The organism is Dysgonomonas termitidis (assembly GCF_054657735.1).
Genome location: NZ_BAAHYD010000001.1, coordinates 461,372 through 692,057 on the forward strand (window position 1 = coordinate 461,372; position 230,686 = coordinate 692,057).

Annotated in this window: 178 protein-coding genes, 1 tRNA gene and 2 pseudogenes (1 of these 181 only partly in view); 119 read left to right on the forward strand and 62 right to left on the reverse strand. The window is 44.5% G+C overall.

The genetic code is table 11. The annotated features are described in order from the left end of the window. The 4 genes from ACYQ3L_RS01845 to ACYQ3L_RS01860 form a co-directional block, all read left to right on the forward strand. Positions 1 to 6,856, forward strand: the 3' portion of a protein-coding gene (locus ACYQ3L_RS01845; RefSeq protein WP_459952270.1) for an LPD38 domain-containing protein. The gene continues 6,713 nt to the left of window position 1, outside the view; 6,856 of the gene's 13,569 nt are visible here — the last part of the coding sequence; the start codon falls outside the window, past its left edge; its stop codon occupies positions 6,854 to 6,856. A gap of 113 nt (positions 6,857 to 6,969) precedes the next feature. Continuing rightward, complete coding sequence (locus ACYQ3L_RS01850) at positions 6,970 to 8,976, forward strand: portal protein (protein WP_380002072.1); 2,007 nt, start codon at positions 6,970 to 6,972, stop codon at positions 8,974 to 8,976. Beyond that, positions 8,976 to 9,473, forward strand: coding sequence for a hypothetical protein (locus ACYQ3L_RS01855; protein ID WP_380002070.1), 498 nt, complete (start codon positions 8,976 to 8,978; stop codon positions 9,471 to 9,473). Before ACYQ3L_RS01850 ends, ACYQ3L_RS01855 begins: the two co-directional genes overlap by 1 nt. Before the next feature lie 236 nt (positions 9,474 to 9,709). Next, positions 9,710 to 10,459 (forward strand): phage antirepressor KilAC domain-containing protein, encoded by a 750-nt coding sequence (locus tag ACYQ3L_RS01860; RefSeq protein ID WP_459952271.1) that lies wholly within the window; start codon positions 9,710 to 9,712, stop codon positions 10,457 to 10,459. 50 nt (positions 10,460 to 10,509) lie between these two features. Here ACYQ3L_RS01860 and ACYQ3L_RS01865 read toward each other — a convergent pair whose 3' ends face one another. From ACYQ3L_RS01865 to ACYQ3L_RS01875, 3 genes are all read right to left on the reverse strand, one after another. Next, positions 10,510 to 10,968 (reverse strand): META domain-containing protein, encoded by a 459-nt coding sequence (locus ACYQ3L_RS01865; protein ID WP_379998508.1) that lies wholly within the window; start codon positions 10,966 to 10,968, stop codon positions 10,510 to 10,512. A 120-nt stretch (positions 10,969 to 11,088) separates the two neighbouring features. Continuing rightward, positions 11,089 to 11,604: a rhomboid family intramembrane serine protease gene (locus tag ACYQ3L_RS01870; protein ID WP_459952272.1), complete on the reverse strand. Its 516-nt coding sequence runs from the start codon at positions 11,602 to 11,604 to the stop codon at positions 11,089 to 11,091. Between the two features lie 46 nt (positions 11,605 to 11,650). Beyond that, entirely contained in the window at positions 11,651 to 12,025 is a 375-nt protein-coding gene (locus ACYQ3L_RS01875; protein ID WP_380000950.1) for a hypothetical protein, read from the reverse strand. Positions 12,026 to 12,339: 314 nt separating this feature from the next. Here ACYQ3L_RS01875 and ACYQ3L_RS01880 point away from each other — a divergent pair, with 314 nt between their 5' ends. From ACYQ3L_RS01880 to ACYQ3L_RS01925, 10 genes are all read left to right on the forward strand, one after another. Beyond that, entirely contained in the window at positions 12,340 to 13,113 is a 774-nt protein-coding gene (locus ACYQ3L_RS01880) for a hypothetical protein (protein ID WP_459952273.1), read from the forward strand. A 70-nt stretch (positions 13,114 to 13,183) separates the two neighbouring features. Continuing rightward, on the forward strand, positions 13,184 to 14,626 hold the full coding sequence (locus ACYQ3L_RS01885) for an SU10 major capsid protein (RefSeq protein ID WP_380002038.1): 1,443 nt from the start codon (positions 13,184 to 13,186) through the stop codon (positions 14,624 to 14,626). 4 nt (positions 14,627 to 14,630) lie between these two features. Continuing rightward, positions 14,631 to 15,011, forward strand: a complete 381-nt coding sequence (locus tag ACYQ3L_RS01890) for a hypothetical protein (protein ID WP_380002036.1) — start codon at positions 14,631 to 14,633, stop codon at positions 15,009 to 15,011. Positions 15,012 to 15,048: 37 nt separating this feature from the next. Then, positions 15,049 to 15,693, forward strand: coding sequence for a hypothetical protein (locus ACYQ3L_RS01895; protein WP_380002034.1), 645 nt, complete (start codon positions 15,049 to 15,051; stop codon positions 15,691 to 15,693). A gap of 111 nt (positions 15,694 to 15,804) precedes the next feature. Continuing rightward, complete coding sequence (locus ACYQ3L_RS01900; RefSeq protein WP_380002032.1) at positions 15,805 to 16,413, forward strand: hypothetical protein; 609 nt, start codon at positions 15,805 to 15,807, stop codon at positions 16,411 to 16,413. A 137-nt stretch (positions 16,414 to 16,550) separates the two neighbouring features. Then, the gene (locus ACYQ3L_RS01905; protein WP_380002030.1) at positions 16,551 to 16,847 is read left to right on the forward strand and encodes a BACON domain-containing protein; all 297 of its coding nucleotides are present in this window, start codon (positions 16,551 to 16,553) and stop codon (positions 16,845 to 16,847) included. Between the two features lie 259 nt (positions 16,848 to 17,106). Continuing rightward, positions 17,107 to 18,129: a BACON domain-containing protein gene (locus ACYQ3L_RS01910; RefSeq protein WP_459952274.1), complete on the forward strand. Its 1,023-nt coding sequence runs from the start codon at positions 17,107 to 17,109 to the stop codon at positions 18,127 to 18,129. A gap of 265 nt (positions 18,130 to 18,394) precedes the next feature. Then, positions 18,395 to 20,782 (forward strand): hypothetical protein, encoded by a 2,388-nt coding sequence (locus tag ACYQ3L_RS01915; protein ID WP_459952275.1) that lies wholly within the window; start codon positions 18,395 to 18,397, stop codon positions 20,780 to 20,782. 41 nt (positions 20,783 to 20,823) lie between these two features. After that, a complete protein-coding gene (locus ACYQ3L_RS01920) occupies positions 20,824 to 21,180 on the forward strand; it encodes a hypothetical protein (RefSeq protein WP_380002022.1) in 357 nt (118 codons plus the stop codon). Further along, entirely contained in the window at positions 21,155 to 21,697 is a 543-nt protein-coding gene (locus ACYQ3L_RS01925) for a glucosaminidase domain-containing protein (RefSeq protein WP_380002020.1), read from the forward strand. The genes ACYQ3L_RS01920 and ACYQ3L_RS01925 overlap by 26 nt, the downstream gene beginning before the upstream one ends. Positions 21,698 to 21,778: 81 nt before the next feature. Here the strand turns inward: ACYQ3L_RS01925 and ACYQ3L_RS01930 are convergent, their stop codons facing one another. Then, complete coding sequence (locus tag ACYQ3L_RS01930) at positions 21,779 to 21,928, reverse strand: hypothetical protein (protein ID WP_459952276.1); 150 nt, start codon at positions 21,926 to 21,928, stop codon at positions 21,779 to 21,781. Between the two features lie 101 nt (positions 21,929 to 22,029). Here ACYQ3L_RS01930 and ACYQ3L_RS01935 point away from each other — a divergent pair, with 101 nt between their 5' ends. The 10 genes from ACYQ3L_RS01935 (at position 22,030) to ACYQ3L_RS01980 (ending at position 38,515) form a co-directional block, all read left to right on the forward strand. Continuing rightward, positions 22,030 to 22,653 carry a DUF6549 family protein gene (locus tag ACYQ3L_RS01935; RefSeq protein WP_459952277.1) on the forward strand — a complete coding sequence of 208 codons (624 nt, stop codon included), beginning with the start codon at positions 22,030 to 22,032 and terminating at the stop codon, positions 22,651 to 22,653. A 49-nt stretch (positions 22,654 to 22,702) separates the two neighbouring features. Then, positions 22,703 to 24,814: a terminase large subunit gene (locus tag ACYQ3L_RS01940; protein WP_459952278.1), complete on the forward strand. Its 2,112-nt coding sequence runs from the start codon at positions 22,703 to 22,705 to the stop codon at positions 24,812 to 24,814. A 95-nt stretch (positions 24,815 to 24,909) separates the two neighbouring features. Further along, on the forward strand, positions 24,910 to 25,146 hold the full coding sequence (locus tag ACYQ3L_RS01945) for a hypothetical protein (RefSeq protein WP_379996270.1): 237 nt from the start codon (positions 24,910 to 24,912) through the stop codon (positions 25,144 to 25,146). Continuing rightward, positions 25,137 to 25,457 carry a type II toxin-antitoxin system RelE/ParE family toxin gene (locus ACYQ3L_RS01950; protein ID WP_379996268.1) on the forward strand — a complete coding sequence of 107 codons (321 nt, stop codon included), beginning with the start codon at positions 25,137 to 25,139 and terminating at the stop codon, positions 25,455 to 25,457. The genes ACYQ3L_RS01945 and ACYQ3L_RS01950 overlap by 10 nt, the downstream gene beginning before the upstream one ends. A 591-nt stretch (positions 25,458 to 26,048) precedes the next feature. Further along, positions 26,049 to 26,207, forward strand: a complete 159-nt coding sequence (locus ACYQ3L_RS01955) for a hypothetical protein (RefSeq protein WP_379996266.1) — start codon at positions 26,049 to 26,051, stop codon at positions 26,205 to 26,207. A 343-nt stretch (positions 26,208 to 26,550) separates the two neighbouring features. Beyond that, positions 26,551 to 30,450, forward strand: a complete 3,900-nt coding sequence (locus ACYQ3L_RS01960) for a leucine-rich repeat protein (RefSeq protein ID WP_459952279.1) — start codon at positions 26,551 to 26,553, stop codon at positions 30,448 to 30,450. Positions 30,451 to 30,467: 17 nt separating this feature from the next. Then, positions 30,468 to 31,775 carry a leucine-rich repeat domain-containing protein gene (locus ACYQ3L_RS01965; protein ID WP_379996262.1) on the forward strand — a complete coding sequence of 436 codons (1,308 nt, stop codon included), beginning with the start codon at positions 30,468 to 30,470 and terminating at the stop codon, positions 31,773 to 31,775. Positions 31,776 to 31,963: 188 nt separating this feature from the next. Beyond that, positions 31,964 to 37,609, forward strand: coding sequence for an ATP-binding protein (locus ACYQ3L_RS01970; RefSeq protein WP_379996260.1), 5,646 nt, complete (start codon positions 31,964 to 31,966; stop codon positions 37,607 to 37,609). A 128-nt stretch (positions 37,610 to 37,737) separates the two neighbouring features. Further along, positions 37,738 to 37,810 (forward strand) — tRNA-Thr (locus ACYQ3L_RS01975). 330 nt (positions 37,811 to 38,140) lie between these two features. Next, the gene (locus ACYQ3L_RS01980) at positions 38,141 to 38,515 is read left to right on the forward strand and encodes a hypothetical protein (RefSeq protein ID WP_459952280.1); all 375 of its coding nucleotides are present in this window, start codon (positions 38,141 to 38,143) and stop codon (positions 38,513 to 38,515) included. Positions 38,516 to 38,568: 53 nt separating this feature from the next. Here ACYQ3L_RS01980 and ACYQ3L_RS01985 read toward each other — a convergent pair whose 3' ends face one another. The 8 genes from ACYQ3L_RS01985 to ACYQ3L_RS02020 form a co-directional block, all read right to left on the reverse strand. Then, the gene (locus ACYQ3L_RS01985) at positions 38,569 to 39,057 is read right to left on the reverse strand and encodes a DUF6169 family protein (RefSeq protein WP_459952281.1); all 489 of its coding nucleotides are present in this window, start codon (positions 39,055 to 39,057) and stop codon (positions 38,569 to 38,571) included. Positions 39,058 to 39,278: 221 nt separating this feature from the next. Further along, a complete protein-coding gene (locus ACYQ3L_RS01990) occupies positions 39,279 to 41,924 on the reverse strand; it encodes a hypothetical protein (protein WP_459952282.1) in 2,646 nt (881 codons plus the stop codon). 6 nt (positions 41,925 to 41,930) lie between these two features. Continuing rightward, entirely contained in the window at positions 41,931 to 42,230 is a 300-nt protein-coding gene (locus ACYQ3L_RS01995; RefSeq protein WP_379997556.1) for a helix-turn-helix domain-containing protein, read from the reverse strand. A gap of 249 nt (positions 42,231 to 42,479) precedes the next feature. Beyond that, positions 42,480 to 42,824 carry a helix-turn-helix transcriptional regulator gene (locus ACYQ3L_RS02000; RefSeq protein WP_379997554.1) on the reverse strand — a complete coding sequence of 115 codons (345 nt, stop codon included), beginning with the start codon at positions 42,822 to 42,824 and terminating at the stop codon, positions 42,480 to 42,482. A gap of 137 nt (positions 42,825 to 42,961) precedes the next feature. Then, entirely contained in the window at positions 42,962 to 43,870 is a 909-nt protein-coding gene (locus ACYQ3L_RS02005) for a hypothetical protein (RefSeq protein ID WP_379997552.1), read from the reverse strand. A 22-nt stretch (positions 43,871 to 43,892) separates the two neighbouring features. Further along, positions 43,893 to 45,071, reverse strand: coding sequence for a tyrosine-type recombinase/integrase (locus tag ACYQ3L_RS02010; protein ID WP_459952283.1), 1,179 nt, complete (start codon positions 45,069 to 45,071; stop codon positions 43,893 to 43,895). A 615-nt stretch (positions 45,072 to 45,686) separates the two neighbouring features. After that, the gene (locus ACYQ3L_RS02015; RefSeq protein ID WP_380000723.1) at positions 45,687 to 46,511 is read right to left on the reverse strand and encodes an MBL fold metallo-hydrolase; all 825 of its coding nucleotides are present in this window, start codon (positions 46,509 to 46,511) and stop codon (positions 45,687 to 45,689) included. A gap of 88 nt (positions 46,512 to 46,599) precedes the next feature. Beyond that, a complete protein-coding gene (locus tag ACYQ3L_RS02020) occupies positions 46,600 to 46,932 on the reverse strand; it encodes a zinc ribbon domain-containing protein YjdM (RefSeq protein WP_380000725.1) in 333 nt (110 codons plus the stop codon). Between the two features lie 308 nt (positions 46,933 to 47,240). Here ACYQ3L_RS02020 and ACYQ3L_RS02025 point away from each other — a divergent pair, with 308 nt between their 5' ends. The 10 genes from ACYQ3L_RS02025 (at position 47,241) to ACYQ3L_RS02070 (ending at position 58,096) form a co-directional block, all read left to right on the forward strand. Next, the gene (locus tag ACYQ3L_RS02025; RefSeq protein ID WP_380000727.1) at positions 47,241 to 47,807 is read left to right on the forward strand and encodes a hypothetical protein; all 567 of its coding nucleotides are present in this window, start codon (positions 47,241 to 47,243) and stop codon (positions 47,805 to 47,807) included. A gap of 506 nt (positions 47,808 to 48,313) precedes the next feature. Further along, positions 48,314 to 49,045: a lysophospholipid acyltransferase family protein gene (locus ACYQ3L_RS02030; protein ID WP_380000729.1), complete on the forward strand. Its 732-nt coding sequence runs from the start codon at positions 48,314 to 48,316 to the stop codon at positions 49,043 to 49,045. 80 nt (positions 49,046 to 49,125) lie between these two features. Further along, positions 49,126 to 50,907, forward strand: coding sequence for a LysM peptidoglycan-binding domain-containing protein (locus ACYQ3L_RS02035; protein WP_380000731.1), 1,782 nt, complete (start codon positions 49,126 to 49,128; stop codon positions 50,905 to 50,907). A 3-nt stretch (positions 50,908 to 50,910) separates the two neighbouring features. Further along, positions 50,911 to 51,633 carry a porin family protein gene (locus ACYQ3L_RS02040; RefSeq protein ID WP_380000733.1) on the forward strand — a complete coding sequence of 241 codons (723 nt, stop codon included), beginning with the start codon at positions 50,911 to 50,913 and terminating at the stop codon, positions 51,631 to 51,633. 1 nt (position 51,634) lies between these two features. Then, entirely contained in the window at positions 51,635 to 52,321 is a 687-nt protein-coding gene (locus ACYQ3L_RS02045) for a methyltransferase domain-containing protein (protein ID WP_380000735.1), read from the forward strand. 47 nt (positions 52,322 to 52,368) lie between these two features. Beyond that, positions 52,369 to 52,929 carry a cob(I)yrinic acid a,c-diamide adenosyltransferase gene (locus ACYQ3L_RS02050; RefSeq protein ID WP_380000738.1) on the forward strand — a complete coding sequence of 187 codons (561 nt, stop codon included), beginning with the start codon at positions 52,369 to 52,371 and terminating at the stop codon, positions 52,927 to 52,929. Positions 52,930 to 52,993: 64 nt separating this feature from the next. Next, entirely contained in the window at positions 52,994 to 53,215 is a 222-nt protein-coding gene (locus tag ACYQ3L_RS02055; RefSeq protein WP_006800744.1) for a DUF2795 domain-containing protein, read from the forward strand. 518 nt (positions 53,216 to 53,733) lie between these two features. Next, positions 53,734 to 56,316 carry a DNA mismatch repair protein MutS gene (gene mutS / locus ACYQ3L_RS02060; RefSeq protein WP_380000793.1) on the forward strand — a complete coding sequence of 861 codons (2,583 nt, stop codon included), beginning with the start codon at positions 53,734 to 53,736 and terminating at the stop codon, positions 56,314 to 56,316. Positions 56,317 to 56,403: 87 nt separating this feature from the next. Further along, complete coding sequence (locus tag ACYQ3L_RS02065; RefSeq protein ID WP_380000741.1) at positions 56,404 to 57,345, forward strand: UDP-glucuronic acid decarboxylase family protein; 942 nt, start codon at positions 56,404 to 56,406, stop codon at positions 57,343 to 57,345. A gap of 34 nt (positions 57,346 to 57,379) precedes the next feature. Further along, positions 57,380 to 58,096 (forward strand): glycosyltransferase family 2 protein, encoded by a 717-nt coding sequence (locus ACYQ3L_RS02070; RefSeq protein ID WP_380000743.1) that lies wholly within the window; start codon positions 57,380 to 57,382, stop codon positions 58,094 to 58,096. Positions 58,097 to 58,108: 12 nt separating this feature from the next. Here the strand turns inward: ACYQ3L_RS02070 and ACYQ3L_RS02075 are convergent, their stop codons facing one another. The 4 genes from ACYQ3L_RS02075 to ACYQ3L_RS02090 are packed head-to-tail and all read right to left on the reverse strand — an operon-like array spanning position 58,109 to position 62,465. Next, the gene (locus tag ACYQ3L_RS02075; RefSeq protein WP_380000745.1) at positions 58,109 to 59,224 is read right to left on the reverse strand and encodes a glycosyltransferase; all 1,116 of its coding nucleotides are present in this window, start codon (positions 59,222 to 59,224) and stop codon (positions 58,109 to 58,111) included. Beyond that, the gene (locus tag ACYQ3L_RS02080; RefSeq protein ID WP_380000747.1) at positions 59,221 to 60,264 is read right to left on the reverse strand and encodes a glycosyltransferase family 9 protein; all 1,044 of its coding nucleotides are present in this window, start codon (positions 60,262 to 60,264) and stop codon (positions 59,221 to 59,223) included. Before ACYQ3L_RS02080 ends, ACYQ3L_RS02075 begins: the two co-directional genes overlap by 4 nt. Before the next feature lie 29 nt (positions 60,265 to 60,293). Further along, complete coding sequence (locus tag ACYQ3L_RS02085) at positions 60,294 to 60,902, reverse strand: DUF4254 domain-containing protein (RefSeq protein WP_380000749.1); 609 nt, start codon at positions 60,900 to 60,902, stop codon at positions 60,294 to 60,296. Positions 60,903 to 60,923: 21 nt separating this feature from the next. Then, the gene (locus tag ACYQ3L_RS02090) at positions 60,924 to 62,465 is read right to left on the reverse strand and encodes a YifB family Mg chelatase-like AAA ATPase (RefSeq protein ID WP_380000751.1); all 1,542 of its coding nucleotides are present in this window, start codon (positions 62,463 to 62,465) and stop codon (positions 60,924 to 60,926) included. A gap of 732 nt (positions 62,466 to 63,197) precedes the next feature. Between ACYQ3L_RS02090 and ACYQ3L_RS02095 the strand changes: the two genes are divergently transcribed. The 3 genes from ACYQ3L_RS02095 (at position 63,198) to ACYQ3L_RS02105 (ending at position 66,916) form a co-directional block, all read left to right on the forward strand. Further along, complete coding sequence (locus ACYQ3L_RS02095; RefSeq protein ID WP_380000753.1) at positions 63,198 to 65,093, forward strand: amidophosphoribosyltransferase; 1,896 nt, start codon at positions 63,198 to 63,200, stop codon at positions 65,091 to 65,093. Between the two features lie 316 nt (positions 65,094 to 65,409). Next, positions 65,410 to 66,036, forward strand: coding sequence for a hypothetical protein (locus tag ACYQ3L_RS02100; protein ID WP_380000755.1), 627 nt, complete (start codon positions 65,410 to 65,412; stop codon positions 66,034 to 66,036). Between the two features lie 160 nt (positions 66,037 to 66,196). Next, complete coding sequence (locus ACYQ3L_RS02105; RefSeq protein WP_380000757.1) at positions 66,197 to 66,916, forward strand: porin family protein; 720 nt, start codon at positions 66,197 to 66,199, stop codon at positions 66,914 to 66,916. Positions 66,917 to 66,969: 53 nt separating this feature from the next. On the opposite strand, the gene thrC is transcribed toward ACYQ3L_RS02105, so the two are convergent. After that, positions 66,970 to 68,268: a threonine synthase gene (gene thrC, locus ACYQ3L_RS02110; RefSeq protein WP_380000759.1), complete on the reverse strand. Its 1,299-nt coding sequence runs from the start codon at positions 68,266 to 68,268 to the stop codon at positions 66,970 to 66,972. 220 nt (positions 68,269 to 68,488) lie between these two features. Here thrC and ACYQ3L_RS02115 point away from each other — a divergent pair, with 220 nt between their 5' ends. Next, positions 68,489 to 69,331 (forward strand): phosphatidate cytidylyltransferase, encoded by an 843-nt coding sequence (locus ACYQ3L_RS02115; protein WP_380000761.1) that lies wholly within the window; start codon positions 68,489 to 68,491, stop codon positions 69,329 to 69,331. A 1,043-nt stretch (positions 69,332 to 70,374) separates the two neighbouring features. On the opposite strand, the gene ACYQ3L_RS02120 is transcribed toward ACYQ3L_RS02115, so the two are convergent. The 8 genes from ACYQ3L_RS02120 to miaA form a co-directional block, all read right to left on the reverse strand. Next, entirely contained in the window at positions 70,375 to 71,346 is a 972-nt protein-coding gene (locus ACYQ3L_RS02120) for a polyprenyl synthetase family protein (protein WP_380000763.1), read from the reverse strand. Between the two features lie 157 nt (positions 71,347 to 71,503). Further along, positions 71,504 to 73,048, reverse strand: coding sequence for a T9SS response regulator signal transducer PorX (porX, locus tag ACYQ3L_RS02125; RefSeq protein ID WP_380000765.1), 1,545 nt, complete (start codon positions 73,046 to 73,048; stop codon positions 71,504 to 71,506). Between the two features lie 280 nt (positions 73,049 to 73,328). Continuing rightward, positions 73,329 to 74,453 carry a glycoside hydrolase family 18 protein gene (locus ACYQ3L_RS02130; RefSeq protein ID WP_380000767.1) on the reverse strand — a complete coding sequence of 375 codons (1,125 nt, stop codon included), beginning with the start codon at positions 74,451 to 74,453 and terminating at the stop codon, positions 73,329 to 73,331. 61 nt (positions 74,454 to 74,514) lie between these two features. Next, positions 74,515 to 77,031 carry a zinc-dependent metalloprotease gene (locus ACYQ3L_RS02135; RefSeq protein ID WP_380000769.1) on the reverse strand — a complete coding sequence of 839 codons (2,517 nt, stop codon included), beginning with the start codon at positions 77,029 to 77,031 and terminating at the stop codon, positions 74,515 to 74,517. A gap of 679 nt (positions 77,032 to 77,710) precedes the next feature. Beyond that, entirely contained in the window at positions 77,711 to 79,210 is a 1,500-nt protein-coding gene (locus ACYQ3L_RS02140) for a glycoside hydrolase family 125 protein (RefSeq protein ID WP_380000771.1), read from the reverse strand. A 5-nt stretch (positions 79,211 to 79,215) separates the two neighbouring features. Beyond that, on the reverse strand, positions 79,216 to 81,525 hold the full coding sequence (locus tag ACYQ3L_RS02145; RefSeq protein WP_380000773.1) for a GH92 family glycosyl hydrolase: 2,310 nt from the start codon (positions 81,523 to 81,525) through the stop codon (positions 79,216 to 79,218). 16 nt (positions 81,526 to 81,541) lie between these two features. Then, positions 81,542 to 84,022, reverse strand: a complete 2,481-nt coding sequence (locus ACYQ3L_RS02150) for a glutaminase domain-containing protein (protein WP_380000775.1) — start codon at positions 84,020 to 84,022, stop codon at positions 81,542 to 81,544. 475 nt (positions 84,023 to 84,497) lie between these two features. Then, positions 84,498 to 85,412: a tRNA (adenosine(37)-N6)-dimethylallyltransferase MiaA gene (gene miaA, locus ACYQ3L_RS02155; protein ID WP_380000795.1), complete on the reverse strand. Its 915-nt coding sequence runs from the start codon at positions 85,410 to 85,412 to the stop codon at positions 84,498 to 84,500. Positions 85,413 to 85,554: 142 nt separating this feature from the next. Here miaA and rsfS point away from each other — a divergent pair, with 142 nt between their 5' ends. The 8 genes from rsfS (at position 85,555) to thrA (ending at position 96,311) form a co-directional block, all read left to right on the forward strand. Beyond that, a complete protein-coding gene (gene rsfS, locus ACYQ3L_RS02160; protein ID WP_380000777.1) occupies positions 85,555 to 85,914 on the forward strand; it encodes a ribosome silencing factor in 360 nt (119 codons plus the stop codon). Between the two features lie 80 nt (positions 85,915 to 85,994). Further along, on the forward strand, positions 85,995 to 88,028 hold the full coding sequence (ftsH, locus tag ACYQ3L_RS02165) for an ATP-dependent zinc metalloprotease FtsH (RefSeq protein ID WP_380000779.1): 2,034 nt from the start codon (positions 85,995 to 85,997) through the stop codon (positions 88,026 to 88,028). A gap of 149 nt (positions 88,029 to 88,177) precedes the next feature. Continuing rightward, entirely contained in the window at positions 88,178 to 89,065 is an 888-nt protein-coding gene (locus ACYQ3L_RS02170) for a DMT family transporter (protein WP_380000781.1), read from the forward strand. Positions 89,066 to 89,198: 133 nt separating this feature from the next. Beyond that, positions 89,199 to 90,017, forward strand: a complete 819-nt coding sequence (locus tag ACYQ3L_RS02175; protein WP_380000783.1) for an enoyl-ACP reductase FabI — start codon at positions 89,199 to 89,201, stop codon at positions 90,015 to 90,017. Between the two features lie 195 nt (positions 90,018 to 90,212). After that, on the forward strand, positions 90,213 to 91,376 hold the full coding sequence (locus tag ACYQ3L_RS02180) for an FISUMP domain-containing protein (RefSeq protein WP_380000785.1): 1,164 nt from the start codon (positions 90,213 to 90,215) through the stop codon (positions 91,374 to 91,376). A 202-nt stretch (positions 91,377 to 91,578) separates the two neighbouring features. Next, on the forward strand, positions 91,579 to 92,187 hold the full coding sequence (locus ACYQ3L_RS02185) for an L-threonylcarbamoyladenylate synthase (RefSeq protein ID WP_380000787.1): 609 nt from the start codon (positions 91,579 to 91,581) through the stop codon (positions 92,185 to 92,187). Between the two features lie 91 nt (positions 92,188 to 92,278). After that, entirely contained in the window at positions 92,279 to 93,838 is a 1,560-nt protein-coding gene (locus tag ACYQ3L_RS02190) for a S41 family peptidase (protein ID WP_380000789.1), read from the forward strand. A gap of 31 nt (positions 93,839 to 93,869) precedes the next feature. Beyond that, a complete protein-coding gene (gene thrA, locus ACYQ3L_RS02195; RefSeq protein WP_380000791.1) occupies positions 93,870 to 96,311 on the forward strand; it encodes a bifunctional aspartate kinase/homoserine dehydrogenase I in 2,442 nt (813 codons plus the stop codon). Between the two features lie 113 nt (positions 96,312 to 96,424). Here the strand turns inward: thrA and ACYQ3L_RS02200 are convergent, their stop codons facing one another. After that, positions 96,425 to 98,161 carry a hypothetical protein gene (locus tag ACYQ3L_RS02200; RefSeq protein WP_459952284.1) on the reverse strand — a complete coding sequence of 579 codons (1,737 nt, stop codon included), beginning with the start codon at positions 98,159 to 98,161 and terminating at the stop codon, positions 96,425 to 96,427. A gap of 527 nt (positions 98,162 to 98,688) precedes the next feature. Between ACYQ3L_RS02200 and ACYQ3L_RS02205 the strand changes: the two genes are divergently transcribed. The 8 genes from ACYQ3L_RS02205 to ACYQ3L_RS02240 all read left to right on the forward strand — a co-directional run bounded on the left by ACYQ3L_RS02205 (position 98,689) and on the right by ACYQ3L_RS02240 (position 107,231). Next, the gene (locus ACYQ3L_RS02205) at positions 98,689 to 99,900 is read left to right on the forward strand and encodes a cofactor-independent phosphoglycerate mutase (protein ID WP_379997813.1); all 1,212 of its coding nucleotides are present in this window, start codon (positions 98,689 to 98,691) and stop codon (positions 99,898 to 99,900) included. Between the two features lie 120 nt (positions 99,901 to 100,020). After that, positions 100,021 to 100,626, forward strand: coding sequence for an SIS domain-containing protein (locus tag ACYQ3L_RS02210; RefSeq protein ID WP_379997815.1), 606 nt, complete (start codon positions 100,021 to 100,023; stop codon positions 100,624 to 100,626). A 190-nt stretch (positions 100,627 to 100,816) separates the two neighbouring features. Next, positions 100,817 to 101,803 carry a PhoH family protein gene (locus ACYQ3L_RS02215; RefSeq protein WP_379997817.1) on the forward strand — a complete coding sequence of 329 codons (987 nt, stop codon included), beginning with the start codon at positions 100,817 to 100,819 and terminating at the stop codon, positions 101,801 to 101,803. Between the two features lie 606 nt (positions 101,804 to 102,409). Further along, positions 102,410 to 103,360 carry a phosphoribosylaminoimidazolesuccinocarboxamide synthase gene (locus ACYQ3L_RS02220; RefSeq protein ID WP_379997819.1) on the forward strand — a complete coding sequence of 317 codons (951 nt, stop codon included), beginning with the start codon at positions 102,410 to 102,412 and terminating at the stop codon, positions 103,358 to 103,360. Positions 103,361 to 103,455: 95 nt separating this feature from the next. Next, positions 103,456 to 104,022: an ATPase gene (locus ACYQ3L_RS02225; RefSeq protein ID WP_379997821.1), complete on the forward strand. Its 567-nt coding sequence runs from the start codon at positions 103,456 to 103,458 to the stop codon at positions 104,020 to 104,022. A 21-nt stretch (positions 104,023 to 104,043) separates the two neighbouring features. Further along, positions 104,044 to 104,781: a bifunctional demethylmenaquinone methyltransferase/2-methoxy-6-polyprenyl-1,4-benzoquinol methylase UbiE gene (ubiE, locus tag ACYQ3L_RS02230; RefSeq protein ID WP_379997823.1), complete on the forward strand. Its 738-nt coding sequence runs from the start codon at positions 104,044 to 104,046 to the stop codon at positions 104,779 to 104,781. Between the two features lie 245 nt (positions 104,782 to 105,026). After that, positions 105,027 to 105,830, forward strand: coding sequence for a M48 family metalloprotease (locus tag ACYQ3L_RS02235; protein WP_379997825.1), 804 nt, complete (start codon positions 105,027 to 105,029; stop codon positions 105,828 to 105,830). 192 nt (positions 105,831 to 106,022) lie between these two features. After that, on the forward strand, positions 106,023 to 107,231 hold the full coding sequence (locus ACYQ3L_RS02240; RefSeq protein ID WP_379997827.1) for a vWA domain-containing protein: 1,209 nt from the start codon (positions 106,023 to 106,025) through the stop codon (positions 107,229 to 107,231). A 67-nt stretch (positions 107,232 to 107,298) separates the two neighbouring features. On the opposite strand, the gene ffh is transcribed toward ACYQ3L_RS02240, so the two are convergent. Both ffh and ACYQ3L_RS02250 read right to left on the reverse strand, forming a co-directional pair. Continuing rightward, on the reverse strand, positions 107,299 to 108,618 hold the full coding sequence (gene ffh, locus ACYQ3L_RS02245; protein WP_379997829.1) for a signal recognition particle protein: 1,320 nt from the start codon (positions 108,616 to 108,618) through the stop codon (positions 107,299 to 107,301). 122 nt (positions 108,619 to 108,740) lie between these two features. Then, positions 108,741 to 108,866 carry a hypothetical protein gene (locus ACYQ3L_RS02250; RefSeq protein ID WP_379997831.1) on the reverse strand — a complete coding sequence of 42 codons (126 nt, stop codon included), beginning with the start codon at positions 108,864 to 108,866 and terminating at the stop codon, positions 108,741 to 108,743. A gap of 73 nt (positions 108,867 to 108,939) precedes the next feature. Here ACYQ3L_RS02250 and ACYQ3L_RS02255 point away from each other — a divergent pair, with 73 nt between their 5' ends. The 6 genes from ACYQ3L_RS02255 to bla all read left to right on the forward strand — a co-directional run bounded on the left by ACYQ3L_RS02255 (position 108,940) and on the right by bla (position 113,758). Then, complete coding sequence (locus ACYQ3L_RS02255; RefSeq protein WP_379997833.1) at positions 108,940 to 109,677, forward strand: DUF5131 family protein; 738 nt, start codon at positions 108,940 to 108,942, stop codon at positions 109,675 to 109,677. 116 nt (positions 109,678 to 109,793) lie between these two features. Then, positions 109,794 to 110,369 (forward strand): DUF5063 domain-containing protein, encoded by a 576-nt coding sequence (locus ACYQ3L_RS02260; protein ID WP_379997835.1) that lies wholly within the window; start codon positions 109,794 to 109,796, stop codon positions 110,367 to 110,369. Continuing rightward, complete coding sequence (locus ACYQ3L_RS02265; protein ID WP_379997837.1) at positions 110,363 to 110,950, forward strand: 3'-5' exonuclease; 588 nt, start codon at positions 110,363 to 110,365, stop codon at positions 110,948 to 110,950. The genes ACYQ3L_RS02260 and ACYQ3L_RS02265 overlap by 7 nt, the downstream gene beginning before the upstream one ends. A gap of 109 nt (positions 110,951 to 111,059) precedes the next feature. Then, positions 111,060 to 111,983 (forward strand): DnaJ C-terminal domain-containing protein, encoded by a 924-nt coding sequence (locus ACYQ3L_RS02270; RefSeq protein ID WP_379997839.1) that lies wholly within the window; start codon positions 111,060 to 111,062, stop codon positions 111,981 to 111,983. An 18-nt stretch (positions 111,984 to 112,001) separates the two neighbouring features. Next, complete coding sequence (locus ACYQ3L_RS02275; RefSeq protein ID WP_379997841.1) at positions 112,002 to 112,289, forward strand: chaperone modulator CbpM; 288 nt, start codon at positions 112,002 to 112,004, stop codon at positions 112,287 to 112,289. 134 nt (positions 112,290 to 112,423) lie between these two features. Then, positions 112,424 to 113,758 carry a class A beta-lactamase, subclass A2 gene (bla, locus tag ACYQ3L_RS02280; protein ID WP_379997843.1) on the forward strand — a complete coding sequence of 445 codons (1,335 nt, stop codon included), beginning with the start codon at positions 112,424 to 112,426 and terminating at the stop codon, positions 113,756 to 113,758. 18 nt (positions 113,759 to 113,776) lie between these two features. Here bla and ACYQ3L_RS02285 read toward each other — a convergent pair whose 3' ends face one another. The 4 genes from ACYQ3L_RS02285 to ACYQ3L_RS02300 all read right to left on the reverse strand — a co-directional run bounded on the left by ACYQ3L_RS02285 (position 113,777) and on the right by ACYQ3L_RS02300 (position 117,471). After that, positions 113,777 to 114,652, reverse strand: coding sequence for a 4Fe-4S binding protein (locus tag ACYQ3L_RS02285; protein WP_379997845.1), 876 nt, complete (start codon positions 114,650 to 114,652; stop codon positions 113,777 to 113,779). Positions 114,653 to 114,794: 142 nt separating this feature from the next. Then, the gene (locus tag ACYQ3L_RS02290; RefSeq protein WP_379997847.1) at positions 114,795 to 115,667 is read right to left on the reverse strand and encodes a LytR/AlgR family response regulator transcription factor; all 873 of its coding nucleotides are present in this window, start codon (positions 115,665 to 115,667) and stop codon (positions 114,795 to 114,797) included. A 43-nt stretch (positions 115,668 to 115,710) separates the two neighbouring features. Continuing rightward, positions 115,711 to 116,412: a LytR/AlgR family response regulator transcription factor gene (locus ACYQ3L_RS02295; RefSeq protein WP_379997849.1), complete on the reverse strand. Its 702-nt coding sequence runs from the start codon at positions 116,410 to 116,412 to the stop codon at positions 115,711 to 115,713. A gap of 36 nt (positions 116,413 to 116,448) precedes the next feature. Next, on the reverse strand, positions 116,449 to 117,471 hold the full coding sequence (locus tag ACYQ3L_RS02300) for a sensor histidine kinase (RefSeq protein WP_379997851.1): 1,023 nt from the start codon (positions 117,469 to 117,471) through the stop codon (positions 116,449 to 116,451). Between the two features lie 149 nt (positions 117,472 to 117,620). Here ACYQ3L_RS02300 and ACYQ3L_RS02305 point away from each other — a divergent pair, with 149 nt between their 5' ends. Next, a complete protein-coding gene (locus tag ACYQ3L_RS02305) occupies positions 117,621 to 118,523 on the forward strand; it encodes a DUF6268 family outer membrane beta-barrel protein (protein ID WP_379997853.1) in 903 nt (300 codons plus the stop codon). Between the two features lie 32 nt (positions 118,524 to 118,555). On the opposite strand, the gene ACYQ3L_RS02310 is transcribed toward ACYQ3L_RS02305, so the two are convergent. Then, the gene (locus tag ACYQ3L_RS02310; RefSeq protein ID WP_379997855.1) at positions 118,556 to 118,921 is read right to left on the reverse strand and encodes a DUF3795 domain-containing protein; all 366 of its coding nucleotides are present in this window, start codon (positions 118,919 to 118,921) and stop codon (positions 118,556 to 118,558) included. Between the two features lie 77 nt (positions 118,922 to 118,998). Between ACYQ3L_RS02310 and ACYQ3L_RS02315 the strand changes: the two genes are divergently transcribed. Next, on the forward strand, positions 118,999 to 119,478 hold the full coding sequence (locus tag ACYQ3L_RS02315; protein ID WP_379997857.1) for a low molecular weight protein-tyrosine-phosphatase: 480 nt from the start codon (positions 118,999 to 119,001) through the stop codon (positions 119,476 to 119,478). Here the strand turns inward: ACYQ3L_RS02315 and ACYQ3L_RS02320 are convergent, their stop codons facing one another. From ACYQ3L_RS02320 to uvrB, 15 genes are all read right to left on the reverse strand, one after another. Beyond that, positions 119,479 to 120,429 (reverse strand): NAD(P)-dependent oxidoreductase, encoded by a 951-nt coding sequence (locus tag ACYQ3L_RS02320; protein WP_379997859.1) that lies wholly within the window; start codon positions 120,427 to 120,429, stop codon positions 119,479 to 119,481. A gap of 12 nt (positions 120,430 to 120,441) precedes the next feature. Further along, positions 120,442 to 120,864 carry a hypothetical protein gene (locus ACYQ3L_RS02325; protein ID WP_379997861.1) on the reverse strand — a complete coding sequence of 141 codons (423 nt, stop codon included), beginning with the start codon at positions 120,862 to 120,864 and terminating at the stop codon, positions 120,442 to 120,444. A gap of 391 nt (positions 120,865 to 121,255) precedes the next feature. Then, complete coding sequence (locus ACYQ3L_RS02330; RefSeq protein ID WP_380002099.1) at positions 121,256 to 122,332, reverse strand: IS110 family RNA-guided transposase; 1,077 nt, start codon at positions 122,330 to 122,332, stop codon at positions 121,256 to 121,258. A 746-nt stretch (positions 122,333 to 123,078) separates the two neighbouring features. Beyond that, entirely contained in the window at positions 123,079 to 123,420 is a 342-nt protein-coding gene (locus tag ACYQ3L_RS02335) for a GNAT family N-acetyltransferase (RefSeq protein ID WP_379994558.1), read from the reverse strand. A gap of 249 nt (positions 123,421 to 123,669) precedes the next feature. Further along, positions 123,670 to 123,870 carry a twin-arginine translocase TatA/TatE family subunit gene (tatA, locus tag ACYQ3L_RS02340; protein ID WP_006800774.1) on the reverse strand — a complete coding sequence of 67 codons (201 nt, stop codon included), beginning with the start codon at positions 123,868 to 123,870 and terminating at the stop codon, positions 123,670 to 123,672. Positions 123,871 to 124,264: 394 nt separating this feature from the next. Continuing rightward, positions 124,265 to 126,616 (reverse strand): GH92 family glycosyl hydrolase, encoded by a 2,352-nt coding sequence (locus ACYQ3L_RS02345; protein WP_379994557.1) that lies wholly within the window; start codon positions 126,614 to 126,616, stop codon positions 124,265 to 124,267. 112 nt (positions 126,617 to 126,728) lie between these two features. Beyond that, a complete protein-coding gene (locus ACYQ3L_RS02350; protein WP_379994556.1) occupies positions 126,729 to 128,114 on the reverse strand; it encodes an alpha-L-fucosidase in 1,386 nt (461 codons plus the stop codon). Between the two features lie 11 nt (positions 128,115 to 128,125). Beyond that, complete coding sequence (locus tag ACYQ3L_RS02355) at positions 128,126 to 130,417, reverse strand: GH92 family glycosyl hydrolase (RefSeq protein ID WP_379994560.1); 2,292 nt, start codon at positions 130,415 to 130,417, stop codon at positions 128,126 to 128,128. 50 nt (positions 130,418 to 130,467) lie between these two features. Further along, positions 130,468 to 131,583, reverse strand: a complete 1,116-nt coding sequence (locus ACYQ3L_RS02360; RefSeq protein ID WP_379994555.1) for a basic secretory protein-like protein — start codon at positions 131,581 to 131,583, stop codon at positions 130,468 to 130,470. Positions 131,584 to 132,001: 418 nt separating this feature from the next. Continuing rightward, positions 132,002 to 133,642, reverse strand: a complete 1,641-nt coding sequence (locus tag ACYQ3L_RS02365; RefSeq protein ID WP_379994554.1) for a RagB/SusD family nutrient uptake outer membrane protein — start codon at positions 133,640 to 133,642, stop codon at positions 132,002 to 132,004. 37 nt (positions 133,643 to 133,679) lie between these two features. Continuing rightward, positions 133,680 to 136,895 carry a SusC/RagA family TonB-linked outer membrane protein gene (locus ACYQ3L_RS02370; RefSeq protein WP_379994553.1) on the reverse strand — a complete coding sequence of 1,072 codons (3,216 nt, stop codon included), beginning with the start codon at positions 136,893 to 136,895 and terminating at the stop codon, positions 133,680 to 133,682. Between the two features lie 330 nt (positions 136,896 to 137,225). Then, a complete protein-coding gene (locus tag ACYQ3L_RS02375; RefSeq protein ID WP_459952285.1) occupies positions 137,226 to 137,390 on the reverse strand; it encodes a hypothetical protein in 165 nt (54 codons plus the stop codon). Positions 137,391 to 137,643: 253 nt separating this feature from the next. Next, positions 137,644 to 141,687: a two-component regulator propeller domain-containing protein gene (locus tag ACYQ3L_RS02380; protein ID WP_379994551.1), complete on the reverse strand. Its 4,044-nt coding sequence runs from the start codon at positions 141,685 to 141,687 to the stop codon at positions 137,644 to 137,646. A gap of 930 nt (positions 141,688 to 142,617) precedes the next feature. Further along, positions 142,618 to 142,875: a hypothetical protein gene (locus tag ACYQ3L_RS02385; protein ID WP_379994550.1), complete on the reverse strand. Its 258-nt coding sequence runs from the start codon at positions 142,873 to 142,875 to the stop codon at positions 142,618 to 142,620. Positions 142,876 to 143,159: 284 nt separating this feature from the next. Continuing rightward, entirely contained in the window at positions 143,160 to 145,175 is a 2,016-nt protein-coding gene (gene uvrB / locus ACYQ3L_RS02390) for an excinuclease ABC subunit UvrB (RefSeq protein WP_379994549.1), read from the reverse strand. A 510-nt stretch (positions 145,176 to 145,685) separates the two neighbouring features. Here uvrB and ACYQ3L_RS02395 point away from each other — a divergent pair. After that, positions 145,686 to 146,393, forward strand: a complete 708-nt coding sequence (locus ACYQ3L_RS02395; protein ID WP_459952286.1) for a helix-turn-helix domain-containing protein — start codon at positions 145,686 to 145,688, stop codon at positions 146,391 to 146,393. A gap of 145 nt (positions 146,394 to 146,538) precedes the next feature. On the opposite strand, the gene ACYQ3L_RS02400 is transcribed toward ACYQ3L_RS02395, so the two are convergent. Further along, positions 146,539 to 147,597 (reverse strand): tyrosine-protein phosphatase, encoded by a 1,059-nt coding sequence (locus ACYQ3L_RS02400; protein ID WP_379996651.1) that lies wholly within the window; start codon positions 147,595 to 147,597, stop codon positions 146,539 to 146,541. Positions 147,598 to 147,811: 214 nt separating this feature from the next. Between ACYQ3L_RS02400 and ACYQ3L_RS02405 the strand changes: the two genes are divergently transcribed. From ACYQ3L_RS02405 to ACYQ3L_RS02430, 6 genes are all read left to right on the forward strand, one after another. Then, positions 147,812 to 148,870: a tyrosine-protein phosphatase gene (locus tag ACYQ3L_RS02405; protein ID WP_379996649.1), complete on the forward strand. Its 1,059-nt coding sequence runs from the start codon at positions 147,812 to 147,814 to the stop codon at positions 148,868 to 148,870. A 228-nt stretch (positions 148,871 to 149,098) separates the two neighbouring features. Further along, a complete protein-coding gene (locus ACYQ3L_RS02410) occupies positions 149,099 to 149,503 on the forward strand; it encodes a DUF5856 family protein (RefSeq protein ID WP_291111167.1) in 405 nt (134 codons plus the stop codon). Between the two features lie 731 nt (positions 149,504 to 150,234). Further along, positions 150,235 to 151,902, forward strand: a complete 1,668-nt coding sequence (locus ACYQ3L_RS02415; RefSeq protein ID WP_379996647.1) for a formate--tetrahydrofolate ligase — start codon at positions 150,235 to 150,237, stop codon at positions 151,900 to 151,902. A 2-nt stretch (positions 151,903 to 151,904) separates the two neighbouring features. After that, complete coding sequence (locus tag ACYQ3L_RS02420; RefSeq protein WP_379996645.1) at positions 151,905 to 152,765, forward strand: N-acetylmuramoyl-L-alanine amidase-like domain-containing protein; 861 nt, start codon at positions 151,905 to 151,907, stop codon at positions 152,763 to 152,765. Between the two features lie 12 nt (positions 152,766 to 152,777). Further along, the gene (locus tag ACYQ3L_RS02425) at positions 152,778 to 153,653 is read left to right on the forward strand and encodes a CPBP family intramembrane glutamic endopeptidase (protein WP_379996642.1); all 876 of its coding nucleotides are present in this window, start codon (positions 152,778 to 152,780) and stop codon (positions 153,651 to 153,653) included. 32 nt (positions 153,654 to 153,685) lie between these two features. Continuing rightward, positions 153,686 to 155,098 (forward strand): undecaprenyl-phosphate glucose phosphotransferase, encoded by a 1,413-nt coding sequence (locus tag ACYQ3L_RS02430; RefSeq protein WP_379996640.1) that lies wholly within the window; start codon positions 153,686 to 153,688, stop codon positions 155,096 to 155,098. Between the two features lie 7 nt (positions 155,099 to 155,105). Here ACYQ3L_RS02430 and mltG read toward each other — a convergent pair whose 3' ends face one another. After that, positions 155,106 to 156,125: an endolytic transglycosylase MltG gene (gene mltG, locus ACYQ3L_RS02435; RefSeq protein ID WP_379996638.1), complete on the reverse strand. Its 1,020-nt coding sequence runs from the start codon at positions 156,123 to 156,125 to the stop codon at positions 155,106 to 155,108. Between the two features lie 787 nt (positions 156,126 to 156,912). Here mltG and uvrA point away from each other — a divergent pair. Further along, positions 156,913 to 159,699, forward strand: coding sequence for an excinuclease ABC subunit UvrA (gene uvrA, locus ACYQ3L_RS02440; protein ID WP_379996635.1), 2,787 nt, complete (start codon positions 156,913 to 156,915; stop codon positions 159,697 to 159,699). Here the strand turns inward: uvrA and ACYQ3L_RS02445 are convergent. Together ACYQ3L_RS02445 and ACYQ3L_RS02450 are read right to left on the reverse strand one after the other, a co-directional pair. After that, entirely contained in the window at positions 159,696 to 160,226 is a 531-nt protein-coding gene (locus ACYQ3L_RS02445; RefSeq protein ID WP_379996633.1) for a GNAT family N-acetyltransferase, read from the reverse strand. The two genes, uvrA and ACYQ3L_RS02445, sit on opposite strands and share 4 nt — an antisense overlap. 14 nt (positions 160,227 to 160,240) lie before the next feature. Further along, entirely contained in the window at positions 160,241 to 161,032 is a 792-nt protein-coding gene (locus ACYQ3L_RS02450; protein WP_379996631.1) for a TrmH family RNA methyltransferase, read from the reverse strand. A gap of 118 nt (positions 161,033 to 161,150) precedes the next feature. Here ACYQ3L_RS02450 and ACYQ3L_RS02455 point away from each other — a divergent pair, with 118 nt between their 5' ends. From ACYQ3L_RS02455 to ACYQ3L_RS02475, 5 genes are all read left to right on the forward strand, one after another. Continuing rightward, positions 161,151 to 161,810, forward strand: a complete 660-nt coding sequence (locus tag ACYQ3L_RS02455; RefSeq protein ID WP_379996629.1) for a DUF5715 family protein — start codon at positions 161,151 to 161,153, stop codon at positions 161,808 to 161,810. 72 nt (positions 161,811 to 161,882) lie between these two features. Beyond that, entirely contained in the window at positions 161,883 to 162,647 is a 765-nt protein-coding gene (gene truA, locus ACYQ3L_RS02460) for a tRNA pseudouridine(38-40) synthase TruA (RefSeq protein ID WP_379996627.1), read from the forward strand. Then, positions 162,634 to 163,794, forward strand: coding sequence for a Na+/H+ antiporter NhaA (gene nhaA / locus ACYQ3L_RS02465; protein ID WP_379996625.1), 1,161 nt, complete (start codon positions 162,634 to 162,636; stop codon positions 163,792 to 163,794). The genes truA and nhaA overlap by 14 nt, the downstream gene beginning before the upstream one ends. Positions 163,795 to 163,887: 93 nt before the next feature. After that, positions 163,888 to 164,787, forward strand: coding sequence for an EamA family transporter (locus tag ACYQ3L_RS02470; protein ID WP_379996623.1), 900 nt, complete (start codon positions 163,888 to 163,890; stop codon positions 164,785 to 164,787). Between the two features lie 62 nt (positions 164,788 to 164,849). Beyond that, entirely contained in the window at positions 164,850 to 165,491 is a 642-nt protein-coding gene (locus ACYQ3L_RS02475) for a DUF3256 family protein (protein WP_379996621.1), read from the forward strand. 84 nt (positions 165,492 to 165,575) lie between these two features. On the opposite strand, the gene ACYQ3L_RS02480 is transcribed toward ACYQ3L_RS02475, so the two are convergent. The 3 genes from ACYQ3L_RS02480 to ACYQ3L_RS02490 are packed head-to-tail and all read right to left on the reverse strand — an operon-like array spanning position 165,576 to position 167,579. After that, on the reverse strand, positions 165,576 to 165,860 hold the full coding sequence (locus ACYQ3L_RS02480; protein WP_379996619.1) for a GNAT family N-acetyltransferase: 285 nt from the start codon (positions 165,858 to 165,860) through the stop codon (positions 165,576 to 165,578). A gap of 52 nt (positions 165,861 to 165,912) precedes the next feature. Then, a complete protein-coding gene (locus tag ACYQ3L_RS02485) occupies positions 165,913 to 166,497 on the reverse strand; it encodes an LEA type 2 family protein (RefSeq protein ID WP_379996617.1) in 585 nt (194 codons plus the stop codon). A gap of 35 nt (positions 166,498 to 166,532) precedes the next feature. Beyond that, complete coding sequence (locus ACYQ3L_RS02490; protein ID WP_379996615.1) at positions 166,533 to 167,579, reverse strand: DUF2027 domain-containing protein; 1,047 nt, start codon at positions 167,577 to 167,579, stop codon at positions 166,533 to 166,535. Positions 167,580 to 167,767: 188 nt separating this feature from the next. On the opposite strand from ACYQ3L_RS02490, the gene ACYQ3L_RS02495 reads away from it, so the two are divergent. The 3 genes and pseudogenes from ACYQ3L_RS02495 to ACYQ3L_RS02505 form a co-directional block, all read left to right on the forward strand. Further along, positions 167,768 to 169,003 carry an S-adenosylmethionine:tRNA ribosyltransferase-isomerase gene (locus ACYQ3L_RS02495; RefSeq protein ID WP_379996613.1) on the forward strand — a complete coding sequence of 412 codons (1,236 nt, stop codon included), beginning with the start codon at positions 167,768 to 167,770 and terminating at the stop codon, positions 169,001 to 169,003. Between the two features lie 87 nt (positions 169,004 to 169,090). Next, a pseudogene (locus ACYQ3L_RS02500) lies at positions 169,091 to 169,233 on the forward strand (ORF6N domain-containing protein); the annotation flags it as partial. A 15-nt stretch (positions 169,234 to 169,248) separates the two neighbouring features. Next, positions 169,249 to 169,360 (forward strand): annotated as a pseudogene (locus tag ACYQ3L_RS02505) (ORF6N domain-containing protein); the annotation flags it as partial. Between the two features lie 324 nt (positions 169,361 to 169,684). Here ACYQ3L_RS02505 and tamL read toward each other — a convergent pair. The 3 genes from tamL to ACYQ3L_RS02520 all read right to left on the reverse strand — a co-directional run bounded on the left by tamL (position 169,685) and on the right by ACYQ3L_RS02520 (position 173,313). Further along, positions 169,685 to 171,985, reverse strand: a complete 2,301-nt coding sequence (gene tamL, locus ACYQ3L_RS02510) for a translocation and assembly module lipoprotein TamL (protein ID WP_379996611.1) — start codon at positions 171,983 to 171,985, stop codon at positions 169,685 to 169,687. A gap of 119 nt (positions 171,986 to 172,104) precedes the next feature. After that, positions 172,105 to 172,500, reverse strand: a complete 396-nt coding sequence (locus ACYQ3L_RS02515) for a VOC family protein (protein WP_379996609.1) — start codon at positions 172,498 to 172,500, stop codon at positions 172,105 to 172,107. An 87-nt stretch (positions 172,501 to 172,587) separates the two neighbouring features. Beyond that, positions 172,588 to 173,313 carry an AraC family transcriptional regulator gene (locus ACYQ3L_RS02520; RefSeq protein WP_379996607.1) on the reverse strand — a complete coding sequence of 242 codons (726 nt, stop codon included), beginning with the start codon at positions 173,311 to 173,313 and terminating at the stop codon, positions 172,588 to 172,590. A gap of 130 nt (positions 173,314 to 173,443) precedes the next feature. On the opposite strand from ACYQ3L_RS02520, the gene ACYQ3L_RS02525 reads away from it, so the two are divergent. The 9 genes from ACYQ3L_RS02525 to ACYQ3L_RS02565 all read left to right on the forward strand — a co-directional run bounded on the left by ACYQ3L_RS02525 (position 173,444) and on the right by ACYQ3L_RS02565 (position 187,025). Continuing rightward, positions 173,444 to 175,270, forward strand: a complete 1,827-nt coding sequence (locus ACYQ3L_RS02525) for a YgiQ family radical SAM protein (protein WP_379996605.1) — start codon at positions 173,444 to 173,446, stop codon at positions 175,268 to 175,270. Positions 175,271 to 175,326: 56 nt separating this feature from the next. Then, a complete protein-coding gene (locus ACYQ3L_RS02530) occupies positions 175,327 to 176,064 on the forward strand; it encodes a copper homeostasis protein CutC (protein ID WP_379996603.1) in 738 nt (245 codons plus the stop codon). Between the two features lie 110 nt (positions 176,065 to 176,174). Further along, complete coding sequence (mnmG, locus tag ACYQ3L_RS02535; RefSeq protein WP_379996601.1) at positions 176,175 to 178,049, forward strand: tRNA uridine-5-carboxymethylaminomethyl(34) synthesis enzyme MnmG; 1,875 nt, start codon at positions 176,175 to 176,177, stop codon at positions 178,047 to 178,049. Positions 178,050 to 178,136: 87 nt separating this feature from the next. Beyond that, a complete protein-coding gene (locus ACYQ3L_RS02540) occupies positions 178,137 to 178,688 on the forward strand; it encodes an adenine phosphoribosyltransferase (RefSeq protein WP_379996599.1) in 552 nt (183 codons plus the stop codon). 3 nt (positions 178,689 to 178,691) lie between these two features. Continuing rightward, complete coding sequence (uvrC, locus tag ACYQ3L_RS02545; protein WP_379996597.1) at positions 178,692 to 180,491, forward strand: excinuclease ABC subunit UvrC; 1,800 nt, start codon at positions 178,692 to 178,694, stop codon at positions 180,489 to 180,491. Positions 180,492 to 180,530: 39 nt separating this feature from the next. Beyond that, entirely contained in the window at positions 180,531 to 181,598 is a 1,068-nt protein-coding gene (locus ACYQ3L_RS02550; protein WP_379996595.1) for an acyltransferase, read from the forward strand. A 252-nt stretch (positions 181,599 to 181,850) separates the two neighbouring features. Then, entirely contained in the window at positions 181,851 to 182,447 is a 597-nt protein-coding gene (locus tag ACYQ3L_RS02555; protein WP_324354458.1) for an HdeD family acid-resistance protein, read from the forward strand. 975 nt (positions 182,448 to 183,422) lie between these two features. Then, entirely contained in the window at positions 183,423 to 185,702 is a 2,280-nt protein-coding gene (locus ACYQ3L_RS02560) for a hypothetical protein (protein WP_459952287.1), read from the forward strand. A gap of 12 nt (positions 185,703 to 185,714) precedes the next feature. Then, positions 185,715 to 187,025, forward strand: a complete 1,311-nt coding sequence (locus tag ACYQ3L_RS02565) for a hypothetical protein (protein WP_459952288.1) — start codon at positions 185,715 to 185,717, stop codon at positions 187,023 to 187,025. Between the two features lie 123 nt (positions 187,026 to 187,148). On the opposite strand, the gene ACYQ3L_RS02570 is transcribed toward ACYQ3L_RS02565, so the two are convergent. Further along, on the reverse strand, positions 187,149 to 187,544 hold the full coding sequence (locus ACYQ3L_RS02570; RefSeq protein ID WP_380002040.1) for a DUF5856 family protein: 396 nt from the start codon (positions 187,542 to 187,544) through the stop codon (positions 187,149 to 187,151). A 384-nt stretch (positions 187,545 to 187,928) separates the two neighbouring features. On the opposite strand from ACYQ3L_RS02570, the gene ACYQ3L_RS02575 reads away from it, so the two are divergent. After that, positions 187,929 to 189,263: a phage integrase SAM-like domain-containing protein gene (locus ACYQ3L_RS02575; RefSeq protein WP_459952289.1), complete on the forward strand. Its 1,335-nt coding sequence runs from the start codon at positions 187,929 to 187,931 to the stop codon at positions 189,261 to 189,263. Positions 189,264 to 189,583: 320 nt separating this feature from the next. On the opposite strand, the gene ACYQ3L_RS02580 is transcribed toward ACYQ3L_RS02575, so the two are convergent. After that, positions 189,584 to 190,486 carry a helix-turn-helix domain-containing protein gene (locus ACYQ3L_RS02580; RefSeq protein WP_459952290.1) on the reverse strand — a complete coding sequence of 301 codons (903 nt, stop codon included), beginning with the start codon at positions 190,484 to 190,486 and terminating at the stop codon, positions 189,584 to 189,586. Between the two features lie 418 nt (positions 190,487 to 190,904). Between ACYQ3L_RS02580 and ACYQ3L_RS02585 the strand changes: the two genes are divergently transcribed. The 27 genes from ACYQ3L_RS02585 (at position 190,905) to ACYQ3L_RS02715 (ending at position 221,531) form a co-directional block, all read left to right on the forward strand. Further along, a complete protein-coding gene (locus tag ACYQ3L_RS02585) occupies positions 190,905 to 191,264 on the forward strand; it encodes a hypothetical protein (protein WP_459952291.1) in 360 nt (119 codons plus the stop codon). Between the two features lie 52 nt (positions 191,265 to 191,316). Continuing rightward, positions 191,317 to 191,919 carry a DUF3575 domain-containing protein gene (locus ACYQ3L_RS02590; RefSeq protein ID WP_380000562.1) on the forward strand — a complete coding sequence of 201 codons (603 nt, stop codon included), beginning with the start codon at positions 191,317 to 191,319 and terminating at the stop codon, positions 191,917 to 191,919. Positions 191,920 to 191,923: 4 nt separating this feature from the next. Next, positions 191,924 to 193,465, forward strand: coding sequence for a DUF3868 domain-containing protein (locus ACYQ3L_RS02595; RefSeq protein ID WP_380000560.1), 1,542 nt, complete (start codon positions 191,924 to 191,926; stop codon positions 193,463 to 193,465). A gap of 503 nt (positions 193,466 to 193,968) precedes the next feature. Further along, the gene (locus tag ACYQ3L_RS02600) at positions 193,969 to 195,129 is read left to right on the forward strand and encodes a hypothetical protein (protein ID WP_380002078.1); all 1,161 of its coding nucleotides are present in this window, start codon (positions 193,969 to 193,971) and stop codon (positions 195,127 to 195,129) included. A gap of 295 nt (positions 195,130 to 195,424) precedes the next feature. Further along, on the forward strand, positions 195,425 to 196,318 hold the full coding sequence (locus tag ACYQ3L_RS02605; RefSeq protein WP_459952292.1) for a FimB/Mfa2 family fimbrial subunit: 894 nt from the start codon (positions 195,425 to 195,427) through the stop codon (positions 196,316 to 196,318). Positions 196,319 to 196,490: 172 nt separating this feature from the next. Continuing rightward, entirely contained in the window at positions 196,491 to 197,912 is a 1,422-nt protein-coding gene (locus ACYQ3L_RS02610; protein WP_459952293.1) for a BACON domain-containing protein, read from the forward strand. A gap of 993 nt (positions 197,913 to 198,905) precedes the next feature. After that, the gene (locus ACYQ3L_RS02615; protein ID WP_459952294.1) at positions 198,906 to 200,333 is read left to right on the forward strand and encodes a hypothetical protein; all 1,428 of its coding nucleotides are present in this window, start codon (positions 198,906 to 198,908) and stop codon (positions 200,331 to 200,333) included. A 188-nt stretch (positions 200,334 to 200,521) separates the two neighbouring features. Next, positions 200,522 to 202,021 (forward strand): IS1182 family transposase, encoded by a 1,500-nt coding sequence (locus tag ACYQ3L_RS02620; RefSeq protein ID WP_459952295.1) that lies wholly within the window; start codon positions 200,522 to 200,524, stop codon positions 202,019 to 202,021. 318 nt (positions 202,022 to 202,339) lie between these two features. After that, entirely contained in the window at positions 202,340 to 203,482 is a 1,143-nt protein-coding gene (locus tag ACYQ3L_RS02625) for a reverse transcriptase domain-containing protein (RefSeq protein WP_459952296.1), read from the forward strand. Between the two features lie 312 nt (positions 203,483 to 203,794). Next, the gene (locus ACYQ3L_RS02630) at positions 203,795 to 204,292 is read left to right on the forward strand and encodes a hypothetical protein (protein WP_379998681.1); all 498 of its coding nucleotides are present in this window, start codon (positions 203,795 to 203,797) and stop codon (positions 204,290 to 204,292) included. Positions 204,293 to 204,629: 337 nt separating this feature from the next. After that, complete coding sequence (locus tag ACYQ3L_RS02635) at positions 204,630 to 205,109, forward strand: hypothetical protein (RefSeq protein WP_459952297.1); 480 nt, start codon at positions 204,630 to 204,632, stop codon at positions 205,107 to 205,109. 186 nt (positions 205,110 to 205,295) lie between these two features. Next, on the forward strand, positions 205,296 to 206,546 hold the full coding sequence (locus ACYQ3L_RS02640) for a clostripain-related cysteine peptidase (RefSeq protein WP_459952298.1): 1,251 nt from the start codon (positions 205,296 to 205,298) through the stop codon (positions 206,544 to 206,546). A 27-nt stretch (positions 206,547 to 206,573) separates the two neighbouring features. Next, positions 206,574 to 208,919 (forward strand): OmpA family protein, encoded by a 2,346-nt coding sequence (locus tag ACYQ3L_RS02645; RefSeq protein ID WP_459952299.1) that lies wholly within the window; start codon positions 206,574 to 206,576, stop codon positions 208,917 to 208,919. A 147-nt stretch (positions 208,920 to 209,066) separates the two neighbouring features. After that, entirely contained in the window at positions 209,067 to 210,068 is a 1,002-nt protein-coding gene (locus tag ACYQ3L_RS02650) for a DUF5106 domain-containing protein (protein ID WP_459952300.1), read from the forward strand. A gap of 84 nt (positions 210,069 to 210,152) precedes the next feature. Next, on the forward strand, positions 210,153 to 210,980 hold the full coding sequence (locus ACYQ3L_RS02655; RefSeq protein WP_379999595.1) for a bactofilin family protein: 828 nt from the start codon (positions 210,153 to 210,155) through the stop codon (positions 210,978 to 210,980). A 94-nt stretch (positions 210,981 to 211,074) separates the two neighbouring features. Further along, entirely contained in the window at positions 211,075 to 212,352 is a 1,278-nt protein-coding gene (locus tag ACYQ3L_RS02660; protein WP_459952301.1) for a DUF3575 domain-containing protein, read from the forward strand. A gap of 44 nt (positions 212,353 to 212,396) precedes the next feature. Then, entirely contained in the window at positions 212,397 to 213,893 is a 1,497-nt protein-coding gene (locus ACYQ3L_RS02665) for an Mfa1 family fimbria major subunit (RefSeq protein WP_459952302.1), read from the forward strand. Between the two features lie 35 nt (positions 213,894 to 213,928). Then, the gene (locus tag ACYQ3L_RS02670) at positions 213,929 to 214,864 is read left to right on the forward strand and encodes a FimB/Mfa2 family fimbrial subunit (protein ID WP_459952303.1); all 936 of its coding nucleotides are present in this window, start codon (positions 213,929 to 213,931) and stop codon (positions 214,862 to 214,864) included. Then, the gene (locus tag ACYQ3L_RS02675) at positions 214,861 to 216,621 is read left to right on the forward strand and encodes a hypothetical protein (RefSeq protein ID WP_459952304.1); all 1,761 of its coding nucleotides are present in this window, start codon (positions 214,861 to 214,863) and stop codon (positions 216,619 to 216,621) included. Before ACYQ3L_RS02670 ends, ACYQ3L_RS02675 begins: the two co-directional genes overlap by 4 nt. A 338-nt stretch (positions 216,622 to 216,959) precedes the next feature. Next, entirely contained in the window at positions 216,960 to 217,577 is a 618-nt protein-coding gene (locus ACYQ3L_RS02680) for a hypothetical protein (RefSeq protein WP_459952305.1), read from the forward strand. Positions 217,578 to 217,609: 32 nt separating this feature from the next. Beyond that, the gene (locus ACYQ3L_RS02685) at positions 217,610 to 217,858 is read left to right on the forward strand and encodes a hypothetical protein (RefSeq protein ID WP_459952306.1); all 249 of its coding nucleotides are present in this window, start codon (positions 217,610 to 217,612) and stop codon (positions 217,856 to 217,858) included. 18 nt (positions 217,859 to 217,876) lie between these two features. Continuing rightward, complete coding sequence (locus tag ACYQ3L_RS02690; protein WP_379999257.1) at positions 217,877 to 218,305, forward strand: hypothetical protein; 429 nt, start codon at positions 217,877 to 217,879, stop codon at positions 218,303 to 218,305. A 64-nt stretch (positions 218,306 to 218,369) separates the two neighbouring features. Beyond that, on the forward strand, positions 218,370 to 218,798 hold the full coding sequence (locus ACYQ3L_RS02695) for a bactofilin family protein (RefSeq protein WP_379999255.1): 429 nt from the start codon (positions 218,370 to 218,372) through the stop codon (positions 218,796 to 218,798). Between the two features lie 220 nt (positions 218,799 to 219,018). Further along, positions 219,019 to 219,141, forward strand: coding sequence for a hypothetical protein (locus ACYQ3L_RS02700; protein ID WP_459952307.1), 123 nt, complete (start codon positions 219,019 to 219,021; stop codon positions 219,139 to 219,141). A 22-nt stretch (positions 219,142 to 219,163) separates the two neighbouring features. Beyond that, a complete protein-coding gene (locus ACYQ3L_RS02705; protein WP_459952308.1) occupies positions 219,164 to 219,577 on the forward strand; it encodes a phospholipase D-like domain-containing protein in 414 nt (137 codons plus the stop codon). Beyond that, the gene (locus tag ACYQ3L_RS02710; RefSeq protein ID WP_459952309.1) at positions 219,574 to 220,878 is read left to right on the forward strand and encodes a DUF3440 domain-containing protein; all 1,305 of its coding nucleotides are present in this window, start codon (positions 219,574 to 219,576) and stop codon (positions 220,876 to 220,878) included. Before ACYQ3L_RS02705 ends, ACYQ3L_RS02710 begins: the two co-directional genes overlap by 4 nt. A gap of 137 nt (positions 220,879 to 221,015) precedes the next feature. After that, positions 221,016 to 221,531 (forward strand): ParB N-terminal domain-containing protein, encoded by a 516-nt coding sequence (locus ACYQ3L_RS02715; protein ID WP_379993251.1) that lies wholly within the window; start codon positions 221,016 to 221,018, stop codon positions 221,529 to 221,531. Positions 221,532 to 221,711: 180 nt separating this feature from the next. Here ACYQ3L_RS02715 and ACYQ3L_RS02720 read toward each other — a convergent pair whose 3' ends face one another. After that, the gene (locus tag ACYQ3L_RS02720) at positions 221,712 to 221,873 is read right to left on the reverse strand and encodes a hypothetical protein (protein ID WP_459952310.1); all 162 of its coding nucleotides are present in this window, start codon (positions 221,871 to 221,873) and stop codon (positions 221,712 to 221,714) included. 174 nt (positions 221,874 to 222,047) lie between these two features. On the opposite strand from ACYQ3L_RS02720, the gene ACYQ3L_RS02725 reads away from it, so the two are divergent. The 4 genes from ACYQ3L_RS02725 (at position 222,048) to ACYQ3L_RS02740 (ending at position 228,863) form a co-directional block, all read left to right on the forward strand. Then, positions 222,048 to 222,947 (forward strand): DUF3575 domain-containing protein, encoded by a 900-nt coding sequence (locus ACYQ3L_RS02725; protein ID WP_459952311.1) that lies wholly within the window; start codon positions 222,048 to 222,050, stop codon positions 222,945 to 222,947. A 368-nt stretch (positions 222,948 to 223,315) separates the two neighbouring features. Then, entirely contained in the window at positions 223,316 to 224,665 is a 1,350-nt protein-coding gene (locus ACYQ3L_RS02730) for a DUF5119 domain-containing protein (RefSeq protein WP_459952312.1), read from the forward strand. Between the two features lie 226 nt (positions 224,666 to 224,891). Beyond that, a complete protein-coding gene (locus ACYQ3L_RS02735) occupies positions 224,892 to 226,715 on the forward strand; it encodes a fimbrillin family protein (RefSeq protein WP_459952313.1) in 1,824 nt (607 codons plus the stop codon). 495 nt (positions 226,716 to 227,210) lie between these two features. Further along, complete coding sequence (locus ACYQ3L_RS02740; protein WP_459952314.1) at positions 227,211 to 228,863, forward strand: hypothetical protein; 1,653 nt, start codon at positions 227,211 to 227,213, stop codon at positions 228,861 to 228,863. 280 nt (positions 228,864 to 229,143) lie between these two features. Here the strand turns inward: ACYQ3L_RS02740 and tnpC are convergent, their stop codons facing one another. Next, positions 229,144 to 230,670 carry an IS66 family transposase gene (gene tnpC / locus ACYQ3L_RS02745; protein WP_459952232.1) on the reverse strand — a complete coding sequence of 509 codons (1,527 nt, stop codon included), beginning with the start codon at positions 230,668 to 230,670 and terminating at the stop codon, positions 229,144 to 229,146. Positions 230,671 to 230,686: the final 16 nt, after the last annotated feature.

Genomic DNA, 230,686 nt, shown 5'->3' on the forward strand with positions numbered 1-230,686 from the left:
CTACGGGACATCGTATTTCTCCGGTATCCAGTTGATTGAAAAAGGGCTGAACCTGAAACAGCCTGTCGCTTTCGATATATTCTACGAAGGCGGGCAGCCCAAAAGGATAAAGAACCAGGAAAAGACCGCCGAAGCCCAGGCGATGCTTTCATCCATAGCCGACCTGTTTGTCAATTACATCTACGACAATGAGCAGGCCATGTCCGAAATCGAGCGGGTATATAACGACAAGTACAACGACTATGTCGAAAAATCCTACTCTGTACCCGGTATCGTGCATTATCCGGGCGCGAATAAGGACATTACATTAAGGCAGCACCAGAAAAGGGCGGTATCCAGGGGACTGAGGGACTCCGTACTGCTGGCACACCAGGTAGGCACGGGCAAGACCTTTACCAAGATCACCATTGCAATGGAGATGCGCAGGCTGGGAATAGCAAAAAAACCAATGATAGCCGTACAGAATGCGACCCTTGAACAGTATGTCGCTTCTTTCAGGGCCCTGTATCCGGGCGCAAATATCCTTGCCCCGACAAAAAAGATGATGGACGCGAAGAACCGCACGCGCCTGTTCTCCCTGATCGCTTACGGTGATTACGACGCGGTTATCATCCCCCATTCCTTCCTGTATATGATACCCGATGACCCGCAACGGCAACGGGATTACCTGAACGAGCAGATTGCGGAGCTGCAAAACGTACTGTCCGACGTAAACGAAGACCAGGACAGGGTATTGCATGAAGAGCTTACCCGGAAAATAGAGCAGTTGCAGGAATCGCTCGATGAGATAGACAATCCGGGTAAGGAGAAAAAAAGTAAAAAGGGAAAGAAAGTAAAGGACAAGGCCAAAAAGCAACTGGGAGTAGTCCGCCGGATAACACGGCAGGCAGACCGCAGGACAGACAATGTCCTGACCTTTGAGAAAATGGGCGTGGACGCCCTGATAGTCGATGAAGCCCACAACTTCAAGCGTCTGGGGCTGATTACGAAAATGGGCAGCGTCAAGGGAATAGATACAAGCGGAAGTAAAAGGGCCTACGGCGTCTATATGAAAGTCCGCTATATCCATGAACGCACGGGAGGGAAGAATATCGTATTCGCCACAGGCACGCCGATCACCAATACAATGGCCGAAGCCTGGACGATGATGCGGTATATAGAGCCCGATGTGCTGGAGAAATACGATATCGGGTCGTTCGACCGCTTCGCCACCACCTTCGGGAGCGTCGAGCCCTCCCTTGAATTTACGGCTACCGGGAACTTTAAGGTGGTAGACCGCTTCAAGTCCTTTATCAATGCGCCGGAACTGTTTACGGCCTTCCGGGTAAAAGCCGATGTTGTCCTGACGGAGGATATACCGGAGTTTAAGGAAGGCAATACCATCCCTAAGCTGAAAGGCGGCAGCTTTACACAGGTAATCGTTCCACAGAGTAGCTTGCTGGTAGAGGTCATGAACCAACTGAAGGACAAGATGAAGTGGTGGGAGAACCTTAGTCCGAGGGAAAAGAAGAAAAACAGGAGTGTGCCGATAGTCGTATTCGGGAGGGCTAAGCAGGCGGCTATCGACCTGCGGCTTATCAATCCGGCCCTGCCCGACGATCCGGAAAGCAAAACGAACCGGGTCATCGCCGAAGTAAAACGCATATATGATGCCAGCAGTCACTACAGGGGTACGCAACTGATATTTTCCGACCTGTTCCAGTCCTCCGCGAAAATACCCGGCAAACGCTTCAACCTCTATGAAGACATAAAGGAAAAGCTGGTTGCCTTGGGCATACCGGAGCATGAGGTCGCCATCATCCACGACTATGACGAAAAGAACAGGGAAAAGCTGTTCGAGCGGGTGAACGAGGGCCTGGTACGCATCGTTATCGGCAATACCGAGAAAATGGGTGTCGGTGTGAATATGCAGAAACGGGCCGTAGCCCTCCACCACATCGACGCGCCTGCCAGGCCGATGGACTTCGAGCAGCGAAACGGCAGGATACTCAGGCAGGGCAACCTCCATGCACAGATGGGCATCCCTGTCGAGGTGCTGACCTACGGCGTGGAGAAGACGCTGGATGCGACGGCCTATCAACGCCTGGCTATCAAGCAGTCCTTTATCAACCAGGTGATGAAAGGCGACAGCCTGGACAGGGAGATATCGGACGAGGCGGAAGAAGACAGCCCGTCGGACATGGATTTTATGCAGATGATGGCGGTGTTATCCGGCAGCAAGTATGCGCAGCTCCATTTCCTGAAATCGGCGGAGCTGAAAAAGCTGGAGACGGCGGAAAGGAACCATTTGAGGCGGCAGGTGGAAATCAACAAGCAAATAAAGGATTATACGGTTTATAAGGAATACAGGGAGGTGGAACTGGAAACCCTGAACCGGGTAAAATCACTGCTGGATACTTATTTCCCCGAAGGAAAGATCACATCGGTCACCATAAACGGTAAAAAACAGGACGAAAAATTAGCGGTAGCCATCGACGAAGCAATAAACGACTATAAAAAAACCTTTGTATCCGCCCTGAAAACACATATGGAGATGCCTGCCCTGGAAGTCAGGTTCAACAGCTATCCCCAGGCGATGGAACTGGATTATATCGACCTGATAAACGACAACTTCCGGTATTTCTATAAAACGGGCGATTATGCCATGAAAGGTATGATACAGACCGGGGCAGGCCTGTTGAACTCCCTGCGCAGCAGGATCGCTAATATCCCCGGTGAAATACAGGAGGCAAAAGATAAGATAGGGTTTTACGGAACGAATATCCCCGTACTGAAATCGGAACTGCTGAAACCCTTCGACAAGGGGGAAAAACTTGAACACTTACGGAAAGAAATAGCGGAGATAGCGGAGAAGATGAAAGCCGAAGTGGTTACAGACAAAAAAGAAGCATCCGCAACAGGAAGAACCATCGACAGCAGCATGATCGACCTGGAGGCGACGGAAGAAGGGGAAGACGGCGAAGTGGTAAGTTACGGTAATGAAGGAGAGAAGGCGAACGGTACGGATTACAGGTCAAATGAAGAGGACGGGGAGGAAGATGAGGAAACGGAAGACACAGTATATCCCGGAGAAGAAAAGGATGTCAATAATACGGATATTGAAGAAACACAGGAGGGTATTATAGATACTGTAAGCCCGTACAAACATACCCAAACGGGACAGCTATTCTATTTAGCCAGGATAAAGGCACAGGTTCCGGCCCCGGTATTTTCAGGCCTGAAGGACAAGGCAAAAAGCCTTAACGGTTCATGGAGCCGCTTTGCAAAAGGATTTCTTTTTGAGGATGAAAGCAAAGCGAATGAGTTCAGGAACAGGGCTAATAGCAGTGGGGATATAAGAAGGCAGGCTTTATCTTCCGGTAGCTTCCGGAGTATCACTGCTGAAAGGTTCGGCAGATTGATTGATAAGTTAAACCGGACAGGTTTAGCCGTCGATGTGGTATCAGATGAGGATATAAGAAACAATCCAGAGATAAAGGACACACAGGGCAATGTCTACGGCTATGTAACCCCGGATGGCGTCATTCACCTGGATGTTACCCGGATGAACGCCAATACGCCTGTACATGAATTCGGACATTTGTGGAACTCTTTTATAAAAGAAAACAATCCTGAATTGTGGAAAAAGGGGGTGGAACTGATAAAAGAATCGGATTACTGGCAACGTGTAAATGATATTCCTGCTTATAAAAATCTATCAGAGGAAGCCAAAGTTGATGAGGCTCTTGCAATGGCTATCGGCGATAAGGGAGAATCGGTATTTCATAAGCAAAATGACCTGTCGTTATACATGCGTGTAAAAGGCTGGCTGTATGATGTGTGGAGCACTATATCGAAGAAGCTGGGCATATCTCCTGGTAAGCGTCAGGTAACTATTGAGGATATGTCCTTATCTGATTTTACAGACAGGGCTGTCAGGGATTTGTTCGGAGGGGAAAGATTGGTTGATAATCCTGTACAATCAGAAGAAACAAGAATGCAGTCGGTTAACGACATAGCCACTGCTACCAATTCTGCCATGACAGCAGCGGCACGCCGCCAACTGGACGGCAGGCTAAAGAATTTCCGCTTCCGTATCCGCGAAGCATGGGAAGACAGGCATCTGGCGGTAAAAGAGTTCCTGGACGTTCTCCGCAGGCATGGAACCGATATTGCCGGATATAACGACTATTACAAGCAGGCCACCCATATAAACGGCAAGATAGATGCAGGGTTGGAGAATTACAATGAAAAATTCCAGAAGCCATTGAATAAAGCTGTCGGCGAACTGGAAAAAGCAGGCTTCGATTACCGCGCCATCGAGAACTATGCCATACTCAAACACGGGCTGGAACGGAATAAATGGATGAAAGAGGATGCTGTCAGGCGGTATGCGGAACGGTATCCGGATGCCACGCCGCAGCAACTCGGACGCTTTGAGATAAACCTGCCGGATGATTTCTCCGGGATTACGGCTGTAGAGGCAGAAGTGGGAACACATGCCGAAGGGTTTATCGCTGAATTTGAGCACAAGGCAGGGGAAGAACTTATATATCATTTCTGGAAGAGCGTTAAGAATGCCACCCTGTTCTCCATAGGCAAACAGCTTGAGGGCGGGCTGATAGACAAAAAGACCTATGACGAACTGGCTGGCAGGTATGACTATTATATCCCCCTGCGCGGGCATGATGACGAAACGGCGGAGGACAGGTGGGACTACAGCCCCAATATGGGGACATACTTTGTCGCCCCGCTTATCAGGGCTAAAGGACGGAGGACACGCTCGGAAAGCCCCCTGGCCTTTATCTTCTCAATGGCTCAAAGCGCGGTCAGCTCCGCCAACAGGAATATCCTGAACCAGACAATACTGCGGCTGGCGTTAAAAGACAAGACAGGACTGCTCGGAGTAAATAAGGCCTGGTATATGCAAACCGGGCTGAATGAAGACGGCGTCCCTGTCTATGAGATACAGGCTCCCGCCTACTCTGAAAATACGGATCAGTACAGGATAAATATAGAGGAATTTGAGGAACGGATGCAAAAATTACAGGAGCAGGGGCTGGCTGTACAAAACCGGGGGAAACTGGATATAGGGGGACTGTTTATCAAAAAGACACAGGCCAGCCAGCACGTAGTATATGTTTCACAGAACGGGGCCGAATATGCCGTGTATATCAATGGCAATCCTGCGGTAGCCCGTGCCATTAATGGGATAAATGCAAAAGATTTACATAAGGATTTGCGGTTTATAGCAAAAGTATCAAGACAGATGGCAGCCAACTTTACAACCCGCAACCCTATATTCGTAGCGACAAATTTTTCACGCGACTATATTTTTGCATCTTCCATACTTGGCGTTAAGGAAGATGCTAAGTATGCCCTGCAATTCCAGAGCAATATACCCCGTTCGGCAGGCGCATTGCAACGCTATATCAGGAATAAAGCGGACTTATCGGAAAAAGCAGACCGCTATGTTATCGAATATATTATGAACGGGGGTAAGACGGGATTCTCACATCTGGTGGAACTCGATGCAGTCCGCAGGAAAATAGAGCGGGAAATAAAAAAAGGGGATAGTAAAAGCGTATTGCGTACTTTCCTCGATGCGCTGGAAGGATGCAATGAGTTTGCAGAGAACCTCTCCCGGCTGTCCGTCTATATTACCAGCAGGGAACAGGGACGCCCTGTCGTGCAATCCATATCGGACGCCAAGGAAGTAACGGTAAACTTTAACCGGAACGGCGCGGGCGGATATGGCGCGGCATGGTTCAGGAGTTTATACCTGTTTGTGAATGCAGGTATCCAGGCCTTATCGAACTTTGCAAAGGTAGCACAGAAGAATAAGGGTAAAACAGCTATCCTTGTATCTTCCTATGCCATGTCGGGATTTTTAATGCCGCTGCTTACTGCACTGACCGGAGGGGATGACGGACTGGACGATTATATGAAGCTAAGCGACTGGGAAAGGCAGAATAACCTGTGTATCTATACAGGCAGCGGATTTGTAAAAATTCCCCTCCCCCATGAACTGCGTGTCTTCCATGCAATGGGGGATAATATCTACCAGGCAGTTTTCGGAAGAAAAGATATAGCAGAAACATTGCCTGATGTCATCCTGTCGTTTTCCGACCTGATCCCGGCCAATCCGGCAGGTTCGATCCGGGGAAGCTGGGCGGATATGATGCCGGATGCGGTAAAGCCGTTCTTCCAGTTGAAAGCGAACAGGAACTATACGGGCGGCAGGATAACCAATGAATGGGCGGATGAAAACAAGCCCGGATATTTGCGTATCAGAACCAATAAGAAAGGAGAACCCTATGCGCCTGCATTCTTAGTAAAGTTAGGAGAATCATTAGACAAGGCCACAGGCGGGGATGGTGTGGAGAAAGGTATCGTCAGCTTTAATCCCGATGAGGTGAATCACCTTATACACGGGTATTTCGGGGGACTGTATGCAACGGGTATGCAGGTGCTGGATATGTCATACAAGGCTTATGACTGGACGGACACCGGGGAACTTAAACTGAAAGTACGCGAAACACCGTTAAAAACATTCTACACCTCCGGAAGCGATTTAATGACGGCAGGCAGCGGTTTGAACCCGAAGTATTTTAAAATAGCGGACGATATGCAGGAGACACGGCGCAAAGTGAAAGGATATAAGGAGCAGGCTCAGAAAGGAGACCTGACAACAGAGGAATTTGCCGCCAAAATAAACAGTTTTAGCCCGGATATCGAGAGGTACAAGCGTATCTACCCGTATATAAAACAAATCAGGAAGTATGAAAGCGCATTGAAGGAACTGGACGGGGAAGAACAGAAAGAAGCGGAAAAGATAATTGCCAACCTTAAGAAAGAAGTGGTTCAAATGTATTAGCCTGACCAAAATTCCCAAACAATCAACAGGTAAATAACTTTTTGCACCGGGAACATACCCGTTCCTGCATAATTGGTTTATTCGCTTCAAAAATTATTAACGACCTCTTGTTTATGTCAGAAGCGAAAAAAGTAAACCTGAAAATAGCGGCTAAGTATTTCCCACAAAAGGGAAGGGAAAAGATAGATACCGTAAGCGGCGGCACATTCAAAAAAAACGACCATGTACTGACGGATGCCTATACGGCATGGGCTGCACTGGATAAGTTCAGGAACAATGCCAGGCGCAACAAGAAATATACATTCGAAGACCAGTGGGGCGACCATATACGGGTCGGCTGCAAGACAGTCACGGAACGCCAGCATATACTGAACCAGGGAGGCGTGCCTTTACAGAACAACCGTATGCGCTCCATCATGCGCTCGGTAGTCGGGGTGTTCCAGTCCACACAGACCGAACCGGTATGCGTCTCCCGTGACAGGGACGAACAGGGGAAGGGCGAGATGATGTCGGCAACCCTGCAATATGTATACCAGTTAAATAAGCTCTGGGGGCTGGACAGCGTAAACCTGCAATACTTCCTGTTCTCCGGCATCGGTATTTTCAAAAGCGTGTATGGCTGGCGCAACGGCAAGATGGATGTATGGAACGACCTTGTCAACTACAACGATTTCTTTGTAGACCCGGACATGAAAGACCCCCGGCACAGCGATTGCCATCTGGTAGGACAGTTGCACGATAAGTCCATCCACCAGGTAATGGCGCAGTTTGCCGGCGGCTCTCCCCAAAAGGCCGGATGGATAAGGGATATCTACGGGAGGTGCAGGGATGAGGAAGCCACCGTTACTTATGTAGCCGATACCCTGCACCAGGATATAAACGAAAGCAAGAATTTCTTTATGCCTGCCAATCCCGCACAATGCAGGGTTATCGAGATATGGAAAAAGGAATACAAGGAAAGGCTCCTTGTACATGATACGCTGACGGGAGAGTTTTACAAGGAGGAACTAAGCGCAAAGGCAGGCTTCGATACGGAAAACAATATCAGGATACAGCAGCAGACGGCACAGGGCATTGCTCCGGGCGATATGCGGCTGATAGACTATAAATGGTTTATCGATGAATACTGGTATTTTTATTACATGACCCCGCAGGGGGATGTACTCAAAGAGGGCGAAACGCCTTACTGGCATGAATCGCACCCCTTCTCATTCAAGATATACCCCTTTATAGACGGGCAGGCCTTCCCGTTCATCGGGGACTTTATCGACCAGCAACGCTATATCAACAGGCTGATAACCTTACAGGACTTTGTTATGCTGGCTTCCGCCAAGGGAGTGCTGCTGTTTCCTGAAGATTCGCTCCCCACAGGTTATACAATGGACGATATCGCGGACAGTTGGGCCGTATATAACGGGGTGATCGCATACAAGCCCGCCGCACACGGGAAAATACCGCAGCAGGTCATCGCCAATTCGTCACAGACGGGAGCATACGATATGCTTTCCATACAGTTGAAACTGCTGGAAGATATATCGGGCGTGCAGGGCGCGCTACAGGGCAAAGCTCCCGCTGCCGGAACGCCTGCCTCCCTGTATTTGCAACAGACACAAAATTCCACGACATCCCTGACCGAGATATACGAGGCATTCAGGGAACTGAGGGAAGAAAGGGATATGAAAAATATGAAGCTGATACAGCAGTTCTATCCCGACAGGAAATACATCAACCTGAACAGGAATAATGCGAGCCCGGAATCTATCGTATATGATGCGAAGCTGGTGCGCGACGCGGAGATAGACCTGAATATAACCGAAAGCACATCCACGCCTGCATACCGGATGGTAATGAACGACTTCCTGATGCAGATGTTCCAGTTGGGGCAGATAGATATAGAGCAGTTGCTTGAAAACGGGGCTTTCCCCTTTGCCGACAAGCTGCTCCAGTCCATCAAGGCCAAAAGGATGGAAGCGGAGCAGGCGCAAGAGAACATGATGCTGGGCCGGGCAGTACAACCTGCCGGACAGGGAGTCGTACCGCAGGATATACAGCAGCAGATCGCACGGAATACGAATCCGCTGATACAAAACATGTTGAACAATAACAAGAAGGTTGCCTGATGAAACTGCTTACATTTATATTTTCACATGAACAGGTGTTCCGGGCGGTAAAGCAGGAATCGTCCCAGCTTGCCGTCAGGAGGCAGGATAAGAACGGTAATCCCCTGTTTGAGCAGCTTGTTTTCGATGAGGCTTACCTGCCCAGGTTCAGGGAATTATTTTTTCATGCGCAGGGACAGGTTGCCCCTGTACTGGCAGCATATCAAAAGGACATACCCGTCAATGTGTCTTATTTTGAAAGGGCGGATTTTACAACGGACAGGGATTATATTGTATATCTGGGCATGGACGATGATTTTAATATGCATATGGCAAGACCTGTAGAGGATTACATCTTCCATTTTATAAAAGACTGGATCATGTACGAATGGCTAAAGGATAAAAGCCCGGACGATGCATCCGTTTATTTGGCTGGCACAGGGAAATACAGGACGGATATAATGATCGGACTGGCGCAAAAGATAAATGTAAGGAGGCGAAGGGGGTATTGGTTTTAAGTGAAAAGTGAAAAATGAAAAATGAAAAATTAAGAATGAAGAATGAAAAGTGAATTAGTGGGCCTTCATACAAAAAGTAACAGGGGTGTAAATAAGTATCCGTGCGGTAGTTCCGGTGTCCTGTTTATCCTGCATAAATTTGTCTTACCGGATATATAACAAAAACAAAGAGGCTACCAAAAGTTTAGCGACAACGGGCACCTCTTTGTAATATACATCCTAAAACGGAATATATTATGACAATGACAAATGTAGAAAATTTTAACCGGAAAACAATGTCGAGCCGTGAAATTGCGGAGCTGACAGGGAAAAACCATCAACACGTGTTGCGGGATTGCGATAAGCTGAATGAACATTATGAGAATTTACATTTACCCAAAATTGGACAGATGTTCAGCATCAGGCAATTACCAAACGGAGGGGAAACGAAGGACAGGTATTTTGAACTATCCAAAATGCAGACTTTCGACTTAATGACGGGTTACAGTATTGAACTGAGGATAAAGGTTAACCGCCGTTGGGAAGAACTCGAAGCTAAGGCCCTCCCCCAATCCGAGGATGAAATGCTGCTTCTTGCCATGAATACCCTGGCAAAGCGTGTGGAGGCTCAAAGGCAGCAGCTCCAAATACTCGGAGGACAGAATGAACAACTGGTTAACGAAGTGAAAGCCTTAGCCCCTAAAGCTGCCTATACGAATGAGGTATTACAATCCACATCCACTTACACGATGACACAGGTAGCCAAAGAACTGGGAATGTCGGCTATTGCCCTGGAACGTGAATTAAAAGACCGGGGCGTCATGTTCAGGCAGTCGGAGCAATGGCTGTTATATGCAAAGTACCAGGACAAAGGTTATACCCGGCCACGGACACATAGCTACGAACGGAAGGATGGTACGAAAGGAACCAACACCATCACCGTATGGACTGAAAAAGGAAGGGCGTTTATCCACCGTTTATTTCAACGGGCCGGAACTGTGTGGTGATAGACACACACCCTCTCTTTAACACATGAAGTAAGGCTTCAACTAACAGGTTATTCCACTTTCCAGACTTTGTTCGCGTTGTCGGAAAATGTTGCCAGCGTTTTTGAACCCTGCCTCAATTGCAGTTTCCCGTCTTTGATCCTGAAGTTGTCGGCGGAATTGAGCGCTCTCAACAAGGCGGCTTCAATATCCATGCCTGAAGTGCAGAATTTACGGGTAGAGGCTATCCCGCTGAAGCTGATCTTATTGTTATCGCGTTTCGCATTCCCGCTGAAACTGTTGCATCCGGTGTTGCCACTGGCCCGGCCATCTATCACCAGGAGTGTCGCCTGTTGTCCGGACGCAGGAACCAGATTCGCGCCGCCATTTTCCGGTTGCACGGATACCAACTGCCATTCCACAGCCGATAGATCCGGTTGCGGGCTGTTGCTCTTAAATAAAGAACATGAACCAAGACTTAATAACAGGAACAGGCCGGCAACCGGTAAAGTACGAAATATAGTTCTCATAGGTTTGAATTAATATATTTTTAAAAAACATTACAGGCAGTAAAAATAATGGTTTTTTTATTTGAAATAAACATACATATTCTAAAAATGTAATGTTTTGTATGGTATTGCCAAATCCGGTTATTTGCAAATATCCGGTGAACCGGATTTTAGCCGCGCCAGAGGTGCAGATACGGCAATCCCAATTATCAGCGAGTACAGGTGAAGTAAAAAATTACTATCCTCTTTTACAAAGCTGACGGACAAAGAAATCACAATACAGCATATATATAGCAGGTACTTCCGTGTATCTGCTATTTTTATATGCTTATGTAATAATGTGATACCCAGGTATAATCCTGTCATTGCATAAACAATGCCGGATATACCGACAGTGGGTTTATCGTACATCGCACCAAAGGAAGCCAGGGCAGAACAACCTAAAGATATACCAAGGAATACCCATTTATTCAGATGCTTCTCCATAGAGGTGTATATTCCGATGAAAGCGAGTGAATTTATCAGTAAATGAAGTACAGACGCATGCTGGAATATGTATGTGAAATGAGTATATAACGGAGATACATTTGTATAGCCTAATTCATTCCCAAAGAATATATACGTTAGTATCAGGATGAGGATAATCAGGTATTTCATGCTTTTAATTTGCACATCGGCACATTAGATAATCAGCACATTAACTTTACTTTCCCAGTAGTTTATAGTACAGGCTTATTGCCCGTGCTTCCGATATGTAAAAACGCGGGGCTTGCTGCTCCGATAATATTTTTGCTGCCTGTGCAGGGGTATAATTGTTTTGCTGCATTATTTCTTTTGCCCGTTTCAATACTTCCGTATGCAGTTGCCTGGATATTTCATTCTTAGGCAGGTTGTTCCCGTTGTTCCTGATGATCTTCATATAGACGCTTAGATGTATATAGAATGACCCTGCCTTTTTATAAATGGCCCTGGACGCTATTCCGGATACTGTCAGGCGAGTGCCTTCTTCTTTCCTTACAGCTTCGCAAGCCTGTAGGAAATCTTTGTTCCTGTCTTCTTCGTAAAATAAGTTAGCCATGAGAAATAATTAATTAAGAATGAAAAATGAAGAATTAAGAATGCAATGTGCCAATATTTTTAAATGAAAAGTGAAGAACGAAAAACGAAGAATAAAGAATGAAAAATATTTTTCACTTATCACTTTTAGTTTTTCACTTTATCTGCTAATTGCTTACCCGGTTTAAAATTCGGGATTTAGGAGGGAACACGGGACTGTATGTAAGGATACTTATTTACATGGTCATTACTTTTTGCATGAAGTACGGCAAAAGCCTTGTTTATTCCATTTTTTTGTTATGCAGAACCGATGGAACTGTATAACTATTAAAAAATATGGCAGAAACAGATGTAACAAATACAGAAAAGCCCGCAGGACGTAAAGGCGTCCTTGCAAAGTTTATGAAAGCAAATCCCGGATTTGAAGGTGAACCGACAGAGGAACAACTATGGGACTTTGCAGGCAATGACTATGCAGGACTGAAAGGGACGCATAAGAAAGTCATGTCGGGACAGCAAGGGCTACATGACTATATCTCCGGAGACCCCCGTTTCGGCGCGGCTATCGGCATGAGCTTCGGTGAAGGGGAAGATAAAATCCCGTTCAACCATGCGCTGGGAAGATTATACGGCCCGGATGCATTCAGCGATGATGAGGATTTTATCAGGGGTACGCAGGAGTATAACCAGGCACAGGCCCAAAGCCGTAAGGAACAGGAAGAAGCGCAGGCGAACTTCCGGGAATCCCTGGAACGGTTCGAACAGTATGTTGCTGACAACCAGTTGCCGGAAGAAAGGAAAAACGCCATTTATGACGGGCTTATGCAACTGGCCGAGAGCTTCCTGATGGGTAATATCCCGACGGAGATATTTGAACTGATAGACAAGGGCCAGACCAGGGACAACGATGTTGAGGAAGCTATCGCAACCGCCGAGATCGAAGGCAGGAACCAAACCATAAAGGCAAAGATGAAAGAGAAAACGGAGCGTCCGGATGGTATTGTGGATATGGGAAGCGGGACAGGGCCGGAAGTAAAAGAACAGGACAGGCAGTTATTCCAGCCACGGCCCGAAAGCGTTTACGACCAGTTGAAGGAGATTAAGAGTTGATGTGCCAATATGCCAATTTGAAAATGTGCCAATGGTACGAAGAGAAAATTATTAAAACGATAAAATAAAAATGATGAAGAGATTTTATGAGAAAATGAAGGACAGCGGATTATTCGTGTTAATAATCATGCTGTTGTGTTCCGTATTCGGGGTGATGGATGCGGGAGCGATGACAGCCGATGTAGCCCCGGCTGTGGAAATAGAGTTCTCGAACGGGAAGCCGCAGGGCGTAGCCGCACATGGGGACGGGGCCAACCGTCATGAGGGGATGTCGGTAGAGTTCACGGAGGATAACGTAGAAAGGCTGCTGCTGGAGCAAATCGACTCGGAGATCGTAAAGATCAACCGTTACAGGTATCCCCTCGATACCATCGCCCGGAGTATAGGCAAAGCCCGTACAAAGAACAGCAAGTCTCAGGTGGTTACTTATTACAGTGTCGCCACCTTACCGTCCGACAGTATAATAACAACCGCATTTGCAGGAGGCAGTGCGCAAACACCCCTTACTTTCGGTGAAGACGGGCAGGACAATGCACTTATAGCTATCAACCAGACCCTGATCGTAAAGGGGGTATTGGGATATAAGGTTAACGGCAAAGCAGGGACAAATGTACAGGATACACGGCCCTTATTGCTGTATGTCGTAGACAGGCACGCGGACGGAAGGCCTATTGTTATTGCCGTGAACGGGCAGGGCGCAGGCTTTACAATCCCGGCCATCCCGGCAGATTCGGAAGTTACCATAGCCGGACGCGCCGCTTCCGAGTTCCAGATACGCACCGATGTCTATAACATCCTGCCGACGCCTTCCAGCCAGTACCTCCAGAAGTTCATCGCGGAAGTGGAAGAATCCACCTTCTTCGAGATGCGCAATAAAGAGGTCAGGTGGACTATTTCGGATATTGTCCAGCAGGCCCTGGATCAGATGCGCAAGGAAACCAACAACTCATACTGGCGTTCATCGGCTGCAATCCGCAATGTCAAGAACAAATACAACAGGAAGCCGGAAGATACCTATTTTACGGAGGGGATATGGACACAGGCGGGAAAAGACCTGGACGCCGCCGGAACAGGCATTACCGCATCCCTGCTTATCGACTGGATGAATGCGGGGTTTAGCGATAACGCCGCCTCCGATACCAAACTGATGATGTGCTCTCCCGACTTTATGGCCGAACTGTGCAAAGCGCCGTTGACACAGAATATGTGGTATGGCTCAAAGAAAGACTTCTTCGGGCTGAAAGTAACCCCCATCGAATCGCCTTTCGGGACGCTCGTGCCTATACTGGATAAGTCGATGGTCGAGGCCGGGTTGCAGGGATGCGCCTATATGCTGGATGCCGACTATATGACAAAATGGACGATGGGATGGCGTTCTGAAAAACTGGATAATGTAAAGAACGGGGAAGCCGATAGCCAGGGCAGGCTGCTGATCGAAGCCAGCGGCCTGACATTATCATTCCCTGACGCCCATGCCAGGTTATATTTAAACCGTTCACAATTCGAAGGATAACAATATGAGGAAAGTATATTTTTCAAAGGATAAGGCCAAAATCGTTTTCGCCGTAAAGTTAAGCGGGGGAGTTAAGAATGTTACGTTCTCGAATTTCGGGGGCTCATACGCTACTTCCTGTAAGGAGGAGCAAAAGGCGATAGAGGACAGTTTTTATTTCAAAAGGGGACTGGTCTATACGGCATCAGGCACTGACGGGGAACAAAGCGAGGAAGAGGAAGAAAGCGGTTCGACGGAAATAGGGCATGTAACCAATATACAGCAGGCAAAGGAACTGCTCCGGTCGAGCCCTTACAATATCCCGTACCAGCAGTTAGGCACTCCGGAGAAAATACTCAGGGCAGCCGGGGAACTGAATATTTCATTTCCGAAGCTCAAATTATAAGGCAGTTTATACACTCAGGTAAAAAGGTAAAGCAGGTATGAAGGCAGAATTTACAGCGCGTGTGATGCAGGTAATGAATGAGACCGGATGGGACGATTCAGGCCCGGAGGCTTTTATAGGTTCGGATACGACAAAGGTGGAAAAGCATATAGGGGCCGTTTTTGCAGATGCATGGCGGAAAGCCGTCAACCTGCTGCCCAGGACATATTTCACCGTCAAAGACTTTTCCGGGCAGGCAATTTCCCCTGATATATCCAAAGGTACGGGATATGTGGTTTTGCCTCCAGACTTTTACAGGCTGGCCTCGTTCAGGATGAAAGGATGGCAAAAGGCGGCCGAGACGCTCTATGACAGTTCCGATCCCATTGCATCTATACAGGCGAACGAATATACGCGCGGGAATATCTGCCGTCCGGTATGCGTGAGGAATATACTTCAAACGGATGAAGGGATAAGCACCGTACTGGAATATTACTCCCTCCCCAAAGGATATAAGCATGAAATATCGGAAGCCCTGTACATACCCGTTACCGCTCCGCTTAGTGACGGTACTGTCATAAGTGACAAGCTGTTTATCCCCCTGGCGTACCTGTGCGCAGGCATGGTGTTCGATCTGTTTGAAAAGCCCGCAATGGCGAAAGTAATGGAAACCAGGGCAATGGAATGTGCTAATACCAATTAGCTAATATGCTAATTATCTAATGTGCCAAACAACGTTCGCCGAAGCGTAGGCGAGGCAATATGCCAATATGAAACAACGTTCGACGGAGTGTAACGTAATCAAAATGTGCCGATGAACAGATGTCAGCAAAATGGATGCGGGGATAGTATCCCTCCTTACGACTTCAATAAAATACCATTGCTCAGGTATCAGAAAAAGCCTGTGGTCTATATCGACGACCTGTATATAAAATATCCGCAGGGGGGAGAGGCAGGGTGGTACGCCCTTGTATTATCGGAAGGCAATTTTGCCTACTGGAATATGGAAGAAGATAAGTGGCGGTTTACAGGTGCAGGCGGGGCATATGTGAACTTCTACACCGATACGCAGATACTGACTTCCGTATCCGGTATAATCCCTATGGGTACGACAACGGTAAGCATATCCGCCTCGGAAACGCTCTCGCTTGTCCGGCTGGAGAAATTAAAGCCCGGTTATGTTATGAGTATCCGTGTACGCAATACTTCGCAGACGCTGGTATTCGTAACCCTGCCTACCTCGGAGGAGTATGAAGTGGACAAGTGGTATCAGGCAGCTATTTATCCGGGTATGGTAACGGAGTTTATTATCCGGTGTTTTGCTCCGGGAAAGTATGCAATAACCTATATCATTCATAAGAAGTCGGAGATAGTCCCTTCACCGGGCAGCGCAGTATATGATGCAGGAGGGAATGTGATATAACAATGGGTCAATTTATTAATGTGCCGATGTGCCAATTTAATTAGCAAATGTCAGATCAGCTAATTAGCAAATGAATAAACTGTCGCTTCGCGCCAATTGGCACATCGGCATATTAAACAATTATAACATTAAAAAATATGGCAACAACAAAACAGATAACGGTAACGGGCGTAACAACCGGCGTAAGCTGGACAGCCTCTTCCAATCAGGCATGGTGTACCCTTACAGGAGGAACCGGTACGGGCAACGGCAGTTTTACAATCGCATGTGCTGCTTACACATCCACATCGGCAGACAGGTCTGCAACGGTAACAGTGACGCCTTCGGACGGGGGAGCCCCGGCAACGGTAGCGGTAACACAGAAAGCGCGGTCGGCTGTAGTGGTAAACCCTACAACAGTCACATTCGATGCTGCGGGGAATGTACTTTCATAATCAATGTGCAGATTAGCAAATATGCCAATATGCCAATGACGCAAGGCGGTGAAATAAAAAAGGTAAGACTGCATAAAAGAGAGATACAGCCTTACCGATTTGAAGTGAAATCCCAGAGAAATTTCGATGTAAATATATGAATAATCAGCGAATGGGCAAATTCAATATGCCGATATGCCAATAAACTAATATGCCAATGATACGGAGTCAGTAATTACCATTGGCACATCGGCACATTTTCAAATTATCACATTAATATATGGCAACAAAGCAAAAGATAATAATAACAGGTATAGAGGACGGTGTAGCCTGGCAGGCTGTCTCCAACCAGGAATGGCTGAAAGTAACGGATATTGTGGCAACTGCCGTTGAAGACTCGTTTAACGTATCGGTAGACCCGAACAGCGCAAGTGAAGTCCGCACGGGAATAGTTACCGTCATCCCTTCCGACAACGGGACAAACGGACTTGTCAATGTATCGCAGCAGGGGGCGGTTATCTATACCCTCTCCATAAGCCCTACGACAAAATCGTCGCCTGCCGCCGGGGAAACCTTCGCTATTACCGTTACAAGCAATACATCATGGACGGTGTCGCTTCCGGGATGGTGCACAGCGAATGTTACAAGCGGTACGGGCAACGGGACAATCAACGTAACGGTAACAGGCAATACAGGCGGTCAGAGAATTGGCAACATCGTTGTCACAGCCGGAACATTAAATGCTGCATGTGCTGTTACACAAGCCGCTTATGTGGCTCCAAATATATCCATAAGCCCTACAACAAGATCGTCACCTGCTGCCGGGGAAACGTTCACTATTACCGTTACAAGCAATACATCATGGACGGTGTCGCTTCCGGGATGGTGTACAGCAAATGTTATGAGTGGTACGGGCAACAGGACAGTCAATGTGACGGTAGCGGGCAATACAGGCTCCCTGCGTACAGGCACTATCACAGCAGTGGCGGGAACGGCGACTGCGACATGTACGCTTGCACAGGACGGGGTTGCCACTAATCCTGTTATAAGCCTTATAAACGGTAATTCACTGGCAACTGTTACTGCTATCGTTGTTCTTTATCCGGGCTCTTATAACTGGAATGATTCGTTTCAGTATAATATTCCTCCGGGGGCTACATATAATAATGTATCCAGGGATCATTCGCACGGTGATTTTATGGCAGGCTCCGACTATATGATCTACTGGAAAGGCGGTGACGGTACCAGCGGTTCGACTTATGCGCCTGACCTGCAAAACGGTTCCGCTTATTCGGTCGGCTGACAATAAAAAAGGTAAGGAATAATGATGAATCATAAAAAAACAGGGGTGTATCGCTACAGCCCTGTTTAACCTTACCATTCTTATTGAATGAATAAAAGAATTTCTCTCGACGCAAAAATATAAAAATGACAGGTGATTAACAAATATACCAATGTGCCAATATGCCAATGGCGCGAAGCGACAATGTCAATTAAAAAAAACTATTGGCCATTAGCTGAAATCATTGGCACACCGGCATATTGAGCAATTATAAAATTTAAATATTATGCTTACGGTTACAACAACAGAAAAACAGGTATTCCTGCAAGTAGACAACTACAGGAAAATACCTTTTTATAAAGGACAGCTCCGTTTCAGGTTATCGGATGGTGGGGACAGGTTCTACGTGTACCTCTGGCCATCGGAAGCACCCCTTATAAATATGTCCATGAGTAAAGGCGTGACTATTGACGGACAGGAATTGACCCCTGAAAATATGGATGGCTTACTTGAAGGAATAGGGGCGGAACAGGGCGGTGGAGGGGTAACGGATCACGGGGAACTGACAGGGCGCGATGAAGCGGATCAGCATCCGATAGGGGCAATAACAGGGTTACAGAATAGTCTGGATGCACTGACTACCATGCAGGGCAACTGGCTCGGCGTTGACTTCGCTACTTATGCCGCCCTGACAGCTTACGATGCGGAGTTAAGCGAAAAGCCTGTCAATAAAACGTGGACATTCGTCAATGCCGATGAAAATCCTGCGGGAGGCAATGGCGCTCAGGCCTGTTACGCATGGCTTATACCTGAAGGTGGCACGGAACCTGAATTGTCTTTCCGTTATAAGATCCTGGTACCGACAACGGAGACAGACCCGGTGTTTACACTCTGGCGTATTGGTGGTGGATTACGTGCAGGAGCTAATTTGGTAGGAACTGGTATATACGGAGTAGGCTTAGGTGCTCAAACAAACTCTAACGGCAATAGTTCAGTTGCTATAGGATATTCTGCAAGTGCTCCGAGTATATATTCGGTAGGTATAGGCAGGTCTGCGGTAGCGAGCGGAGACTATAGCGTAGCCATCGGGGGTGAATCCTCTGCTACGGCTACTAATGAATTTTCTGTCGGCAATGCCAATCGCAAAAGAAAGATTACCAATGTAGCAAATGGGGTAGCCAATGCAGATGCAGCTACAGTAGGCCAGATGAATACCAAATTCCTGGATTATGTAAAACTGGCATCCGCTACAACACAGAAAATAAATTCCGATCTGGCAATAGGTAAGAATAAAGTACTCTACGGAGAGCTGAATGCAGGTCAAGTAATCCCGCTTATAAAATATACTGAGAATCCAGATAAAATAATACATATAGGAAGTACAGGTGCAGCTTTAGTACTTAATAATGGTGTTACTGAAGGACTTGACAAACATATTAATGTTAATGGGCACGATGGCAGTACACTATACTCAGACAAATTAGCTTACCTCAGTGATTTAGATTCTATTAATGAAAATATTGCAGGTCTTGCTACCATGCAGGGGAACTGGCTGGGGCAGAATTTTGACACATATGCGGACTTGGAAGCCTACGAAGTCGCACGCCTGGCAGCCGACCCGCCGCAACCGGTTGCCGATAAAACATGGACGCGCGTAATGAATGATGAAAATTACAGTAATAACCTGACTGTATATGCATGGTTCAACAATGCCGTGACATACCAGTATACGATGGTAATTGACCCACGGAACTTTCAGACGAACAAAATACAGACTTTTGAAATAGCAGATAGTGCTGTAACTACTGTAAAAATAGCGAATAGTGCAGTTACCAGCGAGAAGATTAATAACGGTTCTGTAAATGATTTAAAAATCGGTTTAAGGGATCTTTGGCCGGACCAACCTCTTAATGATATCGTTCCATCGGGTCCTAAACTTTTAACTGCAATACTGCAAGAATTAAAAAGCTATTCAATAGGTCTATTTTCGTTATTTACAAACGGGAAGGCTAATAATGCTGTGCAGGCGGATAAGCTGGCTAAGGCAATAACAATTTCAATGACTGGCGATGCTACGGGATCGGCTTCCTTCGACGGTTCGGCCAATATATCTATACCCGTTAACCTGAATGCGTTGGGGCTTGTTAAAAACGGTGTTGTCAGGATTTCAGGTAACGGTGGCGATTATGCATCGGCTGTAGGGATAGTAAATGCACGCAGGTATTTCAAACTTGTCGATGTGTCCTATACTTCAGCAGGCTGGGACGGCAGGATAATATTCGATGTATTTTACACGCAGGCAGGTGGCGGTGGCGGATGGGGTAACGGGGAAGCGCAGGGAAAAGTAGTTCTCAGGCCGACATGGAATGCCAATGTCTTTGACATCATAAGTACAATATCCGGTGTAGACGATCACGGGATCGTTATTTTGTATAATGAATCTGCAAAAGTATACTCCCTGTATGCGTGTGCTTCCCCCGGTAACTATGACAGTAACCGGCTGTATATAGATATCCGTAATTTATTTGCATGGGCTGCTAACAATGATAACAACAACTTTATGGACAGTATATTCTATGCGTCTTCGGGCTCTTATTCAAGCAATACCGGATTAACACAGGCACAGTTTGACGCGCTGCCGAAAACGGCTGTTAAATGGCTATGGGGTGGATAAAGAAAAAAATAGAAATAAAAATAAAAATTTGATTTGCAAAAATGGAACAGATTAATTTGAATTACAGTGAGATAGCGGTCGGGTTGGTTGCCTTAGCCACCTTTATCAGCTCTACGTTCGTTACCGGCAGGTGGTATCCTAAATTCCGCAGCCGCCGGTGGATAATTACGGTATTCTGGGGCGTCCTCACTGCCTGGTGCGTGATATGCGACGGCGAGCGGATGAAGGAAACGGCCTCCCTGATAGTGGTAGCCTGCGGGGCGGCGCAGAGCATCATCTTTATCCTGGCTTCCACATTCGAGCACCTGAAAATAAACATCGGGAGTAACCTAAGTATAGAAGCCGATAATAAAACAGAAAAGGAGGGTAAAGATGGCGACAGGGAAACAGCAAACTGAATTTGTAAGGACGATATATCCGGCGGCATACCGCTTACACATGGAAAAGCCGGAGGCTTCCATTCATCCGGTATTCGAAACGGCACAGGCAGGACTGGAGAAAGGCTGGCTGCTGGGTGGAAAACTCCCGTACAACCTGTTCGGGATAACTAAGGGTACTAGCTGGGACGGCCCCGTTGAACGGGCTTTGACTACCGAATATTTCGATACCCCGGATAAGAAGTTCGTATATCCGGAACGGGTAGTGTCTGTTACTCCTCACGGAAGCAAATATAAATATTCCGTGTACAGGTACTTTAGAGCTTACAAGTCTTATGAAGAGTGCTTATACGACCATCAGGCGATATTCCGGAAAACGGGTTATGCGGATGCATGGCCTTACCGGGATGAACCCAGGGAGTTCGCAAGGCGGCTGATGGACAGCGAGGGCTGGAAGTATGCAACGGCAGATAATTATGTGCCTGTTATTACCTCGTGTATCGCTATGGTCGAAAAAATAATGAAGAATGAAGAATGAGGAATGAAAACTAAACTAAAAAGCGGGCTTTTTAGTTGCCCGCCCAATCGCTTATTAACACATAATATATTGATGAAAGCCTCACGGCTGCTTATTACCGGGATTCTGGTCTTCCTTATCAACTGATTTATTAGCATAATAAGAAGTTATCCGGACTACAATATATCCCGTAACAGCGCCTATAATAATATGGAGCCCATATTCAGAGATATAATCCGGTATTACTTCCATGATATAGAATTAAACATATGGCAAATTAATCAAAATAAATCCGGACTGGCAAATTATTAAAGCTGTAACAGATTATCAATAATGAAACTAAATAATAAAATATGGATAAAATAAGGATTTATATTATAGCCGGAGCGGTAATAGCATTGCTCTTGCTGATGGGAACGGTTAAAGTTCTCTATGATAAAATGAACAGGGAAAAGGCGGAAAAAGAACTGTATGTAAAAAATACCCGTATTCTCCTGGATACACTACAAACCTACCGGACAAAAGACAGTTTGCATGTAGCCAGCGTGGGTAAACTGGAGTTGAAACTGTCGGAATATGAAAAGTACAGGGCCGGGGACATGAAGCTGATAAGCAGCCTGAAAGCAGATAAGAAGAACCTGGAAAGCGTTGCAACCATGCAGACGCAAACCATATATGAACTGAAAGGCTCTGTCCGTGACAGTATTGTACACCGGGATAAATCTGTTGCCGATACCCTCCGGTGTATAACTATCCGCGATAAGTGGTTCGACATGAACGGCTGCATAAACAAGCTGGATGAGTTTTCCGGAAGATTCGAAAACAGGGACAGCCTTGCTGTTGTAAACCATGTGAAGCAAAAACGCTTTTTAGGCTTCCTCTGGTATTACGGGAAGAAAGAAAGCCGGATCGACGCCGTTTCTAAAAATCCGAATACTAAAATAAAAGGTATAGAATACATAGAAATAAGGGATTGACGGATGAGGTCGCAGACCTTTTTATGAACTGTATTGTATAAAATAATACATGCCAGTGGTGCACAGGAATGTAGAAGATATAGTCAGGAAGAACGCACGGAAACATAAGGAAATAAACAAGCCTTATAACCCGGTAACGGGTCAGGGATGCGACGGCGAAAGGGTGTGCCTCAAAGTAGAGGATGCGCCCTTTCCCGTTATGTATTTGCCTGAAGAGATGATGGAAACCGGACATTGCAGGCAATTGCAGGAGTACGGCTCCATCGAAAAACTATACCGGGCTAACCATATCTGTCCCGACCGGGAGGAATACGAAGCCTTCTGGATAAATTTCTGCGAGCTGCGGATAAAATATGACTTCGAGTTCTTCGCCGTATTCTACGTTACTATCCGCGACAAGATTTCGGGCAGGGACATCCCGTTCAGGCTTAACAGGGGGCAAAGGCGGCTGTTGTCAAAGCTGGAAGCCATGCGTAAAGCCGGAACGCCGATACGTGTCATCCTGCTGAAAGCCCGGCAATGGGGCGGTTCCACGCTGATACAGTTGTATATGTTCTGGATACAACTGGTACATAAAAAGAACTGGAACAGCGTTATCTGCGCCCACCTGAAAGACGCATCCATCACCATACGCGCCATGTTCGAAAGGTCGGTCAAGAATATGATGCCCGTAGGCGGGGTAATACACACGATAAGGAGCTATGAGAAGACACAGAATATAAAGGAAGTACCCGAAAGGGGTTGCCTGATTACCGTAGGTACGGCGGAAGAGCCGGATTCGGTACGCTCGCAGGATGCGAAAATGGCCCACTTCTCGGAAATTGCCTTTTACCCGAATACGGAGAAGAATAAGACGGAAGACCTCGTAACTTCCATTGTCGGGTCGATACCAAGGGAGCCCCTGACACTGGTCGCCTTTGAAAGTACGGCCAACGGCGTGGGGGATTTCTTTTATAACGAATGCGAAAAAGCGAAGAAAGAATCGGCAGCCTATACCTTTGTCTTTGTCGAATGGTTCCTGATAGATATTTATAAGGAAGGATTCAACGGTACATATTATAACCACAGGGGGAAAAAGCAGAAAGGGACGGTAGAGGATTTTATCGGGACGCTGACGGATTACGAGCTGAACCTGTTCAATAACAACGAAGGCTGCACGCTGGAAAATATAAACTGGTACAGGGGCAAGCTATCCGAAATGCCGAGCCATGCCAAGATGAAGCAGGAGTATCCGAGCGACGATATAGAAGCGTTCCAGGATTCCGGACTGCCTGCTTTCCGCGCCGAGGAAGTGGAAGCCCTGCGGAAAGATTGCAGGATGCCTGTCGCCGTAGGGGAGCTTACCGGAGATTGTTCCCCTGCCTTATCGAAGCTGGAGCCAACGCGGGTGCAGGAAATTTTACAGAACATACGCTTTATAGAGGATAAGGAAGCCCTCGCAGATATGCATACCTCCGACCCCGTGCTGAAAGCGATAAAGGAGAGGAATAAACTTAAAGTATGGGAGTTCCCGGATACGGAAATACGGGTATCAGACCGTTACCTGGTGATATTCGACCCGCAGAAAGGAGTATCGGAGAGTGCGGACTGGGGTGTGATCACAGTTATCGACCGTTACTGGATGATGCACGGCTGCGCCCCTGAAATAGTAGCGGAATGGCGGGGACGCATCGATAAGGATATTTCCATCTGGATAGCCGCACAGGTAGCCCGGTATTATAATGACGCCCTGCTTATCATCGAAAGCAACACGTATGATACGGATATAAAAACGGATGAGTCGGAGTTGATCTTCGATACGCTTGTAAAGCATTACCCGAACCTGTACAGCCGTACTCCTGCCGATAAGATACGGGAGGGCCTGCCTGCAAAATACGGCTTCCATACGAATAGGAGCACGAAAACTATGATAATCGCCAACTATGTGGCTATTATCCGCGAGAAAGGGTATATAGAGCGCAACGGGGAAGCGCTCAACGAGGCGCGTGTGTATGAACAGAAGAAGAACGGCTCGTATGGGGCCAAGGAAGGAAAGCATGACGATATACTAATGACACGGATGATAGGCCTGTATATCTGTTTCCAACTGGCATTGCCCGTATTACTGGATGAGGTGAAGAAAGTAAAGGTGAAAAGGCCTGTGGGGGAGGCGAGTTTTTAGATAAGACTATATTGATTTTACAACTTTAACCTATTCGTTTTTAATTAGTAAATAAAAAGAATAACTTTGTATTATGAACTAAAAATATTACCGGTATGGATAAAGATATTTTATATATAGAGAAAGCAAAATTGATAGAGTCTATTGTCGATATTAAAGATGTGGATGTAATCAAAAAAGTCCGGGCATTCATAAAAAAGGCTGTACCCCGTCCTGCCGTTATGACGGTAGAAGAACTGAAAGCAGAAGTACAGGAAGCGACCGGACAACTGGAGAGCGGAAAAGGAACCAGCCATGAGGACTTTGTTAAAGAAATGAAATCATGGTTGTAATCTGGTCTAATAAAGCAAAGCTCAGAGTCCGGCAGATTTTCGAATTTTATGTACAGAAAAGTTACAACGCAGCGTCAAAACTCGTTCTTGATATTGAATCCGCAGGAAATTCATTAAGTAAATTTCCTCAAATGGCTGCAATAGAACCAATTCTTTCAGAGTTGCCGAAAACCTACAGGGCATTGGTTATCAGAGATAATTATAAAGTCATATACTATATAGATAATGACAAAAATAAAATCAATATTGTCACCGTCTGGGATTGCCGGCAAGACGATAAGAAATTGAAAAATGAAGTCATAAAAAAATAAGAAGGATTTTTTATCCTTCTTATTTTTTTATATCGGTTTATTTTAGTTTATTCTGGTCAGTGTATAATATCTTATTACCAGAGAACTTATAACGGATAACAAATCCGGACAATAATAACTTCGGGGTTACAAACCCCGAAGGACGAAGATCCAAAGAAATAGAATTAAAAATTCTTATATCAAAAGCTATCGGATTGCAAATCCGGTAGGGCGAGGGAACCACAACTAACCGCCGAAAATAGCTGAAATCGTAACATAATACTTATATATGAGCACAAATAACTTATAAATACCTCCGGAACGAATATTTTACCCAAATCATATATGTATGGTTTCATAAATATACCAATATCACAACTATATGCAATCAGGTTGCGAAATAGGTAATAAACGGATAAAAATAGGTAATGATATACTATTTGCCTGCATCTACATTTATTGTTACTTTATACCGGATATAATATCCGGTACATGGAAATGCCGGAATCCTTTAGCACAGGATGGCGTTTTCTTTGTTTTGTTTACACTTATTCCGTCCGGGAGGTATTCTCTTTGTACGGGTAGGTGTTTGGATTTTTTTAATGAAATTCTATGATAAGAGCAGGCAGTTTAAGCGGATTATCCACCGTTTTTCCTACAACGCTGGCATCCATTTTTCCTCCCGGAAATTTGGAAGTTAGCCGTATTTTGTTAGAGAGAGAGAGAGAGAGAGAGAGAGAGAGAGAGAGAGAGCAGTACGCCCGCGCATAATAATAGTAAATATATACTTTTTTTTAAAGTACAATCCTTGTACAGTTTTTTCAGACTGTGCAGGGATTTTTCGTTTTTCGTCCGGGCCGTTTCGGTTCCGGACTTACCTGTTTTAAACCTTTTGAGCCGGTAATTACCTGTCTCTCTATCTATAAAAAAGTAACTCAAAAAGCAGACCTCACAGGGATGTTGGTATTAATAAAATTATGTATGAAGTATGAAGAAAAGATGTGGTGTTAATTTTATCCTGCTTATTGTTAAGCGTCGGATTTATAGTAGCGCAAACAACGAGCCTTTTACTTTACTTATATAGCACAAAAATATAAAGCTAACATGATAAAATATGAAAAACCAAACAAATAGAAGAAACAATTTTATGGCGGCAATGCTGTTGCTTATTGCTTTGTGCATTGCAACGGCGGCAACGGCGCAAACGTGGAATATCAGCGATAATTCCACATCAGGGAATAATGTTACCGCGACGTTAAGCGACGGTACTTTAACTATCGGCGGCACAGGTAATATGGCCGACTTCGATGTTTCGGCGGAAGGTAATGCCCCGTGGTATAATAGCCGTTCTGCCATACAAACGGTTGTGATAGAAAACGGCGTAACCAATATTGGCAATACCGCGTTCCGGGATTGCGCCAACCTGCAATGGATAACCATTTCCGAAGGCGTTAAAATAATAGGAGTGCGGGCATTTGAAAATTGTACTTCGCTACCGGCAGTAACTATTCCTCTTAGTGTATTAACTATTGAAAATAATGCCTTTAAAAATTGTATAGGGTTAAAGTCAATAGCCAATTTGTCTACAATCCCGCAAAGTATAAACAGTAATGTTTTCCAAGGTGTAACAATTAGCTCGATTTATCTTGCAACGCAAAAGGAAACGACCGAAACCTACAAAACTGCAAATATCTGGAAAAACTTCAAATATGTTGAGCCTTATGTTGATGTTGACGACTATTTGACCGTTGGATTGGATGGAACAGCATATTATTATGAATACTGGGACAATAATCATAGCATAATCAGACGGTTAACAGCATATGACGGGGTAAAAGATGTTATAAAAATGGTTGCCGAGTATAATCAGGAAGGTATTCCCGAAAGAATTTTATCTGAAAATATAATTCTTCTAATTGATAGGAATGATGAAAACAAATTTAATATAGCATCAATATATGGTGGTGAATACCGTTCCGTTGACAATATTGAAATAAATTTCACCACAAAATCATCAGTTAATGTCATTAATGTTAAAGCGGCAGCAAGTAAAGCGGTCAGTTCAATTCTTAATGGAATTATTAAGCACAACTCAGCTGATTATCTTCTCGCGGAAAATACAACTCCTTCCTTGATAGGACTCGTTACTACTCTTATTAATATTTCGGGAATAGATAAAGGTATGCCCGATGAGGTTAAGGCGGTTTATTACTCATTTACATGGGCTTTTTCTATGGTAAATATGGTTACGAGTTGTACTTCAGCTTTTGTTACTGTAGTCGGTGGACCCGTAACATGGACAGTGGGAGTGCCGTTGATTGCGAAGTGCTTGTGGGACATTCGTAGTGCTTATTCGGCAACTATGCAAATGGGCAACGCATTGTCAAATGTTGATTGGAGTTGGACTAAAGTCAACACAAATTGTTCTGTAACAACTATGCTAACAGGCAGCACACTTATTATTGGCGGTTGTGGCGCTTTGCATGCTTCTGATATAAACAAATATGCAGATAGAAAGAATGAGATAACGAAAGTTATAATAGAAAATGGAGTAACCTCAATCGGGAGTTCTGCCTTTTCCGGCTGCACGGGCTTAACTACATTGACTTTGGGCAGTGGTCTGACCTCGATTGGAAGCAGGGCATTTTACGGCTGTGAGAATTTATCAAGTGCCCTGAATATTCCTGCCGGAGTGACAAGCATTGGAGATTATGCTTTTGTAAACTGCAAAAAGATACCTTCGTTAGTAGTTCCGGGTTCCGTTGCTTCCGTCGGGTATGATGCTTTTCAAAATTGTGTTAACATGCAAACTGCCAAAATAGAAGCAAAGATCATTGAAGGGAGTGCCTTTTCCGGCTGCACGGGCTTAACTACATTGACTTTGGGCAGTGGTCTGACCTCGATTGGGAGTTCTGCCTTTTCCGGCTGCACGGGCTTAACTACATTGACTTTGGGCAGTGGTCTGACCTCGATTGGAAGCAGGGCATTTTACGGCTGTGAGAATTTATCAAGTGCCCTGAATATTCCTGCCGGAGTGACAAGCATTGGAGATTATGCTTTTGTAAACTGCAAAAAGATACCTTCGTTAGTAGTTCCGGGTTCCGTTGCTTCCGTCGGGTATGATGCTTTTCAAAATTGTGTTAACATGCAAACTGCCAAAATAGAAGCAAAGATCATTGAAGGGAGTGCCTTTTCCGGCTGCACGGGCTTAACTACATTGACTTTGGGCAGTGGTCTGACCTCGATTGGGAGTTCTGCCTTTTCCGGCTGCACGGGCTTAACTACATTGACTTTGGGCAGTGGTCTGACCTCGATTGGAAGCAGGGCATTTTCTGGTTGCACAAAATTAGGTTTGATGACGGTTAATGCTACGATACCACCTACTATTAGCAGCAATACATTCTCCGGTGTTAATACCAACATTCCTGTAATAGTACCATCTCCCAATACATATAAGGCTGCGCAATATTGGAATTTGTTTACGAATTTCCATGAATTGGGTTGGACTCCGAGTGATAATGCCGATTTATCAAGCCTGACTGTAAGTCAGGGAACCCTTTCACCGGGTTTCAACGTCAATACGACAAATTATACCGTTTCGGTGGCAAATGCAGTCAGTTCAATTGAAATTTCCACCACCGCAGCCGGTTCGTCAGCCACTGTCACCGGAACAGGGATAAAACAGTTGAATGTAGGTAATAATACCTTCAATATCGTTGTTACAGCGGAAAACGGAACAACAACGAAAACCTATACAGTGGTTGTTACACGCGCCAATCCGGCGGTATATTCCATCGGTACATCATCAAGCCCTTCTTCCGGCGGTACAACAAGCGGCAGTGGAAGCTATACGCAAGGAACATCCTGCACCGTCAGGGCAACAGCAAATACCGGTTATGACTTTGTCAACTGGACAGAGAACAGCTCCGTCGTTTCTACAAACGCGGGTTATACATTTACCGTATCGGCCGTGCGGAACCTTGTCGCCAACTTTAAACTGAAATCGTATACTGTCTCTGTTTCTGCCAATCCGTCCGCATACGGTATGGTAAGCGGCGGCGGAAATTATAATCATGGCGCGTCACGTACAGTCATGGCGACCGCGAAAACCGGTTACAGCTTTGCCAACTGGACTGAAAACGGCTCTGTCGTTTCTACAAATGCAAGCTATACATTCACCGTATCGGCTGCGCGGAACCTTGTCGCCAATTTCACAGATACGCCTGTAGTCCTTTCAGGCTTCTCGCTCAACAATGGCGACGGCATAGCCATATTCCGCACGGTGGACTTAACTTACGCATTAAGCGGCGGCATACCTACGCATTTTATGGCCAGTGAAAGACAGGATTTCAGCGGCGCATCATGGAGGGCATACGACCTGTCTGCGCTGAACTATACCTTTGCCTCGGATGAAGCGGGAACTAAAACCGTATATACGAAGCTAAAAAACAGCAGGGGGGAAACGGCAGTCCGCAATGACAATATTTACTACAAGCCTTACCATCCGGTAAACCTTGCATCCTTTACCCCGAACAACGGGCTAAAGAGCGCGGCGGTACGGACGATAAGCCTGAACCACGTCATAGGGGACGGTATGCCGACATTGTACAGTATTTCCGAAAACAGTCAGGAGGTGGGGCAAACATGGCTTCCTTACAATCATGAGCTTTCCTATATATTATCGCCGGGTAACGGCATGAAGGAACTCTTCTTCGCCGTATCGGACGGAACAAGCGTTTCGAATACCCTCTCTGCTAAAATCCTGCTGGATGAGGCAACAATCAGGTTATACCCGAATCCGGTGAAGGATATACTGAATATCGAGTTTATAAGCGGTAACCCAACGCCAACGATACGGGTACAGGTATATTCCCTTGCAGGCGCAATGCTATTGGAAAAAGATTCAGGTACGCCTGTATTCAGCATAGACCTGTCGCCCTGCCCTGCGGGAGTCCTGCTGGTAAAGGTATCGGACGGCACAAAGACAGAAATTCACCGGATTATTAAACAGTAACACACCAGAGTATGATTATGAATAGCTATAAAATAAAGGACAGGACGCCATTCCGTTTTTCCGGCAGGAAGATATATGTATATATGATGCTGTGCGTATTGCTTGCGGGCTGCGGGGGAGGAGGCGATGAGGTAGAACCTGTTCCAACCCCTACGCCAACCCCAACACCGGGGCCTGAAATCACGATAACGGCAAGTACCAAAAGCCTCAGCCTGTCTCCTGTCGGTGGTGAACAGACCTTTACTGTTACCACCAATGCAAGCGACTGGAGCGTAACGTCTTCCGAAAGCTGGCTGTCAGTAGCCAGGCAGGGGAGTAACACCGTAAAAATACAAAGTAACGCCAATCTGAATGTTTCGCGTTCGGCTGTTGTACGCTGTACAATCAGCGGGAAGAATGTTTCAGTTTCGGTGAGTGTCGCCCAGTCCAAAGTAACGGAGTTGCAAAGCGACAGCCTCGCCCTGTCCGACCTGTTCCATATAACGGGCGGTTCATCCAATTCGCTTGCCCGGCTGGGAGTAACGGTGACTGACGGTCATGTCACCATGTTGAAGCTCAAGGATAGTAACCTGAGCGGCTCTATCCCTGCAAGCCTGGGCAGGCTTACGCAATTGCGGTATTGCGACCTGAGCGGCAATGACCTGACCGGAAGCCTCCCTGCGGAAATAAGCAGCCTGACGGAGCTTGAATACCTGGACTTGTCGGACAATGCCCTGTCGGGTAACATACCTTCACTAAGCCAGTTAAAAAAACTGGTTGTGCTCGACCTGAGCGCAAATGATTTCGCAACTCTTCCGGCACTTCAAAGTCCGGATATGGAATATCTGTCCGTCCATAAAAACAAATTATCAGGGAATTTACCCGCAGGCTGGGCAGATTACAGGAAGCTGGTCTATATCGACGCCAGCGCGAACGCTTTCACGGGCGGCATTCCGGGTGGATGGTCTGCGTTAACCAACCTGAAAGCCCTGCACCTGTATGGCAATGCGTTGTCCGGATCTGTTCCCGGCTGGCTCGAATCGCTTACATACCTGAAATCACTGGGTCTGAGCCATAACAACCTGACGGGAAGTATTCCCGCAAGTCTGGGTGTATTACTTCAGTTGGAAACGCTCTGGCTATCGCAAAATAAGCTGAACGGGCAAATCCCGTCGTCCCTGCTGAATAACTCCCGTTGGAATAGCTGGGAAAGCCAGGTATGCCCGCAGCAAAGCGGCTATGGGTTTACAAACAGCACCTTGAAAACGGGTATGGTGAAGAGTGGAAGCCTCGAAGCTACAGGCTTGGGAAAGAAATTGAAAGAGGAGTATAGGAACAGGTATTAGATAGATGTAAAAAAAACAATAAGTAAGTATAGCCGGGGTTTGTACAGCTCCGGTTATATTGCCCAAAGGCAAGAGAATCGCCAAATTCCTATCCTACCGTGTAAACGGAAGAACTGCACCTTGCGACAAATAACGGGTAAACAATATCATGTACTTTATATTTAAACTCACATAATTTATCATTTTTAATGAAACAAAATAATATCCCCGATATTTTAAATTCGAGAAATGAACGTGTCATTCTTGAACTACCCAATTACTCTTATTGTCATTCATCACAAACGCAGGGAGAAAACCAATCATTCTTTTTAGGACGGCAATCGCTGTTGGATAAACTAAAGAACCTGCTTTCTACAGCAGTGAGCAAAACAGGCGTTTATCTTGTTACAGGTAATCGAGGAGTGGGAAAATCACGGCTTGTGGAAGAAGTTATAAAAAAAACTTCTATACAAAAACGCAGCATTACTAATTATATCAGTTTTCTTTTCATTGCGCTTTTTTTTACGCTTGGCTTGCAATATGCGACAAATCAGAATTGGCATATTCCTACTTGTTTTTGGTGGGTTCAAGTAGTCACCGCCATAAGTTTATTCTTTGTTACTGGCCACAAAAGTTATTTAAGAAAAAAAACAAGGCAATACGAAATACCTAACAAACTAGGTGGAATAGGGCATACTTCCGCTGCCATGTTAAAAGATTTCTTAATGTTGCCAGCCAAAACCAACCCATTTTTGAAAACACGAAATATCTCAAAGCTTGTGCTGCTTTTGCTTTTGATACAAATTTTTGCAGCACAAACCGATTTTACTCATTTTCAACTTTTTATTATTTATCTGGGAGCTGTTTCAGGTTATTATTATGTCAGATACGCTAAACAGATTTTAATTCAGGAATATCGAAAAAGTTATAATGGTAAATCTAAAGATTGGAAATACAAAAATAAAGAGACGACTTTGGCTAATGCTTTTAAACATTTGGAATGGGTTACTGTTATTGTCGTACTTATATCTATGGCGATAGTGATATCTACAATATTAAAGCATGATTGGATACGATCTTCCTTGCCATGTATATTATTCTCCTGTAAGATATGTACTAATTGGATATGGATACTATCATTAATTGGCGTTATTTTTATATGCATATTTGTATTTATTATACATACCATGGTAATATACAGAACCTTACAAGAAAACTCTATTTTTTTACAAAAATCTCCTAAAAATCCAAATGAATTATCTTACAAAGAAAAAGTGCATTCAATATTCAATAAAATATGTTTTTCTATCAAAATTACTATTCAATATTCTGTACCTCAATTAACTTCTCTTTTAGACAAAATCAACCATTACATCAAAAATTCAAACCGTGTATATCTGAAAATAAACTTTGGACACGATGTGTTAAATGAGCGTGATATGCTTCGCTTGATAGCCCGTAGCTTGACAATCGAATATAAAAATTTCCGTAAATCATGGATACATACGCTTTATTGGCGGACTTTGGCTTTGGTTGTTCTTTTGTCTGCGACACATTTGTTTTACAAAAATATATTACCAGAGATAGAAAAATCTGATTGTTATGTAACCGTTTCTAAAATATACAATACAGATGATGCAATGATGCAATACTATTCAAATGACGGTGCGCAAGTGGTAAATAACATCTTTTTACAAAAACAAAATTCAAATAATGATAATATAAATAAGCTCAATATTTATTTCAAATACACATTGTATAAAGTAGATAACACTATTGACCTAATATGTAGTTATATTGCTAATGGCCCAAATTATTTTTGGGAAAAAGATACAATAGAAATAAAGCAGTATTATAGTATCAAATACGATTGGTGGTTTATTTTCCTTATATTTTATATATTGGGCTGTTTATTATTGCGACTAAAATTTTTCACAACACCTTACACAATCAAAAGGCAGCTAAAACAACTGAATGAAAATATAACATACAGCACAGAACGGGAAATAAGCGCCAGAATTGGCGATGTCCCTCAACATAAGCCGCACTTCAGTATACGGAAAAAGCAAACGAGAATCATTGCCGACGCCCGCGAGATAGAAAAAGAATTGCAGGACATCTTAGAAAACATACAGAAGATCCCTGCATTTATGGCGCGCCCTGAATTTGTTATTGTTTTTGACGAACTCGACAAAGTGAGTCCCGAAACTCAAATCTCAGTCCAAGAAAGTGAATCCAAGCATAAGGAAGTGCTGTTTGCCTCAGATTCTACAAGGGAAAGGCAGGCGATTATTCTCAAACTGCTATCGAATATGAAGTATTTCCTTTCTACAGCCAAAGCCAAATTTATTTTTATTGCAGGACGCGAGATGTACGACATGTACCTTGCCGATATTGCAGACAGGAACAATTATTTTGGCAGTATTTTTAACGATGTGATTTTTGTACCGAGTTTCCTTACCGATGTGAAAAACAATAAAAAGCAGTTTGACATCACTACGCTGGTAGAGGAATATGTTTGCAGACACTTAATTCCCCAAGATTACCCGAATCTTGAGTACAATTTGAAAGAATACAACAAATATCTTGATGATAAGATTTATAAAGACGTTGAGGAAGAAAAGCAGCAACAAGTCAATATGAAAAAACAAAAAATCATAGCCACCTTGCAGCAGTTTATTATCTATCTTGCCCATACAAGCAAAGGAGCTCCAAAGAAAATGGTACAGATTTTTGAAAGTTTTATCAAAAGTTATGAGAATGAACAATTAAACAACAGATATTTGGATGTAAAACAGTTTAGAAGAACAAAGCTCTATCTGAATTTCGACTATTATGATCAATATACGATTGGAATGACCTCTTATTTGATGACGCCTGTTTTCAATCGCTTGTCTGATGCCAATATTCAGGAACACAGCGATAAGCTGCTTGTTTCTACGCTACATTTTGTCGACTATATGATGAAGTTTCACAATCAGAACTTTTCGTGGCGCAGTATCGATATTTCCCCCGAATTAATCGAAGTCAATCGTTCGCCAGAGCTTAAAGCAATTGTTAACGATATTGTAACGCTTTTTGAACAGATACATTTTCACAAGCCCATAATCAGTTTATACGAATTTAAGTTTGATGCGCTATTGACGCAGGAAATATTTTTCCTTTCCAAAATGGACGAGCGTTTTTCAGCGCAATTCAACTTTTCGCTCGACGAATCGTTGGTTTTGAAAGAGTATTACAAAAAGTTATTGAAAGAAAAACAGACAGAATACGAAAAGTATAAAACATATGGCGAAGATTATGTGAGTTCTATTGCCTCTTTGCAGATTGTTCTCGGCGATTTGCACTTTTTAGACGACGAACTTGATGTAGCTGCGCTTTATTATAAAGACGGCTTATATCTGCTTCAAAAACAGTTAGAAAAAGACCAAGAAAAAGAAAACCTCGAAATCTTCTATCTTTTCATACGCAATCAGCTGAAACTGGCATACCTTTATGAAAAACGCAACCAATCCGATTTTGCTTATTTGCTTTATGGCGAGTTAACAAAGCTGGTGATTAAATACCGCAATTTTGATCTTGAAAAATATGGAATCAGCATACGAAAAGACGGTAAGGATTTTATAATGGTGAAACATAGTGAAAGCGGGAAAACAGAACCATACGATAAAAACATAGAAACACCTAAATATGTAAGAAGCGATATTCCAATATACGATGAACGTAATAAAGCCAAAATTTGCCCAATGAAATTTAAGGAACTTACTCCAATAACGCAGCAGATAATGTTTAAAAATATGACATTCGAGGGCTTGCAACTGCTTTATTTGCCTTTACTTGCTAAATTACAGATTTTAGAAAAATGTTCTTTGGTGGGTATTCTTGCAAAAGATATTCAGTTAATAGAAGACGAATTTGAGTTTCTTACCCGCACAATCAACCACAGTGAAGTGAAAATTCTTACTGCCGATTTTTATTCAAAAATGGGCGATATTTTGTTTTATAAAAATAAAGTTTTCAGTTCGCCCAAAGAAAAACCAAAAAAAATAGGCAGTAAAAAGATAGATATTTCCCATTATGCCTGTCTTTACTATAAAAAGGCATTTATTGCATTGACCGTGAAAACAGGGGAAGAAGAAATAGAGAAAGTAAAATTTAAAGAAAAAACGATATTGCAAATTCTACAAGACTCCTCATTTAATAAAGCCGAATATATTGATAGTAAATTAAGTACAAGATACCGTTCTATGATGGCTCGAGTATTGTCTAATTTGGGTGATGTGTATTTTCAAGCAAAGAAAGGACAATGTGAATCTTGCGAGTTATATAAAAAGAACTGTCCTTTTTGGATAGCAAGTGACCCAGAGGATAGTAAAAAAAATAAAGAAAATGAAGGCTTTTGGTATCATTGGTGGGAGTTTATAGATTCTAAAAAGGAAGACAAAACAAAGGAATTTATAGCGCATATTTATAACAATAAGAATAACAATATTTTTAACAATATTTTCAACAATGGTAAGAAGTTAAAATTAAGCAATATCGAGCTTTCGCTATTCTTTTATTCATTATCTGCGAAATATTATAAAAAAGCCAATCAGCACAAGCATTATGCCTTTCAAGTTGCAAAAATATTAAACTGCTTAAAATATTGTTTGCGATATAGTATACACAAGACCAAAATAACAAAATTTTTAAACTGTAAAGACTGTCAAGACTGTAAAAAGGAAATTATATTAAAAGCGCTCACAAGAAAAGCAATACGCTCGCTCTATCTAGCATACGATAGCCTGAATATGTTTGATATAAATAAACGCAAAGAAGATTTTGACAGGTTTAGCGAATCATACAACAATAGAAATACATCTTTGCACTATATTCAAGTGGACAGCGAAGTAAGCCGCATTCGTACCATTGTCAAGGAATTAGAATTGGAATTAGTTAAAGATAATCCTGATGAAAAAGTTAAGACTGTAGAAAAAATATATACTCAATATATAACTTCGCCATATCATACAAATTACAGCGTTTCGGCTCGCATCCATAGATTAAGGATGAAAGACCGATTGAATCGTGAGGCGTATGAGATAATGATAAATGAAACTTCTAATAAAAAGGATAATATGTATTGTCAAATTTTGGGGATATTGACAAAAGAACAATCGAAAGAAACGATTTTTAGCAATATCGTATTTTCACAAGATTGTAAAAACAAGTTTTTTACAGTGCTTGAAATGTTGATAGCAGATTCAATTTTCTGTCTTGACGAGATATTGCGCTTAATCAAAACGGCAGGAGATTCTTATTTGTTTAACCACAGTTTTTTTGCTTCAATATACGATAGACTGGCAATTTGGACTTCAAGATATGAAGCATTGCTAATTATAAACGATTATTATTGCAGTGATAAAAGTGATAAAGATATAGAGAATCTGCCGAAAAAATTTGAGGAAGCTGAAAAGAACTTTCCAAAATTCGAAAACAACGGATATTTATCGGAACATACAAATGCAATCAGGAATGTTTTTAAGAATATGCAAATAAATAATCACTTGCAAAAGTTTTTAGGAAGCGATTTTAAGGAACAGTTGTCAGGCCACTATTATAGGGAACAGGCACTCGCGCACTATCATCAAACAATAGACACTCACAATGGCGGGCGTTCCTATCTGAATATCCTTGAGCAAATGTACTTTATCAAAGGCGATTATGATGATGTAACAAGCCATTTCAATGTGGCATTGGAACGTTTTCTTGTAAACAATTCAAATGAATTCCAGAAAAGGATGAAAGATCTGAAAGATAAAGGCAAAAACTCAACAGCGTATGATGTAGATAATTACTTTGAGAAACCATAAATATTACTGACGGAACAAATTCAGCTTTTTTATTTTCATAGTACAAAACTGAAACGCACTTTTTATTAATAAAAATAGTCTTGCATATTCTTTCTTTACGGAATGATACTATATTTGGTAGCCCAAACGCCGGTTTAGCTCAGTTGGCAGAGCAGCGCATTCGTAATGCGCAGGTCTGGGGTTCAAGTCCCCAAACCGGCTCGATATTGTTTTGATTCTTTCCTGTCTTCAATTATTCCTGTAACTACGAAAAGTTTTTAAGATGTAAATAAGTCCGGGTTAGTTTATTGATACACTGGTAAGTGATTGAGTAAATTTGGATAATTAGCAAATTTGAATATTAGCAGATTAGCAAATTTAATGAGTCAATGAGATGATGTGCCGATGTGCCAATGTTTTTAAATGAAAAGTGAAGAATATTTTTGGCTTCGGCGATTCATAATTCAATTCACTTATCACTTAGCAGATGTCAATATTAGCAGATTAGCAAATGTTTTAAAAAAACAAGAATTACCAATTAACAAATAGCGTATGTCAGTATTCAGTATTATATATTCGGACTTTAATGAGGCGCGGCTTTCTTTGAAAGAATGGTTTTTCTGCCGCAGGCAGGCTATCAGGATGGATATTGCCATCAGCCTTGCCGATATGAAGCAAAAGGGATGGAACAGGCAGTTTATAGTTATGCTGATGAGCCTGCCGGCAGGTGACAGGCTGGTATCCATACACAGGGATAAGTTCCTGGAATACCAACGGGCAGGCTTGCTGCCAAAGCGTTTGAAATGGAGCGACTGTAAAAGGATGTCGTTTTACCAGACGCCCGAATGCCGGAATAATAAGGCAACGCTACTGGAAAGGAAAGAGGCTAAGGAGAAGTATATAAGGTATGCTAAAAGGTATATGTAGGTTCGTTTTTTATTTGGATAAAGCCTGTTTTCTGACAGGCTTCTTTATTCTGTTTATATTAACATTTCTTTTAGCCTGACAAACGATTGTATTACCTGCTCCATATCAGGATTTTCAACGTGTACCAGCAGGGATGAGCAAAGTGTGTAATATTCCCCTTCTTCGTGCAGTTCTTCTTTATGTATATGCCTGAACCTGTCCCTGCATTCATTGCCCCATATGTCGAAAAGCCTTTTCCTGCACAGTTCCCTGCCGTCCAGGCTATCGCATATGTATATCATTGAGTTCCGGTTGTTTTGAAAGAATAATTCAATGATGCACAGGATTGTCTCCCGTATGCGCGGGTCTGATGTCTTAGCGGCGCGTTCGCCTTTGTGCTCAAAGTTGAACATAAAGGTATTCTCAAGGCTTTTGTCGTAATTACTACAACAAATAAAATAAGCGGTATATTCGATACCGCTCACTGTTATAAAGGAATACGCCAAACCAGCCCCCGAAATACTATAAGGGTAAGGGCTTAGCGAGTTTAATGTTCCGTTCATCCAAAACTTTTTCTAAATCACCGTTTTCACGTATACACTTCGATAAGGCCTTCTTATCCTCAAGCATCTTTTCAAGGATGGTCTTCCGTTTTACCTGATGCTTTTTCATAGACTTTATTGATTAAATTAATATTACCACAATCAGCAATACACTACAAATATAGATAAATGAACGGATAAAAAACACATTTCCAGCCTAAAAATACAATTAACCAAACACCTTATTTCATCAGACTTTCATTGTATCCCACATCTACCCATGCTTCCAGATAATAAATAATGCTCTGCGGAGCCAGCGACGCCCCGAAAGAAAACAGGAAGTCGCGGAACTTATTACCTGCTATCCTCCGGGTCTCAAGCGTGGAATAATTCCCCCGCCCGGTCGGAGCCATGCCCGACATCGCCCGAAAATTTACACCGTCCATAGAGGAATGGGATATGTACACAAGTGGGCCTGCATCGTTAAGCGTACAAAATAACTGTAGCTTTTCCAGCCATTTGATATACGGCCTGCCGTACTGTAGCGGACGCATGATAAAGCTGACATCCGCCCGTTGCGGCGTGCCGTCTTCATTCAGGTTCCCAAACTCATAATCCTTTAGCCTGTTATCCCCGGTAACATATAACTCAGGGAAAGTATTATCCACTACCCTGTCTATTTTCTCCGTAGACCGGTAGAACGACCTGGAATAGAAGTTCAGCACATAGTTAAACCCTGATTCCTTATTACAGATAAGCAGTTCGTTTTCGTATGGATCGTAGATAAGGTTGTCCAGTCCCCGGAGGTATTCCGTTAATGTTTCGCCGGGTGTATGCATAAGCCCTTCCATCTGCGGGAGAGATTCTATAATAAACTTTTTTTGTTCTTCCTGTAGCTGTGATGTCAATAGTTCCACGTCCTGCCCGCTGATGATGCATACGCCGCGTCCGGATGTAAACACCACGCCAAAGGGTGTGGAAGCGACAATAGGGGTTGTCGGTATTTCATACGAAGCAGGAGCGGATTTGTTCGAATAGACAACTTCCCCCTGTCCCACATCGAGCGAATAAATACCCTGTGTGGTGAAGATATACAGGGGATATTGCCCGAACTGTCCTTCCGAGATGCGCATGGCATTGGATGCCATTGCCAGTATTGTCCCGTTCCCGGTCTGATAGGTATTGATATTGGGGAACAGCAGCGGATTATTTAAGGCCGATACCTTTATTTTATTCGGTTCGGATAATGTTACTACGGTGTTGGTATCGGGTAATACGGCAGTGGACGGGCTGCTGTCTTCCGTGACAGGCTTTAACCCGTCGTTGACAAAGAATGCAAGGTTGAGGAAATTATGCGGTTCCAAAGGCTCTGTAAATACCTTATACCACTGGCCGCCCGTCTGCCTGTAAATGGTTATCCTTTTGGCGCGGGTATCCGGATAGGAAATAAAGGAACTCATAAACAGCTTATATACGGGAAAGTAAGGAGCATTGGCCACATACCTGTATAGCTTTTCATTCGTTATCCCGGTGTTTATCTCTATTTCGAACAAAAGGTTGTTCCATAACTGCCCGTGTGCATCCGAATATTTATACCCGTTGTAATTACCGTCCGGTATATCTGACGTATTGTACCACAGGAAGTAATCCGGGTTGAAGCCTTTGAAGAAAGTAGTCTTTACATTGGCGATATGCAACCTGTTATTATAGGTATAGCTTACTTCTGCACCGTACTTATGGTTGGAGAAGTTATCGTCCGTCATCGCTTCCTGGTAGATGAGGTTCTCCATCCTGGTAACATCCGAATCCGTCGAGGGGAATACTTCCGGTTCAAGGATACTTTTACTGCTTCCCAAGGGGATGCTCTTCATATAGTAGAATGTGGCGGTATTGGATACCTCCTTTAATGTTTCCGGCTTTATTTCTTTAACAAGGTTGCAGCTTGTCAGTATATCCAGATCAAAGGGCATGTCCCCCCGGATATTTTCGATATTGGATAAACCCAGTGGCGGGGACATAAAGATATCGACCGACCGGATAATATCCTGCCAGTCCTGCCAGCCCTCAAAGGCGAAATCGTAATGCATATGCATCTTATAGCCGTAGACATGTACCCGCGACCAGGAAGCGACATACCACCTGTTGCCGTCGTTGTTTATCTCATACTGAACCCATTTAACGGAGTCTTTATCCTCCCCGGTGCGGCTTATCGAAGTATCCCCCGTGACAGGCTTTACAGGCATAATAAATACCGGAGGGGAATGTTTGGTCAGGGTTCCGTCATACAGGCGGAAGGCATAGCGGATAAGGCAGGCGTCGAAAAGGTGCAGTCCGTATTCTTCATTCAGCTTGTTGACCGCTACGTTGACAAGCCCTTTGGTTGCGTCTGTAAAATCTTCCGGCCTTACGCTGCCCGGCTCATATTCGTTGTCATAGAATAATTCGGCATGAGCCATCCGGTCGGATGTCCTTAACCCGATGGGCGGCACTTGCGGCAGTTCCCCGATGAAAGTATAGTTGCCATTTCGGTAGAACAGGTAGTAGATATTATCACTTGTAATAAGCGAAACCGTATTGCCTGTCTGCTGTACACTATGAATCCTGCCTTGTATGTATGATTGGATAGTTTTGGGCTGATCGCTTAATATATCCCAATAGACGGATGAATGGTTATTATCATTAATAACCCCGATCCAGTTCTTATAGCTGTTATTCTGGTGCAGAAAAATGATGTCATACTTTTGGGATAGTTCCTGCATTACCTTACGGGGCGGTACAGGATGTAATGCCCCGTTCTTGGGGCGGAGGTTGACCAGGGAATACATATCCCCCTCCCCGTATGTGCTTGTTGTGGTGATACCGCCGGCTGGCGTTTTGATTTTCGGCATGGCCTTTTACTGCTCCCGGTTCAAAAAAGGTTCAATAAAATCCTTCCTGTAAGGTTCGATGATGGAGTCGTTCGTATCAATGAAGTTCTTCACCTGCTTTATCCCGTGGAGGATGGCGGGATGTTCCCTGCCGAATATTTCCGCTATCTTCACGCTCGACCAGCGGACAGGATCGGACTTGTTGAGGTAAAACCAATAGATAAAGCGGGCTACGGCAAGGACTTGCTTCCTGGATTTCCCGGTCAGTTCCTCTTCCGGGATATCAGTCCTTTCGGCATATTCTTTCAGGCTTAGTATAGTATCCATTACGTTCTGTTTTTTTAATTTGGAATAGCAATTTACCGGACAAAAACAAGATATGCAAAACTGTTAAAACCAGTTAGTTATATGTGTTTATGTGGCTGAATATGGGACTGTATGCCCATAGGCGGAAGCCAGGGGATTATTATAAAAGTTTAACTGTTAAAATGGTTTTGACAGAGGGTTTTTAACCTGTTTTGTCCGGTAGTAAGTTGTATGTTGTATGTTATTTCTGCCGGATGTTTCCGGCGTGGTTCACCTGCCTGCCACCAGGAAGTCGGCAGCTTCCTGCTCCAGTTCGGCATTGGTTTTAATACGGCTGGACAGCATCCAGGCCTCCAGCTCCTGCCTGTCGAAATAGGTCAGTTTGCCCCCCTGGGATTTGTAATAGGGGATTTTCTTCGCGCATACCAGTTTATACAGGTGGCTTTTGCTCAATCCGGTCAGCAGGCTGGCGTCTGTCATCGTCAACGCCTTTTTGATTCCCAGTAAGGTCAGTTCCCTGATTTTCTGCAACTCGTTCAATAGCTGTTCTTCCATGTCCTTTTTATCTTTTTCGGTATTGGCTGCACGGGGACAGGTGTAAGGCTTCCCCTGCATGCCTTTGCCAACCCGAGGGGCTTACACTCTCCCGTCCGGTTAACAAAGGCAAAGATAGGACGCATGGAAAAACAAAACGGGCGGTATCAGGTTGCTTCCCCCTGACTACCGCCCTGCCGCCTTTATGTATCAACTGTTTAACTTAGCAACCTGTCTATGACTGCACTGCTTTCCGGTGGATTGTCGTATTTATCCATTGCCGTGCTCAGGCTTTTTTTATTGATGGGCTTATTGTCCTTTGTAAAGCACTGTGCCGCTTTTAACCATTGGTTTATTTCCTTTGGGAAATGCCGGGATATAAAGTAATGCAGTTCCTTGACCGTTCCCATCCATTGCAACGGACTGAACGGTGTTTCGTCTCCGGGTATAGGTGTACCCCCGAAAACAGAACAAAAATGGCTGTAAGACGTTCCTGCGGATATAAATTCGCCTTTCACCAGACCTGTGTATAACTGCTCCAGTTCCGTAGCGGTAAAAGTGCGGCTGAAACAGGGCGGGTGGCTTATATTATTCCTATCCTGCTTTTGTGTTTCTTTTACCCTAATGGGTGTTTTAGTTTCTATATACCTGAAATAATTATCCGTATATGACCTGATTATCTCCGCTTCGTTATCGCTCAGGTATTCAAACAACCCCTGCGACTGCCTGAACAGTTCTTCTTCATCTATCCTGTGCCGGAAGTAAAATTCTTCCTCAAGGTTCCTGAACGGTAAGTCAGCATCGTTCCTGTGCCGTTCCCTGTATTCACCCAGCCGCATATCCATGTATCCGTTGTAAATGGCTAGGGTATCTTTTCCCCACTTCTTTATGAGGTAAGCACAAAAGCCGCATATGACTACAGGCAGCATATGTGGTTGTCCGGCTTCTTCCTTATATGCCATATAGTGTTCGTCTGTTTCCAGGAACCTGTAACAGCAGTTGTCCTCCACATCTTTGAACTGTCCCGCCTTGCCGTTCTTCCAGGCTGAGGACAGGGTACTGCCTGAAATACGTTCGATCAGTCCCCCTGTCTCAAATCCCGCTCCCGGTTTTTTATCCTTATCCATATATTAGAATTTAAACAGTATCCTAGTCCGTCAGCCCATCCAGCTTACTGACTGCTTCACGCTTATTCTTATCTATCACTTTGGCATATATCTGTGTCGTCTTCATATCGGCATGCCCTAATAGCTTGCTCACTGTCTCGATAGGTACACCCAGGGACAGCAAAAGGGTAGCGTTTGTGTGCCTGGCAACATGGAATGTCACGCGCTTCTTTATCCCTGCCGCCAATACCCAGCTTTTAAGGGCCTGGTTCGTAAAACCGCTGGATGATAACGGGTAGATGATATCTTCTCCCATAGCGGCTCCCCTTTCCGGCAGGAACTTCAAAGCCTCGTCCGATACCTGCAGGTATTCTTTTTTCTTTGTCTTCTGCTGGGTAAAGCAGATCTGCTTCCGGCCTTCATGGTCGGTCTGGATATCGTCCCATCTCAGGGCCTTGACATCCGAGAAGCGCAACCCGCTGAAACAACTGAACAGGAAGGCTGACTTTACCAGTGGTTTGACACATTCGGTCTTTACCAGCGCCCTGATTTCTTCCAGGCCTAAGTATTCCCTGTCGCTTTCCGGACGTTTGGGACGCTCGAAGCGGGTCAGCTTCTTCATCGGGTTATCGGGAATGATACCATCCTGTACCGCACAGTTCAATACAATGGATAAGGCGCGGCTGTAACCGTAACGGCTGCCTTTGGATAACAGGCTGCCTTTAGCGCTAGCCGCAATGCCCCTGCGGCTGGAAAGGTTCTCCGCTGTCAGCAGGTATTCACTGAAACCGCAGCAATACTCCCTGGTAACTGACCTGAAGGTTAGCCCGTCACCCTTATAAAGGATCAGGTGCTTTATCAGGCTCCGGTAGGTATCGCATACCGCTGTCTTGCCCTCCGCTTCTTTGCGTTCCGTCAATGCCTGTAAATATTTGATGAAATTCGCCTTTTGTTTCAGTCCCATATTGACAAAGCCGTTTTCCTTACTGGACAACTCATCTATTCGCTGTGCTTTGATACGGACGGCCTTGTCGAGCATCCGGCGGTTCAGCTCTTTGTCTTCGGGTGTCCTTTCTGGTACAAGGTAGAGTTTGGGGAACTCGTACAAGCGCTTGCCGTTCCTGTAGATATCGAAGTAAATGGACTGGCTGCCGCCGGAGAGTTGTTTAAAGCGTATCTTTACCGGCTCCTTTGCTTTGGGTTGTTTCCTGCTGGTTGTCATAAGGATCAATATTAAATTAAATACTAAAAAATCAAGAAAGAAAAACTAAAAAGAATAAAATTAAAAATTAAACCGGGGGCAAGATACAAACAAGGAACGACATGGCAAAGGAAAATAAGGATTAATTACCTTTTGATATATATGTTTTTAAATAGCTAATAATCAGATATTATATAAATACAAGAAACATAATAGTTTACGAAAAACAAACAAAGTAACAATTATAAAAATCCATAAGTAACAAACAGGTAACAAATAATGGATAAAAAACGATTATGGAAATGAAAAATAAAAATCTATTTTTATTCTTGTTAACTAATATAAATAGCTATATATAAGTGTATTTAGTTTCATACATATCACTTTTATTTTCGTTTGTTTTCTTGGCGAATTTTGGTGATAACTTTTAAAGGTAACAAAGGTAACACTTGTTTCAGTTAACAGTAAACAGTCATCAGTTAACAACTTGTATCTCGTGTCTTGTCTACTCGTATCTTGTTTACTTGTAACTCGTAACTGCTTTAATCAATACTTCAAAGAACTATCAGCTGATAGCTAACGGCTAAAAGCAATATATAGATAAAGTTCTTTTGAAATATTTACGAATCCGGCTTGTCAGAATTCTCTCAATCCCGAAACCTTATATCTGCTGAGGGTCTCCAGTTTTACATCCCTGTTTACGACAACGCCGTTGGTGGCCAATGCCTGTTCTACGGTCTTGAATGCGATTTCCGGATGGTTATTGTCCTGGCTGAGATGGCATAGCCAGATATTCCGGAGGTTTTCATTGTAGATACTCGCAATAAATTCGGCCGAAAGACGGTTGCTCAGGTGCCCCATACCGTTTTTTATCCGTTCCTTGAGATAATACGGGTATCTGCCTGTCTGAAGCATATATTCGTCATAGTTGGCTTCTATCACAAGGTGGTTGGCCCTGCACGCATAATTCCTTATTTTGTCGGTAATCCGGCCTATATCCGTTACGATGACAAGAGCCTGCCCGTCAAACTCGATGTGGTAGCCCACGTTTTCGATGCTGTCATGCGGCACATCAAAGGCTGTTATATTAAAGTCATCGATTGCAAACGCTATCTCTTTCTCTATGACCCTTTTTGATTGGTACAGCTTGGCCTGGACGACCCTGTTGCGCTGAATGCCTTCGTGTACGGTCTCGGTCGCATAAATAGGGATGTTATACTTGTCGCCGAAGCATCCGACGGTTTTGATGTGGTCGGCATGGTCGTGCGTGATAAGGATTGCTTTAATCTTCTCGAAAGCGACCCCGTATTCGCGTAATGCTTTCGTTACATTACGGATACCTATTCCGGCATCTATAAGGATACCGTTTTCTTTGGTTCCCAGATAGTAACAGTTTCCGCTGCTGCCGCTGCCCAGGCTGAAGAACTTATATTTGTATTGTGAAAATAAATCATATTGCATAGCGTGCAAAGTTAAGGAGTATCCGGATAAAAAAGATGTCCGTAACGTTAAAGTTATGAACACCTCCGGATATAATATGAGCAGGTCCTTATCCCTTTTTCAGGAAACAGGTTTTTAAAACGATGCCCGACCCGTCTATTTTGCAGTCTACTTCTGTCGGTTCTTCTGTCAGGCGGATGCTTTTTACTTTTGTTCCGCGCTTGATAACCATCGACGAACCTTTTACTTTCAGGTCTTTAATAACTGTAACAGCATCACCATCAAGCAATTCTGTACCATTGCTATCCCTGGGGGTTGTGTCTTCTGCTTCTGTGTTTGCTTCGCCTGTCCATTCGTGAAAGCAATCGGGGCAAACATATGCCGTACCGTCGAAATAAGTGTTTTCCATGCTGCACACCGGACAATTCGGAGTTCCTTCCATTTTTACTAATTTTTAGTGTTAAAAACACAAAGATAGCGCTTTTGATGTCTGTAACCAAAATCGGTACGTTCGGGTAAACGTTTCGGGATCGGGTCTGATGTCTGTCCGGGCGTATAATAAATCTCAGGTTACGACTTGACCTTTAGGAATTACTCAAATAAATTCGTCTTAAAAGTGAAAATTCAAAAATTCTACAAAATTGGCAGATATTTTTATGTCTGATTTAGTCTGACTGGTTTTTTCCATTAGGCTAAAATTAATTTATTAACCAAATGTCTGAACAGGAACAGACGTAAAATCAATTTGAAATGAAAAAATATTTATTATTATCTGCTATTGCAATGATCGTGTCGATTTTTTCTACTAATGCTCAGGAAGCCGGAAAGTTCAGAGGCGGATTAGACCTCGGTTATGCGATACCCAAAGGAGGAGGAGGTATTGGGGCTGCATTAGAGTTTAAATACAACCTGAAAGATAATATGAACGTGGGTATCCGTATCGAAGATGCGTTCATGGCTAAAGAAGTAGGAGAAGCTGAGGGAAGTGTATCAGGAAATGAAGCCTATCTGGCTACTTTCGATTACTATTTCAACAAGGGAACTTCCAGTTTTGCCCCATTTGTAGGCGCCGGTGCCGGCTATTACAGCTTGGCGACAATCAAAGTCAATGATACTGATCTGGGTGCTGATACATCCGGTAAGTTCGGCGGATTGTTAAGAGCAGGTTTCGAATATAAAAAATTCAGAATGGCAGCAAGCTATAATCTTGTTCCTTCTTCAAAGTTTGAAATTGGTAACCAGAGCATATCTTCTTCAAACGGCTATTTCTTAATAACTGTAGGATTCTATCTCGGCGGTGGTAGCTGGAAAAAATAATATTAAAGAAAAAATAGGTTATATCGTAATTGTATAATAAGGTTTCGTCAAGGAATTGGCGAAACCTTATTTATTTTTATAAAAAGGAGATAATAATGGCAGTAGTGGGGTTTTAATGTTCGATTTTTCTAATTCGCCTACCGGCTTATTTTTGGCTAACGCCGATTTACGGATTGGGTATCCCGCCTGCTGGACGAGGCCGGAACCGCGATGTGAAGGCAAGACAGAGGCTCTTCAGTCTTTAGCCCTATGTGCATAAGCCTACTCGTAACTTGTAACTGCCCACAGGGTGTAGTAACTTGTAACTAAAAATCGAACATTAAAACCCACCTACCAATTCGCATTAATAATCACAGGAACCGAGTATGTATATAATTTCCGGGATATTCAGGTCAGATAAATATTTTGAGAATCTTTCCATATCCGGAACAACTTCGTAGGAAAAACTTAAATACACTCTTAATTAAAAAATGTATTTTTGCATATTGAACCAGAATATCATAATTATGAAGAAAGTTATTCTCTTTCTGTACCAGCTGTTCATATTCGCCCCTATTTTTGTATTGGCGACTATTATTACGGCTGTCACAGTTATGATTGGCTGCCTTATAGGTGACCGTACATTTTGGGGTTATTATCCGCCTCGTCTTTGGAGCAAACTGTCCTGCCGGCTGGCCTTATGCCGGATTAAGGTTGTCCGCCACGGGAAACTCGACCCTGACCAATCATATGTATTTGTACCCAATCATCAGGGCGCCTTCGATATTTTCCTTATATACGGGTATCTGAACCAGAATATAAAATGGGTGCAGAAACAGGAACTGCGTAAAATCCCGTTTGTTGGTAAAGCCTCCGAAATTGCAGGACATGTATTTGTAGACCACTCCAACCTGAAATCGAGGAAAGAAACTATTATCAAAGCCGAAGAACAGCTTGGAGAAGGCTCTTCGATGGTAATATTCCCCGAAGGAGCAAGAACTAATACAGGTAAAATGGGGCGGTTCAAACGCGGAGCATTCGTTATTGCAAAAGAAATGGGATTGCCTGTTGTACCGGTTACAGTAAACGGCCCTTTCGACCTGATGAGAATAAACACATACCTCATCAATCCCTGCAAACTTGAACTAATTGTCCATGAACCCATTTCTACAGATAACCTTACCGATGAGAATATGCCGCAGTTTATTGACAACTGCCGGGAAACCGTATATTCCGGATTATGGGAAAAATATAAATAACAAAGAGTAATAAAAAACGTTATATCTGAATACGAAACCATTTTTTTGTATTTTTGTGCCTTTACTTAACAACAATCAGCATGAAATCTAAATTTAAGAATATACTATTCCTATCATTGATTCTGTTAGCTGCATCTGCATTGGACCTGTCTGCTGAAGGACATAATGATTTGAATATAGCGAGTGCCACAGCAGTTGAGCAGGCGCCGGATGCTGTTATCACACATACTGTAGTGAAAGGGGAAACCGCGTACTCCATAGCCGCTGCATATAACACCACCGTGCAATCCATTTACAGACTTAACCCGGAGGCCGAAAAGGGAATCAAAGCCGGAAATAAGCTGAAAATAGAAAAAGGGCGGAAAGTGGCAAATTACAGCAGTCATCTGATTGAGCCGAAAGAAACGCTCTATTCCGTATCGCGGATGTATCATATATCCGTGGACAACCTCAAAGACGCAAATCCGGGACTGGACGAAAAGACATTCAGCAAGGGGAAAACCATCCGTATTCCTGTGTTTACAGGCGGATATGCGACTATAGCCCCAACCGTGACAAACGGAGGATATGCAAGCCCGAATATGGAATACAAAGTACAAAAAGGCGAAACGCTATACAGTATAGGGAAAAACCAGGGCATATCCGTAGAAGCTCTCCTGAATTCAAACCCCTCGTTGAAAGACGGCGGATTGAAAGAGGGAATGACTCTGGTTATCCCAAGAAGGCAGATACAGGAGCCAAGGCTTACCACCAATGAACAAAAGGCTGTACGGACAGAAACCCCCTATGCTACAAAAGGAGAGACAGTCCGTATAGGAGTCCTGCTTCCGTTCCTTGACAATCACGGCAGCATCCAGAAAGAAAAACTGGCCGAATATTACGAAGGCTTCCTGTTGGCCGTTAAGGAAATGAAAAGCAGAGGCCTTAACGCCGAGATATATGCCTTCGACATCGGAACCGAAAAGAGTACGAAAAAACTTGAAAGCCTGCTGGGTACAAACGAAATAAAAAATCTCCATCTGATAATCGGAGGCGTATCCAAGCAGCAGATAGATGTATTGACCAAATTCTCTAAGAAAACAGGGATTAAATACGTTATACCTTTCGGTTCGACAAATGACATAGAAAATACACCGACATTATTTCAGATGACCACATCCCATTCAAGCCTGTACACTGAAATATCATCTGCATTCAAGGACAAGTTCAGGGACTACAATATAATCTTCGTCTCCGAAGCTGGCTCTGACAATGATAAATCAGACTTCACGAACACCCTGAAAAAAGAACTGTCAAAGTCGAATATACCCTTCAAATCCACTGCAAGTTCCGACAATCTGATTACAGATATAAGGAATGTGATGGAAGGTACAGAAAAGAACATACTGATTCCTGCCTCCTCGTCAGAAATCACGCTGCGCAAAGTGCTGGCCGCAATGAATTCGCTGACTACAGAAGCCGTAACCCTGTTCGGTTACCCCGAGTGGCAGACATATTCACAGCATACGGGCGGGTTGCATAAATACGACTCTTACATCTACAGTATATTCTTCCTCGATGAACAACAGAATGATGTCAAAGACTTTGTAAGCGAATACAAAAAATGGTACAATAAGAACCTTATAAATTCATATCCCAAATACGGCTATCTGGGATACGACGCAGGACTTTATTTCCTGACAGCACTCAACAGATACGGCAGCAGTTTTGAGAACAATATATCTAACCTCAAAGTTCCTACCCTGCAATCAGCCGCGCACTTCCAACGCATAAACGACAGGGGAGGATTCATCAACAACGGGTTATACCTTATCCAGTATAAAACAGGATCAGGCATTGAAAAAACAGATATCAGCAGATAAAAAATGACAAACAGATTCTTTATCCTATTATTGTTGTCGTCACTCTTTACCGTTGTCGCAAACGGACAGGACAAAAAGTTCGAACCTGAGTGGAACATAGGTGTCGGATTCGGCCCTACGCTTTCATCCGTCAGCTTCGACCCCAACAGGGCACTGAATGACGGGGGAACTATAAGTACCAAAAACCTCCAGCAATATTCCGGGGGGCTTGCTATACGCTATATTTCCGAAAAGAATCTGGGGCTGATAGCCGAACTGAACTATTCTCAACAAGGATGGGAGCAATACTTTGAGCCGAGCGAATCGGGAGAACTGTCCCCATACCAGCATTCCCATCAATTAAATTACCTGGAATTGCCTATACTTACCCATATCTACTTTGGAAATAAGGTACGTGTCTTCTTCAATCTGGGGCCCAAGCTCAGCTTCCTCCTCAACGACAGTGAAAAGATGAACCAGGCACTATCCGACGCACTGGCAAGCGGCAGTCTGAGCCCTTCTTTTATGACATATCAGTATTACCGTAAGCCCGAGAGAAAGATAGATTACGCCCTTATGGGAGGCATGGGGCTCGAATTCAGGTCGGGCATCGGTCATTTTGCATTGGAAGGACGATATACATTCGGCCTTGGAGATATTTACAAAAACAGTAAATCCGATTTTTTCAACCGCTCTGCCAACAGGGTTATTTCGGTTAAGTTGACCTACTACGTTAAGCTATTCTGATATGCCGCGCATATACAAACTTTCAAGGACAGGATTGAAATTATTATATAAAGTACGCCATCACCGGGGACATGGCATACATTCCCCCTTTGTCTTCAATCTGGTGACAAAAGTCATAGAAGAAAAAGCACCCTACCACGCCTATGACGATATAAAATTCGCGCTTGACAGCCTGAAAGAAAAACATTTCAAGCTCAACAAACAGAATAAGCTGATGTTTAAGCTGGCCAATCACTTCGAGGTGAAAAGGGTTCTGGAAATAGGTTCCGGCTTTGGGGTTAACTCCCTATGCCTGACAGCACCGTATTCCAATACAGAATGTACATGCATAGAAATATCGGAACAGAAAGCAGCCCTGGCCCGCAAATTGTACCATAACTGGGCAAGGAAGATAAATCTGCATACAGAAGCGGCGCTACCCGTTCTAACAAATAAGCAGGACTGCATATTGATCGACCTCAACAACTACAATCATCTGCCGGCAGATATAAACAAGTACCTGTCGGAACTTTCTCACGAAAAAACATTCATTATTGTGAAAGGTATCCGAACAAATAAACGCTACCAGATGTTATGGAGAAGTATTTTAAATATAGAGTCGCGGACAGCTGTACTCGATCTGTTCAATACCGGAATTTTATTTTTCGACAGACAGTTGTACAGATGGAATTATCAGATAAGTTTTTAGGGCTGCAGGCCTCTTTAATATTCACGGTTTAAACAGATCATTGATAGATGAAGAAAAGCTTGGTATATACAAAAACGGGAGATAAGGGAACAACTTCCCTTGTCGGAGGAAAACGGGTAGCTAAATCCCATGTCAGGCTCGAAGCTTATGGCACTGCCGACGAGCTGAATTCTTTCGTCGGATTTCTGATAGAAGAAATAGACGACAAACATGACCTGGAAACATTATCCTATATTCAGCATAAATTGTTCACGGTAGGTTCATATCTTGCCACTGAAACCGAAGCGATGCCCCCCAAAGCAGCAAGTATCATTACAGAAAAAGATATAGCGCTGCTGGAAAACGAGATGGACAGGATGGACAGCGAACTGCCGTCTCTTCGCCAATTCGTATTACCGGGAGGAAGCGAGTCCGCATCACGGGCACATATATGCCGGACAGTCTGCCGGAGAACCGAACGTTGCATATACCGGGTGAAGGAAGAATTTCCGGTGGATGAACACGTTTTAATGTTCGTAAACCGGCTCTCAGATTACTTTTTCTTACTAGCCAGGAAAGAAAGTAACAAGAAAGGAAAAGAAATATTTTGGAATCAGACTTTGATATAAGAAATAAAGTTCTATTTTTGCGAAAATATAACCAAACCGGCAAAATAAATAAAACTAAGATATTATGTACTGGACTTTAGAACTTGCATCGAAATTAGAAGATGCACCATGGCCTGCAACAAAGGAAGAGTTAATAGACTATGCTCAACGTTCAGGCGCCCCCCTGGAAGTAATAGAAAACTTACAGGAGATCGAGGATGAGGATGAAATCTTTGATACAATCGAAGATATCTGGCCCGATTATCCGAGCAAAGAAGACTTCTTCTTCAACGAAGACGAATATTAGCCTAAAGATGCTGTAAAAGACTCTTTTAAAAGAAAGTAACTGAAAAGAGATTGGGGTGAAAATTCACTCTGATCTCTTTTTGTGTTTTTCCGGATCTGGCTTTGGACAAAAAATGGTTAAGCTATGTTATTTATGCGAATTATTAATAAATCTCTAAAACTTTATCTATACAATATCCGGGGAGAGTTACACGAAGAGCGCAAAGAGAAAAAGAAATTTTTGTCATGTACTATGGCAAATCTGTCACTTTTGTAACCTTTTTCCGGCTTGGCGCCTTTGCGGGATCTCCTTTATCCATAGATAAAATATTCTTTGAAGGAAACTGATAAATGAAAAATATGTGCAAAAAGTGTCAAGTTTGTCAAGTTTTACACAGAAGCTGCAAGCAAACGAATTATTAATTCTTCATTCTTAATTATTAATTATTTTCTATCTTTGCTTACTTGTAATTTAACTATAAAGAATACATCTAAATAAACATAATAACTGTGTCGAAGAAAGTAGCCGAAACCCCGTTGATGAAACAATATCTGGAAATCAAGAGTAAACATCCTGATGCTATATTGCTGTTTCGTGTGGGTGACTTTTACGAGACTTTTTCACAAGATGCCATCGATGCCGCCGAGATACTGGGGATAACACTTACCCGGCGGGCCAATGGATCAGCACAATTTGTCGAACTGGCCGGATTTCCTCACCATGCACTGGATACTTATCTGCCGAAACTGGTACGGGCAGGTAAACGAGTCGCTATCTGCGACCAGCTGGAAGACCCAAAGCTGACCAAAACAATTGTAAAACGGGGAATTACGGAACTTGTCACTCCCGGGGTATCCATTAATGACAATATCCTCAATCATAAAGAGAACAATTTTCTCTGTGCGGTACATTTTGCGAAAAGCAGCTGTGGCATTTCACTGCTCGATATTTCCACAGGGGAATATCTTGTAGCGGAAGGAACTAAGGAATATGTAGACAAACTGCTCACCAACTTCTCCCCGAAAGAAGTCCTGGTGGAAAGAAGCAAGAAAAAGCTGTTTGAAGAATATTTCGGAACACGTTTCTTCATATTCGAGCTCGACGACTGGGTATTTACGGAAGATACTGCCAGAGACAGGCTGTTGAAACACTTTGAAACAAAGAACCTGAAAGGATTCGGCGTAGAACATCTGACAAACGGGGTAATCGCGGCAGGAACGATCCTCCATTATCTCGATGTCACCCAACATACACAGATAGGGCATATCACTTCGCTTTCCCGCATAGAGGAAGATAAGTACGTCCGTCTGGATAAATTCACAGTCCGCAGCCTCGAACTCATTTCCACCATGAACGAAGGAGGAAAAAGCCTCCTCGACATTCTGGACAGGACAACATCGCCGATGGGCGCGCGTATGCTTCGCCGCTGGATGGTATTCCCGCTGAAAGAAGCAAAGCCTATAAACAGCCGGCTATCCGTAGTTGAATACTTCTTCAGGGATCTGGAATTAAAAGGCCTGCTGGAAGAACAACTTTCATTAATCGGAGACCTGGAACGCATTATATCCAAAGTAGCCGTAAACAGAATTACCCCGCGTGAAGTAGTCCAGTTGAAAGTGGCATTAAAAGCCATAGAGCCGATACGTGAGGCATTCCTGGCATCAAGTGAACCGAGCCTGAGGGAAATAGGGGAAAAACTCAACCCCTGTCCTGTTATCCGCGACCGCATAGAGAAAGAGATATATCCCGATCCACCCGCAATGCTGAATCGTGGGAACGTTATAAGCAAAGGGGTAAACGCCGACCTCGACGAGTTACGTGATATTGCTTTCTCCGGAAAAGATTACCTGCTGAAAATACAACAACGGGAGACTGAAGCCACCGGCATCTCCTCTCTCAAGATAAGTTTCAACAGTGTATTCGGTTATTATATCGAAGTCCGGAACGCGCACAAGGATAAAGTTCCGGCCGAATGGATACGTAAGCAGACACTGGTAAATGCAGAACGTTATATCACACAGGAACTGAAAGACTATGAAGAGAAGATCCTGGGTGCGGAAGAGAAGATTCTGTCCCTCGAAACATCTCTTTTTAACGATCTTGTACTCAGCCTTGTAGAATACATACCAACTATACAGGTGAACGCGAACCTGATCGCGCAGACCGACTGCCTGCTCTCGTTTGCCAAAGTAGCCAAGGAGAACAAATATATCCGTCCCGAGATCAATGACACGGATGCATTGAAGATAAAGAACGGCCGCCATCCGGTCATTGAAAAGCAGTTGCCATTAGGCGAATCCTATATAACAAACGACGTCTTTCTGGATAGCAATTCGCAGCAAATCATTATCATAACCGGACCGAATATGGCCGGTAAATCGGCCCTGCTCCGTCAAACGGCTTTGATTACACTGATGGCGCAAGCCGGTAGTTTTGTCCCTGCCGAATCTGCCCAGATAGGGCTGGTAGACAAGATATTCACCCGCGTAGGGGCATCGGATAATATTTCACTGGGCGAATCAACCTTTATGGTGGAAATGAATGAAGCGTCTGATATATTGAATAATCTCTCTCCGCGAAGTCTCGTCCTGTTCGACGAATTAGGCCGGGGAACGAGCACTTATGACGGTATATCCATTGCATGGGCTATTGTGGAATACATTCACGAACATCCGAAGGCAAAAGCAAAGACCCTGTTTGCCACGCACTACCATGAACTGAATGAGATGGAGAAGTCTTTCAAACGGATCAAAAACTTCAATGTTTCGGTCAAGGAAGTGGATAACAAAGTGATATTCCTGCGCAAACTTATACCGGGTGGCAGCGAACACAGCTTCGGTATTCATGTGGCCAAGATGGCCGGCATGCCTCAGAGCATCGTGAAACGGGCGAATAATATACTGAAACAATTGGAAACTGATAACCGTAAACAGGGAATATCAAAGCCTATCACCGATATCAAAGAAAACAGGGAGGGTTACCAGCTTAGTTTCTTCCAGTTGGACGACCCTGTGCTTAGCCAGGTGAGGGATGAAATAAAGTCGCTGGATGTCAATAACCTTACACCAATGGAAGCCTTAAACAAGCTGAATGATATAAAGAAAATAGTTTCAGGTAAATAAAGTGTTAAAGAATTTCAGACAGATTGTATTTTTTTATTCCTTTGTATTCCGAAACGAACTTACAAACAATAAGATAGACCAAGAAAAATGACTCGAAGAAAAATACTTGTAACAGGGGGAGCCGGATTTATCGGGTCACATCTGTGCGAAAGGCTTCTGAGCGAAGGCAATGAAGTATTATGCCTAGACAATTATTTCACCGGCTCTAAAGAGAATGTCGTCCATTTACTGGACAACCCCTACTTTGAATTAATAAGGCATGATATCGTTCATCCATTTCATGTGGATGTAGATCAAATATACAACCTTGCATGTCCTGCTTCGCCGGTTCATTACCAGTACAATGCCATCAAGACCATTAAGACTTCCGTCATGGGGGCCATCAATATGCTTGGACTGGCAAAACGCCTGAAAGCGAAAGTACTTCAGGCTTCGACAAGCGAGGTCTATGGCGATCCTCATATACACCCTCAGCCCGAGTCATATTGGGGAAATGTAAACCCTATCGGGATACGCTCTTGTTATGATGAAGGAAAACGCTGTGCCGAGACATTGTTTATGGATTATCACCGTCAGAACGGGGTAAGGATCAAAATAGTCCGCATATTCAACACATATGGTCCCCGCATGAATCCGGAAGATGGACGTGTGGTTTCGAACTTTATAGTGCAGGCACTGAAAGGGGAAGATATTACGATATACGGGGATGGGACACAGACCCGTAGCTTCCAGTATGTGGATGATATGGTGGAAGCCATGATAAGAATGATGGCCACCGATGATTCGTTTACTGGGCCTGTAAATACAGGTAATCCGGGTGAATTTACCATGATTGAGCTGGCCAGACTGATATTGGAGCTGACAGGTTCCAAATCAAAATTAGTATTCGAGCCTCTGCCAAGTGATGATCCTAAACAAAGGAAACCCGACATTACCCTGGCTAAAGAAAAACTGGACTGGGAGCCCAAAATACAGTTGAGAGAAGGGTTGATAAAAACGATAGCATATTTCGATAACATATTGGAATAAAGGATTTTTACGAAGACATAAATATAACATAAACATGAAACTTTCAATCGTTATTCCTGCATACAACGAAGCCAGGACAATACATTTAATACTTAATAAAGTTTTGGCTGTAAACCTTATCGGTAATTTCGACAAAGAGATTATCATTGTTAACGACTGCTCAAAAGATGATACCGTCGAGGTTGTAAAAGCCTATATGGCCGAGCATCCGCAGGCAGATATGAGGCTTTTCGAACAACCCGTGAATATGGGCAAAGGAGCTGCTCTGCACAGGGGCATCAAAGAAGCTGCAGGAGACTATATAATCATACAAGATGCCGATCTTGAATATGATCCGGAGGAGTACAATATCTTATTGAAGCCTGTAATAGACGGATTTGCTGATGTTGTATTCGGCTCAAGGTTTATGGGAGGAAAGCCTCATCGCATACTCTTTTTCTGGCATTCTATCGGGAACCAGATATTGACATTTGTCTCCAATATGTTTACCAACCTTAATCTTTCGGATATGGAAACATGCTATAAACTCTTCCGTTCAGATATTATCAAGTCTATCCCATTACAGGAGAGGCGTTTCGGTTTTGAGCCGGAAGTGACAGCCAAGGTGGCGAGATATCCCAACGTGAGAATCTATGAAGTAGGTATTTCTTATTATGGCCGTACTTACGAAGAAGGTAAGAAGATAGGCTGGAAAGATGGTGTAAGAGCCTTTATATGCATGCTTAAATATGGATTATTCGGCATGAAGTAATCAGATGATATATTACAATGTAGAGAAGAAAGATTCGATTGACCGGGTGAAATTACCCCACGACAAACGTTTCTTCTCTCTTTTGAGATTATCCCTGTAGGATTGTATATCCGAATCGAAAAATTCTCTTATGCCTTTAGCTACATCTCCGGAAGCAGGCTCCGGTACCACCAAACCCGTATTTGAGTCCTTAACAGTAGTGCCTAATGCTCCTACATCCGTAGCTACCATAGGCAGTTCCATCTGATAGGCCAAGGCTACCACCCCGCTTTGAGTAGCGGACTTATATGGCAGAACCAGTACATCTGCGGCAGAGAATAAGGTTGAAACCATATCATCGGGGATATATTGCTCAAAGACGACGATATTGTCTTTTAAAGGAGATTGATTAATCAGTTCTGCATATTTGTCAAAACTGCCATAACTCTCTCCGGCTATAATCAATTGATAGGAGCCATCCAGCACTCCCATCGCCTCGATAAGTATATCCAGGCCTTTATAATCCCGTATAAGTCCGAAGAAAAGGAGGTTCTTCTTATCATCTCTAATTCCCAGCCTTTTACATGCGGCGGCTTTATCCGTACGCTCAGCATACTGGTCATATATAGGATGTGGCTGTAATAGTATCCGCGCATCTTTTTTCAGGGAGAGTAAATCCTGCCGGACAGGCTCACTCATAACAATAAATGCATTACATCTATTGAAGAAAAAGCGGGCAAAAGACTTATCCACAAACCTTTTCTCATGAGGAATGGCATTGTGAACGAGAGCCACTATTTTAGTCCTTTTATTAAGGAAAAGACACACCGAGCCATAGGCCGGCGCAAGAAAAGACATCCAGTAAGGTATAATAAGCAGATCGGGAGCATACTTATTGATACATCTGGCTGTACGGATATAGCTAAAAGGATTTATACTGTTCAATACACGGATACTATCGACCACTGTGGCTGTATCTCCTTCGGCTACATATTGCGTTTTACCCGGAAAAAGAAGATCGGGATAAAGAGTTGTAAATGTAAATGCTTTCACCTCATTGTGCCCGGAAAGCTCAGTGTACAACCGGGCATTAAGCTGTGCCAGCCCTCCCCTGTACGGATAGAACGGTGAAAGGATCGCAATTTTCATGGCTCTGTCTTGTCTAAAACCTTGTGGATTCGGGAAACAACGGACTCTGCTGTAATTCTTTCCATACAGGCATATTCCTCGTCCCCTCTCTGGCAAGGCAGTTCCCCAAAAACCGAACATGGCCTGCAATCTAAATCGACCTGTATGGCATTTGCTATATCCTGTCTGAATCCATAGAAGCCAATTGCAGGATGGGTTGCTCCCCACACGGATACTACCGGCACCTGTACCAATGAGGCAAGATGCATGTTAGCCGAATCCATCGACAGCATGACATCCAGATATGAGATAAGAAGTATTTCTTTCTGCAAATTAAGCTTTCCGGTAAGGTCAATTGTATTCGGATACTTCGATGCCCAATGGGACAACACTCTTCGCTCTTCTTTTTCCGAACCGAATAAGAATATAGTAATACCTTCTTCCTTTGACAATATATCAATTACCTTCGACATCTTCTCCAAAGGATATATCTTACCCCTATGCTTAGAGAAAGGGGCTATACCTACCCACTTACCATCCTTTTCTTTAACGACGGATTTAAGATCCGTAAAATTCCGCGGGACGAAATCAAAGAAATTATTAAATACCATTGGCGCAGGAAAGCCCAGTTTATCAAAAACCTCCTGATAACGCTGCATGGTATGTTTAAGCGGTGGTTCCAGCTGTTTATGAGCTATCGCAGATCTTTTCTCATTCTTACCTTTATCGATATGCGCGACCTTACGCCCCATTAGAAGCATAGAATGACGAATAGCTTTGGAACGCAAGACATCGTGCACATCAGCTACATGGGAAAACCTCATGGCAGACAGCCGTCTCATCACTCTGAAATAACCTGTTATTCCCCGGTACCTACGCTTAATGTCGAGAGGAATGACATTGATGTTAAACCCCAGATTTTCGAATAATGGAGCGAATGCTTTCCGGGTCATTACAGAAAAACGATCCTGTGGATATTTTGCTGCAACAGAATATACTACCGGAACGAGCATAGCTACATCTCCGAAAGAAGATATCCGTATTACCAGGACTTTAGACATAATTGTATCGTTTGTAAATTGACTGCAAGTTATTGTGTTTTAGTATATAATACCGGATTAAGGCTAGGATCGTTATACATTTTCATCTGCTTATATACTTTCATATATTTCTTTCCTGCCTCTATATCCTCTAATAATTCTTCTATAGCCGTAGAAAGGTCCTTACGCTGCGTAAGTAAAACCTGAAGCTTCTTCGATGCTTGCCCGTGATGATCTGCTGTCGTGTTTTTCCTGTCCACTTCCTGTTGCATGTGGTATATCTTAAGAGCAAGGATAGACAAACGGTCTATTGCCCACGCCGGGCTTTCCGTATTGATCCGGGCCTCAGGCAATACTTTTATATCTTTATATTTATCAAGGAAATAACTGTCTATCAGTTCCACCAGATCTGTCCTGTCCTGATTCGATTTATCGATACGGCGCTTTATAAGCAAAGCTTCCGACGGATCGATGTCCGGGTCGCGGATAATATCTTCCAGATGCCACTGAACCGTATCTATCCAGTTTTTAAGATACAGAAAATATTCTATTGATTTCTCAGTATAAGGGTTATTGATGGGACTATCTACACTGTTCGTTTTGTGATAATCATTAATTGATTTTTCAAAGATAGAATTACTCAAACCGGTAAATTTCATGATTTGTTCTTTATATTAATATTATTTCTCAGCCCAGGTTTCCCGGTCTAAATTACGATAGTTTATGGCTTCCGCCAAATGTTTCGGCTGTATTTTTTCGGAACTATCCAAATCCGCAATTGTACGCGACACTTTCAATATCCTGTCATAAGCTCTCGCCGACAGATTGAACCGGTCCATTGCCGTTTTTAACAGCTGCAATCCTGTATCGTCAGGAGACGCGTACCTGGCAAGAAGCCGGGGTGTCATTTGCGCATTACAATATATCCCGTCCTCATCCTTAAAGCGCTGTTCTTGTATTTCCCTTGCTTTTATAACACGTTCTCTGATAGATTCGCTTGCTTCGGCAGGTGTCTTATCCGATATCTTCTCGAACGGTACGGGAACTATCTCGATGTGTATATCTATACGGTCGAGAAGCGGTCCCGATATCTTGTTCAGATATTTCTGAACAGCTCCACCAGGGCAGACGCATTCCTTCTCGGGATGGTTATAGTAGCCGCAAGGGCATGGATTCATCGATGAAACCAACATAAAGCTGGCCGGATATTCGACAGAAAATTTAGATCTCGAAATGGATATCTTCCTGTCTTCGAGTGGTTGCCGCATAACTTCCAGCACGCTCCTGCTAAATTCAGGTAATTCGTCAAGAAAGAGAACCCCGTTGTGCGCCAGGCTTATCTCTCCGGGTTGGGGATAGGCGCCACCGCCAACGAGAGCCACATCGGAAATAGTATGATGTGGACTCCGGAACGGCCGTTGAGCCATCAAGGATGTTTCATTCCCTATCTTACCCGCCACACTATGTATCTTTGTCGTTTCCAGGGCTTCCTGTAAAATAAAAGGAGGAAGAATAGAAGGCATACGTTTCGCCATCATAGACTTACCTGCACCCGGCGGACCTATCATTATCAGATTGTGCCCACCCGAGGCTGCGACCTCCAATGCCCGTTTCACGTTCTCCTGCCCTTTTACATCAGCAAAGTCAAATTCGAAAACCTGCCGGGAACTGTAAAATTCGGCACGGGTATCCACTATAGTCTTTTCCAGTTCTGTATCCCCATTAAAGAAGCCGGCTACCTCGCTTATGTTATCCACGCCGTACACGTCCAGATTATCGACCACTGCCGCTTCCCGCGCATTTTTGCGGGGCAGCACTAGACCTTTGAAACCAAGCTCCCTGGCTTTTATAGCTATAGGAAGCACTCCTTTTATGGGAAGAATGGTACCATCGAGCGATAGTTCTCCCATAATCATATAGTTTTCCAGCTTATCAGCTTTCAGGCTGTCCGAAGCTGCCAGTATTCCCATAGCCAAAGGCAGGTCATATGCTGTACCTTCTTTCCGTATATCGGCCGGGGACATGTTGATAACTATCTGTTGCCGGGGAAATTTGTACCCGTTTATCTGCAGAGCCGAGACTATACGCTCATGGCTTTCCTTTACCGATGCGTCAGGCAATCCGACAAGCATAAATTTTATGCCTTTCGAACAATTTACTTCTATTGTAATCAATGTTGCGAGTATACCTTGTACAGCTGCGCCAAAAACCTTAACTAACATCTAAAGGAGTAAAAATGAGTAACAAGGAGCAAAGATAAAAAACAATTAATAATTAAGAATGAAAAATTAATAATTTATTTGCTTGCAGCTTCTGCCTAAAAATTGACAAACTTTACACTTTTTGCACATATTTTTCATTTATCAGTTTTCTTCAAAGAATATTTTATTTCTATGGATAAAGAGCTATTGCATAGATACCGAATCGGAAAAAGTAATAAAGGTAACACATGTTTCAGCTTTTAGCTGATAGCTATTAGCCGTTAGCTTTGGCTATCGCATAAGTGGCTTTACGGTAAGCAATCATCAGTTAATAACTCGTATCTTGTTTACTTGTAACTCGTAACTGCCCGAAGGGCGAAGTAACTCGTAACTTTCTTAAAAGGTAACAAAGGTTACACTTTTCATTACTTTTTCTAATCAATCTTTAAATTCTTAAACATTGAATCTTTAAATCCTTCCCATTTCTTCAAAGAACTATAAGCTATCTACCCTATAGATAAACCGTATGAAAAATAATATCATAATCCGCACGAAAAAACATCAAATTTATTGATGCAACAGATATCTGTTGACGACACCGGTTTCCCATTTGCACGCTGCTTCCCTTACTTATTGTTAATACCCTTTTTGCAGCTATAATATTTTAGGATTACAGAAAAAATCATATTATCTTTGTAGCCTCAAAAAAGAATAACTATTCTCAACAAATTCTCAACAGAAGGAGATCTTTATATGACAGAGCCTTTGAAGCACGAATGCGGTATCGTAATGATACGCTTGCTAAAGCCGCTTGACTACTATCAAAAGAAGTACGGTACATGGCAATACGGACTGAATAAGCTGTATCTGCTGATGGAAAAACAGCACAATCGCGGGCAGGAAGGCGCAGGACTGGCTGTGGTAAAATTAGACTCGCCTCCTGGAAGCGAATTTATATTCAGGGAAAGAGCCACAGGCTCAGGCGCCATATCGGAAATCTTCTCGAATGTCTATAAAAATTACGAAAAAACATCCCGCGAAAAATTAAACGATCCTGCATATGCCACCCAATACCTGCCATTTGCAGGTGAATTATTTTTAGGGCATTTGCGTTACAGCACAACGGGCAAGAGCGGCATCTCATATGTGCATCCGTTCCTTCGACGCAGCAACTGGCGGTCGAGAAACCTGGCTTTGGCAGGAAACTTCAACATGACCAATGTCGATGAACTGTTCGAAGCGCTGGTGGCTGAAGGACAACACCCGCGCGATTATGCCGACACATTCGTTTTACTCGAATCCCTCGGGCATCACCTCGACAGGGAAGTTCAGTTCCAGTATGACAAATTCGGTAAAGACCGCAAAGTAAGAGGAGAAGAGCTGAACGACATGATAGAGAAAAACCTCGATATACACTTCATGCTCAACAAAGCCAGTGAGAACTGGGACGGAGGATACACTATCGGCGGACTTATCGGCTGTGGCGATGGATTTGTGTACAGAGATCCTGCCGGCATACGTCCGGCTTTCTACTACTATGACGATGAGATTGTCGTGGTGGCATCCGAACGCCCTGTTATCCAAACGGCACTCAATCTAGACGTAGCAGAAGTAAAGGAGCTGAATCCGGGACAGGCCATCATTATCAAAAAAAGCGGACAGGTATTGTTTTCGCAGATACAGGAACCGCGAAATGTCTCCCCTTGTTCATTCGAACGGATTTACTTTTCACGCGGTTCGGACGCGGATATATACAACGAACGGAAAGATCTCGGCAAACTCCTTCTTCCGCCTATCCTGAAAGCAATAGACAACGATATACAGCATACGGTTTTCTCATTCATCCCCAATACGGCGGAAGTTGCATTCTTCGGCATGACAGAGGCCTTAAACAAGCATATGAATGACGTAAAACTAAAGAAGATCACAGAGAAAGGCGCATCCATTTCCGAAGAAGAGCTGCAAAGAATATTATCTATGCGTGTACGCACCGAAAAGGTTGTTATCAAAGACATCAAGTTACGGACTTTCATCGCGCAGGATGGCAGCCGCGACGACCTGGCAGCTCACGTTTATGATATAACATACGATTCGGTACGCCCTTATGAGGATAACCTGGTAGTAATAGACGACAGCATTGTACGGGGAACAACCCTGAAACAAAGTATCATAAAAATACTCGACCGCCTGCACCCCAAAAAGATAGTTATCGTATCCTCATCCCCGCAAATCCGGTATCCCGACTGCTATGGCATAGATATGTCGCGCATGAGCGAGTTTGCCGCATTCAGGGCTGCAATCGAACTACTCAAAGAAAGAGGGCTGCAATCCATTATCGACGAGGTGTACCGCAAATCTCTCGCGCAAAAGGATAAGCCTAAAGAAGAAATAGTGAACTATGTAAAAGAAATATACGCGCCGTTCTCCAATGAAGAAATATCGACAAAGATGGCCGAAATGCTTACGCCAAAGGGGACTCAGGCTAAGATAGAAATTGTATTCCAAACCATTGAGGACCTCCATAAAGCCAGCCCCGGCCATAAAGGGGACTGGTATTTTTCGGGCAACTACCCTACTGCGGGAGGCAACAGGATGGTAAATACAGCCTTTTTGAATTATATAGAGGGAATAGATAAAAGGTCATACTGACCCTACGGACAATATTTGTCAATGCCGGGAATAAGGAACCAAACTCTCTATTCCCGGCATTTTTTATTTAAATTTATAAAACAGGCCTATCTCTTTCATTTATAGAAAGATCCGGAATATGGCACGTTTTTCTTTCATTATGATTATTTTTCCGTCCTTATTCAAACATTTTTCATACGTGATCTATCCTATTGTAAACAAAGCAAATGCGAAAGGAACAACAAAATTTTCCATCATAAATTTTAAAATTAAGAAAAATGCATATACATTTGCACCGCAGAACAAACTTAAAAACGATCACATTAATTAAAAAATTATGAAAAAAATTTTACTAGTCAGCGCATTGGCATTTTCCTGCCTGTTTGTAAACGCACAAGATGGTCTTAAAGGAACTTGGTTTGTCGGAGGTCAGTTAGGCTTCGGAAGCGATAAATCTTACACAACTTCTTCCGATGGAATTGTTGAAAGAAAAATTAATGACTTCACAGTTGCCCCTCTTGTCGGAACATTCATTTCTCCTTCCGTAGCTGTAGGTGCGGCCTTAGGATTTGAATCGGGAAAAGTGAAAATAGCCGGTGTACAAACCGAGAAATCTACAGATATCTCTATCATGCCTTTTGCCAGAAAGTACTGGAACATCAGCGGCGGACTTTACTTCTTCGGACAAGCTGCGCTTCCTCTCTCTTTCGGAAGCACTGAATATGGAAACGGCGAGACCAAACTGAAGGTGAACGAGACTAATATCGCTGTAGCTTTAGCTCCGGGCTTTGATTATATAATCAATGACTGGATTACAGTAGAAACTTCTTTCACCGTACTGAGCGCCCGTTACAATAGCTCTAAACCGAAAGGTGGCGACAGCAGCAATTCTTTCAGATTCAATGGAGATACACATGGAACTGAAATCGGCGATTTAACTGTCGGTGTCAAATTCTTATTCTAAAAAACGCTCTGCAACCATATAGAAAGCCCGGAAGTTCCGGGCTTTTTTTATTTTCGGAAGTTATAAAAATTGTTTTATATATATGGATACAAATAATTTATATATCTTTGTTCCTTCTAGACAGCTTAATATAAACTACATCATCTTAACCGAATATTTTATGAAACAAAAGATTAAAATTACCTTAGCTGCAATTTTTTTAATTGGAGGCTTATCTGTCAGCGCCCAAGAAAAAAAATTCTTTTTCGGAGCCAAAGCCGGATTTGTATTTTCAGACCTTAGTGAGTACTCTTACAAAACCAGAATGAAACATTCCTTCACCGGGGGACTTACATTCGACTATTTCCTTAATCGTGATTTGTATATTTCTTCCGCAATCGAATTCGCCAATAAGGGTGCCAAATTCGATCTTCTGAATAAAAACGAGGAGGAAGGCACAAGTCTGGATATCAAAAATTCAACCATCGCTGCTTTTTATATCCAGGTACCTGTACATCTGGGATATAAATTTGACTTATCGGAAAAAACAAGACTGATGGTGCAAGCCGGCCCCTATATAGCCTACGGTGTTGGCGGGCCAACCGAGCTTGGGGACGAAGTTATTTTAAAAACTCCGGGAGAGACCATCACAATGAATCTGAACGAATACATGCGTCATCTTCCGTACTACAATCTTATAAACGACTGGAGAAGAGATAAAGAGACTTTCAGTGATACCCACTTCCGTGAATTTGACTGGGGTATCGGTATCGGCATGGGAGTAGAGTATGAACATGTGAATATAAGCTTTAGATATGATTTCGGGCTATATAATATATCTCAAGAAGCCGGGAAAGTAAAAAACAGGAATGCTTCCGTTACTTTAGGATATAAGTTCTGATCATTCTTTCATATAACAATAAAGCCCGGTATCCAAACCGGGCTTTATTGTTTTTATTTCAAAAGGAATTGCTTAAAACCGGCGAACTCTTTGCCCATATCTATACTTTGTTTTTCCCCTTTCATAAAAGCCTGTAACTTCCCGGGAATAGCAACCGGTTTGCCGGTAATGCCTTCTACTGTTTCCAGAAATTTGGCAGGATGCGCCGTTTCAAGGAAAACACCCGTTTCATCAGACTGCAATTCATCTTTTAAAGCCTGATAACCACACGCCCCGTGAGGATCGAGCAAATATCCTGTTCCATCATAAGTATTCTTTACTGTCTTCTTTATATTGTCATCACTATACCATTTCCCGGATATATCTTTCTTTATTTCGTCTAATGACTTATTGTAAAGGTCGAGTACCCGGACAAAATTACTGGGATTTCCCACATCCATGGCATTGGCGATTGTTTGCACAGACGGACGGGGATCATACTCTCCGGTTTGCAGATACTTATAGAAAATATCATTGCTGTTATTTGCCGCGATGAAACGCTTTACAGGCAACCCCATGCGTTTAGCTATGAGTCCGGCGGTAATATTCCCAAAATTACCGCTAGGTACCGAAAAGACAATATTACGGGCTTTTCCCAGCTTGGCAAGTTGGGCATAAGCATGGAAATAATAGAATGCCTGAGGAAGAAACCGGGCTACATTTATGGAATTGGCGGAAGTAAGATTCAGTTTCCGGTTCAGTTCATCATCAAGGAAAGCAGTTTTAACCAGCGCCTGGCAATCATCGAATGTGCCGTCTATTTCTATTGCTGTTATATTCCGCCCTAATGTGGTGAACTGGCATTCCTGTATCTGGCTTACCTTACCCTTGGGATAAAGGACATATACATGAATACCTCCCACTCCCAGGAAGCCATTCGCGACAGCACTGCCCGTATCTCCCGATGTGGCCACCAGCACTTTCACATCTTTCTGTCCTTGCTTCTTAATGAAATAGCCGAGCAGGCGGGCCATGAAACGCCCCCCCACATCTTTAAACGCAAGAGTAGGACCATGAAAAAGTTCAAGGCTGTATATATTATCTTTTACATGTACTACAGGAGTATCGAAGTTAAGCGTATCATATACGATACTTTTGAGAGTGCCAGCCTCTATATCTTCTCCAAAGAAAGCATCTGCAACCGTATATGCTATCTCCTGAAAGCTCATATTGCCTATATTGTCAAAAAAAGATTGTGGCAATTTCTTTATCATTTCGGGCATATAAAGCCCGTTATCAGGAGCCAGACCTTTGACTACCGCCTCTTGCAAACCGACCTGCGGCGCATTCTTATTCGTACTGTAATACTTCATTTTATATTAATTTGAAAAACAAAAATAATAAAATGCAAAAGAAGAGGCAAATGAATGAACATTATATTCGTATCCGGAACATTTTCATTGACAAATAATTCAGCCTATTATTTACGGAAAAAGATAGCTGAAACCGCCAATCCTTTTATTTTCTGAATATCTGGATAAAATATCTCTATTTTTACTACTTTTGTTACGTTATAATGAAAAAAGAAACACATTGAAATTACCTAATATCGTTGTCCGTATCCTCGCCGGAGCTGTATTCATCGGCCTGTTACTCGGAGGAATACTTAAAGATGAATATACTTTTGTTATTATATTCTCGTTGCTCACCGTATTATGCCTGTATGAGTTTTACGGATTGATAGAAAAAAGCGCCAAAGTTCGCGTTATCCGGCCATGGAATATATTAGGAGGATTTTTCCTTTTTTTAGGAGGATTTTACTATTGTGTCCATTCAGCATCAGCACTGGCTTTTGTCCCATATATGATTTATCTGATAGTCCTTTTCATCAGCGAGTTGTATATGAAACGGGAAAATCCTATCCAGTCCTTATCCCATTCACTTTTAGGGCAGGTTTACATTGCAGGCCCCTTAGCATTGACAAACTATCTTGTATTTGCCTATGAACCCGGAAGCTATCATTATGTATATATTCTTGCCCTGCTGGTAACAATATGGGTAAACGATACTTTCGCCTATCTTACAGGTATGGCTTTCGGAAAGCACCGCTTATTCGAGCGGATTTCCCCTAAGAAATCATGGGAAGGCTTTATCGGCGGCGCGATTGCAGCGATAGCTTCTTCTCTCATTTTTGCACATTTCTTCCCAAATCTTTGCACTCTTTCCTGGCTTGGCTTCGCAGCCGTGGTAGTGGTGGCCGGCACTTGGGGCGACCTCTTCGAGTCATTAATAAAACGTACACTCGGAGTAAAGGATTCAGGTAATATGATACCGGGGCACGGCGGTATCCTCGACCGTTTCGACAGCACAATACTGGCTATTCCGGCAGTATGCGTATACCTGTTACTGACCGATTCTCTTATTTCCTGTATATAAATCATTAAGATCCCAACAGAAACCGTCATCCTTACAGTTCAGATGCCTGACAATAAGACAGATACAAAAACAAAAAGAACTCGAGCCGCAAGCAACTGCAGGTCTGCGCAGGCCTCATATACTTTATACCAATAGCATAGCAGATGTTCCGATAAAATCTCAAAATATATAAAATTAATGCGGAAATGTGTAACAGGCATATGGAAATTTTGCCATAATTTTGTGGTCGTAAAGTAAGCGTAATAAAGATAGGGACGGCCGAAACTACATGTGTTGGTAATGAAGATTCCGGTATGAAACAACAATCACTATCACCATTTGGATATAATTTTCCCGTTTTACCTTTGAAACGCTAATGACTATATAGTCAACACAATAGCAAACAGAACAACACAATGATATTTCCAATCTTAACAGACATAAACCGCTCTGGCCCTTTCCCTTGCGAAAATCCGGAAGTTAACTATTTATCAGAGGGAAAGGAAAAGGGGCTAAACAGAACTGCTACCAGGAGTTTTTTCCCCGCAAAAAAAGCTCTTTATTCCATAGTGAATATCATCAAAAGAAAATATACAAATCATTTTAATTCAGAGAATATCAAAGAAAGAGTTTATATGACATCCGGTTATTACCCATGCCATATCAATTCCATATCTTCATTTTGTCTTTATTTTGCATTCAACATCTAAAATACAGCTTGGGAAAGTTGTACAAGGAGAATTTATGGTATTGAAAAAACTCTTTCTTCTTAATTAACACAAGTTTCAGGGTTATCCATCCCTATTTTTATCGGAGAATGGGGGGGATATATCCGGACTTCAGACTGCAAGCAATATCCAGGAACTGCCGGAATACAGGCCATAAGCCTTAATCCCGCTGCAGGCGGAGCAATCGCTACACTTGATGAACTATTGTAAGAAGTCTCCATTGTATGGGCAGGAACAAATGATAATGCCACCCGGTTCAATTCCGGGATAGTAACAGTATTAAGAGATTGGGCAACATCCGGTCAGGGATATATTGTTACAGTAGCAGATAAAATATCAGTAAGCTCTTTCCACAATATACTCTACGGCAGCTTCCAGTGCCTCACGCACGTCAGTCTCTGAAACCGTCGCGATTATTTCCTCCGCGCGATTTTTATATTCTTCCATTTTGCGGTAGGCATAATCTATACCTCCGTGCCCTTTAGCGTAGCTGATAAGCTTATGTATATTTTGGTCTGTATAATTGTATGAAAAAATGACGGACAATAATTCCTTCTTTTCATCCTCCGGCGCATTTCTTATAGCATATAACAAAGGGAGTGTAACTTTCCCTTCGCGTATATCATTTCCTGTAGGCTTGCCAATGGCATCCGTAAAGTAGTCGAATATGTCGTCCCGCAATTGAAAACAAACCCCGAGATATTCTCCCAATTTGGTAAACCTTTCCACTTCTTCCTCCGGCGCGTTCACCGACATTGCTCCTATACGCATACATACCGACATCAGTGATGCGGTCTTCTTCCTTATCACCTGAAAATATTCATCCTCATCCAGAATCAGTTCCTTGACCAGTGAGAGCTGGTTCAATTCGCCTTCGGCAAGGTCACGTCCTAAATCCGAAACGTGCGATATAATTTCGATATTACCGGTCAGTACGCTTTTAATCAAGGCTGTGGACAGGAAATAGTCACCCGCGAGTACAGCCATCTTATTATCGTAAATAGCATTCAGCGAAGCCATTCCTCTCCTTATTTTGGATTCATCAACAACATCGTCATGTATCAGGGAAGCTGTATGCAGAAGTTCTATTGTTATGGCGGAGTTATAAGTCGTATTGTTTATTTCTCCACAGGCCTTTGCCGCTAATAGTAACAGAATGGGACGTATCCGTTTGCCATCCGATTTCATAATATAATCTATAATCTCCTGAATCCTTACGTTATTACAAAAGACAGAATCTTTGTAATAGGTATTGAATTTTTTCAGCTCTTCCGTTACTGGTTTTGCTATTAAAAGCTTTTTATCCATACTAAGTTTTGTTGAGATGCAAATTTAGGAATAATTCGGTTTATAGCATTATATATTTATAACTTTGAACACCATCAGGATATTTTTTAAGGAATAACAAGAACCTGCTTTACCTTATTGTGTTTTCCCCATTGAATATCAGGAGAGGCCGGTCCAGCTATTTTCCCGTCAATGTAATAACAGGCACGATCATCTCCTCCATAGAAATACCCCCGTGCTGGAATGTACCGGTATAGTAGGATACATAATAGTTGTAATTATTGGGGTATGCAAAGAAGTCATCACCCGTGGCAAAGATGTATTTTGTACTTATATTGGGAGACGGCAATCCTGCTTTCTCCGGAGAATGGATGTCATAAACCTTTTTGCGGTCATATTCCAGATTCCGGCCGAATTTGTAACGGATATTGGAGTTTACGGTTTTATCCCCTATGACTTTCACCGGATTTTTCACGCGTATAGTGCCATGGTCGGTGGTAAGGATTATTTTATACCCCATCTCCCTCGCTTTTCGCAAAATATCCATTGTACTGGAATGTTTAAACCACGAACGGGTCAGAGAACGGTATGCAGCTTCGTCTGAAGCCAGTTCACGTATCATCTTCGATTCGGTACGTGCATGGGATAACATATCCACAAAATTGATGACAATGACATTAAGTGGCTTGCTGTTCATCGTGTTTATATTCTGCACAAGCTTTTCGCCTGACGAGGAAGACAATAATTTATTATAGGAGAAGGTATATTCCTTTCCGTATCTTTCCAATTGTTTCTGTAAAAATACCTCTTCATTGAGGTTTTTACCCTCGTCTTCATCCTCTTCCACCCACAGGCCGGGATAAGACTTCACAATCTGTGACGGCATAAGTCCGGAAAAAATAGCGTTACGGGCATATTGCGTGGCCGTGGGCAGGATACTGAAATATTCCTCCTCCGAAATATTGAAATCGCCTGCCAGCAGGTCTTTTACTTCCCACCACTGGTCGAGGCGGAAGTTATCTATCAGGATAAAAAATACTTTTTCCCCCTTGTCCAGTAACGGAAGTATTTTTTTAGGGAAAAGTTCGGGGCTGATCAGCGGCTTATCTTTTGCATCTGATATCCACGATTCATAATTCTTTTTTACATATCTGCTAAAGCTGTTATTAGCTTCCTGCTTTTGTACCCGTAAAAGGTCTGCCAGGGGACTTTGCGAAGCATCCAGCTCTATTTCCCAATATACCAGTTTCTTGTAGATATCTATCCAGTCGTTGTAATCGGGAGAATCATTCATATGCGCGCTGATCCGTGAAAATTCTTCCCGGTAACCTTCAAGCGTTATTTCGGAAACGATATCGTCTTTGTGGAGGTTCTTTTTCAGTGACAGGAGTATCTGGTGCGGATTGACAGGTTTGATCAGATAATCGGCTATTTTCTTGCCTATGGCATGCGTCATGATCCCTTCGTCCTCGCTCTTGGTAATCATAATAACAGGAATATTGGGGTTGATCTCCTTGATAAGGCTCAAGGTCTCCATACCAGCCAGTCCGGGCATGTTTTCGTCAAGGAATATGATATCGAAAGATTCGCCCTTTACGCAGTCCAGCGCATCCTGGCCGCTGTTCACAGGAGTCACGTCGTATCCTTTTTCTTCAAGGAAAAGAATATGAGCGCGCAACACGTCTATTTCGTCATCGGCCCAGAGTATCCGTTTTTTTCTCATTCAAATCCTATAGTTATAAGGAGGCTGCCCCAAAAGTAATATTACACTATTAAAGTGTTACCCTCTTTGTCATTGGCTCCGCTTCGCTCTGCCGAACGTTGTTTCTGAGTGTAACGAAGAATCTCGGCCCTCCGGATACGAGATGTTTCACTCCGTTCAACATGACAAAATGATATGAAAAAATACTTTTGGGACAGCCTCTATATTATTCTGCACTTTAGTCAATAATCAAAAGTACAAACAGAAGTCCAATCCTTAAAACGGGGAGGGTTAAAATTTATTATTTCAGTACCTGGTTAATTGCGTTCAACAAGTACTCTTTAGGATCGGAACTGTATTCCCAGAACATAACTCCGGCCATTCCGTTAGTCTTCACATACCCGCATTTTGCTTTTACCGATTCTTCATCGTCGTAGGTAACAAACTCACCCTTATAAAAATTGAACAGGTAAGGGGCCTGCGCCGCTTCGTCCCAATATCTGTAATACTCATTCTGGTTTACCAGGCTGTCTTTGATAAATGTGTATCCTTTTCCCTGTATTTGTTCGGTTACCGGATCTCCCACTCCTTTCGATGAATCTTTCTTCGTTTTATAGATGCGCCCGTAAAAAGCAATACCCATTACCAGTTTTTCCATAGGGACTCCTGCTGCATGAAAAGCCTTTACAGCTATATCGGCACTATTGGATTCGCTATACTTATCCGAAGCTAAAAGGTTGGTGTGATGAATAGCCTTTTCTTTAGATTGATAGTCATAGGTCATTATATTTACATAGTCGAGGTATTCCTGAGCTTTACCCATCTCCGTATTGTCGATGAACTTCTGAGAGCCACCCACAGCCGTTGTGAGCAGGTATTTCTTACCCGATGCCTTTTCGAGCTCATCCAGCCCGGCCCTGATGGCAGCGAACATCAGTGTATAGTTCTGCTTATCTTCGGGGCGGAATACATTGCCTGTATCTCCTTCCATGGCAGGGTATTCCCAATCTATATCCACTCCGTCGAGATTATATTTACTCATGATCTCAACGGCAGATTTGGCAAATGTCTTTTGTCCTTCGGGAGTCAATACGGCGTCCGAGAAATTCCTGCTCCATGCCCATCCTCCGATCGATATAAGGATTTTCAGTTCGGGGTTCTGCTGTTTCAACTCATTCAGTTTCCTGAAATTGACCGTGTCGGTAGCTTCGTTTGTCAGGAAAGCTTTTCCTGCCTGTACGTCTACAAAGGCATAGTTGATATGAGTAATCTTACCGGGTGATATTTTACTCACATCCGTCAGTCCGTTATAACCGCTTACATATGCAATTATTACAGGTTTGGATTTATCTTCCCCGCTTTTTTTATTACATGATGCCAGTACGGCCAAAAGTAATAAAATGGAAATAACAATGTTCTTTTTCATAATTATCAAATTAGAAATTAATAAAGAATTTCTGTCTAAATATTCCAACTGCATTTTCATATTATTTACCGGTATCCAATGCAGTTTCTATCTGCGCTAATAAATCCTGCAAATGGCTGCGCTTAATCCCTGACGACGAGGCCGCCGCACTGCGTATGCTCTGGCGCAGGTCTATCAATTGCGTGCGGGCAATACCTGTGGCGTCTGAAGCCCTTGTCTGGGTCTGCGGATTTGCATTCTTAGTATCTATAATGCTGATAAGGGCATTGACATAGTTCTTTTGCAGGTTTCGGCGATAGATGTCGATCGCCTTTCCGTTTGTAAGCTCAGACCATATACTTTTTTTCAGGTCGCTGAACATATTTATTGCCGTATAGGCGCCTGACCCGTTATATGCCTCGTCACGCAGCATTTTGTCTATTGTATATCTGCTTATCAGGCGGTCCAGCGTCCTTTTCTGAATATTTCCGATCGAGCTTACAGGGTCTACACTCGCTTTTGTTATCAGCGTTTTGTCTATCAACCATTCGGGAGTGGTAAATAGCTGTTGGTCTAAAAACTGCATTGCTTCTTTTTGTATGCTTGCCGGAACAAATTCTTCCGAATTACCCGACTGTTCGACAACTACAGGAGTGCGGTAAATACCTGCGATATTTTTAGTTACATGTCCCATATAGCGCGCATATTGCCCTGCTACTTCTCCATATATGGAAGTAGCCATCGCGTAGTCTTTATTCGGCTCTTTAGTCCACTCCAGTATTTGCGGAACAATACGCCGGAGATTCTTTATACCATAAGTACTTGCCAGCATGGCATTGTCGCCGAGGTCTTCACTCTGGTTGCGGGGATCGTCCTGATCGGTTTCCGTTCCGAAAGTAAAACGCTTGTCGCTTTGGAGTTTTTCCATTATGGTTTTGTTAGAAAACGGAATTTCGTCTTCCGCAGTCGCATATTCCGGTAAATATCTGTAACCCCATTCTATAGACCAGTCGTCATATATTCCGATACGGGGGAATAGTCCTTTTTCCGAAATATTATCTTCGGGCTGGGCGACATAGTTGAACCGGGCGTAGTCCATTATCGAAGGTGTATGCCCGTTTGCCTCCACCCACTCCTTGTTTCTCAGGTTTTCGACAGGTACGGTCGCCGAAGATCCGAAGTTGTGTCTCAGCCCTAATGTATGTCCTACCTCATGCGATGACACAAAACGGATAAGTTCGCCCATCAGTTCGTCTTCGAACTTCAGTTTTTGGGCGCGTTTATCCACATTTCCAGCCTGTATCATATACCAGTTGCGCAACAAGAGCATCACATTGTGATACCAGTTGATATGTGTTTCTATTATTTCACCGCTGCGGGGATCATGTACATGCGGGCCACTGGCATTCGGTATATCGGACGGTTTGTAGACGATTGCCGAGTGACGCGCATCTTCGAGGCTCCATGTGGAATCTTTAGGCGCTTCCATTCCTATGATCGCGTTTTTAAAGCCTGCTTTTTCAAAAGCCTTCTGCCAGTCATTGACACCTTGTATGAGGTATGGCACCCATTTTTTCGGTGTGGCGGGATCTATATAGAAAATGATCGGTTTTTCCGGTTCCACCAGTTCCCCGTTCACGTATTTCTGTAACTCTCCATTCTTTGGCTCCAGTCTCCAGCGGGTGATCTTCGATTTATAATCTATCCCCTGCGAATTGGAATCGAAATCGGTGTACCTTACAGCAAAATAAGCTACACGGGGATCGAACAAACGCGGTTTCATCGGCTCTTTCGGGAGCAAAACGAGAGAGCTGTTCAGCTCGTATGTCATCGGGTCGCTAGGGAAATACTGTGCCGCCTGAGAAGGATATCCTTGCGGCGGCACCTGGGCGTATGTCTTAACTGTCTTGATTTCAACATTGATAGGGTATGCCTTGATAGTGTCTATATAACTTCTGTCGGCAAAATAGTTTCCGATACCCCTGTACTTCTTCATATTGGTGTCGAAAAAGAAAAGGTTATTGTCACCATTCAGGAAGTCGGTAATATCTATGACAGCAGCAGATGTTTTGTTTACAGAATCCCTGTTCAGAGCCTGTACTGCGAATGTGGCCATGATGGGTTGTATATTCGAGTTCTTTACAGACTGGTACATACCCAGTGTATCGTTTGCCTGCTCGAGATATGAGATGCTACGGATAAAAACTTTGTTGTTCGGCCCCTTTTCGAAGCGGATAACATTCTCTCCTATCTGGTCGCCGGGATAGCCAACCATCGATTTGTACCTGTTGACAGGAGCCTTGGATATCCTGTTCACTACCAATATATCCCGTTCCATGATAGAATCGGGTAATTCGAAGTAGAATTTATCTTTTACCTTATGTACTTTGAAAAAGCCTGTATTTGTCTTTGCTTCTTTGGTTATCACTTCCCCGTATGGCTTTGGCTCACCGGGAGGCGTCGCTGGTTTGGCGGCAGGCGCGGCAGTTTCTTTCTTTTCCTCTTTCTTCTTCTTTTTAAAGGGATTTCTTATTTGCGCGTTACCTCCTACTATTCCCATCGTAAGAAACAGTATTAGAATCAGGCTCTTTTTGTGCATAGTTGTGGTAATTAATTGTAAATAAAATTAGTTAATATGCAAAACTAAAGAAATTAAGTATTCAATAAAAATTACTGTAACATTTTTTCTAACCGCATGCAGGGGCTGATCAAAATTAAAACGATACTATCAATGTACTGGCCACTTTGTCATTGGGTCCGCTCCGGCGGGGGGAAAACTCATTACTTGTTAAAAGGTAACAAAAGTAACAGTTTTTTAGCCTTTGTGCCCTTTGTGATTCCCTTCGTGTACTTAGTGGTTGAAAACTTTTTACCACAAGGGGCACAAAGATTTACACAAAGAACACTATATAAAAGGTAACACCGAAAGCAATTAAGAATTAAGAACCAACGGTCAGAGGAGCTAATTCTTTCCCTCGTAACTCGTAACTGCCCAAAGGGCGAAGTAACTCGTAACTGCTTTAATCAATACTTCAAAGAACTATCAGCTAATAGCTAACGACTTAAACCATATAGATAAAATTCTTTTGAAAAATAAACTTCGCCCGCTACTGCTCCAGTCCGTGTCTTGCGCAGCAAGAACAATCATTCGATAACGATTACGCCAAACGAAGCAATCCCGTTTCCCAGATCCCAATATAATCACAGAGATAAATGAAAAAATCGTACAACTTTTGAGGTTGTACGATTCTCCATAAATAATAAATATCTGAATATTTTTATTTTATATCATTCAGCAAATCTGTTTTGCCTTCATTTACCAGTTTAAGTATCAGTTCACCAAACAGCGTATTCTGCCATGCAAACCACGAACGGGTAAACTTCTTAGGGTCATCTTTGTGGAAAGATTCGTGCATAAATCCGGTATCGGCATCCGTCTCCAACAACATCTTCACACATGCCTGTATTTCTTTATCATCCTGACTGGTAAAGGCTTTCATCATGATACTCATTGGCCATATCATGTCATAACCGATATGAGGCCCGCCAATACCTTCTCCGGCACTGCCTTTAAAGAAATAAGGATTGCTTTCGCTCCACACAAATTTACGCGTATTCTGATAAATAGGGTCTTTTATATCGACATCTCCCAGATAAGCGGACGATAATAAGCTTGGCGCATTGGAATCATCCATCAGATACTGGTTGCCAAAACCATCTACTTCGAAAGCGTAGATTTTCCCATACTCAGGGTGATTATAAACAGCATACTTCTTCAGGGCGGTCTCCACCTCCTGAGCAAGGTCTGTACATTCTTTAGCCAGTTCTGTCTCCTTATTTACAGTAGTCAGTATTTCAGCAGCCTTTCTCAACGAAGTAACGGCAAAGAAATTAGACGGAACAAGGAAAAGGAAAGTAGTAGCGTCATCGGAAGGACGGAAACATGAAGCAATCAGCCCGACAGGATTTACAGGATTACCATATCCGTCATTGTTCATCGTATCCAGCTGGCGTTCGGTCTTACGCTGAAACTTGTAAGGCCCTACACCGTCTTTACGTTGTTGCTCCTTGAATGTTTGCAGGATCAGAGTAATTGCCTGCAGCCATTCCTCATCAAATACTGAAGTGTCCCCTGTAGTCTTCCAGTAATGGTAAGCCAGACGCAACGGATAACATAGCGAATCTATTTCCCATTTACGCTCATGCAGTTCCGGCTTCATATTCGTCAAGTCCGACATCCATTGGTGATCCGGATTCGGATCGTGCGGATCAAGGAACGCGTTTGCATACGGGTCGATGATAATACATTTGAACTGGCGGCGGATCGTACCTGCCAGCATAGCCTTCAGTTCGGGGTCCTGATTTGCAAGCTGCACATATGGCCAAACCTGCGCTCCCGAGTCGCGTAACCACATAGCATGGATATCCCCGGTATAAACCACAGTGTCGTCTTTCCCGTCTGTCTTACGGTAGCGGACTGTTGTATCCAGCGTATTGGGAAAACAGTTTTCGAACATCCAGGCCAGTTTGGCGTTTTTCAATAGCTTCTTTACACGGACAATTTCATTTTCAACGGCTTTGGAAGTAAATAACCGTTTCGATTTCTCAGGGCGGTTACTCTTGTAATCTGCCGGAATTTTAACTACCGTATTGTCTTGAGCGAAAACCAGGTTGCCATTCAGTATAGGAGTGGAAGCCTTTGCCTCATTAACAAAAAGCGCCGAGCCTAAAACGCAAAGACCTAAAATTCCTTTTTTAAAATAAGTTTTATTATTCATAATTTTTATTTTTTCTTATTCTTAGGATTTGTATTTTTCAATTCTCTAGAGAACGAATAAGGTAAATCGCTTTCGGTTATTCCCCTGTTTTCGTTCGGTTTTGGAGCCATCTGATAGTTGACTGCCGTGCCTTTCATCAGTTGTTCCTGTGTCAGGTAGTTTTTAGTATAGACTTGTCCGTCTACTGTCATAGATTGCACATATCTGTTTGCCTTATTGTTATCTTTAGCATTGATCACAACTTTATTGCCGTTTTCCAGGTTCAACGTCACCTTCCTGAACAACGGCGAACCTAAAATATACTCATCCGAGCCCGGGCATACCGGATAGAAGCCCACAGCAGAGAATACATACCACGCGGAAGTTTGCCCGTTATCCTCATCTCCGCAGTAGCCGTCAGGATTAGGAGTATAGAGTTTGTCCATTACCTCACGTACCCAGTACTGAGCTTTCCACGGTTCGGCAGAATAGTTGTACATATAGATCATATGCTGTATCGGCTGGTTGCCGTGCGCATAGTTGCCCATGTTCATTATCTGCATCTCGCGTATCTCGTGGATAACTCCCCCGTAATAGCTGTCGTCGAATAACGGCGGCACGCTGAATACGGAATCCATCATCTGGTTGAACCCTGCTTTGCCGCCCATCAGGTCTATCAAACCCTGAGGATCGTGGAATACCGACCATGTATAGTGCCAGCTGTTGCCTTCGGTAAAGGCATCTCCCCATTTCAACGGATTGAAAGGAGACTGGAACGTGCCGTCCTGATTCTTTCCACGCATAAGTTTATGCTCTGGGTCGAACAGGTTCTTGTAGTTCATCGCCCGTTTGGCATAGATATCTATCTCTTTGGCAGGCTTACCCAGCTTCTTACCAAGCTGGTAGATACACCAGTCATCGTAAGCATATTCGAGTGTACGTGCTGCGTTTTCATTTATCTTCACATCGTAAGGAACATATCCCAGCTTGTTGTAATACTCCCAGCCCAGACGGCCGGTAGAACTTACTTTGGGATGTACGGCATTGGCTCCGTGTATAACGGCCTGCCAGAGTGTTTCGATGTCATATCCTCTCAATCCTTTGAGATAGGCGTCGGCTACGACGGATGCCGAATTGTTGCCCACCATACAGCCACGATGCCCCGGACTTGCCCATTCAGGGAGGAATCCGCTCTCTTTATATGTATTAGCCAATCCTTCCTGCATTTTGGTATTCATATCGGGATACATCAGGTTCAGGAACGGGAACAGGCAGCGGAAAGTATCCCAGAATCCTGTATCGGTGAACATATAGCCGGGCAATACTTCGCCATTGTACGGGCTATAGTGAACAGTCTTGCCCGCTGCGTCTATTTCGTAGAAGCTGCGCGGGAACAATACTGAGCGGTAAAGACATGAGTAGAATGTGCGCAGGTTATCGATATTGTCATCTTCCACTATGATGCGTCCCAATACCTTATTCCATTGGTCACGTCCTTTTTGAGCTATCTGGTCGAATGAGTCATTTCCCAGTTCTTTCAGGTTCAGTTCGGCCTGTTCGGGGCTGATGAAAGAAGATGCTATCCTTGCATGTACAATTTCTCCTTTTTTGGTGGAGAAGCCTATTATGCCTCCGGCATGGTTATCTGAGACTTCAAGCCCGCCTTCGGTAATATTACCGCTGGCTACCGATGCTTTGTATGTAAACGGCTTATCGAACGCAATAACGAAATAGTTCTTAAAATTTGAGGGTACTCCCCCGCTATTTTTGGTGGTATAGCCTACAATCTTATTCTCACCGGGGATTATCTTTACGTAAGAACCTTTGTCTAAAGCATCCACGATAACGAACGATTTGTCGTTTTCGGGAAATGTGAAGCGGAACATTACAGCTCTTTCTGTGGGTGCCATCTCTGTTACCACATCATGATCGGCGAGATAAACTTTATAATAATATGGTTTGGCTATCTCAGCCTTATGAGAAAACCAGCTTGCCCGTTTGTCCTGATCGAAGACAGCCTCTCCTGTTACAGGCATAATGGCGAATTGTCCGTAGTCGTTTATCCATGGACTTGGTTGGTGTGTTTGCTTGAATCCGCGAATCTTGTCGGCGTCGTAAGTATAGGCCCATCCGTCACCCATTTTTCCGGTCTGGGGCATCCAGAAGTTCATTCCCCAGGGCATGGCAATAGCCGGATAGGTATTACCTGTGGATAGGGAAAACTTCGACTGTGTACCTACCAGGGGACTGACATAGTCTACTAATTCGGCCTGCTGTGCTTTTGCCGCGCCCAGCAAACCAACAATGCCTAAGAATAATAATCCTATTCTTTTCATTTTTTTGTGTTTTTAATTAACGATCTAACATTTTTATATAATATCCCCCTACGACTGACCTTGCCTGAAACCCGCGCTGATTTGGCCGATCAGTAAATACCCAGTCTGACATAGGTACCCTGTCGGAGGTTTCATTCATAAATAAGTATAAAGGACTGATAAATTTCCGGAATGTTTCCTGATCCTGAGCAAGAGTAGCTGTCCATATGATCCAATCTGTTTTTGTATAAGTTTCACGGTTATCTAAAGGCAATCCATATTTATTTTGCTTACGAAGATAATAAGCAATTTCCTTCTGTGCAACCTCCTCAGGGAAGATCCCCGTACCCAGTATTTTATCCCAAACCAGATTATACTTTTGGCTCCAGGTTCCCGGTTTGTCAAATGTCAAACGATAGTGATCGCCGTCATCAGCCATTTTCACCCATTCCTTCGCCATTTCTTTTGCTTTTGCTGTATATTTTTGTGCCACATCTTTTTTCCCCAATTTATCGGCCAGATAACCATACGATGCAACACCCATTATAGCTTTTATAGAAAGATTAACATTATGGGCAAAATGTCCCGCAAAATCATCGGTACATAATTGGTTCTCGGGATCGAGTCCGTTTTCGGCCAGATAATCAGTCCATGTAGTCAATACACCCCAGTGTTTTTCAGCATATTGGGCATTTCCTTCTATGTGCGCGATCGCGGCGGTAAGAACCAGCATATTTCCGGCTTCTTCCACCGGCATATCTCCGCCATATGTTTGTCCGTTAGCCAGGGGATAAGTACCTACATCGTGAGCAGGAAAAGGCTTCACCCATTTGTTGCTTTCACTGTAATAGAAGATATGGTTTAGCAGACCTTTTGCCAGTTCAGGATTGTAGTACAGGAATAAAGGCGCCGACGGATATGTTACGTCTACCGTACCAATGGAACCGTTACTGAAGTTCTCTTTCGATAAAAAGAGTAAATCGCCATTAGGAGCTTCTACCAGCTTATGCGCGGAGATGGCCTGACGATAGGCAAGAGCACAGAGTTCTGCGTATTCTTTACCTCCGGCCTGCGCTGTTTTTGTCATCAATTCTTTATCAAATGAATATGCTTTCTCTATAAGTTTATCATATTCCTGGTTCGCCTTGTGGAAAATGCCTGTAATGCTCTGGTCTCCTGCCTTATTCCAATATGGTCTCAGGTTCTCTCCGAAATACTGGATAGAGTATATGTCGTCATAACCAACCATTATTTTTCCGGCGACAGTATTATTTACAGAACCCAGTGAACGGGTTAGAGCCAACTTGTCACCTGTATTCTCCCTTTTTTCCGTAGATTCTTTTTTGATACCTTCTATAAAATTGGCTCTCAGTTCATCACCGTCTCCTATACTTGAGGCTGTATTTTCTTTTTCGGCGGCCAGATAGAAGTACCCCCAGTCGATGCGCACGTTATCACCCGATTTTCCCAATATTTTCTGATCGAGACTTCCGGTTTTAAGGAATATAAGGTTCCCGTCTTCGAATCCTTCGCTTACCGATTGCTGCAACGGTTTATCCAGAGCCCATACCGGTGAGGCTTCGAAGTACAGGCTTACATCATGTGCCTTGCCGTCATTAGATGAAACATTATAAGTAATATAATTTACAGGACGCGACAGAAGAGCAAGGTCTTCCATGAACAAAGGCGCTGTGAAAGTCAGTTTCAGATCTACTTCGCCACATGTAAATGTATAATGGGTCTGTGTAGCCTGTACATCTACAGATTTCTGAACAGCTGTGGTTTCGAATAATCTCTTATGATCTTTTTCCATTACCAAACCAAAATCGAGTAAGGCCAGGCCTCCACGGTCGTGACAATAGCCGGCAATGATATTCTCTCCCTTTTTCAGTGTGGCTACCACCTCCTCTGATAAGGAGGCCAGAATGTTTTTCTTGGCGGCATTTCCAGTATTGACCACTTCTATACCATTGATATATATAATCGCGTCATCGTCGTGGGAATATTCAAGATATACTTTCTTCCCCGATAAATCTTCATCCAGATTGATGATACGCCTTACCCAGATATATTCTGTGTTCCATTCTGTTTTGGCCGTAGTTTCCTGAGGAACAGAGCCAAAAGCAGCAGGGGCATCCTTCCATCCGGCGTCGTTGAAGTCCTTATTGAACCAGTTACCGGCGGGTTTGGTAGTAACATATTTCCCGGTCCATCCTCCCTGCTCCGAGTTTGGGGCGACAGTCTGCATCGGAGTTTCTTCTATTCCCATGAAGCGATAAGCCTTGTTATCCACTTTTACCACACCGATAAGAGGAAAATCATTTCCTGTCCAGTGTTTTACATTTCCATCGTACAGATTGTCGGTAAACGACCAGCCCGAGGTATAAGGGTCTATCGTTATCAGAGGATAGGCCGGGGCCCTGAGATCATTTTTGATGACTTCATAGTCATGTACTTTCTCATTTTTACAACTCAGCAACGCACTCAGGCTGAGACAAAGCAATAATAATTTTTTCATTAAATCCGGTTTTATAATTAGTTGTTAATTATTTTTTTTGCGGGTGAACCAGTATCTACAGGCGTCACTCTCTGCTACTATCCCTTCCGGAAATAGATTTGAGACATCTTTAAACAGGTTTCGTTAAATACATTTATGGCTAAAATTGCACCTTCGGAGGTAAAGCCGGAAGATTCTTCCTGCTTTTTCATCTGCGGAAGCATAATAAACAGAAGATGAAACAGGAGAATAACTGTAAAAAAGTTATTTTTCATGGTGCTAAAATAAGAGCCTACCTAATTCTCTGTAAATCTATTGTATATAATTTACATGAATACTGAAATCCTATTCAAGAAACAAGAATATATATTCAATTTTACTATTTAACCCTGCATTAACCCAAAAGGCAATAGCTGATATCATACTTTTGCACTCGATATAACGAAAATAGTTATATCGAGTTTGAGGAATATAATCGTGTTTTCCTGTTTATTTTTTATTGAAGGAGCCTCAGCGCTTTCCCTACCTTTTCTTTCATGGGCAGTGACGCATCTATCCAGTGAATATGGATACCTCTTTTCTCCATCCCCCTAAACCATGTCATCTGCCGCTTCGCAAACTGATGGATAGCGATTTCGAGTTGTGAGAACATTTCCTGATAGGATAACTCTCTTAGCAGATAGAGCGTGATATATTTATATTCCAGTCCGTAATAAATGAGGTCGTCGGGCGCGACACCTTTATCCAGTATTTTCTGTACCTCTTCTATCATCCCTTCATCGAGACGGGATTTAAGACGTTTCGATATTTTCTTGCGGCGCAGGTCCCTGTCGATACCGACTCCGATAACAAGGCTGTTTAACGGAGGAAATTCGTTCTGTTCCAGTGGATGTTCTTTTTTGTATTCTTCTATTTCTATCGCGCGGATGGCGCGTTGGGCCGTATCTACATCGGTAGTGTTGTGGAGGTTCTTAAATGTCGCCAGTATATCGGTAAGCTCCCGCAGGCTGTGATTTTCGTATTTTTTTCTTAATTCTTTATTCTCAGGAACATTTACAAGTGAATACCCTTTTAACACGGATTCGATATAGAGGCCTGACCCTCCGCACAGAATGGGGAGTTTTCCCCTGCCTTTGATGCCTGTATAAGCCTGATGAAAATCTGACTGGTATTCGAAAATATTATATTTATCCCCTGCCTCGCGAATATCTATCAGATGATAAGGTATATCTTTACCGTCCACCATATAATCGGCCAGATCTTTACCGGTGCCGATATCCATTGACTTATACACCTGCCGGGAATCCCCGCTGATAATTTCAGTATCGAGAGAATGAGCCAGATGACAGGCAAAATCTGTTTTGCCTGATGCGGTGGGGCCTAGTATTGTTATCAGGTCATATGTTTTCATGCTACAAAAGTAAGCCGATTTTATCTTTCCCTCTCCATCTTTCTCCATTAATTATTTGTTCTTCTATAATATATAAGCGAATTGTTCAAAAAACAACTTATATTTGTAGGTTCAAACAGATTCAAACACTTTAAAAATACGAATGAAAGAAGGAAAATCTCTAGTAAACAGCATTGTAGCTGCATGTCAGGATAAAAAAGCAAAGAATATTGTCATAGTGGATATGACAGAACTACCAGGAACTATCTGCCAATACTTTGTTATATGCGAAGGAAACACTCCTATACAAGTAGGTGCCATCTCGGATGAAATCGTAGATTCACTTAAGAAAAAGAAGAAAGAACGTCCTATCACTATCGACGGTTTACGCGAAGGCCGTTGGGTAGGAATAGATTATGGTACGGTTATTGTACATGTCTTCTTGCCGGAATTGCGTGAATTTTATAACATCGAGCATCTATGGGCCGATGCCCAGTTGGAAAGTATCCCTGACATCGACTGACAACAAATAGCCTTCGCCGATTGTTGTATTCCGTAAAACCAAAAAAACGAATTAAAAAGATATTACCATCAAAATAATATATGGATAATTATAACAAAGGAGAAAATAACAGACCGAAGACGCCGGGGATGAAAGGCCCGAAGATGCCGTTTAACCTTTATTGGATATATCTGATCGTATTCGCCGCCATTATCGGAATGTACTTTTTCTCCGAGAATACCGGTGGAATTCAGAAAGAAATAGCATGGTCCGAATTTCAGGGTTATGTTAAGGACAACAGTATAAGCAAGATCGTAGTCGATAACAAAAGCAATACGCTGAAGGCAACTGTCCGGAAGGACTCAGTCAGCCATGTGTTCAAGGCTGATGCCGATAAGGCGGGAGACAAACCTTCCATTCTGGTAAAAATACCTTCGGCCGATAAATTTTCTGACTTTTACGACAAAGTAAGGGCAGAGCATAACTACAATATCGATGTCAGTTATGAACCAAATACGACCAGCGCGTGGGATATACTATTAAGCTTCCTGCCTATCGTATTGATATTCGGACTTTTCATTTATATGATGCGCCGGATGTCAGGCGGCGGTGGCGGTGGCGGCGGCGGAGTATTCAGCGTAGGCAAGTCAAAAGCCCAACTATACGACAAAGGGTCCGATCTGCGCGTTACATTCAAAGATGTGGCCGGATTGTCGGAAGCCAAAGAAGAAATAGAAGAAATCGTGGAATTCCTTAAGAACCCTTCACGATATACCGAAATAGGGGGTAAAATACCAAAAGGCGCATTGCTTGTAGGCCCTCCGGGAACAGGTAAGACATTGCTTGCAAAAGCTGTTGCAGGAGAGGCGAATGTTCCGTTCTTTTCCCTGTCGGGTTCCGACTTTGTGGAAATGTTCGTCGGTGTGGGAGCATCCCGCGTAAGGGATTTGTTCAAGCAGGCTAAAGAAAAATCACCATGTATCATCTTTATCGACGAGATCGATGCTATCGGACGCGCCCGTGGACGCAACCTGAATATGGGTTCGAACGATGAACGTGAAAACACATTGAATCAGTTATTAACGGAAATGGACGGTTTCGGGACAAACAGCGGTATCATTATTCTTGCCGCAACCAACCGCGCCGATATTCTGGATAAAGCCTTACTCCGCGCCGGACGTTTCGACCGCCAGATAACTGTCGATTTGCCGGATGTGAACGACCGTAAGGAAATATTTAAAGTACATCTTCGTCCTGTAAAAATAGATGATACGGTGGATGTGGAATTCCTTGCCCGCCAGACACCGGGATTCTCAGGAGCAGACATTGCCAACGTATGTAATGAAGCCGCGCTGATCGCTGCCCGTAAAGGAAAGAAGGTTGTACAGAAAGATGACTTCACCAATGCAGTGGACCGCATTGTGGGAGGTCTGGAAAAGAAGAATAAAGTCACAACTCTCGACGAGAGAAAGACCATTGCCATACACGAGGCCGGACATGCCACATTAAGTTGGTTCCTGCAATATGCTAATCCTTTGGTGAAAGTTACTATCGTTCCGCGGGGTAAAGCCCTCGGGGCTGCGTGGTATCTGCCCGAAGAAAGGCAAATTACAACCAAAGAGCAAATGCTGGATGAAATGTGCGCATTGCTTGGAGGCCGGGCTGCGGAAGAGGTGTTTGTCGGTCATATATCGTCCGGCGCCGCTAATGACTTGGAAAGGGTAACCAAGCAGGCATATGCCATGATCTCATATCTGGGAATGAGCGAAAAGTTGCCGAACATAAGTTACTATGACTCATCGGGCGAAGCCTATGGCTTCACCAAGCCTTATAGTGAAGAAACTGCCCTGCTCATAGACAAGGAAGTGCAGGCAATGATAAACGAACAGTATGAGCGTGCTAAAGACTTGTTGCGCAAACATGCAGGCGGGCATGAAAAACTGGCAAATCTATTGGTAACGGAAGAAGTCATATTTGCCGAAGACCTGAAGAAAATATTTGGAGAGCGCCAGTGGGTTTCCCGTTCCGAAGAGATATTAAAGGAAACCGAAGAGCCGCCTAAAGATGTGGAAATAGAGATTAAGAAAGATGGAGATAATACGGACATGATAACCCCGGAAGGACAGTCTGAATAATAAACACCCACATTAAACAATATATCAAACCCTTTACTTACAAATGAAAGTAAAGGGTTTTTATTTTTTGCCTTTCCTATCCTCACATATCAAAGTAGCAGGCTTCCGAAAAATATTTATTAGATTTGCACCCGTTAAAGAAAGATAACATGAACAAGACAAAAGGCATCATACTCGCACTTATCTCGTCAGGGACATTCGGACTCATTGCGTTCTTCTCCATCCCTTTGCTAAAAACGGGGATGCACGCACCATCCATCCTTTTTTACAGATGCCTGATTTCGGTATTGCTGATAGGCGCGGTATGCCTTATCAGGAAAAAGAACCTCCGGATATCGCCTAAGGCTGCGGCACAGCTTCTCTGCCTGGGCCTATTATATACACTGACGGCTATGGGGCTGCTCTATTCTTATAATTATATCTCGAGCGGAGTTGCCACCACCATACACTTTCTCTATCCTGTATCGGTTTCCTGTATGATGATTATATTCTATCGGGAGAAATTGTCCCGCAATCTTTTATTCGCAGCTATCCTGTCACTGACAGGTGTGGCATTGCTATGCTGGAGCGATTCCGGATTTATCAATACAACCGGATTACTGGCTGTACTGATGACCGTCTTCACCTATTCGATCTATATAGTATGGCTCAATGGCCCCGAAATAAAGAAGCTGGAGCCCGAAACCATCACTTTCTATGTGATGCTCTTCGGCGGCTTTATATTCGCAGTCTTTTCTTACTCTGCCACAGGCATCGAACTGGTGCCGGATATACCGTCTGTTTTCAATCTTATCGGCCTGGCATTATTTGCAACGGTCATATCCAATCTCGCACTTGTTGCGGCAGTGAAGCATGCCGGGTCTACCATTACATCCATACTCGGATCGTTAGAGCCCGTAGTCGCTACAGCCGTGGGGATATTCCATTTTGGCGAACCATTCGGATGGAACGGCCTGTGCGGGCTACTGATTATCATAGGGGCCGTATTATTGGTGATTCTTACAAGTAAAAAGAAAGTAGAGATTCCGGTAAGTTGAGAGCGCATCCTGTAAATTTTATATCTATTAGCATCAACTATTGCACATTTTTACTATTTTTGTGCGATAAAGAATTAACAAACAGCTATCTCATATTTATTAAGTAGCTAATAATCATCAAATAACGATAAAAATGAGTAACAATTTATTAAAAGGCAAAAGAGGAATCGTTTTCGGTGCATTGAATGAAAAGTCAATTGCATGGAAAGTGGCCGAAAAAGCCGTAGAACAAGGAGCAATCATCACACTATCGAATACTCCGGTAGCCGTAAGAATGGGTGAGACCAAAGCCCTGTCAGAAAAACTGAATGCAAAAGTTATTGCTGCCGATGCTACCAGTGTAGAAGACCTTGAACAAGTATTCGTACAATCGATGGAAGCTCTTGGTGGTAAGATTGATTTTGTACTCCACTCAATCGGTATGTCGGTGAATCTTCGCAAAGAGAGAGCATATGACAACCTCGATTATGGATTCTTAGATAAGACACTCGACATCTCAGCTATCTCTTTCCATAAGATGATGCAGGTTGCGAAAAAACTGGATGCTATTGCCGAAGGTGGCTCTGTACTTGCGCTTACCCATATTGCTGCTCAACGTACATTTACCGGATATAACGATATGGCTGATGCAAAAGCATTACTTGAATCTTTTGGACGCAGCTTCGGTTATGTGTATGGCCGCGATAAAAAAGTTCGTGTAAATACAATATCCCAATCACCTACATTGACTACTGCCGGACAGGGAATCGGTGGAATGAACGCATTCTTCGACTTCGCAGAGAAAATGTCGCCACTGGGTAATGCCAGTGCGGAATCCTGCGCCGACTACTGTATCGTTATGTTCTCAGATCTGACACGTATGGTAACCATGCAAAACCTGTTCCATGACGGAGGATTCTCCAATATGGGGCTGACTCAGGCAATTGTTGAAGATTATATAGAAAAGAAGTAAACAAATAATACCTTAGCGGCGGCTCATAAAACACTGTTTATGGGCCGTTCTTTGTCTTACCGCCATCTTATCGAAAAATACACTGGCAATCATCTGCCACAATCAGACAAAATCAAAGCTATACATATTACGATTCCTTTATTTATCAAGAACTACTTTCGCCCTGATTTGTTTATAATCATAATACCAGTCAGTATGAAAATCTTTTTTTCATTACTTTACATATCCATTGCAATACTTGCGTTAGTTCCTACAGGAGCATTTTCCCAAGTAACTATAGGTTCTACTGAAGCACCGTCGAAAGGAGCATTGCTGGACCTGAAAGAAAATCTGAACGGTACCAGCAACAAAGGGTTGATGCTTCCCCGTCTGGAACTGGCGGCGAACAATATACTCACTATTGCCAGCGGAGCCACAAGCAACTCGGACTATATAGGAGCGGTTGTATATAATACGACAAAGATAGAAACCAGCGAAGCCGACCGCCTATGCCCGGGAGTACATGTGTGGACAGGAAGTAAATGGCAACCACTGGTTTTATACCCCATAAATACCATCCCTCCATCTTTGGCTGGTCCTGAAGCCGATCTGGTCGACTCGAGAGACGGCGAGACATATCATACGGCACGTTTCCATTCGGTTAAGGCGGGTAATCCATATAGCTGTACCTCTGTCGAAGTTGTCATAATTGACGCGGGAATATGGATGACACAGAATCTACGCTATACGCAAGGCCTAACAAACAGCCCTGCGGACACTTATATAGCTATGCAATATTATACCCCAAGCAATACAGGTGCAACCGCTGCCCGCATCCGCGAAAATGGCAAATTGTACAACTGGGCTGCCGCCTCTTCGCAGAAAGGTAATACCACAACCGGTCAAGGTAATGTAGATAATCCCCCTGCTTATGACGCAAATAACGAAGGATATAACCAGGCGGGAGCGACTACCGAAGTCAGGCGTCAGGGTGTATGTCCTCCGGGGTGGCATTTGCCAACCGACACTGAATGGTACATACTGACTGAAGCCCTCAAGCTCCGCCCCGATCTCTATAGTTCCCAGACAACAGCGACTGATGCAAACGCAGGCAATGTAATGAAGAACTCTACAGAGGCGGCAGGCGCATACCTGGGGACCAGTAAGCCTTCCGACCAGGGCGGGTTTGCCGGTTATCTGGTGGGGTTTGCAAATCAAAACAGGGTAACCGGTTATGGAGTAAGCAACCACTGGTGGGCCAGCAGTTCCTACAATGGAGCCAATTCCTGGAAGCGAAGGGTAGACAATAGTACCAGTTCCATAGACTGGTCTCCCAGTTCACGTAACAATCACTTTTCGGTCCGTTGCAAAAAAGATTAATCCCCAAAAGAGCAATTATCCTTTACAATCAAAGGGTATTAAGTCTATGTTAATTCTGTAAGTTTTTTCAATTTGTGAAGAAAGATTAAAGATTATTGCTATATCTTTGACAATAATACAATTGATCCCTGACGCAGAGCTTAATTGTATTACATAAACAGTAATTGATTATCAGGAAAAATACTATAGTCTGAATTATACTATGCTTGTAAAGTTATATGAAGAAAATCCTAACCCGAAAGAGATAGATAAGATTGTAAAAGTTTTGCAGGACGGCGGACTTATTGTTTATCCTACCGACACAGTCTATGCCATTGGCTGCGATGCACTCAATGTGCGGGCGGTGGAAAAAATATGCAGGATGAAAGACATTAATCCCGAGAAGAGTAATCTGTCGATCATCTGCTACGACCTGAGCAACATCAGCGAATATGCCAGAGTGGACAATAACACATTCAAACTAATGAAAAAGAACCTGCCCGGCCCTTTTACATTTATTCTGAATACGACTTCATCCCTTCCCAAAATATACAAGAACAAAAAGACCGTAGGTATTCGTATTCCCGGCAATAATATTATACGCGAACTCGTTCATACTTTAGGTAATCCTATTATGACAACATCCGTTAAAGATGATGATGAAGTGATAGAATACACCACTGATCCGGAACTGATTTATGAACGATATCAGGATTTGGTCGACATCGTCATCGACGGAGGATATGGAGGCATAGAAGCGTCTACGATCGTAGATTGCACCGGTGATGAACCGGAAATAATACGGCAGGGCAAAGGTGAATTAATTTTGTAAAAGGATATATAATCCATATATTTGCAAACGTCTATAAAATATAGGGTTTTGCAGGCAATTTATTATAATACGTACCAAATAGTTAATATTTATGAAAGCAAAACTGACATTTTTATTGTCTATATTATCTTTATTCATGCTCTTTTGTGCATGCGAAGACAATGATGATAATAAATCCAAAGATAAAGGGGAAGAGACCGATAACGAATATGTAAACAACTGGATACTGGACAGTATGTCATATTTTTATCTATGGAATAATAAACTGCCGAAAGAATCCGATTTGAATTTTAATGCAGATCCGTATGTTTTCTTCGAAAGTTTATTAAGTTATGAAAGCAGCTTATATGATGGTCAGCCATTTTCAAGAATGGAGGGTACGCATATAAGTTTACCCAAATCTGCTGTTGCAGATAATGCTACAACATCTTCTTCAGATTTAGGCTTTGAATTTATTGGCGTCTATTTCTTGAATCAATCCGGCGCCGTAGCATATGTGGCAAATGTGATTACCTATGTAAAGAAAGGTTCTCTAGCGGAAACTCAAGGATTGAAACGGGGCTATTTAATTGGAAAAGTGGATGATGTAGAAATTAATAAAAATAATTGGTATTCTGCATTATTACAAGGAAAAAGCAGTTATAAAATAGAATATGCAACAAATCAGATAGATTTGGAAAAAGGTATTACTGAAACGAAAACAATAAATGTAACTCCCGGTTATGTTGAAAATCCGATTTTCTTAGACAGTATATATACTGTGAATAATCGCAGTATCGGCTATATAATATACAATTCTTATGAAGCCGGAGGGGAATCAACCTTACCTTACGATGTGGAACTCTCTAAGATATTCTCCAGATTCAAAGAAAAAGGCGTAAAGGATCTGATATTCGATTTGCGTTACAATGGGGGTGGACTTGTCCGGAGTGCCAAGTTCATAACAAGTGCTTTAGTACCAAGCAGAAATACTGAGAATTTATTCGAAGTAAAAACATACAACTCCGAAATACAAGGACAGTTAGACAGGCTACCAGATACCAATAAAGCCAAAATAAGCTGGATGTACGAATATTTTACAGATAATGTTCAAAAAGATGAGAAAGCACCTATACTGGCCTCTATTCCGAAACTGGGAGACCAACTCGATAATCTTTGTTTCATAGTTACCGGTAATACTGCATCTGCCAGTGAATTGACAATAAATGCTCTTAAGCCTTATTATAGCAACACGGGTAAAAATATATACATTGTAGGAGAAACCACTGTAGGTAAAAATGTGGGTTCTTGGGCTATATATGAAGAAAACAATACCAGAAACACATATGTATTGTGGCCAATAACGTTCAAATCCCATAATAAACTATATCCGGCAGCGGAATCCTCTAATTACGCTAACGGTTTTTCGCCTGACAGCGGATGGGAAACAGAAGATCTGGATATGCTCCTTTACGGACTACAAGAACTGGGAGACAAAGACGAAACAATGCTTAAAGCTGCTATGGCCAGACTGACAGGAGGAACTAAGTCATACACTAAATACGGATATAGCGGACGCATACTGAAACGCGGGTCTTCGCTAGACAGGAAAAAAGAAAATAACCTGATGTACACAGACAGAAAAGACATCAAAAGTTTAAATATCAAATAAAGCAATAAAAGCAAAACCAACAATATACTAAATGAAAGTAATGAAATTTGGCGGCACATCCGTAGGTTCCGCCGCAAACATAGCCAATGTAAAGAAAATAATAAGCGGGGTTAACGAACCCATAGTCGTAGTAGTTTCAGCTTTCAAAAGTATAACGGACAAATTATTAACGACCTCCCGGCTGGCCGCAGCCGGAGATTATTCATACGAACGGGAATTCAGGGAAATAGTGGAACAACATGTAACGGTTGTCTGCAAACTTGATATATCCGAACCTCAACGTGAAAAACTGGCGGTTGAAGTCAACAAACTACTGGATGAATTAAGCAATATCTTCAAAGGAGTATTTCTTATCAACGACCTTTCTCCAAAAACATCAGATAAGATAGTCAGCTATGGCGAACGCCTGTCTACTCTTATCATCAGTTATGCATTCTCAGATTATGAGATACTCGATGTGACACAGCTTATCAAGACCGATTGCGCGTTTGGGAAACATACGCCTGATATGGAACTGTCAAATAAGCTGATACGGAATGCTTTTGAAAATTCATCGAAAAAAGTATTGGTTGCCGGATTTATATCCACCTGTAAAACGACCGGGGAGATTACCAATCTCGGACGGGGAGGCTCGGACTATACCGCAGCCATATTCGCTTCGGCATTAGACGCCAATATTCTGGAAATATGGTCGGATGTCGACGGCTTTATGTCAGCCGACCCCAAAGTAATAAACAATGCGCATGTAATCGAAAGCCTTACATTCACAGAGGCCACCGAACTTTGTAACTTCGGGGCAAAAGTGATTTATCCGCCTACAATATTCCCGGTATATCACAAAAATATACCTATCCGCATAAAGAATACATTCAAACCTGATGCTCCGGGTACATATATTTCGCATGACGGTGAGACCAGAAAGAGCAAAGCCATGATAAAAGGAATCTCTTCCATTTCCGACTCCTGCCTGATTACAGTACAGGGGCTTGGGATGGTAGGTATTATCGGTGTCAATTTCCGTATATTCCGTGCATTGGCTAAGAATGGCATCAGTGTGTTCCTGGTTTCACAGGCTTCGTCCGAAAACAGCACCTCCATTGGTGTCCGTTCAGCGGACGCAAACCTTGCCGTACGGGTGCTTGAAGAAGAATTCGAAAAAGAGATCTCATTAGGCAGCATCAACCGGGTATTACTTGAAACCGAACTTGCCACAGTCGCTATTGTAGGCGAGAATATGAAATACACTCCGGGTATTGCCGGAAAATTATTCGAGACACTCGGTAAGAGCGGCATCAGCGTCATTGCCTGTGCGCAGGGAGCTTCGGAGGTAAATATTTCATTCGTCATCAAGAACAAGTACCTGCGTAAAGCCCTGAACTCTATTCACGATTCGTTCTTCCTGTCGGAATATAAGGCGTTGAACCTTTTTATTGTAGGCATCGGTACAGTGGGAGGAAACCTGATAGAGCAGATCCGCCAGCAACAACCGAAGCTGATGGAACAGTATGCACTCAAGTTAAATGTTGTAGGTATAGCCAGAGGACGCAAAGCCCTGTTCTGCCGCGAAGGTATAAACTTGGATAATTATAAAACCGAACTGGACGAAAAAGGCATACCAAGCTCACCCGAAATACTGCGCGACGGGATTATAAATATGAATATATTTAATGCCGTATTTGTAGACTGTACCGCCAGTGAACCTGTATCACAGATATATGGAGACCTGATGTCACAAAACATTTCGGTGGTCACAGCCAATAAGGTAGCGGCATCGTCTGCCTACGACAACTATATAAAGCTGAAGAATACAGCACGCGAACGCAATATAAAGTTCCTGTTCGAAACAAATGTGGGTGCCGGGCTTCCTATTATCAATACAATGAACTCCCTTATTAATTCGGGAGACAAAATCGTAAAGATAGAAGCCGTACTTTCGGGTACGCTCAATTTTATATTCAACACCATAAGCAAAGATATTCCTTTCAGCAAAGCCATCTATCTGGCTAAGGAAAGCGGGTATTCGGAGCCGGACCCGCGCATCGACCTCAGCGGGATGGATGTAGTCCGCAAACTGGTTATCCTTACACGTGAAGCAGGATATCAGGTAGAGCAGGCCGATGTAGAGAAAAACCTGTTTGTTCCGCAAGAGTATTTCAATGGTACGATTGAAGAATTCTGGGCAAATATCCGCCAACTGGATTCTGAATTTGAAGAAAGACGCAAGAAACTGGAAAGCGAGCATAAGCATCTCCGTTTTGTCGCTAAATATGAAAAAGGGAAATGCGAAGTAGGCTTGCAGGAAGTGGGACAAAACCATCCTTTCTACGATCTTGAAGGTAGTAATAACATCATACAGATCACCACCGAACGATACAACGAATACCCTATGATAATAAAAGGATACGGAGCAGGCGCAAGCGTCACTGCCGCCGGGGTGTTTTCGGATATTATCAGTATCGCGAATATAAGATAAGGGTCTTACCCTTCCCAAAGGGGCAGGATCAGTGCCGGAACAAACATATCAACCCTGCTCGGGAAGGATACGGTTCGTAAAATCGCGTCAGTGGGGAAAATTTAGGCTTCTCATCATATGCGAAATTTCTTCCGAAAAAAATCGCGGAAAATATAAAGGCACAATATGATAATGCTTATGATTGACACACAATAACTTATACGCTGGATAATTGTACCGTTGTACCAGACTTTCACATGTCCTTGTTTATCCACCGGAATTTGTACCAATCCTTTGGAGCTTTCGCTCACAGGAAGCCTTTTGCCGTCCATTTCCGCCGCGTATCCCTTGTAATACACCAGGGGAAGTTCCAGGCTGTCAGGAATATATACATCTACATCAAGACTCGTTATTCCTTTATTTTTGCTGAATCCGGATATAGATGTCGCGGCATTTTTACTTTTCACGGTATCGCCCCTTGACCAGATATAATCAAAGCCAGGCAGCTTTGTGGGAAAATATTCTCTTCCCGCAACGTGCCAATATACAAGCAACGAATCTTTCTTCGAGTACTGCTGCAACTGTTCCCGCAATGGCGTATCTTTGCCTATTGTATATTCATAGCCTCTCCTTTTAATATTATTATACGAATAAGCATCATTATCGATAATTGTGTATATGAATACAAAGGTTACAAACACAACAATGCTTCCTATCAGCTGCTTTCTTGTTGTTCTAAGTATCTGCGACAAATAATACCCCGAGGCTATGGCAAAGAAAAGGCTGGAAAAGCCGAACAACCTCCACGGGAACTGGATAAAATCCAGCAGGCGGAAAGGAAAAACATCCCACGGGAATACATTTAAGTTTGGTGTAATATAGATCAGGCCTATGATTACACCAATATCGGCATATTTCAATTGTTCGGATTTATTACGGACAAAGAAACGTAATAAAACAGGCATAATAAGCAATATCCCTATTGGCGGGAAAAAGTACCAGGTACCCCGATTAATATCTTGCGGATAGGTGATCACGCTTCGCAATACATAGGAAAAATTAAACGTCAGGTCTGTTATTTCTATATTACCACTGAGGTCTTTGTCCTCAAAGTAAAATGTATCGGACGCCATCTGCTCCAGCATGGGAAACAGGTAATAACTTGTAATAACTATGGTTACGATACCTGCCAGCACTAAATAGCCGAGACGTTTCGGCTCTTTTACCAGGCTCTTATAATTGACGGCAAGCAAAATGACTGCCGTTACAAACATCAGTACCGATGAAATCAGGTGCGTGAAAATCAGCAGGCTATATGCTATGGCTAAGACATACCATTTTTTGTAATCACCCTTAATTATAAGACAAAGCCCTAAAAGGACGAAAGGAATAAGGGAGAGGGAGATACTTTCACCCAACGCGGCCCGTTCATACAAATTGATTATACGATAGACACTGAATGTATATAACAATGATGAAACCGCGGCAGCAAAAGAATCCTTAAAGAGATAGTTCACAAACAAATAGGACGAAATACCACACAGGACAGTGATGGAAAAAAGCATAATGAGGTAAACGTATATCAGGGGAATAAATTTACCCAGGATGGCAAAAGGGATCAGCATGACGTCCGGGTAAAATGCTTTTGTAAAATATCCGTAGCCGTTTGCTCCATCATAGTCCAGATAGATAAGAAACGGGCTTCCCAGATTATCGATCAGTGCCTGCAACCTTCCGCAATGGAAATAGAAATCATGACCGGGGGCAAAAGGAATATAAAGCACTATCATTGCCGCAGACAGCAAGATAAGAGCAGTCAGAAATATAAAAAACGTTTTTCCCCGTTTTTCGTTATTAAGAATATGTATCATTATGAAATGGTTTGTTATTAAGGATATCCAGCCCGAAACAAAAGTAAGAAAAAATCCACATATCACATCAATTTAAAAGAACTTAGGGATAAAGGGAAAAATAAGAAAAACGCAACATGGAGCTTACGGTTAAGATCATTTGATAACAAACATATTATTTTTTCCGGTTGCTCTTGCATTACAAGCCTGATTGAAGACGAGTTTTTACTATATCCCCCGCTCGCGCAGACGTCCCGTCTGTGTGTTGCGTAGCAAACATTTTCGCCTTGTCAACAAGATACGGACTCGAAGTCAGCACCAGCGGGGGTTTACTGATGACTGCCAACTGTTTACTGTTAACTGACAAAAGTGTCAGATTTACATACGCTACGCTCCTGTGACCGTTGGTTGTCAGATTTTAACATTCTCCGGTTATAAGAATGATATGCAACAATCGCTCGCCATTGTAAGCTAAATGCAATTATAATTGTTTTTTTGATAAATTATCGTCAATTTTGTATTTTATTGTAAGCAGAATAGACTAAAAAATGAAAACAATCATAATCCTCGCCGATGGTGCGGCCGATGAGCCTATCGCCGCCTTAGGAAATAAAACGCCATTACAAGTGGCTAGGAAACCATATATAGACATGCTTGCCGCCAAAGGCAAAAGCGGTGAACTGGATACTATCCCTCCCGGATTTAAACCTGGTAGTGAAATAGCTAACCTATCGGTACTCGGATATGACGTGCCGAAAGTTTTTGAAGGAAGGGGATCACTCGAAGCCGCCAGTATGGGAGTGGATATTCTGCCGGGAGAAATGGCTATGCGCTGCAACCTGATTTGCATCGAAGACGGTAAAATCAAGAATCATTCGGCAGGGCATATCTCGAATGAAGAAGCGGCAGAGCTTATTCATTTTCTGGATAAAGAACTCAATGACGGTAAAGCAAGTTTCTATCCGGGCGTATCATATCGCCACCTGCTGAAACTTGAAGGAGGAAATAAAAACCTCGATTGCACAGCCCCCCACGATGTTACAGGGACTCCGTTCAAAGACGTTCTGATAAAGCCGGAAACACCTGACGCAAAAGAAACCGCCGATTACCTGAATCAGCTGATCTTAAAGTCACAGGAGTTATTGAAAGACCATCCCGTAAACAAAAAAAGGATCGCTGCAGGTAAAGACCCGGCAAACAGCATCTGGCCATGGTCTCCGGGATACCGTCCGCAGATGCAGACATTACAGGAATTATTCGGAATAAAAAGCGGATCGGTAATTTCCGCGGTAGACCTTATTATGGGTATCGGTGTATATGCAGGTTTGAAACTCATCCATGTAGAAGGGGCCACCGGATTGTGGAATACCAACTATGAAGGAAAAGCGCAGGCAGCCATAGAAGCGTTGAAAAACGATGATTTCGTATATCTTCACATCGAAGCCAGCGATGAAGCCGGGCATGAAGGCGACTATGAACTAAAGACAAAGACGATCGAATTTCTTGACAACCGCGTTGTAAAGCCTATATATGAAGCTACTAAGGACTGGGACGAGCCGGTTACTATCGCCATCCTGCCCGACCACCCTACCCCGTGTGACATAAAGACCCACACAAACAAGCCTATACCGTTCCTTATCTACCGTCCGGACGGGGAAGCAGATGATGTACAGGTATATGATGAGTTCGAATCGCCGAAGGGCGCATACGGGCTGATAAAAGGGAAGGAATTTATGGAAACTTTGTTTAGTGGCAAATAGGGATTTCAGAAGCTGTTAGGATTATCTTCTTTAATATTATGCCTCCGGATTCATGACCGAAACCTTTTTGTATAAAATGAGATAAATGTTATATCTTTGACGTAGCAAAAAATTAAATGCATGAATACTGAAGATATCCGTTCCCTGTTGAGCACCGAAGCGAGTGCGATACTGAATATTCCGGTGAGTGACGCTTATACAAAAGCCATAGACCTTATTGTAGAACAGGTAAACAAGAAGAAAGGCAAACTGGTGACCAGCGGCATGGGAAAAGCCGGGCAAATAGCACAAAATATTGCAACCACATTCAGTTCTACAGGGACACCGTCCGTCTTCCTGCACCCGAGTGAGGCCCAGCATGGCGACTTAGGGATATTGCAGGAAAACGATATCGTTCTGGCTATCTCCAATTCGGGAAAGACACGGGAGATTATCGAACTGATATCTCTTGCAAAAAACCTTATTCAGGATATAAAGTTTATTGTCATCACCAGTGACCCGGATAGCTTACTGGCCCAGAAATCCGATGTCTGCATCCTTACCGGCCGGCCCGGTGAAGTATGCAATCTTGGACTAACCCCGACCACTTCTACCACAGTAATGACCGTAATAGGCGATATACTTGTAGTGGGTACAATGAAAAGAATCGGCTTCTCACCCGCCGATTATGCCAAACGCCACCACGGGGGATATCTGGGCGATAAATCGAGGGAGATGAGCAAATAGTTTTTCTGAATAACTTTTAGATCTTTCAGCCAACAATATCCATCCTTGCATATTATTGGCTGAAAGAATAATTTAATTATGAATGAATAACGAAATATATTATCGAATATCCTTATCTTTGCATACCATTACATACCGCTACCCGACAAAACATAATAAATCACATGGTACATTCTTGATACAGAATTGAATGATAGAACAAATAATTATTTTAGAACATATAGACCCTGTTGTCTTTTTCGGGATAAACAACGCCAATATACAATTATTAAAAACCCTTTTTCCAAAGCTGCGTATCGTAGCGCGTGGCAATGCCATAAAAGCGATCGGTAATGCGGAAGATGTCCCTCTCTTTGAAGAAAAGATAAGGGAACTCGAGAAATATGCGAATGAGCGGAATAAACTGACAGAAGAAGATATAATAGACATTGTAAAAGGAAAATCGCCCAACACAATCAAGCAGGACAACCTCATTATCTACGGGCTGAACGGCAAACCTATCTTTGCCCGTACTCCCAACCAGCAGAATTTTGTAAACAGCTTTTACAAAAACGATATGGTGTTTGGTATCGGACCCGCGGGTTCGGGAAAAACCTATACAGCTATCGCTCTGGCAGTAAAAGCCCTTAAAAATAAAGAGGTGAAAAAGATAATCCTCAGTCGTCCGGCAGTGGAAGCCGGAGAGAAGCTCGGTTTTCTGCCCGGAGATATGAAAGATAAGATAGATCCGTATCTGCAACCTTTGTATGACGCGCTCGAAGATATGATAGCCCCAGCCAAGCTAAAGGATTATATCGAAAATAAGACGATACAGATAGCCCCTTTAGCCTTTATGCGCGGTCGGACCCTCAGCGACGCTATCATCATCCTCGACGAAGCCCAGAATACGACCACGCACCAGATAAAGATGTTCCTCACCCGTTTGGGTATGAACGCCAAAATGATTATCACGGGCGATATTACCCAGATAGACCTTCCGCCGTCCCAGCAGTCGGGGCTAAAACATGCCCTGCGCATACTGAAAGATGTGAAAGGGATAGGCTATATCGAGTTTAACAAGACCGATATTGTCCGTCACAAACTCGTTCAGAGCATTGTGGATGCATACGAAAGAGAGGATAAAAGGGAAAAGCGGGAAGAGATGAAAGCAAAAACCGTAAAAGGTGAAAGAATATAGATTTATTAGAAAAAGAGGGTGTGTCAAAAGGGGAACAGCACTATCAATGTGCTACCCTCTTTGTCATCCTAAGTGTAACGAAGGATCTCAACCCTGAGAAACAAGATATTTGCCTCGCCTTCGCTTCGGCGATTTTGGCTCCGCCGATTTTCAATTCAATTCACTCCGTTCAACATGACAACCAACGGTCACAGGAGCGTAGCGTATGTAAATAGAAAGTAAAAAATACTTTTGACACACCCTCTTTCTTATTAGCAAAGCTCTGTATAAAAACACAAAAAGATTATCAATTAAATTGCAATACTCCCAATCTGATTTATCTATATAAGAAGCAGCCGGCATACTGGAATTTCAGAATGAAAAAGTAAGTAATCAGAAAAAAATTAATGACATATTTAAATGTTTCACAATACTTAGATAAAACACCAGATAAAAAATTGTGCAAAAGTTGTCAGATTTGTCAAGTTTTAGTTTTACTTACACAGCTATCAGCAACTTGGAGGAGCATGCTATTAATTAACATCTTTATTGCTTTTTAAGCAACTTTGGCGTAACTTTGAGCGTACTTTTTTGTTATAAGACTGAACAAATTAGATTTTTAAACAAATGAAGAATACTTTAGTAAGAACAGATTTTAATTTTGCGGGTCAGACAAACGTTTATCATGGCAAAGTGAGGGACGTATATTCAATAGGTAACGATTTACTGGTGATGATCGCTACCGACCGTATTTCAGCATTCGATGTTGTATTACCACAGGGTATTCCCTACAAAGGACAAGTCCTGAACCAAATTGCAGCCAAGTTTCTGGATGCTACTGCCGACATTGTCCCTAACTGGAAGCTGGATACCCCGGACCCTATGGTAACCGTTGGTCTGAGATGCGAACAATATAAGGTGGAAATGGTTATCCGCGGATATCTCACCGGTAGCGCATGGCGCGAATACAAAGCCGGTGCAAGGACGCTTTGCGGAGTGCCGCTACCGGAAGGAATGAAAGAAAATGAAAAATTCCCTACTCCTATCATCACTCCTACTACAAAAGAAGATGTAGGACACGATGAGAATATTTCGAAAGAGGAAATTATCGCTCAGGGACTGGTAAGCAAAGAAGAATACGAGCAACTGGAAAAATATACTTATGCGCTGTTCCAACGTGGAACCGAAATGGCAGCTCAGAAGAACCTGATACTTGTAGATACAAAATACGAGTTCGGGAAAAAAGACGGCACGATTTATCTGATCGACGAAATCCATACACCGGACTCTTCCCGCTATTTCTATGCGGACACTTATCAGGAACTGTTCGACAAAGAGGAAGAACAACGCCAACTGTCGAAAGAATTTGTACGCAAATGGTTAATGGATAACGGATTCCAGGGAAAAGACGGGCAGAAGGTGCCTGAAATGACCGAAGAATACTGCAACTCCGTCTCGGAACGCTACATCGAACTATATGAAAAGATAGTAGGTGAAAAATTTGTAAAGGCGGAAGCTGCCGATGTCGCTATACGCCTTGAAAAGAATATAAACGAATATTTAAAAAAGAGAGATTAAGGCCGTAGGCCTTTTTATTATTCGGGTAAGCAAAACAACAAAAACAAGTTGTGGTCCGAAAGTATATAATTAAATTTATCTATTACTTAGTTTAGATGCCGAATCTCTATATTATATCAGGCTGTAACGGCGCGGGAAAAACAACCGCGTCGTATGCCATGTTCCCCGAAATGCTCGACTGTAAGGAGTTTATCAATGCCGATGAAATAGCCAAAGGCCTCTCCCCTTTTCAGCCCGAGACGGTGGCTATCGATGCAGGCCGCCTTATGATTATGCGCATGAATGAAATGCTGCGCATGCAGGAAGATTTTGCTATAGAGACCACGCTGGCAACTAAATCATACGCTAACTTCATACGCAGGGCGCAGAAGGAAGGCTATTTTGTTACTCTTATCTACTTCTGGCTCGAATCGCCCGAACTGGCTATCAGACGTGTCGAACAACGCGTCCGCTTCGGTGGGCACCATGTAGACGACGATGTAGTCGTAAGGCGCTATTACGCCGGTATGAGAAACCTTTTCTCCATGTTTATCCCCATTGCCGATTACTGGCTTCTGGTGGATAATTCTACAGACCCCTTCCGGATGATCGCAGAAGGTAACAGGACAAAAATCATCGACATTCACGATGAAGATATATTCTACTATCTTAAAAACGTATAAATACAACAATCCTCAACTGAAATGACTTACGACGCCGAGAAAATAGTTCCTTATTCCGACTCCGAAAGCAAAGGGGCTCAAGTAGAACGCATGTTCGACTCTATTGCCGGAAACTACGATATATTGAACCGTACTATGTCGATGGGAATAGATATCAGCTGGCGTAAGAAAGGACTATCCATGCTCAAAAAGCTGAATCCTCAGACCATACTCGATATTGCCACCGGTACCGGCGATCTGGCCATCCAGGCCTATGATACACTGAAGCCGCAATCTATACTCGGCATAGACATATCGGAAGGAATGATAGAGGTTGGCCGGAAAAAAGCCGCTAAAGCAGGACTATCAGATAAAATCAGCTTCGCCAAAGAGGATTGCATGGCGCTGTCTTTTTCCGATAACTCATTTGACGCTGCCATGGTCGCGTTCGGAGTGCGCAACTTCGAGGATCTCGACAAGGGGCTCAAGGAAATATTACGGGTGCTGAAACCGGGAGGACAATTGATGATATTGGAGCTTACTGTTCCCGCGCATTTTCCGATGAAGCAGGGTTACTGGCTATATACAAATCTGTTTATACCCACAATAGGCCGGATTATATCCAAAGATAAAACGGCATACTCTTACCTTCCAAAATCCATACAAGCCTTTATTCAGGGTAAAGATATGATCAACACGCTTTTAAAGAACGGATTCACGGAAGCATCTTATAAAACATACACAATGGGTACATGCTCTATGTATCTGGCTTCTAAATAAGTAAAACTTAATATTAAATAATATTATCTTTTCCCCACAAATTTATCTATACCAGAGAAAGGAGAAGGAAAATATTAAAAGTTTCATTTTTTAAGTTATAGTTCTTCCGTTCGGGAATAATATAATATATTTGCTTTCCGAAAAGGATTGCTTCCCGCAGGGATAACTTTATAAAATACACTAAAGAATATTTATTAATAAAACTACATAAATCGAACTATTTAATAACAAACATTTTAAGAACTATGACTAAAAAACTATTTTTAGCAACAGTATCCGTTGCTGTTATGTGCGCACTATCACTTCCTGCAAATGCCCAATTCGGAAAAGCCTTAAAAAATGCAAGTAAGTCTGTAACAAAAGCTGTAGGCGATGTCGCCGGAGATATGGCTTCTGATATAGTAGCCAATAAGGTATCCGTGAAAATGGTAGAGTTTATGGATAACAACAATACTATTGCCGGGGAGGACTCAGACTATTACAAAAGACTAGCAAGCCTGGTAGCTACAGACTATATTTCTGTAGACGGACTAAGCCTTAACTATAAAGTATATGAAAACCCTGAAGTAAATATCCTTGCCACATCCGACGGAAGTATCCGTATCTATACAGGTATGATGGATATGTTGTCTGATGAAGAGCTTCTGGCTGTCATTTCTACTCAGATAGGGCACATAGCAAACAAGGATGTTCGTGATTCACTATTAAAAGTCGCATCTGAGGATAATGCAACTAAAGCAGGTTCTGCACAATTGGAAAAACTGCTCTCTTTCTCAGGAGACAAAATGGGGACGGTAGTCAACGAACTTATACAGATTCCTTATACTGACGACCAAAACAAGAAAGCAGATGAATATGCATACAATCTATTGACAAAGAACAATGTATCTGCCAATGCTCTAGTATCTGCATTAAACAAATTCGCTGAAATGGAAACTGCCGATCAGGCCGCAGCTGATGATGATACAGCTGAGCTAAGTGCCGCCTCTAAGTTTATCGGAGTTAATTCGAACAATTCACTCCGCGCGTCTCTAATCTCTTCCAAATAAGATTCGTTGACCAGACAGATATACAGGCCTGCAAAGTATGACTTCGCAGGCTTGCTTTTCCTTCTGTAGAATAGTCATAATCCTTTTTCACCAATTAAGAAAGCCTGTTCACCCGTTTTGCCCTGTTTGTATTATCAATGTAGTCTATATTTGCTTTAGAAATAAGTGGTAATTAACATAATACTAAAGCATATGAAAAAGCGACTTTACATTCTATTATCGATACTTCCTGTAAGTATATTCATCTATTGTACATGCGTGGCCTTCCTCAAAAATCCGGGGCGTTCTATCACACCTGCATTACCGGCAAGTGAGCTTCAAGAGAAAGCAGACCGTACAGCCAGACCAAAAATGCAGATAGTATTTCTACTAGATGCCACCGGCAGCATGTCGGGATTGATAGGGGCAGCAAAGGAAAAGATATGGTCCATAACAAGCAGCCTTTCCCAAAGCGAACCGGTTCCCGATATCGAAGTGGGTATGCTCTTTTATCGTGACAGGGGGGATGATTTTATAACCAGAATTATTCCTTTAGGCACTGATATGGACAATCTTTACGAGCAATTGATGGCTATGGATGCATCGGGAGGCGGAGACGGACCCGAAAGTGTGAATCAGGCACTGTATGAAGGTGTGAATAAGATGCAATGGGACAACTTACCTAATACTTACAGAGCTATATTCCTTGTGGGTGATTATCCTCCGCATATGGACTACAGAAACGACGTACATTATCCTGAAACCTGCTCGGAAGCCATAAAGAAAGGGATTGTAATCAATACCATCCTCATGGGGAATGAACCTACTGCCACCCGCATATGGAAAGAGATTGCCTCTGAGACAAAAGGAGAATATGTGCAGACGGATATGAGCGTAAATAACATAGAGGTAAGGACTCCTTATGATGACCGTATCAACTCCCTACAGTACGAACTGGATAAGACCCGGCTCTATTACGGCAAATCATCTGAGTTGACAGAAGTAAAGCAGATGCAGAGCGCAAAAGTAAGCAGGGGTGATGCGGCTATCAATGCAAGACGGGCAGAATATAACCTGTCGGCGGCGAACAAAGACGCTTATTATGGCTCGGAAGAACTGGTCAAAGAAGTAATGTCCGGCAAGGCCCTTACAGAAATCCCTGCTGCAGATTTACCCGACCAAATGAAGAAGATGTCTGCCTCAGAGCGCCAGGCCTATGTAAATGCCCTGATAGAGAAACGCAAGCAACTGGAACAGGAAATAAAAAACCTGAGCAAACAACGCCAGCAGTATATAGAAGCCGAACTATCAAAAATGGATAAAGACAAAGTAGAAAGCTCGTTTGACGATGTCATCTACAAAGCCGTACAAATACAGGCACAGGAAAAAGACATCAAACTGGAAGGGAAAGCTAAACGATAATGTATATACAACAAAAACCCGGCCTGCGATATCACAGGCCGGGTTAAGCTATCTATTTGTAAGGATATTATCTCCTCATCTTAGGCATCTTGCCTCCCTTCATCTGTGTCATCATCTTCATCATCTTACGGGTTTCGTCAAACTGCTTAATCAGCTTATTCACCTCTTGTATAGATGTACCGCTACCTTTGGCAATACGCTGGCGACGGCTTCCGTTCAGGATTTCAGGCTGAGACCTTTCTTTCGGTGTCATGGAGTAGATGATAGCCTCGATACTTTTGAAGGCATCATCATCAATGTCCAGATCCTTGATTGCTTTACCCACCCCCGGAATCATGGAAGCAAGATCTTTCAGGTTACCCATCTTCTTTATCTGCTGTATCTGCCCGATAAAGTCGTTGAAGTCGAACTGGTTCTTTGCAATCTTCTTTTGCAGGCGGCGCGCTTCTTCCTCATCGTATTGCTCCTGTGCCCTTTCCACGAGTGAAACGATGTCACCCATACCGAGGATACGGTCGGCCATACGCTCAGGGTGGAATACATCGAGTGCATCCATCTTCTCGCCTGTACCCACGAATTTGATCGGCTTATCCACTACCGAACGGATAGACAACGCAGCACCACCTCGGGTATCACCATCCAGCTTGGTTAGTACGACTCCGTCGAAGTTGAGCCTGTCGTTAAATTCCCTGGCGGTATTTACAGCATCCTGCCCTGTCATGGAGTCTACTACAAAGAGGATTTCATCAGGTTTCACAGCGTCTTTTACCGCTGTTATCTCCTTCATCATCTCCTCATCTATGGCCAGACGTCCGGCAGTATCTATAATTACAAGGTCATTTCCGTTTTGCTTGGCAAACTTGATCGCATTCTGGGCTATCTGCACCGGATTCTTGTTATCTTCTTCCGAATATACAGGAACTTCTATCTGCGTACCCAATATCTTCAACTGCTCGATAGCAGCAGGACGATAAACGTCTCCGGCTACAAGCAAAGGATTCTTGCCTTTCTTCGATTTCAGCAATTTAGCCAGCTTACCCGAGAAAGTAGTCTTACCCGAACCCTGAAGACCCGACATAAGTATAACAGCCAGGGAACCTTTCAGATTTATATCGGTTGCCGTACCTCCCATCAGGGCGGCCAGTTCGTCATGAACGATCTTCACCATCAACTGTTCTGGCTTCACGGCAGTAAGTACATTCTGTCCTAATGCCTTTTCCTTAACGGTTTCGGTAAACTGCTTAGCTGTTTTGTAGTTAACGTCGGCATCGAGTAATGCGCGGCGTACATCTTTCAGCGTTTCGGCTACATTTATTTCGGTGATCTTACCTTCACCTTTCAGGATCTTAAACGAGCGTTCTAATCTATTACTTAGACTTTCAAACATATTATTGTTGTTATTTATTATCAATGCTATATGGGAGCACAAAGATATAAACTTTTGCTATAAAGTGAAAAACTGATTGTGCTTTTCTCATCATGGATATTATATGTATATGCCAAATGATATCAGAAATCCTTATTTCCCCGCTTTGGTTCCGGCAATCTACGCTTCAATCCGGTTAACAGCAAGCAACTTGTATCGCATATCCTGCCTGCTCCTGTCTCATTTAATAATACATTTAACTTTTTCATTATTTTATTCAAACATTGTATATTTACATTTTATAAAACTCTCTCACTATATAGATAAAGATTTTCATTTCTGATGTCATCACTTTGGAATCCGTGGCATGGCTGCCACAAAATAAGCGCAGGCTGTCTCAATTGCTATATGTATCGTGGTGATGCCAGACGCGGTGTAGACAGCACTATTGTTAAGCAGACCAAGGATTTCGATAAGCCTGTAAAGAGAAAACGAAACGGAGAATATAAAATTCCTCCCGGCGGAGATGTCTTTACCTGCTTCACATCCGACTTCTTCCATGCTGATGCCGATGAATGGCGCCCCCAGGCATGGAGTATGATGCGTGAGCGCAGCGACCTCAACTTTTTGATGATAACCAAGCGAATCGACAGATTACATATAGGCCTGCCCGAAGATTGGGGAGAAGGATACGATAATGTAACCATAGCCTGCACGGTGGAAAATCAGGAAAGGGCCGATTACCGTTTACCTATTTACAAAGAAGCTCCTGTCAAACACAAGATAATCATCTGCGAACCTCTATTGGAAAGGGTTGACCTGAAACCTTATGATATAGGATCATGGGTGGAACATGTCACTGCCGGAGGAGAATCAGGAAAAGATACACGGGCATGTGATTTTGATTGGATAATGGAAATACACGACTTATGTGTAGAAAACAATATCTCTTTTTGGTTCAAACAAACAGGAACGAATTTCATAAAAGACGGGAAATCATATACGATACCCCGCCGGATGCAGCATTCGCAGGCGAGGAAAGCCGGAATAGATTATAAGAAGTATATTGGGAAAAGATAAAATTTAAAATATCTTTTCCTTTCGCTAGTTAACAAATAATCGCCTAAATTTGTTATTTATAAAAAACAGAGAAAAATCCGTGCGTTAAAATGTACCGGAGAAAAAAAGGAACAACAATGACAGATCAACTAAAAGAAATTGTATATTCGAAAGATGCGATTGAATTCGTAACAGTAGCCGTGCAATATTGCGCTTTTCTGGAAAATTTCGATGAAATCACGGAAACCGAACTGACCGATAAACTGACAAAGCTCCTTCCTCTGCTATATCTGAAGGCAACCCTCGTACCGGAAACGGATACGGTAAATGATGAAGAGCAGGAGATAACAGTTACGGAAGACATATACAATTTCATCACTTCCAAATTATACAACGTATACGTAAACAACGATACGTACCTCGAAGTATTCCTTCAGGATATGAAATACAGTGAAACGCCTATATCGGCGAGTATAAGTGAGGACCTTGCGGACATCTATCAGGATACAAAGAACTTTATCACCATATTCGAACGGGGTATTACCGAAAATATGAATGACGCCCTCTATGTATGTATGGAAAACTTCAAAACATACTGGGGACAAAAGCTTGTGAACGTATTACGGGCATTGCATTCGATAAAATACCCGACAGAACCGGATATACTCGGAGACGAAGACCTTGAACAGACTGATAGTGAAGAATTATGGTAAAAACAATTTCAAAAGAAGAATTATCCGTAATGCCAATGGAAAAATTCGAAGGGCGGATAATTGTTGTACAAAGTGAAAGTGAGGCTGAGAAAGCCGCTGCTTATCTCAAAAAACAAACGGCTATCGGATTCGATACTGAGACCCGGCCGGCTTTCCGTAAAGGTGTATCCCATCAGATTGCACTGATGCAATTATCCACAGATGACACCTGCTTTCTTTTTCGTCTGAATATAATAGGGTTACCTGATTGTTTGGCAGAAATTCTGGTAAATCCGGCAATAAAAAAAATAGGGCTCTCTTTAAAAGACGATTTTTCAGCCATTCATAAACGGAATGCAGCTTTCGTCCCATCCAATTTCATTGAACTCCAGTCTTTTGTGAAAAGTTATGGCATCGAAGACAATGGTTTACAACGTATTTATGGCATACTTTTTGAAAAAAGGATATCGAAAGGCCAGCGCCTGTCAAACTGGGAGGCGGATGTGTTATCCGATGCACAGAAAATGTATGCTGCCATTGATGCATGGGCTTGCCTTAGAATATATAATGAGTTGAAAGTAAGGGAAAAAATAGTCCCCTGATCCCCCCAAGCGGGAGTTACAGAGAGACTAAGAGATAAAATGAAGAGTCGAGGATTGCTTTTCCCAATCTTTGAATAATGAAATTTTTAAATCTTGAAATTAATCACATATGGCATTCATAGATTATTATAGCATATTGGGTGTATCTAAAGCAGCCAGTGCGGACGATATCAAGAAATCATACCGCAAACTGGCCAGAAAGTATCATCCTGATATCAACCCAAATGATGAAGAAGCGAAAAAGAAGTTCCAGCAGATAAACGAAGCTAACGAAGTGCTTTCCGATCCCGAAAAGCGGAAGAAATATGATGAATACGGCGAAAACTGGAAGCACGCCGAAGAATACGAAAAAGCCCGTCAGCAGCAATCTCAAAATGGTGGTTTTGCCGACTATGGCAGCTTTGGCGGTTTCGGGGGAGGTTCGTATAGTTTCGGAGGAGAGGATGAAGGGGGATTTTCCGATTTCTTCGAATCGCTGTTTGGAGGACGAAGATCTTCGTCGGGTAGCAGCCGTCAAAGCAGAGGGTATAGAGGACAAGACTATACTTCGGAACTGCATTTAAGCCTGCGCGATGCATCTGAAACCCATAAACGCACACTCACTTTGGATGGTAAAAACCTGCGCATAACCATTCCTGCCGGAGTTTCCGACGGGCAGGTAATAAAACTTACCGGACAAGGAGCAACTGGTAAAAACGGCGGGCCGAATGGCGACCTGTATATTACATTTGTTATAGAAGAAGATCCTAAATTTAAACGGGTAGGGAACGATTTATATACTAATGCCAACCTGAACCTGTACACAGCTGTTCTTGGCGGAGAAGAGACCGTAGACACCTTTACCGGAAAAGTAAAACTGAAAGTAGCGGCAGGGACTCAGAATGGAACAAAAGTAAGATTGAAAGGCAAAGGATTTCCTGTGTACAAAAAAGACGGACAGTTTGGAGACCTTATTATAACATACTCGATAGAGATACCCGTCAGTCTGAATAAAGAACAAAAGGAATTGTTCGAAAAGTTAGCGAAGTCTTAACCCTAAAGTATCAACGTTATGACATCAGAATTAATCATCATACAGGAGTATTGCATACAAAATCAGGTGGAACCCGACTTTATCGTACAACTCGAAAACGAAGGGCTTATACAGGTCAGTATTGTCGGGGATGAGCGCTACATACATATCTCCCAGCTGAAATACCTCGACCAGTATGTGCGGTGGTATTACGACCTTTCTATCAACGTGGCGGGTATAGATGTTATCCGGAACCTGCTGGATAAGATAGATGACATGCAGGAAGAAATACACCGCTTGAAAGAGCAGCTAAGGCTAATCGACTGATATATGGAACATCTGCGTCTACTTAAGTGTTAAACCTTATCTAAAATCAAAGTGAAATCAAGCATCATATATATTACACTAAGTATCTTATCCTTAACCAGTAATGCATAACACACAACAAAATATGAATAAAAATGAAAGTATTTAAAATTATTTCTATTCTGTATATCGTATCCATATCAGCATTCAGTCAAAATAAAGATAAGGATGTTACAATATATAAAAATGTTGATCCGCGTATCTCAACTAAAGAATTCCGTTTTGAGAATAAAAGTCCACAATTAATTTTTAATCTATCGAGAGCGTGGGCAATACATTCAAACGGTGATTCTATAAAAATAACCAGGCCCGATAGAATAGAATTTAAGGAACTGTCTGTAATAGACGCTAAAGCTGAATATAAGCAAGGTATGCTGACTATAAAAGAATACAAGAAACATCCTGTCATTATTACATATGATATCATATTGTCTTTCAATGGTAAATTAGTCACTATGCAGTTTAAAAATATCATAGCTCAAAAGAAAAACATACCTATCGGATATATCAGCCATTTCACACTTCAAAAAAGTCAAGAATATTATAAATTAATTCATGAACCGACGGAAGTAAGCATGTTTGCAACCCCAACTCATACTTTTTCCCAAAATGATGGACTAAGAAATGATATAGAAAAAATTATCAGGGGCAAACGGGCTACTGTCGGAGTTGCATTGATTGTCGATGGAAAAGACACACTGACAGTCAATAACGGATTCCATTATCCGACACAAAGCACTTACAAATTCCATTTGGCACTGGCAGTACTCGACTATCTGGATAAGAACAACCTATCGCTCGACCATAAGATATTTATTCCTAAAACCGAGCTTCTACCCGGAACCTATAGTCCTCTGAGAGACGATTATCCCGATGGAAACATCGAATTACCGGTTAGCGAAATCTTAAAATATACAGTTTCCCAGAGCGATAACAACGGATGTGATATCCTGTTCCGCTTTGTGGGTGGTACCTCCGCAGTAAACCGGTATATAATGAACCTTGGATTTTCCGATTTTGCCATTGCCGCCACTGAAGAAGAGATGCATGGCCCGTGGGAAGTACAATATACCAACTGGAGTACTCCTCTTACAGCTGCACGGGTATTGGAAAAATTCAGGACAGGCAATATACTTCCTCAGCATTTCCACGACTTTCTGTGGAATGCCATGGTGGATACTGCAACCGGACCGAAGAAGATCAAAGGCCTGCTCCCTCCGGGAACGATCGTCGCTCATAAGACAGGCTCATCTTTCCGGAATGCCGAGGGGTTGAAAGCCGCGGAAAATGATATTGCAATCATCCGGTTACCCGATGGCCGTTATTATTCACTTGCCGTTTTTGTCGCCGATTCGATGGAAGACGATGCCACGAATATGCGGATGATAGCAGAAATATCGAAGGCTGTATATGATTCCCTTACAAAATAGGCGTGAGAAGCAGCGGATTTATCTGATGGCGCCCTGCGGACATATATCCGCGCATTTCCGGCACAGGATACATTCACCTGAACTTATCTTCTTCCCTTTCGATATGTAATTTACTACATCTACGTCCATCGGACAATTACGGTTGCAGGAACCGCAAGAGGTGCACTCGTTTCCGGAAGGGCTTACCCTTATCAAAGCGATGCTTGTCTGTGCTTTCATAACCAGTGACACCGGACAGGCGATTTTGCAAAAGGCGCGTTTCTTCCTGAATTTGAAAGCAAGGATAACAGCGACAAGATAGTAAAGGCCATTGCCTGCAAGGAACCAGATCAGAGCCCCGGGTTTTCCCCCTTGCACAATACCTCCATCTTCATTTATATGATTCGTCTGCCAATCGTAACCCAGCAGAATAAAAGCTACAGGGATCAATATAGAAACAATAAATACCGGATAGCGCATGCGGGTATATTTGACCGGAATCTTAGAGTTTTCTTTTATCGGCAGCCATTCCAGGATAGCGGCTGTCCAGCAGGCCCATCCACAGAAACCACGCCCCCAGATCAACGGCCCGATAATCTTGGCAATGGTATAATGTACCAGTACCCGGGTAAATAGTCCGGTGGAAATAAATAATAATATATAAAACACATTCTCTTCCAGTTGTAGATTCTCCCGTTGCATAACTCCCAGGAAGAGAAGAAACACCGGTGAAATCATTAAAATAGTGATACGGCGCCCCAGATCTTTTTTCTTCCCCTCCAGCTGGGACGCAACCAGCGAACCGATTGTAATCCAGCCGCCAATCCAGGGGAAAATGATGCGGAAGCCCCACCAGCCTAAAGAGAATCCGAGTAAAAGCCCGATAAGTAAAGGAACAAAATGTTTGAATTTCATACGTTAAATTATTAATAGATTAATAGAGGCAAATATAGACTGTATAGAAACAGTTTCAAAAGTTCTGTGACAGACAGCTATAAATGTGACAAACAGCAAAGTTTGCCCCTTATAAGCCGGTTATAATAAAATATGAACTTATTTATCCCGCAATACGGGTACGGATGAGTTTTGTGTAGCTGCGCGACACTGGTATTTCCTCTTTTGTATATTTCAGTTTTAACTGAAATCCTAACGAATTTCCTGTGACTGAAACAACTTGTGCTATATTCACCATAAAAGCCCGGTGGCAGCGTACGATGTCAGGGTAAGATTGCAGGTCGGTTTCTATCTGACTGATGGTAGCCCTGAGTTGCTTTTGTTTTATAATATCGTTTTCCTGATAATAAAATGTAGTATAGTTCCCCGATGACTCGATGTAAAGGAGTGTTCCGGGGTTAAAGCTAAGGGAGTCTTTTGTAGTGCCACTCAATGTAATTATGCCGGAATTAGCCGGCAAAGCCTGTTGACTGGCAACCAAACGTTCGAGCAGCCTGTTGTTACTCTCTTTTGCCTCGCGCAGGTTCCGTTTCAGTGCATTATTCTGTATAAAGAATGAAATGACAATAGCAGGAACTAACCCTACCATAAATGTAGCGACCACATAGAAGGTAAAAACAGATAGGAGAACCTCTGGTTCCCTATGCCTGATAGAAATATCAAACAGAAAATTACCAATACTAATAGTCAGGATTATAATCAGTTTATTCAGTGTATTCTTCCAGGTAGTCCAACAGGCAGGGTCATAAAGTTTCCTGAATATTGCAGGGAACACATAAGTTACGATCGAAGTACATGCTGCCGTCACCAGAGAATATCCTCCTATTATCAACCATTTATTAAATTCACCTTGCAGATGGAATGGCTCGAACAGAGCGAGTAGCAGAAAGACAGCAATGAATGCAACGACAACAGTCTGCCACGGCTTTTCACTGACTGGATACGGTTGCTTTAAATATCTGATTATTCTATCCATTTGTACTCTATAAAGGATAGCAAAGATATATATTATCCCGTTATTATTTACTTATCAGGTTCTTATATACGACCGTATTCAGAAGTTCGTCTTTTCGTTGCCTCGATATAGGCAATTCCCTGTTATCGACAAAAATCCGCCCGCCGTTTATCATCTCAATGTGAGCAATATTTACCAGAAAAGACTTGTGTATTCTGAAAAAAGAATCTTTCGGGAGCATGTCCTCGAGTGAAGTCATCGTCTGGTGGATAATAAGCGTTTTATCGTTGAAATGGAGTTTCAGGTAGTTTTGCATGCTCTCCACATATAATATATCAGTCCATGCAATCTTTACAAAAGAATCCCCCTGCCGGACATACACACTGGTATTCTCGTTATACACATGGCTTTTCAGTTCAAATGCTTCCTTTGCTTTCAGCGCCGCCTGAAAAAAACGCTTGAAGGTGATAGGTTTCAATAAGTAATCGACTACCTGTAGGCGAAACCCTTCCAGCGCATATTCAGAATACGCTGTAGCAAGTATCGTTAACGGCTTATTTTCCAAGGTTTCTAAGAATTCAAGCCCGGTAAGATGGGGCATCTGGATATCCAGAAATATAAGATCTATATCTTTCTTTTTCAATATTTCCGCTGCTTCTATTGCAGAAGAACACACTCCGCTGACCTCCAGAAAGTCGAGTTTCTCTATGTAATCTATAATTCCTCCCCGTGCTATAGGTTCGTCGTCCACTACCAGACATTTCATATCAGCGAATAGTTTTTAGGTTTTATTTGTATAACCTTATAACGTAATATTTAGCCGGATAATATAAACCTGCTCATTTTCTTCTATAAATAAACTGTGTCTGTCCGGATATAGAATCTCAAGCCGCTCTCTCGCATTGATTAAACCCAGGCCTGATGCATTATTCTTTTTTATCCGCCGTAACGGTTTCGAGTTTACCACCTCCATAAATAATGAAGCCCCTTTTTGCCTGACAATGACATTTACGAATCCTGTTTCGGATATGGAACGGGAGACATGCTTAAATGCATTTTCTATAAAAGTAAAAAAGAGCAATGGCTGTATGTCTCTATCACCATTTTCTATCTGCCATGTACAATCCACACTCAATTCTTTTCCCCACCTCGTTTTTTCTACTTCGATCATATCTTTCAGAAACTGTATTTCCTGACTCAACGGCACCAGCTCTTCTTTACCATTATAAAGCTGGTAGCGGAGTATCTCAGAATATTTGACCAAGAGTTCCGAAGCCCTGTCCACATCTTTCTGCATCAGTATATAAATATGATTTAATACATTGAACATAAAATGAGGATTTATCTGTTGCTGAAGCACCTGTAATTGGGTTTTCAAATGTATTTGCCGAAGCTTGTTATGTTCATAATAGAATCTGATACCGCAAAACCCAAGATTGATAATAAAGATGGCGGGTAAGGCCATTATATACTCAATAACAACATGGTAATGCGTCCTCACAAGTTCCGAAGGCTTAAAAACGCCTGCTTCTTCCAGTTTTTCGAATATGATAAAAATCGCCAGATGAATCATTCCGGTCACTAGCATGATTACAATAAAGTGAACGACAAAACAGCGCATCTTTTTATTCCTGATCGCCTCGGGTAAGAGACTATTACTTAAATAGGACGTTATAAGGCAGGTAGGCAGGAATAAGCTAAAACAAAACAGGATAGCCTCTATAAAAGAAACCTGGTTCATATACTGAAAAAGGAATAATGCGGCCAGCATTAACCAGATCAGGGCAACAAAGGATATATAAGCTTTAGTGTGGCAATTTTTCATTTTACAAATATAACTGATTAGGAGAGAAGAAATTTACCGTTCATCATAAGCAACATGCCATTCGTCAAATACATTATCAATAAAGACTTTCCATATATAATATTTGCATAAACAAATCGTCTTAGGCATATAAAGTAATTGATACATCTATGAAATCCGTACTTATTCTCCTGCTAATAACAACTGTAAATATCGGAACAAACGCCCAGGCATTTTTAAAGGCCGAATACATTGGTTCTTCCAGCTATGAGGATATAGATAATAGCAAAACCGGAGGAAAAGGTGATGCAAAAGTAATATCGGGAGGTATACGAATACCCTTCTCGCTGAAGATGGATGAAAACAACCGGCCCACTACGTGGGGCATGACCATAGGTGGCTCATACACTTCGTTCACTAATAAGAATATACCTACAGACCTTTGTCCATCCGAAATGCTCAATGCCCAGATATCCCTGCTGCATATGAGACCTGTCAGCAAAAACTGGTCGCTCCTTGCTTCGCTCGGAGCGGGCGCATACACAGCCCATGCCGATATATCAAGGATCAAGATGAAGAATATCCTGGCACACGGCGGCGCCATCTTCATCTGGCATCTGAAAGATAACCTGGATATAGGCGGCGGATTAGCCCTAAATAACTCCTTCGGATATCCGATGGCATTCCCCGCACTCTATCTCGACTGGAGACTGGGAGGCCGCTACGAGGTCAAGGTTTCCATGATGAATGCCGTGGAAATTTCGGCAGGTATGCAGGTCCATGAAAATATCAAACTCGGTATAATCGGCGAGATGAATGGTTCGATGGTTCTGGAAGAAGTGAACGGTGAAGACATGATGTTCACGCACCAATATATGGTGGCAGGATTCCGCCCCGAATTTACCTTTGGTAAATCATTGTCCCTATCTCTTACGGCCGGCGTGTCGGCAATCCGTCCGGCATACTATACAAAAAGAACCCTCAAATCCTTTTTCAAAGCAATGGACAGGGAGCATGACCCGGAGTTTAAAGCCGCTCCTTATGCCTCTTTAGCATTGGCATACAAATTCTGATTAATCCGCAGCAAATGAAAATCATAACCAGCTTACTTACTATCATCCAGCTTATTATTAAAATAATTCAAAAATGCCTGTTCTCCTACTTCTTTCAATAACTTCTGATTTTCGATGAAGTCCTGCCCGTATTTCAGCCAGCGTTTGGCAAAGCCTTTGAATTTAGAACAGGGAAATGTCCTGCATTCGTAGCAATGTACTATTCCTCTCGACTGGCAACAAAGGTGAAATGTCTTACAATTCTCACATCTGATTTTGTTAATACCGGCACCCGGGCAGGGCTTTTTATCCCTTACATACACGGGGCATCCTCCACAGAATACGCCACAGGCAGGAACTCTGCCCGAATAATATTCAGGAGTGACTATCTCGGATTTTTCCTGTTTGTGTTTGTCCATTATATCAATCGGTTAGTTTAAGATGTAACTAAGATAAGGATTTTGTATCTTTGCCATTCTCAAATTAAGAAAGTCTTATGAAAGAATATAATATACTCTTTGTCTGTCTCGGAAATATCTGCCGCTCTCCCGCCGCCGAAGGTATCCTCAAAAGAATGGTCAGGGAACACGGACTGCAAGATAAAATATCTGTCGATTCGGCAGGGACATCAGGCTACCACGATGGCGACCTGCCCGACCACCGGATGAGACAGCACGGTGCACGCAGGGGCTATAAGTTCGATTCACTGTCGCGCAGGTTTACAAGCCGCGATTTTGACCGGTCTGATGTCATACTGGCTATGGACGACAGCAACTACCATAACATCATGCGCCTTGCTCCTGATTTGGAATCGGAAAAGAAAGTGTACCGAATGGCAGATTTTTCGAAACGATTCGGCCACGACCATATCCCCGACCCCTATTATTCGGGTGCCGATGGCTTCGAACTAGTTCTCGATCTACTGGAAGACGCATGTGAAGGATTACTGGATAAACTGAAGAAAAATGAACTGTAATTAGTTCACCCTGTCTATCTCCCCTCCTTCAAAAAAGTTGATTATATTCTTTGCTACTTCCTGTTCCATATCGAGGCGGGCGGCATATGTTTTTGTTCCGGCATGAGGGGAAAGCACTACATTATCCAACCCGATAAGTTCCTGCGGGATTTTCGGCTCGTTCTCGTACACATCCAGTCCGGCAGCATATATTTCCCCCTCCTGTAAGGCCTTAGCCAGAGCCTGAGCATCTACCAGCTGCCCGCGGGCAGTATTGATAAGGATAGCCGTTTTTTTCATCCTGTTCAATTCCGGTTCTCCTATCAGGTGGTATGTTTCGGCTGTTGCAGGCGCATTCAGCGATACAATATCAGATTCTCGGAGCAATGTATCGAAATCTACATACACCGCGCCGTATTTCTCTTCCACCTCCTTAGGCAAGGCATGCCTGTTGTGATAGATAATTTTCATACCCGAAGCCACTGCGCGACGGGCTATCGCCTGCCCGATACGTCCCATACCGTATATGCCGAGCGTCTGCCCATAGACAGGCATGCCCAGATCGCCATACAGACTCCAGTCAAGACGCACTCCATTATGCAGCTTATGACTGTAATAGGCTACCTTACGTGCGGTTGCCATTATCATGGCAAAGCATAGTTCCGCGGTCGGTTCCAGTACCGATTGGGGGGTGTTTGTCACCGTAATGCCTTTTGCGGCTGCGTAAGCGGTATCTATATTGTTGTATCCCACGCCATAATTGGCTATCAGTTGCAGTTTTTTGCCTGCATTTATCATTTCCTCATCGGTCTGGAATGAGAAATTAGGGACGAAAGCATCCGCATCTGCTATCTGTTCCAGTATTTCTGCCCTCGTAAACAATTGTTTTTCGGGATATACAACGTCATACTTTCCTTCAAGGGAAGCAAATCCTTCTCTTACGAAATTATGTCCCATCAATATCTTTTTCATACTGTTACCTTTTTATAAGATTCCTTTATCTATGAGCATTTCCCGTACTTTCACCCAATCTACATAGGGCCTGTCGGCCCCGGGGTCATTAGTAATCAGCGGACAACCCAGATTGGCATCGTCTATATAGAGATGCCCGTAAGCTTTTGGCGAAGAAGTCCAGAATCGCTGTGTAGGATTTTTCTGTATGCCGTATAACGGGATATTATTATCGGCAAACCATTGTACAGCTTCGGTCAGTACATTTTCTTCCACCACGACTTCCTGTCCGTCTATTTTCTTTTTTTTCTTACGGTCGCTCCGCATCGAAAAAAGGATTAGTTTGTGACCTTTTTCCGTCAGTTCTTTCAGGACAGGCACTGCTCCTATATCTTTCCCTATTTTGGGAAATTCGTGCGATACGCATGTACCGTCAAAATCCAGACATATATCCATAATTGTATTTCCAGTTAAAATCCAAACAAATTGGATGATTATTTTTAATTAATTTCAGTTTTATATCTTTATGTCAGGATGTTAAGAGGAAACAGGCACTGCTGGGGAGCAACCTGTCAGCAATAAACATCCTGACGGTACGCGGTAACGCTACTTGGGAGGCCGGTTTTCTGCCTCTCTTTTTAAGTTACCGATACTGTCCGTATGGCTTAAAAAACCCGATATTAAATCCTTCGGTAAACAGACTTTCCACAGCGGTCAGTCTCTGCCGCAAGTTCCTGCATTAGTTCACAAAGGCGAGAGGAGCAAACTTTTTTAAGCGGACTTCAAAGCCGCAACAATTATGTAGTATTCTCTCTCGGAAAATCCGTCTACCGGAAGGAAGTTCTCTCTATGACACAATACCATTGATATATTCTGTTTTGTGTTTCAGTACGAAGAATAATCTGTTAACCAGTTTACGCGCCACCTTTACGATGGCTTTGCTTGGAGCCATCCTTTTGCAGTTATGCGTGTAGATCAGGTTCATTGCAGGATCTTGCCGGATTGCCACCCACGCGGCCTCAATCAGATTACAGCGCATAGCAGCGTGCTTGCGCACGGTAATATCTCCTGTCCCATCTTTTTCTCCGCTTGAATGACACATGGGGATCATACCGATATAAGCCGCCAGTTGTTCGGCATTCCTGAAACGGGATATGTCGCATATCTCCGACAGGAACACCATACCCGTGGCCTGACCGATACCCGGAACTGTCATGATTAACCGTAGCGGTTCGCGGAACTGTTCCGTCCTGGCCAGAGCCCGCAAGGCCCGCGTCATCTCCAGCTTCTGCCTGCGCAATTCCTCCAGATGCCTGATCCGGATGTCAAGCGACTGACGGCCGACAGATGTGAGTGTCTGTACCTCCTTCAGCCAGACGATGAAGCGCTTCGACCAATTAGAGTACGGCTCCAGATACTCTACGGGAATCTCTATCCCCAGATAGCGTAACTGTGACTTGATGCGGTTCTTCTGCCGGGTCATGTCTTTCGTTATCGAGTTTTTCAATCTTATCAAAGAACGCATCTCCAATGACACACTGTCCGGCGTGTAGATGCCTTTCAGCTCTTTAGCCCGCAGGCTTCGCGCCAGTTTTCCACTGTCTATGGAATCGGTCTTACGCAGCTTTTCACTGCTTTTGGTCGGAACATCGGCCGGATTTACAACAATATTATCAATTCCTAACCCTGTCAATCTTTCATGTATCCAAAAACCACAGAATCCCGCTTCGTATACCGAGTGATAATCCGCTCCCGGATAATTCGTGACCAGAAACTTATACAACGCTTCCGGTTCTGGTATTTGGCTAAACTTCTTCATTACAGAGGTTTCCGACAAAACTGTTACCGACCAACTCTTCAAATGAACATCTATCCCTACATAGATATTTTGTCCTTTGAAATCTAATTCCTTTCTTTGTCTCATAAGCTATATTCTTTGAGGTTAATAAGTAAGTAATCTCTATTACTAAAATTAACCAAAAACATATAGCTTATTTTTTCTACTCAGCCATCGCTTCCGATTTTAAACATAGGAACTTATTATATTTATTGTAATGTAATAATATTCATTTTTTAGTTACAGGTTGTGACTCGTAACTGTGTTGTTAAAACCTGACATATCTGACAACTTTGTTACAAGATACAAGTAGACAAGTAAACGGGTTAAAAAATTTGTATCTTGTATCTCGTCTACTTGTAGCTTTTTTCAAAAGGTAACAACCAACGGTCACAGGAGCGAAGCGTATGTAAAAGTAACAGTCTTTTTAGCCTTTGTGCCCTTTGTGATTTCCTTCGTGTACTTGGTGGTTAAAACTCTTTACCACAAGGGACACAAAGAGTTACACAAAGAACACTATTTACAGTAAACAGTCATCAGTGAACAACTTGTTTCTTGTCTACCCGTAACTTGTAACTGCCCGAAGGGCGCAGAAATAACATTCGCCGAAGCGAAGGTGAGGCAAACTTGTAACTTTTTTCAAAAGGTAACAAAGGTTACACTATTTCATTCATTTGCTAATTTGCTAATATGCTAATTTACAAATCTGCTAATTCATTTTTTCAAAGAGCTAATAGCTATCAGCTAAAGGCTAACAGCTTATACATATAGATAAAATTATATAAATAAAGTAACACCCGGCCTTTAAATATTAGCGCGCATTACTAATCATATTATTGTTCAAACGCCATACGGTACACATTTGTTTCTTTGCGTGCAAAATTCAGAGACTGATAAAGCTTATTGGCCGCTACGCGTGAAGGATTGGATGTCAGCATCAATGAACCGGCTCCCAACGATCCTGCAAAGCTTATCGCATGTTCTACAAGTAATCTGCCTAAGCCCTGCCCGCGGTATGAATCGTCAACTACAACATCTTCGATCCATGCCTTTATCCCTGTCGGGCTTTTATATACGCCGACAGTAAGCATGCCGGCAATATTCCCACCATCGGTAATAAAGAACAGATAACTATTATCTGAAGCCAGTAGCTTCCTATAATATGATTCTGTCAAATGAATCGTACCGGAAGATATTAATGTCCCGGTAAGTTTTTGTACAGCCTTAAACCCTTCCTGCGTAAACTTTTTGTACAGCCTTAAACCCTTCCTGCGTAAACTCTCTGATCTCCGATATTTCCATAATTGAATAATAATCCGGGCAAATGAAGATACCCGTTTCCCTTCGCCCGATTAATTTATAAAAAACAGAAACCCAGACTGTAAAGCCCGGGTTTCATATATCCTTAACATGACAGAACAAACTTATTTGTTGTCTATCTTCTCTGTAGTACCTTTTATATCATCTTCAAGGCCGTTTACCCCGTCTTTGAAGTTCTTGATGCCTTTTCCGATACCTTTCATAAGTTCAGGAATTTTCTTTCCCCCGAATAATAATAAAACAACAATGGCGATGATAATAATCTCCCCGGTCCCAAGGTTGCCTAGAAATAATAATGTGTTCATCTGGTTTATCTCAATTATATTTACTTATTAAATAATTAGTTCGCTAAAGTAGTCAGAATAATATTATTCCAGTCATTTTTTTGCATTTTTTATATTCAATTCGCGTCAAATCTCAGATTGCTATTATTTAAAATGGCTGGAGATGCTGACCGTCCATCATAATTTAATAAAGAAGTGGCTGTTTCAAAAGTAATATTGCGCTAACAAAGTATTACTTCCTATTATCATTGGCTCCGCTTCGCTCTGCCGAACGTTGTTTCTGAACGGAGTGAAGAATCTCGACTTTGAAAAGGGAGATGTTTCACTCCGTTCAACATGACAACCAACGGTCACAGGAGCAAAAAGATAGTAAAAAATACTTTTGAGACAGCCATTTCTCTCACCTGTTTATTATTTAATTACTCTTTTGATAACGCAATGTTTGGTTTGGCTTCGATATAGACGGCGCAACAGATTCGCCGGATGTACCCCAGTCCTTGTTCGGATTACTTCCCAAAACGAACTTTATATCAGCCCCGTTCTTTATGTCGTTATAGGTTATATAAGTCTTGTTATACTCCTTCCCGTTGAGGGTCATAGACTGGATATAGACATTCTGTTTGCTATAATTCTCTGTAGTCATGGATATTTTCTTTCCATTGCCGAGAGTCATCTCTACGGCTTCAAGCCCAGGGGAACCGATAGCATATATATTGCTCGACGGACAAGTGGGATAGAAGCCCATACAGTTGAAGATATACCATGCCGACATCTGTCCGCAATCATCATTCCCGCTTAACGCATCAGGTTTGTTTCCGTAGAAGGTATCCAGTACATAACGTATCTTTTCCTGTCCTTTCCATGGCTGTTTCACATAATTGTAGAGATATAGTATCTGGTGGCAGGGCTCGTTGCCATGCCAGTATGCCCCGATACGTCCCTGTATATCGTGCGCCCCCGGGATATCATCCGGCAACTCCATTGTGAACATGGAATCGAGACGCTGGGCAAATATCTCGTCCCCTCCCATTTCATTGATATATCCTTGTACGTCCTGAGGCACATACCATGTGTACTGGTAAGTGAATCCTTCGGTAATATCACCCCAACCGTGTACCGACCCCGGCCCGGTGTAAGCGACCGCATCGAAAGGTGTACGCCATTCTCCATGAGAGTCGCGCCCCCGCATAAATCCGGATTCCGGGTCTATCAGGTTCTGATAAGCAAGCGAACGGTTCAGGAAGTATTTATAGTCTTCTTCTTTACCCAGTTTCTTTGCGGCCATAGCTACACAGTAATCATCATAAGCATATTCCAGTGTCTTGGATACAGATTCCCGTTCCTTATCGAATGGCACCCAGCCCAACGCGGTATATTCAGGCAGGCAATCGTAGTTAGGATTCATCGCAGTCCTTTTCATCGCCTGATAAGCCCGTTCGTAGTCGAACCCTTTCACATCTTTTACAATGGCATCAGCAATAGCGGACACGGCATGATAGCCAATCATACACCATGTTTCATTTCCATAGAAAGACCAGATAGGCAGCATATGCTCCACACTCTGGTCGTAATGCGCCAGCATGGAATTTACCATATCGGCATTACGTTCAGGGTTTATGAGATTGAGTAGCGGATGATGGGCACGATAAGTATCCCATAGAGAGAATACTGTATAATTGGTGAATTTACCGGCCTGATGTATATTCGAGTCATGTCCCCTGTAATTATTGTCCGCGTCCTGATAAACAAAAGGATGCAGGGACGCATGATAAACCGAAGTGTAGAATGTTTCCAGTTGCTCTTTTGTGCCTTTGGCCTTGAATTTACCAAGTTCTTTTGCCCATAATATTTCACCTTGTTTCTTAAGGCTTTCGAAATTTTGATTATCGAGTTCTTTCAGGTTTGTATATGCGCCTGAAGTTCCTGTTGATGATATAGCGACCTTTACTTCTATTCCGGCTCCGTCTTTTGTATCGAAATCGAGCCATCCCATGATTTTATTCCCATAGGCAACACGGTCGCTCCGGAAACGCTTTGTATCATAGATAACAGGCTTGCCGTCCTGCATGATACCCGAACGGGTAAACGGTTTGGAGAACCGGGCTACAAAGTAGACATAGCGTTCAGGCCCCCATCCGTTCACGAGCTTAAAACCGCAGATGGTAGAATCGTTCTCTATACGGAGTTGCGACCATGTTGTTTTGAACCATTGTACATGGTCCATATCCACCATAACAAATGCGCTGTCTGTTTTAGGAAATGTGAATTTGAAAATACCCGAACGTAAGCCCGAGGTCATTTCGGCTTTCACATCATAATCCAGCAAGTCGACTCCATAGTAGTTTGGAGAAGCCCATTCTCTTTCATGGCTGTATCGTGAGCGATATCCCTCACCGGGATTTTCATGTGTTCCGGGTATAAATTTTTTCTCTCCTGTCCCCGGGATGAAAAGGAAGTCGCCAAGATCGGGAATCCCCGTACCACTGAGATGTGTGAGACTGAAACCCATAATGGTCATATGGTCGTATTTATAACCGGAAGCGGCATCATAATAATCTTTATCAGTGTCGGGACTTATCTGTATCCCCCCGAAAGGTATCTGCGAACCGGGATAGACGTTTCCGAATCCGGATGTACCCACAAAAGGATTTACATAGGCATTGAGGGACAGGTCCGCCGATTCATCCGCAATCTGAGTTTTTTCCTTACATGACGAGACCAGCAATAAGGCCGAGAGAAGGAGCCCTAAGGGCAATTTACTTTTCATATTATCTTTTTTAGCGTGTAGTTAAGGTCGCAGACCTATTTATTACTCTGGTATGCACAATAACTAACATAGGTTATCATTCGAATATATCATTAATATTTTCTGTTACTTCTTATCGCTCATTATATACTCCAAATTCGGCAATAACGGGAGGTTTACTAAATTCATCTATTTGTATGCGGACTTTATCGGCCCAAACTTTATTAAATCTATGTACTTTTATTATATCATTGTTTTCACCGGATAAAAGAGGTAGCCATTTATTATTGTGGAAATACTCGATCCGGTATTTGCTGAAATTACTTTCCCCCCTTTGAGCAATGGTAATCAAATTGAACTCCAGTTCTGTGTTATCCAGAATGATTTCGAGCCAGGGCTTTTTTACGGCCTTGTTGGATTCCCACGCAGAACGGAAATTGTCGTCATTGGCAAAATCCATAATATTCATATCGTTGCTCCAACTGGCATTTGTCTTCTTATTCTTTGCAATATTCTTAGAAATAACGGGGGCAGGATAAGCCGGCAGTTTAGCGACAGGTCCTTTATTTTTCCATAGTTTTCCTATCTTCCTGAAAGCATCGGCCGCGTTGGCGTCTATCAGCCCGTCACGGTTAGGGGCCGCGTTCAGGATAAAATTACAATAAACCTCATTCATAGGGATGATATTGTCATTGACGAGCATTTCAGGCGATTTCACCGGAGTTGTCGGGAAATCGGGTTTCCAGAACCAAGCCGAATTGATGGGCAGGCAGGATAATGCAGGAAGTTTATTGCTCTCCTTCGAAATATGCTGACCCGCGCCTTGTTCATACGACTTAATATCCGTATAATACAAAACCTCTGCCGGATATTTAGCTGCATTCAGATCCATAACAAGGCAGTTCGGCTGTAAAGACTTTATCAGGGAATAAATATCCCCAAACGGAACTTCATCATATGAGATACGCGACCAGGGAGCGTCCCATCCGTCGATAATCAGGGCCTTTATCTCCCTATAGTTGGTCAATAATTCGGTCAATTGGGCTTTTATCATATCTATATGCTTCGGCGTGATCCATCCCGGACGGAGTTTATGATGTGTATCGAGAATAGAATAATAAAGCATTACATTCAAGCCCTGCGCCCTGAAAGCATCGGCATATTCTTTCACCACATCCCTCCTGAAAGGGCTGTTCATCACATTGTAATCGGTAGTTTTCGTGTCCCATATACAAAATCCGCTATGATGCTTGGTAGTCAGGCAGCCGTACGTCATATTGGCCTCTTTGGCTGTCTTGGCCCATTGGTTACAATCGAGTTTCGCCGGATTGAATATAGCGGGGGATGCATCGGGATCGGCCCAATCGTCCTCCATGAATGTCGGTATATTGAAATGGATAAACATCCCGAACCTCAGATCTACAAACTCCTGCTGAAGTTGTACCAAAGGTTTTCCCGCCTGGGCCATAGCGGACAATGACAAGAATAGCACGAGCATTAAAGAATATATCTTTCTCATATTGATATATTTTAAATTGTCTGTTTTGACAATGAATAAGGTTTCTCTTCTTCGCTGAATGTCCTTTTCTTATTAGGGGCAGCAGCCATTTCGAATGTCAGTTCCGCTCCGTTCTTTATATCGTCATATGTGATATACGCCTTTGTATAAGGCTTTCCGTTCAGCTTAACCGATTTTACATAACGCATCTTGTCACTTACCTTATCTGCTTTTATTTCCAGATATTTTCCGTCACCCACCTTCACTTTCATGTAAGGAAAATACGGAGCACCGAACACATATTCATTCGAACCCGGACAAACAGGATAGAATCCCATAGCCGAGAAGATATACCATGCCGACATCTGCCCGCAATCGTCATTTCCGCAAAGTCCGTCGATAGAATTACGGTACATCCGGTTCATGATCTCGCGTACCCAATACTGGGTCCTCCAAGGCTGTGACGTCCATGCATACAGGTAAGCGATATGATGGCTGGGTTCATTGCCGTGTACATAGTTACCCATCACGCCTTCGCGGGTAACGTCTTCCGTATCTGCAAAAAATTCATCGGGTAAATGCATGATGAAAAGAGAATCGAGGCGTTGTACGAATTGTTTATCTCCTCCCATCTGCTTGATAAGTCCTTTTACATCGTGCGGCACATAGAATGAGTAATTCCATGAGTTTCCTTCGATAAAGCCCTCCCCGTGTGTACTCAGCAGATTGAACGGAGTCTTCCAGCGTCCGTCGCTGTAACGGGCACGGACAAATTCCAGTTCAGGATCGAATACATTATGATAATTCAAGGCCCTCTTTTTATAAGTATCCGTAGCCGCCTGATTATCCACTTTCAGAGCTGTATTGTAAATCGTCCAGTCGTCATATGAATATTCGAGTGTAATAGACGAACCGCTACCGTTTTTATCGAAAGGCACATAGCCTAATTTTTTATATTCGCCCGTTCCATCGTAATAATCGACATTCGAACTACTTATCATGGCTTCCAGTGCTTTTTTCTTATCGATATTCAGGCCTTTATCGATGGCATCGGCCAGTACCGATACGGAATGATAGCCTATCATACACCAGTTTTCATTTCCCATATGCGACCATACAGGCAATGCCTTGTGCACACTCTGTTCGTAATGGGCTATCATTGAGTTCACTATATCCACGCTTCTTTCCCTGTTGATAATATTGAACAGCGGATGGAGCGCACGGTAAGTATCCCATACGGAAAAAATGGTGTAGTTGGTGAATCCTTTCGCCTGATGTATATTATGGTCTATGCCACGGTATTGTCCGTCCACATCCTGATAAACCGAAGGATTTATCATAGTATGGTAAAGGGAAGTATAGAACATTGTCTTCTTGTCGGCATCACCGTTTACATCTATCACATCCAGTTCTTTTTCCCATTTGGCCGAGGCTTCGGCGACAATTTTATCGAATGACTTTGCCGCTGCTTCCGCTTTCAGATTTTTGAGCGCTCCTTCTGTACTTACTGCCGAAAGGGCGACTTTCATTACAAGAGGTGAATTATCCGAACCAAATTCAAAGTGGGCTACAATCTTACGGCCTGCTATTTCAGGGAAATTCTTATACAGATTAAATTTCCGCCAGAAGCCCGTATATTTGGGTTTCTCACGATCTACATAGCCATAGTTTTTTATCGGCTTCGACAAAGATATGGCGAAGTAGGTATAATTTTCCCTCGACCAACCGTTGGTGATGCGATAGCCTGTAATCAGAGTGTCGTTCTCAACTCTCAGGCTTGCCCATAATACCTTTCCATCGTAATTATAGATGCCATGAACAAGGTCGAGCAATATCTTTTGTTCTTCGTTTTCGGGATAAGTATATTTATGCACTCCTACTCTTTCGGTAGCTGTCAACTGCGCTTTTACCTTATAATCGTCCAGTACGACTTCGTAATAACCCGGACGGGAAACCTCCGTATCATGCGAATAGCTCGAACGGTAACCCGAACGGGGAATGCCGGCCACGCCCGGATTGAACTTCAGTTCGCCTGTTACGGGTACAACGAGGATATCCCCGAGATCGGAATGCCCTGTTCCACTAAGATGCGTATGGCTGAATCCTACAATCGTTTTGTCGTCGTGCTGATAGCCCGCGCAATATTTATAAGTATCTTTTTGATACACGCCATTTATACTATGAGGGATAGTATCCGTATCCGGGCTTAACTGGACAATCCCATGGGGTACGCATGCTCCCGGGAATGTATGTCCCATTTTTACCGTACCTATCATCGGATTGACAAAAGATACTTTGTCCTGCGCGGATACTATACCGCTCATAAGTAAAAAAGAAAGAGTGAGTGTGCTTAATTTCATTTGCATATATCAGTTTATTGTTTTTTCAGGAATTCCTGATATTCATTCCACATTCCATCGATACTGGCTTCGGGTCCGAAAACCAGTTTTATAGCTCCGTCGAAGCTCCACACATCCATTTTTTCCACAGTAAGGTGGAACTTACGGATAGCATCCGGATCTTTTGTTGTAAGCCACTGGATAAAAAAGCCGGTGGTGCGGTAACCATCCATCCAATTACCGCCCGGCTTACGTGTACTCATATCAAATAAACCGGCCTCAGCCCTTACGGCATCGGCTATTCCTTCTATACATGCCCAGAATGTTTTATTATTTCCATAATTACCTATCCCTTTCGGTTCATACTGGTAACCATGTGTAAGTTCGTGGTAAAGTACCCCTCGTGTTTCGAAATCGAGCTTGAAAAGGGATTCTTTCGCTGACTTTTCGATATGCTGCGTGCTGTAGAAAATATTGATGTTAGGGGTACTGCCTCCTTTTGCCGAGACACCCGGTTGATCTTCCAGTGTATATCTGATGTTTCTTACATCGTTTATGCTGTCCCTGTCTGTATAGTATAAGATTTCAGCGACTTTACGGGCATGGTATTTTATATATTCATCGGGATTCTGCACCAATTGATTATATACTTTCGCTCCTTCTGTGCCGGGAGATTTTACTTCAAAATCTATATTCGGGTAGTTGAAATCTTCCCATCCTGCCAGCATATTCCTGTCTGATAACAATACATCCGCTATGACCAGATTCTCTTTTTTATCTGCTGTGCGGGCTTCGAGCATATATTGTTTATATGCAGCCGGTTTTTGTGCGACGCATAATATTTCCTGAAAACGGGAGCAGAATTTCTGATCTTTCCGTTCATCAACGACAGTCCATTTCTTTCCGTCATTGGAACCTTTCAGCACCCAGTTCGCCGGGTCGTGGGCGGGATTATCGCCCGAAGAATATATTTTGTAACTCAGTACAGGAGAGTTGTACGAGACCTGGAATGTCATTTTGTTTGTACCCGGTTTACCTATATAATAGGTTGTGAGGTTGTTGTCTGTCAGTTGCGGATAATCCGTTTTAATTTCCTGACTCTGACAGGTCAGGAATGATAAAGCAAAAGCCAAAAATAAAATTCTTCTCATTATGTTTTCGTTATAGGGTTTAGATCTGATGCAAGTATAATTATTATAGGAAAAAGGTTAATTATCCTGTTCGGCAATAAAGGTATCCTGAATACTTAAATTGGCTTGCTGTGTATCTTTCTTCTATTATCGTACTGAAATTATATACAATTGGGCTATAGCCCTTTTATTCCCTTTGAATTAAAAGTATATTTTGACCGAGCAGCGTGTCATTGAACTATGCCCCTTATTATCAGAAACATACATTATGATCTCTTATACAAACGATAACGGACATTTGTATGTTTTCTCTGTTAAGAAGCGGATACCCATGAAAAATGAGTATCCGCATAAAGAGTATATACAAGCCTTCTCCGTAGAGTAATGTAAATAAGAAAAGCGCCCTGTTACTTATGGAGAAAGGCCGTAAACAGCTATTCTAATTCCATCCCGGATTTTGATGGCCTTGCAAAGACGGGTTCGCTTGCATTTCGCTCAATGGAATAGGCCATAATAATGCATATGCAGGAATAGCACCTACCCTGATACTTCCATCCGGCTTATTCTGGATTTTTGCTGATTCCAGTGCAACCCATTTCAATTTACCTGAATTCATTCCATCTTCTTCCGGATATAAACGTGTACGGCGAATATCATCCCAAATTTTGAATTCTAATGGGAACTCGTGGAAACGCTCGGTGAGGATAGACTGTATTAAAGCATCTCCGGTAGCTGTTTCATTAGGAATCCCCGCACGTGTCCGCACCTGATTAAGATAGAACCTCGCTCCTCCTGCAGCATCACCTTCTTTCCCTGTGCGGGCCAGGCCTTCGGCTGCAATGAGCAACACTTCGGCATAACGGAACGTCGGCATATTATAGTCGCCGTCTTTACCCGTTTTTAAAGAGGTTTCATCGAACCATGCCCAGTTACCGATATTGTTTAATCTTTTGGTAACCACTACATTATTCTTATCTACCCCTGTATATTCCCAGAAAAAGAATTGTTTTTCATGTGACCGGATATCCGCAACAAGATAACTGTTTATCAACATATCGCAAGGCAGGTACGCATTATACAAAACATCTCCACCCGGCGAGAACACATTCCATTGAAAAGCGTCTGCGCCGATCGAGCGGCATGCATAAGAGTTTCCCACATTATACTGGGTCTGATTATACTCCTTGGCAAAGATAATTTCTTTGGATGTTTTTGTTGTCTTGATAACATTAAAGGCAGAATAAATGCTATCACTGCTGCCGCTGGCCTGCTCGAGGATATGCTGGCCTCCATTAATAACATCCATCGCCATATTGGCAGCTTTGGTATAGTAGTCATTTCCTCCATTCAGAGGCGCTCCGGCCCATTGCAGATACACTTGCGCAAGAAGAGTCTGTGCCATTGCTTTAGTAACATAGCAGCCATTGTCATAGAATGCCTTATTAGGTAATGCATCCCCTTCAATAATACTGAGCAAATCGGCTTCGATATTTTTATACACCTGTTCCGCAGAGGAAGGTTCTTTATATATACCCTCCAAAGATGTATAAGGTTGGTCTACATAGGGAACATCGCCAAACTCTTTTACCAGGTAAAAATATCCATATGCCCGGAAGAATTTACCCTGTGCAGTAAAATTCCTTATCTGGGTATCGCTTAATACGCCTGTCATTGTGGGAATATTGGCAATAACAAAGTTTGCACGGGAAATACCTTTGTAAAACTCATGCCACAACTTCAGCGCCGTTGAATTGAACGACTCTATATTAAAGTTACAGCCTTCAGATGCATTGGTAAAGGTTCTGTCTTTACGTTTGTCAACAAACAGTCCGGACATAACGCCGCCCCACATGGTTGCTTTGGGGGTCCATCCGCCATCCACATCAGTATTGTTCAGATACGGAACACCACCGAAATAAAGAGCATTTACAGCCGATTGAGCATCAGCTTCAGTCTTCCAGAATTGACCGGCAGTCTTTTCATCCTGCGGCTTTTCTTCCAGGAAGCTATCGCATGAACTCATCAATAATGATAATATAATCATGCAAAAGATGGATATATATGTTTTATGCAATTTCATATGATTACTATTTTATGATTTATATTAATACTATGAATTAAAATGAAACGTTGATACCGAACGTAAATGTTCTCGGACGCGGATAGGTAAAGAACTGACGGTTAGTTCCCCACTTGTTATCACCCAAACGGGATGAGTTATCCGGATCGTATCCCAAATAATCGGATGAAGTGATCAGGAAGGCATTGTTCACACCACCATATAAGCGTAAAGCCGAAAGACCCATTTTCCTGATAACATCAGAGTTAAATGTATAACCGAGCTGGATCAGGTTAGCGCGCAGATAAGAGCCGTCGGCAACCCAGGTGTCATCGGCATTGGCGTTGTTTCCTTGCCCGAAGTTAGCCAGACGTATTGCCTGCGCTTTACCGTTAGGATTCAGCGTAGGATGCCATGCTTCCTGATAAAGGCGGTCAAGCCCGCTTGTCAGGAAACGGCCCTCAGTTGAATGGAAATACTCCTGCATAATATCCGCACCCATTGAAAATTGGAGGTCGAGAGTCAAATCGAAGTTCTTATAATTAAAGGTGTTAATGAAAGATCCCATCCAATCAGGTAAACCATTACCTAAAATCTGGCGTTCCTTATATGTAACCTTTTCACCGATAGTAGAAGGTATATTCATTGTCGTAGCATCCCAGTTAGCCGGATTACCGTCATAAATACCTGCACGTTTATAGCCGTAGAATGTAGAAAGTTCTTCACCCTCGCGGATCAACATATCATAGCCGACAAAACCATCGAGAAGAATCTGACGCTTACCGGTGATCGGGTCTACCGATGAGCTTTCATCCAGTTTTTCAACACGGTTTTTATTAAAGCTGAGATTGACGGTAGAAGTCCATTGAAAATCACGGCTGTCAAAAATATGTCCGGTAAGCAATAGGTCCAGCCCCCGGTTCGAAACTTCCCCTACATTGTATTTAACAGATGTAAAACCGGTCGATTCCGGCAATGGACGGTCAAGCAGCAGGTCGGTTGTATACTTGTAGTAGTACGATGCTTCCAGGTTGAGGCGATTATTGAACAATCCCAGCTCAACACCTATATCGAATTGATTTGTTTTCTCCCATTTCAGATCCGGGTTAGGCATCCTGTCCAGATAAGATACAATTTTCAGGCCATTGCCGAGAATAGTATTCGACTGGCTTACTGTAGCCAACGACGCATACGTTCCTATTTCAGAGTTTCCCGTTACCCCGAAAGATGCATGCGGTTTTAATTTGCTTATGACCGGATTATCTTTCAAAAAGTTTTCATTAGAAGCCATCCATCCGAAACCGATGGAAGGGAAGAAAGCATATTTGTTGTTTTTCCCGAATTTGGATGAACCGTCATAACGGCCGGTTACGGTAGTCATGTACTTATTATCATAGTTATAAACCCCACGCAGGAAATAAGAGTTCATCGCCCATCTGTCATGGTCGTTGCTAACGCCCGGACGGTCTTCTCCTTTCGCCAGATTGTAGTAACTATAAAAATCGTCGGTAAACTTGCTGGCTGAAGCGCTGAAATATGTATAATCGCGTTCTTGCCAGGACATACCCGCCATAGCATTCACATAGTGTTTGCCCAGAGTCTTATTGAAAGTCAGATATGTTTCTTCCTGCCAGTACAGTGTACCCGATGTGTTTTCAGAAGCCGAACCTGTCGATGCCTGATTGATCATTGGGCGCGGAGTAAACGGTGTATAGTTGCGGTTGCGGTTATTCTGGTAATCGATACCGAACTGTGTTTTTAAATCGAGGTCTTTTGTAATATGGAATGTCAAAGCCGCATTACCGAATATCTGTGTTTTATATTGCATGGCTTCCATCCGCCTGAGCAATTCGACAGGATTACCTACACCTTCAGGGCCAAATCCTTGTTTTGAGCCACTAGGATTATCCTTATTTACAGGAATAGAAGTTGTTCTGATGTCATTCGTCTGCGCATATACACCATCCAGCTCAACAGGCAGGAACGGCAATTGTTCTATCATAGTACGTAAAGCTCCCTGTCCGTACGGATTATCGGAGGTTCTGTTACCCCATGTGTGGTTTACCAATAAATTAACACCGGTCGACAACCAGCTGGTTGGTTTGTCGTCATAGGCCAATTTCGCATTCAGCCGCTTAAAATAAGAATTAAGCAAAACACCCTGTTGGTCCGTATAGTTTATAAATGCCCCTACCGACGAGTTTTCGTCGCCACGCTGGATACTGAGCTGGTGATTGTGAGAGAAAGCTGTACGGGATGCTTCTTTCTGCCAGTCTGTATTATAAATAGGTGATCCGTCGGCATTGAATAAACGCGGGTCTGTGAATATTTGCGACAAATCGGTCGTAAAGTTCCTGCCTTGCCATGCATTCGCATTTTCCAAACCTTGTTTAAACGTAGCCATCCATTCATAAGAATCCATGACATCCATATATCTTGCCATGGTACTAATGGACATGGAACCATCATAAGAAACACGTGCGCGTTTTCCGGTATTACCTCCACGTTTGGTCGTTACCAGAATGACGCCGTTGGCACCACGGGCACCGTAGATGGCAGCAGACGAAGCATCTTTCAGGACTTCGATAGACTCAATGTCATTCGGGTTAAGAAACTGGAAATTTGACATAACCACTCCATCAACCACATACAATGGGCTTGCCGAGGCATTGATCGTGGATATACCACGGATTATAACACGCATTTCCCCGCCCGGTTGTCCTGTATTGGAGAAAATATTTACACCGGCAGCTTTACCTTTCAGGCCTTCAAGAGCGTTAAATGATTGATTCTTGATAATATCGCTACCTTTAGCCGTAGAAATAGAACCCGTTACATCCGATTTGCGCAGCGTACCGTATCCAACGACAACAACTTCATCTAATAGTTTAGCGTCTTCAGCCATCACTACGTCTAAGGAAGTCTGTCCTTTTAATGCTATTTCCTGAGTAAGAAATCCTACAAGGGAGAAAACCAGCGTCTGATTAGTGTCAGTAACCCTTACCGAATATAATCCGTCTACGTCAGAAATAGCTCCGGTAGTAGTTCCTTTCACTACAACGCTTACGCCGATCAATGGCTCTCCGCTCTGATCTTTAATAATTCCTTTTACAATTGTTCCGTTTTGTACCACATTATCAATATCTTTCACATTACTTGCAGATCCCGAAGCAAATGAATACTGGACGAATATAAACATGAGTAGCAAAAAGAGCATCCGCCTACCATAGCTTTTGTAGTAGCATGTTGAAATTTTATCTACAAATTTTCTCATAATATAATTTTAATTAAGTTAACTGGGAATAAATACACACTTTACTTAAAAGAGGTAAAAAATACCTCAGTGCCTGAACATCATAAATAAAGGATTAGCTGGTTCTCCATAAAGAAAGATTTTAAAGGTTAATAATTAAATATATTTACCATACATCAACACAATGGTTTTAAGAAGGTTATTCAGAAAATTACGCACACAAAAAAACCTTATTCCAGAAGGTTTTTAACTTTCTGAAATAAGGTCAATGATTTTTTAACGTATAAAAATCCAGAACAAATAGATTCTTTAAATCTCTGTTCTGCTAAGATTAAACTATTTTTTAGTAAATTACGTCTCTCTCTCTCTCTCTCTCTCTCTCTCTCTCTCTCTCCTCTCTCTCTCTCTCTCTCTCTCTCTCTCTCTCTCTCTCTCTCTCTCTCTCTCTAGTAAAATACGGCTAACCACCAAATTTTCAGGTGAAAAAATGTCGTTTATTATTGCTGTATTTTGCATTGCTTTGGACATATATACTGTTTACTTTAGAGATAAAAATATATGTGCACTACTTATTAAACAAAATTCCTTTTTACTTTCTGTCTGATTCTGATATCCCGAAGAAAAATCATTCGCAATGTTAATTAATATAAAAATGTTTTGAAGTATCTCCTTTACGCAAATAAGTATCCCAATTCACCACTGGCAGATTGGGATACTTATTTGGTATATTAAGATACTAATGCAAGATTTGCCCGGAAATCGCGTCAAATCACTTGCGCAGGCGGTATTCCTTGGGGGTCATATTATATTTTTTCAAGAATTCGCGGTAAAAATATGACTTATTGTTAATCCCCACCTTATACATGATTTCCTGAATGGTGAGGTTTGTTGTAATAAGCAACCTGGAGACTTGCGCAAACCTGTAATCCTTGATGAAGTCGTTAGGCGAAAGGGTCGTTATCTTCTTGAACTTGCGATAAAGGCTGCGGGTACTCATATTCAGCTTTTCCGCGATAAATTCGGGCCGCAGATTCTCTTCTTCCATATTATCCGATATAATATCGATAACAGAATCCATAAAGGCCTTATCTTCCTGATGGATCAGTTGCCCGTCCGAATACTTATATGCGCTTTCGGGAGAATAGAAGTAATCTTTCAGTTCATCTTTCACGACCAATAAACGGTTTATAACGGAACGAAGCACAAGCGGAGAGAAAGGTTTGGTCAGATAAGCGTCTGCTCCTATATCCAGACCTTCCGCCTGTTCTTTCTCACTGATCTTAGCCGATACGATCACAAGCGGTATATGCTTTGTGAATTTATCATTCTTCAGCTTGTTTATAAATTCGAGACCATCCATTCCCGGCATCATGATATCGGTGATAATAAGGGAAGGTGTCTCCGATTCTATAATCCTGAGAGCCTCTGCTACATCATAAGCAATTTTTATATGATAACTACCGGACAAAATATCAGAGATAAGCCATACTATATCCTTATTATCATCTACGATTAAAATGGTTTGTCCTGCCCCCGTGGATTGTCTCAACAATTCAAACTCCGAGGGGAGGCTGTCTTCATCACCGGCCGGCTGCCCTTCCCCGGTTACCTGAAGCGCCGGCAATACTACCATAAATTCAGCAAATTTACCGACTTCACTCCTGACTGAAATATTACCTCCGAGCGATTCCACAATATCGTAGCAGATAGATAGTCCCAAACCGTGACGTGACGTCATCGTCGAATATGAATTGTTTATTTCCATACTTTCAAGCACGCCGTAACGGTCGAATATAGTCGGTATTTTTGACTCCTCTATCCCCTGTCCTGTATTATACACAAGAAGGATAAGTTCCTCCTCGTTTATTTCTGCCGTTACCTTTACCTCTCCTTCTTCCGTACCATATTTAAAGGCGTTGGAAAGCAGGTTGACCAATACCCTGTTGAAGCCAAAGATGTTTGTATTCCAATATAAAGCGTCAGGGACCGATGTTTCAAATGTTATATTATTTTCTTCTGCAATAGGGACAAACCACTCCACTTGCTTTTTTACCAGGTCTGATACCGAAGCCTCTTCAATGTAACTGAAGTCGAACTTACCTTCTTCCATCTTCCTGAAATCCAGTATCTCCTGTATCAGCCCGCTCAGGTTGGCAACATTGTCACGCAATATACCCGTATATCTGCGGATATTTTTATCCACTTCCGCCGACTTCTCAATATAGTCGCTCACTCCTTTTATCACCGTAAGGGGTGTACAAAACTCATGGGTAACATTAGTAAAGAAATTCAATTTCGCTTCCAGTAGTTTTTCCTTTTGTTCCTCATTTATCTTCTGGGCGATCTGCATCTGCTTATCCATTATCCGTTTACGGATAAGATATATAACATAAGAGCAAATAAGGACAAACACTACCACATATGCCAGATAAGCCCAGCCGGTCAGATACCACGGCGGCAATTTCCTGATTTTTAAAGAATAATATCTCTCATCCGAATCGAACACATCATTCTTGTACCTCACTTTCAGTATATACTCGCCATGCGGCAGGTTGGTGAAAGTAACTTCATTGGTCTTCTGAAGCTCGGTCCACGCCGTATTATAATTATCGAGCAGATAAGAATATTCATAATTATCACCGTTTATATAATCCGTCGCAACAAACGAAATGGTAAATGAAGAGATATTGGCCCCGATCTCCAGATACCCGTCTTTTTTGTTTGTATAATCATATAGTGAACGACTCTCCCCGGCTATTTGCAGGTCGAAGAAGTACAGGTCAGGTTTATAATTGCTTTGAAGGTTGACCTCTTTAGGTTCTACCCATGTCAGCCCGTTTATTCCACCGAAGAAAAGCCGTCCGGTCTGCGGGCACTTCCAATAGGCATCGTCGGAAAACTCTGTCACCTTTAAGTCCGGATAGGAATAATTATGGAAAAAGTCGTTGCGTGGATTATATTTTATCAGACCTTTATTTGTACTTAACCAGATACATCCGTCCGCGTCTTCAAGTATTCCGTGTATCATATCATTGATCATCCCGTTGCGTCTGTCAAACTGCTTAATCACAGTATCTCCATCCTTCAAGAACTGGATACGGGTCATCCCCGAACTGGCTCCGATATAAAAAGTAGAGTCTTTGCTCTGATAAACGCACAATACATCTCCGATAGCTGTATTCTCAGCATTTTTCATCTGGATAAAATCATACTGCTTACTTTTTATATTATAACGGACCACGCCATATCCTCCACGGCTTCCGATAAATAAAGTAGATGCTCCGTCATAAAACATAGAGTGGAATTCCACGCAGGTCTTATCCCCTTTCTTCAGCACATATTCATTTACAGACTTAACTGAAAGACGGGAATTTTCATCCTTTATGATAACTTCGAGCAAACCATTTCCGGCCGTTGCCATCCACAAGGTAGAGTCATTCACCTCACAAATCGAATGAACTTTCCCGATTGTACATCCATCCTCCTCCGATAACGATTTTATTGTGTTATCCTTATATGAGTAATATGAGAACCCGGGCCCCTCGGTCCCGATCCAGAGCACATTCCTATATTTGCTTCTGAGGAAGCAAAATACAAGGTTACTCGATAGCCCGTTGGCAGTTGTGTAGTTTATGAACTGGGACTGGGATACTTCACGCTGATTGTGCTCATCGTAGTTCCTGATCCGCATGATGCCATCACCTTTCGTCCCTACCCAAAGATTCTGTGATTCATCGGCGTAGATAGACCTGACCGGCTTCTGAGTACCTGAAAGAAAATTATCGAATATAATATTCCCGAACAGATCGTGTCCCTGATAATACATTTGCACCCCCCGCCCGTCGGTCCCGATCCAGAGTACATCCTGCTTCTTATCTTTCAGCAAACAGAATACCCTTATCCCGAGATATACGGTTTCAGGTTGATAATTATTCTCTACATCCAGCCTTATCAGCCCATTATCATTGAAGGAAACAAACAAATCAGATTTGAAAGACACCACCCGGGATATTCCTCCGTATTTTACTATCAGTGACGACAGGTCTGTGATCAATATCCTCTTATTATCCGACAGGTCGTACAGATAGAGTTTCCCTTCGGCACTTATATAATATATCTTGTTGTCTTCATAGTATGCGTTTATTACATTTCTATCGTGAAGCAGATATTCATTTACCTGCAGCCTGATATCATTCTTCTTGGAATCGCCGGCGATTTCTATATTCTTCAGTTTTCCATCGGCAGTAACCATATAGAGATGGTCATTGCCATCGACGAACATAGCCTTTATATTAGCCATATCGGCTCCCGGCAAATGAATATTCGTGAAACTCTTACTTTCGCGGTTATAATGAGATATATAGTTCTTCTTGCTTATTACCCACGTGTTTCCATTTTTATCTGCTGCAAGGAGTTTGGCTTCCGGCAATTCGGGATATGATTCTATCACTTTTCTTTCTTTCAGCGAAAATTTGTTAAGGCCCAGAAATGTGGATATCCACAGGCTGTTTTCATCTGCTTGCGTGATATTATGAATAATATTGCTGCATAAAGAAAATTCATTGTCGAATTCGGACCTGTAAACAAAAGTATTTTTCCCGTTATACAGGTTCAGCCCGTCGTATGTCCCAAACCACATATAGCCGTCTCTGTCCTGATACATGCACAGAATCGCATTATTTGACAAATCGAGTTTGTCCGCCCGGTGCAATGTATATGACGCATGGGAGAGCAAGATGCCGGTAATTAAAAGGAATGCCAACAAGCCGGACTTCCTCATATTTTCTTTATTATATAGAAGCAGATGTTTCATAGTTATGATTTGATAAAAAGGGAGACTCTTTTTTGCAAAAATACAATTTACATTCGGATAATATAGAAAATATATTTTTTCGATAGTGGGGAAACACACGAAAATTGGTAGCTATAACCATCGGTTATTACATTAATTAACTATATAATGTTAAAACCTGACATATCTGACAGAAAACTAATGTGCCGATTAGTAAATTTGCCGATGTGCCAATTGAGTTGCAAATCGACGGAGTCAAACTCCTCCGCTTGCGCGGACTTCCAGTCCGTGTCTTATTGATAGTGCAAAAATGTTTGCTACGCAACACACAGACGGAACGTCTGCGCGAGCGGGGCAGGACTGTTAAGTTCTCCGCTTTATTCTGTTATTGTCTGCTGTCATCCTGAGTGGAACGAAGGATCTCATTCGATTTAGGAGATGTTTCACTTCGTTCAGCATGACAAAGAGTATATAAGAATTCAGAACCCAACAGCACTACCCTTTGGGGGATTGAGGGGGCCTGTCAATACTTCAAAGAGCTAACAGCTAATAACCAACCGCTAACAGCTATCCACCCTATAGATAAACTTTTTCAAAAAAAATATTTACAATTACGTAAAAAGACGACACAACCACAGTTCTGCCTTGCCTATCAGATAAAAGACCATTGAAAAACACCATAAAAAGATGCCCCCTTCAATATCCCGGGGGCTTCCTGACAAGACAATAATCTGCTTACTTACAATCGATTGTTTAAAACTCACATACATCGTTGAATAGAGAATCGTGTTTATTATAATTCTATATCACTTGAGGCATTGCACAAAGAATAAACTATAAATGACCAACAAAGTATGTAAAATCCAAAGAATCCCGATAAAATTATAGAATATGACATTTTTTCAATGAGAAATATTAAAAAGCTCAACCGGAGCTTATAGTATAAATATATTAATCGTTTTCAATAATATATGTGCCGACACATATATTATCTATCATTTTACATGTAATTACACAGTCCTCTTGCCGAAGTTCTATCAGGAATTGCTTCCTGTTATCTTTATCCGGATATTTTACATTAAACCATCTGAATTTTTTAATAAAGTCGGTGAGAGACATACCATTATATTCATCGGTCGAAGTATGGCAAGGTTGAGATCCATTCAATAACCCGTTTTGAATTTCCGTACAGATAATTATCTTTTCCATAAGTATATTTTATCATTAACAAAAATAAACTTAAAGACACTATATATCCGCACATATTGAATAAAAAATTTAACCGCTATCTTTCAAACAAAATATGTTAAACTTTCAAAATGGCCTGTAAAAAGAAATTTTATGAATAAAACGGCGGGGAAAATAATACTGCAAGACAAGGACAGAATGTTCGTTCCGGGGGAGAATCCAGGGGTTTGCCTCAAAAGGATTCAGCGGATAAAAAAAATAAATACCAAAGCAAAATTGATTCAAATATTGATTCGCGTAATCAATTACTTTTTCGCCTTCAACTCATCTTCCAGCTTAATCACCTGATCGCGGAACTGGGCTGCTTCAAGAAACTCAAGCCTCTTAGCGGCGGCAGACATCTGCTTACGCGCTTTTTCAATCGCCTTTTTCAGCTCGTCCTTGGTCATATATCGTATTTTGTCTTCCGATGCTATCGCAATAGTTGAATCCTGAGTGTACGATTTCACCGAGAATTGTTCCTCCTTCCGCAAACTGAACACCGAAGCACGCGCTTTGCGTATTTGCTGCGGAGTAATGCCATGCTCTTTATTGTAAGCCATCTGTATCTCGCGACGGCGGTTGGTTTCATTTATCGTCTTCTCCATGCTCTCAGTAATTTTATCTGCATAGAAAATCACTTTTCCGTTCACGTTACGGGCTGCGCGCCCGACAGTTTGCGTCAGAGAGCGGTGAGAACGTAAGAATCCTTCCTTATCCGCATCCAGGATCGCAACAAGTGAGACTTCGGGCAGGTCAAGTCCTTCACGCAACAGGTTTACCCCGACCAATACATCGAACTGCCCGCTGCGTAAGTCATCCATTATCTGCACACGGTCCAGCGTATCCACATCGGAGTGGATATAGCTGCACTTCATTCCATTGTTTGAGAGGTAGGCGGTTAACTCTTCCGCCATCCGCTTGGTCAACGTGGTGACAAGTGTACGCTCATTCCTTTCTACACGTATCTGTATTTCTTCCATCAGGTCATCTATCTGGTTCAGGCTCGGGCGAACGTCGATAGGAGGGTCCAGCAAGCCTGTCGGCCGTATCAACTGTTCCACGACTATCCCTTCCGATTTCATCAGCTCGTAATCGGCAGGGGTGGCGCTTACATATATCGTTTGAGGTACAAGCGATTCGAATTCCTCAAATTTCAAAGGCCTGTTATCCAGGGCCGCAGGCAGGCGGAAACCATACTCCACCAGGTTCTCTTTGCGCGAGTGGTCCCCACCGTACATCGCCCGTATCTGGGGGATGGTCACGTGGCTCTCATCTATTACGAGCATAAAATCCTCAGGGAAGAAGTCCAAAAGGCAAAACGGACGTGTGCCCGGTTTACGGTTATCGAAATAACGCGAATAGTTTTCTATACCTGAACAATGCCCTACTTCACGGATCATCTCCAGGTCGTATGTCACACGCTCATAAAGCCGTTTCGCCTCCAGTTGCTTGCCTATGGACTGCAGGAAATCGACCTGGCGTCCGAGGTCTATCTCTATTTCGGCTATAGCCCTCACCATCCGGTCCTTGGTAGTCACAAAAAGATTGGCGGGATAGATACGAAAATCGTCATACTTATCTATCTTGACGCCGCTCAGCGGGTCGAGACACTCTATACTCTCTATCTCATCGCCCCAAAATACCACCCTCACAATAGGGTCTCCATAGGCGAGAAATACATCGACAGTGTCCCCCTTTACCCTGAAATTTCCGGCCTTGGGCTCTACCTCATTACGGGAATACAGAGCACTGACCAGTCCGCGCAAAAACACATCGCGGACAAGCTTTTGACCGACATGTATAGAGATGGTCGAATTTTCAAAATCCTCGGGATTTCCCATACCATAAAGGCAGGAAACGGAAGATACCACAATAACGTCGCGCCGGCCCGACAGTAAGGATGTGGTCGTTGCCAGCCGGAGTTTCTCTATCTCTTCATTTATCGAAAGGTCTTTCTCTATATATGTATTTGTGGAAGGAATATACGCCTCGGGCTGATAATAATCATAGTAAGAGACAAAATACTCGACCGCATTGTCCGGGAAAAATGTCTTGAACTCACTGTACAACTGAGCCGCCAAAGTCTTGTTATGGCTAAGAACCAATGTCGGTTTATTTACATTCTGAATAACATTAGCGACCGTAAACGTTTTACCCGAACCCGTCACTCCAAGTAATGTCTGTGAAGGCAGGTTTTGCATGATCCCTTCCGACAGCGCAGCGATTGCGGCCGGCTGGTCTCCGGTGGGATTGTAATAAGACGTTAATCTGAAATCCATCGTTCTGTATCTTTCGGAATCCCAAAGGTAATAAGAATTATGCAGTTACGTTTTTAATTCGCGTCTATTAACATTCATACAAACCAGTAGTTAAATTAATAATACCAGTCAGTAGTTGAAGTGATTATTGTTGTATAAAATTGTTTGATTTTTAGTTACAAGTTACTACGCCCTGTGGGCAGTTACGAGTAGGCTGATGCACACAGTGCTAAAGACTGAAGAGCCGCTGTCTTGCCGTCGCATCGCGATTCCGGCCTCGTCCAGCAGGCGGGGTATTCAATCCGCAAATCGGCGTTAGCCAAATATAAGCCGGTAGGCACGTTAGAAAAATCAAACGTTTCTATACAGCAAGAATAACATCACTACGAATTCATATTATCAAAATCCAAATCATTTATCTATATGTAGAAGCTGCTAGCCATCAGCTTTTATAAATAGTATATTAACAAACAATACCCTCTTTGCCGCCTCCCCTGTGGAGAGGACAGGAGGGGCAAAACCTTTAACATTATGAAATATAACGACAAAACCGCAGCACGCATCGTGGAAATGATAGAACAAGACCTTCACGGAGTATCTGAAATATGTAAGATACTCCGGATCAGCCGTCAGACTTTCTATGACTGGAAAAAGAACAGGCCCGGATTTAAGGAAGAAGTCGAAGAAGCGTTTATCCGCAGGGAAGAGGCGCTGGTAGCCAATGCCCGCATAGGATTGAAACAATTACTCGAAGGCTACATACAGAAAAAAGAGAAGATCACCTATGTCCCGGATAAGGACAACCCTGCGGAGGATGTGGTGAAATGCCGTGTAGTGGAAAAGAAATTCTGCCCGCCGAGTATCCGTGCGATAAAGTACGTACTCGACCATGAGGAAAGGAGGAAAGAGCAGTTGCAGTTGGAAAGCAGGGAAAAACGCCCGTTGATCATCGAGGTACAGGACGAGGAAACCAGGCGGCAACTGATGATATTAAAGGAGAACGGCTTCCGTCCGGGAGGCTTGCTCGATCCGGAGGTTGTGGCGGCCGTGGATAAGGAGCTGGAGGAGGAAGGCAAAGTGAAAAGTGAAGAACGGAAAATGAAAATTGAGCAGGCAGACAAACAGGATAAAGCACAGGAACAGCCGACTGTTGTGGAACCGCCTGCCGCTCCGGTAGAAAAACCTAAGCCGAATCTTTACCCGTTTCTGCCACCGGGATATACATCGAGAACGGATTGAGGAAGGGCTAAGTAATAAGGATACGGGCAGGCAAGATACAAGATATCCGCAGCTTACTGACGAGACACTTCGTTTCTCCCGGCAGGGCAAGGCAGTACATTGTCAACTGTTTACGGAAAAGATGCGAGTTGTTACCAACTTGTCATCAATGAAGTAATATCTGTTTCAGTTTTTTCTTTTTTTCCGGAGTAATTTTCAATTTATTAAGCATATAATCGTCTACCGAGCCGCTCATTTCCCTGATGCACGATATTCCGTATTTCAGGTACGCAAGGTCTGTTTTGGTAAGCATAGTCAATGCTTCCTGCCGCGATTCGGTGAGGCTGTCGGCATCTTTTACCAGCTTAGTACGGTCTATTCCTATTCCCGACCACATATAGTCGTCCTCTATTACATCCAGGGGAACATCCAGCGCACGCAGAAGGAAGTAAGTAGCCAGGCCGCTCTGATCCTTACCCAGATAACAATTATATGCTATCGGATAATTATTTTCGTCACAGAGGTAGTCGAAAAACCGCGCATAATCATCTGCAAAGTTGACAATCATATCTTTATAAGTATCCTGGGTATAGATAACAGCGTCGCCGCGAAGGAATTTCCCGTCCATTACTTTCTGCGAAATGAAACTGTATCCTTTCTCCGAAATCGGGATGCGGATATTATTCGCGCTTTTGAAACGGTCTATATACGGCCTTTTCACATCTTCGGACCGTAAATCGATAACAGTCTTTATCCCCAGGCTTGTCAACTCGGCGCTATCATGAGTAGTCATGCGGAGAAAACTGCCTGAACGAAACAGCTTACCCCAACGAACAGTCCGGTTATCGTTTGTTATGTATCCGCCTATATCCCTGAAATTCTGAATGCTATCCATTTCAAAAAAGCGGTTTGTGATGATATTGGACATAGTCCCCGCAATCTTTATCCGGAAGTATTTGCGTTTCTCTACTGAATTGGAGGTATTGTCTATTATCGCGATATAATCATTTGATTTTACAGTTAAAGAAGGGGTTGAAGGGAAAACGCTGTCATTGTCCGACACGAATATTTCGGCCGGAACATTATCCGTTTCCGGGTACAGCTCCCATTTTAATATATAATTACCTTTTGCATCTCTTTCGCATAAGGCTATGACCGTAGGCCTGGAGGTACAGCTGTATAAGGTAGCTATTAATGTAATACAGGTAAATAGTTTTAATTTCATGTCACAAGCAATTGTTTATTTAAGGTCTGCGACCTCTTTATTACTTTAGTATCTCTTTAAAACATATGTCAGATAACGATATTATATAAGGTTTTCGTCCCGCTAAAGGGCAGCACTTATAACAAAGATACATCAGTCTGACGTGTTTGTCAATAGACTGCAGTCTTTTTGCGAAGATTTACCTTTTTTTTACACTTCAAAGTGATTTAACTCTATGATAGGGAATATATCAACTAATTCCGTATATTTGCCATGTATTATCAATATGGTAAAAGAAGAGGTAAACAATTATCAGGAAAGGACATCTCTGTTAACAATGGATAAAGCCATTCGAAAAGCTCATATAATACGGGAGAAATATACAAAGGAAGCAAGCTTAAGGCTCGAAGCCAAAGGTAATTGGTCTTTGTATGCGGGCAGTTCTGTGAATACAATCAACAGGGCCACTCCTATATTGACGGGCAATGGAAGCGGAAGTTTTTTCCTCAGCGTCAGTACTTACAGCCGCATTTATTTTGAACTGGTTTGCGGTACTGAACGGTTGCTCCTCAGCGAAAGGCACCTCCCTATGGCAGGAGGATACAATTTCAGGGATTTGGGAGGTTTCAGAACAACAGACGGGCGATATACAAAATGGGGTAAGCTTTTCAGGGCGGACGAATTATCCAATCTTACTGCCGACGATCTGAAGTACCTCTCAAGCATACCGGTCACATCTGTCATAGACTTCAGGGCACAAAGCGAAGCGCGCCGCTCGCCCGACAAACTGCCTCCTACTGTCCATTTTACCTATCCTATAGCCATCACACCGGGCAATCTCAGTTCGGAAGGGATTCAGTCCAATATGCTGAAAACGAACATCGACTCTCATATGAAGCATATGAACCGCCTCCTGGTAAGCAACCCTGCATGCGTAAGAGCCTTCCGTATATTTTTTGCTATCGTACAGAATAATCTCAGCGCCCCTCTTATATTCCATTGCTCTGCCGGAAAAGACAGGGCGGGTATGGCTACGGCACTGGTATTGTTCGCCCTGGGAGTAGATGAAGCCACAGTTATGGACGATTATCTGATGTCGAAAATTTATCTGAGTGATAAATATGATGCTTTCATAGCAAAATATCCACGGGCAGAATCGATATTCACCGTTAAGCGTATGTTTCTGCAGGCAGGCATAAACCAGATAAAGAGAGAGCACGGTTCCATAATGAATTTTCTTACCAGGGAATTGAAAGTAGATATAGTAAGAATGAGAAGGTTGTACCTGGAGTGATAAAGACCGGATGAGTATCAACTCATTATAAAATATCATGATTCACTGAAACAAAAGCGGTACTTTTGTTGTTTACCTACTATACATCGTACAGATCAGACTAAAAATCTATTATAGATAAAATCAATATTAACATTTACACATTCAATTGTTAATACTTGGATTTGAAAATCGCAATCATTACCTTTGTCTATATAGAAACAACATAAATAAATAAATTTTATAATTATGAGTACATCTACATTAAAAGAAAAAAAAGCTGCATCAGTAAATGCAGAAATCGGAACATTTTTAGGTAAAGTATTCGCTTTTAACAGCAGTTTGAAACTTCACCACTGGCATATAACCGGCAAAGGTAGTTATGCAGCACATATTGCACTCGATCAGGCTATCGGCGACCTATTAGATACAACAGACCGCCTGGTAGAAACCTCTTATGCAGTAAAAGGAGACCTGGATATCGTAATCCCTGAAACAAAGAATCCTACAAACATTGTAAAACATGCCGAGGATTTCTTTAAATATACAGAAAGCCAGAGAGAATTATTCGCTGAAGCTTTCACTCAGGCAATCATTGACGACTATCAGGAAGCAATCCAACAATTACTGTATCGTCTGAAAAGACTTCAATAATAACAGGACTTAAAGTATAGTTGAACAGGGATCACTTGGTGATCCCTGTTCTCATTTTGAATGGCTGCACAATCAATCTTACAAGATTTAGGGTAAATGCACGAAATTAGGAGCCTGTTTAAATTTTAGCTAAAATTTAAACAGGCTCTTAATCTTTTTGAAAAAGTTTATCTATAGGGTGGATAGCTGTTAGCGGTTGGTTATTAGCTGTTAGCTCTTTGAAGTATTGACAGGCCCCCTCAATCCCCCAAAGGGTAGTGCTGTTGGGTTCTGAATTCTTATATACTCTTTGTCATGTTGAACGAAGTGAAACATCTCCTAAATCGAATGAGATCTTTCGTTCCACTCAGGATGACAGCAGACAATAACAGAATAAAGCGGAGAACTTAACAGTCCTGCCCCGCTCGCGCAGACGTCCCGTCTGTGTGTTGCGTAGCAAACATTTTTGCACTATCAATAAGACACGGACTGGAAGTCCGCGCAAGCGGAGGAGTTTGACTCCGTCGATTTGCAACTCAATTGGCACATCGGCAAATTTACTAATCGGCACATTAGTTTTCTGTCAGATATGTCAGGTTTTAACATTATATAGTTAATAAACATAAATTAAACCAATAATTATAACGGCCAACTTTCGTGCGAATTGCCCTATACAAGATCAGCAAAAACGGTTTAGAATAATAAAAATTTATATCTTTGCTGTCCCAACGGGAAATACACAAAAACAAAGAATGAAAACAGACATTGAAATAGCCGGAAGTATCCAACTTGACAAGATTTCAGATGTAGCGAATAAAGCGGGCATTAATGCCGAAGAGCTACATCAGTATGGTAAATATATTGCAAAAATCCCCGTATCCTTTATTGAGGAGCGCAAAGTGAAGGAAAGCAACCTTATTCTTGTAACAGCCATTACGCCGACAAAGGCCGGTATCGGTAAAACCACCACATCTATTGGCCTGGCTTTAGGATTGAACAAGATTGGGAAAAAAACAATTGTAGCACTCCGGGAACCTTCCCTTGGACCATGTTTTGGCATGAAAGGCGGAGCCGCCGGAGGAGGCTACGCTCAGGTATTGCCTATGGAAGATATCAATCTCCATTTCACCGGGGATTTCCATGCGATAACATCTGCGCACAATATGGTTACCGCCTTACTCGACAACTATCTTTACCGGAACAGGGGTACTGAAAATTACCTCAAAGAGGTGGTATGGAAAAGGGTGCTCGATGTAAATGACAGAAGTCTCAGATATGTTGTGTCCGGACTGAACGGTACGGAGAATGGTGTTCCTGCCGAAACCGGATTTGAAATCACTCCGGCATCAGAGATCATGGCTATCCTTTGCCTGTCTTCCGATATAGAAGATCTGAAAAGGCGTATCGGAAATATTATACTTGGTTATTTTGCCAATGGGAATGCTTTCACAGTGAAAGATCTCGGTGTTGCCGGTGCAATCACAGTATTGCTAAAAGATGCGATAAATCCGAATCTGACACAAACGACCGAACAATCTCCTGCAATCATACACGGAGGTCCGTTTGCCAATATAGCCCACGGATGTAATTCTTTGATAGCGACAAAGATGGCCATGAGCCATGCGGATTATGTAATCACCGAAGCAGGGTTCGGCGCGGACCTGGGAGCAGAGAAGTTCTTCAATATCAAATGTAGAAAAGGACAGATCTCTCCCAAGCTTACAGTCATTGTGGCCACTACCCAGGCTCTGAAAATGCATGGGAATGTCCCTATTGAAAACATCAAAGAGAGAAACAGGGAAGGATTGACAAAAGGCTTTGCCAATCTTGATAAGCATATTGAAAACATGAAATCGTTCGGCCAGAATGTTTTGGTAGCTCTCAACCGGTATGGTTTCGATTCTGAAGAAGAGATAAAGCTGATAAGGGATCACTGCTATCAGCAGGGTGTAAGTTTCGCATTGAACGATTCTTTCACAAAGGGTGGAGAAGGGGCGATTGAATTTGCGGAAGAAATAGTCAGGCAGATCGGAAAGAACCCATCTCCGGCTCTTAGTTTTACATATGAGGATAATGATCCTATAGAAGAAAAGATCAACAAGATTGCCAAATCGATATATGGGGCCGCATCAGTCAGTTTTGGAGATAAAGCACGCAAAAAGCTTGCTCTGGTTGAAAGACAGAACCTCAATCACTATCTGGTTTGTATAGCGAAAACACAGTACTCATTCTCTGACAATGCACATGCTTATGGCACGCCGACAGGATTTACTCTCACTATTAATGACATTGTAATTAACAATGGGGCAGAATTTATAGTAGCCATTGCCGGAAGCATTATGCGCATGCCCGGCTTACCAGCTATACCTCAGGCAGAATATATTGATATTATAGACGGCAAGATTGTAGGACTAAGTTGATTATGAAACCGGCAAAATTGGTTATACTCATATTCTCATTATTAACTTTACCCAATGGGGCTAAAGGAGGAGATATAGTTTCCACCCCCTCCGATGTACGTATCTATGAAGCCTATATAAAGCAGTTTGAAAAACAAAAGGATAAGCCCTTCGGAGAAATATTGATCAATACGGCCAAATACTTTCTGGGAAAGCCGTATGTGGCATATACGCTAGAGATACCGGATACAGAGAGAATGGTCGTTAACCTCAGGGAATTTGATTGCACCACCTTTGTCGAAAACTGTATCGCTCTGTCGCAAGTCACCAAATCCGGAGATTTTTCTTATAACAATTACCTGCGGACACTAATGACAATGCGTTACCGGGACGGAGAGGTCGCCGGTTATACATCACGCCTGCATTATACAAGCGATTGGATATATGAAAATGAGAAACATGGATTATTGAGAGATATCAGTTCAGAAACCGGTGGAGAAAAAGTAAAGAAGGACATCAACTTTATGACAACACATCCTCAACTATATAAGCATCTGAAAAACAATGCCCGGAATATTGAGGAACTGGATAAAATAGAAAAGGATATTTCGAAGAGAAATGCTTATGAAATACTACCGATAGCTGCAATCTATAACAATCAGCACAAAATAAGAACAGGGGATATAATCGTGTTTGCCACATCGGTCACGGGATTAGATTACTCACATATAGGGATTGCTTACTGGCAGAATAAAGAGTTGCATTTCATTCATGCATCAAGTAGCGCCAAACAGGTAGTAATAGAAAAGAAAACACTTCCGGATTATTGTAAGACCTCAAAAAGCTGTACAGGAATAACTATACTTCGCATTAATCAGAAATAAAAGACAACGATTATGGATAACAAAGGGATATTGTATAACATGGGAGGCTGGTCACAGTTTTTCTTCATCTTCTTCCTCTTCTTTTCGGGGTTGATGATGGCATCCTTCATTATCGTATTAATCATGCCGATGGATGAATTATTGGAGTCTGCACGCGCTATGCGGTTAGCTCAGGTTATACAGGCAGTCTTTATGTTTCTGATCCCTGCACTGGCCTATGCTTTTTTGTATCAGGGTAACGTTAAATCTTATTTGAACACCGATAAACATATAAATATACGCCTTTTGCTCTGCTCGGTTCTCCTCATCATTTCTATTCAACCGCTTATAAACTGCATCGGGTATTATAATCAGCAAATAATACTGCCTGAGTCCCTCAACTGGATGAAAGAGTACGAGGAGTCAGCCGAGAAATCGTTAAAGCTTTTATTCTCAAACAGATCAATCCCCTCCCTTATCTTCAATTTGCTGGTAATTGCAGTTATGGCAGGCCTGGCCGAAGAATTCTTCTTCAGGGGGTGCTTACAGCAGATAATGCAAAAGATTGTAAAAAACCAGCATTTTGCCATATGGATTACAGCGATTATCTTCAGTGCTATCCACTTTCAGTTTTACGGATTTGTCCCGAGAGTTTTGCTAGGCGCCTTATTGGGATACTTATTCGTATGGTCGGGAAGCATATGGGTTCCGGTTATTGTACACACAATACATAATGCGATAAATGTCGTACTTATTCATATATATTACGATACGCCGCAGGCCAATCAAATAGAAGATTTCCGCTTCGAAGAAAATACCTTGCTGGTATCAGTAAGCTTCGCCTTATCGGCTATAATAATATTTATGATATATAGAAGAGTGATAAATAAGCAAAAATCTGAGAACTAAATATTATCTTTGCAGTCTGTTTTACTTACACTATGGATAGTACGGATAGAAAAGAAGGATATGGTTACCTGATTGACTGGATAGTTCGTTTTGGCGACTTGTTCCTTATAAATATATTTTTTTTACTGGCGTATTTCATATTCCGCCAAGACGATGTTGTAACCGAAAGCCTCCACTACAGGGAGAAAATCATCGCATTCCTACTGATTAACCTGTGCTATTTCCTGACCTCGTCATTTGTCCGCTTTCACATAACCTCCAACGTCGTATATCTGGATAAAATAGTCCAACGCTCATCTGCCTTTATTACTCTCTATGCCGTGCTGGTTACTGCCGGATTTTCTATTTTCAATATAGTAAGCATTCCTATCATCCCGTGGATTGTAGGCTTTTTTATCATGGGAACCATCTTTATAAGCTGGCATGTATCATTCCGTCTTCTGCTAAAATCGTATAGAAAAAAGGGCTACAATTATAGACAGGTCATTATCATAGGAGCGGGAGCCAGCGCTATTAAGACATATGAATCACTTATTTTCAGCGAGTTCGGCTATAAGATCTTAGGATTTTTTGACAATGATATCTCTAAAAAGGATGTATTGCCTAATTATCTTGGAAAGATTTCCGACATAGAAGAATATATCAAGGAGGCCAAAGTAGACGAGATGTTCTGCACGCTATCGGGAAACCAGGACGAAATGGTCTATGATTTAGTAAGGCTCTGTGAAAAGAATATGATCCGCTTCCATCTCATACCCGAGTTCCACAAATACATGAGGAGGCGTTTTTCCCTCCATTTTATAGAATCTACTCCTGTACTGAGCCTTAGATACGAGCCTTTGCAGCACTTTACCAATAGATTTATAAAACGAGTTTTCGACATCATTTTCTCAGGCCTTGTATTAATACTTATCTTCCCTTTTGTATATATCATTTTCGGCGCTATTATCAAATGGTCTTCCCCCGGTCCGATATTCTTCAAACAGAAAAGAACAGGAATTAAAGGAGAAGAATTTTATTGCTATAAGTTCCGCTCAATGCGGTTAAATAAAGAAGCTAATAAAAAGCAGGCAACAGCAGGAGACCCGCGCATAACTAAAGTAGGCGCCTTCATGCGGAAGACCAGTATCGATGAACTACCCCAGTTTATCAACGTTTTCAAGAACGATATGTCTGTTGTGGGCCCTCGTCCGCACATGCTGCAACATACCGACCTATATAGCTCCCTCATAGATAAATTCATGGTCCGCCACCTGGTGAAGCCGGGTATCACCGGCTGGGCGCAGGTTACCGGATGCCGGGGTGAAACCAAAACTGTAGAGGAAATGGAAGAACGCGTAAAAAGAGACGTATGGTATCTCGAACACTGGACTTTCTTCCTAGACCTGAAGATAATCTACCTTACGGTCACGAACGTCTTCAAAGGAGACGAAAAAGCCTTTTAACACCGGGTCAATATATTCCTCTCGCGTTTAACGCATTTCTGTACCGTGCAGCATTCTTCTGATGCTCCGCATAGGTGTTAGCAAAATTATGACGTCCCGAGAAATCTTCCTTTGCACACATGTACAGGTAATCACTCTTTGTATAATTGAGCACACTGTCAATTCCCTTGATCGAAGGTATGCGGATCGGTCCCGGAGGCAAGCCTGTATGCATATATGTATTGTATGGAGAATCGGTCTCCAGGTGCTTGTTCAATATACGGCGCAAGCTGAAATCGCCCACCGCGAACTTCACTGTCGGATCTGCCTGTAATGCCTGACCCGAGCGGAGCCTGTTAAGATACAATCCTGCTACAACCGGGTACTCATCCGTAAAAGTACACTCCTCCTCAACTATAGAAGCCAACGTCGATACTTCGGCAGGAGATAGCCCCAACTCTTCAGCCTGTGCCACCCGCTTATTATTCCAAAAGTCATTATATTCGGTCTTCATCCGCTGAAAAAATTCATTGGAACTCGCATCCCAGTAAAACTGATATGTATTGGGAATAAACATGGCAACGATAGTTTCCGTGGTAAATCCGAGATCTTTACATTTTTCAGGATCATTTAGTGTCGCCAACAGATCCTCCTTGCCCAGCATCAACTGACCCGAGATACGTTCGGCAAAGTCTTCTTTGGTACGTATATTATTGAATTTCAAATTCAGGGGTGTCTGATGCCCGCTGCGCAGATGGCGCATAAGGTCAAGGATATTCATATCCGGCTTTACCGCATAACGACCTGTCTTTAAATTATCCTTATAATCCATAACTGATGCCAGTAGCTCAAAGTTGTTTATACTTTTTACTTTAGCGCTATCCTCCAGTTCTTTCAGTAATGCATCATAGTCCCTGCTCCCATCTATATAAAGATAGACAGTCTTATCTATGCCAAACCCTGTATTTATAATACTGTAGACATATGCGCCGGCTGCTATGGCTATAATAGCAATTATAATAAAGGCATATAAAATTTTCTTTTTCATTTCTTCTTTGTTCTTTTAGTCGTGAGATAGAAAGGTAACAAAATTAACAGAAAACAATTAATAATAAAGAATGAAGAATGAATATTCTTTTGTACAGTTCTTATATGAAAGTTGATACATATAATCACTAAACATCCGCTGGCGCGGACTTCCAGTCCATGTCTTGTTGATAGTGCAAAAATGTTTGCTACGCAACACACAGACTGGAAGTCCGCGCCAGCGGGGGGAAAAAGGTAACAAAAGTAACAGGAATCAATGTGCTAATTGACTAATATACCGATGTACCAATGGCGCGAAGCGACAAAACGTGTAACTCATAACTGCTCGCAGGGCACAGAAATAACATTCGCCGAAGCGAAGGCGAGGCAAACTCGTAACTAATTTTACAGTTATCAGTTAACAATCCTTTCTTGCAAACCGCATTTCTCCCGGTGTATCTGCGTGTCTTTCCTGCGAGCTTCAGAGTCCTCGTTTTTTTATTTCTGCTTCTCATATTCTTTCGTTGATTATCTGTATAATGTTAAAAAGTAACAAAGGTAACAGTTTTTTCAGTCAACAGTTAGCAGTCAACATCTTGTATCTCGTATCTTGTTTACTTGTAACTCGTAACTGCTTTAATCAATACGTCAAAGAACTAACAGCTATATATAGATAAAGAAATTCACGTTTTATAAAGAAATTATAATTATTTCCGGGAATTTCGGATATTTTACATTCCTTTAAATTAACTGGCTAAGGGAATGCGCTTATTTTTTCGTAATTTTGTATCCATTTTTTTGAAGAGATTATGTCAGAAGAGAAAAATATATTTATAAAGGGCGCGCGGGTTAACAATCTAAAAAACATTGATGTAGAAATACCCCGCAACAAATTTGTAGTAATTACAGGACTATCCGGTTCGGGAAAGTCTTCGCTCGCATTCGATACGCTCTATGCAGAAGGCCAGCGCCGCTATGTGGAAAGCCTGTCGTCATATGCCCGTCAGTTCCTCGGCCGTATGAATAAGCCTGAGAGTGACTATATCAAAGGCATTCCGCCGGCGATTGCTATCGAGCAACGGGTAAGCGCCCGTAATCCGCGTTCCACGGTAGGTACCTCGACCGAGATATATGAATACCTGCGGTTGCTTTTTGCCCGTATCGGCAAGACCATTTCCCCCGTATCGGGACAGGAAGTGAAGAAGCATCAGGTGAGCGATATTGTAGAAAAGATGAAGTCGTATCCGGAAGAAACAAGGCTTGCCATTCTGACTAAAATAATTCTCCGCGATGGCAGGTCTTTGAATGAACAGCTGGAAATCTTACAGAAGGAGGGTTTTTCGAGAGTAGAGACAGCCGGTAAATTCGAACGGATTGAGGATATTCTTGCATCCAAGACCAAATATAAAGCGGACGAATTACTTCTGCTTATCGACCGCCTTACCTGCGATAAGGACGCGGCCAACATCAGCCGTTTCTCGGAATCCATAGAAACCGCTTTCTTCGAAGGAGAGAGTGATTGTGTGATCCGTTTCTATATAGGGGATAAAGTTGAGAGTTTCGACTTTTCGAGACACTTCGAGGCCGATGGCATCCAGTTTGAAGAACCGTCCGACCTGATGTTCAGTTTCAACAGTCCGGTGGGTGCCTGCCCGGTTTGTGAAGGCTTCGGCCGTGTGATGGGGATAGATGAAGACCTTGTGGTTCCCAATAAAAGCCTGTCGGTATATGAAGACGCCGTAGTCTGCTGGAAAGGCGAGAAAATGAGCGAATGGAAGATAGAGTTTATCCATGCCGCCGGTAAATATAATTTCCCTGTTCATCGCCCTTATTTCGAATTATCGGATAGCGAGAGGGATTTACTCTGGCATGGTGCGAGAGGCTTGCACGGCATAGACGATTTCTTCAAAATGGTGGAGGAAAACCAGTATAAGATACAATACCGTGTAATGCTTGCCCGCTACCGGGGAAAAACGACTTGCCCGGCTTGCAAAGGTTCGCGCCTGAAACCCCAGGCATTGTATGTAAAAGTAGGCGGCAAGACCATTGCCGACCTCGTATTGATGCCTATATCCGAGCTGAAAGTATTCTTTGATTCCCTCGATTTGAATGAAACAGATGCAGCTATCGCTAAGCGCCTGTTAACCGATATAAATATCCGTATCCTGTATCTTATGAATGTTGGGTTGGGATACCTTACATTAAATCGTTTATCGAACTCGCTTTCTGGAGGAGAGAGTCAGCGTATCAATCTGGCTACATCGTTGGGAAGCAGCCTTGTGGGTTCTCTTTATATACTGGATGAGCCGAGTATAGGGTTGCACTCTCGTGATACCGATTTGTTAATTAAGGTATTGCAGGAACTCAAGTCGATAGGGAATACCGTTGTTGTGGTAGAGCACGACGAAGAGATAATACGTGCAGCCGACTATATAATCGACATAGGCCCCAAAGCCGGCCGTTTAGGCGGTGAAATCGTATATCAGGGGGATATGGCAGGCCTGCAGAAGCATACCGAAAGCTATACTGTCCGCTATCTGAATGGAGAAGAAAAGATAGATGTTCCCAAAGTAAGGCGCAAATGGAATAACTTCATAGAGATAAAAGGCGCACGGCAGAACAATCTGAAAAATATCGACGTGAAATTCCCGCTAAATGTGATGACCGTGGTAACGGGTGTCAGCGGTTCGGGAAAATCCTCACTGGTATGTGACGTGTTCTATACCGCCCTTGAGCGTCATTATAAAGGGAAGGGAGACCAGATAGTGCAATACAACGGGCTCGAAGGTGACCTGAAGCTGATAAAGGATATAGAGATGGTAGATCAGAACCCTATCGGCAGGTCGTCCCGCTCCAATCCTGTAACTTATATAAAAGCCTACGATGAAATCCGTAAATTGTTTGCCGACCAGCCACTGGCCAAACAATTACATTTTACTCCGGCCTTCTTCTCCTTCAACGTAGAGGGCGGAAGATGCGAAGAATGCGCGGGAGAAGGTAAGATACTTGTAGAAATGCAGTTTATGGCCGATGTGCTACTCGAATGCGAGGCCTGCAAAGGAAAGCGTTTCAAACAGGATGTATTGGATGTACAATACAGAGGGGCAAGTATCCACGATGTACTGGAAATGACAATAGATCAGGCTATCGAGTTCTTTGAAGAAGGAAAAGGCAGCACCGAAAAGAAAATCGTAAAACGCCTGAAGCCATTGCAGGATGTAGGACTTGGATATGTGAAGCTGGGACAATCGTCCTCGTCCCTGTCCGGTGGGGAAAACCAGCGTGTAAAACTGGCGTTCCACCTTGTGGACGAAAAACCGGAGCCTACTCTTTTTATATTCGATGAGCCTACTACAGGATTACATTTCCATGATATAAAAACCCTGTTGAAAGCGTTCGATTCGCTGATAAAAAGGGGGCATACCATCGTTATCATCGAGCATAATATGGATGTTATCAAATGCGCCGATCATATTATCGATATAGGTCCCGAAGGGGGAAAGGAGGGTGGCTATGTGGTCTGTGAAGGTACTCCTGAGAAGATTGCCAAATGTGAGAAGTCATATACAGGAAAATTCCTGAAAGAAAAACTTTAAACAGTATCCAATAATAACTCGTATAACCTGAACCATTTCAGGTGTTCGTAACCCAGTTGTAAATCGACCGTGGCTATATATGTATAGCCCAGTTTTTCATATAATGATATGGCTGCTGTATTGTTAACAGAAACATCCAACCGGATTGATTTCATTTTCAGCTGAATTGCATATTCCTTTGCAAAAGTCATAAGCTTAAACGCCACACCTTTTTGCATAAAATGTGGATGCACCACTAGAGTGTGTACTACAAATACATTTTTGTAATCCGCAGATATCTTCCAGTCAGCTTCTTCATAGGCGGTTTCCGGCTTATGGTTCAGAATGATACTGCCGGCTATCCTGCCGGCGGTTTTCAAAATAAACAGGCTATCGTCTTCAATACCGTCAAGCGCTGTCTGCCGTATAGGGTAAATATGCTTGATCCAACCGGGATAATTAATATTGGATTCCAGATAATCATTCAAATCATTGTATAGATCTTCCAGTTCATCTATATCGTTTATTGTCCCTTTTTCTATAATCATGTGCCTTTTCAACTTTAAAATCCACGTTGCCTCATAGCCTCAAACGTGAGAACAGCAGTGGAAACGGAGACATTCAGCGAGTCTATTTTTCCTCGCATCGGTATTTTTATCCTTGCGTCCGCGTTGGTGAGCCAGAAATCAGTCAGTCCGTCCGCTTCCGTACCCATTATTATAGCCGACGGAATAGAAAAGTCCGTATCCTGATACCATTGCGAAGCCTGCAATTCGGCGGCAAACGATTTTATTTTCTTATCCCGGAGGAAATCCAAAGCTTCCCGCGAAGAACACACTGCCGTTTGTACGGTGAAAAGGCAGCCTACACTGGAACGTATAGCATTGGGGTTGTACAGGTCGGTAGCAGGATCACAGATGATTACAGCATCAGCCTGCGCCGCGTCCGCCGTACGGAGTATCGCCCCCAGGTTACCGGGTTTCTCTACCGCTTCGAGTATGATAATAAAAGGGTTTTCCGATAGTTTCAAATTGTTTAAAGTATGGTTTTTCGGTCTGGCAAGGGTCAGTAGTCCGTCCGAACCTTCACGATATGCAATTTTTTCGAATACGGCTTCCGATACTTCAAACAGTTTGTTTTCACCGATAGAATCGAGAACTTCCGGATAATCCGTCTTCCGGAATAATTCCGGGCAGACATATACCGAATTTATCTCATAATCAGCCGTCATGGCAAGGCTCAATTCCCTTGCGCCCTCTATCAGAAAGAGGTTTTGCTCTTTACGCTCTTTGCTCTTGGCGAGTTTTACAATATTCTTTATCCTCGGATTTTGCAGGCTGGTTATTTTTTCCATTTATTTCTTATATCCTTTTCATTTTTAACCGGGTTGCCATAAAAGGCAAAGACAAAAATAACAACTAAGGCGGTTATTTTGTACCTTTGTGCCGGAAAAATCAAAATTAAGGAGATTTATGAGATATATGTGGATACTTTCAATCGGTATTCTATCTATGATAAGTTGTAGCTCGAAGGGGCAGAGCGACGAAGAAAAGCCAGCGGCCGAAGTAAGGAAATATAGCCGTTTTAACGGGAATTACAATAGAACATTTGCCGATTTGCAGGATGTCCAGATTGAAGCCGCCATCGCAAACGGAGTAGGGCCTCTGGTTTCCAGAGCGGATACTGCCTTGTATGAAGGACAATTAGTACGCATACCGAGCGAACTGGATATATACAAGGTGGATAAGCTGAAACACTCGATGCCTTTCCTTGTACCGAAAGCGGCAACCCTGCTGTCGGATATCTGCCTTAATTTCAGGGATTCGCTTATCAGCAAGAAAATGGTCTTATATAAGCCGATTGTTACCAGTATTACACGTACGGATGACGATGTAAAAGGGCTCTCAAGACGTAACAGGAATACGAGCGACAACTCGACACACCGCTATGCCACGACATTCGATATTGCCTGGACACGCTTCGAGAAGGTAAATCCATCAGATCCGCGTACTCTCGACGATGGCAGGCTAAAAGCCGTACTGGGACAGGTCCTCCACGACCTGCGGCAACGCGACAGATGTTATGTGAAGCACGAAAGAAAACAGTCTTGTTTTCATATAACGGTAAGATAAAAAAGTTTTTAGCTGTTAGCTAGAAAATAATCAAGAAAGCTAATAGCTAAAGGCTATCGGCTAAAAGCTAAGATGAAACGTTACTTCATATATTTATCATACAACGGGGAGAAGTATTGTGGATGGCAGATACAGCCCAATGGTGTATCGGTGCAGGAAACAATAGAAAAAGCTTTGTCCACCCTGCTGCGTGTTCCGGTATCCATTGTGGGCGCCGGGCGTACCGATGCGGGTGTACATGCCCGTATGATGGCAGCGCATTTCGACAGCGAACAGGAAATTACGGATCTGCTATTGCTGGCTAATAAACTGAACAGCCTGTTGCCAAAAGATATTGCCATACAAAAAATAGTAGAAGTAAAGCCGGATGCCCACGCCCGTTTCGATGCTGAATCGAGGCTGTACAGATATTATATTACAACCGATAAAGATCCCTTTCTGCATCATCTGAAATATAAGATATACGGAAATCCGGATATAGAAGCAATGAATGCCTGCGCAAAGGTATTATTCGATTACGAGGATTTTACCAGCTTCAGCAAGCTGCATACCGATGTAAAAACGAATAACTGCACGATTATGCTTGCCCGGTGGGAACAGGCCGGGAACGATTATATATTCACCATCAAGGCAAACCGTTTTTTGCGTAATATGGTACGTTCCATCGTGGGAACACTGCTTGAAGCCGGATGGGGAAAGATAACCACAGATGATTTCCGGCGCATTATTGAAGCTAAAGACAGGTGTAAAGCCGGGACTTCCGTTCCGGGACATGCCCTCTTTCTGGAAGAAATAGAATATAATAACGATATATTTAACAACGATGAGGATATCTAACCTTTTAAGTGGCAGAACACTGCGTAGATTTATGGAGAGTGAGAAGTCGGGAGGACTTACTCTCATCGTATGCACATTAATATCGATACTGCTGGCCAACTCCAGTATAGGGGAAGGATATCGCGGTGTATGGGATTTTCATGCAGGCAGCCATACTGTCGCAGAATGGATAAACGACGGATTGATGGCTATTTTCTTCCTTTTGGTAGGATTGGAGCTGATCCAGGAAATTTATGAAGGTGAGTTGTCGAATATAAAAAGGGCCATGCTGCCTATTTCGGGGGCATTGGGAGGGATGTTAATTCCCGCGGCAATATATATGTTCCTCAACTTCGGAACGGATACACACGCCGGATTTGGCATACCTATGGCAACGGATATTGCTTTTGCTCTTGGCGTACTGTCTTTGCTTGGCAACCGCGTACCCGTTTCGCTGAAAGTGTTTCTTACCGCTCTGGCAGTTATCGACGATTTGGGCGCTATTATCGTTATCGCTATATTTTACACAACGTCACTGGCGTGGGTGTATCTGATTATCGCATTGGGCATGTTTGTGTTATTGCTCACCCTGAATAAGAAATTCAATGTAACCAATCTTATCCCTTATCTTATAGGCGGTGTCATTATGTGGTATTGTATGCTTCACTCGGGTGTGCATGCGACTATTGCAGGGGTATTGCTCGCCATAACAATCCCGTTCAGAAGAGGAGACGCGAAATGCTTGTCCAACAGGATGCAGCATGCTTTACACTATCCGGTCGCCTTTATTGTATTGCCGATATTCGCTTTGGCGAATACAGCCATGGTAATAGAGGGTAACTGGGACCAGTCGGTAGGAGAGCCGTTCGCAATGGGTATCCTCTTGGGTCTTATTGTCGGCAAGCCTTTAGGTATAACGTTATTCAGCTTTATCTCGGTCAAAACAGGCTTATGCGCGCTTCCCAGAGGTGTGAACTGGAAAGCATTGCTGGGAGCAGGTATGCTGGGCGGTATAGGATTCACGATGTCTATCTTTATTACTTTACTGGCATTCAAAGGAAATGCGCACTATATCAATGAGTCGAAACTGATGATATTACTGGCGTCTCTGGCATCGGGAATTATTGGTTATGCATGGCTGGGTAATGTGCTGAAAAGAAGTAGATAAGTTACAAGTAGACGAGTTACAAGTTGGGTAAAGCCGTAAATAAAATTTAGAGTGCACCGGCAACTTGTAACCCTTATAGTATATTAAAAAAATATGTGGTTAGCGCTTGCGTTCGTTTCGGCATTCTTCCTCGGATGCTATGATATATGTAAAAAGAAGTCGGTTGACAGGAATGCTGTCATACCTGTACTGTTTCTCAATACGCTGTTCTGCTCCCTGCTGCTCTTGCCCCTTGTCCTTATATCCAAAGTTTCGCCCGATACATTAAGTGGTACGATAGGATACGTACCATCCGTCTCTCTTGAAACCCACGGGTATATCTTTATAAAATCGATCATTGTCCTCACCTCATGGATATTCGGATATTTTGCCATAAAACACCTGCCCCTGACCATTACAGGCCCGATTAATGCCACCCGCCCCGTAATGACATTGCTGGGCGCGCTGTTTATATTCGGTGAGCGTTTGAACTTATCCCAGTGGATAGGGGTAATTATAACCATTGTCTCCTTCTTCCTGCTCTCCCTTTCGGGCAAAAAGGAAGGGATCAGTTTTCATAAGAATAAATGGATATTCTTTATGGTTCTGGCTGCTGTTGCCGGAGCTGTAAGCGGTCTTTACGATAAGTTCCTGATGCAGCAGTTCAGTTCTACGGCCGTTCAGTATTGGTTCAATACATACCAGTGCCTGCTGATGCTGATAGTCCTCCTTATGCTGTGGTATCCTAAACGGGAGAAAACGACTCCGTTCAAGTGGAAATGGAGTATAATCCTGGTATCTGTATTCCTTACCATTGCCGACTTTGTCTATTTCTATGCATTGACAGACTCCGATGCCATGATCTCGATCGTATCCATGGTAAGGCGCAGTAGTGTACTGGTGTCATTTGCCGGAGGAGTACTGTTCTTCCATGAAAAAAACTTAAAAGGGAAAGCTATAGACCTCGTTTTAATAATTGTAGCAATGTTTTTCCTATATTTGGGGACGAAATAAGTCAGTTCGCAGTGAACAGTAAACAGTTCGCAATATACATCTAATGTAAATAAATAAGCAGAATGAAAAAAATAGTATTCACGATAGCCTTTATTATAACGAGCGTAATCTCTCTTCCGGCGCAGGAAATAAGCAGTATATTCCTTACCATGCCCGAAAATATTATCTTCGGACTGGAGGCTGCCCAGAAGGATTTGCTTGTTTCCAATCCGGGCGATACAACAGAAATAAAGGTTGACAGGGAGACATACGGAGAAGTAAAGAGGCTGGCCATGTCGTCCGATTTCATTTCACTACAGACCTCGGAAGCGGGTACAACACAGATAAAGCTGCTACCGTTGATAAACGATTCCAAGATCGTATGTGTTATAAAAACCGTATGTGGAAAAGATAGCCTTTGCGATAGCCAGATACAGTTCTATACAACGAAATGGCTGCCGATCAATCAGGGAGACCTGTTTCCGAAAAGAGATAAAAACTGGTTTATAAAAGCGGATGCAGACCGGGATACTCAAGATTTTAAGAATGCTTATGCGGCTCTGGATATGAATCCCATGAAGATCACCTTGTCTCCTGCCGATAATTCTTTGACACTGGTATATGAAATTGAAAAGTATCTGTCGGAAGAAGATTATAAGAAGATAGAACCGTATCTGACAGAGGAGCCTAAGATATTTAATTGGGATAAGTCGTCGTATAAATAGAAAGCGGCTAACGAAGAAGCATTTAATAAAGAGGGCGGATATATCAAAATATCTGCCCTCTTTATTTGTAATCCGGAATACTTATCACTCATTTCCCGCCACGATATCCTCATACTCAGGATGGCGCTGTATATATGCTTTTGTATAAGGGCAGATTGGGCGTACCTTATAGCCGTTGTCCCGGATATAATCGAGTAATATCCTGGTCAGAGCGCCTGCAATACCCCGCCCTTCCAGTTGAGGGGGAACTTCGGTATGTGTCACCAGAAAAACATTATCCCTCTTTCTGTAATCTACAAGAGACAAGAGGCCTTCCACTTCTGTTTCGAAGCGGCTTTTTTCTTCGTTATGTATGATGTTATATTCCATGACTATAATTTTTTATAATTACATATATTGCTGACCGATTGCAGCCAACGGATTAATTTCCTCCGAAGCTGAAGCTTACAGGTATATACATCGGTGATGCCACAGGAGTATTGCCGATCATAAATGTCGGTTTGAGCTGTAGTGATACATTCGATTTCTTAGAACCGATACCCAGAAAGTTTTTGGCAATCTCTGTTACAGCGTCTTTCGAATTATTCTTCATCAATGTAGCCAGATCGACACCGATAGTAAGCGGCAATGTCTGGGTCTGTCCCGAGGCAATATTCAGGGTCTGGTTTATAGAACCGGTGGTAAACTGAATGTCATCCACGCTGATAATATATTGCAGGCCATGCAACAATGCAGCCGATTCGTTCGGGTTCTTCACATTCACGTTCAATGTAAAATTGAGCGGGATGGAAGTCGCGGTCCCCGATAGAATGGATGTTATCTTAGGGATGGATGTTACGGATAAGCCATTGGAAAGATTCATTCCGGATATGGTTAACCCCGTAATCGACTTATAACTGTATTCACAGTTTATCAGGTTATAAGTACTTCTTAATCCCTGTTGAACGCTGTCGCAACCAACCAGTGTAGTTACAACTAATAATAATGTTAAAATTCTCTTCTTCATTCTGATAAATTATTTAGTTTGTGTATCCTGATATGTTATTTTATCGTTACCATTGTAGCCCCGTATCCGTATTCACGGAAAGAAGCATCCTGATAATAAACCGATTTATAATTTGAATTCAATTCCTTTAGTACCGCATTTTTGAGAACGCCGTCCCCCTTACCATGGATAAAGACTATTTTCTGGCCTTTGTTCCGCTTGTTTTCATCCATCACTTCCCTGAACTTTTTCAACTGATACTCCAGAATATCGCCTGATGATAAACCGTTTGTATCATCTAAAAGTTCATCGGCATGCAGATCTATTTCGAGGATAGCGCTTTTTTCTTTCTTCACTATCGGTTGTATGCGCGGACGACCTTCTTTCTGTTTCATGGCCGTTTCTATTTCCACGGCCGAAATGACAAGTTCTTTTTCCGCAAGGTCACGGCGGGCTATCGGGTATATAATTGCTTCGTCTTCGAAATAGTCGTTTTCTCTGAAACTATGGAGTTTGTAAAACTTCACCGTATCTATGTGTACTTCCACCGAATATGCGTTCTTGAGGGCGAAAGGCTTTTCCTTCTTATAGGCAAAGAACTGGAGGCAGATACGCTCTATGTCATTCAGTTCCATTTTATCGAATTCCTCGATGAACAGCTTTGTATTCGGCTCTATCACGCCTGCATTCCTGCTTACCCATCCGTTGTCACTCCTGCTCATATAATTGAAAGACAGATAGTAATTACTGTCATTTATAAGGTAACATTCAAAAGCCGTTGCGCTCAGATTTTTTATATCTACAGGCAGGTAAGCAAGGAAGACCGATAATTGCTCTCCCTCTTTTGTCTCTTCCGTTTTATAATCCTCATATTTTTCTTCAACCTTGCCTATTACAGCTTTTTGCTGAACTTCAGCCGTTGGTTTGGATGTTTGTCTTACCTGTGCATCATTGGCAGGCTCTATGACCACGCATTCGCGTATCAGCACGGGAATATCGAAGCCCTCATCGTCCTCTACCAGAACTATGTCTTTTCCCTGAAACCCTTTTACCACACCGCCTCCCGTTGTGTTTAGAAAGCGGACTTTATCTCCTGTTTTCATAAATCTAAATTATTCAATTTCATTGGTCTTTTTACATACGCTTCGCTCCTGTGAGCGTTGGTTGTCATGACTCGGCATAATCAAACTAAATTTTGTTCCTGCTCTCGCTATTCTAAAACGTTCTTTTTTAAGCTCTCTTCCGGCTTTTTTATTCACGCAAAGTTGCTTATTTTTGTCGGATAAAAAAAATGAAAGTGGAAGTATCAGTTTTCCGGGATATACGAATTAACGATTACGATTACGTTTTACCCGACAGCCGCATCGCAAAGTACCCTCTGGTTAAACGGGACGAATCAAAACTTCTTGTATACAAGGAAGGAAAAATATCAGACACCCGTTTCAGTAATCTGCCGGAGTATTTAGCAAACAATAGCCTGATGATCTTTAATAACACAAAAGTAATTCAGGCGCGGTTGCATTTTCAGAAAATAACGGGCGCGCAAATTGAGATTTTCTGCTTGGAGCCTCATAGCCCCAATGATTATCAATTAAACTTCCAACAGGCACAGCGATGTTCATGGGTTTGCCTGGTGGGTAATCTGAAAAAGTGGAAAGAGGGAGATCTGGTAAAAGAATTGGCTGTAAATGGTGCGCCTGTGATATTCAAAGCCCGCAGGATACAGACAAACGGAGACTCTCATATCATAGAATTTGAGTGGGACAATACCGGTGTTACATTCTCCGAATTGCTTGAAGTAGCCGGGGAATTACCTATTCCACCGTATCTGAACAGGGATACGGAAGAACAGGATAAAGAGACGTATCAGACCATTTATTCGAAGATAGACGGGTCGGTAGCCGCTCCTACGGCTGGATTGCATTTTACGCCCGAAGTCTTCGGGTCATTGGGTAAGGCCGGGGTAAGAACGGCGGAGGTAACGCTTCACGTGGGTGCGGGGACTTTCCGCCCTGTAAAAACAGAGGAGGTAAAAGACCATGTGATGCATTCCGAGTTTATCTCGGTGAAAAGGGATGTAATAGAGCAGCTGTTGAATCATAAAGGAAAGATAATTGCTGTGGGGACAACCTCTGTACGCACGCTCGAAAGCCTGTATTACATTGGTGAACTGCTGGAGAAAGATAATTCGTCCGGAGAGTTGAAAGTAACGCAATGGCAGCCCTATAAAGCCTATACTGAAAAAATACTTTCCGTAAAGGAATCCTTAACCAATATCCTGACATATCTGGATAAAAATAACCTGACATCACTTATTGCCGAAACACAAATTATTATAGCACCGGGATATATTTATAAGATCGTTGACGGAATAATTACGAATTTCCATCAGCCAAAAAGTACGCTGCTTTTGCTGGTGTCGGCATTTACCGGCGGAGATAACTGGAAGGCTATTTACAAACATGCACTGGATAATGACTACCGCTTTTTAAGTTATGGCGACAGTTCATTATTACTAAAAGAATAAGTAATACTAATGGAACTATCGGTAATACAAAGCAAGATATACGAGATACGAGGCTGTAAAGTGATGCTGGATTTTGATTTGGCAGAGATGTACAAAGTACCTACAAAAGCGCTTAAACAAGCTGTAAAGAGAAATACAAATCGTTTCCCTTAGATTTTATGTTTGAATTAACAAAAGAAGAATGGAAAGAACTGGTAACAAATTGTGACCAGATACCCGAAGCCATGAAACACAGCTACATCCCGCCGTTTGCTTTTACCGAACACGGCGTAACAATGTTATCCAGTGTGTTAAGAAGCAATGTAGCTGTTAATATAAGTATTCAGATCGTCAGGGCCTTTGTTACTGTACGCCAACTATTAACTAATCCCCCTGTTAATGAAAGCAAGCAATTACAGGATGAAGTAAAAGAACTAAAAGCATATATTGAGGAAGTCTTTGCCGACTATAACGATATGCATGAAGATACACGGATGCAACTCGATCTTATCAATGAAACATTGGCTGAACTTCAAACCCGGCACAAACATATAAATAGGCCTCGCAAACCGGTAGGATATATCAAGCCGGAAGAGTAATCCCTCATGCAGACTTATTGTTTACACGCGGCACTCCTGTAGCCATTGATTGTCAACTAGTTATAAGCTATAAGGCACAGAGTAATGAATTTTATTAACCAAATCAGAACGGATACCCTATCCCGAAGTGCCATGCCATATTATTCAATCTTGGCTTGAAAAGGATAAAACGATCAGACTGGTCCCTGCCCGGATCGTAGGCCTTCATACCCGCGTCGAAACGAAGAAGCAGAAAGCTTAAATCCAGTCGCAAACCGATTCCATAGGATACTCCAATTTCTTTATAGAACGATTTGAAATTGAATTGACCACCCGGTTGTTCCTCATAGTCGATTAATGTCCATATATTTCCGGCATCGATGAATTGGGCAAATTCGAAAAGGTCTGTTACCTTCATCCTGTTTTCAATACTAAGTTCGAGCTTCATATCTCCGGCCTGATTCACAAAATCGCTGCTGCCCTGTCGTTTATATGAACCGGGACCCAACGAACGGGTACTCCAACCCCTTACACTATTCGCCCCTCCTGAAAAGAATCGCCGTTCGAAAGGCAGTATTCCGGAATTACCATAAGGCTGTGCAAGCCCCAGCCCCAGATGATAAGCCATAGAGTGTTTTTTAGAAAAATAGAAGGTATGGGCATAATCTACACTTCCTTTTACATACTCTGCATATGCCACGCCTAATATCATCTTTTCTCCGAACTCATTCTCCTTTGCCCCGCCTATTGTTGTCGCCAGACGCGGTAAAGCGCCAGCTACCTCTACAGACATCCGCAATGAATAGGTAGGATACAGACCGGTGAAGCGGCGTCCGTTTACCAAGGTGACCGTATAGGCGGTACGTGCCACCAGCTTATCGCTATAACTCTCTCTCAACAAGACATTATTAGTAGAATCGAGATAATTCTCCTGAAAATAGTCTGATACCCATGGCATACGGATATAGTTTACATCGAGTAAGTCCAGACCATGACGAAGCCTGTTCTTATATGTATTCCAACTATAGTTTACACCTAAGTTGAAAAACTGGCGGGTATATTCCTGCCTGTGCTGATTGTTCAACCCGACCGTGAAACGGGTACTGGCAGACGGTTGCTCCCTCCAGCTCTTCTTCAACCAGGGGAAAAGAAACTGAGGAAAAGTAAGCCCTGTCTCTATCCCGTACTCATAGAAGTTGCTGTTCATCACATCCCCGCTCTTGTCTCCGGCAATAAATTCATAAGCACCTTTCAGTTTGATGCTCAATTGCTCCGACCCGTTAAACAAATTCTGATGCTGGTATGAAACACTTGGTGCAATACCTATATCCCCGGCAGTATTGGTCCCATCCAGTCCGGCTTTGAACCAGTGAGCATTCGCAGGAAGCAGTATGATCGTAGCATCAAGCAGGTGTGTACTGTCTTCGGGTGAGGGCTGGGTAGTAATATTCACCTGCTTTATAGCCTCCATATTCGTATAAGCTTCGTATGTACGGGTTATATTATAATCGGAATAATATGCACCTTTCTTCAGGTAGTTATTACGCAACACAGCGGAGTTTCGCAGGAACTTATTTCTGCCACGTATTATCTTAGTCCCATAATAATCCGTCGTATCGGCATTCCGGTAAAACCAGCGGTTCGTATTTATCTGTCCTCCGGAGCCCGATATATTATCAACAGAATTGATCCCTGAAATGATCGTAATATTATTCAGTTTGTAGCGGGGATAAGGCAAGCTGTCCTTATTCGGATAAATATCGAGATATAAATCCACCTCATGCGAATTAAGCGTAGTATCGGCCCGGAAATATACATACTCTTTCGAGAAAGTTGAATAACCCACATTACGCATGATGGTGTTTATCCGCAGCCGCTCTTCTTCCAGCATGCCCATATCGAACATATCACCTTTTTTGAGCAATGGTTCGATAGGTATCTTTCCCATAATCCGCGCCATTGCCGTATCTCCTATCTGGTGTGTATAGTTACGGACACGGTATGGGATACCTCCTTTCAGGTTATAAGTAACTGAAATCTTTTTCCCTTTCACTCTCAGGATAGTATCCGCTTCGGCATTCAGATAGCCCTGATTATTCAGTTGCTTCTTCAACTGATTTTGCGACATGATTGTTTGCGATGCGCTATACAATACCGGGGCCTGTCCCAGCTTCTGTATAGTCCGGTTTATCCACTTGCTCGTATCCTGCCCGGCCATATTATATATACCCAGACGGACTTTTCCAAGCAAAGGGAGACTGGTATTGGGTTGCTGGCGGACGAAATCTTCCAAATCTGCCGTAGCGTTTTTAGTATCATGCTTGATCTGATAACTATCCAATAGATAGCGCCCTTCCGGAATGTTTTTGTTGGTACTACATGCCGCAAGTATAAATACGAAAGATATAACTGCTAGTTTTCTCATCAAGAATATTAACGTTTTACAAATATACAATGTTTTTGTTAACTCTTGATATAACGCTTTTCCCGGTCTATTATTTAATAAACTATCTGAATTATACCGGAATAAATATTTTACTTATCCTATTTTACATTTTCCTGAGAAAAAGTCAGGATATAGCCGTTACAGTCCTCAATTGCGAAATCGGTAGAGCCATAGAATGTCTCATGCATTTCTTTCGCGATAGTAGCCTTTCCATTGAGTGTTTCGTACAGCCCATGGATATCCGATACATGAATATAAAAGGTCAATCCCCCACCCTGCGGAAATTTTGCAAGCTGTGGATATTCTTCTTTCAGGCTGCTTTCTTCCTGAAACATAAACATGACATTTCCGGATTGTACGATTGCAAAGACCAGATCGTTCCCCGATTCGGGAACAGCGCCAACGAGTTTGAAACCGAGTATTGTTATATAAAAATCAACTGTCTGACGAACATTCCTGACCATCAGGTTTGGAGTAGAGTCATTTAATATCATATCTCTGGCTTTAAGTTTATATATCTGAAAATGACTACCAAAAGTAAAGAATATAGACCGTAATATTTGTGTAAAAAAGCGACAATCTTAAAGTTCCGAAGGTAAAGAGCCTGAAAGCCGTTTAAACTCTTTTATCAGATGGGCATGATCGTAATAACCGCAGTCGACCGCCAGATCAAAAAGACTCCGATTGGCCCCCGACTTCAAAAGCCGGTGGGTATTCCTGAATTTGACAATACGGCTGAATGCTTTTGGAGAGATTCCTATATCGGCCAGGAACCTGCGTTCAAATTGCCGTTTACTCAGACAGGCCTGTTCTGCAATAAGCGGTATCGGAGTATTTCCCTTGCCTTGTTTTATCAGCGATACGGCATAATTAATCCTTTCATCCAATACATACAGCTTCGGAAGCCTGCTTAATAAATAGTTATCGACAGAAGAAACAATATCTGTTGTGCTCCTTTCCCAAGGGATATCTTCACCGAAAGACTTATCAAATACCGATTCCGTAGAAAAAAGTTCTACCTGCGAATCAGTAAATTCGTTTATAGGCACACGAGTAAAAGCCGTTATTCCTCCCGGTTTGAAGCGAATCCCTATAAACCTGACCTCTCCCAGATACGTTATTTCCAGAAAAGTAGTCATAGTGCCCACAATATGAGGGAGAGGCTGCCGGTGTAACGAAAATATGATATCGGCACAACCATCAGGCAATACACGCCGCCTGACCTCTTTCTCAGTAAAATCCGTTGACGACCAGTAGGTTTCGACATACCGGCTCAGAAACGGATGTGGTAGATATTCAATGTACATTTCCTTGCTTTATATGACTAATTTTGGAAGAGATAAAGATAAATGGAAATGTTCAACAACGAGCTAAAAAGTTAAGAATACTCATATTTGAACCATAAATCTGGAAAAAGCAATACCTTTGTGGCTGATTATGAAAGAATACCGACTGACTGACTGGCAACCGACCACCAAAAAAGAAGTGGAACTCAGGGGATGGGACGAACTGGATGTTATCCTGTTCTCGGGAGATGTATATATAGACCACCCGTCTTTTGGAGCGGCAGTCATAGGACGCATGCTCGAAGCCGAAGGACTGAAGGTAGCCATTGTACCGCAGCCGAACTGGCGGGACGACCTGCGCGATTTCAAAAAATTAGGTAAACCCCGCCTTTTCTTCGGGGTAACAGCCGGAGCAATGGACTCGATGATAAACCACTATACGGCTAACAAGCGCCTGCGCTCCGACGATGCCTATACTCCTGATGGAAAGGCAGGGATGCGCCCCGACAGGGCCTCCATTGTCTATTGCAATATTCTGAAAGAGTTTTTTCCCGATGTACCTGTATTATTAGGAGGAATAGAGGCATCCTTACGCAGGGTAACGCACTACGATTACTGGGATGATAAATTATATAAATCTATACTTATCGACTCAAAAGCGGATCTGCTGGTATATGGCATGGGTGAGAATCCATTGAAAAAGATAGTTTCGGAGCTCAAGAACGGCAAATCTCTCGATGAATTGAGAGATATACCACAAACGGCATATCTATGTGCTAAAAACGCTTTAAAACAGTGGCACGATGGAACGGATATCTATCTGGCTTCACATGAAGAGTGCCTTGCCGATAAACTTAAACAAGCGGGCAATTTCCGCATTGTAGAAGAGCAATCGAATATGATGAATGCTTCGCGCATTATACAGATATACGATGAAAAGGCGGTAATAATCAATCCTCCCTACCCTCCCATGTCTGAGAAAGAGATAGATGCCTCGTTCGATCTGCCATATACCCGCCTGCCCCATCCGAAATACAAAGGAAAAACCATCCCGGCTTTTGAAATGATAAGATTTTCGGTAAATATGCACCGGGGATGTTTCGGTGGATGCGCCTTTTGTACCATTTCGGCGCATCAGGGTAAATTCATCGCCTCCCGTTCGAAAAAATCGATATTGAACGAAGTAAAACAAATCACGGAAATGCCCGATTTCAAGGGTTATTTAAGTGATCTGGGAGGCCCTTCGGCAAATATGTATAAAATGAAAGGCAGGGATGAAAACATTTGTGCTAAATGCAAACGGCCGTCGTGTATTCATCCGAAGATATGCAGGAACCTCGATGTAGACCATTCACACCTTTTGGATATTTATAAAGCCGTGGATTCGCTGCCGAAAATCAAGAAATCATTTATCGGCAGTGGAGTACGCTATGATATGTTATTACACCGGAATGACGATGACCGGTTAAACAAAATATCCGACAAATACACGAAGGAACTGATATTAAATCACGTCTCCGGCAGGCTGAAAGTAGCTCCGGAACATACATCCGACAAGGTGCTTAATTGTATGCGCAAACCAAGTTTCTCGCAGTTCCATACATTTAAGAGAATATTCGATAAGATCAATTCCGAAAACGGATTAAAACAGCAGCTTATCCCTTATTTTATATCATCCCATCCGGCTTGTACAGAAATAGATATGGCAGAATTAGCCTCCGAAACAAAGCCTTTAGGCTTTAAACTGGAACAGGTTCAGGACTTTACACCTTCGCCAATGACAGTGGCTACTGAAATTTATTATACCGGTTATCATCCCTATACGCTCGAAAAAGTATATACGGCACGAACCAAAGAACAGAAACTGGCTCAGCGTCAATACTTTTTCTGGTACGACAAAAACTATAGACCTCAGATTATCAAGTCATTAAAAAAATTGAAAAGAGAAGATCTATTGAAGAAGCTATCCGTTTATTAAGGGGATATTAACAGATAAAAACCTGAATATTAAACATTTAATTCATACAAAATCATATGATTACACTTGAAGTTTGTGCCAATTCAACACAGTCGGCTATAAATGGACAAAAAGGAGGAGCGATCAGAGTTGAACTATGTGATAATCTGAGTGAAGGAGGGACTACCCCTTCCCTATCACAGATAGAAAAAACGAGACAACTAATTAATATTCAATTAAATGTACTCATACGGCCACGTGAGGGAGACTTTCTGTACAGTGATTTAGAGTTTGAAATAATGAAACAAGACATTCATCATTGCGGACAAGCCAAATGTGACGGTGTTGTATTCGGAATATTAAACCCGGACGGCAGCATTGATAAAAAACGAAATCGCGAACTGGTAGAAATTGCGCACAAATATAATATGAGTACTACTTTCCACCGGGCTTTTGACAGGTGCAATGATTTGTCCAATTCGTTGGAAGATATTATAGAACTGGGATGTGACCGCATACTTACATCAGGCGGGATGGAATCTGCTCCCGAAGGAAAAGAGATATTAAAGAAATTAATCGGTCAGGCAGACCAAAGGATAATAATCATGCCCGGAGGAGGCATCACGGAAAACAATGTTTCCGGACTGGTCAACGCTACCGGCTTAACAGAATTTCATGGCTCGTTCCGAAGCAGGTATAATGGAGGGATGCAATACAAATCACCTGTTTTTACAAACGAGGAAGAAGAATACAGCATGCTTCTGACCGATCCCGAAAAAGTTAAACAGGCAATAGAAAATGCCAATAATATTTAAATAGCCATCATATCTAAAGCAGCGCATTCATAAGCACAAAGTAATTATCGCAGAAAATACAATAAAATACTAACTTTGCATCCTAATTAATTTTATCCAAAGAAAAAAATATGAACTTCAAATATGACGTAATTGTTGTCGGGGCAGGCCATGCCGGTTGCGAAGCTGCAGCCGCAGCGGCCAACATGGGATCTAAAACCTTGCTGATAACAATGGACATGAACAAAATCGCCCAGATGAGTTGCAACCCCGCAGTAGGTGGCATCGCAAAAGGACAAATAGTGCGGGAGATAGACGCCCTCGGCGGACAGATGGGAATTGTCACGGATACAACTGCTATCCAATTCCGCATGCTGAACAAATCGAAAGGCCCAGCCATGTGGAGCCCTCGGGTGCAAAGCGACCGCGCGCAATTCATACTTAAATGGAGAGGGATCATCGAAAACACCGATAACCTTTTTGTATGGCAGGACACTGTAACATCTCTGATTATAGAAAACAAAACCATAACAGGAGTGAAGACCGCGATGGGTGTAAATTTCTCGGCAAAATCGGTAGTTCTCACAAACGGCACATTTCTGAACGGACTAATGCATATAGGCAAAACGCAACTCGGAGGAGGACGTGTTTCTGAACCGGCATCATTCGGAATCACCGAACAATTGAGAGAATTCGGATTTACTACCGACAGGATGAAAACGGGTACTCCCGCCAGAATAGATGGAAGAAGCGTAGACTTTAGTTTAATGGAAGAACAAAAGGGCGATGATGATTTCCACAAGTTCTCATACCTCGACTTCACCCCCCGCACACTGAAACAGCTTAGTTGCTGGATAACTTATACCAACGAAGAAGTACACTCCACATTACGCGATAGATTGGGCGATTCTCCACTTTACAACGGACAGATAAAAAGTATAGGACCCCGCTATTGCCCGAGTATAGAAACTAAAGTTGTAACATTCGCAGAGAAAACTTCGCATCAGTTGTTTTTGGAACCGGAAGGAGAAAACACACAGGAATACTACCTGAACGGATTCTCTTCTTCTCTCCCACTCCACACTCAAATTGAGGCTTTACAAAGAATCCCGGCATTCAGGAATATACATATTTACAGACCCGGCTATGCTATCGAATATGACTTCTTCGATCCCACACAACTAAAACATACGTTGGAAACGAAGCTAATCAACAATCTGTTTTTCGCAGGACAGATAAATGGTACTACCGGATATGAAGAGGCAGGCGGCCAGGGATTGATCGCGGGAATAAACGCCCATATAAAAACACAAGGGGGAGACGAATTTATCCTGAAAAGAGACGAAGCATACATCGGCGTATTAATCGACGATCTGGTAACTAAAGGTGTAGACGAACCGTACCGTATGTTTACCTCCCGCGCGGAGTATAGAATATTGCTTCGTCAAGATGATGCCGATGCACGCCTCACCGAAAAAGGATATAATATCGGCTTGGCAAAGAGAGAGAGGATTGATCTTCTGAATCAGAAGAGAGAAGAGATGAACAGGATTATCGATTTCACCGCCAATTATTCTTTGAAGCCGGAATACATAAACGAAGGATTGGAAAAACTTGGCACCAGCCCATTGAAGCATGGTTTAAAATTAAAAGATGTAATCACACGCCCACAGGTATCAATCGACAGCATAGCCGAACTAGTCCCTGCATTCAAAGCGGAACTGGATAAAATCCCAAACAGAAAAGAAGAGATCAAAGAGGCCTGTGAAATAATCATTAAGTATGACGGCTATATCAAGAGAGAGCAATTAATCGCAGATAAGATCTCCCGCCTCGAAAACATCCAGATAAAAGGGAAGTTCAATTACGAAGCGATACTCTCCCTTTCCACCGAGGCGCGCCAAAAGTTGACAAAAATAAATCCTGAAACAATCGCTCAGGCAAGCCGGATTCCGGGAGTTTCACCGAATGACATCTCAATATTATTGGTACTTTTGGGTAGATAAAACGAGATGTTCCACGTGGAACATACGAAAATTATAAGACAAAAAAAGAATGTTCCACGTGGAACATATAAATATTAACAATAAAAAATGGAGCAATTCACAAAAGAGCAGAAGCTATCTTTCTTAAGGAACACAGTAAGAAACATTCCTGATTTTCCAATTCCCGGAATCCAGTTTAAAGACGTAACCCCATTGTTCAATACTAAAGAATCTCTATCCACATTGACAGATGTTCTTTTAGAAGAATATAAAGGGAAAGGCATCACTAAGGTAGTAGGAATAGAATCAAGAGGATTTATCATGGGTCCGATAATGGCTCTTGAACTTGGAGCAGGATTTGTACCTATAAGAAAACCGGGAAAACTTCCGGCTGAAGTATTCGAAGAAGAATATGAGAAAGAATATGGTGTGGATAAAATCCAAATCCATAAAGATTCATTATCTGAAGATGATGTTGTCCTTATACACGATGATCTGCTTGCGACAGGAGGAACTATGTTTGCCGCCTATAATCTGGTAAAAAGAATGGGCGTGAAAAATATCTATGTGAATTTTATAATAGAGCTGGAAGAGTTAAAAGGACGGACACTATTCCCAAAAGATGTAGACATTAAGGCTTTGATACAGTTTTCCATATAAGAAATGAATGAATACCTCAGAAATATAATACAGAACATTCCCGACAAACCGGGCTGTTATCAATATTTTGATGACAAAGGAATCATTATATATGTAGGTAAAGCTAAAAATCTAAAAAAAAGGGTTTCGCAATACTTTACAAAAAATCACGATAGCCCAAAGACAAGAATACTCGTCAGCAAAATACGGGATATAAAATATATTATTGTAGATACGGAAGAAGATACCCTCCTACTCGAGAACAATCTGATAAAGGAATTTCAGCCACGTTACAATGTAATGCTCAAGGATGATAAATCTTACCCGTCAATTGTTATCCGTAATGAATATTACCCGAGAGTAGAGCTCACCAGAAAAATTTCGAAAGACGGCTCACAATACTTTGGACCTTATACAAATGTACTAAGCGTAAAAACTCTTTTGGAATTTGTACACAAATTATATCCCATACGCACATGTTCTTTAAATTTAACTCCGGAAAAGATCGCGGAGGGAAAATATAAGGTTTGTCTGGAATATCATATAAAAAGATGCCTCGGCCCATGCGTAGGATTGCAGACTCCGGAAAACTACATAAAAAATGTAGAATCGATAAAAGAGATCCTGAAAGGGAATACAAATCTCGTGAGTGATGAGATCTATGCAAAAATGCTCGAGCTTGCCGAAAATCAGGAATTTGAAGAAGCCAATAAATTAAAAGAAAAATATCTGCTTATTGAGAACTTCAAAAATAAATCTACCGTTGTAAGTAATATAAACTACAATATAGATATATACAGTTACGATGAAGATGAAAGCGCAGCATATATCAATTACCTGAATGTACACAACGGAGCAATAATACAAGCCTATACATTCGAATATCGCAAACGACTGGAAGAAGAGAAGGAAGAACTTCTCGGCCTGGGTATAATTGAAGTAAGGGAACGATTCGGTTCGAAGGCTAAAGAGATCGTCGTTCCATTTTATCCGGACCTCACGCTGGAAGGAGTAGAATTTGTAATTCCCCAGCGTGGAGATAAGAAAAAATTATTGCTTCTTTCGACACAAAACGTAAGACAGTACAAAATAGACAAATTAAAAAAAGCTGAAAGCCTTAACCCCGAACAACGGAGTGTAAGAATACTGAAAGAAATACAAAAAGATTTAAACCTCAAGGAGTTACCGACCCACATCGAATGCTTCGATAACTCAAATATACAGGGAACGAATCCAGTATCAGCTTGCGTTGTCTTCAAAATGGGAAAACCGTCGAAAAGAGACTACCGCCACTTTAATGTAAAAACAGTAGAAGGACCTGATGACTTTTCAACCATGCGAGAAGTCGTTTACCGCCGCTATCGCCGGTTGCTGGAAGAAGAAACTCCCCTACCCCAACTCATTGTTATAGACGGAGGTAAGGGACAGTTAAGCGCTGCCTGCGAGTCTCTTAAAGCACTGGAGATCTATGGGAAGGTCGCAATAGTAGGCATTGCCAAACGGCTGGAAGAGATTTACTATCCCGAAGATTCAATTCCTCTCTATCTTGATAAAAATTCAGAATCGTTAAAAGTGCTCCAACATCTTAGAGATGAAGCCCATCGATTTGGTATTACATTCCACAGAAATCAACGGAGTAAAAGCCAGGTAAAATCGGAACTGGATAATATAAAAGGTATCGGAGACGAGACTAAAAGGCTGCTTCTCAGAGAGTTCAGGAGTGTAAAAAGAATAAAGCTGGCAGAAGACAAAGAACTTGAGAAAATTATAGGAAAGTTCAAGACTGCTTTGATAAGAAAGTATTTCGAGGAGAAAAACAATTGAATATTTTACTAACTTTACTCATAGTAATTTGAACACAATATGGGAGAAAAACCAATTAAAGACCGGGTATTATACGCCGATATACTCCGAACTTTAACAATATATGCTGTTTTCATAATACATGTGTGTGGTGTAAGATGGTATAGTACGGTAGGAACTACTGAATGGCTCGCATTGAATACATATATGACAATGCTCAGATGGTGTATCCCGGTATTCTTTATGCTCAGCGGCATTATAATACTCGATCCTAAATATGACCTGTCGTTTAAAAAACTGTATACCAAAGCGTTGCCAAGATTAGTAATAGCTCTTGTTTTTTGGAGCATCCTATACAGGACACTCTCCCCTATTACATCCATAATATTGAATATCAAAGATGTAACTCTCGATGACTGGCAAAGGATCTATACTGAAATAGCATTAGGCACACCATGGCACCATCTTTGGTTTATGTATGCCATTATTGCAATATATATCCTCTCTCCCCTCCTGCGCGTATTTACAGCCCACGCCGAAAAGAAACACTATTTCTATTTTCTTGTTATCTATTTCATTTTCGGCTCGGTCATACCAAAGATAAATGCCGCCTATAATGTACACATAAGCTTCGGAGTATATGATTTATATTCATATACAGGATATTTCCTTGCCGGATACTTTTTTTCCAGATATGACCTCAGTTCTCTACAGAAAAAAATACTGTACACAGTTGGAATACTAAACATTGTATATGTACTGGGAACCTCCACATATTGGGGTATGGTGGAATTAAGAGGCAGCACCCAGTACTTCGAAAATATGGGCCCTCATACAATGATTTTTGCGTTTTTCATTTTTGTGCTTGCAAAAAATACCATCAGTAACAGTGAAAGGCTCCAAAGGTACAGGAATAACCGGTATATTACCCTTTTGGCCAATTGCAGTCTGGGGATATACCTTGTCCACGATTTTTTCAATATCGCACTCAATATGTTGAATATAAACACTAGTCTATTTCCTGCTGCAATATCTGTACCTGTGCTGGCCTTGTTTGTATATTCAGCATCCCTGTGTGTTGTGCTTATAATCAGAAAGATACCTGTCATTAACAAATGGATTATCTGAACGGATTGTCCAAGAGAGTATAAAAGATCTTCCTCTCTGGAAAGAAAAAAGACTTTTCCTATTGATAAATAGATTGTTAACTTTAAATAATCGAAAGACAGATAGACCTTATTGTTATCAGACCAGCCCGTTCGGGCCATAATTTATTATACTATTCTTCCCTGAACAATCATGTTTGAGAACTCTTTGAATATGTTAATTGTTTATCTAAAGATAACATTCAGTATAAAAACAATCTAAACTTACAGAATTATGAAAAATGACTTATTCTATTCGGCAAAACAAGCTGTGAAATTCTGGTGGGTTTCAATACTCGTGGGAATACTGGCCGTAGCTCTTGGCATCTGGTCCCTGATAACACCGCTAACCACCTTGGTGGCACTTACTCTGGTATTTGCCGTCACATTCTTTGTCAGCGGTATTTTCGAAATCGCCTTTGCCTTATCTAACAAGAAAGTCCTAAAAGGATGGGGATGGACGCTGATAAGCGGTATTATAGACCTTATTTTCGGGCTTATCCTTGTCGCCATGCCTGTAGAAGTAATTGCTCTGGTACTCACCTATTTCGTAGGATTCTGGGTTATGTTCCAATCTATATGGGCAATAGGTTCGGCAGCCGAATTACAACGCAACGGCGTGAACGGATGGGGATGGTTGATGGCATTAGCCATACTGGGGGTCATTATGTCCTTTATCTTTATCATGAGCCCTGCATTTACCACAGGTTTCATTATAGCATTGGTTAGTATTTCATTTATCTCTTACGGTTTCTTCCGTATATATTTAGGATTTAAATTGAAATCTTTGCATAAAGAAATGGATGAAATAGAAAAAGATTTAAAAGAATAATAAACAGGAACACCAGAATTAATGAAAAGGATATGTCAAAAGTAATATTGCGTTAGCAAAGTGTTACCCTCTATTGCCATGCTGAACGGAGTGAAGAATCTCAAGCCTAAAAAACGAGATGTTTCACTCCGTTCAACATGACAACCAACGGTTACAGGAGCATAGCGTATGTAAATAGAATCTAAAAATACTTTTTACACACCATCTTAATATTTTATCAATCAGATACCTAAAGCATTATTGTTACATATAGCTTTTCTATTATTCCCGGCTGCACTTATCGCACATCAGTTTCCATTATAAAAACAGAGAAACTTTATCAATATAGAGAAAAGAAACCGAAAACAAATGACATCAAAAAATATAGAAAAAGTGACATTAAGAAAAATGATACAAAAGTGTTACCTTTGTTACCTTAAAAGTTATCTCCAAAATTCTCCAAGAAAACAAACGAAAACAAAAGTGATATGTATGAAACTAAATACACTTATATATAGCTATTTATATTAGTTAACAAGAGTAAAATTTGATTTTTATTTTTCATTTACATAATCGTTTTTTATCTATTATTTGTTACCTGTTTGTTACTTATGGATTTTTATAATTGTTACTTTATTCGTTTTTCGTAAATTATTATGTTTCTTATACTTATATAAGTACTGATTACTAGCTATTTAAAAACATACATATCAAAAGGTAATTAATCCTTATTTTCCTTTGCCATGTCGTTCCTTGTTTGTATCTTGCCCCCGGTCGATACAAAGCTCATATTCGTTTTTTTAGTATTAAAGGTTTGCAAAGATATAAATATCCGGTTAATTTACAAGGAAAAAGTGCTGATGCAAATCATTACTTAAACCTGTCCCTATTGATATACCCTATTCTTAATCAAGCCTGAAAGATATATTAATATAAGCAGCCAATAATGGATGAAAAATATTAATTACTCTCTATTCCATTTTACAAAGCACCATCATGGCAACTCAAACATACAACAAATATAAAATACTTATAGCTCCCGGTTCCAAAAAGATGCAGGGACTGAAGGTCGGGGATATTGTCCGCAGGCAATATTTCGACAATCCCAACCTTATCTATTCCCTGATGATTGTCCTTGAAACAGGCGTTGATATAATCGACGAAAAAGAATCTTCCTATATCATAGGCGCGCTGATCGAAGGGGATGAACCTCAGAGTGGTGAACTATTGGATTTTGTGCGTGTAACCAACCTGCATGACAATGACAGGAGTGGCGCCTTATACTTAACGGCATCTGACAGTGAAGCTCCATATCTGGATGTAATAGACGGCCTGGCATATAACCATTCATTATGTTATCCCTATATACCGGGTGGAAACCCTGATAATGCGGATAAGAATAAATATAGTTGTAGCGGAAGCCCTTTTCTGGATACAGCCTATAAGCAATCGGAACAGGATGCCGGCCGTATATACCGCATTACACGGAATGAAATGGTGGGGCAACCTGACTTCTTAGGGATAAAGCAGACGATAGAGAAACAATTGAGCCATCCCCAGCGTCTTATCGTTTCGTTTAAGGCCAGGGCTTCAAAAGCTATGACCGGGGTAAATGTATCTTTAGGTTTTAAGGAAGACGCAGGGCAAGCGGATGGGGAACAAACCATCGGTATCGATACAGGATGGCAATATAGGCTGTTTATGGTAACCATCGACCTGCCATCGCATTATCAGCGCAGCCTCTATATTGACCTTACCCGGCAACTGGAGGCGACGGGAGACTGGTTTGAAATCGCGGACCTGAATATTGTCCTGCAATCCTATATATCCACCTTCGCCAACGCGGCAAAAGTGCGGATCGGAAAAGTAAAGGGGATCGCAGACCCGGTTTTTGGCGTGCTTGATGGCTACGGGGCTTACTTCCGGAATATGTATGCCACCCAAAACGTCAATATTGCCGGGACACTGACTGCCGGGGATGAGAACGGGTTCAGCTCTACGTTTTATGTAGGAAAGATACATAAGAACGTCATCAGAAACAGTATCGACTGCGAGTTTACAGACTCTCCTGTTACACCCCTCGAAGAACATTCCCCAGTCGGTATTGGTAAATGCTGGATAACCGGAAACACAACAAAACTGAAAGTACAATCAGCCGGATGGCGGGAATCCCATCGGAATAAAAAATATTGTTTTTCCATTTGGATAAAAGCAGGTATTGCCACTAATATAGCAGTATACCAGGATGAATACCATTTGCAGGATATACAGGCGGATTCTACAGATTGGAAGAGGTATTCCGTCCCTTTCACCTTTAAGGACTCAAAAGAGACGGATTGTATTATCCGGCTGGAAGCTCCTGTCAGCGGAATGCTTATAACAGCGCCGCAATTGGAGGCAGGTTCCACCCCGTCTCAATACCAGCCTACAGACGGGACGCTTTCCTATGTAGAAGATTACGGGGCCTGGTTTTCTAAAGGTGGTATCGGGGGTACGATACAAAATCCCCTGTTAAAGCTGAACAATGACGGCTCCATCAGTTCCCGCGACAACTCTTTTGTTATCAATCCCGACGGCACGGGACACTTTGCCTCGGGACGCTTTAAATGGACAAAAGATACGATAAGCCTGCAGGACGTAACGATCAAATGGGAGGACTTCGATCCGGAAGCGCAGGAAAACCTGTTGCCCAAGTCCGTAAGCCTGAGCGGTACGGATATATTCCATTATCCGGATAAACCTGAAGAGGCCTGCGATCCCGTGGAGATCACCATCTACGCCACTGAGCATAACTTTACAGGGACAACAAGGAAATGGCAGTACCTCTCCCCGGAATCAGTATGGAAAGAATTAGCAGGTAATAATAAGGATTTTATACAGGTATCGCCTACAGGCCATTACTGGGAGGGAAGGGATGTTTTATCCCTCCGCTATACAGCGACTTATAAAGACGAAGCATTTGAGGATATTTTCTCCATTTATAAACAATTTGACGGGCAAAGCGCGTATTCTATCTATATAAACTCTTCCAACGGTTCCGTATTTAGAAACGGAGCTGTCTCAACGCTATTGTCGGCAAGGGTATATAAAGGCAGTGAAGATGTGACCGGAAAAATACCGGATATGAATTTCAGGTGGATAAGGAGCAGTAAGGATATTGCCGGCGATGCTCTATGGAACAGCGTGGATCATACGGGGAAAACACTGGAGATAACCGGAGAGGATGTTTACCGCAAAGCGGTATTCGACTGCGAAGTAATATTATCGACAATATAAAAAACAAGGATCATGGCACAAAAAGCAGCGCGTGGACAGGTCACTATTATCGACCAGAACGACGCGGTCAGCCTCCAGGCATTTATCGGCTCCAACCAGCCGCTGACACAGATTTATACGAAAGATACCAACGCCTATGCCCCGGCATGGACGGCGTCCCCTTACCTGGTACTGACGCCTGCTCTGTTCGTCAGCGGTAAGGGAGATGCCGACCAGGTTACTTCAGTAGGGAACGCGGCTACGCTGACACCCGGAATCAAGACCGGCTCGTCCAGGTGGTATAAGGACGGAGTAGCCGTCACCTCGGGACAAGACAGTTGCACTATAGCCGCAGCAGCATCCAAATATGCCCTGACGGTCAATACGAACCATATGAGCATTACATCGCCGCAGGTACGGTATACCTTCGAAGCGGTGTATATTGATGCGAACGGCCTGGAGATCGCTTTCCGCTCGGAGATACAATTCACCCGGCACCAGTCGGCGGGAGCCACGATCTGCGCTATCGCCTATGCCCCGGACGGGGTCATTTTCCGTAACGGCGAGGTCGCTTCGTTAAAGGCGCACTGCGACCTGTGGCGCGGGGCGGCAATCGATACGACCAACGTAACCTATTGCTGGGGTATCAAGGATTCTTCCGTCTTTGCCAATACGACCCTTTCGGCTGCTGCCGCGACCGGGGCCGTTACCGTAACCGTCGCTTCGGTAGCCAATATGGAGGCCGGGGGGAAGATTGTTATCGGTACGGCTACACATACGATCTCGACGGTCAATACTTCGACCAAAGCAGTTACCCTGACTTCCGCGTTGACGGCGGAGGCCGCATCCGGGGCTACGGTCAGGAACCCGTATTACAATGCCATGCTGGGAGCGGGCTGGTCGTGCCTGACTTCTTCCAACCCGCGCGGAGTAACGGCAGGGTGGACAAGCAATGAGATTACCATCACCGCCGATGCCGTCCTGAATTTTGAAACCTTCAAATGCGCGATTAAAGACACGGATACTTCGGCAGGCAATGCTTCCGCCAATAAGATCGTATGTGATATTATCTCCTTCTCGGATATGTCCGACCCTGTTATGGTGGATATCGTGAGCCAGAAGGGATTTATTATTAAGAACGACGCCAACGATGTGGACGCTAAAGCAGTGCTATACCGCGGCGGAGAGGAGCTGGACGCGGCAGGTACGGAATATACTTATACATGGAAACTCTGGAACGCGGCGGGTACGGCGGTCGCTAAAACCTATACGGGAAAAGCCGTTACCATTGCCAAAGCGGATGTGACGGGAAAGGGGGTATTGATGTGCGAGGTTTCAAAATGATCCGCTAAAAAGTACCGGCATGGAATCATGCTTATTAACTCCTTCTTTAAGAATAAATAAACGGCAAACACCGGTATTGCGAATAAAGAAAATACCGGTATTTGGATAAAAGATTACTACCTGTTATTGAAGGCGTTTCAGGCGGTACAATAATTGCCGGATTGCTTCCTGATAGTCATCGATAATAGCCTGGGTGAAGGCTTCCGTAAACAGTTCCCTCTGGGATTCCGTGTATTTGACAAACTCTTCCGCATGCTTTACGATATCCGATGGATTCTTTGTTTCAGGAATTACGATATCCAGGTCTCCTATTGTAGCATACGATGTTTCTACCAGGCGGTCGGTTACATCCAGCAGGTCTTCGATAGCCTGATCCAATGCAATGTGGGCGGAATAGCTGCCTGGGCCTGTAATATGCCAGTGATGCAGTTTCAGGCTGCTGTTAAATGAAAAGACTTTTCCGATAAATGCCGCAACCGCTACATGGGCAGATACAGCTTTTGATGATGTATTGTACATAATTTTGAAAAATTGGTTCATAATTATACCTGTAAATATAATGATTTTAATATTTTTTTACGGGATATTGCCTGATAAAATATTATTGTTGTATATCAAGGAAAATCCTTCCTGCATGCAGCCCCTGTCCATCGCTTCTAAAATAATGGTGCTAAAAGGGCGATAATAACAGTAAAGGTGAATAAATCTTATTCCCCGATAAATATCCGGGCTAAAATGCCCTGAATCCGCTTGTCTGTCTTACCTTTGTGCTTAAGCACGTAAGTGGCGCCGGTAAGCGGGCCACAAATGGGCTCATTGAATTCCCGGACTGTGCGCCGGTCTTCAGGGACAAATTACAGAGAGGTTCACAAATAATATATGATACCAATAACGCATTAAATTATGGCCACATTAAAGTTTATCCTGCGCAAGTCCGTCAGCGGAGCGCGCTGCAAGGGCAGCCTGTGCCTTCGCCTGATCCACAGCCGCAAGGTCAAAGTCATCACCAGCCCTTTCCGGCTTTACCCCCACGAATGGGACGGGGCCGGGCAAAGGGTACATCTTCCTGAAGAGGGCTCCCCGCGCTACCCTTACCTGTGCAAGGTAACCGAAAGCCTTTGCGCTTACGGCGAACAATTCGAAGAAGCGGCCGGGCGGCTGGAGAAATCGGGGCGTTATACCGTTGATGACATCCTTTGCAGTTACCATAGGGAGCATAACCCGGCCAACCTTTCCGGCTTTGCCGGGCTGCAGGAGCGCAACCTGCTGCGTGCCGGCCAGGAGCGTACCGCCCGTGCTTACCGCACCGTCAGCCGCGGGCTTATCACCTTCAATAAGGGGCGTGATATCCCCCTGAGCCAGATCAACGCCTGTATGATGAAAGAGTTCGAGGCCTACCTCAAGGAGCGGGGCAAGGCCATGAATACGATCTCTTACTATATGCGTATGCTGCGTGCCATCTATTGGAAGGCCGTCAAGGAGAAACTGATCGATGCCCGGCGTGAGAATCCTTTTGACCATGTTTTCACGGGCTTCCAGAAAACCCGTAAACGGGCATTGGATATCGAAAGCCTCCGCGCGCTGAACAGCCTTGATTTTTCGGCTTTACTGGAACGGCAAACCCAGCCGCCTGTAAATGCGCATAAGCAGCTTAAAGAAGCCCCGCGGGAGGATAAAACTACAGACAGGGCCCTTTATACTTCGTGGCGCTATTTCTTCTTTTGCTTCCATGCAAGGGGAATGAGCTTTGTGGATATGGCCTACCTGCGCAAGGAGAATATCCGCCAGGGGGTGATCAGCTACTACCGCAAGAAGACGGGCCAGAAGATCGAGGTGACGGTCACGCCCACTTTACAGCGCATCATCGACAGCTTCAGCGGCGAGGTCCGCCACAGCCCCTACCTCTTCCCCGTCATCCGGGACGCGGACAGATCCCCGCGCCTGCAATACGAGAACGGCCTGCGCCTCCAGAATAAGCGCCTGAAAAAATTATCCGCCCTGGCCGGCATTGGGGAGAAATTAACGACCCATGTCTCGCGCCACAGCTGGGCGACCATCGGCAAGAAGCAGAACCTGCCGCTGTGGGTTATCAGCGAGGGCCTGGGGCATTCCTCCGAAAAGATGACCTATACCTACCTGGCCTCCTTCGACCGCTCGACCCTTGACCGGGCCAACGAGCAGATCGCCCTGGCCCTGGTCTCCCCGCCATCCGCTACCGCCGGCTTCGCCTGCCTGTAGGGCTGAAACCGGTTTATATGCCTTTACAAACAAAAACTATAGCTTACATTTCTTGATCAGCTTACCCGCTATTTTATATGGCAGGGCATATTTTCTTTTATTTCCGGCTGAAAATAAAAAAGTATTTTTATATTTGTAAGCATATTTTTACTGAAAGGAGGAAAATAGGAGCATATTCTGAGCCGGACAACACAAAACCGAACGTTTTGCGTTCATTTTATCTATTCATCTTAACATCTGACACTTAGCAAGTGTCGGAATAAGTTTGTTTAACGCATATAAACAATTGCAAAGTTAGGCGTTATTTTTTAATAATGTTGTTAGATTCGGTTATCCATTTTTACACTTTCTTTACCTATTTCACACCCAAGCCGGTTATGCTGCCTTATCCCGCCCGGGGTTTCTCCCAGGTGCTGCTTACAGTAGCGGCTGAATGAGGCTTTTGATGCAAAGCCGAATTCAGCGCGCAGTTCGTTTAGCGATTTCTCCCCCGTGCAGAGGGCATGGTATATCTTTTTTGCCCTGTGCTGGTTCATCCACTTGTACCCGGATATATTAAATACCTTCCTGAAGCGTTTCTCTATGCCCGAGAGGGACATATTCATCGCGGCGGCCAACTCGGAAAGGGAGTGGTAGTTGTGGTAATTGTTCATCACATAAAGGGAGAAACCCGGGTCGCCGCTCAGGGCTTCGTGAAAAAACAACGCGAGTTCCTCTTTCGAGTAAAATTCCCCGAGCAGGTAGAGCAGTTCATTTATCTTCAGTTCATTATAATATCCGCAACAGAGCCCTTTGCGTATACAGTAGGCCAGCATATCCGTATACCCCTTTACGGGTTCCTTCATTTCCAGCAGGTAGGGGGAATCCGTTCCCGTATCCGGGGTCCGGTGTACCAGGTCCTCCAGCCTGTAGCAGTCGCAGAACTGCAGCTTGGAGTAAGGGCGTATGAACAGGAGCAGGGCTCCGGATTCAGCCCTGTAGCTGAAGTTGTAGCCTACAGGCAGGTAAAGCGCCTGCCCGCAGCGCATCCGGCGGTTATTGTACATCCCGAAGGAATAGGTGATCTCCCCCCTGAGCAGGAAGATGATCTTACTCTGCAGGGCCTGTTGTTCATGGCTGCTGCCGGTACTGATCTCTTTGGTTTCAATGGCCGGTCTGGCGTCCCTGTCGCAACTCAGGCAGGTGCGGCAGGCCATGTGTTCGTTAAGGTATGATAAATCCATATTCAGTTGGTTTTGAGTTTGTTTAATCCATGTTTAATGATGCTGTTGCTGTGTCAGGCCGGTTTGTACCCGGAAAGGCTATTGGTTATCAACAGATTAAAAGCCTGTCGCCCTCCGGTTTTCCTGCCGTCGGGGGTCCGCCTGTTTAACGGTTCGTGTCAGAAGTTATCCCCTGTATTTATTTATTGCTTGTTAATGTGTTAATATACAGACGATTGCAATCCAGTCTACATACCATCCGACACTTGCTAAGTGTCAGATGCCGGAATCAGATAAATATATCTCGATGCATGCCTTTCCGTCAGGGGGGCATGCAATCTTACTCCGGTTCATCCGGGAGGGGATAAAACGGTATAAACAGTATACAGGAGGCGGTAAGGCTGGCAGATGAAACGTTTAACAAAAACAATACAAAAAGATGTGCAGAGTTCACTATTTACCGGTAACGATGGAGCGGCAGGGCGGACGGTTTTATATCGGCCTGGACATGCAATTTGTGGGGGATATGGCCACGGCCGACCAGTCACACCAGTTCATACCCGTACTGTCGGCCGGGGACAGGCGCAGGGAGTTACCGATGGTTCTGGTAGCCGGGCGTTCGCGCTACCGGTCGTTGCGGCTTGCCTTATGGGGCCTTGGCGGGGACATACTGCGCTCTTACCATATAAAAAAGTTGTTGCAGGCAACCGGCCGGGCGGCCATCGATTACCCTTACCGTATATCCCTGGACTACGAACAGTGGATGGACAAGGCGGAAATAACCGTCATACAGCAGTGAACCGGCAAACAATGAACAACATGAAGTCAACTAAATAATACCTATATATTTTATGAAACAATCCGTAATCCTATTTCTGCTTCTGGCGATTGCCCTGGTATCCGTACGGGGGCAGGACGTAGTTGGCAACCTGCCGCTGTCCTCGCCGCACCTGGCAGTCAAGACCAATTTATTGTACGATGCTACCACCACTTTCAACCTGGGGGTGGAGGTTAAGCTGGACAGCCGCTATACGCTGGACCTGCCGGTTAATTACAACCCCTTCACCTATAGCGGGAACAGGAAGCTGAAACATATACTGGTGCAGCCGGAGCTCCGTTACTGGGTTTACGAACCGTTTTTCAGTCATTTCATCGGTGTGCATGCGCTCTATGCCAATTACAATGTGGGGGCCATCAAGTTGCCGCTGGACCTGTATCCGGACCTGGAGACCAGCCGTTACCGGGGCAACCTTTTCGGGGCGGGCATTTCCTACGGTTACCACTGGATGCTCTCCCCCCGCTGGAACCTGGAAGCCACTTTCGGCTTCGGGTTTGCCTATTCGGACTATGACAGGTATGAGTGCAAAACCTGCGGCAAGCTGCTGGAGAGCGGCAGCAAGCATTATTTCGGGCCTACCAAGGCCGGTATATCCATCATCTATATAATCAAATAAGACAATGAAACGTATGAAACGATTCCATATTTCCCATATACCGGCTGTATTTTTCCTGCTGGCGGCGCTCAGCCTGCCGGCACAGAACAAGGACCTCTATAAAGGCCGACTGCAGGTCGAAAGCGCCGGGCTGAAACAGGAAGGTGACAGCCTGTTATTAAGCTTTTCGGTACACATACAGGGCCAGGCCGTTACCGGCAGTCAATCGATGCTGCTGATTCCCGAACTGAGGGCTGGAAACAATACGGACAGCAAAACCCTGACCCTTCCCTATATACTGATCGACGGGGATGAACGCCAGAAACTGAACGAACGCTCTTTCGCCCTTGCGGGAGCAGATAAGCGGTCCGCCTATCATCGTCCGCAGATGCATGTAAATACCCGGCAGTCCACCGATACGACACTTCTGTATAAGCTGAAAATCCCCTATGAATCCTGGTTGGGTTCCGCCCGTTTCGTGCTCTACCAGCAGGTAACGGGTTACAGGCAGGAATCACGGCTGTATGCGCTGTCATTGAGCGATAAGGTGGAAATGGAAGCGTATGTGCCCTACCAGGCCAGCCCCGCGGTATCCTTCCTTGTACCGGACAGGGAAACCAAGGCGCGCCAGCTCCGGGGCAAAGCCTTCCTGGACTTCCAGGCAGACAGTTCGCACATCGATCCCGGTTTCAGCCGGAATGCCCCGAAGCTGGCCAGGATCAGCCAGGCCGTCTCGGATGTGAAAAACAACCCCGATGCGGTGATCACCGGCCTGTTTATCGAAGGCTATGCTTCCCCCGACGGGCTGTACGCCACCAACGAGCGTTTATCGAAAGAACGGTCGCTGGCGTTGAGGGATTACCTGAAAACGAAGTTCGGATTCGACGGGGGCCTTTTCAAGGTAAGCCATGTGGCCGAGGACTGGGACGGGCTGGTCGTACAGGTACAGGCCTCCGGTATGGAATACAGGGACAAGGTACTGGAAATTATTGCCACCACGGGAATAACGGCCGGCCGCGAAGTCGCCCTGATGCGCCTGGCGAACGGTGCGCCCTACCGGCAGATGCTCCGGGAGATATTCCCCGAACTCCGCAGGGTGGAATACCGGGTCGACTATACGGTCAGGGATTACACTCTCGAAGAAAGCAAGTCGCTGTTCAGCCGCAAACCGGAAGACCTGTCCCAGCTGGAGCTTTACAACCTGGCCCGGAGTTACGGCAAAGGCACGAAGGAGTATACGGATATATTGCTCGAGGCGATCCCAGGATACTATCCCGGTGATGTAACGGCAAACGTCAACGCGGCGGCGCTGCTGATCGAAAACGGGGAACCGAATAGCGCCGGGCGCCTGCTGGACAGGATAGCCGGCACAGCCCCCGGCGGCAACCATCCGGCCGTACTGAACAACCTGGGCGTGATACGCCTGCTGGCAGGGGAACTGGATGAAGCCGAAGCCCTGTTTAACCGGGCGAAAACAGCCGGCAGTGAGGAAGCAGCCCGCAACCTGGAGGAAGTGGCGGTCAAACGGGCCGATAATCAGAAAATGGAACGGTATAAAAACCGGTAAACCGTCCCCGCAAACCTGCCTGCGTCGACATACGGCGCGCCGGCAGGGGGAAAGCCGGCAGGCAGCGGTTTGCAGGCCGGTACCGCAATAAAAAGCTATTCATAATAATACCAGGGAATGAAAATGAAACAAACAACCCGGACAAAAGTATCAACACGTATTAACAAAACAGGGAAACAGGAGGGCCGTAAAGATCAGGGAAGGAACGATTTAAACATAGCTGGAAGAAACAGTTACAGCTAAGCGAAAGAAGAAATAATTAAGAGAAACTAGAAACAGTTAAGAGAAACAGTTCGAAAAAAACGATTAAGAAAAACAGTCAGAAAACAAAAAAACGATTAAGAAAATTCATAATTCATAATTCATAATTCATAATTCATAATTCATAATTCATAATTCATAATTCATAATTCATAATTCATAATTCATAATTCATAATTCATAATTCATAATTAAAACTTCAGACGAATATTTATTTTATTAACATTTTTAAAACAAAAAGAATGAAAACAAATTTCAAACATGCAATTATTGCAGCAACAGCCCTGCTATTAGGATTCAGCAGCTGTTCGAATGACGACGCGAACGCTCCGGCGGACGATCTTCCTACACAAAGCGTGTCCGTGCGTATCCTCGTGCCGTCGACCTATGCCCCTGAAGCGACAGCAGTGGGAGTGACACCTACTATCACCGGAAATACGAACGTATTCTTCGTCGGTGGCGGCGTTATACTGGAAGTTGGTACGCTGAATGCCGCTGAGGCAGCAGCAGGTAAAACATTTACCGATGTGCCGGGTGCCGTATCCGATGTGATTATTGTCGCCAATGGCGGAACTGTGGCAACATCCCCTGCTCTTTCTACAATAGTGAGAAATGATCCGTTATCGAAACTGAACGAGACACTGTTCTTACAGGCCAGCCAGACCAACGCGCAAACAGCTGTTAACTTATTCGGCCGCGCTCCCCTAACAGATGGTGCCGGTGTAAATGCAGGTAAAAAGGTTGCCGCTGTAACGCTGGTTCCTGCTATTTCCCGGATTGAGATTGGCGAGATAAAGGCAGATGCGGGCGCAGCTGTTAAATTGAAGAGTTTCAAACTGACAGGGATTTATATCAACAATACATACACACAACTCGGTATTGACTATGTAACTAAGCCGACTCTGGCTACAGAGATTCTAAACTATGACAAGGCTAATGCAAAATGGATAGACGGTAATTACCCTGCACGTTTCAAAGATGAATGGGCCAACGCATCGGTTACAGACGCTACCAGCTTTAAACCGGCCGGCACCGACAAATGGTCTTATTTTGTATTGCCTGTAAAAGCATCGGCAAATGGAACTGAAATCAGCTCGGTACAACAAGGTGCGGTTCCCCATATCGTCTTTAAAATAGAGGATATAGATTACGATGATGCCGCATACCAGGATGTTGCCGGTCCTTATTTTATTACTATTAAAAACCTGAAAGTAGGCGGAGCTGATTTAACAGAACTGGCACCGGGAAAAGTATACAGCTTAAATGGCGGTGTAGCCGGTGATCCTATTCTGATAGGAGGCGGAAATCTGTCACCGGATCCGGAAACAAATGCTACTGAGGAAGTTGTTGTGAGTGCTACTGTAACGCCATGGGAAGGCTTTGACGTCGATCCTGTATTCTAATAACAAATATTGAACCCCTCACGGGAGAGGCCCGGGCTTACACACTGTCCGGCCGCTCCGGTGAAACCAATCAAAAACCTTCAGAAGGGACGGGGAAGGGTTCCGGGTATAACGCACCGGAGCCTCCCCTCTCCCGGGAGGGTTTATCATAAAGCGGTTCACGGTAACTTACCGGAAACGGACTCTGTAAAACGGTATAATAAACGATACGACAACATAAAATAAAGCCAATAAACAAGCAAGCGGTAACGCGGTTATTGCCTGCGATTGCCTTACAAAAATAAATTATTCACATATGAAACAGCTGAAGACATTAATCCTGCTAGTTGCGTCCGTATTTTTCACCGGATGTATCGGTGATGAACTGGTTGATTGCCCACCGGATGAGAATCTGACGCTCGCATTTTCCTACCTGGACTTTCCGGACCATATCGACCGGGTGACAGTCGCGATATACGATCCGAGCGGAAAGCTGGTGGAGACGGTGCAAGTTGATAAGAACGATCTGGATGCCTTCCGGGGAGTCGGGTTATACCTGCCGGCAGGTGATTATACAGCTGTCTGCTGGGGAAACGCTTTCGACAATACCCAAATCAACGGGCTGTCCAATGGAGCCGGCCTTACAGCGCACGAAGTGGCCCATCCCGGTTACTTCAATTCTGCGCGTATACCGACCAACGATGCCCTGTATTACGGCAAACATACCTTTACGGTCAAACCCGGCACGGCCAATAACGAAACAGTGCCATTCACACCGGCTTATATCCGGCTCATCATACAAGCCAAAGGCCTGCCGAGCACCGCTGCCGGCGCACCGCCTTCAGGCTATCCTTATATCAGGGTGAACAACCTTGTACCTGCATACGACTATAATATGGTTACCCACGGTGACCCTACGACATACTATCCGCCGGTAACGGTAGACACGGGCAACAAACAGGCCGAGGCCACCTGCGACGTGCTGCGCTTCCGGGCGGATAACCCGATCACGATAGACGTGCTGGACAACAGCACGGACAATACGGTGCTCCATACCGTTAACCTGAAGCAGTTCATAGCCGACAACAATATCGTCATCGCTGACGGTAAGGAGGTCACCATACCGATCGAGATCTCATTCGAGGGTAAAGTGGTTATCGTCACGCTGCTTGAGAACTGGGGCAACATCCCCGTAAACACGCTGTTCTGATAAAAACAGGCAACGGCCCGGGCCTTCAACAAGCATTGGAAGGATGGAAGCCGGACTAAACATATAAAAAAACAAGCATACAAAGAAAACAGGAAGCAGGAGGCAAGAAGAAAAGATGAATAATGATTTACTGATTCGATCCATGCTTCATAAAAACTAAACGAAAGAGGCGATGAAAACAATAACGATAACCTTATTGCTGTTAACCATGGCGCTGCTATCCGGCTGCACATCGGAGGATTCCGGCAATGAAATCCCTGATCCCGCACATACCGGTGACAGGAATGTGACCCTCGAGGTGCGCATACCCGGTGTACGCACGCCCTCGACCTACGGCATGACCGCGGGTCAGGAAAACCAGGTGGAAGAGCTTACCGTGCTGGCCTACAAAGTTGTCAGCGGCACCGAACAGCTTCAACAGAAGGTCGAGGCCCAACCATCGGATATCACGGTCAGCGGCAGCGATAATGTCAATATCAAGGTGACCCTGTCCCTCCCTGCGGGCGATTACAGCCGGCTGGTGGTGGTCGCCAATGCCGACAGCCAGGTCGCCGGATTGGCCGGCAACAGCCCCATTAGCGAACTGAATGCCATCGAATATACCCATGCCACCGGACAATGGAATGCAACCAACCCGAACCCAACCCCGGTCCCGATGACGGGCGAATATGCAAACGGAGCGGGGAACGGTATCACCATACAGCAGGGCCAGTCGAAGACCTTCAGCGGCCTGAAGCTGGTACGCATGCTGGCGCGTGTGGATATCGTCAACACCGCCACGGCCTTCACGCTCACAGAAGTGAGTCTGTACAACTTCAGGAAAAACGGCCTGCTGGTCAACGACGATACGCAATACGGGGCTTCCCCGGCACAGCCTCACCTGCCCGGAGCGGTGATGAATGCCACCTCCCCGATGATCTATACCGGGGCTGTGGTGTCGGCCAATATGGCCGGAGAGATCTATGCCTTCGAGGCGGCCGCCCCGACAGGCGCAACGATAAGTGCCCAGACCGCGCCGCGCATCATTATCAAAGGGACATACAATAGTAATGAATACTTCTATCCGGTTGACTTCACCTACGACGGTACCGTTAGCGGTACCACCAAAGGCGCTTTCATGCCTATCGTCCGCAACCATAAATACATATTCACCGTCTCACAGGTCAGCGGCCCGGGTTTTGCTTCGGCTGCCGCCGCCCTGGCATCGACGGAGGTCATTACCAACATCACAGCGCAGCTCTTCGTCATCGATGAAAACTTAACCGATGTCTATTGGAATGCAACGAATTACCTGGCGGTCAATGCGCCGGACTTTGACTTCGGATATGAAGAAGTGACGGCAGCAGCCACCGATAACAAAATCACCGTTAAATCCACTGCCGCCTGGACGATATCCTGTTTCGAAGCGGACGGCACAACGCCTGCTGCCGGCGGCTGGCTTTCGGTCGATGACACGGAAGGAGACGCCAACACAATGGAAACCGTAACGGTTCTGCTTAGCGAAAATGCCGGAGCGGCGCGCGAAGGTAAAATAAAAATACAGTCCGGGCCTTTTACACATGTAGTGACGGTTACGCAGTCAACCAATCCTTAAATCAGGTAGCCACCGTCGATAGACACCAAACAGCACCAGGCTCAGCTCACTGTCGCTACTACCTACCTATAGGGTAGTGCCGAGGTATCCGATGTAAAAGAAAAAAGGCCGGGAATTGATAAATAGATAAAAATAAATGCATACGAACATATTAAAAGATATAACAGGATGCATCAAACGGGTAAAAATCATGCCGGTACGCAATTATATGACAAAAAAATGCAATATTAAAAAAAGCTCAAAGATATGATACAAAAAAAACTGTATAAGCGCTCCGGATCGGCCCTGTCGGGTCTTGGGGTATACTGCCTGCTGACGCTGGCCATGGCCTTCACCTCGTGCAGGAACGAAGAGTCCGTGGAAATAAACGGCGCGGGCAAACAGGTAACCATCACGATGTCCGTACCGGGCGCCACCGCGGCGGCCGGCCCTGTGACCTATGCCATGCCTGCTGACGAGGCTAAGGTCAATACGGTCGATGTGCTGTGCTTCCAGACAGACCCCGGCTACCCGACGGATGTGGACAGGGGAACCTTCCTCTACCGTGCCACCGTAGGATATACGGCAGGCGCTTCGACCTTTAGCGTTATCCTGGCCGAACAGGCGGAAAACCAGACGCTCGTCGTGCTGGCCAATTGCCGCACTCAGGTCGAATCACTGCTGAGTACGATCTCCAGGGGTGACACCAAAGCGAGTGTTATCAGCAGCCTTGTGCTGTCGCAGAGTACCGCTTTCGACGCCTCCACCATGACAGGCATCCCGATGTGGGGCGAGATCACCAACCAGGACGTTACGGCTAGCTATGCTCCCGTAGGGCTGCAGGTCTTCCTGACGCGTATGCTGGCCCGGATCAATATCACCAATACCGAAGCTGACTTCGTCCTGCAGGAGGCTTACCTGTACAACCCCCGCCAGAAAGGCAGCATGATCCCGGATAACTGGAACAGCGTGCAGAAAATCGTTAATGCACCTACTGTCGTAGCAGGCGCGGAGATGCCCCGCGGCACAACGTTCGGGCCTTTCACCACTTCGGCAACGAACAAAATCGAGAATAAGATCTTTACCTTCGAGGCCGATAACATCGCCAAGGCCGGAGCAGATCCGCTGGACGCCACCTGCCTGGTCGTAGGCGGCTTATACAAAGGAACAACATCGTATTACCGTGTAGAAATGAAGGATTACGGCGGCGACAATTTCATCGATGTTAAACGCAACTATACATATAATGTAACTCTCGATGGGATAGACTTTGAAGGCGCGGGCCAACCGGCCGATGCCTACACCGGGCGCGCAATGATCAAAGCCACCGTGGAAGCGTGGAACGACCGCCATGCCATGGTGACTGCCGGCAATAACCACCTGAAGGTCTCCACCAACGTTTTGTCCTTCCCATCGAGCGTCGGCAATGACATCATTGACGTATTCACAGACCATCCGGACGGGTGGGTAATCGATAAGATCGAGGGCCCCTCAGGAGAAACCATCGATTGGCTCACCGCCACTCCCGACAACGGGGCAGCCAACGTGACCCAGCCTTTGACCATAGACGTTCTTGAGGCCGGGCTTGTAAACCGCTCCGCTTTTATCCATCTCAAGGCGGATAATATGACAGTAGTAATTACTGTTAATCAGCTACGGAAAGAGACGTTGACGCTCTCTAAGAATATCGACGCCGCGGGCTCGTTCAACGACATATCGGGACTTTACAATAGCAACGAGGAGGTCCAACTTCCGGCCACTTCAGATAACGACGGATACGTATGGGACGGGTGGTACAATACATCATCCGGACAAAAGGTCGCGGGGGATCCTAGACAGCCGGTAATCAGTCTCACCAACGGTTACAACCATGAATACCAAGCACGGTGGATTGAAATACCTACCATCAAACAGGGTACAAAATTGGGGACCGGGGACGGACATTTACTGTTTAACGGTGAGGAGGGCCCTTACTACCCATACGATGGCGAGACGATAATCGTTACGGGAACGGGTAAATGCATTAACGATGCGTCTTTCGTATTTACTGGCACCGGATCTGTTAATGTTCAAGCTTACTGTCCGTTGAACCATATAACCGCTGTGTTAGCTGAAGGCACTTATAATAGCGAAGGGTGCCAGAACGCTGGAGGTATGACCAGCCCTGGCAATCATACAGGCAACGACGACTACATTGTGAACGCTTCAGAGGCGCATGAGGCCTGGATCAGCCCTTTGGTAAAAAATGGTGCAACTCCGAATTGGTATGGCTATATCTTTTATATAGGTAACGTGGATAACGGACGCTATGACCATTATGATGCTAGTAACGGCCTACAATATGTAAAATATGGATTCACAATATATTCATCGCCTAGAAATAACGCCAGCCTGGGCTATACTTCTCTTCGCAAATGCATACTGAATTTAATTTATAATTAACGTTCAAGGCCCCAGTAAACCAAATCTTACTGATGCCCTTCAGCATCATGGTCGATTCACTGCCACCCCGACCCTAATAGGGTAGCGCTACGTGTCTGTTGCACAACTAAAAAAGAAAGAAATAAGCATTAATAAAAATTGATTATACGGTTAATTATTAGTATATTACATGAATAAATTCAATCATTATGCTAGGTAAAAAACACTACGAAGAAAAACTCTTTCTAGTCTTCAGATTGTCAGATCGGGTACCAGATAATAATTTTTATCGCCGTTTAAAGAATACGCTTGATTTATCCTTTCTCCGTAAAAAGGCTCTGCCTTATTATGGGCGGGAAGGACAAGCCAGTATTGATCCGGAAGTCTTCTTTAAACTCATGCTTATTGGCTATATAGAAAACCTAAGCTCTGACAGAAAAATCATCGAACATGCCAGTATGCGTATGGATATGCTTTACTTCTTAAACTACAATGTCGATGAACCTTTGCCTTGGCATAGTACACTAAGCCGTACACGTCAACTCTATGGTGAAGACTTATTTCTTGATGTTTTCGCTCATATACTCTACCTCTGCTTTGAAGCAGGAATGGTTGAGGGTCGTTCTCAAGCAATTGATAGTGCTTTTGTTAAAGCGAATGCCTCTATGGAAAGTCTTGTCGATAAAGAAGTTCAATTAAAGGTCACAAGCTCTATGTATTATCAGGATCTATGTGCTAATGAACAAGAGCATAAATCAGGGCCTCAGTTCAATAATTCCTCTATCAAGCCATCAAATCCCAGGCATGGCCAAAATAAAAAGCGATGCAGTTCAACAGATCCGCAAGCACGGTTATCCAGGAAGCCACACAAAGCGCTAAATCTCAACTATCTTGCACAAATAAGTGTAGATACGAGTTCCCATGTTATTTGCGGTGCTTTGGCAAGCCTTGCAGACAAACGGGATTCACTTTGTTTACCTGATATCTTAGCTCAGGCAAGAACTAATTTATATCCAATGGGTATAACCATTTCCCAGGTATTGGCGGATACAAACTATAGCAGTGGACGTTCTCTCAGACATTTAGAAGATCTCAACATTCAAGGGTATATACCCTGCATGGGAAACTATCTTCCTAAAAGGACGAATTTCACTTTTCATCCGAAAGAAAATTATTACCAATGCTATAAAGGCGTAAAGCTCCCCTTTAAGTATATACGCACCGATCACCGGGATAATACCCGGACCAGAATCTATGAATCTTCCGGCAAAGATTGTAAAGACTGTTCGCTTAAAGCAGCGTGTCTTGGTAAAAAAAACTTCAAACATTTAGAAGATACCATAGACAAAGCTTACTATGATCGAATGTATCAACGTATTCATACTCCTATAGGCAAGCGAATGATAAAACTGCGTTCATCTACCGTTGAGCCTGTTTTAGGGACTCTGCTTCATTACCGGGGAATGAAAAAAGTATATACAAAAGGTATAAAGCTTGCCAATAAACATGTCTTATTAGCTTCAATGGCTTATAATATCAAGAAATTATTGTCGTACATCTTCTCCCCCGGCTTTAAGGAGGATCGTATGTGGCTGAAAAATCTGTGTTATAAACGCACTCGTGCCTTTCTTGATGAATATGAGTATCTTTTTTATAATTTTTTCCGCTTGAATAATAATTTCCGGTTTTTTTTAATGCTTGTTTCATAAATAGTATGGTTTTAATAATTATCTAAAATTAGTTGTGCAACAGACACGCTACGCTACCCTATATAAAAGGGAAAAAAGGCCGGGGACTCGGGATAAGGGCTAAAAAGGTGAATATGAATACATTAAACGATAAAATACGATGCAACAAAACCATAAAAACCGCGTCAAATTGGCGCAAAAGCGGCTCAGGAGCACCTCTAACGTGCTGGCTAGCAGCACATAGTCCTTCCGCTACCCTGCCGCCGTGAAGACGGCCGACAGGACAAGGGAGAAAAAAACAGTAAGCGAAGAAAAATAAAATAAAAATACAAGATAACAATGCTAAAACAGAACATCCGCCCGGTACCTTATTACTCGCAGACCGCAACGGTCTGGGAGAAGGAGCTGGCCGCCTGCCTCCGCCGCGAGTTCCGCGACAAGATCGCGCGCCGTCTGAAAGGGCATCACATCCGCGGGTTTTCGCATGATTATATCACGGGCTTTATCCGCAGGAACAAGAAGGCCTGGCCTTATTTCTTCCGGACGGATATCGCTAAGTTTTACCCGGGTATCCGGCACCGCGACCTGATCGTCGGCTGCCAGGTGGCCTACCGTGAACTGCTGGGCCTGGACTATGTGCCCAAAGCCTTTAAGAAACGCTTTGTGCCCAACCTGAACGAGTGGTGCGGCTCCCTGCCTGTAACGCGTGGTATACCCATCGGCAGCGCCGTATCGGCCATCCTGGCCCCGGTGATGCTGGTGCCGGTATGGCTCGAGGTGCAGCGCCGCTTCAGGGTTCCCTTTATCGTTTTTATGGACGACGTGTTCATCTGTACGGAGTCGCAGGAACAGGCTGCGGAAGTCTATGCCTACCTGCAGAATACGCTATCCTTCAGCTACGACCTGGACCTGAACGCGGAAAAGACGCAATCGGGCCGGTTCTCGGACAAGGCCGTTGAATTCTGCGGCTGGCGCTTCGCAGGGGGCTACGCCCGCATCAGCGACGCGAAGGTAAGCTCCTTCAAAGAGCGGCTAACAGTCGAGATAAAGCGTTGCAAGGGTATCGCCCCGCATGCGTTCATGAAGCGTGTCAACAGGAAGATCGACGGTTTTGCCAACTATTACAAGCATGGCGATGTGGGAAAGCAGTTCGAGTCGCTGGACGGCTTTGTACGGCAGGAAGTGCGCCGCTGGCTGGCCGCCGAAGGGCGTGGCCGCAGCTATTCGAACCGTGACCTGCACAGCTTCGGGTTGCACAGCTTCGAACTCGTTTACCGCCGTTTACGGGAACGCTCGCCCAAAGACCGGACACTGCTGAAACAGCCTACCCCGGCGAGCGACGCCCAACCGGTCGACAGCCGGCTACAACGCCAACAATTGGAGCTGACCTCTGTGATCGACACCAAGCTGACCGAGATGCTTACTTTGCAACGCCAGCAGGTGAGCCTGCTAAAAAAGATCGTGGAAGTCGAAGCCTACTGACGGATGTTCCGTCACCCGGAAGCAGGATGAACAGGAAACGATTTGCCGGGACGATCAGGAAGCGGATACAGCGGAAGCGTGAACGACTGTACTAAGATAAAAGGTAAAAGTAAAAGAGAGCAGGATGAGAAAAAATAATGCTTATAAGAAAATGCAACGGTTCAGGAAACCAAACAAATGTATAGCGATGGCAAACAACAAAAATAAGCAGGATAAAATGGCCGGACTAGACATATAAAAATAAAAAACAAGAATCCGGGAAGAATTGATAAAGGATGACCCGGTGGCTATTTACCCTTCAGCACGACGAAGATGAAACATTGGAATAACATAATACCGCTGCTTTTGTTGCTGCCTATACTGGCCGCCGTTTCCGGCTGCACATCGGAGGATTCCGGCAATGAAATCCCTGATCCCGCACATACCGGTGCCAGGAATGTGACCCTCGAGGTGCGCATACCCGGTGTACGCACGCCCTCGACCTACGGCATGACCGCGGGTCAGGAAAACAACGTGGAAGAGCTTACCGTGCTGGCCTACAAAGTTGTCAGCGGCACCGAACAGCTTCAACAGAAGATCGAGGCCCAACCATCGGATATCACGGTCAGCGGCAGCGATAATGTCAATATCAAGGTGACCCTGTCCCTCCCTGCGGGCGATTACAGCCGGCTGGTGGTGGTCGCCAATGCCGACAGCCAGGTCGCCGGATTGGCCGACGACAGACTTTCACCGGGAGCCTGCATTTACCCGGCCGTTATAAACAATGTAAAGAGCTATGAGTATAAAAATAAAAGAAACAATGACATTTGAATAATATATATGTAAAAGGACCCTTGGCCGCCGGCGGGCGTCAAGGTCATAATTTCGTAGCCGGAATAAAGGCTGGGAAGTAGTTTTTGTAAAGTTTTGTAAAGTTTGTGTTAAGGTGGGGATCCTGCATGTCGGGATGACAGTCAGGGTCCCTTTTTATTAGTCTCCATGAATTGTCAGGTAAAAAGTTCCGGACCCATAAGGTCCGTATAAGTTAGAAAAGACGTCAGGCCGTGAAGTAGCCTGATTGTGTAGTTTTGTAAAGTTTGTGGAACCACGCCTGTTGTGATAATATGCGTGGTTTGTTTAAAAGGAATACGATTAAAAAAGACATACGATGATAATTAACAAACATAGAATAAAGGACACGATGGATATATATGCCGGCATACTGCTGCGGATACTGGGCGACCACAGTATGGAAGGGCAGTACGATCCCGGCAGCGGCCTGGTTTACCTCTTCCACGAGGATGAAAACGGCTGTGTATGCAACCTGTTCAGTTGCAGCGGGGCCACCCTTGAGAGCTGCCTTATCAGCACCATGAGCGCGGCGGGAGAAGATACCCGTCTGGTGCGGGCCTGCCTGTCGGCCATCAACCGCCAGCTGGACTGGGGCGGCTTCTACGTGGATTCCGTCACGGGCTGTATCGCCTATGCGGTGGACTACAGCCTGCCCCCGGCGGGCTTACAGTATGGCGATGCCGGCCTGGCAAGGTTCTGTACGCAGGCCTGGCAGACCTGGTTTAATTACTGTAGCACCCTTTCGCGGCTGACCCGGCAGATGTATGACGCCGGTGAGGCTGACCGGGGCAACTGAATGGAAACAGGAAAGATGAAACGTAAAAACATGAAACATACAGCAAGCTAACTAAGAGAGTGTTTATGTGGCACCAGGTTTACCGGGCATTATGTAGTTATTATGTAAACACTCAGATCTGCGTGAGTTGTGATAATTCGCGCAGTTTTAAATAAACGGAAGGCAAAGGAGGATAGATAGAAAGATATGGAAATGACAGAAAGAAAAGAACAAACGGATAAAGATAGTTCAGGCCTGTGGAAGATACTTTTACGCTGCCTGCCTGCCTTGCTGCTTTGCACGGTATTTTTTTGCCGCTGCACCGGAGACGGGGAGGAACCCGAGGCTACGCAGCATGTGCTGCTGGTCTACCTGGGCGGCGACAACAACCTGTCGGGTGAAAGCTACGCGAAGCTCGAAGCGCTGGGCCGGGGCTGGGATGCCCGTCAGGGGGGCAGGCTGCTGGTCTTTCACGACGCGGCCGATGCGGCGCCGCAGCTGCTCGAACTGTGCCGCTGCGACAAGGGCAACCCCTACACCAAGGTGATCCGGCAATATGGAGAGGACAATTCGGCCGATGCTGAGGTATTCGCTTCGGTTCTTTCGGAGGTGAAGCAACTGTACCCGTCCCCTGGCTACGGGCTGCTGGTCTTCTCCCATGCTACGGGCTGGCTGCCGGGTGGCGCCCTGTCCGATCCGAAGTCCGGGACCAAGTCCGTACTCAGCGACGGGAGCGACCAGATGGCGCTGGCGGATTTCGCGTCGGCCATCCCCGATGGCGCCTTCGACTATATCGTCTTCGAGGCCTGCTTTATGGCCGGTATCGAGGTGGCTTACCAGCTGAAGGACAAGACCGCCTATATCCTGGCCTCGGGCGCGGAGATCGTCTCCCCGGGCTTTACGGATGTCTATCCGCAGGCGGTAAACGACCTGTTTGAAGGGGAACCCGGCCTGCGGGCTTTTGCCGGCAAAGCCTTCGGCTACTTCGACGGGCAAAGCGGCTTTATGCGGTCGGCGACCCTCTCGGTGATAAAGACATCGGAGCTGGATGCGCTGGCCGGCTTTATACGGGAGAACGCCACCCCGGGCGCGGCTGTTGACATCAGCGGCATACAGCATTTCGACCGGTATCCGTCTTACAGGCTGTTCTTCGATTTCGGGGATTACTACGGGGGTTTACTGGCTGATGATCAACAACGGCAGGAGCTGCACCGCCTGGTGGGCAAAGCGGTGGTCTGGAAGGCCTCCACCGCGGATTTTATGCCCGGTTATAACGGCTTCGTTATAGCGCATCATTCGGGGCTGACCACTTACATCCCGCAGGACAGGTTCCCGCTGCTGAACCGGGCGTATGAAACACTGGCCTGGAGCAGGGCGGGCGGCGCCCCTGCCGGCGTTGCGGCAGGAAGGCCGGAGAGCCGCCAGGCACCTGCATTGTTCCCGGTAAGGCGGCAGTGAGTATCGTTTTTTATTTTGAAAAAGACTATGATAAAATTAACAGGCAATAAACTTATTTTATTCGTTAAAACGAAACTGTTTGGTATGACCGGCGGGAGGGCTTTGCGTAAAACACGTATATACGTCCCGGTCATGTTTGCGGCAACCCTCTTTATTTTCCTCTCCTGCAGGAGCGGCGGCGCGCCGGTGGTCCGGCCGTTGTTCATGCAGTCCAAACGTGCCAATGTCGGGTTGCCCGGCGATGCGGCCGGTTTACAGGCCACCCTGCAGGAAAGGGTCAGCTACCGGCATGCGGACAACACCTCGCTGGCGCTCCGCCGGGAGGATTCCCTCAGGAAGCAGGCCACCAGCCTGAAACAGATGCAATACCTGAATGAAGTGGTTGTTACGGCCCGGCTAAAGCAAAAATTTGCGCCCGAACGCGAGGGTCGTGTCCGCGTCGATTTTATCGTGGATGTCCCCGGAGAACTGCTGGACGACAACTGGCGTGTGACCCTTTTTCCCCGGATCCTCCATAACGACTCGGTCGTACCGCTGGAAAAGCTCGTACTGAACGGAAAAGTATTCGCGCAAAAGCAGGCGCAGGATTATAAGGAGTATGACGCCTATAAGAATTCGATTATCCATCCTTCAGCCTATGACAGCATATTCCCGGACCGGAAAAAGATCAGCCTGCAGATCCGCAGGCTACAGGAGTATTACTGGGATATGTACTATTCGCAATGGAAGGAAGCCGATAAATACGAGAAGCTGCGCAGGCAGCTGGAAGCGCGCTACAACAGGGATAATGCCCTTCGCAAAGGCCGGCGCAACGCGCTTTACCATGATTACATGCTGCGGGGGGAAGAAGAGGTACTGCGCAGCCTGGCCGCAGGCAGCGATACCACCGGCATAATGGCGCGCTATATCCGGAAATTTGAAAAACGGGCGAACCTGTTGCCGATATATAAACCGCGCGGGGAGTTTAATGAAAAGAACCTCCCGCGTAAATACAGGGATTTCTACCTGAACGGTACAAGGCTGGAAAATATACCCAACCATGTCACAACCGAAGCCGATTCCGTGCGGATCGCCCGGCACAGTTATTTTTATGAAGCTATCGCCGAAAACGAAAGCAAGCTGCGCCGCCTGGGGGACACCGAAGATGGCATGATCCCCTTCCCCCGGCAGGGTGGGGCGCGCCTGGACAGCCTTGTCGCTGCGGGTGCCGGCCTGCGGTATCATTATAGCCAGGACTATCCCGTAACGCCCGGCCTGGGACGCCTGCGTGTGGTCATGGACGGCCGTGTGGAAGCCACAGACCGTTCCGCCTATAGCCTGGCCGCTTCCGATACGCTTACCTATATGATCTCCTCACTGGCCCAGCTGGCAGATACCTCGCTGATGGTAACCGCAACGAAGCTGTACCGTAATATGTATAACATGCTGAGCATCTACCCGGAGTTCGCGGCCGCTAAGGGCAGCTTCGATATCCGTTACGCAGATAACCGCCGTCAGGCGGATACGCTGATAAGCACGTACAATAAGCTTACTGGAGAAATGGGTTTGCAGCTGGACAGCCTGGAGATACAGTCATCCGTCTCCCTGGAGGGCGACTACGATAAGAACCATGAGCTGTCGGCACAACGCGCGGAAGCCCTGAAGGATTACCTTGTATCGGCTTACCCTTCCTTCTTCCGGGGGGACCTTATCAGGACCTCCCCTGTGGGTGAAGACTGGAAAGGCCTGGTAAAAGAGCTGCGGCAAAGGGACGGTATCGCCCATAAGGATTCCATCCTGGGCCTGCTGGGCCGGGCCGTCTACCCCGATGAAACGGAACGGGAGATAAAAACCAGGTTCAGGCAGGATTACAAGGTCATCCACGACTCCGTTTACCCGAAACTGCGGCGGATGGACATCACCTTCCATATGAGCCGCCCGCATATGGTTTCCGCCGATTCGATGCAGTATGAAGTCCGGGAAGGCTACGGGCAGGGGCTTCGCCTCTTGCAGCAGCGCGAATACTGGCAGGCGCTGGAGATACTCAAGGATTACCCCGACTATAATACAGCCCTGTGCCTGGCCTGCCTGGGTTATAACGGCCGGGCTTACGATATACTGGTGCAGCTTCCGGTCACGGCCGGGAGCGAATACCTGCTGGCCATCGTGTCGTACAGGATGGGTAAGGGGGACGATGCCGCCGGGCACCTGGTCCGTGCGGTGGAACTCGACCCGCGTAAGGCTTACAGGATCGGCCTGGATAGTGAAACCGCGGAACTGGTCCGTGCATACGGGCTGGATGCGCAGATCAGACGCCTGGGCGCCGCAGATGCGGATGTGTTGCCGGAAGGGCCCGCCCCGGAAAGCGGTACGGGCCGGGCCGGTAGCATATGAAAAGGAAAAGGACAGCCAGGCGAGCCTTCCTGCGGGAGTTACTGGTTGCTATAGGCATCCTGCTGCTGATTTTTTTGATTATGTACGCATCTAACAGTGCTAACAGGTAGCGCTGGCTTATATATAAATTGAAAACTATAAAAACGAATGAACAAGTATAAATTTACGCAGATTCTTATTTACATTATTTATCCCGTTTCAACACTGGGGATTATGATTTTCTGCCTGCTGACCTGCGGGGGAGGTGAAAAGCCCTCCGCAGGCAGGCAGGAAGCTCCGGAGGCTCCGGAGGCCGTCCGGCGGTTCGTCCCGCCTGTTATACCCGTGGAGCTTAGCCGCCCTGCGGAGCGTGCCGGTTACCTCATTGCCCATTACTGGGATAACTTTGATTTCAGCGATACGGCGTATGTGCATTTGCCGGCGATCACCGAACAGGCCTTTGCCGATTACCTGGACGTCTTTTCCCATGCGGACCGGGCGGCGGTGGAGGCATCGGTCCCGGCCATGCTGGACAGGACGGTCAAAGAGGATACTACCGGCACGGTGTACCGCCATTTCCTGAAACTGTACAAAAATTACCTGTATGACCCGAATTCCCCGGTGCGCAATGAGGACTCCTATATACCGGTTATCCGTTATATCCTGGCTGACAGCCTTAGCACGGAAGCGGACAGGCAGCGGGCGGCCTTCGAGCTGGAGATGCTGCTCAAGAACCGTGTCGGCGACAAGGCAACGGATATCACCTATACCCTTGCGGGTGGGCAAACGGGCAGGCTGTACGGCCTGCCTAAAGAGTACACGCTCCTGTTTTTCTACAATCCGGATTGCCCGGCCTGTAAGGAGACGACCGCTTCGCTGGCCTCGTCTGAGGTCATCAACAGCCTGCTGCTATCCGGGCGGCTGGATATCCTGGCCGTCTATCCCGATTCCGACCTGGCCCTATGGAAGAAACATACCGGACAGATGCCTCCCTCGTGGATTATTAGCTATGACAAGGGGCAGGCCCTGTTCGGCAAGAAGCTATACGACCTGAAAGCCCTGCCGGCCCTCTACCTGCTGGATGCCTTTAAGCATGTACTGCTCAAGGATGCCTCGGCGCAGGCCGTCGAGCAGTACCTGGCGCCGCAGCTACCGCCCCGGAGCCGGTAACAGCCGGGTTCAGGCTCCGGCCTCCGGTTCATTACACACACTAAAAGAAGGACGACGATGTATGCACTACGATTAAAAAAGGATATGGCGGACGAATCGTCCGTACCCGGCCTGGAAGCGATACTAGCCCGGGAAGCCGGAAACACAGGCATGGTTTACCTGTACCGCCTGGGCGGTGTTTTGATGTGCTTCGAGCGTTCGGCCTGCATCGTGCTGAGCCTGTGTAATATGGAGACGGCTTTCCGCGTCAGCGAGGAGGGCTATGCCGATTACCTTGCCTGCGTAGTGAGCGATGTGGAGGTCTTGCGTAAAGCGGGGTTGAAGTTGTCCGGTGTCGGCGCGAATGAGATATCGCTGGAGACAGGTATCGTGTGCGGGGGATATGACCTGCTGCTGCATGGCCTGAACCCCCTGGATAAGGACAGCCAATATCTGGAGTTGTTGCGCGGCCTGCGTAGCGGTTCACCCGGCCAGGATGAAGAAACACAAAAATGGAATAAAGCGATGGAACTGTACGGAAAGAAAAAAAAACGGGAGCAGCCGGTAGCCGGCGACCCGAGCCTGCTGTCGTCGGGGGCTGTTCTCAGCGGCGACCTGCACCTGAGTGAAGACCTGCACATCGACGGGCGTGTGGAAGGCAGCATTTACAGTGAGAAGGCTGTTACGGTGGGCCCCGGGGGGAATGTAGACGGCAATATCATCGCCGCGACAGTGGATATCCATGGCTGCGTGCTGGGTACTGTCACGGCCGGCGGGATCGCCAGCCTGCGCAAAGGCTGTATGCTGAAGGGCGACCTGATAGCGGGATCTGTGGAGATCGAACCCGGCGCCCGCTTCGAGGGCCAGTGCCGGATGGGCAGCGGGCTGGAATGCTCCCCGGCGGTTTACAGGGATCAAAATTTATTGACCTGAACGTATAAATTGAGTATACGGAACCCTCCCGTTTCACTGCCGGACTGCCCGCGTAAAGAAAAAGAAAATGCACTGGTAAACAAATAACGGATATATGCAGAACAAAAGAAATTATAAGGACAAAATATTCGCGGCGGTGCTGCCTATCCTGCTTTGCATCCCGGCCGCCGGTACCGTACAGGCCCAGGACATACCGGATACCGTCCGTGTACCGTCGGCTGTCCTTAAGACGAACCTGCTGTACGACGCTACCGGCAGCCTGAACCTCGCCGGCGAGTTCCGCCTGGACAGGAAACTGACCCTGGATCTTCCCCTGACCTACAATCCCTGGACTTTTACAGGCGGTAAAAAGTTGAAGCTGCTACTGTTCCAGCCTGAATTACGCTACTGGACGAAAGAGTCGTTCCGGGGTTTCTTTGCCGGCCTGCATATTCATGGGGCCCTGTTCAATACCGCAAAGATTATAGACGAATACCGTTACCAGGGCTGGCTTGCCGGGGCAGGCCTCTCTGTCGGGTACCGTTGGAACCTCTCCCGGCGTTGGGCGCTGGAGGCTACCCTCGGCGCCGGATACGCGTACGTGGACTATACAAAATACACCGCCGGGGGAACAGGCCCGGATGGTTGCCGCACCTGCGGACAGAAACTGGAATCCGGTCAGAAGCATTACCGGGGCCCGACCAGGGCCGGCCTGTCGGTTTCCTACACCCTGGGCAGTACAACCAGGCGGCACGGTACGCCTGAGACATACCCTGTTCCGGCTGTACCCCCAATAATAAACCCTCCTGTCATACAGTACGATACCGTAACCGTTCCCTGCCCCGAAATCGAGTACCGGCATGAAATCGGCAGCGCCTGCATCCTGTTTCCCCTCGACCGCTATGTGGTCTATCCGGAATACGGGGATAACCGGCAGGAGCTGGCCAAAATAGCGCGTTCGGTCGGGACCGTCCTGGACATACCGGGCTCCAGGATAGAAAGCATCACCCTGGAGGCCTATGCCTCCCCCGAGGGAGCGTTAAACCATAACATAAGCTTGTCCGAACAACGCGCGGCAGCCCTGCGTGACTATATGGTTGCGGCCTATGGCTTCGATGCCGGCTGCTTCAGCGTGCGCTCGAAAGGAGAGAACTGGGAAGGGCTGCGCACCGCGGTAACAGACAGCGGAGCCCTGACCGGAGAAGAGAAAGCCGGTCTCCTGCAGATACTCGACCTTACGGACATATCCGCCCGTAAAACCCGGCTGAAAGCCTATAACGGTGGCAAGCCCTACGCTTACCTGCTGCGGGAGGTTTACCCGTCCCTGCGCGTGTGTGAGTACCGGATCAGCTATACGGTGCCTGCGGCGGCAGGGGATACAGCAAAGAGATAAACAGAGATAAATAATATATATACGAACAATTAACCCTTAAAATTATGAAACGGAAACTATGGAGTTTTTTAACAGCGCTGTTCCTGCTGACAGGATTCACGGCCTGCAGTTCGGATGAAGGAACCGGAAAAGAAGAAACCGTCCCCCGCGGTACGACCTATATGGGTCTGTCGTTGTCGCTGCCGCAGAGCCGGTCGACCAAGGCGGCCGATGACCCGGACTACAATGCCGTAGGGCAGTATTCCGGAGTAACGGAGCTCGCCACGCTGGACCTGTACCTGATCTCTTCCGACGGGGCCACGCTGCTGGATGCGCGGCGTTTCGGGCAAAGTGATTTCCTGTTCGGAGGCAATGCCGACGGGAGTGACGCGATAAAGCTTACCACACCTTTTAAGACGATTCCCGGCGATAAGCGTCTGGTTGTTATCCTGAACAGTCCCGGGCCCCTGCTGACGGCAATCCCGGGTGACGATTACCTCTATACACTGTCATCCGGCCTGCCGCTGTCTTCCCTGGCGCGGATAGACCGGAGCACCAGTGTGACCACCCCCGAAGGGCTGACCATCTATGCCGACCTGCTGACCCTGAGCGGAAAAAGTAATACCTTTACCATACAGGACGGCATCAGCGCGGAGGAGGTCACCGCCAGCGGCAAAAATATGATCGCCCTGGACGTTACCCGCATCCCATCGCGTGCGATTATTACCACATCGGCGTCAGCGGATGTCATAAATACGGACGGGATCAAACTCGGTACGGTATCCAATATCACCTATTCGGTTGCCCAGGGGGCCAAAGCGGTCTACCTGTTCCCGCAGGCCAATGCCGACGGCAGCACCAGGACATGGGGATCTGATTATATGCCCGGGGTGGGAGTCGATTATACGTCCACCGCGGCAAATTACTACGATTACACCGACCTGCAGAACCTGACGGATACCGTACCTGTAAAGCCGGCGGACGGCAGCCATATCACCTTCCCGGGCAAGTTCCTGCTGGAGAATACCCATCAGCGCGGCACCGACGAATCGAGCAGCCAGTACCGGAAAGGCAATACGGCCTATATACTGGTGCGGGCTACCTTTACGCCCGACCCGTCCCAGATCAGGGATGGAGGCGCACTGACAGGCGGCACCTTCTATGTTGGCGGCTCCGACGGCCGGATTTATTCCAGCATCCAAAAAGCGCAGGATTACACGACCGGCATACAGAACCAGCCTGTTTCCACCTATACGGGCGGAAAAGTGCTGTATTACATCTGGCTGAACCCGGATAACATCACCCGTCCGGTCAACTCGCCTGTGATAAGGAATAATATCTACCATGTCAATATCAATTCGTTCAAACGCATCGGTGTGAACTGGAACCCGCTGATCCCGTCCGGACCGGATGTCCCGTATAACCCGGATCCGAAACCGACCGGCCCGGAACCGGAAAACCCGGTCGACCCGGACGAGCCGCTCAGTTCGACCGACACCTATATGTCCGTCGATATCAGGGTGCTGATGTGGACGATACATACCTATGACGTAGACCTGTAATTAACCATACAAACAGCAAAGGCATGCGCAAAACGATGGCAAAGCAAGGGTCGGCAGGCAGGAGGAAACGAAGATACCTCCTGCTGGGCGCCTTTATCCTGTCCGGTATAAGCGGTTGTGTTTATGAGCGTACGGACGACTGCCCGCAGGGGATCGATGTCCGGCTGTACAGCAAAACCCCGTGCCATACCGATACGGTATATCCGCGCTTATCCTCTCTGGATTTACGCGTCTTCGACCGCCAGGGCAAGCCGGTATCAGACCGCCAGAGGGGCGATAGCGTCCTGACAGAACACTATACAGGGAGGCTGGAGGCGGAAAACGGGCTGTACAGCGTGACGGCCTGGGCCGGGCTCGACGCGGATGCATTCGAACGCAGCCCGGCGGATGAAAAAAGCGGCCTGCTGTTCCGCCTCAAGCGTTCCGGCGGGCTGGCCGCCAGTCTGGAGGGCAAACGCATCTATTACGGGGAAAGCCCCGTGGTCTTCCTGCCCGACCCGGCTGAATACGGGTCTGTCTTTGAATCCGTAGCAATCAATATGCAGGAAATCACCAACCGGCTGACCATACAGGCCGAAGGCTTTCCTCCAACCGGTGATTATGAGATCGTCATCGAATCGGCCAACGGGGCGATGCATACCGACGGCAGCATAGCCCCCGATGACCTGATAACCTACGGTTCACAGGCGGCCTTTACCGGCAGCCTGCTGGAAGCACGGCTGACCATACTGAAACTGGCCACAGGCTGCAACACTTCGCTGGTCATACGCAACAGGGCGGATAACAGCGAACTGTACCGCGGCGACCTGCTGGGAACGCTGCTGCTGAAAAACCCGGAAGTGAACCTGGCCTGCGACCATGATTTCACGATCCGTTTCACGGCCAAAGACCAGTGCCGGTGCGGGACCTATATGATTACGGAAATTTGGGTGAATAACTGGCTGGTACACAGCTATACGACCGACTTATGAAAACGATGGAATCCAGGACGCTCCTATATATCCGGCTTTGCGTATGGCTACTGCTGCTAACGGGCTGCCGTGAAGAAGACCCGCAGAACCCCGATGCGGGCCAGTCTTATATCTACCTGTCGGTAAAAGCCTCTTCGGGGAGCATCAATGAAGACGCGGGCGGGGAAGACCGGGTGAGCGAAGTACGGATGATGGTTTTCGATGCAGGCGGCAATACCGTTTACAATGGCCTGCCGGATTTTCCCGCCGGTTTCGCAAGCCGGAGCCGCGGGATAAAGTTCAGGCCGGGAACCTACGATTTTTATTTCTTTGCCAACGAATCGGCCTATGCAGGCTTCAGCCAGGCGCTGGCCTCGGTGACCAGTGTGTCGCAGTTGCAGCGTGATCCGCGTTTCAGCCGGTTGACCTATGATCCGGGTTTTAAGCCGGACAATTCTTCCGCCCCGGGACGGTTCCTGATGTCGGCATATTACAAAGCGGTCAGCGTATTGCAGGGCGGTAGCGAAGCTTCCCCCGAACCCCTGGCCTTACCGACACCTGAAGTAGAGCTGGTACGGTCTTTAGCCAAAGTGGAGGTCGTATTCTATAAGAAAGAGCCGGGCAGCGACCTGCCGGCTGCCAGCAGGATCTCCTCGGTACAACTGCAAAACGTGGCGCTGGCTTTTTCGGTTCCCGCGGCAGACACGTATTACAGCGGGCAGGCGGGGACTTCCCCTGCCGGGGACCTGGCAGGCCTGGATTATACCGGGGACTCGATCGGGGCTGTGGGGCCTTTCTATATCCCCGAGCTGCTGAACAAAAGCGGGAATGCCGGCTTCACCGGGCTGCATATCAACAACCGGGCCTTTCCCATCCTCACGGACAAGGCCAGGGCCGGGCTGGCCGCCCAGCGGCGTACCGTGCCTTCCCTGTCGGACAGCTGTGTCATACGCAATTACCACTACCGGATAAACGCCTATATCAGCCCCGGGGGAAGCATCACCTTAAAGACCTGTGTGGAGCCGTGGAAGAAAGACGATTACGTGTATATCTTCCAGGACGGGCAGGGCATCGCCATCCCGCCGGTGATACCGACCGATTCGAGTGTGATCGTGCCTACCTCCTGCGGGAAGATAGAGATACGCTCGGCCAATGAATTCCTGCAACAGGGATTAATGGGCGCTTACGGCGACCAGGTCAACTGGTGGGACCCGAATGTACGGGGACCGAATATCATCAGGGGGCAGCCTGCGTATTACTGTGAGAAAAAATACGGCCCCGGCTGGCGGCTGATCAATTCCTGCGAGATGATGTCGTTCCTTGCGCTGTTCGACCAGACTTACAGGATATGGCAATCCAATACCTGGCTCGGCATTAATTCCGGCCTGCCCTTTTATTCCGTGCCTTTGCGCAGGCAGGCACAGGACCTGCTGGGAAAATTAACCGGGACGGACATGTCCAAATACCTGTTGACCGCTACGCAGGGAGGAGATAGCTTCGGAAGCGAAAAGCTGGGGATCATCGATGACTTTTTCACCCCCGGCGACATTGTCGTTACACGCCGGCAGTTTCCGGGCGGATGGCCTTATCCGGCGCCGCCGTTCCAGGGCATCGAAGACTGGTACCCGATGGAAGTGGTGCACCAGGTCAAAGGCTACTGGTATAGCGGTTACCTGGATTACGCCGATCCGGCCAATTATGATAAGGTGCTCTACCAGCGCTTCGAGCGCTATAGCTTTTCTTCGACTGTCTCGCGCTGTGTCAGAAATGTAGAATAACAAAACCAAGAACAATGAAAACCGGTAACATATACATGGCATTCACCCTGGCGCTTTTCCTGCTGACCGCCTGCCACAACGACGGGGAGCCCTTTCAGGAAACTCCCCGGGAGGCCTCCCTTGTACTGAGGCCTGCGCCGGGCCTGAAGGCGGCGGGCGACCCGGACGACCTGCCTGCGGAATACGCGGTAAAAGACCTGAGCGTCTTCCTGGCGGCCCCCGGGGGTAACACCGTGTTAAACCGCTTTATCCATACGGGATTCACGCCTTCCGGCGCTGACTGCACGCTGGTCAGCCTGCCGCTGGATCCCGCTACGGTTGCGTTCCGGGATATCTATGTGGTGGCCAACTGCAATGATATAGCCTCTTTGAACGCGATACTTTCTGTAAATGATATAAAGGCGCTGGCCACCCCGCAGGGGCCGCTGACCACCGCTGTGATGCTCAGCTCCGGGCTGCCCATGTACGGGCAGGCGGCAAATATCAACCTGGGCGGTACATCCGCCGCCAGCCCGGCCGGTATCACCCTGACACGGGCCTGCGCCAAGCTGCGCATCACCCTGGAGAATACGCAAGCCGGTGCCGATAATGCCTTTATTGTGGAAAATACCGCGCCCTGTACGCTCTACGCACCGGGCAACCCTTTAACATTCGGTACTCCGGAGCTGATCGCTTATCCGCAGGCAGCCTTGGACCCTGTGACGGCAGGAACCTACCAGGGCATCACCTATGTCTATGAATCCGCACAGCCCCCGCGTCTGCGGATACTGACCTCGATAGACGGAACCGCCGGGGAATATGTCGCAGGCCCGAATTTTCCGCTGCCGGTACGCGGATACCTGTATGACATATCGGTCCGGGTATTACCCTCCGGGCTGCCGGCTACACTGGAATTACGTGCCCGGGGTACGGATGGAAGCCGGAGTGTCTTAACATATAAGATGACGGAACGGTAAATAAGGACATAAAAGAACGTGAAATGTAAGGAGTGGAAATAGGGATGGAAAAAGAAAAAACGGAAGACAGCACCGTCTGCAAATCCTTCCGGCTGCACCTGCCGCAGGGCCGTACCGCGGATATAACCGTGGAAGGCAGCACGCCTAACGACTGCTATATGTCTGCCTTGCGGCGGGCGGCCGCGCAGTATCCGGGCTGGAGGAGTATAGAGGTCATGCCCCCTGACCGTGAAGCGGTCAGCCTTCCGGGATTTGCTGGCGGAGAAGGTAGCTTTATATGATTATTAAAAAATAGTAAAATGAAAAATAGTGAAATGAAAATGATGAAACATTTTATGCAATTAGTTGCAATGTGTGTGTTAACCGTTGGTTTGTCTTCCTGTCAGAAAGACGAAGAGATCTATGACGAATTGATGGGCAGTGAATGGGTGGGAGATCTGGGCTTTAGTTTCGACGACCGGCCCGTGATCAGCGAACTGTATTTCATAGACAACGGTACAGGCTCCGACAAGCAATATTATGCCGGTTCCGCTTCAAATGCCAAACCCGCCTGTAACCTGACTTTCCAGTGGACGATCAAAAACGGGACGCTGACATTGATTTACGACCTCCGCCCGCCGCTGATCCTTGAGATAGGCGGAATGTATATCAAGGGAAACCTCTTAAGAGGCACCCTGCATCTGGCTGGGGAAGAGGATATGCCGGTAACGCTAACAAGGAAGAAATGATAATGAAATATATACATGTAAGCTGTAACTGAGTAAATAAAAAAACTAAAAAACGGAATAAAAGATGGGAACAGTTGTGAAAAGGATAAAGAACAGGGGAAGGAATGTGAGGACCGGGCCGCAGGCTCAGGCTCCGAGCATAGTGGCTAACGGTACTGTTTTCACCGGTGAGGTAAAACTCAGTGAAGACCTGCGCATCGACGGGGCCGTCCTCGGGGATATCTGCAGCACAAAGGCCGTGGTCATCGGCCCCGGCGGAGAGGTGCGCGGGAATATCTCGGCTGCCTTCCTGGATATATACGGTTTACTGGACGGCAATGCCGGTATCACCGGGCATACCTTCCTGCGCAAAGGCGGGATTTTGCTCGGCGACCTGGAGACCGCAGAACTGGAGATCGAGGACGGCGCACGCTTTGAGGGCCAGCGCGTGATGACCCGCAAAGGACCGGGTGGCGCCGGACGGTTAAAAGGATGGCCCTACCGTAGCGGATAAGCGTGTTACGGTACCGGCAACAGGATAAAGATAGCGCAGGGAAAACGGAAGACCGGATAAAACAAGAAGCAGGATATCCATAATAATGAAACGATACGATTAGTTGTCTTTCCCTCCTTAAAACCGGAGGGATATATTATTTGTCTTCATGACGGGTTGTCCACGCTTGTGAGAAGTCCGGACAACCCACTTTTTTATAACAATAACCAATCGAAACAGAATGAAAATAAAACATGGCTTTCGGCCTGCACTGAAAATGATGAAATACGTAAATAAAACAGTCACGTCCGGTTGTACTATCCGGCCCGGTGTACTGCCTGTAAGGAACATGGAAGAACCGTAAGTGTCACCTGAAAAGCAAACCGATGAATAACCTGACAGAAATCGATATACAAACCTGCCGAATAGAAAAAGTCTGGGGCACGGATAAACGCCTGTATGAACTGATCGCTCCTTTTGTGATGAACCCGGAAGTTATCCGCCTGAACGGAGGCTACCCTTTCAAAAACACGGAAGACCACCTTTGGTATATTTCCGTCAAAGGGAAGAATATGGTTACCGGATTCATTTCCATTGTCAACGACCGTTTGTGCAACGACTTTACCTGGCAGGATAAGGACTTGTTACGGATATTGATCGAACGGGCCTTGATGGATGTAGAGAAAGGGACGCCCGTTACTTTCGTTGCCGACAATTCGGACCGGCCTCTCCTTGAAGAAATGGGCTTCTCTGTAGATAAGGAATGGACGAAGTATTTTAAAATGGCAAAGATCATATGAGCGGCTGTGAAAAGAATGTTTATGAGGTCACCCTGGAGCGTACCGGATATATATTCTCGGAATTTGAGAATATATACCTGGCTTTCTCGGGAGGCAAAGACAGCGGGGTGATGTTCCATATTGTCCTCGACTATATGCGCCGGCACGGGATAAAGCGTAAAATCGGTGTGCTGTATATGGATGTGGAGGCTTCCTATAAAAGAACCGCCCGTTTTATAGAGCGGATGTACCTCGATAACCTTGACCTTATCGAACCCTATTGGGTGTGCCTTCCGATGACGACTACCAATGCGGTTTCCATGTACGAGCCATTCTGGATCTTCTGGGACCCTGCCAAAAAAGATAAATGGGTACGCCCGATGCCGGAACATGGCTTCATTATCAATAAGGATAATCATCCCTTTGATTTTTACAGGGAGAATATGACTTTCGAAGAGTTCACTCCTCTGTTCGGCGATTGGTATGCCCGGCGGCACGGGAATAAAAAGACCGCCTGCCTGATAGGTATCCGGGCCGACGAAAGCCTGAACCGTTATCATGCCGTCTCCCGGAAGGATAAGCTTTCCTATAAGGATAAAAGCTATTCAACCCGGATATCGGACAATACCTATAACTTTTACCCTATCTGTGACTGGCGCACGGAGGATATCTGGACATACAACGGCAGGTACCGCAAGCCCTACAATAGTATCTATGACCTGTTTTATATGGCGGGAGTCCCTTTGTCCGGGATGCGGATATGCGAGCCTTACGGGGATGAGCAAAAAGCCGGGCTAAACCTTTTCAACGTATTGGAGCCCGAAACATGGGTAAGAGTAGTAGACCGTGTCAGCGGAGCCAACTTCGGGAATATCTATTGCGGGACCAAAGCAACGGGAGCCGGGAGGATAAGCCTCCCTCAAGGGCATACTTGGAAGAGCTATTGCAAGTTCCTGCTGAGAACACTCCCTGAAGAGACCCGCAGGATATATACGGCCAAATTCATAAAGTTTATCCGTTACTGGAACAGTACCGGTTCTCCCGTCAGCGAGGAAGACATCTTCGAGCTGGACCCGGATATGATCGTCAATACCCGGCAGTATAGTAAACGGGGAAAGGGTGACAAATATGTCGTGCGTTTCAAAACCATACCGGATGCATTGCCCGGCCTGGATAACAAAACGGATTTCCTCTCCTGGAAACGTATGTGCATGGCTATCCTTAAAAATGATATTACGTGCAGGACACTGTCTTTCTCGATGACAAAGAAGCAGATATTAAGGCAACAGGAATTAATCCGGAAATACGAAGAAATGCTATGAAAAATCAAAATGAAGAAAATTATGTTTTTCAACAAATGACTGCATCTATATGCCGGTATATAAAAGACATGAAAGATACGGATGAAAAAATAGACACGCTGAATTATGTCCGGTCGATGTTGCATGAAGTGAGCCCGATGAAACACCATCCGGTAGACTTCGTCGCATGGGAAAGATCGGAAAACATAGAAGGCAACGACTATAACCCGAACAGTGTTGCCCCGCCGGAAATGGTCCTGCTGGTTACCTCCATCGAGGAAGACGGCTATACCATGCCTGTTGTCGGCAGTCCGGAAGAGGATATCATCCGGATCGTGGACGGGTTTCACCGCAGGAAGGCTGAGCGCAAGTCCCGGAAGATATCGCAAAGTACACAGGGCAGGCTTCCTGTGACTTATATCCGTGAGTCCAGGCGGGAATTAAGTGAAAGGATGGCTTCAACCATACGCCATAACCGGGCCAGGGGCACCCATGACATAACCCTGATGTCGGAAATCGTAAGGGAACTGATCTCCATAGGAAAATCCGGCACATGGATATCGAAACATATCGGGATGGACATGGATGAAATACTGCGCTTAAAGCAACTCACCGGGCTGGCCGCTTTATTTGCAGACCGGGAATTTTCAATAAGGGATCTGGTGAAAAAATAATATAGGAAGGCACAGGCCTGTTTGCCGGCAAGTCCGGAAGATCGCTAAAATTTTTATTATGAAGTTAAATATAAAGGAAATTTACATCCATAACATATGAAAAAGAGTACAGACATAAGCCCGGCCGGCCTGCGGCATCCGTTGCTGGCGATAGCTGTTTTTGTTTTGCTGTCCATCCTTTTACCCGCGGTTATCCGTGCGCAGGCTTCCCCTGCTGCCGCCATAAACAGTATCGACCCTTATGCCGCTAAAGTGTTTTACTTCCCCTACGCCAAGGCCGACCTGCTCCGGGACTACCAGGACAACCGGCTCATGTTCGATGCGCTGGACTCGCTGCTGCATATCCCGTCTGTGGTCGCGGGCATCGATACGATCCAGATCATCGCCGGCTGTTCACCCTCGGGCAGCCGGCCGTATAACCTCAATCTGGCGCGCCGCCGCGCCCAGTCGATGTGGACCTACCTGCGCTGGCAGCACCTTGCCGTAGCCGAACGCTTCCCGGTGGATATAATGCCGATGGGAATCGACCACGAGGGATACAAGGCTTTGCAGCAGAGCGGCCGCGGCCTGAGCGAAAAGCAAATGTGGAACCTGCTGCAATACGTGTCCGTACGGCTGAAGATGAAAGACGGCAGCTATATCCACAGGGGAAACGCAAGCCCCCTCAAAAGCCTGCTGGAAGGCTACCGGCCGGCCCTGCCCGTAAGGGACACGGTTTATATCTATACCGAAAAGCTGGTAAGGGACACGGTATATATCGAAAAAAGCGCGTTCCGCATAAAGAAAGATACGGTATATGCGGCCGTACCGGTTGTACGCCTGGCCAGGAACGGATACCGGCCCCTAAGGGGCAAAGCCCCGTTGCGGCTGGCACTGAAGACCAACCTGCTGTACGACCTGGCGCTGCTGCCCAACCTCTCGGTGGAGATGCCTGTTGCCGGACACTGGTCGGTAGCCGTAAACGGGGCTTTCAGCAAATGGGACACCAAAAGCCCCAAATACCGGAGCCACCAGGTCAATTACGCAGGACTCGAAGTACGGCGGTGGTGGGGCAACAGGCAAGGCAGCCCCTTGAACGGCCACTTTGCCGGGATATACTTCACGGGCGGTGTCTACGACCTGCGGCTGTTCACCAAAAGCCTCGACAGTTACGGCTACCTGAGCCACTGGAGCTGGTCGGCGGGAGCGGTATATGGCTATTCCCTGCCGCTGTCTGCAAAGCTGAACCTGGAGTTCAGCGTGAATGCGGGCTATTTCACAGGGGAATACCATGCCTACAACCGCAGCCGCTGTACGGACTGTTACCCGGAACGAAAGACCGGGACAAGAAATTACTGGGGCCCTACGGGTGCGGGGGTGTCGCTGGTCTACCGCTTTGGGATGGATAATTTGAGAATTAGCAGATATGAAAATTAGCAAATTCGAATATTAGCAGATTAGCAAATGAAATGAAATTAATGTACCAAACAACGTTCGCTGAAACGTAGGCGAGGCAATATGCCGATGTGAAAATGTGCCAATGTAAAAATTAAAAATGAAGAAGAATTATATATCGCTTCGCGCTATTTGCCAAAGTTCAAACAACATTCACCGAATTGAAGACGAGTTAAATATGCTCATTGAAAAACATGTAGTTTGTGTAACGTTTGTGTATGGAGAAATATTGTGAGCCGTGAGGCTCGCAGCATTTCAAATATTTTGAAAACCGGAAGCTCATAAAAACAGGGGATAAAAAGAGGAAAGTGAAGAATGAAGAATGAAGAGTGAAAAACGAAGAATAAAATATGAAAGTTAATAACACGACAATCAGAATTTCAGACGGGAGGAAAGCTATTTTCCGCTTCCAGTTATCTGTGTTATACCGGGAAAGCATTTTTCGTTTAAAGCATTTGCTGTTGTTGCGGGACAACGCCCGGCGGAGACAACAGTTGCCTGCTTCACCGGGTAACCGGCATATTTGCCTTTACCGCTTCGCGCAATTTGCTCATTTGCTAATATGCAAATCTGCTAATTTACTCATTGTATTATGCCTGTTGCTTACCGGATGCCTGCGCGAACTGAGCGTGGACGACCCGTGTCCGCCATCCGGCGGGGAAGTGCCGCTACAGGTCGTCATACACTGGGAGGATAAGCCCGTGAACACATTGCCGGAGTATATGCGCATTTACTGGTATCCCCGGACAGGGGATATAGTGGCAGCCGACCTGCCGGCCCGGGGCGGTATGGAAAAACTCAGGGAGGACGCCTATACAGCCATATGCATGGACTACTACAGGCCTCAAACGATAGATTTCAGGGCTACGGGCCGGGACGCCGGGCAGTTCGAAGCCTATAATATACCCACTACAGGCCTGTACAACCAGTATGCCGATCCGGTGCCCGGTGAAGCGACTGTTGCCGAGGCGTACCCCTATGTTTTTTATGCCGATGCGCGCGAACAGCTTGTAGAAAAGCAGTCCGTCAGCGCGGGCGATACATTGAAGCTCCATTTCTACCCGCAGAATGTCCTGCGCGAGTTTACTTTCCTGATATACGGCGTGGAGGGCGCCGCGAACATGGCAAAGAACAGCGGGGCCATATCGGGCATGTCGGCTTCGTACTTCCCGGTTACAGGTACACTGGCAGGCACACCTTCCACCGTTTTGTTTACGCGGGTCACACCGCTCACCCGGGGACAGGGGCATAACTGGACTCAGGAGCAGAAGGAATTGTTCGCCCGTAAAAACCCTGACTGGGCCTCGTCCGACCCGCTAAAGGGCTGGACTAGTGACTGGATAACAGGCAAATTCAGCACCTTCGGGCCTGTGGATGCCAACAACCCGGACATCCGCCTTACGGTGGAAGCATTGAGCAGCGCCAACCGCTATTATTACGGCGCATGGGGCTACTGGTACGGTAAGTGGGAAGACTCGGTAGGTATCCAGATACTGGGGGCTATGGGCGGGCCGTCAGGCCGCGGCACATGGGAAGAACAAACGGCCTGGCGGGAACAGAACGGAGGGTTCGATATCATCCTCTACAACGATGGCAGGCTGGTTGTGCCTGACGGCGGTGGCGGAGGCCAGCCGGGCGGGGACGGAGGTTTTGATGTCGACCTGGGCGACTGGGATAATACACACGTTCCCATTCAGTAGGAACGTCCCGCGAATTGGATACAGGCCAATTAGCAGATGAGCAAATTAGCAAATATGGCTGTTAGCTGATTACACTCTTGTTCGCTATGCGCTGCTAACGGCTAAAAGCTATAAGCTAACGGCTTCATTTTCATATGAGCAGATGAAGTTATTTGAAATAATTATTAAAATAGAAAACCAGCCGGTTACAACAGTACACCGGTATTATTTACTAAAAAGTTGAAATATGAAAATTTTGAAAACCAAAACTATTAATGTGGTACGCATGGGCGGTTTCGCCCTGTTGCTGGCCGCTTCGGGCGTATATGTCGCCTGCAGCAGCGACGACAATCCTGCCCAATCCTTACAGGGACAAGGCAATGAGATCAACTTCCGGGCACTGGGTGACCGTCCGGTAACCAAAGCTTCCAGTACGGTAACGGCCGATATCACTTCCTTCACCCTGCAGGGCATCTGGAATGCGGGTACTGACGACGCACAGAAACGCCTGTTCGACGGGGTGGTGGTGACACGCTCCGAAGACGGGACTTCATGGGATTACAGCCCGAAAAAGACATGGCCGGACAACGGAGAAGTCAGGTTCTTCGCTTACAGCCCGGCCAACTCCGTGAATGTGACCAACGGCTTCAAGGGAGACCTGGAACCGGAGATAACCTATACGGTGCCGATCCTACCCGAAAAGCAGGAAGACCTGCTGGTAGCCGTCACTGATGAGCTGAGTGCCGGTACCGTACCTGTTAACTTCAAGCATGCGCTAAGCCGGGTGCTTTTCCGTGCCCGGAGCAAGAAGGCCGACGTACCGGTTAAAATAGAAAAGGTGACTTTAATGAACCTGTATACGACCGGGACTTGGAAACTGGAGCCCGATGCACTGTTATCTAAATCCGGGGTGACACCCAATGCGGATGACGACTACAGCAGCGGCGTACCGACGGACTTATCACCATTCACATATGCGACGTACAACACAAGTTACGCTACGGCCCAGATGCCAGAAAATGAAAATGCCGCTTACCTGACCTATACAAGCGGGTCTAACGAGCACTTCTGGCAGGTTGACCCGACCAAACAGGCCGACTACACCGTTGACCTGAGCGCATCGAATACCGTGGGAAAGGATTATACCTCTATCACAGGGGAAACGCAGGGCCTGATGGTGATGCCGCAGGCTACGGCGTTCACCGGCACAATTGCCTCACCGAATTCCACGGACTTCTATGTGCAAGTGGAATACAGCGTGGGGGGCTCTAAAGCGCCGGCGAAAAACATCCGGGTATACGACTGGTGGAAGAAAGCATGGGGAAGCTTCACCTTCGAGCCGGGTAAGCAATATACATTCGATATGGAAGTAGATCCGGAGGGGATGATCACGTTGAGTGTGGGTCAGGTGGCTGCGTTTACATACCCGCCGATTGATGTGCCGAAGAAATTTGCAGTGGGGGATATAGTGCCTCTGGGGGTGGACGGCGCAATGGCGTTGGTGACGCAAGTGGACGCTTCCGACGATAGCCACGGCTGGGCCCTGGGCGCGACGCCTTTACTGGCTTACTCGACGTCGACTCCTGACGCGACCAGTTTCCCAGCTTCTGGCCCGGCCTATTCGGCCGACTGGGCAAATGCTGCCATTGATCTCACCGATTATCCTATGTACAAGTGGTTTGTCGAGGTCAACCATGGCGTTCGTGACCCTAATGCATGGGTTTCTGCCCGGTGGGCTAGTCTGGACGAGACTATGACCGCCTTGCTCTCGACCCCCAATGACATCAACTTAAAGTTTTGGCTCCCAATTTGCGGGGAAACTCCTGTCTCAGGTTCGTCGCAACTGCACCCGATTACGGTCGCACGGAGCGCTGAAGCTTACGCCACCTTCCTGGAATATTGGGGCGGAGGTGGGATGGCCCTCGCTATGAATGTGACGACGGGCGCGGTCTCGAACATGAACTGGAACCTTGGGCTATATGCTTACGTTGGGTCGACGAGTACCGATTGGTCTGGTTTAGGTATATCTACCTCCCCTTTATTCCGATGGTTTTACATCTTACGCTTCTAGAAACTTTTTTAAGATTGTTATCGAGCTATTTCAGCCGCTCTCATAGCCGGCTAAACCCCACCGACCTTCCCCACCCTTAGGGTAGCGCCAGGTGTCTGTTGCACAACTAAACAAATTTAATATTTTATGAAAACAGACATTGTTCATGAAAAAATATATATTGAAAATCAACCTGTTATGAATATAAAAAACTCCATTTTATTTTAATTTGTAGCAAAATGTGAGTTGTGCAACAGCCACGCCAGGCTACCCTTAGCAGGAGAAAAAAAAGGTCGAAGCCAACTAAATACGCAGAAACCCGCCCGGCATCACGTCCGGGCGGGAATTTGCTTTTACAGGGCAGGTTAGCAAAACCGTGGATACGGCTACGCAAAATGCTAAAAAACCTCGGCAAACGGCTTGGGATATGGCTTTTAGCCATAGCGGCCCTGATAGCTTACGTTAGAAATAGAAATAAAGAATAACCCATCATTAACCATCCTACAAAACAATAAGATGAAACCAGTTTTAAAGGCAGGCTTTGCAATCCTTTGCTGCCTGTTTGTCTTTGCGCTGCTCTATCTGCCATATAAAGGCTATGCCTGCTTCCGTCAGTTCATCACCGGTATAGATAAGGTAACCGGAGGATACGGACAGGCCCACCCCGCACCGGCAGACTATTACGCCCTGCTGGCGGTATTGCTGTTGCTGGCGGCGCTGGCAGCTATGGCCGTCCGGCGGTGCGACAGCGTGTATTTCTACCTGCGCCGATCGCTATTTTACTTCCGGCGTGCACTGATGAACCTGTTCAATGATGTGAAGACAACGGATATGCTTATCCTTGCCATCCCGTTTTTTGCTACCGTTTATTTCGGGCTTACCGTTCCGGTACATTTCGACGAGGCCGCCACCTACATAGGCTTCGCATCCAAACCCCTATATTACTGCATGCTGCATTACCCGGAACCCAACAACCATATACTGCATTCGGTTATACTGCATTTTACCACGCTGCTGCCTTATACAGACCTCCTGGTGAAGGTAAGGATACCCGCTATCCTGCTATCGCTGCTGACATGGATGGTTTGCTGGTCGTTTCTGAAACGTTACTACAAAACCAACACCGCCTTATTTGTCACCGGCCTGTACCCGGTAGTATTTATGTCCCTGCTTTACGGCTTCTCGTCGAGGGGATACTACCTTGTCCTGCTCTTTCTGATCATCGCCCTTTACGCGGCATATAATATCATCCACGACGGCAACAGGAAGAAAGACTGGCTGTTTTTTTCCGTAAGCAGTATCCTTGGCTTTTATGCGATGCCTTCGTTCTTATACCCTTTTGTTACGCTGAATGTGATACTGCTCGTTTTTTACCCTAAGGGTCTTAAACGGCAATTGCTGTCCGGCGCGTTCATCTCGGCGGCCGTCCTGCTGCTTTACAGTCCGGTCATCCTGCTGGAGGGTTTCGCATCCATAGGTAATAACGGCTACGTTACGCCCAGAGACAGGCTTGCGGTACTGAAGGAATTGTTTCCCTTTTTGGGAACGGCGCTGCGTGATATTTCCGGTGTGGAGTGGTATGTTGTACTATCCGTATTGGTTCTGTCCCTGCTGGCGCTGGTTATAAACAAAGATAAGCGGCGGTTGTCCGTGGCGGCTGTCTGGCTGTTGGCGCCGGTACTCCTGCTGACCGTACATTCGGTCATCCCTTTTTCCCGTACCTTTTCCTATTACGGGTTCATACTCGTCTTTATTGCAGGTATCTCCTTTGAGAAATATACCGGTAAGCTGAACCGGCGGGTTTTAACCGGTCTGGTGGTTATCGTCCAACTGGCCTGCTGCTTCCATTTCAACAGTAAAATCAGGGCATACATGCCTTATGATTATGCCATGGATGAAATGGCGCGTTTCGTCTTACGCGACGCGGATACCTGTTTTTACGCGTCCCTCTACGGCAAGGTGCAGTTTGCCTTCAGGCAATTGAGGAAGAACCCGGACATGCCGGTTCCCGATGAGCGGCTGATCCGCACCAGCCGGGTCGGGTATACCAGCGCGGATACCATCGTTAACTACAGGTATGTGCTTATCGACAGGGATCTGGACAAAACCTACTGGCGGATGCCGGTGTATCAGAACAAGTATCAGAATGTATATGTGAATGAGGAGTAAGCCTTCCACCAAGTGCATGTTGCCGGGATAAAAGTAAGTATTCGGTGAACCCTGTCAAGTAGCGTAATAAAAGGTTTGTAAGTATTCGGTTAACCCTGTCAAGTAGCGTAATAAAAGGTTTCTACCGTAATAGTTCGGGGAATTGCGTCCATAGATCCAGGTGCCAGCAGCCTCGGGCTTATCCATACAAAATAGACAGAGCCGTCCGGTCACATGACCGTCCGGCTCTACTTTATTCGTGTGGCAGACGGCGAACATCGCCGCCCTTGAGGGATTTATATTAATGTTGGCCCGTCGGCAGCCAGGCTCCGGGCAGCAACAGATGCAGGTCTTCCGTTTTGGTATCAGGTAACCGGTTCAGGACATCCGTAAGCCAGGCTTCGGGATTCACGCCATGCAGCCTGCATGTACCCAGCAGGGAGTAAATGATAGCGGCATGGTAAGCAGCCTGATGGCTGCCGCAGAACATATAGTTTTTCCTGCCTACGGCCAGGCCTCTAAGGCCATTCTCGGCACCGATATTGGATATCTGATATCTTCCGTCGATGACATAGCGCACCAGGCGGGGATAAATATTGTAGGTATAAGCGATTGCCTTTCCAATGAGGGACTGCGGCAATACCTTCGGATACTCATCCAGCAGCCAGCGCTCGAAAGCCTTGAGGATGGGATAGGCTTTGGCCTTACGCTCCACAGCAATTTGATCGGGAACATGACAGGTTTCCCTGAACTGCCTCTCCAACCGGTAAAGCAACTGTATTTGATCCATGGCAAAGGATGACCGGGCGGGGTCATTTTTGAGGGCTTGCTCAAATCGTCTGCGGGCATGGTCCCAGCAGCCCAGCAACAAGACATCCTTCTTGTTCTCATATATCCCGTAGGCGGCGTATGCGTCGCTTTGGACGGCTCCCTTAAAGTTTTTCAGCAGTTCTATCACCACTTTCTGCCCTCTCGAGCCGTGGTCGTAATGGAAGAAAAGCTTCCGCTCTTCCGGCGCCTTGACGATCCAGTGGTAGCCTTTACGGGTTGCACCGGGCTTGTCCCTGTCCACTACCGGTATGAAGGTTTCATCCATCTGGATGTAATCCGATGCCAGCACCTGTTTCCTGAGTTCGAGGTATAAGAGTTCCAGCAGGCAGGCTGAACCGGCATTCCAGCCGTTAACGGTAGAAGCGGCCAGTTTTATGCCTTGCCGGCTGAAGATGTCGATCTGACGGTAATAGGGAAGGTGATCCTGGTATTTGCTTACCTGCAGGTGTGCCAGCAGCGACGCTCCTGCGTTACTCTTTGGCAGCGGCAGGGACGGAAGTTCCGCTATAACCACGCCCTGATGGCCGGCCAAGGCATATTTCTTGCGGATAATCCTGCGCACATACAATGTTCCCGGTGTATATTCCAGTATCTCTGTCACTTCCTGACCGATGCAGGTACTTCCTGCGGGTATCGGATCGGGTTCTATGATTTCTTCTTTACGTTCCAATCCGGCTGGCAGTTCCTGGCGTACCGGTTTAGAGGAATTTTCCTTTCTGGCCTCACGTTCGTAAGTAATGGTTTGACGCAACTCTTCAACCAGCGCCTTTTCTTCTTCCGGCAGGCTGTCAACACCCTCGAAGGCCAGGCTCAGCTGGTTGGGATCTTCCTTTACATAGCGTTCAGACGAACGTCCGAACATGGCCCGGCGAAGATAAAGGAGTTCGTCGGTAAGTTTGCTTAGTTTGGATTCCAGGGAAATGTTCCTCGACTCCAACTCCTGTATAACAAGCTTGGATTCGGCTAATAATTCTTCCAGTTCCCGTATCTTTTCCATGTATGAAAGATACACA

Coding starts and splice junctions, on each gene's coding strand:
- ACYQ3L_RS02700 (WP_459952307.1), top strand. CDS start 219,019: ATGAAAATAAAACATGGCTTTCGGCCTGCACTGAAAATGATGAAATAC.
- ACYQ3L_RS01925 (WP_380002020.1), top strand. CDS start 21,155: ATGGCGACAGGGAAACAGCAAACTGAATTTGTAAGGACGATATATCCG.
- ACYQ3L_RS02055 (WP_006800744.1), top strand. CDS start 52,994: ATGTACTGGACTTTAGAACTTGCATCGAAATTAGAAGATGCACCATGG.
- nhaA (WP_379996625.1), top strand. CDS start 162,634: ATGAGGATATCTAACCTTTTAAGTGGCAGAACACTGCGTAGATTTATG.
- ACYQ3L_RS02190 (WP_380000789.1), top strand. CDS start 92,279: ATGAAAGCAAAACTGACATTTTTATTGTCTATATTATCTTTATTCATG.
- ACYQ3L_RS01960 (WP_459952279.1), top strand. CDS start 26,551: ATGAAAAACCAAACAAATAGAAGAAACAATTTTATGGCGGCAATGCTG.
- ACYQ3L_RS02355 (WP_379994560.1), bottom strand. CDS start 130,417: ATGAGCGGTATAGTATCCGCGCAGGACAAAGTATCTTTTGTCAATCCG.
- ACYQ3L_RS01980 (WP_459952280.1), top strand. CDS start 38,141: ATGTCAGTATTCAGTATTATATATTCGGACTTTAATGAGGCGCGGCTT.
- mnmG (WP_379996601.1), top strand. CDS start 176,175: ATGAACTTCAAATATGACGTAATTGTTGTCGGGGCAGGCCATGCCGGT.
- ACYQ3L_RS01965 (WP_379996262.1), top strand. CDS start 30,468: ATGAATAGCTATAAAATAAAGGACAGGACGCCATTCCGTTTTTCCGGC.
- ACYQ3L_RS02410 (WP_291111167.1), top strand. CDS start 149,099: ATGAGTACATCTACATTAAAAGAAAAAAAAGCTGCATCAGTAAATGCA.
- bla (WP_379997843.1), top strand. CDS start 112,424: ATGAAAGTATTTAAAATTATTTCTATTCTGTATATCGTATCCATATCA.
- ACYQ3L_RS02430 (WP_379996640.1), top strand. CDS start 153,686: ATGGATAGTACGGATAGAAAAGAAGGATATGGTTACCTGATTGACTGG.
- ACYQ3L_RS02330 (WP_380002099.1), bottom strand. CDS start 122,332: ATGAGACAAAGAAAGGAATTAGATTTCAAAGGACAAAATATCTATGTA.
- ACYQ3L_RS02530 (WP_379996603.1), top strand. CDS start 175,327: ATGATTACACTTGAAGTTTGTGCCAATTCAACACAGTCGGCTATAAAT.
- ACYQ3L_RS02490 (WP_379996615.1), bottom strand. CDS start 167,579: ATGAAAACAGGAGATAAAGTCCGCTTTCTAAACACAACGGGAGGCGGT.
- ACYQ3L_RS02555 (WP_324354458.1), top strand. CDS start 181,851: ATGAAAAATGACTTATTCTATTCGGCAAAACAAGCTGTGAAATTCTGG.
- ACYQ3L_RS02135 (WP_380000769.1), bottom strand. CDS start 77,031: ATGCACAAAAAGAGCCTGATTCTAATACTGTTTCTTACGATGGGAATA.
- ACYQ3L_RS02725 (WP_459952311.1), top strand. CDS start 222,048: ATGGGAATCGACCACGAGGGATACAAGGCTTTGCAGCAGAGCGGCCGC.
- ffh (WP_379997829.1), bottom strand. CDS start 108,618: ATGTTTGAAAGTCTAAGTAATAGATTAGAACGCTCGTTTAAGATCCTG.
- ACYQ3L_RS02565 (WP_459952288.1), top strand. CDS start 185,715: ATGGCACAAAAAGCAGCGCGTGGACAGGTCACTATTATCGACCAGAAC.
- ACYQ3L_RS02210 (WP_379997815.1), top strand. CDS start 100,021: ATGAATACTGAAGATATCCGTTCCCTGTTGAGCACCGAAGCGAGTGCG.
- ACYQ3L_RS01885 (WP_380002038.1), top strand. CDS start 13,184: ATGATGAAGAGATTTTATGAGAAAATGAAGGACAGCGGATTATTCGTG.
- ACYQ3L_RS02075 (WP_380000745.1), bottom strand. CDS start 59,224: ATGAAAATTGCGATCCTTTCACCGTTCTATCCGTACAGGGGAGGGCTG.
- ACYQ3L_RS02655 (WP_379999595.1), top strand. CDS start 210,153: ATGGCGGACGAATCGTCCGTACCCGGCCTGGAAGCGATACTAGCCCGG.
- ACYQ3L_RS02065 (WP_380000741.1), top strand. CDS start 56,404: ATGACTCGAAGAAAAATACTTGTAACAGGGGGAGCCGGATTTATCGGG.
- ACYQ3L_RS02645 (WP_459952299.1), top strand. CDS start 206,574: ATGATAAAATTAACAGGCAATAAACTTATTTTATTCGTTAAAACGAAA.
- ACYQ3L_RS02610 (WP_459952293.1), top strand. CDS start 196,491: ATGAAAACAATAACGATAACCTTATTGCTGTTAACCATGGCGCTGCTA.
- ACYQ3L_RS02540 (WP_379996599.1), top strand. CDS start 178,137: ATGGAGCAATTCACAAAAGAGCAGAAGCTATCTTTCTTAAGGAACACA.
- thrA (WP_380000791.1), top strand. CDS start 93,870: ATGAAAGTAATGAAATTTGGCGGCACATCCGTAGGTTCCGCCGCAAAC.
- ACYQ3L_RS02205 (WP_379997813.1), top strand. CDS start 98,689: ATGAAAACAATCATAATCCTCGCCGATGGTGCGGCCGATGAGCCTATC.
- ACYQ3L_RS02670 (WP_459952303.1), top strand. CDS start 213,929: ATGGCAAAGCAAGGGTCGGCAGGCAGGAGGAAACGAAGATACCTCCTG.
- ACYQ3L_RS02730 (WP_459952312.1), top strand. CDS start 223,316: ATGAAAGTTAATAACACGACAATCAGAATTTCAGACGGGAGGAAAGCT.
- ACYQ3L_RS02695 (WP_379999255.1), top strand. CDS start 218,370: ATGGGAACAGTTGTGAAAAGGATAAAGAACAGGGGAAGGAATGTGAGG.
- ACYQ3L_RS02025 (WP_380000727.1), top strand. CDS start 47,241: ATGAAAAAATATTTATTATTATCTGCTATTGCAATGATCGTGTCGATT.
- ACYQ3L_RS02740 (WP_459952314.1), top strand. CDS start 227,211: ATGAAACCAGTTTTAAAGGCAGGCTTTGCAATCCTTTGCTGCCTGTTT.
- ACYQ3L_RS02425 (WP_379996642.1), top strand. CDS start 152,778: ATGGATAACAAAGGGATATTGTATAACATGGGAGGCTGGTCACAGTTT.
- ACYQ3L_RS02470 (WP_379996623.1), top strand. CDS start 163,888: ATGTGGTTAGCGCTTGCGTTCGTTTCGGCATTCTTCCTCGGATGCTAT.
- ACYQ3L_RS02345 (WP_379994557.1), bottom strand. CDS start 126,616: ATGAAAAGTAAATTGCCCTTAGGGCTCCTTCTCTCGGCCTTATTGCTG.
- mutS (WP_380000793.1), top strand. CDS start 53,734: ATGAAACAATATCTGGAAATCAAGAGTAAACATCCTGATGCTATATTG.
- ACYQ3L_RS02640 (WP_459952298.1), top strand. CDS start 205,296: ATGGAAATGACAGAAAGAAAAGAACAAACGGATAAAGATAGTTCAGGC.
- ACYQ3L_RS02250 (WP_379997831.1), bottom strand. CDS start 108,866: ATGAAAAAGTTAAATGTATTATTAAATGAGACAGGAGCAGGCAGGATA.
- ACYQ3L_RS02635 (WP_459952297.1), top strand. CDS start 204,630: ATGATAATTAACAAACATAGAATAAAGGACACGATGGATATATATGCC.
- tnpC (WP_459952232.1), bottom strand. CDS start 230,670: ATGGAAAAGATACGGGAACTGGAAGAATTATTAGCCGAATCCAAGCTT.
- ubiE (WP_379997823.1), top strand. CDS start 104,044: ATGACTTACGACGCCGAGAAAATAGTTCCTTATTCCGACTCCGAAAGC.
- ACYQ3L_RS02710 (WP_459952309.1), top strand. CDS start 219,574: ATGAGCGGCTGTGAAAAGAATGTTTATGAGGTCACCCTGGAGCGTACC.
- ACYQ3L_RS02085 (WP_380000749.1), bottom strand. CDS start 60,902: ATGAAATTTACCGGTTTGAGTAATTCTATCTTTGAAAAATCAATTAAT.
- ACYQ3L_RS02020 (WP_380000725.1), bottom strand. CDS start 46,932: ATGGAAGGAACTCCGAATTGTCCGGTGTGCAGCATGGAAAACACTTAT.
- ACYQ3L_RS02550 (WP_379996595.1), top strand. CDS start 180,531: ATGGGAGAAAAACCAATTAAAGACCGGGTATTATACGCCGATATACTC.
- ACYQ3L_RS02365 (WP_379994554.1), bottom strand. CDS start 133,642: ATGAAATTGCATAAAACATATATATCCATCTTTTGCATGATTATATTA.
- ACYQ3L_RS02480 (WP_379996619.1), bottom strand. CDS start 165,860: ATGGAATATAACATCATACATAACGAAGAAAAAAGCCGCTTCGAAACA.
- ACYQ3L_RS02265 (WP_379997837.1), top strand. CDS start 110,363: ATGGTAAAAACAATTTCAAAAGAAGAATTATCCGTAATGCCAATGGAA.
- ACYQ3L_RS02415 (WP_379996647.1), top strand. CDS start 150,235: ATGAAAACAGACATTGAAATAGCCGGAAGTATCCAACTTGACAAGATT.
- ACYQ3L_RS02260 (WP_379997835.1), top strand. CDS start 109,794: ATGACAGATCAACTAAAAGAAATTGTATATTCGAAAGATGCGATTGAA.
- ACYQ3L_RS02295 (WP_379997849.1), bottom strand. CDS start 116,412: ATGAAATGTCTGGTAGTGGACGACGAACCTATAGCACGGGGAGGAATT.
- ACYQ3L_RS02605 (WP_459952292.1), top strand. CDS start 195,425: ATGAAACAGCTGAAGACATTAATCCTGCTAGTTGCGTCCGTATTTTTC.
- ACYQ3L_RS02290 (WP_379997847.1), bottom strand. CDS start 115,667: ATGGATAGAATAATCAGATATTTAAAGCAACCGTATCCAGTCAGTGAA.
- ACYQ3L_RS02325 (WP_379997861.1), bottom strand. CDS start 120,864: ATGGATATATGTCTGGATTTTGACGGTACATGCGTATCGCACGAATTT.
- ACYQ3L_RS01900 (WP_380002032.1), top strand. CDS start 15,805: ATGAACAGATGTCAGCAAAATGGATGCGGGGATAGTATCCCTCCTTAC.
- ACYQ3L_RS01970 (WP_379996260.1), top strand. CDS start 31,964: ATGAAACAAAATAATATCCCCGATATTTTAAATTCGAGAAATGAACGT.
- ACYQ3L_RS02270 (WP_379997839.1), top strand. CDS start 111,060: ATGGCATTCATAGATTATTATAGCATATTGGGTGTATCTAAAGCAGCC.
- ACYQ3L_RS01910 (WP_459952274.1), top strand. CDS start 17,107: ATGGCAACAAAGCAAAAGATAATAATAACAGGTATAGAGGACGGTGTA.
- ACYQ3L_RS02380 (WP_379994551.1), bottom strand. CDS start 141,687: ATGAAACATCTGCTTCTATATAATAAAGAAAATATGAGGAAGTCCGGC.
- ACYQ3L_RS01880 (WP_459952273.1), top strand. CDS start 12,340: ATGGCAGAAACAGATGTAACAAATACAGAAAAGCCCGCAGGACGTAAA.
- ACYQ3L_RS02525 (WP_379996605.1), top strand. CDS start 173,444: ATGAAAGAATACCGACTGACTGACTGGCAACCGACCACCAAAAAAGAA.
- ACYQ3L_RS02360 (WP_379994555.1), bottom strand. CDS start 131,583: ATGAGAAGAATTTTATTTTTGGCTTTTGCTTTATCATTCCTGACCTGT.
- ACYQ3L_RS02405 (WP_379996649.1), top strand. CDS start 147,812: ATGATAGGGAATATATCAACTAATTCCGTATATTTGCCATGTATTATC.
- ACYQ3L_RS01985 (WP_459952281.1), bottom strand. CDS start 39,057: ATGAACGGAACATTAAACTCGCTAAGCCCTTACCCTTATAGTATTTCG.
- ACYQ3L_RS02040 (WP_380000733.1), top strand. CDS start 50,911: ATGACAAACAGATTCTTTATCCTATTATTGTTGTCGTCACTCTTTACC.
- ACYQ3L_RS02420 (WP_379996645.1), top strand. CDS start 151,905: ATGAAACCGGCAAAATTGGTTATACTCATATTCTCATTATTAACTTTA.
- uvrA (WP_379996635.1), top strand. CDS start 156,913: ATGTCAGAAGAGAAAAATATATTTATAAAGGGCGCGCGGGTTAACAAT.
- ACYQ3L_RS02445 (WP_379996633.1), bottom strand. CDS start 160,226: ATGATTATAGAAAAAGGGACAATAAACGATATAGATGAACTGGAAGAT.
- ACYQ3L_RS02045 (WP_380000735.1), top strand. CDS start 51,635: ATGCCGCGCATATACAAACTTTCAAGGACAGGATTGAAATTATTATAT.
- ACYQ3L_RS01990 (WP_459952282.1), bottom strand. CDS start 41,924: ATGCCGAAAATCAAAACGCCAGCCGGCGGTATCACCACAACAAGCACA.
- mltG (WP_379996638.1), bottom strand. CDS start 156,125: ATGAAAAAGAAAATTTTATATGCCTTTATTATAATTGCTATTATAGCC.
- ACYQ3L_RS02015 (WP_380000723.1), bottom strand. CDS start 46,511: ATGCAATATGATTTATTTTCACAATACAAATATAAGTTCTTCAGCCTG.
- ACYQ3L_RS02615 (WP_459952294.1), top strand. CDS start 198,906: ATGCCCCGCGGCACAACGTTCGGGCCTTTCACCACTTCGGCAACGAAC.
- rsfS (WP_380000777.1), top strand. CDS start 85,555: ATGAAAGAAGGAAAATCTCTAGTAAACAGCATTGTAGCTGCATGTCAG.
- ACYQ3L_RS02650 (WP_459952300.1), top strand. CDS start 209,067: ATGAACAAGTATAAATTTACGCAGATTCTTATTTACATTATTTATCCC.
- ACYQ3L_RS02715 (WP_379993251.1), top strand. CDS start 221,016: ATGAAACACCATCCGGTAGACTTCGTCGCATGGGAAAGATCGGAAAAC.
- ACYQ3L_RS01940 (WP_459952278.1), top strand. CDS start 22,703: ATGCCAGTGGTGCACAGGAATGTAGAAGATATAGTCAGGAAGAACGCA.
- ACYQ3L_RS02215 (WP_379997817.1), top strand. CDS start 100,817: ATGATAGAACAAATAATTATTTTAGAACATATAGACCCTGTTGTCTTT.
- ACYQ3L_RS02705 (WP_459952308.1), top strand. CDS start 219,164: ATGAATAACCTGACAGAAATCGATATACAAACCTGCCGAATAGAAAAA.
- ACYQ3L_RS02400 (WP_379996651.1), bottom strand. CDS start 147,597: ATGAAATTAAAACTATTTACCTGTATTACATTAATAGCTACCTTATAC.
- ACYQ3L_RS02450 (WP_379996631.1), bottom strand. CDS start 161,032: ATGGAAAAAATAACCAGCCTGCAAAATCCGAGGATAAAGAATATTGTA.
- ACYQ3L_RS02090 (WP_380000751.1), bottom strand. CDS start 62,465: ATGTTAGTTAAGGTTTTTGGCGCAGCTGTACAAGGTATACTCGCAACA.
- ACYQ3L_RS02560 (WP_459952287.1), top strand. CDS start 183,423: ATGGCAACTCAAACATACAACAAATATAAAATACTTATAGCTCCCGGT.
- ACYQ3L_RS02305 (WP_379997853.1), top strand. CDS start 117,621: ATGAAATCCGTACTTATTCTCCTGCTAATAACAACTGTAAATATCGGA.
- ACYQ3L_RS02030 (WP_380000729.1), top strand. CDS start 48,314: ATGAAGAAAGTTATTCTCTTTCTGTACCAGCTGTTCATATTCGCCCCT.
- ACYQ3L_RS02145 (WP_380000773.1), bottom strand. CDS start 81,525: ATGAAAAGAATAGGATTATTATTCTTAGGCATTGTTGGTTTGCTGGGC.
- ACYQ3L_RS02375 (WP_459952285.1), bottom strand. CDS start 137,390: ATGCAAAATACAGCAATAATAAACGACATTTTTTCACCTGAAAATTTG.
- ACYQ3L_RS02735 (WP_459952313.1), top strand. CDS start 224,892: ATGAAAATTTTGAAAACCAAAACTATTAATGTGGTACGCATGGGCGGT.
- truA (WP_379996627.1), top strand. CDS start 161,883: ATGAAACGTTACTTCATATATTTATCATACAACGGGGAGAAGTATTGT.
- ACYQ3L_RS01895 (WP_380002034.1), top strand. CDS start 15,049: ATGAAGGCAGAATTTACAGCGCGTGTGATGCAGGTAATGAATGAGACC.
- ACYQ3L_RS01915 (WP_459952275.1), top strand. CDS start 18,395: ATGCTTACGGTTACAACAACAGAAAAACAGGTATTCCTGCAAGTAGAC.
- ACYQ3L_RS02235 (WP_379997825.1), top strand. CDS start 105,027: ATGACTAAAAAACTATTTTTAGCAACAGTATCCGTTGCTGTTATGTGC.
- ACYQ3L_RS02485 (WP_379996617.1), bottom strand. CDS start 166,497: ATGAAGAAGAGAATTTTAACATTATTATTAGTTGTAACTACACTGGTT.
- ACYQ3L_RS02320 (WP_379997859.1), bottom strand. CDS start 120,429: ATGAAAAAGATATTGATGGGACATAATTTCGTAAGAGAAGGATTTGCT.
- ACYQ3L_RS02660 (WP_459952301.1), top strand. CDS start 211,075: ATGCAGAACAAAAGAAATTATAAGGACAAAATATTCGCGGCGGTGCTG.
- tamL (WP_379996611.1), bottom strand. CDS start 171,985: ATGAGAAAACTAGCAGTTATATCTTTCGTATTTATACTTGCGGCATGT.
- ACYQ3L_RS02585 (WP_459952291.1), top strand. CDS start 190,905: ATGTGCAGAGTTCACTATTTACCGGTAACGATGGAGCGGCAGGGCGGA.
- ACYQ3L_RS02570 (WP_380002040.1), bottom strand. CDS start 187,544: ATGTACAATACATCATCAAAAGCTGTATCTGCCCATGTAGCGGTTGCG.
- tatA (WP_006800774.1), bottom strand. CDS start 123,870: ATGAACACATTATTATTTCTAGGCAACCTTGGGACCGGGGAGATTATT.
- ACYQ3L_RS02475 (WP_379996621.1), top strand. CDS start 164,850: ATGAAAAAAATAGTATTCACGATAGCCTTTATTATAACGAGCGTAATC.
- ACYQ3L_RS02005 (WP_379997552.1), bottom strand. CDS start 43,870: ATGGATAAGGATAAAAAACCGGGAGCGGGATTTGAGACAGGGGGACTG.
- ACYQ3L_RS01855 (WP_380002070.1), top strand. CDS start 8,976: ATGAAACTGCTTACATTTATATTTTCACATGAACAGGTGTTCCGGGCG.
- ACYQ3L_RS02720 (WP_459952310.1), bottom strand. CDS start 221,873: ATGCAGCAGCGAGTCCAGCGCATCGAACATGAGCCGGTTGTCCTGGTA.
- ACYQ3L_RS02590 (WP_380000562.1), top strand. CDS start 191,317: ATGAAACAATCCGTAATCCTATTTCTGCTTCTGGCGATTGCCCTGGTA.
- ACYQ3L_RS02625 (WP_459952296.1), top strand. CDS start 202,340: ATGCTAAAACAGAACATCCGCCCGGTACCTTATTACTCGCAGACCGCA.
- ACYQ3L_RS02285 (WP_379997845.1), bottom strand. CDS start 114,652: ATGAAATTCAAACATTTTGTTCCTTTACTTATCGGGCTTTTACTCGGA.
- ACYQ3L_RS02120 (WP_380000763.1), bottom strand. CDS start 71,346: ATGGATAAAAAGCTTTTAATAGCAAAACCAGTAACGGAAGAGCTGAAA.
- ACYQ3L_RS01920 (WP_380002022.1), top strand. CDS start 20,824: ATGGAACAGATTAATTTGAATTACAGTGAGATAGCGGTCGGGTTGGTT.
- ACYQ3L_RS01875 (WP_380000950.1), bottom strand. CDS start 12,025: ATGGCTAACTTATTTTACGAAGAAGACAGGAACAAAGATTTCCTACAG.
- ACYQ3L_RS02000 (WP_379997554.1), bottom strand. CDS start 42,824: ATGCAGGGGAAGCCTTACACCTGTCCCCGTGCAGCCAATACCGAAAAA.
- ACYQ3L_RS01890 (WP_380002036.1), top strand. CDS start 14,631: ATGAGGAAAGTATATTTTTCAAAGGATAAGGCCAAAATCGTTTTCGCC.
- ACYQ3L_RS02520 (WP_379996607.1), bottom strand. CDS start 173,313: ATGTACATTGAATATCTACCACATCCGTTTCTGAGCCGGTATGTCGAA.
- miaA (WP_380000795.1), bottom strand. CDS start 85,412: ATGAAAACATATGACCTGATAACAATACTAGGCCCCACCGCATCAGGC.
- ACYQ3L_RS01945 (WP_379996270.1), top strand. CDS start 24,910: ATGGATAAAGATATTTTATATATAGAGAAAGCAAAATTGATAGAGTCT.
- ACYQ3L_RS01930 (WP_459952276.1), bottom strand. CDS start 21,928: ATGGAAGTAATACCGGATTATATCTCTGAATATGGGCTCCATATTATT.
- ACYQ3L_RS02170 (WP_380000781.1), top strand. CDS start 88,178: ATGAACAAGACAAAAGGCATCATACTCGCACTTATCTCGTCAGGGACA.
- ACYQ3L_RS02310 (WP_379997855.1), bottom strand. CDS start 118,921: ATGGACAAACACAAACAGGAAAAATCCGAGATAGTCACTCCTGAATAT.
- ACYQ3L_RS02080 (WP_380000747.1), bottom strand. CDS start 60,264: ATGTCTAAAGTCCTGGTAATACGGATATCTTCTTTCGGAGATGTAGCT.
- ACYQ3L_RS02185 (WP_380000787.1), top strand. CDS start 91,579: ATGCTTGTAAAGTTATATGAAGAAAATCCTAACCCGAAAGAGATAGAT.
- ACYQ3L_RS02300 (WP_379997851.1), bottom strand. CDS start 117,471: ATGAAAAATTGCCACACTAAAGCTTATATATCCTTTGTTGCCCTGATC.
- ACYQ3L_RS02095 (WP_380000753.1), top strand. CDS start 63,198: ATGACAGAGCCTTTGAAGCACGAATGCGGTATCGTAATGATACGCTTG.
- ACYQ3L_RS02225 (WP_379997821.1), top strand. CDS start 103,456: ATGCCGAATCTCTATATTATATCAGGCTGTAACGGCGCGGGAAAAACA.
- ACYQ3L_RS02620 (WP_459952295.1), top strand. CDS start 200,522: ATGCTAGGTAAAAAACACTACGAAGAAAAACTCTTTCTAGTCTTCAGA.
- ACYQ3L_RS02455 (WP_379996629.1), top strand. CDS start 161,151: ATGAGATATATGTGGATACTTTCAATCGGTATTCTATCTATGATAAGT.
- ACYQ3L_RS02050 (WP_380000738.1), top strand. CDS start 52,369: ATGAAGAAAAGCTTGGTATATACAAAAACGGGAGATAAGGGAACAACT.
- ACYQ3L_RS02665 (WP_459952302.1), top strand. CDS start 212,397: ATGAAACGGAAACTATGGAGTTTTTTAACAGCGCTGTTCCTGCTGACA.
- ACYQ3L_RS01860 (WP_459952271.1), top strand. CDS start 9,710: ATGACAATGACAAATGTAGAAAATTTTAACCGGAAAACAATGTCGAGC.
- ACYQ3L_RS02675 (WP_459952304.1), top strand. CDS start 214,861: ATGAAAACGATGGAATCCAGGACGCTCCTATATATCCGGCTTTGCGTA.
- ACYQ3L_RS02130 (WP_380000767.1), bottom strand. CDS start 74,453: ATGAAAAAGAACATTGTTATTTCCATTTTATTACTTTTGGCCGTACTG.
- ACYQ3L_RS02100 (WP_380000755.1), top strand. CDS start 65,410: ATGAAAAAAATTTTACTAGTCAGCGCATTGGCATTTTCCTGCCTGTTT.
- ACYQ3L_RS02175 (WP_380000783.1), top strand. CDS start 89,199: ATGAGTAACAATTTATTAAAAGGCAAAAGAGGAATCGTTTTCGGTGCA.
- ACYQ3L_RS02140 (WP_380000771.1), bottom strand. CDS start 79,210: ATGAATAATAAAACTTATTTTAAAAAAGGAATTTTAGGTCTTTGCGTT.
- ACYQ3L_RS02630 (WP_379998681.1), top strand. CDS start 203,795: ATGAAACATTGGAATAACATAATACCGCTGCTTTTGTTGCTGCCTATA.
- ACYQ3L_RS02035 (WP_380000731.1), top strand. CDS start 49,126: ATGAAATCTAAATTTAAGAATATACTATTCCTATCATTGATTCTGTTA.
- ACYQ3L_RS02580 (WP_459952290.1), bottom strand. CDS start 190,486: ATGGATTTATCATACCTTAACGAACACATGGCCTGCCGCACCTGCCTG.
- ACYQ3L_RS02200 (WP_459952284.1), bottom strand. CDS start 98,161: ATGATACATATTCTTAATAACGAAAAACGGGGAAAAACGTTTTTTATA.
- ftsH (WP_380000779.1), top strand. CDS start 85,995: ATGGATAATTATAACAAAGGAGAAAATAACAGACCGAAGACGCCGGGG.
- ACYQ3L_RS02395 (WP_459952286.1), top strand. CDS start 145,686: ATGAAATATAACGACAAAACCGCAGCACGCATCGTGGAAATGATAGAA.
- ACYQ3L_RS02315 (WP_379997857.1), top strand. CDS start 118,999: ATGAAAGAATATAATATACTCTTTGTCTGTCTCGGAAATATCTGCCGC.
- uvrC (WP_379996597.1), top strand. CDS start 178,692: ATGAATGAATACCTCAGAAATATAATACAGAACATTCCCGACAAACCG.
- ACYQ3L_RS02690 (WP_379999257.1), top strand. CDS start 217,877: ATGAAAAATAGTGAAATGAAAATGATGAAACATTTTATGCAATTAGTT.
- ACYQ3L_RS02220 (WP_379997819.1), top strand. CDS start 102,410: ATGAAGAATACTTTAGTAAGAACAGATTTTAATTTTGCGGGTCAGACA.
- porX (WP_380000765.1), bottom strand. CDS start 73,048: ATGAGAAAAAAACGGATACTCTGGGCCGATGACGAAATAGACGTGTTG.
- ACYQ3L_RS02275 (WP_379997841.1), top strand. CDS start 112,002: ATGACATCAGAATTAATCATCATACAGGAGTATTGCATACAAAATCAG.
- ACYQ3L_RS02240 (WP_379997827.1), top strand. CDS start 106,023: ATGAAAAAGCGACTTTACATTCTATTATCGATACTTCCTGTAAGTATA.
- ACYQ3L_RS02350 (WP_379994556.1), bottom strand. CDS start 128,114: ATGAGAAAGATATATTCTTTAATGCTCGTGCTATTCTTGTCATTGTCC.
- ACYQ3L_RS01935 (WP_459952277.1), top strand. CDS start 22,030: ATGGATAAAATAAGGATTTATATTATAGCCGGAGCGGTAATAGCATTG.
- ACYQ3L_RS01905 (WP_380002030.1), top strand. CDS start 16,551: ATGGCAACAACAAAACAGATAACGGTAACGGGCGTAACAACCGGCGTA.
- ACYQ3L_RS01870 (WP_459952272.1), bottom strand. CDS start 11,604: ATGAAATACCTGATTATCCTCATCCTGATACTAACGTATATATTCTTT.
- ACYQ3L_RS02150 (WP_380000775.1), bottom strand. CDS start 84,022: ATGAAAAAATTATTATTGCTTTGTCTCAGCCTGAGTGCGTTGCTGAGT.
- ACYQ3L_RS02010 (WP_459952283.1), bottom strand. CDS start 45,071: ATGACAACCAGCAGGAAACAACCCAAAGCAAAGGAGCCGGTAAAGATA.
- ACYQ3L_RS02180 (WP_380000785.1), top strand. CDS start 90,213: ATGAAAATCTTTTTTTCATTACTTTACATATCCATTGCAATACTTGCG.
- thrC (WP_380000759.1), bottom strand. CDS start 68,268: ATGAAGTATTACAGTACGAATAAGAATGCGCCGCAGGTCGGTTTGCAA.
- ACYQ3L_RS01955 (WP_379996266.1), top strand. CDS start 26,049: ATGATAAGAGCAGGCAGTTTAAGCGGATTATCCACCGTTTTTCCTACA.
- uvrB (WP_379994549.1), bottom strand. CDS start 145,175: ATGGATTTCAGATTAACGTCTTATTACAATCCCACCGGAGACCAGCCG.
- ACYQ3L_RS02515 (WP_379996609.1), bottom strand. CDS start 172,500: ATGATATTAAATGACTCTACTCCAAACCTGATGGTCAGGAATGTTCGT.
- ACYQ3L_RS02600 (WP_380002078.1), top strand. CDS start 193,969: ATGAAAACAAATTTCAAACATGCAATTATTGCAGCAACAGCCCTGCTA.
- ACYQ3L_RS01995 (WP_379997556.1), bottom strand. CDS start 42,230: ATGGATACTATACTAAGCCTGAAAGAATATGCCGAAAGGACTGATATC.
- ACYQ3L_RS02255 (WP_379997833.1), top strand. CDS start 108,940: ATGTCATCACTTTGGAATCCGTGGCATGGCTGCCACAAAATAAGCGCA.
- ACYQ3L_RS02575 (WP_459952289.1), top strand. CDS start 187,929: ATGGCCACATTAAAGTTTATCCTGCGCAAGTCCGTCAGCGGAGCGCGC.
- ACYQ3L_RS02105 (WP_380000757.1), top strand. CDS start 66,197: ATGAAACAAAAGATTAAAATTACCTTAGCTGCAATTTTTTTAATTGGA.
- ACYQ3L_RS01950 (WP_379996268.1), top strand. CDS start 25,137: ATGGTTGTAATCTGGTCTAATAAAGCAAAGCTCAGAGTCCGGCAGATT.
- ACYQ3L_RS02370 (WP_379994553.1), bottom strand. CDS start 136,895: ATGAGAAAATTTGTAGATAAAATTTCAACATGCTACTACAAAAGCTAT.
- ACYQ3L_RS02595 (WP_380000560.1), top strand. CDS start 191,924: ATGAAACGTATGAAACGATTCCATATTTCCCATATACCGGCTGTATTT.
- ACYQ3L_RS01850 (WP_380002072.1), top strand. CDS start 6,970: ATGTCAGAAGCGAAAAAAGTAAACCTGAAAATAGCGGCTAAGTATTTC.
- ACYQ3L_RS02385 (WP_379994550.1), bottom strand. CDS start 142,875: ATGGAAAAGATAATTATCTGTACGGAAATTCAAAACGGGTTATTGAAT.
- ACYQ3L_RS02070 (WP_380000743.1), top strand. CDS start 57,380: ATGAAACTTTCAATCGTTATTCCTGCATACAACGAAGCCAGGACAATA.
- ACYQ3L_RS01865 (WP_379998508.1), bottom strand. CDS start 10,968: ATGAGAACTATATTTCGTACTTTACCGGTTGCCGGCCTGTTCCTGTTA.
- ACYQ3L_RS02495 (WP_379996613.1), top strand. CDS start 167,768: ATGAAAGTGGAAGTATCAGTTTTCCGGGATATACGAATTAACGATTAC.